Origin of the sequence: Guyparkeria hydrothermalis (genome assembly GCF_023555375.1) — a bacterium.
Taxonomy (GTDB): Bacteria; Pseudomonadota; Gammaproteobacteria; order Halothiobacillales; family Halothiobacillaceae; genus Guyparkeria; species Guyparkeria hydrothermalis.
This window is the reverse complement of the sequence record NZ_JAJSEE010000004.1, coordinates 55,948-286,633: the sequence shown is the minus strand read 5'-3', so window position 1 is coordinate 286,633 and position 230,686 is coordinate 55,948. Positions and strand designations below refer to the sequence as shown.

The 230,686-nt window shown below is 65.4% G+C and carries 193 protein-coding genes and 3 tRNA genes (1 of these 196 cut by a window edge); 100 read left to right on the top strand and 96 right to left on the bottom strand.

The window, feature by feature from the left end; translation table 11 throughout:
• The 5 genes from LV475_RS07565 to LV475_RS07545 form a co-directional block, all read left to right on the top strand.
• Window positions 1-860: the 3' portion of a TolC family outer membrane protein gene (locus tag LV475_RS07565; protein WP_250106088.1), read on the top strand. 559 nt of this gene lie to the left of the window's left edge; only the last 860 of its 1,419 coding nucleotides appear in the window; its start codon lies off the left edge, out of view; its stop codon occupies window positions 858-860.
• A gap of 73 nt (window positions 861-933) precedes the next feature.
• Entirely contained in the window at window positions 934-3,075 is a 2,142-nt protein-coding gene (locus LV475_RS07560; protein ID WP_250106087.1) for a type I secretion system permease/ATPase, read from the top strand.
• A complete protein-coding gene (locus LV475_RS07555) occupies window positions 3,072-4,481 on the top strand; it encodes an HlyD family type I secretion periplasmic adaptor subunit (protein WP_250106086.1) in 1,410 nt (469 codons plus the stop codon). Before LV475_RS07560 ends, LV475_RS07555 begins: the two co-directional genes overlap by 4 nt.
• On the top strand, window positions 4,478-5,131 hold the full coding sequence (locus LV475_RS07550; protein WP_197039226.1) for a response regulator transcription factor: 654 nt from the start codon (window positions 4,478-4,480) through the stop codon (window positions 5,129-5,131). Before LV475_RS07555 ends, LV475_RS07550 begins: the two co-directional genes overlap by 4 nt.
• Before the next feature lie 287 nt (window positions 5,132-5,418).
• A complete protein-coding gene (locus LV475_RS07545; RefSeq protein WP_250106085.1) occupies window positions 5,419-5,784 on the top strand; it encodes a tryptophan synthase subunit beta like protein in 366 nt (121 codons plus the stop codon).
• Between the two features lie 42 nt (window positions 5,785-5,826).
• Here LV475_RS07545 and LV475_RS07540 read toward each other — a convergent pair whose 3' ends face one another.
• The 4 genes from LV475_RS07540 to LV475_RS07525 form a co-directional block, all read right to left on the bottom strand.
• Window positions 5,827-7,761 (bottom strand): bifunctional diguanylate cyclase/phosphodiesterase, encoded by a 1,935-nt coding sequence (locus LV475_RS07540; protein WP_250106084.1) that lies wholly within the window; start codon window positions 7,759-7,761, stop codon window positions 5,827-5,829.
• A gap of 8 nt (window positions 7,762-7,769) precedes the next feature.
• Window positions 7,770-8,453 (bottom strand): transglutaminase-like cysteine peptidase, encoded by a 684-nt coding sequence (locus LV475_RS07535; RefSeq protein ID WP_136866072.1) that lies wholly within the window; start codon window positions 8,451-8,453, stop codon window positions 7,770-7,772.
• A 273-nt stretch (window positions 8,454-8,726) separates the two neighbouring features.
• Window positions 8,727-14,756 (bottom strand): retention module-containing protein, encoded by a 6,030-nt coding sequence (locus LV475_RS07530; RefSeq protein ID WP_250106083.1) that lies wholly within the window; start codon window positions 14,754-14,756, stop codon window positions 8,727-8,729.
• 185 nt (window positions 14,757-14,941) lie between these two features.
• Window positions 14,942-17,686, bottom strand: coding sequence for a response regulator (locus tag LV475_RS07525; protein WP_250106082.1), 2,745 nt, complete (start codon window positions 17,684-17,686; stop codon window positions 14,942-14,944).
• Window positions 17,687-17,991: 305 nt separating this feature from the next.
• Here LV475_RS07525 and LV475_RS07520 point away from each other — a divergent pair, with 305 nt between their 5' ends.
• Window positions 17,992-19,686 carry a GGDEF domain-containing protein gene (locus LV475_RS07520; protein ID WP_250106081.1) on the top strand — a complete coding sequence of 565 codons (1,695 nt, stop codon included), beginning with the start codon at window positions 17,992-17,994 and terminating at the stop codon, window positions 19,684-19,686.
• 16 nt (window positions 19,687-19,702) lie between these two features.
• On the opposite strand, the gene LV475_RS11080 is transcribed toward LV475_RS07520, so the two are convergent.
• The 3 genes from LV475_RS11080 to LV475_RS07510 form a co-directional block, all read right to left on the bottom strand.
• The gene (locus LV475_RS11080) at window positions 19,703-19,912 is read right to left on the bottom strand and encodes a DUF3429 domain-containing protein (protein WP_284047253.1); all 210 of its coding nucleotides are present in this window, start codon (window positions 19,910-19,912) and stop codon (window positions 19,703-19,705) included.
• The gene (locus LV475_RS11075) at window positions 19,909-20,133 is read right to left on the bottom strand and encodes a DUF3429 family protein (RefSeq protein ID WP_284047252.1); all 225 of its coding nucleotides are present in this window, start codon (window positions 20,131-20,133) and stop codon (window positions 19,909-19,911) included. The genes LV475_RS11080 and LV475_RS11075 overlap by 4 nt, the downstream gene beginning before the upstream one ends.
• Before the next feature lie 193 nt (window positions 20,134-20,326).
• Window positions 20,327-20,403, bottom strand: a tRNA-Val gene (locus LV475_RS07510).
• A gap of 168 nt (window positions 20,404-20,571) precedes the next feature.
• Here LV475_RS07510 and LV475_RS07505 point away from each other — a divergent pair.
• From LV475_RS07505 to LV475_RS07490, 4 genes are all read left to right on the top strand, one after another.
• On the top strand, window positions 20,572-22,290 hold the full coding sequence (locus LV475_RS07505; RefSeq protein ID WP_250106080.1) for a class I SAM-dependent DNA methyltransferase: 1,719 nt from the start codon (window positions 20,572-20,574) through the stop codon (window positions 22,288-22,290).
• Window positions 22,280-23,758 (top strand): restriction endonuclease subunit S, encoded by a 1,479-nt coding sequence (locus tag LV475_RS07500; protein ID WP_250106079.1) that lies wholly within the window; start codon window positions 22,280-22,282, stop codon window positions 23,756-23,758. The genes LV475_RS07505 and LV475_RS07500 overlap by 11 nt, the downstream gene beginning before the upstream one ends.
• Before the next feature lie 251 nt (window positions 23,759-24,009).
• Entirely contained in the window at window positions 24,010-25,146 is a 1,137-nt protein-coding gene (locus LV475_RS07495) for a Fic family protein (protein ID WP_250106078.1), read from the top strand.
• 159 nt (window positions 25,147-25,305) lie between these two features.
• Complete coding sequence (locus tag LV475_RS07490) at window positions 25,306-28,461, top strand: type I restriction endonuclease subunit R (RefSeq protein ID WP_136865981.1); 3,156 nt, start codon at window positions 25,306-25,308, stop codon at window positions 28,459-28,461.
• A gap of 81 nt (window positions 28,462-28,542) precedes the next feature.
• Here LV475_RS07490 and LV475_RS07485 read toward each other — a convergent pair whose 3' ends face one another.
• Both LV475_RS07485 and LV475_RS07480 read right to left on the bottom strand, forming a co-directional pair.
• Window positions 28,543-30,342, bottom strand: coding sequence for a protein adenylyltransferase SelO (locus tag LV475_RS07485; protein WP_250106077.1), 1,800 nt, complete (start codon window positions 30,340-30,342; stop codon window positions 28,543-28,545).
• A 117-nt stretch (window positions 30,343-30,459) separates the two neighbouring features.
• On the bottom strand, window positions 30,460-30,783 hold the full coding sequence (locus LV475_RS07480; protein ID WP_250106076.1) for a rhodanese-like domain-containing protein: 324 nt from the start codon (window positions 30,781-30,783) through the stop codon (window positions 30,460-30,462).
• Window positions 30,784-31,095: 312 nt separating this feature from the next.
• On the opposite strand from LV475_RS07480, the gene fdxA reads away from it, so the two are divergent.
• Window positions 31,096-31,419 (top strand): ferredoxin FdxA, encoded by a 324-nt coding sequence (fdxA, locus tag LV475_RS07475; protein WP_250106075.1) that lies wholly within the window; start codon window positions 31,096-31,098, stop codon window positions 31,417-31,419.
• 174 nt (window positions 31,420-31,593) lie between these two features.
• Here the strand turns inward: fdxA and LV475_RS07470 are convergent, their stop codons facing one another.
• The 9 genes from LV475_RS07470 to LV475_RS07430 form a co-directional block, all read right to left on the bottom strand.
• Window positions 31,594-32,523, bottom strand: a complete 930-nt coding sequence (locus LV475_RS07470) for a homocysteine S-methyltransferase family protein (protein WP_169303500.1) — start codon at window positions 32,521-32,523, stop codon at window positions 31,594-31,596.
• Between the two features lie 741 nt (window positions 32,524-33,264).
• Window positions 33,265-34,596 (bottom strand): sensor histidine kinase, encoded by a 1,332-nt coding sequence (locus LV475_RS11150; RefSeq protein ID WP_136865986.1) that lies wholly within the window; start codon window positions 34,594-34,596, stop codon window positions 33,265-33,267.
• Complete coding sequence (locus tag LV475_RS07460; protein WP_125198633.1) at window positions 34,593-35,273, bottom strand: response regulator transcription factor; 681 nt, start codon at window positions 35,271-35,273, stop codon at window positions 34,593-34,595. The genes LV475_RS11150 and LV475_RS07460 overlap by 4 nt, the downstream gene beginning before the upstream one ends.
• Before the next feature lie 3 nt (window positions 35,274-35,276).
• Window positions 35,277-35,657: a PepSY domain-containing protein gene (locus tag LV475_RS07455; protein ID WP_125198634.1), complete on the bottom strand. Its 381-nt coding sequence runs from the start codon at window positions 35,655-35,657 to the stop codon at window positions 35,277-35,279.
• Entirely contained in the window at window positions 35,654-35,956 is a 303-nt protein-coding gene (locus tag LV475_RS07450; RefSeq protein ID WP_136865987.1) for a DUF3240 family protein, read from the bottom strand. The genes LV475_RS07455 and LV475_RS07450 overlap by 4 nt, the downstream gene beginning before the upstream one ends.
• On the bottom strand, window positions 35,953-39,051 hold the full coding sequence (locus LV475_RS07445; RefSeq protein WP_136865988.1) for an efflux RND transporter permease subunit: 3,099 nt from the start codon (window positions 39,049-39,051) through the stop codon (window positions 35,953-35,955). Before LV475_RS07445 ends, LV475_RS07450 begins: the two co-directional genes overlap by 4 nt.
• Entirely contained in the window at window positions 39,051-40,091 is a 1,041-nt protein-coding gene (locus LV475_RS07440; RefSeq protein WP_169303501.1) for an efflux RND transporter periplasmic adaptor subunit, read from the bottom strand. Before LV475_RS07440 ends, LV475_RS07445 begins: the two co-directional genes overlap by 1 nt.
• Before the next feature lie 83 nt (window positions 40,092-40,174).
• Window positions 40,175-41,407 (bottom strand): TolC family protein, encoded by a 1,233-nt coding sequence (locus LV475_RS07435; RefSeq protein ID WP_169303502.1) that lies wholly within the window; start codon window positions 41,405-41,407, stop codon window positions 40,175-40,177.
• 112 nt (window positions 41,408-41,519) lie between these two features.
• Window positions 41,520-42,008, bottom strand: a complete 489-nt coding sequence (locus LV475_RS07430; RefSeq protein WP_136865991.1) for a Mut7-C RNAse domain-containing protein — start codon at window positions 42,006-42,008, stop codon at window positions 41,520-41,522.
• A 520-nt stretch (window positions 42,009-42,528) separates the two neighbouring features.
• On the opposite strand from LV475_RS07430, the gene fhuF reads away from it, so the two are divergent.
• The 4 genes from fhuF to fhuB are packed head-to-tail and all read left to right on the top strand — an operon-like array spanning window position 42,529 to window position 46,983.
• On the top strand, window positions 42,529-43,341 hold the full coding sequence (gene fhuF, locus LV475_RS07425) for a siderophore-iron reductase FhuF (protein ID WP_169303503.1): 813 nt from the start codon (window positions 42,529-42,531) through the stop codon (window positions 43,339-43,341).
• Complete coding sequence (locus LV475_RS07420; RefSeq protein ID WP_136865993.1) at window positions 43,341-44,108, top strand: ABC transporter ATP-binding protein; 768 nt, start codon at window positions 43,341-43,343, stop codon at window positions 44,106-44,108. The genes fhuF and LV475_RS07420 overlap by 1 nt, the downstream gene beginning before the upstream one ends.
• A 6-nt stretch (window positions 44,109-44,114) precedes the next feature.
• Window positions 44,115-44,999, top strand: a complete 885-nt coding sequence (locus tag LV475_RS07415; RefSeq protein WP_136865994.1) for an iron-siderophore ABC transporter substrate-binding protein — start codon at window positions 44,115-44,117, stop codon at window positions 44,997-44,999.
• Window positions 44,989-46,983, top strand: coding sequence for a Fe(3+)-hydroxamate ABC transporter permease FhuB (gene fhuB, locus LV475_RS07410; RefSeq protein ID WP_136865995.1), 1,995 nt, complete (start codon window positions 44,989-44,991; stop codon window positions 46,981-46,983). Before LV475_RS07415 ends, fhuB begins: the two co-directional genes overlap by 11 nt.
• A gap of 243 nt (window positions 46,984-47,226) precedes the next feature.
• Here fhuB and LV475_RS07405 read toward each other — a convergent pair whose 3' ends face one another.
• Complete coding sequence (locus LV475_RS07405) at window positions 47,227-49,413, bottom strand: TonB-dependent siderophore receptor (RefSeq protein WP_250106074.1); 2,187 nt, start codon at window positions 49,411-49,413, stop codon at window positions 47,227-47,229.
• Window positions 49,414-49,555: 142 nt separating this feature from the next.
• The gene (locus LV475_RS07400; protein ID WP_136865997.1) at window positions 49,556-52,513 is read right to left on the bottom strand and encodes a bifunctional diguanylate cyclase/phosphodiesterase; all 2,958 of its coding nucleotides are present in this window, start codon (window positions 52,511-52,513) and stop codon (window positions 49,556-49,558) included.
• A gap of 314 nt (window positions 52,514-52,827) precedes the next feature.
• Here LV475_RS07400 and LV475_RS07395 point away from each other — a divergent pair, with 314 nt between their 5' ends.
• Complete coding sequence (locus LV475_RS07395; RefSeq protein WP_136865998.1) at window positions 52,828-53,094, top strand: DksA/TraR family C4-type zinc finger protein; 267 nt, start codon at window positions 52,828-52,830, stop codon at window positions 53,092-53,094.
• Window positions 53,095-53,111: 17 nt separating this feature from the next.
• Here the strand turns inward: LV475_RS07395 and LV475_RS07390 are convergent, their stop codons facing one another.
• Both LV475_RS07390 and LV475_RS07385 read right to left on the bottom strand, forming a co-directional pair.
• Window positions 53,112-53,927 carry a mechanosensitive ion channel family protein gene (locus LV475_RS07390; protein WP_136865999.1) on the bottom strand — a complete coding sequence of 272 codons (816 nt, stop codon included), beginning with the start codon at window positions 53,925-53,927 and terminating at the stop codon, window positions 53,112-53,114.
• A gap of 8 nt (window positions 53,928-53,935) precedes the next feature.
• Window positions 53,936-55,240: a hypothetical protein gene (locus tag LV475_RS07385; RefSeq protein ID WP_136866000.1), complete on the bottom strand. Its 1,305-nt coding sequence runs from the start codon at window positions 55,238-55,240 to the stop codon at window positions 53,936-53,938.
• 222 nt (window positions 55,241-55,462) lie between these two features.
• Between LV475_RS07385 and LV475_RS07380 the strand changes: the two genes are divergently transcribed.
• Both LV475_RS07380 and thpR read left to right on the top strand, forming a co-directional pair.
• Window positions 55,463-56,470, top strand: coding sequence for an LLM class flavin-dependent oxidoreductase (locus LV475_RS07380; RefSeq protein ID WP_250106073.1), 1,008 nt, complete (start codon window positions 55,463-55,465; stop codon window positions 56,468-56,470).
• Window positions 56,467-56,979: an RNA 2',3'-cyclic phosphodiesterase gene (gene thpR / locus LV475_RS07375; RefSeq protein WP_136866002.1), complete on the top strand. Its 513-nt coding sequence runs from the start codon at window positions 56,467-56,469 to the stop codon at window positions 56,977-56,979. The genes LV475_RS07380 and thpR overlap by 4 nt, the downstream gene beginning before the upstream one ends.
• 18 nt (window positions 56,980-56,997) lie before the next feature.
• Here the strand turns inward: thpR and LV475_RS07370 are convergent, their stop codons facing one another.
• Window positions 56,998-58,572, bottom strand: coding sequence for a phospholipase D family protein (locus tag LV475_RS07370; protein WP_250106072.1), 1,575 nt, complete (start codon window positions 58,570-58,572; stop codon window positions 56,998-57,000).
• Between the two features lie 661 nt (window positions 58,573-59,233).
• On the opposite strand from LV475_RS07370, the gene LV475_RS07365 reads away from it, so the two are divergent.
• A complete protein-coding gene (locus LV475_RS07365; protein ID WP_156573500.1) occupies window positions 59,234-60,790 on the top strand; it encodes a methyl-accepting chemotaxis protein in 1,557 nt (518 codons plus the stop codon).
• A 286-nt stretch (window positions 60,791-61,076) separates the two neighbouring features.
• Here LV475_RS07365 and LV475_RS07360 read toward each other — a convergent pair whose 3' ends face one another.
• Window positions 61,077-61,646: a hypothetical protein gene (locus LV475_RS07360; protein WP_250106071.1), complete on the bottom strand. Its 570-nt coding sequence runs from the start codon at window positions 61,644-61,646 to the stop codon at window positions 61,077-61,079.
• Window positions 61,647-62,050: 404 nt separating this feature from the next.
• Between LV475_RS07360 and LV475_RS07355 the strand changes: the two genes are divergently transcribed.
• Together LV475_RS07355 and LV475_RS07350 are read left to right on the top strand one after the other, a co-directional pair.
• Window positions 62,051-62,581, top strand: a complete 531-nt coding sequence (locus LV475_RS07355; protein ID WP_136866006.1) for a hypothetical protein — start codon at window positions 62,051-62,053, stop codon at window positions 62,579-62,581.
• A 120-nt stretch (window positions 62,582-62,701) separates the two neighbouring features.
• Entirely contained in the window at window positions 62,702-63,190 is a 489-nt protein-coding gene (locus LV475_RS07350; RefSeq protein WP_136866007.1) for an MgtC/SapB family protein, read from the top strand.
• Window positions 63,191-63,573: 383 nt separating this feature from the next.
• On the opposite strand, the gene LV475_RS07345 is transcribed toward LV475_RS07350, so the two are convergent.
• The 3 genes from LV475_RS07345 to LV475_RS07335 form a co-directional block, all read right to left on the bottom strand.
• Window positions 63,574-63,921 carry a YMGG-like glycine zipper-containing protein gene (locus LV475_RS07345; RefSeq protein WP_197039239.1) on the bottom strand — a complete coding sequence of 116 codons (348 nt, stop codon included), beginning with the start codon at window positions 63,919-63,921 and terminating at the stop codon, window positions 63,574-63,576.
• Between the two features lie 160 nt (window positions 63,922-64,081).
• Window positions 64,082-65,437 carry a M16 family metallopeptidase gene (locus LV475_RS07340; RefSeq protein WP_250106070.1) on the bottom strand — a complete coding sequence of 452 codons (1,356 nt, stop codon included), beginning with the start codon at window positions 65,435-65,437 and terminating at the stop codon, window positions 64,082-64,084.
• Entirely contained in the window at window positions 65,427-66,830 is a 1,404-nt protein-coding gene (locus LV475_RS07335; RefSeq protein ID WP_250106069.1) for a M16 family metallopeptidase, read from the bottom strand. Before LV475_RS07335 ends, LV475_RS07340 begins: the two co-directional genes overlap by 11 nt.
• A 152-nt stretch (window positions 66,831-66,982) precedes the next feature.
• Here LV475_RS07335 and LV475_RS07330 point away from each other — a divergent pair, with 152 nt between their 5' ends.
• The gene (locus LV475_RS07330; RefSeq protein ID WP_250106068.1) at window positions 66,983-67,492 is read left to right on the top strand and encodes a macro domain-containing protein; all 510 of its coding nucleotides are present in this window, start codon (window positions 66,983-66,985) and stop codon (window positions 67,490-67,492) included.
• 93 nt (window positions 67,493-67,585) lie between these two features.
• Here LV475_RS07330 and LV475_RS07325 read toward each other — a convergent pair whose 3' ends face one another.
• The 3 genes from LV475_RS07325 to LV475_RS07315 are packed head-to-tail and all read right to left on the bottom strand — an operon-like array spanning window position 67,586 to window position 70,686.
• Window positions 67,586-68,461, bottom strand: a complete 876-nt coding sequence (locus LV475_RS07325; protein WP_250106067.1) for an ABC transporter ATP-binding protein — start codon at window positions 68,459-68,461, stop codon at window positions 67,586-67,588.
• Window positions 68,462-68,463: 2 nt separating this feature from the next.
• Window positions 68,464-69,306: a nitrate ABC transporter permease gene (ntrB, locus tag LV475_RS07320; RefSeq protein WP_250106066.1), complete on the bottom strand. Its 843-nt coding sequence runs from the start codon at window positions 69,304-69,306 to the stop codon at window positions 68,464-68,466.
• 3 nt (window positions 69,307-69,309) lie between these two features.
• Entirely contained in the window at window positions 69,310-70,686 is a 1,377-nt protein-coding gene (locus LV475_RS07315) for an ABC transporter substrate-binding protein (RefSeq protein ID WP_136866012.1), read from the bottom strand.
• Between the two features lie 259 nt (window positions 70,687-70,945).
• On the opposite strand from LV475_RS07315, the gene LV475_RS07310 reads away from it, so the two are divergent.
• The gene (locus LV475_RS07310) at window positions 70,946-72,640 is read left to right on the top strand and encodes a sigma 54-interacting transcriptional regulator (RefSeq protein ID WP_136866013.1); all 1,695 of its coding nucleotides are present in this window, start codon (window positions 70,946-70,948) and stop codon (window positions 72,638-72,640) included.
• Window positions 72,641-72,669: 29 nt separating this feature from the next.
• On the opposite strand, the gene LV475_RS11145 is transcribed toward LV475_RS07310, so the two are convergent.
• The 6 genes from LV475_RS11145 to LV475_RS07275 form a co-directional block, all read right to left on the bottom strand.
• Window positions 72,670-73,317 carry a glutathione S-transferase family protein gene (locus LV475_RS11145; protein ID WP_136866014.1) on the bottom strand — a complete coding sequence of 216 codons (648 nt, stop codon included), beginning with the start codon at window positions 73,315-73,317 and terminating at the stop codon, window positions 72,670-72,672.
• A gap of 111 nt (window positions 73,318-73,428) precedes the next feature.
• Window positions 73,429-74,286 carry a sulfurtransferase gene (locus LV475_RS07300; RefSeq protein WP_136866015.1) on the bottom strand — a complete coding sequence of 286 codons (858 nt, stop codon included), beginning with the start codon at window positions 74,284-74,286 and terminating at the stop codon, window positions 73,429-73,431.
• A 63-nt stretch (window positions 74,287-74,349) separates the two neighbouring features.
• Complete coding sequence (locus LV475_RS07295) at window positions 74,350-75,753, bottom strand: FAD-dependent oxidoreductase (RefSeq protein ID WP_284047251.1); 1,404 nt, start codon at window positions 75,751-75,753, stop codon at window positions 74,350-74,352.
• Window positions 75,740-75,910: a hypothetical protein gene (locus tag LV475_RS07285; protein ID WP_156573527.1), complete on the bottom strand. Its 171-nt coding sequence runs from the start codon at window positions 75,908-75,910 to the stop codon at window positions 75,740-75,742. The genes LV475_RS07295 and LV475_RS07285 overlap by 14 nt, the downstream gene beginning before the upstream one ends.
• A 28-nt stretch (window positions 75,911-75,938) precedes the next feature.
• The gene (locus LV475_RS07280) at window positions 75,939-77,090 is read right to left on the bottom strand and encodes an acyl-CoA dehydrogenase family protein (RefSeq protein ID WP_211238763.1); all 1,152 of its coding nucleotides are present in this window, start codon (window positions 77,088-77,090) and stop codon (window positions 75,939-75,941) included.
• A 58-nt stretch (window positions 77,091-77,148) separates the two neighbouring features.
• Window positions 77,149-77,712: an OsmC family protein gene (locus LV475_RS07275; RefSeq protein ID WP_136866017.1), complete on the bottom strand. Its 564-nt coding sequence runs from the start codon at window positions 77,710-77,712 to the stop codon at window positions 77,149-77,151.
• 364 nt (window positions 77,713-78,076) lie between these two features.
• Here LV475_RS07275 and cynS point away from each other — a divergent pair, with 364 nt between their 5' ends.
• Window positions 78,077-78,520: a cyanase gene (gene cynS / locus LV475_RS07270; RefSeq protein ID WP_125198672.1), complete on the top strand. Its 444-nt coding sequence runs from the start codon at window positions 78,077-78,079 to the stop codon at window positions 78,518-78,520.
• Window positions 78,521-78,634: 114 nt separating this feature from the next.
• Here the strand turns inward: cynS and LV475_RS07265 are convergent, their stop codons facing one another.
• Complete coding sequence (locus tag LV475_RS07265; protein WP_125198673.1) at window positions 78,635-79,381, bottom strand: carbonic anhydrase; 747 nt, start codon at window positions 79,379-79,381, stop codon at window positions 78,635-78,637.
• A 169-nt stretch (window positions 79,382-79,550) separates the two neighbouring features.
• Here LV475_RS07265 and LV475_RS07260 point away from each other — a divergent pair, with 169 nt between their 5' ends.
• The gene (locus LV475_RS07260; RefSeq protein WP_250106065.1) at window positions 79,551-79,952 is read left to right on the top strand and encodes a hypothetical protein; all 402 of its coding nucleotides are present in this window, start codon (window positions 79,551-79,553) and stop codon (window positions 79,950-79,952) included.
• 72 nt (window positions 79,953-80,024) lie between these two features.
• Here the strand turns inward: LV475_RS07260 and LV475_RS07255 are convergent, their stop codons facing one another.
• A complete protein-coding gene (locus tag LV475_RS07255) occupies window positions 80,025-82,517 on the bottom strand; it encodes a YbcC family protein (protein ID WP_250106064.1) in 2,493 nt (830 codons plus the stop codon).
• A gap of 31 nt (window positions 82,518-82,548) precedes the next feature.
• Window positions 82,549-84,213, bottom strand: coding sequence for an NADH-quinone oxidoreductase subunit L (locus LV475_RS07250; RefSeq protein WP_250106063.1), 1,665 nt, complete (start codon window positions 84,211-84,213; stop codon window positions 82,549-82,551).
• A 452-nt stretch (window positions 84,214-84,665) separates the two neighbouring features.
• Between LV475_RS07250 and LV475_RS07245 the strand changes: the two genes are divergently transcribed.
• On the top strand, window positions 84,666-85,616 hold the full coding sequence (locus tag LV475_RS07245) for a LysR family transcriptional regulator (RefSeq protein ID WP_136866022.1): 951 nt from the start codon (window positions 84,666-84,668) through the stop codon (window positions 85,614-85,616).
• 121 nt (window positions 85,617-85,737) lie between these two features.
• Entirely contained in the window at window positions 85,738-87,189 is a 1,452-nt protein-coding gene (locus tag LV475_RS07240) for an HDOD domain-containing protein (RefSeq protein ID WP_250106062.1), read from the top strand.
• On the opposite strand, the gene LV475_RS07235 is transcribed toward LV475_RS07240, so the two are convergent.
• The 5 genes from LV475_RS07235 to LV475_RS07215 form a co-directional block, all read right to left on the bottom strand.
• Window positions 87,167-89,032, bottom strand: a complete 1,866-nt coding sequence (locus LV475_RS07235) for a bifunctional diguanylate cyclase/phosphodiesterase (protein ID WP_250106061.1) — start codon at window positions 89,030-89,032, stop codon at window positions 87,167-87,169. The genes LV475_RS07240 and LV475_RS07235 overlap by 23 nt on opposite strands.
• A gap of 169 nt (window positions 89,033-89,201) precedes the next feature.
• Window positions 89,202-92,285 carry an efflux RND transporter permease subunit gene (locus tag LV475_RS07230; RefSeq protein ID WP_250106060.1) on the bottom strand — a complete coding sequence of 1,028 codons (3,084 nt, stop codon included), beginning with the start codon at window positions 92,283-92,285 and terminating at the stop codon, window positions 89,202-89,204.
• Between the two features lie 12 nt (window positions 92,286-92,297).
• The gene (locus LV475_RS07225; RefSeq protein WP_250106059.1) at window positions 92,298-93,926 is read right to left on the bottom strand and encodes an efflux RND transporter periplasmic adaptor subunit; all 1,629 of its coding nucleotides are present in this window, start codon (window positions 93,924-93,926) and stop codon (window positions 92,298-92,300) included.
• Window positions 93,923-95,212: a TolC family protein gene (locus LV475_RS07220; RefSeq protein WP_250106058.1), complete on the bottom strand. Its 1,290-nt coding sequence runs from the start codon at window positions 95,210-95,212 to the stop codon at window positions 93,923-93,925. The genes LV475_RS07225 and LV475_RS07220 overlap by 4 nt, the downstream gene beginning before the upstream one ends.
• Before the next feature lie 95 nt (window positions 95,213-95,307).
• The gene (locus LV475_RS07215; RefSeq protein WP_250106057.1) at window positions 95,308-95,679 is read right to left on the bottom strand and encodes a hypothetical protein; all 372 of its coding nucleotides are present in this window, start codon (window positions 95,677-95,679) and stop codon (window positions 95,308-95,310) included.
• Between the two features lie 264 nt (window positions 95,680-95,943).
• On the opposite strand from LV475_RS07215, the gene LV475_RS07210 reads away from it, so the two are divergent.
• The 3 genes from LV475_RS07210 (at window position 95,944) to LV475_RS07200 (ending at window position 97,415) form a co-directional block, all read left to right on the top strand.
• Window positions 95,944-96,297 carry a DUF3147 family protein gene (locus LV475_RS07210; RefSeq protein ID WP_250106056.1) on the top strand — a complete coding sequence of 118 codons (354 nt, stop codon included), beginning with the start codon at window positions 95,944-95,946 and terminating at the stop codon, window positions 96,295-96,297.
• 82 nt (window positions 96,298-96,379) lie between these two features.
• Complete coding sequence (locus tag LV475_RS07205) at window positions 96,380-96,718, top strand: zinc ribbon domain-containing protein YjdM (RefSeq protein WP_250106055.1); 339 nt, start codon at window positions 96,380-96,382, stop codon at window positions 96,716-96,718.
• A gap of 70 nt (window positions 96,719-96,788) precedes the next feature.
• Complete coding sequence (locus tag LV475_RS07200; RefSeq protein ID WP_250106054.1) at window positions 96,789-97,415, top strand: phosphoribosyltransferase; 627 nt, start codon at window positions 96,789-96,791, stop codon at window positions 97,413-97,415.
• Between the two features lie 26 nt (window positions 97,416-97,441).
• On the opposite strand, the gene LV475_RS07195 is transcribed toward LV475_RS07200, so the two are convergent.
• Together LV475_RS07195 and LV475_RS07190 are read right to left on the bottom strand one after the other, a co-directional pair.
• A complete protein-coding gene (locus LV475_RS07195; RefSeq protein WP_250106053.1) occupies window positions 97,442-98,011 on the bottom strand; it encodes a hypothetical protein in 570 nt (189 codons plus the stop codon).
• Complete coding sequence (locus LV475_RS07190) at window positions 98,011-99,216, bottom strand: APC family permease (protein WP_250106052.1); 1,206 nt, start codon at window positions 99,214-99,216, stop codon at window positions 98,011-98,013. Before LV475_RS07190 ends, LV475_RS07195 begins: the two co-directional genes overlap by 1 nt.
• Window positions 99,217-99,401: 185 nt before the next feature.
• On the opposite strand from LV475_RS07190, the gene mltF reads away from it, so the two are divergent.
• The gene (gene mltF, locus LV475_RS07185) at window positions 99,402-100,754 is read left to right on the top strand and encodes a membrane-bound lytic murein transglycosylase MltF (protein ID WP_250106051.1); all 1,353 of its coding nucleotides are present in this window, start codon (window positions 99,402-99,404) and stop codon (window positions 100,752-100,754) included.
• A gap of 18 nt (window positions 100,755-100,772) precedes the next feature.
• On the opposite strand, the gene LV475_RS07180 is transcribed toward mltF, so the two are convergent.
• From LV475_RS07180 to LV475_RS07165, 4 genes are all read right to left on the bottom strand, one after another.
• Window positions 100,773-101,396, bottom strand: a complete 624-nt coding sequence (locus LV475_RS07180; protein WP_231505817.1) for a hypothetical protein — start codon at window positions 101,394-101,396, stop codon at window positions 100,773-100,775.
• A 198-nt stretch (window positions 101,397-101,594) separates the two neighbouring features.
• Window positions 101,595-101,807: a hypothetical protein gene (locus LV475_RS07175; RefSeq protein ID WP_156573565.1), complete on the bottom strand. Its 213-nt coding sequence runs from the start codon at window positions 101,805-101,807 to the stop codon at window positions 101,595-101,597.
• Between the two features lie 111 nt (window positions 101,808-101,918).
• Window positions 101,919-102,521 carry a nitroreductase family protein gene (locus LV475_RS07170; RefSeq protein ID WP_250106050.1) on the bottom strand — a complete coding sequence of 201 codons (603 nt, stop codon included), beginning with the start codon at window positions 102,519-102,521 and terminating at the stop codon, window positions 101,919-101,921.
• A gap of 87 nt (window positions 102,522-102,608) precedes the next feature.
• Window positions 102,609-103,037, bottom strand: coding sequence for an RNA-binding S4 domain-containing protein (locus LV475_RS07165; protein ID WP_250106049.1), 429 nt, complete (start codon window positions 103,035-103,037; stop codon window positions 102,609-102,611).
• A 98-nt stretch (window positions 103,038-103,135) separates the two neighbouring features.
• Here LV475_RS07165 and LV475_RS07160 point away from each other — a divergent pair, with 98 nt between their 5' ends.
• Window positions 103,136-103,801, top strand: coding sequence for a glutathione S-transferase family protein (locus LV475_RS07160; RefSeq protein ID WP_156573567.1), 666 nt, complete (start codon window positions 103,136-103,138; stop codon window positions 103,799-103,801).
• A gap of 23 nt (window positions 103,802-103,824) precedes the next feature.
• Here the strand turns inward: LV475_RS07160 and LV475_RS07155 are convergent, their stop codons facing one another.
• From LV475_RS07155 to LV475_RS07115, 9 genes are all read right to left on the bottom strand, one after another.
• The gene (locus LV475_RS07155; RefSeq protein ID WP_136866039.1) at window positions 103,825-104,250 is read right to left on the bottom strand and encodes a DUF6691 family protein; all 426 of its coding nucleotides are present in this window, start codon (window positions 104,248-104,250) and stop codon (window positions 103,825-103,827) included.
• Between the two features lie 3 nt (window positions 104,251-104,253).
• Window positions 104,254-104,820, bottom strand: coding sequence for a YeeE/YedE family protein (locus LV475_RS07150; protein ID WP_269321153.1), 567 nt, complete (start codon window positions 104,818-104,820; stop codon window positions 104,254-104,256).
• Window positions 104,821-104,948: 128 nt separating this feature from the next.
• A complete protein-coding gene (minE, locus tag LV475_RS07145) occupies window positions 104,949-105,233 on the bottom strand; it encodes a cell division topological specificity factor MinE (RefSeq protein ID WP_156573569.1) in 285 nt (94 codons plus the stop codon).
• 3 nt (window positions 105,234-105,236) lie between these two features.
• Complete coding sequence (gene minD, locus LV475_RS07140; RefSeq protein WP_136866042.1) at window positions 105,237-106,052, bottom strand: septum site-determining protein MinD; 816 nt, start codon at window positions 106,050-106,052, stop codon at window positions 105,237-105,239.
• Between the two features lie 143 nt (window positions 106,053-106,195).
• On the bottom strand, window positions 106,196-107,002 hold the full coding sequence (gene minC / locus LV475_RS07135; protein WP_250106048.1) for a septum site-determining protein MinC: 807 nt from the start codon (window positions 107,000-107,002) through the stop codon (window positions 106,196-106,198).
• Window positions 107,003-107,054: 52 nt separating this feature from the next.
• On the bottom strand, window positions 107,055-107,834 hold the full coding sequence (gene zapD, locus LV475_RS07130) for a cell division protein ZapD (protein WP_136866044.1): 780 nt from the start codon (window positions 107,832-107,834) through the stop codon (window positions 107,055-107,057).
• A gap of 387 nt (window positions 107,835-108,221) precedes the next feature.
• Complete coding sequence (gene metH, locus LV475_RS07125; protein ID WP_250106047.1) at window positions 108,222-111,917, bottom strand: methionine synthase; 3,696 nt, start codon at window positions 111,915-111,917, stop codon at window positions 108,222-108,224.
• Between the two features lie 136 nt (window positions 111,918-112,053).
• The gene (locus LV475_RS07120) at window positions 112,054-112,614 is read right to left on the bottom strand and encodes a DUF2062 domain-containing protein (RefSeq protein ID WP_136866046.1); all 561 of its coding nucleotides are present in this window, start codon (window positions 112,612-112,614) and stop codon (window positions 112,054-112,056) included.
• 112 nt (window positions 112,615-112,726) lie between these two features.
• Entirely contained in the window at window positions 112,727-113,179 is a 453-nt protein-coding gene (locus LV475_RS07115; RefSeq protein ID WP_169303507.1) for a MarR family winged helix-turn-helix transcriptional regulator, read from the bottom strand.
• A 255-nt stretch (window positions 113,180-113,434) separates the two neighbouring features.
• On the opposite strand from LV475_RS07115, the gene pyrG reads away from it, so the two are divergent.
• From pyrG to LV475_RS06995, 24 genes are all read left to right on the top strand, one after another.
• Window positions 113,435-115,084, top strand: coding sequence for a CTP synthase (gene pyrG / locus LV475_RS07110; protein ID WP_136866048.1), 1,650 nt, complete (start codon window positions 113,435-113,437; stop codon window positions 115,082-115,084).
• Between the two features lie 2 nt (window positions 115,085-115,086).
• Window positions 115,087-115,935 carry a 3-deoxy-8-phosphooctulonate synthase gene (gene kdsA, locus LV475_RS07105; protein ID WP_136866077.1) on the top strand — a complete coding sequence of 283 codons (849 nt, stop codon included), beginning with the start codon at window positions 115,087-115,089 and terminating at the stop codon, window positions 115,933-115,935.
• A gap of 95 nt (window positions 115,936-116,030) precedes the next feature.
• A complete protein-coding gene (gene eno, locus LV475_RS07100; RefSeq protein ID WP_250106046.1) occupies window positions 116,031-117,308 on the top strand; it encodes a phosphopyruvate hydratase in 1,278 nt (425 codons plus the stop codon).
• A 121-nt stretch (window positions 117,309-117,429) separates the two neighbouring features.
• Window positions 117,430-117,771: a septum formation initiator family protein gene (locus tag LV475_RS07095; RefSeq protein ID WP_136866050.1), complete on the top strand. Its 342-nt coding sequence runs from the start codon at window positions 117,430-117,432 to the stop codon at window positions 117,769-117,771.
• A gap of 95 nt (window positions 117,772-117,866) precedes the next feature.
• Entirely contained in the window at window positions 117,867-118,661 is a 795-nt protein-coding gene (ispD, locus tag LV475_RS07090; RefSeq protein WP_156573581.1) for a 2-C-methyl-D-erythritol 4-phosphate cytidylyltransferase, read from the top strand.
• Entirely contained in the window at window positions 118,654-119,148 is a 495-nt protein-coding gene (gene ispF / locus LV475_RS07085) for a 2-C-methyl-D-erythritol 2,4-cyclodiphosphate synthase (protein WP_250106045.1), read from the top strand. Before ispD ends, ispF begins: the two co-directional genes overlap by 8 nt.
• 161 nt (window positions 119,149-119,309) lie before the next feature.
• Window positions 119,310-120,077: a triose-phosphate isomerase gene (gene tpiA, locus LV475_RS07080; protein ID WP_136866051.1), complete on the top strand. Its 768-nt coding sequence runs from the start codon at window positions 119,310-119,312 to the stop codon at window positions 120,075-120,077.
• Window positions 120,077-120,496 (top strand): preprotein translocase subunit SecG, encoded by a 420-nt coding sequence (secG, locus tag LV475_RS07075; protein WP_136866052.1) that lies wholly within the window; start codon window positions 120,077-120,079, stop codon window positions 120,494-120,496. The genes tpiA and secG overlap by 1 nt, the downstream gene beginning before the upstream one ends.
• A 54-nt stretch (window positions 120,497-120,550) precedes the next feature.
• A tRNA-Leu gene (locus tag LV475_RS07070) sits at window positions 120,551-120,635 on the top strand.
• Between the two features lie 136 nt (window positions 120,636-120,771).
• Window positions 120,772-121,128: an NADH-quinone oxidoreductase subunit A gene (locus tag LV475_RS07065; protein WP_136866053.1), complete on the top strand. Its 357-nt coding sequence runs from the start codon at window positions 120,772-120,774 to the stop codon at window positions 121,126-121,128.
• The gene (locus LV475_RS07060) at window positions 121,119-121,598 is read left to right on the top strand and encodes a NuoB/complex I 20 kDa subunit family protein (protein WP_058575719.1); all 480 of its coding nucleotides are present in this window, start codon (window positions 121,119-121,121) and stop codon (window positions 121,596-121,598) included. Before LV475_RS07065 ends, LV475_RS07060 begins: the two co-directional genes overlap by 10 nt.
• Window positions 121,599-121,631: 33 nt before the next feature.
• A complete protein-coding gene (locus LV475_RS07055; protein ID WP_250106044.1) occupies window positions 121,632-122,327 on the top strand; it encodes an NADH-quinone oxidoreductase subunit C in 696 nt (231 codons plus the stop codon).
• Window positions 122,328-122,330: 3 nt separating this feature from the next.
• Window positions 122,331-123,584: an NADH-quinone oxidoreductase subunit D gene (locus tag LV475_RS07050; protein ID WP_250106043.1), complete on the top strand. Its 1,254-nt coding sequence runs from the start codon at window positions 122,331-122,333 to the stop codon at window positions 123,582-123,584.
• Entirely contained in the window at window positions 123,584-124,081 is a 498-nt protein-coding gene (locus LV475_RS07045) for an NADH-quinone oxidoreductase subunit NuoE family protein (protein WP_250106042.1), read from the top strand. The genes LV475_RS07050 and LV475_RS07045 overlap by 1 nt, the downstream gene beginning before the upstream one ends.
• A gap of 4 nt (window positions 124,082-124,085) precedes the next feature.
• On the top strand, window positions 124,086-125,393 hold the full coding sequence (gene nuoF, locus LV475_RS07040; protein WP_250106041.1) for an NADH-quinone oxidoreductase subunit NuoF: 1,308 nt from the start codon (window positions 124,086-124,088) through the stop codon (window positions 125,391-125,393).
• Between the two features lie 28 nt (window positions 125,394-125,421).
• The gene (gene nuoG, locus LV475_RS07035; RefSeq protein WP_250106040.1) at window positions 125,422-127,812 is read left to right on the top strand and encodes an NADH-quinone oxidoreductase subunit NuoG; all 2,391 of its coding nucleotides are present in this window, start codon (window positions 125,422-125,424) and stop codon (window positions 127,810-127,812) included.
• Window positions 127,813-127,844: 32 nt separating this feature from the next.
• On the top strand, window positions 127,845-128,864 hold the full coding sequence (gene nuoH, locus LV475_RS07030; RefSeq protein WP_250106092.1) for an NADH-quinone oxidoreductase subunit NuoH: 1,020 nt from the start codon (window positions 127,845-127,847) through the stop codon (window positions 128,862-128,864).
• A gap of 12 nt (window positions 128,865-128,876) precedes the next feature.
• Window positions 128,877-129,365 (top strand): NADH-quinone oxidoreductase subunit NuoI, encoded by a 489-nt coding sequence (gene nuoI / locus LV475_RS07025; RefSeq protein WP_250106039.1) that lies wholly within the window; start codon window positions 128,877-128,879, stop codon window positions 129,363-129,365.
• Window positions 129,366-129,503: 138 nt separating this feature from the next.
• On the top strand, window positions 129,504-130,160 hold the full coding sequence (locus tag LV475_RS07020; RefSeq protein ID WP_250106038.1) for an NADH-quinone oxidoreductase subunit J: 657 nt from the start codon (window positions 129,504-129,506) through the stop codon (window positions 130,158-130,160).
• Complete coding sequence (gene nuoK, locus LV475_RS07015; RefSeq protein WP_058575727.1) at window positions 130,157-130,462, top strand: NADH-quinone oxidoreductase subunit NuoK; 306 nt, start codon at window positions 130,157-130,159, stop codon at window positions 130,460-130,462. The genes LV475_RS07020 and nuoK overlap by 4 nt, the downstream gene beginning before the upstream one ends.
• A 4-nt stretch (window positions 130,463-130,466) precedes the next feature.
• Window positions 130,467-132,428 carry an NADH-quinone oxidoreductase subunit L gene (gene nuoL / locus LV475_RS07010; protein ID WP_250106037.1) on the top strand — a complete coding sequence of 654 codons (1,962 nt, stop codon included), beginning with the start codon at window positions 130,467-130,469 and terminating at the stop codon, window positions 132,426-132,428.
• A 36-nt stretch (window positions 132,429-132,464) separates the two neighbouring features.
• Window positions 132,465-133,985 carry an NADH-quinone oxidoreductase subunit M gene (locus tag LV475_RS07005; RefSeq protein ID WP_250106036.1) on the top strand — a complete coding sequence of 507 codons (1,521 nt, stop codon included), beginning with the start codon at window positions 132,465-132,467 and terminating at the stop codon, window positions 133,983-133,985.
• A 10-nt stretch (window positions 133,986-133,995) separates the two neighbouring features.
• Window positions 133,996-135,432, top strand: coding sequence for an NADH-quinone oxidoreductase subunit NuoN (gene nuoN, locus LV475_RS07000; RefSeq protein ID WP_136866062.1), 1,437 nt, complete (start codon window positions 133,996-133,998; stop codon window positions 135,430-135,432).
• Between the two features lie 34 nt (window positions 135,433-135,466).
• Window positions 135,467-135,784, top strand: a complete 318-nt coding sequence (locus LV475_RS06995) for a DUF2818 family protein (protein ID WP_250106035.1) — start codon at window positions 135,467-135,469, stop codon at window positions 135,782-135,784.
• Window positions 135,785-135,867: 83 nt separating this feature from the next.
• Here LV475_RS06995 and LV475_RS06990 read toward each other — a convergent pair whose 3' ends face one another.
• The 4 genes from LV475_RS06990 to mutS are packed head-to-tail and all read right to left on the bottom strand — an operon-like array spanning window position 135,868 to window position 140,711.
• Window positions 135,868-136,494, bottom strand: a complete 627-nt coding sequence (locus LV475_RS06990) for a lysogenization protein HflD (protein ID WP_136866063.1) — start codon at window positions 136,492-136,494, stop codon at window positions 135,868-135,870.
• A gap of 25 nt (window positions 136,495-136,519) precedes the next feature.
• A complete protein-coding gene (gene mnmA / locus LV475_RS06985; protein ID WP_250106034.1) occupies window positions 136,520-137,647 on the bottom strand; it encodes a tRNA 2-thiouridine(34) synthase MnmA in 1,128 nt (375 codons plus the stop codon).
• Window positions 137,644-138,099, bottom strand: coding sequence for an NUDIX domain-containing protein (locus tag LV475_RS06980; protein ID WP_250106033.1), 456 nt, complete (start codon window positions 138,097-138,099; stop codon window positions 137,644-137,646). Before LV475_RS06980 ends, mnmA begins: the two co-directional genes overlap by 4 nt.
• A gap of 26 nt (window positions 138,100-138,125) precedes the next feature.
• Window positions 138,126-140,711 carry a DNA mismatch repair protein MutS gene (mutS, locus tag LV475_RS06975; RefSeq protein ID WP_347709477.1) on the bottom strand — a complete coding sequence of 862 codons (2,586 nt, stop codon included), beginning with the start codon at window positions 140,709-140,711 and terminating at the stop codon, window positions 138,126-138,128.
• Between the two features lie 266 nt (window positions 140,712-140,977).
• Between mutS and LV475_RS06970 the strand changes: the two genes are divergently transcribed.
• From LV475_RS06970 to LV475_RS06815, 32 genes are all read left to right on the top strand, one after another.
• Window positions 140,978-141,583: a CinA family protein gene (locus LV475_RS06970; protein WP_250106031.1), complete on the top strand. Its 606-nt coding sequence runs from the start codon at window positions 140,978-140,980 to the stop codon at window positions 141,581-141,583.
• Between the two features lie 153 nt (window positions 141,584-141,736).
• The gene (gene ampD, locus LV475_RS06965; protein ID WP_250106030.1) at window positions 141,737-142,297 is read left to right on the top strand and encodes a 1,6-anhydro-N-acetylmuramyl-L-alanine amidase AmpD; all 561 of its coding nucleotides are present in this window, start codon (window positions 141,737-141,739) and stop codon (window positions 142,295-142,297) included.
• Window positions 142,298-142,337: 40 nt separating this feature from the next.
• Window positions 142,338-143,270: a regulatory signaling modulator protein AmpE gene (ampE, locus tag LV475_RS06960; RefSeq protein ID WP_250106029.1), complete on the top strand. Its 933-nt coding sequence runs from the start codon at window positions 142,338-142,340 to the stop codon at window positions 143,268-143,270.
• A 70-nt stretch (window positions 143,271-143,340) separates the two neighbouring features.
• A complete protein-coding gene (locus LV475_RS06955) occupies window positions 143,341-143,622 on the top strand; it encodes a type II toxin-antitoxin system RelE/ParE family toxin (RefSeq protein ID WP_136867002.1) in 282 nt (93 codons plus the stop codon).
• An 11-nt stretch (window positions 143,623-143,633) separates the two neighbouring features.
• On the top strand, window positions 143,634-143,924 hold the full coding sequence (locus tag LV475_RS06950; RefSeq protein WP_156573625.1) for a HigA family addiction module antitoxin: 291 nt from the start codon (window positions 143,634-143,636) through the stop codon (window positions 143,922-143,924).
• 100 nt (window positions 143,925-144,024) lie between these two features.
• On the top strand, window positions 144,025-144,663 hold the full coding sequence (locus LV475_RS06945; protein WP_250106028.1) for a histidine phosphatase family protein: 639 nt from the start codon (window positions 144,025-144,027) through the stop codon (window positions 144,661-144,663).
• Entirely contained in the window at window positions 144,660-145,832 is a 1,173-nt protein-coding gene (locus tag LV475_RS06940) for a hypothetical protein (RefSeq protein ID WP_250106027.1), read from the top strand. The genes LV475_RS06945 and LV475_RS06940 overlap by 4 nt, the downstream gene beginning before the upstream one ends.
• Window positions 145,829-147,640, top strand: a complete 1,812-nt coding sequence (gene recJ, locus LV475_RS06935) for a single-stranded-DNA-specific exonuclease RecJ (protein WP_250106026.1) — start codon at window positions 145,829-145,831, stop codon at window positions 147,638-147,640. The genes LV475_RS06940 and recJ overlap by 4 nt, the downstream gene beginning before the upstream one ends.
• A 537-nt stretch (window positions 147,641-148,177) precedes the next feature.
• Window positions 148,178-148,660: an REP-associated tyrosine transposase gene (locus LV475_RS06930; protein WP_250106025.1), complete on the top strand. Its 483-nt coding sequence runs from the start codon at window positions 148,178-148,180 to the stop codon at window positions 148,658-148,660.
• Window positions 148,661-148,844: 184 nt separating this feature from the next.
• Window positions 148,845-150,698 carry a glutamine--fructose-6-phosphate transaminase (isomerizing) gene (gene glmS / locus LV475_RS06925; protein ID WP_250106024.1) on the top strand — a complete coding sequence of 618 codons (1,854 nt, stop codon included), beginning with the start codon at window positions 148,845-148,847 and terminating at the stop codon, window positions 150,696-150,698.
• Window positions 150,699-150,725: 27 nt separating this feature from the next.
• Window positions 150,726-151,586 carry a Wzz/FepE/Etk N-terminal domain-containing protein gene (locus LV475_RS06920; protein WP_250106023.1) on the top strand — a complete coding sequence of 287 codons (861 nt, stop codon included), beginning with the start codon at window positions 150,726-150,728 and terminating at the stop codon, window positions 151,584-151,586.
• Window positions 151,587-151,605: 19 nt separating this feature from the next.
• Complete coding sequence (gene tviB, locus LV475_RS06915) at window positions 151,606-152,901, top strand: Vi polysaccharide biosynthesis UDP-N-acetylglucosamine C-6 dehydrogenase TviB (protein WP_250106022.1); 1,296 nt, start codon at window positions 151,606-151,608, stop codon at window positions 152,899-152,901.
• A gap of 282 nt (window positions 152,902-153,183) precedes the next feature.
• Window positions 153,184-154,371 (top strand): nucleotide sugar dehydrogenase, encoded by a 1,188-nt coding sequence (locus LV475_RS06910; RefSeq protein WP_250106021.1) that lies wholly within the window; start codon window positions 153,184-153,186, stop codon window positions 154,369-154,371.
• Between the two features lie 13 nt (window positions 154,372-154,384).
• Window positions 154,385-156,181: an ABC transporter ATP-binding protein gene (locus LV475_RS06905; protein WP_250106020.1), complete on the top strand. Its 1,797-nt coding sequence runs from the start codon at window positions 154,385-154,387 to the stop codon at window positions 156,179-156,181.
• 27 nt (window positions 156,182-156,208) lie between these two features.
• Entirely contained in the window at window positions 156,209-157,207 is a 999-nt protein-coding gene (pseB, locus tag LV475_RS06900) for a UDP-N-acetylglucosamine 4,6-dehydratase (inverting) (RefSeq protein ID WP_250106019.1), read from the top strand.
• On the top strand, window positions 157,207-158,367 hold the full coding sequence (gene pseC, locus LV475_RS06895) for a UDP-4-amino-4,6-dideoxy-N-acetyl-beta-L-altrosamine transaminase (RefSeq protein ID WP_250106018.1): 1,161 nt from the start codon (window positions 157,207-157,209) through the stop codon (window positions 158,365-158,367). Before pseB ends, pseC begins: the two co-directional genes overlap by 1 nt.
• Window positions 158,364-159,068: a pseudaminic acid cytidylyltransferase gene (pseF, locus tag LV475_RS06890; RefSeq protein WP_250106017.1), complete on the top strand. Its 705-nt coding sequence runs from the start codon at window positions 158,364-158,366 to the stop codon at window positions 159,066-159,068. The genes pseC and pseF overlap by 4 nt, the downstream gene beginning before the upstream one ends.
• Window positions 159,065-160,186, top strand: a complete 1,122-nt coding sequence (pseG, locus tag LV475_RS06885; protein ID WP_250106016.1) for a UDP-2,4-diacetamido-2,4,6-trideoxy-beta-L-altropyranose hydrolase — start codon at window positions 159,065-159,067, stop codon at window positions 160,184-160,186. The genes pseF and pseG overlap by 4 nt, the downstream gene beginning before the upstream one ends.
• Before the next feature lie 2 nt (window positions 160,187-160,188).
• Entirely contained in the window at window positions 160,189-160,743 is a 555-nt protein-coding gene (gene pseH / locus LV475_RS06880; RefSeq protein WP_250106015.1) for a UDP-4-amino-4,6-dideoxy-N-acetyl-beta-L-altrosamine N-acetyltransferase, read from the top strand.
• A gap of 3 nt (window positions 160,744-160,746) precedes the next feature.
• A complete protein-coding gene (gene pseI, locus LV475_RS06875; RefSeq protein WP_250106014.1) occupies window positions 160,747-161,799 on the top strand; it encodes a pseudaminic acid synthase in 1,053 nt (350 codons plus the stop codon).
• A gap of 152 nt (window positions 161,800-161,951) precedes the next feature.
• Window positions 161,952-163,187 carry a hypothetical protein gene (locus tag LV475_RS06870; protein ID WP_250106013.1) on the top strand — a complete coding sequence of 412 codons (1,236 nt, stop codon included), beginning with the start codon at window positions 161,952-161,954 and terminating at the stop codon, window positions 163,185-163,187.
• Window positions 163,187-164,413, top strand: a complete 1,227-nt coding sequence (locus LV475_RS06865) for a hypothetical protein (RefSeq protein WP_250106012.1) — start codon at window positions 163,187-163,189, stop codon at window positions 164,411-164,413. Before LV475_RS06870 ends, LV475_RS06865 begins: the two co-directional genes overlap by 1 nt.
• Window positions 164,410-165,963, top strand: a complete 1,554-nt coding sequence (locus LV475_RS06860) for a hypothetical protein (RefSeq protein WP_250106011.1) — start codon at window positions 164,410-164,412, stop codon at window positions 165,961-165,963. The genes LV475_RS06865 and LV475_RS06860 overlap by 4 nt, the downstream gene beginning before the upstream one ends.
• Window positions 165,960-166,754, top strand: coding sequence for a glycosyltransferase family 2 protein (locus LV475_RS06855; RefSeq protein WP_250106010.1), 795 nt, complete (start codon window positions 165,960-165,962; stop codon window positions 166,752-166,754). The genes LV475_RS06860 and LV475_RS06855 overlap by 4 nt, the downstream gene beginning before the upstream one ends.
• The gene (locus tag LV475_RS06850) at window positions 166,754-167,707 is read left to right on the top strand and encodes a UDP-glucuronic acid decarboxylase family protein (protein WP_250106009.1); all 954 of its coding nucleotides are present in this window, start codon (window positions 166,754-166,756) and stop codon (window positions 167,705-167,707) included. Before LV475_RS06855 ends, LV475_RS06850 begins: the two co-directional genes overlap by 1 nt.
• Before the next feature lie 3 nt (window positions 167,708-167,710).
• The gene (locus LV475_RS06845; RefSeq protein ID WP_250106008.1) at window positions 167,711-168,676 is read left to right on the top strand and encodes a UDP-glucose 4-epimerase family protein; all 966 of its coding nucleotides are present in this window, start codon (window positions 167,711-167,713) and stop codon (window positions 168,674-168,676) included.
• A gap of 123 nt (window positions 168,677-168,799) precedes the next feature.
• Window positions 168,800-169,354 carry a sugar transferase gene (locus tag LV475_RS06840; RefSeq protein ID WP_250106091.1) on the top strand — a complete coding sequence of 185 codons (555 nt, stop codon included), beginning with the start codon at window positions 168,800-168,802 and terminating at the stop codon, window positions 169,352-169,354.
• Window positions 169,355-169,774: 420 nt separating this feature from the next.
• Window positions 169,775-171,616 (top strand): polysaccharide biosynthesis protein, encoded by a 1,842-nt coding sequence (locus tag LV475_RS06835; RefSeq protein ID WP_430886868.1) that lies wholly within the window; start codon window positions 169,775-169,777, stop codon window positions 171,614-171,616.
• Between the two features lie 246 nt (window positions 171,617-171,862).
• A complete protein-coding gene (locus LV475_RS06830; protein ID WP_250106006.1) occupies window positions 171,863-173,095 on the top strand; it encodes an O-antigen ligase family protein in 1,233 nt (410 codons plus the stop codon).
• A gap of 242 nt (window positions 173,096-173,337) precedes the next feature.
• Complete coding sequence (locus LV475_RS06825) at window positions 173,338-173,781, top strand: REP-associated tyrosine transposase (RefSeq protein WP_430886867.1); 444 nt, start codon at window positions 173,338-173,340, stop codon at window positions 173,779-173,781.
• Window positions 173,782-174,076: 295 nt separating this feature from the next.
• Window positions 174,077-174,685 (top strand): superoxide dismutase, encoded by a 609-nt coding sequence (locus tag LV475_RS06820; protein WP_250106005.1) that lies wholly within the window; start codon window positions 174,077-174,079, stop codon window positions 174,683-174,685.
• A gap of 97 nt (window positions 174,686-174,782) precedes the next feature.
• Window positions 174,783-175,574, top strand: coding sequence for a glycosyltransferase family 25 protein (locus tag LV475_RS06815; RefSeq protein WP_250106004.1), 792 nt, complete (start codon window positions 174,783-174,785; stop codon window positions 175,572-175,574).
• A 51-nt stretch (window positions 175,575-175,625) separates the two neighbouring features.
• On the opposite strand, the gene LV475_RS06810 is transcribed toward LV475_RS06815, so the two are convergent.
• On the bottom strand, window positions 175,626-176,981 hold the full coding sequence (locus LV475_RS06810; protein ID WP_250106003.1) for an OmpP1/FadL family transporter: 1,356 nt from the start codon (window positions 176,979-176,981) through the stop codon (window positions 175,626-175,628).
• A 712-nt stretch (window positions 176,982-177,693) separates the two neighbouring features.
• Between LV475_RS06810 and LV475_RS06805 the strand changes: the two genes are divergently transcribed.
• On the top strand, window positions 177,694-178,560 hold the full coding sequence (locus LV475_RS06805; RefSeq protein ID WP_250106002.1) for a fumarylacetoacetate hydrolase family protein: 867 nt from the start codon (window positions 177,694-177,696) through the stop codon (window positions 178,558-178,560).
• Window positions 178,561-178,686: 126 nt separating this feature from the next.
• On the opposite strand, the gene LV475_RS06800 is transcribed toward LV475_RS06805, so the two are convergent.
• Together LV475_RS06800 and LV475_RS06795 are read right to left on the bottom strand one after the other, a co-directional pair.
• Window positions 178,687-180,090, bottom strand: coding sequence for an MBL fold metallo-hydrolase RNA specificity domain-containing protein (locus LV475_RS06800; RefSeq protein ID WP_250106001.1), 1,404 nt, complete (start codon window positions 180,088-180,090; stop codon window positions 178,687-178,689).
• A 156-nt stretch (window positions 180,091-180,246) separates the two neighbouring features.
• Window positions 180,247-180,333: transfer RNA gene (locus LV475_RS06795), tRNA-Leu, on the bottom strand.
• 123 nt (window positions 180,334-180,456) lie between these two features.
• Here LV475_RS06795 and LV475_RS06790 point away from each other — a divergent pair.
• Together LV475_RS06790 and LV475_RS06785 are read left to right on the top strand one after the other, a co-directional pair.
• The gene (locus tag LV475_RS06790; protein ID WP_136867024.1) at window positions 180,457-180,792 is read left to right on the top strand and encodes a DUF3301 domain-containing protein; all 336 of its coding nucleotides are present in this window, start codon (window positions 180,457-180,459) and stop codon (window positions 180,790-180,792) included.
• Between the two features lie 291 nt (window positions 180,793-181,083).
• Window positions 181,084-181,425, top strand: a complete 342-nt coding sequence (locus LV475_RS06785) for a DUF3024 domain-containing protein (RefSeq protein ID WP_250106000.1) — start codon at window positions 181,084-181,086, stop codon at window positions 181,423-181,425.
• A 174-nt stretch (window positions 181,426-181,599) separates the two neighbouring features.
• Here the strand turns inward: LV475_RS06785 and LV475_RS06780 are convergent, their stop codons facing one another.
• The 5 genes from LV475_RS06780 to LV475_RS06760 all read right to left on the bottom strand — a co-directional run bounded on the left by LV475_RS06780 (window position 181,600) and on the right by LV475_RS06760 (window position 188,558).
• Entirely contained in the window at window positions 181,600-183,333 is a 1,734-nt protein-coding gene (locus LV475_RS06780) for a DEAD/DEAH box helicase (RefSeq protein ID WP_250105999.1), read from the bottom strand.
• Window positions 183,334-183,741: 408 nt separating this feature from the next.
• A complete protein-coding gene (grxD, locus tag LV475_RS06775) occupies window positions 183,742-184,095 on the bottom strand; it encodes a Grx4 family monothiol glutaredoxin (RefSeq protein ID WP_156573680.1) in 354 nt (117 codons plus the stop codon).
• 133 nt (window positions 184,096-184,228) lie between these two features.
• Window positions 184,229-185,830 carry a GGDEF domain-containing response regulator gene (locus LV475_RS06770; protein WP_250105998.1) on the bottom strand — a complete coding sequence of 534 codons (1,602 nt, stop codon included), beginning with the start codon at window positions 185,828-185,830 and terminating at the stop codon, window positions 184,229-184,231.
• 168 nt (window positions 185,831-185,998) lie between these two features.
• Window positions 185,999-187,765, bottom strand: a complete 1,767-nt coding sequence (locus tag LV475_RS06765; RefSeq protein WP_250105997.1) for an N-acetylglutaminylglutamine amidotransferase — start codon at window positions 187,763-187,765, stop codon at window positions 185,999-186,001.
• Between the two features lie 61 nt (window positions 187,766-187,826).
• Window positions 187,827-188,558 (bottom strand): M48 family metallopeptidase, encoded by a 732-nt coding sequence (locus tag LV475_RS06760; protein WP_250105996.1) that lies wholly within the window; start codon window positions 188,556-188,558, stop codon window positions 187,827-187,829.
• Window positions 188,559-188,654: 96 nt separating this feature from the next.
• Between LV475_RS06760 and LV475_RS06755 the strand changes: the two genes are divergently transcribed.
• Window positions 188,655-189,104: a tellurite resistance TerB family protein gene (locus tag LV475_RS06755; protein ID WP_250105995.1), complete on the top strand. Its 450-nt coding sequence runs from the start codon at window positions 188,655-188,657 to the stop codon at window positions 189,102-189,104.
• 76 nt (window positions 189,105-189,180) lie between these two features.
• Here the strand turns inward: LV475_RS06755 and LV475_RS06750 are convergent, their stop codons facing one another.
• The 5 genes from LV475_RS06750 to guaB form a co-directional block, all read right to left on the bottom strand.
• A complete protein-coding gene (locus LV475_RS06750; protein WP_136867032.1) occupies window positions 189,181-191,100 on the bottom strand; it encodes a methyl-accepting chemotaxis protein in 1,920 nt (639 codons plus the stop codon).
• A gap of 531 nt (window positions 191,101-191,631) precedes the next feature.
• Window positions 191,632-193,518 carry an ATP-binding cassette domain-containing protein gene (locus tag LV475_RS06745; RefSeq protein WP_250105994.1) on the bottom strand — a complete coding sequence of 629 codons (1,887 nt, stop codon included), beginning with the start codon at window positions 193,516-193,518 and terminating at the stop codon, window positions 191,632-191,634.
• A gap of 87 nt (window positions 193,519-193,605) precedes the next feature.
• On the bottom strand, window positions 193,606-194,061 hold the full coding sequence (gene tadA, locus LV475_RS06740) for a tRNA adenosine(34) deaminase TadA (RefSeq protein ID WP_136867034.1): 456 nt from the start codon (window positions 194,059-194,061) through the stop codon (window positions 193,606-193,608).
• A gap of 295 nt (window positions 194,062-194,356) precedes the next feature.
• Window positions 194,357-195,958, bottom strand: coding sequence for a glutamine-hydrolyzing GMP synthase (gene guaA, locus LV475_RS06735; RefSeq protein ID WP_136867035.1), 1,602 nt, complete (start codon window positions 195,956-195,958; stop codon window positions 194,357-194,359).
• A gap of 111 nt (window positions 195,959-196,069) precedes the next feature.
• A complete protein-coding gene (gene guaB, locus LV475_RS06730) occupies window positions 196,070-197,524 on the bottom strand; it encodes an IMP dehydrogenase (RefSeq protein ID WP_136867036.1) in 1,455 nt (484 codons plus the stop codon).
• Between the two features lie 211 nt (window positions 197,525-197,735).
• Between guaB and LV475_RS06725 the strand changes: the two genes are divergently transcribed.
• Together LV475_RS06725 and xseA are read left to right on the top strand one after the other, a co-directional pair.
• Entirely contained in the window at window positions 197,736-198,056 is a 321-nt protein-coding gene (locus tag LV475_RS06725; RefSeq protein ID WP_250105993.1) for a hypothetical protein, read from the top strand.
• Between the two features lie 163 nt (window positions 198,057-198,219).
• Window positions 198,220-199,749, top strand: coding sequence for an exodeoxyribonuclease VII large subunit (gene xseA / locus LV475_RS06720; RefSeq protein WP_250105992.1), 1,530 nt, complete (start codon window positions 198,220-198,222; stop codon window positions 199,747-199,749).
• A gap of 57 nt (window positions 199,750-199,806) precedes the next feature.
• Here xseA and LV475_RS06715 read toward each other — a convergent pair whose 3' ends face one another.
• The 5 genes from LV475_RS06715 to LV475_RS06695 form a co-directional block, all read right to left on the bottom strand.
• Window positions 199,807-202,680: an EAL domain-containing protein gene (locus tag LV475_RS06715; RefSeq protein ID WP_250105991.1), complete on the bottom strand. Its 2,874-nt coding sequence runs from the start codon at window positions 202,678-202,680 to the stop codon at window positions 199,807-199,809.
• Complete coding sequence (locus tag LV475_RS06710) at window positions 202,677-203,636, bottom strand: ABC transporter substrate-binding protein (protein ID WP_250105990.1); 960 nt, start codon at window positions 203,634-203,636, stop codon at window positions 202,677-202,679. The genes LV475_RS06715 and LV475_RS06710 overlap by 4 nt, the downstream gene beginning before the upstream one ends.
• Before the next feature lie 148 nt (window positions 203,637-203,784).
• The gene (locus LV475_RS06705; protein ID WP_250105989.1) at window positions 203,785-204,381 is read right to left on the bottom strand and encodes a C40 family peptidase; all 597 of its coding nucleotides are present in this window, start codon (window positions 204,379-204,381) and stop codon (window positions 203,785-203,787) included.
• A gap of 85 nt (window positions 204,382-204,466) precedes the next feature.
• Window positions 204,467-206,725, bottom strand: a complete 2,259-nt coding sequence (rlmKL, locus tag LV475_RS06700) for a bifunctional 23S rRNA (guanine(2069)-N(7))-methyltransferase RlmK/23S rRNA (guanine(2445)-N(2))-methyltransferase RlmL (protein ID WP_250105988.1) — start codon at window positions 206,723-206,725, stop codon at window positions 204,467-204,469.
• Between the two features lie 33 nt (window positions 206,726-206,758).
• The gene (locus LV475_RS06695) at window positions 206,759-207,511 is read right to left on the bottom strand and encodes a hypothetical protein (RefSeq protein WP_250105987.1); all 753 of its coding nucleotides are present in this window, start codon (window positions 207,509-207,511) and stop codon (window positions 206,759-206,761) included.
• 160 nt (window positions 207,512-207,671) lie between these two features.
• On the opposite strand from LV475_RS06695, the gene LV475_RS06690 reads away from it, so the two are divergent.
• Window positions 207,672-208,181 (top strand): hypothetical protein, encoded by a 510-nt coding sequence (locus tag LV475_RS06690; protein WP_250105986.1) that lies wholly within the window; start codon window positions 207,672-207,674, stop codon window positions 208,179-208,181.
• Window positions 208,182-208,451: 270 nt separating this feature from the next.
• Window positions 208,452-210,119 (top strand): ABC transporter ATP-binding protein, encoded by a 1,668-nt coding sequence (locus tag LV475_RS06685; RefSeq protein WP_250105985.1) that lies wholly within the window; start codon window positions 208,452-208,454, stop codon window positions 210,117-210,119.
• Between the two features lie 34 nt (window positions 210,120-210,153).
• On the opposite strand, the gene LV475_RS06680 is transcribed toward LV475_RS06685, so the two are convergent.
• Genes LV475_RS06680 through fabA form a run of 3 tightly spaced genes read right to left on the bottom strand, consistent with a single transcriptional unit; the run spans window position 210,154 to window position 213,091 of the window.
• Complete coding sequence (locus LV475_RS06680) at window positions 210,154-211,305, bottom strand: sensor domain-containing diguanylate cyclase (RefSeq protein ID WP_250105984.1); 1,152 nt, start codon at window positions 211,303-211,305, stop codon at window positions 210,154-210,156.
• A gap of 42 nt (window positions 211,306-211,347) precedes the next feature.
• The gene (gene fabB / locus LV475_RS06675; protein ID WP_136867046.1) at window positions 211,348-212,565 is read right to left on the bottom strand and encodes a beta-ketoacyl-ACP synthase I; all 1,218 of its coding nucleotides are present in this window, start codon (window positions 212,563-212,565) and stop codon (window positions 211,348-211,350) included.
• Window positions 212,566-212,572: 7 nt separating this feature from the next.
• Complete coding sequence (fabA, locus tag LV475_RS06670; RefSeq protein WP_136867047.1) at window positions 212,573-213,091, bottom strand: bifunctional 3-hydroxydecanoyl-ACP dehydratase/trans-2-decenoyl-ACP isomerase; 519 nt, start codon at window positions 213,089-213,091, stop codon at window positions 212,573-212,575.
• A gap of 447 nt (window positions 213,092-213,538) precedes the next feature.
• Here fabA and LV475_RS06665 point away from each other — a divergent pair, with 447 nt between their 5' ends.
• A complete protein-coding gene (locus LV475_RS06665; RefSeq protein WP_250105983.1) occupies window positions 213,539-214,012 on the top strand; it encodes a cytochrome c in 474 nt (157 codons plus the stop codon).
• Window positions 214,013-214,158: 146 nt separating this feature from the next.
• On the opposite strand, the gene LV475_RS06660 is transcribed toward LV475_RS06665, so the two are convergent.
• The 8 genes from LV475_RS06660 to LV475_RS06625 all read right to left on the bottom strand — a co-directional run bounded on the left by LV475_RS06660 (window position 214,159) and on the right by LV475_RS06625 (window position 220,615).
• The gene (locus LV475_RS06660; RefSeq protein ID WP_136866991.1) at window positions 214,159-214,566 is read right to left on the bottom strand and encodes a DUF423 domain-containing protein; all 408 of its coding nucleotides are present in this window, start codon (window positions 214,564-214,566) and stop codon (window positions 214,159-214,161) included.
• 54 nt (window positions 214,567-214,620) lie between these two features.
• The gene (locus LV475_RS06655) at window positions 214,621-214,800 is read right to left on the bottom strand and encodes a PA3496 family putative envelope integrity protein (RefSeq protein ID WP_136866990.1); all 180 of its coding nucleotides are present in this window, start codon (window positions 214,798-214,800) and stop codon (window positions 214,621-214,623) included.
• A gap of 620 nt (window positions 214,801-215,420) precedes the next feature.
• Window positions 215,421-215,729, bottom strand: coding sequence for a helix-turn-helix domain-containing protein (locus tag LV475_RS06650; protein ID WP_136866989.1), 309 nt, complete (start codon window positions 215,727-215,729; stop codon window positions 215,421-215,423).
• 111 nt (window positions 215,730-215,840) lie between these two features.
• The gene (gene dusB / locus LV475_RS06645) at window positions 215,841-216,824 is read right to left on the bottom strand and encodes a tRNA dihydrouridine synthase DusB (protein WP_430886866.1); all 984 of its coding nucleotides are present in this window, start codon (window positions 216,822-216,824) and stop codon (window positions 215,841-215,843) included.
• 55 nt (window positions 216,825-216,879) lie between these two features.
• Window positions 216,880-218,262: a TRAP transporter large permease gene (locus LV475_RS06640; RefSeq protein ID WP_250105981.1), complete on the bottom strand. Its 1,383-nt coding sequence runs from the start codon at window positions 218,260-218,262 to the stop codon at window positions 216,880-216,882.
• A 3-nt stretch (window positions 218,263-218,265) separates the two neighbouring features.
• Entirely contained in the window at window positions 218,266-218,832 is a 567-nt protein-coding gene (locus tag LV475_RS06635) for a TRAP transporter small permease subunit (protein WP_250105980.1), read from the bottom strand.
• A complete protein-coding gene (locus tag LV475_RS06630; RefSeq protein WP_136866986.1) occupies window positions 218,829-219,806 on the bottom strand; it encodes a homoserine kinase in 978 nt (325 codons plus the stop codon). Before LV475_RS06630 ends, LV475_RS06635 begins: the two co-directional genes overlap by 4 nt.
• Window positions 219,807-219,895: 89 nt before the next feature.
• Entirely contained in the window at window positions 219,896-220,615 is a 720-nt protein-coding gene (locus tag LV475_RS06625; protein ID WP_136866985.1) for an LOG family protein, read from the bottom strand.
• Between the two features lie 164 nt (window positions 220,616-220,779).
• On the opposite strand from LV475_RS06625, the gene polA reads away from it, so the two are divergent.
• Window positions 220,780-223,494, top strand: a complete 2,715-nt coding sequence (polA, locus tag LV475_RS06620) for a DNA polymerase I (RefSeq protein WP_136866984.1) — start codon at window positions 220,780-220,782, stop codon at window positions 223,492-223,494.
• Window positions 223,495-223,591: 97 nt separating this feature from the next.
• Here the strand turns inward: polA and LV475_RS06615 are convergent, their stop codons facing one another.
• The 4 genes from LV475_RS06615 to LV475_RS06600 all read right to left on the bottom strand — a co-directional run bounded on the left by LV475_RS06615 (window position 223,592) and on the right by LV475_RS06600 (window position 228,485).
• A complete protein-coding gene (locus LV475_RS06615; RefSeq protein WP_136866983.1) occupies window positions 223,592-226,168 on the bottom strand; it encodes a putative bifunctional diguanylate cyclase/phosphodiesterase in 2,577 nt (858 codons plus the stop codon).
• A 66-nt stretch (window positions 226,169-226,234) separates the two neighbouring features.
• Window positions 226,235-226,696: an HIT family protein gene (locus LV475_RS06610; protein WP_136866982.1), complete on the bottom strand. Its 462-nt coding sequence runs from the start codon at window positions 226,694-226,696 to the stop codon at window positions 226,235-226,237.
• Entirely contained in the window at window positions 226,693-227,637 is a 945-nt protein-coding gene (locus tag LV475_RS06605; protein ID WP_136866981.1) for an OmpA/MotB family protein, read from the bottom strand. Before LV475_RS06605 ends, LV475_RS06610 begins: the two co-directional genes overlap by 4 nt.
• 5 nt (window positions 227,638-227,642) lie before the next feature.
• On the bottom strand, window positions 227,643-228,485 hold the full coding sequence (locus LV475_RS06600) for a motility protein A (RefSeq protein WP_136866980.1): 843 nt from the start codon (window positions 228,483-228,485) through the stop codon (window positions 227,643-227,645).
• A gap of 203 nt (window positions 228,486-228,688) precedes the next feature.
• On the opposite strand from LV475_RS06600, the gene LV475_RS06595 reads away from it, so the two are divergent.
• Together LV475_RS06595 and LV475_RS06590 are read left to right on the top strand one after the other, a co-directional pair.
• The gene (locus LV475_RS06595; protein WP_169303604.1) at window positions 228,689-229,492 is read left to right on the top strand and encodes a TatD family hydrolase; all 804 of its coding nucleotides are present in this window, start codon (window positions 228,689-228,691) and stop codon (window positions 229,490-229,492) included.
• Between the two features lie 298 nt (window positions 229,493-229,790).
• Window positions 229,791-230,528 carry a tRNA threonylcarbamoyladenosine dehydratase gene (locus LV475_RS06590; protein WP_250105979.1) on the top strand — a complete coding sequence of 246 codons (738 nt, stop codon included), beginning with the start codon at window positions 229,791-229,793 and terminating at the stop codon, window positions 230,526-230,528.
• The last annotated feature ends 158 nt before the right edge of the window (window positions 230,529-230,686 follow it).

Below are 230,686 nucleotides of genomic sequence, written 5' to 3'. Positions count from 1 at the left end.
AGATCAACGCCCGCGTGGCGCTGTCCGAGTCCAACCTGGTCAACGAGATCTCCAACCTCCACGACGTCTCGGCCCGCTACCTGCGCATCGTCGGGCAGTCGCCCGCCGAACGGCTCGAGCCGATCGCACTGGACGATTCGGCCCTGCCGGCCGACGTGGCCGAGGCCCTGCAACTGGCCTACGAAGGGAACCCCTCCTTCCGTGCCGCGCTGCGCGATATCGAATCCTCCCGCGCGGCCGTGGAAAGCCGGCGCGCCGCCTATCACCCGCGCCTGAACCTCAACGCCAGCTACGGCGTGGACAACCGCGACGATTTCGGCGTGCGCGAGAACCAGCGCGACGCGCGCATCGGCCTCGAGCTGCGCTTCAACCTCTACAACGGCGGTAGCGACCGGGCCGCGGTCAAGAGCGCCGCCGAGCAGCTCAACGTCTCCAAGAGCCTGCGCGACAAGGCCTGCGTGGACATGCGCCAGAACCTGCAGATCGCCTACCACGACGTGCGCAAGCTCTCCGATCAGGTCGAGACGCTCAACAACTACCGCCTGGCCGCCGACCGGGTGCGGGTTGCCTACCGCAACCAGTTCCAGATCGGTCAGCGCACGTTGCTCGACGTGCTCGATTCCGAGAACGAGTACTTCCAGGCAAGCCGTTCCTACGTGAACGCCCAGGCCGATCGCCGCGTCGCGATCGCCCGGGTGCTGGCCGAGAGCGGTCGCCTGCTCGAGTCACTCGAGGTGCGTCGTGACGGCCTGCCGAGCCTGGCCGATCTCGGCGCCGATCGCCTGGCGGTCGATCCCGAGACCGCCTGCCCGAGCGTCGACATCGCGATGAACCTCCCCGAGGTGCCGCAGGAGCGATGAGTGCCGGACTGCCGTTCGAGGGTCACCGGCGAGCCGGGACCGAGACGCTGGCGGGCGATGAGCAGGGGGTGGCATGACGCGCGAACCGGTTGAACCCCGTGGTGGAGCGCTGACCGATTGCCTGATGTTCCTGTGCCGCTATCACGGCACGCCGATGTCGCGCGAGTCCCTGATCGCCGGGTTGCCACTGGAGCAGGGTCGGCTGGCGCCGCCGGAATTCGATCGCGCGGCGCGTCGGGGCGGACTGTCGAGCCGCATCGTCGCCGGCAAGGCCCGCTCGGTGAATCCGGCCCTGCTGCCAGCCATCCTCCTGCGCGAGGACGACAGCGCCTGCGTGATCACGGCGATCGACCGCAAGGCGGGTGTCGCGGCGGTGATCTACCCGGAACTCAACGACGCCGAGGTCGAGGTGGCGCTCGATACGCTGGAGGCCGAGTCCGCCGGCTGGCTGATCTACGTCCAGCCCCGATTCCACTTCGACGAGCGCGCCGGCGGCCTTTCCCCGCGTGCCGACCAGCACTGGTTCTGGGGTGTGATCCGCGAAAATCGCGGGCTCTACCGCGACGTGCTCGTGGCCGCCGTGATGATCAACCTGTTCGCGGTGGCGATGCCGTTGTTCATCATGAACGTCTACGACCGGGTGGTGCCCAACGCGGCGACCGACACCCTCTGGGTACTCGGGGCAGGGGTCTTCCTCGCGATCAGCGCCGATCTCGCCCTGCGCGTCATGCGCAGCCGGTTCGTCGACCTGGCCGCAAGCCGCGCGGACGTCAAGCTTTCCTCGTCGATCATGGAACGGGTACTCGGGATGCGGATGGCCAACCGTCCCACCTCCACGGGCTCGTTCGCCAACACGGTGCACGCCTTCGAGTCGGTACGCGGCTTTATCGGCTCGATGAGCGTGGTCGCCCTGGTCGACCTGCCGTTCGTGCTGCTATTCGCCGGCATCGTCGCGCTGATCGGCTGGCAACTGGTCGTGCCGATCGTCATCGGGGCGCTGCTGGTGCTGCTCTACGCACTGGGTGCCCAGCGGCGTCTGCAGCGCCTGTCCGAGGACGCGATGCGGGCCGGCGCGATGCGCAACGCGACCCTGGTGGAGGGCTTGACCGACATCGAGACAGTCAAGGCCTTCGGCGTGGAAAGCCGCATCCAGGCCGACTGGGAACGGACCTCGGTGTTCCTGGCCCAGAACGCGGCGCGCATGCGCCTGATCTCCGCCTCCGTGGTCAGCGGCGCGCAGTGGGCCCAGCACGCGGTGGGCATCGCGATCATCGTGGTCGGCGTCTACCTGATCATGGAGGGCAACCTCAGCCTCGGCGGCATGATCGCCGCCTATCTCTTGTCCTCGCGCGCCATGGCGCCGATCGGCCAGGCGGCCGGGCTGGTGATGCAGTACCACCAGTCGGCCGCGGCCCTCGACGCACTTGACGAGGTGATGGAGCAACCGGTCGAACGCCCACCGGGCAAATCCTGGATCAGCCGGCCCGGCCTGACCGGCGAGATCGAGTTCCGCCACGTGAGCTTTTCCTACCCGCAGACCGGCGGGGTGGTGCTCGACGACGTGAGTTTCCGCATTCGCGCCGGCGAGCACGTCGCCGTGCTTGGGCGCAACGGCTCGGGCAAGAGCACCATCGAGAAGCTGATCCTTGGGCTCTACGAGCCGGACGCCGGGGCGGTGCTGGTCGACGGGGTCGATGCCCGCCAGATCGATCCGGCCGAGCTGCGCCGCGCGATCGGCTACGTGCCGCAGGATATCTCGCTGTTCCACGGCTCGCTGCAGGAGAACCTCACCCTGGGCGCGGCCGACGTCGATGACGCGCGCATCCTCGAGGTGGCCAAGCTCAGCGGCCTGGCGCCGATGATCAACCGTCACCCCGAGGGCTTCGACATGCCCATGGGCGAACGCGGTCAGTTCGTCTCCGGCGGGCAGCGCCAGTCGATCGCCATCGCCCGGGCGTTGCTGCATGACCCGCCGATGCTGGTGCTCGACGAGCCCACCGGGGCTCTGGACCATTCCACCGAGGCGCTGATCAAGCGCAACCTGCAGCAGGTCGCCCGGCACAAGACACTGCTGGTCAACACCCATCGCAGCTCGATGCTCGAGCTGGTCGACCGGATCCTGGTGATCGATGCCGGCCGGCTGGTCGCCGACGGGCCCAAGGAGGAGGTCATCGAGGCATTGCGCCAGGGCCGGATTTCGGGGGCGGAGCGATGAGCGACACGCGGCGCAAGACCATCGAGGAGCGCGGTTTCGAGGGGGTGGGGCGCCTGACCGGCACCCGTCGCGGTGGCGATGCCGGCCCGGCGAAGGGCCTGGGCGAGGAGCGACGCGGCAGCTGGGCCGCCCAGGCCGGCTGGGCCCAGATCCAGCAACGCCCGATCCGGGCACGCGCGCTGCTCTACACCCTGTTCCTGGTGTTGATCGCGCTGATCGTCTGGGCCGGCTTTGCCGAGCTCGACGAGGTGACGCGTGGCCAGGGCAAGGTGATCCCGTCGCAGAAGACCCAGCTTGTCCAGTCGCTGGACGGCGGCACGGTGAGCGAGATCCTGGTCGACGAGGGGGATGCGGTTGAGCAGGGCGACCTCCTGGTGACCATCGACCCGACCCGTTCGATGTCGAGCCTGCGCGAGAACGTCGTCCAGCGTCAGGCGCTGCGCGCCGAGGTGGCCCGGCTCGAGGCCCTGACCGGCGAGGAGTCGTTGCGCTTTCCCGAGGATCTCGAGCGCGAGGCGCCCGAACTGGTCGCCCAGGAGCGCCGCCTGTTCGAATCGTCCCGCCGCGAGCTCGAGGAGCAGCTCTCGATCCACCGGGAGAAGCTCGAACAGCGCCGCCAGGACCTGCGCGAGGCGGAAGCCGCCCGCACGCAGCACGCCCGCGCGCTCACCCTCATCCGGCGCGAGTTGAGCGTTACCCGTCCGTTGCTCAACTCCGGTGCCGTTTCCGACATCGACATCATCCGGCTCGAACGCGACGAGGCGAACAGCCTGGGCGAGATGTCGCGGGCCGAGGCGGCGATCACGCGGGCAAAGTCGGCGATCGAGGAGGCAACCGTGCGCATCGAGGAGGTGCGGCTGAACGCCTTCAACCGTTGGCGTTCGGAACTGGCCGAGGCCAGTGCCAAGCTCGATGCCCTGGGCGAGGCGCAGGTGGGGCTGGCCGACAAGGTGGAGCAGACCCGGGTGCGCGCCCCCATGGCCGGCACCGTGCAGCGACTGTTCATCAATACCACCGGTGGGGTGGTCGGTCCCGGGCGCGAGATCCTCGAGATCACCCCGGCCAATGACAAGTTGCTGATCGAGGCGCGCATCAACCCGAAGGACATCGCCTTCCTGCGACCGGGGTTGCCCGCCAAGGTGAAGTTCAGCGCCTACGACTTCACGCGTTACGGCGGGCTGGAGGCGACGGTGACGCACATCAGTTCCGACACCATCACCGACGACGATGACAACACCTTCTATCTCGTGCGCCTGGAAACCAGCGCGACCGGCTTCTCGCCCGACCAGCCGATCCTGCCGGGGATGATGGCCGAGGTGGACATCCTCACCGGCAAGAAGACGGTGCTCGAATACCTCCTCAAGCCCGTGCTGCGCGCCTTTTCGCAATCGATGTCCGAACGATGACTATCTCGACGCATCTTTTCGTCACCGAACCCGGGTTTCATACCTCCCGCTGGCAACGCGCCTTCCCGGAGGCGGCCGTGGTCGAGTCCGCGGCGCTGGTCGACGGGCTCGGCCTGGATGTTCCCGAGCGGCCGACCGTCGCCTGGGTACTGACCGGGACCGACCGCTGGGAGCGCCTGATCGAGGACCTGGCCGACCGGGGCGCCCGCGTGATCGCCATGTCGCGACAGCCGGGCATGGATGAATTGCGCACCGCGCTGGGTCATGGCGCGCGCGGCTACGTCCACGCCGTCGCACCGCCAGCGCTGCTGCATCAGGCCGCCGATGCCGTGCAGACCGGCGGCATGTGGCTACCCGCCGAGGTGGTCAACGCGGTGGTGCGGGTGCTCTCGACCACGCTGGACGGGCCGCGCAACGTCACCCGAGCGGTCGATGCCCTCCTGGGAAGCCTGACCGAGCGCGAGCGCGCGGTCGCCGAGGCGGTGGCCGCCGGGTTGAGCAACAAGGAGGTCGCTCGCCGGCTCGACATTACCGAGCGCACGGTCAAGGCGCACCTCAGCTCGGCCTTCCGCAAGCTTGGCGTTCGTGATCGAATGCAGTTGGTGGTGCGGCTGCGCATGGCAGCCGAGCCGAATCGTGACGTCGGCTAGGGAAGGTCTGCACGAATGCCATACCGCTCTGCGTGCCTTGAGCCGGGCAGATGCAAGGCGCTCGTCCGCCGCGGAAGAGTTATTCTCTTGCCAAGGACGACAACGCCGCAGATGCCCGGCTCAAGGCGCGCCCTGCGGGGCTTGGCGAGTCGCCCGTGCCCCGCGTTGCGATGTCTTGACGTGGCCACCGGCACGCCAGCGACATCGCGCCTTGATCACGAACGACTCGCCAAGCCAGAGTGGCATGGCATTCGTGCAGACCTTCCCTAACCGATACCGGGGGGCGAATGGATAGCGTCTACGTAAAGCGGGACTCGAGCGGCGCCATCGTCGCCATCGGCCGGGAGGCCGAGCCGGGCATGGCCGAGGCGGTTGCCATCGACGACCCGGCCGTGCAGCGGTTCCTCGATCCGTCGCGCGGCGCGGAACCCGAAGCGGTCGCCGAGGCCCTGCAGCGCTCGGATGCCGAGCTTGTCCGCGTGGTCGAGGACCTGGCCCATCTGCTGATCGAGAAGGGCGTGATCCGGTTCACCGAACTGCCCACGGCTGCACAGCGAAAGCTGCTCGATCGCCGACAGTTGCGTCGCGATCGCAAGGCGCTCGACCTGATCGCCGGCTCGGACGACAACGGCGACGATCGCTTCATGCCCTGAATCGCCCGAGCCGAACGCTCGCTTCCGAAGACCTTCCCTCCTTCACTCCGGCACGCCGGGGCCGCTCGCCCCGTCGACCCCCAGTTCGCCCAGCTGGGTCAATTCCTCGGCCGAGCGCACCCCGTCGGCGATTACGGTCAGGCCGATGGCGTGCGCCATGCCGGTGATGCCGCGCAGGTAGCTGCGGTTCGACTCGCTGGCGGCAAGATCGGTGGTCAGCGAGCGGTCGAGCTTGAGATAGCTCAATCCCAGCTCGTGCAGGACGTCGATCTCGGTGACGGCCAGCCCCGCCTTCTCGATGCCGACGCGATAGCCCAACGGGACGGCGACGGCACAGAACTCGCGGAAGGCGGCGGGATGGTCGATTGCCGCGCGCTCGGCAAGCTCGATCGAGACCATGGCAGCACGCGCCGTGTGCGAGGCCAGCAGTCCCAGCAATCGTCCTCGGGTCGATTCGTCGAGCAGGGTGTCGATCGAGAGATTCAGCGCGATCGGCTCGCCATCCGGATCGGGCGTGCGGGCCAGGCGCTCCAGTTCGCTTTCGGCCACCGCCAGGTCCAGTTGCGGCAACAGGCCCAGCCGCCGCGCCCAGGGCAGGAACTGGCCGGCCGTGAGGGTCTGGCGGGCATCCTCGAGTCGCAGCATCGCCTCGCGATGGATCAGGCGACCGTCGATACGGCGCGTGGCGAAATGGGCGGCATGAATGCGCTGTTCCTCGATGGCGTCGTGGAGGATGGCTCGCCACTCGTCGCTGCCATGCAGTCGATCCACGTCCTCGCCCTGCGTGGCCCATTCCAGGCAGGTGGTCTCGCGGTGCTCGGCGCGGGCGAGCCCATCGTCGAGCCGGATCAGGATGCTCGAGCGTTCGTCACCGGGGCCGAAGCGGCCAGCGGACAAGGCGGTCTGCATCGCGGTGGTCTCGGCGTGGCGCGCGGCCAGTTCTTGCATCGCCTCCGTCAATCGCTCGGCGAGCGGCTTGGCATCCAGCAGATCGGTGAGGATCAGCGCGAAGTCGCTGCCGTTGAGCCGGGCGAGGTGCTCGTCGCTGAACGAGTCGCGATGCTCGCCGGCAACCGCGCCGAGACGGGTGGCGAGGTCCTTGATCAGGGCATCGGTCTCCTGGTGACCGAGCTGGCGGTTGATCTCCGCGAGATCGACCAGCCGTACCAGGAACAGGCCGTGCTGGCGGTTGGGGTCGTCATCGGCGAGCAGGGCGCCCAGCACGTCATCGAAACGGCCGCGGTTGCCCACGCCGGTGAGGGCGTCACGCTGCAACCGCTGGCGCATCTCTTCCAGCCGCGAGCGTTCCTCGCCCAGCATGTCGCGCACGCGGGCGGAGAGGATGTTCATCGACCGGACCACCCGACGGAATTCCAGCGTCCTGGGCTCCGGGGTGGCGATAAAGCGCTGGTTGCCGATGGACTCCGCCTGGTCGACCACGTCGTCGAGCGGCCGGGTGAGCGATTTCAGGACCATCGAGCCCAGCAATCCGAGCACGGCGGCGATGCCGAAGAACCAGAGAAACAGCTCCACGGTGGTGTCCCAGAGCGCCTCGAGGGCAAAGCCGCTCAAGCTCTCGACGTAGAGGGTGCCGTATTGCTGCCAGCCGTCCGGCACCTGGGCGATGCCCGGGTCGACGCGCAGTTCGGCCAGCTCGGCGAACCAGCCGGGCACGTCGCCTACCGCGTCCGTGGCGCGGGTCCGCGAGGCGATGGGCTCACCGGAGGGGTCGAGCAATTCCAGTCGCTGGTAATGGCCGGTGTCGAACTGCGCGGCGATCATCAGCTCGATCAGCACCGGGTCCTTTTCCACCTGCGAGAGCGTTAGGGCCAGGGTGTTGGCGTTGTCGATGTTCTTGAGGTGCAGTTGCTCCTCGAAGTAGGCCCGCGCGCTCTGGAAGCTGATCGCGAGGCTGCTGACGAACGCGATGACCATCACCGAGGCGATCGCGATCCAGAGTTGTCGATTCAATGCCATGGCGGGACTCACTCACTCTGCCGTGTCGAGGTGTCGCTGGAATCCGGGGGCGCGGACAGGCGGATGCCTTCGGCCTGCGTGCGGTTGAGCACGTCGCGCCAGCGGGAGAGACGATCGGTGGCCCGGTCGGCCGGGCGGCTTTGCCCGCCGACCCACAGGCCTTCGCTGTTGAAACTGAACACGGGGGTAAGATCCGGGCGCTGCCCGGCCGGGGCGACCAGGCGCACCAGGCTGTCGAGGATCAGCGGTTCGGATTCGGGATCGGGGTAGTAGCCCAGAACCATGTGCGCGCGGCTGGCCCCGCCCATTCGGGCCCGGACGTAGATCAGGCGCAACTGGCGGTTGTCGATGCCGGCCTCGCGCAACACCAGGTACTTGGCGATCGCGAAGTCCTCGCAGTCGCCCGCGCCGTGGCCGATGGTCTCCACCGGCGAGGCCCAGTAATCGGACTGCCCCCAGAGCTGGTCGTCTTCGACGTAGCGAATACGGCGGTTGAAGAAGGCATTGACGCGCTCGGCGCGCTCACGTGGTTCAACAGCGCTGATCTGGTCGAGCAGCACCTCGAGTTCATCGATGACCGCGGCACGGTCGGCGTCGAAGCGCTGCTCAAGCTCGGCCCTGAGGGTGTCGAAATCGATCCGCACCTCGGCGTGGCCGAAGCCGTGGATCAGGACGGCAAGACCGAGCGCCATCGTGGCGACGAGCAGTCGGATTGTCCCAGATGCCGGCATCCGCACCGTCCCGTGAGGTCAAGTTCAGGTGCACCCCGGGTAACATTGCGGGTGACCGTGGGTGCAGGGTGCCCACGGTGGCGTCCATGGCGGATCGTCCGTCGGGCACCGACAGGCCCGTCGATTGCGTGACGGGCGGGATGCGGCGCGTCGATGACTACATCGCCACGATCGCATCCTTGCCCAATCGTACCCCAGCTCGCCGCGTTCGACACCGTCGGGCGCCGATGCCGATCAGGTATCGATCTTCAGCTGGCCGCTGTCGAGCATGTTCTGGATCAGCTCGCCCGCGTCCGTGGCGCCCCCGAAGTCGGCGAACGACTTGCCCTGCAACGTGATCGTCTGCGTCGCCCCGTCCGAACCGCCGTCATGCGTGACCTGGAAGACCAGGTCGCCGCCGTCTTCGGTGACCGACAGGAAATCGCTCAGTGGCTTGCCCTCGTTTTCGTCGACGAGGAGGTCGCGCAGGTCGAGCACGTCGTCGCCGGCACCGAAGTCCGTGACCACGTCGTTCGCCGGGGCGTCCGGTTCGCCCCGATCGGCCAGGTTCCACTTGAAGACGTCGTCGCCGGCACCGCCGATCAGCGTGTCATCGCCGAGCCCGCCGACCAGGATGTCGCCTCCGGCGCTTGCCTCGAGGGTGTCGCTGCCGTCAGTGCCGAACTGGACATTGGCATCCGGATCGTCGATCCGGACCGTCAGATCGGCCTGGGCGGTCTCGCCGTTGTCACCGACCAACTGGTAGGTGAAGCGTTCCACTCCGCCGACGTTGTCCAGGTTGGCGTCAGGCGTGTAGGTGTAATCACCGTCGCCGGCAATTTCCAGCGTGCCGAAGCGGCCGTCGACGGTCATCGAGCCGTCATCGGGTATGGATTGGAAGGCATCGCCATCGCGAACCTGAAGTTCGGCATTGTCCGGACGATTAGCCAGCCCGCCTTCGGTTCCCTCGTCGGTGATCACGTTGCCATCGACCGTGCTGGCCACGACTTCCGTGCCGCCGGGCGTGGTTACCTCGAGATTGACGTCTGAAATGTCGACCCTCGGGAGATTGTCGCCTCGGCCACCCTGGAGAGTTGCATCGAAATTCAGCCGGTAGTCACCGCTCTCAAGGTCATCGATGACGTGGCTGCCACCTCCCGAGTCACGTGAACCGGCAGTTTCCGCAATCGATTTCCAATTGCCGTTGGGCATTTTTTCTTCCAGCACCCAATCGACGCTCGCGTCGGAGTCGTAGAAACGTAGTCCGCCCCGCCACGTCAAGTACCACCCGCTCGGCTCGTCGAGAACTACGTTAAAGCTCACATTGCCAGTCGACCCCTCATCAATGGAAAACTCGATGCTTTCCTCCGAGCTTTCCCTACGGGTCGTGTCGGTCGTCAGGCTGACCTGAGAAGCAAGCTCCTGCTCGCTGGTCTGATCCGGCAGATCCTCCATCGAGATGTTGGCCGTCGCAAGTCCGTCGACCGCAATCACCGGATCAATCCATTGCGTGCTCGTGACCGGCTGGCTATTGACGCCACGATCGCTGACCACCGCGGCGGTGACCTCGAAGCTCTCACGGCCCGCGTCTGGCCGGACGCTCAGGCCCTCGAGTTGATCCGGCTGCAGTTCGTAGAGTCCGTCGGTTTCGCTGAGCGGATTGCCGTCGAGCAGCAATTGACCACCATCGACCTCGACCAGGTAGTGATCGACCTCACCACTCGCGACCGCGCCGCTGAGGTCGACTTCGTAGTTGACCCCTTGCTTGTCGAGTTTTGCCTGAATGTCGCTCACGTCGACCACTTCGTCCGGATGCGTCGAGCGCACTTCGAACTCAACGGTTGCCTGGCCGTTTTCGTCCAGGGTCAGCGTGAGCTCTTCGTCCTCCGGATCGAACACGGTGTCGTCGGCGTTGCGCGGGTCGTACCAGCTCGTGCTGTATTCGCTATCGCCATTGACCAGCACGTCGAAGGTGTCACGGGTTCCGCCACGGCCTTGCCCGCCATCTTCCCAACCGCCTTTGGCGTGCTGCGTCCAGGACAGGGTGATCTGCTCGCCGGCGTTATCGAGGCCGAAATCGAAAACGAGCGGGTCCGAGGTGTCGGCCGGCGGGCGCGGGTCGTTGATGATCCCGTCGCCCGACCCGCCGACACCCAGATCGTCAACGTCATCCTTGATCACGGTCTCGAAGCCGACGACCGGCTCGACCACCAGTTCGACCGTCGGTACCGGATCGGTAGTGGCGGTGGCCTGGGCCGAGAGCACGCCATCAGCCGTTGAGCCGTCCTGGTCCTCCACGGTGTAGGTGAACGCATCCTGCAGGGAATCGTCACTCGGCGTGTAGGTCAGTTCGTTGATTACGTACCCGGCGTTGGCATTCTGGGCAGCCGTGTCGAGACTGAATGCGAGATAGCTGAATGCCTCGTCCGTGTTGATGTCTACCGGGAATGGGAAGCCGTTGTTGGTCTGAGGCGTAAAGGTGCCGGTACCGACTTCCTCACCGGCTTCGTTGTAGGCCGTCCAGCGGCCGATTTCGGCCTGGTTCGCGTTGAATTGCGCGATATCGACGGTGACGTCGTTCGTGCTGTCGCCGAGCTGGATCAGCAGGGTGTCGTCGGTGTCGATCTTGTTCGATTGGTTGACCACCACGCCCAGGCCTGACTTGTTCTGGCCGCTGGCGTAACCGACGTTGTCGTTACCGTCACCCAACGCTGCGACATCTAGTGACCCGTCCAGCATGGGCGCCGCGCCATCAAAGCCCCATAGCCCGCCGGTCTCTGCCTGCCAGTCCTCCAGCCCGCCGCCAATCGTCACCGGCTCGGCTGCGTTGGCGGTGTAGCTGTAGCTGCCGTCGCGCTCGATGGTGAGTGTGCCGTTATCACCCTGGATGGTGACCGGCTCGCCGTTTTCGGGGACGTCGACGGGATCGTTTTCTCCAAAGCGTACCGAGGTGACTTCCAGGTCGACGTCGGCGCCGGTGTCATTGTCGAGCACGTTGCCCGAGACCGTTTCGCCACCGGTGAGGTCACCGAGCGGATCATCGACGGTCTCGACGCCGTCATCGAGGATGGCGACGTTCAGGGTGGCCTGTGCCGAGGTGCCCTTCGAGTCGGTCAGGGACAGCTCGATCGGTGCCTTGTCCAGCGGCTCGCCGTCGACATTGGTGACGGGGCCGTTGAGCTCGAACCGGTAGTCGACCACGCCCGAGTCGGGATCGAAGCCGGTCAGACTCAAGGTATTGCCTTCGGGCGTCTCGATGACGACGGGCTGGTCGTCGAGGTTCTCGAGCGCATCGGCGTCGAGGGTCACCTGTCCGTCGGCAAAGCTCGCATCCCCGCTGGTCAGACCGGCAGCGGCAATCGACAGGGCACCCAGGCCGGCTGGTGCGGTGAGGGTGAATTGACCCGTAGCCGTCGTGCCGGGCTCGCCGGACGCCGGTTGTTCGCCAGCGCGGGTTCCGTTCTCGAGGAACGCCTCATCGACCGTGACGTCCGCTTCGTCACCCTCGGGTGACAGGCCCGTGATGGTGGGGGCGATCGTGTAATCCCGGGTGGTTTCGGCGGAGTACTCGTTTCCGGCCGCGTCGCTGCCGCTGACCTCCGCCTGGACCTCGCTGTTTTCGGCGAGCACGCTGCCCGGTACGTCGATGGCGTATTCGTTGTCCGCATCGACCTCGCCGGTATAGGTCTGCTCACCAACGGTCAGGGTGACGGTGTCGCCCTCGGTGGCGTCGCCGCCGACGGTGCCGGTAATGGTGATCGGGCCCTCGATCTCCTCGCCGTCGAGTACGTCGTCGCCGGTGATCTCGTCGATGGTGATGGACGCGTCGGCCTCGGTATCGACGGTGTAGTCGCGGGTGGCATCGGCGGCGTAGTCGTTACCGGCCTCGTCGCTGCCGGTGACCTCCGCCTGAACCGAGCTGTTGTCGGCCAGCACACTGCCCGGGATGTCGATGGCGTAGCCGTTGTCGGCATCCACCTCGCCGGTGTGGGTCTGGTCACCAACGGTCAGGGTGACGGTGTCGCCTTCACGGGCATCGCCGCCGACCGAGCCGGTGACCATGATGGTCTGACCGGATTCTTCCTCGTTGATGACGTCATCACCGGCGATGGTATCGATGGTGATGGTGGCGGATGCCTCGGTGTCGACGGTGTAGTTCCGGCTCGTATCGGCGGAATAGCTGTTCCCGGCCTCATCGTTGCCTGACACGCTGGCGTCGACCTGGCTGTTGTCGGCCAGCACGCTGCCCGGCACGTCGATGGCGTAGCCGTTGTCGGCATCCACCTCGCCGGTGTAGGTCTGGTCACCAACGGTCAGGGTGACGGTGTCGCCTTCACGGGCATCGCCGCCGACCGAGCCGGTGACCGTGATGGTCTGACCGGATTCTTCCTCGTTGATGACGTCATCACCGGCGATGGTATCGATGGTGATGGTGGCGGATGCCTCGGTGTCGACGGTGTAGTTCCGGCTCGTATCGGCGGAATAGCTGTTCCCGGCCTCATCGTTGCCTGACACGCTGGCGTCGACCTGGCTGTTGTCGGCCAGCACGCTGCCCGGGACGTCGATGGCGTAGCCGTTGTCGGCATCCACCTCGCCGGTGTAGGTCTGGTCACCGACGGTCAGGGTGACGGTGTCGCCTTCACGGGCATCGCCACCGACCGAGCCGGTGAGCGTGATGGTCTGACCGGATTCTTCCTCGTTGATCACGTCATCACCGGCGATGGTATCGATGGTGATGGTGGCGGATGCCTCGGTGTCCACGCCGTATTCGCGGGTGGAATCGGCGGAGAACGGGTTGCCTGCGTCATCGCTGCCGACGACGTTGGCGTCCACCTGGCTGTTGTCGGCCAGCAGACTGCCCGGGACGTCGATGGCGTAGTTGTTGTCGCCGTCGACGGTACCCTCGAACGTCTCGTCGCCGACGGTCAAGGTGACCGTGTCGCCCTCGGTGGCATCACCGTATACCGAGCCGGTAATGGTGATGGTCTCGCCGGATTCCTCCTCGTTGATCACGTCGTCACCGGCGATGGTGTCGATGCTGATTTCCGCTCCCGCCCAGGTGTCGACGGTGTAGGGGCGACTGGTGTCAGCAGAGTACGGATTGCCGGCCTCGTCGCTGCCGGAAACCGAGGCCAGTACCAGGCCGCCTTCCGGCAACAGGTAGTCGCCGTTGCCAAAGTCCCGGCTCTGCACGTCGGGCAGGACGTCGATCAATCCGCCGCTAGCCAGCAGGCTGCCCGGGACGTCGATGGCGTAGTTGTTGTCTCCATCGACGGTGCCGGTGAATTCCTGCCCCCAGATGGTCAGCGTGACGGTGTCGCCTTCGCCGGCATCACCGCCGACCGACCCGGTGATGGTGATGGTCTCGCCGGATTCTTCCTCGTTGATGACGTCGTCGCCGGCAATGGTGTCGATGGTGATGGTGGCGCTGGCCTCGGTATCGAGGATGGCCGTGTCGGTGTCGGTCGCCTGGTTGCCGGCCTGGTCGCTGACGGTGGCGGTCGCAGTGAGTTCGCCATCGGACAGGGAGCTCAGGTCCTCGACCACCTGGTAGCTGCCATCGGACTGGACGATCGCGCTGGTGGTGACGGTGTTCTCGCCGTCGGTCACCTCGATGGCGACCGTCTGGCCTGGCTCGACATTGGTCGTGGTGCCGGAGATCAGGCTCTCGAAGACGGACTGGCCGTTCTGGTCATCGAGATTGACGCTGATGGACGGGGTGGTTTCCTCCGGCGTGCCGGGTTCCTCCGGTGTGCTGGGATCGTCCGGCGCTGCCGGTGCGGCCGGCTCGTCGGCCGCTTGTGCCTCGGCCAGGCCGGTGACGCCCGGCGTCGGCTCGTTGGGCTCACGCGTCGGGCCGGCGAAGTCGAAGGCCAGCGGGTCGATCTGCTCGACGATGCGGGTGACCTCGACGATGGTCCGGCCACCGCCGTCGCTGCCACCGGTCGTGCCGGCGGCCGGGTCTTCCAGTTCCTCGAGGATGTCGCCGTCGCCCTCGAGCAGCGCCAGTACCTCTTCGACGCCCGGGTCGGTCACCGCCTGCTCATCGCTGCTCGGCTCGGCATCGGCGAGCATCTCGGTCGACAGGAAAAGCGACTGACCGCCGGCCAACTGGACGGTCTCGCCGTTGTCGAGATCGAGGTTCACCCGCGCGTCCTGAGCGGTGACGACCGTCTCGCCCGCGTAGACCGAGTCACCCGCCCGGAGCAGACGCATCTCGCCATCCCCCGAGCGCGCCCATACGTCGCCTTCCACTTCCTGAACGATAGCGATTACTTCAGCCATGACCCTGTCTCCGTGTTGGCTCGATCCGGCCGCGAGCGGGGCATCGAGCGTCGATCTCTGGATTCGTACCCAGAGTCTCGGACGCGCGGGCAGGGGCGTCTATTGGCCAAAGGTACAAGGCGGCGACATGCCAGTCCGGACGCGGTTGGCGCCGGTTACGTCGCCAGCGCTCGACCGCGATGGATTCAGCGCGGCAGCATGCGCTCGAAGCACTCGATCCGGCGGCGCAGCGTGTCGCGATCGGTATCGGACTCGAGGTGATCAAAGACGAAGCGGGCAGTGCGCACCACCACGCCCCAGCGCGGGCGCTTGGGCAGGGTCTCGGGATTGAGGTAGCGATCCAGCGTGCGCGTCTTTCTGGCCGAGCCGTCCAGGGTCACGGTCCACAGCCGGCTCTTTTCCGCCAGTTCGGCCCGCCCGGTGCCGGTCTGCGCCTGCCAGAGGGTGACCGCGCACTCGAGCAGCTTGACCAGCAGCACCCGCGGGTCGTCGGATTCGTTGTCCGTCGGCGCCACGCCCTTTTCCTGCAGGGCCCAGCGCATCTGCTCGTTTTCGTGTACCCGCAGGTGCGCCTCGACGCGGGCCAGCATCTCCCGACGCCAGAACGGCTTGGAGAGGTGATCGTTGGCGCCGGCCTCCAGCCCCTCGATGACGTCCTCGGGCCGGGTGCGCGCGGTTACCAGGATGATCGGCAGCGTGTTGGCGTCGAACTCTTCGCGCAGGCGACGGCAAACGGTCAGCCCGCTCATGTCCGGCATCATCACGTCCAGCAAGACCAGCTCGACGCGGTGACGGCTCACCAGCTCGAGCGCCTCGGTGCCCGAGTGCGCGACCAGGGTGCGATAACCGGCCTGGTGCAGTTGTTCCTCCAGGACGATCGCGGCGGTGGCGTCGTCGTCGACGATCAGGATGGTGGTCACGTCACCGTGGCGGGGCGCGGTCTCGATGGCATCGCCCTCGGATGCCGCGACGGGACCCGGGCCGGTCGTCTGGAGGATCGGCGTGGGCGCGGCCGCCTCGTCCCGGTCGCTTATCGGCAGGCGGAAGCGAATGGTGGTGCCCACGCCGGTCTGGCTGTGGAGTTCGAGTTCGCTCTGGTGGCGTTCGAGCAGGGCGCGGCTGATGGCCAGGCCCAGGCCGAAGCCGCCGCGCCCGTCGAGGCTCGAGTCGTGGCCCTGCTCGTAGGGGCGCTGCATGCGATCGAGCTCCTCGGCGGCGATGCCGATGCCGGTGTCCTCGACGGCAAAGCACACGCGGTCGCCCTCGCGCCGGGCGGAGACCAGGATGCGCCCCTTGTCGGTGAACTTGATCGCGTTGCCGATCAGGTTGAACAGCACCTGGTAGAGCCGGTCCGCGTCGGCGAGGATCGGCGGCAGGGGCTCATCGAGCCGGGATTCGAGCACCACGGAACGCGAGCCGAGCAGCGGCTGGCAGGTGGCCATCACCCGCTCGACCAGGGGCGCGACCGCGGTCGGCTGACGCCGGATGGGCAATTCGCCGTGCTTGAGCTGGGTGAAGGAGATGGTGTCGTCGACCAGCCGGGCCAGCCGCCGCCCGCTCTGGATGATCAGATCCAGGCCCTGCCGGGTCTTGGAATCCTCGCGCGGCAGCGATTCGGCCAGCCCGATCATGGCGTGCAGCGGCGTGCGTAGTTCGTGCGAGGTGTTGGCGAGGAACTCGTCCTTGAGGCGATTGGCGCGTCGCAGGGCCGTTTCCAGGCGCTGGCTGCGCTCGAAGGCCCGCGCGTTGCGCCTCGCCAGTGCCAAGCTGTGCAGGCCCATCGCCGCGAGCACGCCCACGCTGGCCACCGCATCGCGCACACCGGCCTCGTTGAACCAGTAGATCTGTAACGCGGCGGTCAACGCCACGATGCCGCTGCCGAGCAGGATCAGTCCGGCGTCCGGTCGGTTGCGCCGCACGGCCTGCACCAGGGCGAGCAGGGCGAGTGCCAGCAGGGCGACGACCAGGTACAGCAGCCAGCCGATGGCCACGCTGCGCGTCAGACCCGGGTCGATCACGGCGATCAGCACGTAGACGGTCACCGGCACGGCGACCCAGCGCGTCAGTCGCGGTGGCAGCTCGCGCGGGAACAGCGCGGACAGGAACCACAGGTAACTGGTGCCGGCGGCCAGCGCCGAAAAGCCGTCCAGCGGGCGGGCCAGCGCGATCGGGATGTGCAGGCCCATCGCCTCGAGCAGCTGGGCGGACAGGGTGGTCTGCAGTGACCAGAAAATCACGGTCAGGCCGAAGAACAGGTAGGCGCGCTCGCGGCGTCGAATCAGGAACAGGATCAGCTGCGACAGGCCGATCAGCATCAGGCCGCCGGCCAGGGCGCTGGTGCTGATCAGTTCGATTGCCCACAGTCCCTGGACCGCTTCGGGCGTGCCGATCTCGATCGCCCGCGGGATGCCCGCGACCCGCGAGCTGTAGTTGCTGACATGCAGCAGGATGTCGATGGTCTGCCCGGGGCGGTCGATCCACACCTTGCGCTCGCCGTAGTCCGGCTGCGCCGCGTCGGCCGACGCGGCCGGCTCGCCCACGCGCGCCACCTCCCTGCCGTCCACGTAGAGCCGGTAGGAGGAATAGACCAGCGGCACGCGCAGCAGCAGGCTCTCCGGGCGGTTCTCGCCCAGGTCGAGTGTCAGGCGGTAGCTGGCGTGCCCCTCGGGCGGCAAGTAGCGGCCATCGAGTTCGACCTGCGTCCAGCTGCTCGGCAGGGTGAGGCGTGCGTCGGGCGGCGGGCTGCGTGGCTCGGCGGGCGAGAGGAAGGTCTGCCAGTGGAATTCCCAGGGGCCTTCCAGCGCGTGCGGGCCGTGGGAGTCGATGGGCAGTTCGGCGGCGTGGGACGTGGCCCCGGGCAGTGCGAGCGCGTGGGCGCACAGCAGCAGGCAGAGCGTGATGACGTGTCGGACCGAGCGGGCCACGCGCATGAAAGGCATCCCTGTCGCTTGAAAGAGAGGTGAGGGCTTGCGCCCGTTATACGGTGAACCGTGTTTACGGTCCAGCGATTGCCGGCAATCGGCCCGCCGTCGCCGTGACGGATCGGCGCCTCGCGGTGATCTTCATGCCCCACGGATAGGCAGGTGCCGTGACGTGATCTCGATGGCACCGTAATATGCTCTGATCGTAATATCTCGATGGCAAGGCACGGGTGCAAGGGAATGAAGCGGGAGCGGGCAGGGATGGCTAACGGGGTGGATGTCGACGATACCCGCGTGTGCCGGATGGTAAGCGCATGAGCCTCGGCACGCGCTTTATCTGGATCGCCGTCGGCCTGGTACTGGGGACGGCGTTCGCCATTTGGCAGGTGTTCGACCGGGTGGCCACCGGGGTGGTCGAGCAATGGGGCACCCGCGTGGCCGAGGTGCAGGTGCGTTACGACAGCGCCCGTCTGCTCCAGCCGCTGGAACGCGAGATCGCCCTGGCACACCAGATGGCCGATTCGCCGGTCATTCAGGATCTGGCCCGCGCCCCGGGCGACGAGGCCCTCGATACCGCGGCCAAGGCGGAGATGGAACGTTTCCGGCGCAATTTCGGGGCGAACAACTACTTCGTCGCGCTGCTGGACAACGGCGCGTACTACTTCAACAACGCCGAGGACGAGTTCGGCGAGCAACCCCTGCGCTACCACCTGTCGCCCAAGGACCCCGACGCTGCCTGGTTCTACCGGCTGGTCGAGCAGGGCCGCGATTTCCACCTGAACGTCAATCCCGACAGCGAGCTCGGCGTGATCAAGCTCTGGATCGACGTGCTGATGCGCGACCCGGCCAGCAACGAGATCCTCGGCATCGTCGGCACGGGGATGGAACTGGAGACCATGCTCGCCGAGACGGTCGCCGTCGACCAGCCCGGCATCACCACGATCTTCGTCGACCACAGCGGCGCCATCCAGCTGTACCGCGACCGCGACCTGATCGACTACGCCAGCCTGGTCAAACCCGAGGGGCAGAAGAGCCACCTGAAGCGACTGGTCAGTGATGCCGAGAGCCGCGAGCGCGTCGGTCAGTTGCTCGATCAGGCCCAGGCGAGTGCGGGCAACGTGCACACCGCCTTCGTCACGGTCGACGGCCAGCGCCACTTGATGGGCGTGGCGTGGCTGCCGCGCATCGGCTGGTACGAGGTGACCCTGCTGGACCTCGACGTGATCATGCCGGTATCGCGGTTCGTGCCGCTGCTGATCATCGTCCTGATCGCGTTGGTGATCAGTATCCTGCTGCTGCACGTCGCCGTCCGGCGCCTGCTGTTGCAGCCCATCAGTGCGCTGGAAGCGGCCATGCAGGCGTTGAAGAACGGCCGCTACGTGCGCGGCGACCTGCCGGCGGCGAGCGGCGAGATGGCCCGCCTGGTGCGGCACTTCAGCGACATGGCCAACACCATCCAGGTGCACACCCGCGAACTCGAGGATCGGGTCGAGGCCCGCACCGCCGAACTCAATCGCCTCGCCCGGGTCGATTCGCTCACCGAACTGCCCAATCGGCGCGGCATGCAGGAGGCCCTCGACCAGGCCCGCGAGCGCGCCGAACGGGAGGGCAGACGCCTGAGCCTGCTGTGGATCGACGTCGACGAGTTCAAGCAGATCAACGACGACCGTGGCCACGACACCGGCGACGTCGCCCTGCGCCAGGTCGCCTCCTGCCTGCAAGAAGAACTGCGCGGCTACGACGTGGCCGGCCGCTGGGGCGGCGACGAGTTCCTGGTGGTGCTCTATCCCTCCACCGAGGAGCGGATGGCGAGCGTCGCCGAGCGCCTGCGCGAGCGCGTGGCCAGCCGGGTTGCCGTCGGCGGTCAGCCGGTCACGATCAGCGTGGGCGGTTACTGCGCCGAGGGCACCGAACCGCTATCCCAGATCCTCGCCCGCGCCGATCGGGCGCTGTATCGGGCCAAGGAGGCGGGTCGCAACCGGGTGCAGATGCACACGGCCGGCGGGTAAGGCGATCGCCATTCCGTTAGCTGGTCAGCCCCAGCAGCAACGAGGCGATCGCCACCAGCCCGAGCGTGAGCCGAAGGCGGAAGAACCACTGGCGGATCCAGCCGCGTTGCCGGGCGGTACGATCAAGCAGGAACATCAGGGCAAACCCCGTCGCCAGCATCCACGTCGCCTCGACCGGTGGCATCAGCAAGGCCGGCCAGGCCCACAGCGACGGCAAGACGCTCAACCAGATGCCGACGGCACTCTGACGATTGAGCGCGACCCCCAGTAAATCCCGCCGAGAAAACTCAGGATCAACGCCGCGTAGGCGTGCTGTACCGCAACGGCCTGCGCGGCCCAGTCCGGGTGCCACCACAACACCAGGAGCGGGAGGACGAAGGGAATCAGCCCGGCGTAACCGGCCAGCCGAGCGTGAAGGGCAACGGTCTGTTCAAGGCTTTTTGCCATGGCGGCTCCTCGCGACGTTCGAACAACGCCATGCAAGCCTAGACCGTGCGGGGCAGGTGTGGAGCGTTTGCCGAACCTCGCCACCTACCTTGCCCCGACGTTTTGAAGCTGATTTGAACCACATTTGAATCAGCGGCCTGAAAGCCAGACACGAAAAAGCCCGGCAAGCATGATGCTGCCGGGCTTTCAGTGTTGGTAGGCGCGATTGGATTCGAACCAACGACCCCCACCATGTCAAGGTGGTGCTCTAACCAACTGAGCTACGCGCCTGTCGTCGAACGGATGCGCATTCTACCGGGTCGCGGCGGGCTGTCAAGCGCGACTTGTCGCACCCAACTGCCACTTCAGAAATGCGCTGTCGTAAGCCTGACGGATCAGGGTGTCTGCGGTACGCTTCCGCGTCGAAACGCTCATCAAGGAAAGGGTCGAACACGCGCCATGAATGCCGCTGAACAGAAATTTCTGAAGGAGCTGGACGACAAGCTCTGGTCGGCCGCCGACAAGCTGCGCGCCAACCTGGATGCTGCCAACTACAAGCACGTCGTGCTGGGACTGATCTTCCTCAAGTACGTCTCGGATGCCTTCGAGGAGCGCCAGCGTCAATTGCGCGCCCTGTTCCAGTTCGACCGCGAGGACAACATCTACTACCTCCCGCGCGAAGACTTCGATTCCGACGCCGACTACCAGGAGGCGCTGGAAGAGGAACTGGAGGTACTGGATTACTACCGCGAGGCCAACGTCTTCTGGGTGCCCAAAGCTGCCCGCTGGCGCACCTTGAAAGAAAAGGCCGTGCTGCCGGTCGGCAGCGTGCTCTGGCAGGACGAGCAGGGCAACGACGTCAAGCTGCGCTCGGTCTCCTGGCTGATCGACAACGCGCTGGAAGAGATCGAGAAGAGCAACGCCAAGCTCAAGGGTATCCTCAACCGCATCAGCCAGTACCAGCTGGAAAACGACAAGCTGCTCGGCCTGATCAACACCTTCTCGGACACCTCCTTTACCCGCCCGGTCCAGAACGGCGAGGAACTCAACCTGCACAGCAAGGACATCCTCGGCCACGTCTACGAGTACTTCCTCGGCCAGTTCGCCTTGGCCGAAGGCAAGCAGGGCGGGCAGTACTACACACCTAAGAGCATCGTCACCCTGATCACGGAAATGCTCGAACCCTACTCGGGGCGGGTGTATGACCCGGCCATGGGCTCCGGCGGATTCTTCGTCTCCTCGGATCGTTTCATCGAGGAGCATGCCAAGGAGCAGCACTACGACCCCGCCGAGCAGCGCAAGCACATCTCCGTCTACGGCCAGGAATCCAACCCCACCACCTGGCGGCTGGCCGCCATGAACATGGCCATCCGCGGCATCGACTTCAACTTCGGCAAGAAGAACGCCGACAGCTTTCTCGACGACCAGCACCCCGACCTGCGCGCCGACTTTGTCATGGCCAACCCGCCGTTCAACATGAAGGACTGGTGGAGCGAATCACTCGCTGACGATGCCCGCTGGCAATACGGCACCCCGCCGAAGGGCAACGCCAATTTCGCCTGGCTGCAGCACATGCTCCACCATCTGGCGCCCACCGGCAGCATGGCCCTGCTGCTGGCCAACGGTTCGATGAGCTCCAACACCAGCGGGGAAGGCGACATCCGCCGCCGGCTGGTGGAGGAAGACTTGGTCGAATGCATGGTCGCCCTGCCGGGCCAGTTGTTCACCAACACCCAGATCCCCGCCTGCATCTGGTTCCTGACCAAGGACAAGGCCAACGGCGTCGTCTTTGATGAGAAAAAGCGCGACCGCCGTGGTGAGCTGCTGTTCATCGATGCGCGGAACTGTGGCTACATGAAGGACCGCGTTCTCCGTGACTTCAGCAACGAAGACATCTCCCGAATCGCCGACACCTTTCACGCCTGGCAGCGCGGCGAGGGCTACGAGGACGTGCCCGGCTTCTGCAAGGCGGCCGCGAGTCTCGATGAGATCGAGAGGCACGACTTCGTGCTCACCCCAGGCCGTTACGTGGGCGTGCCGGAACAGGAAGACGACGGCGAGCCCTTTGCCGAGAAGATGGCGCGCCTGACCGGAAAGCTGCGGGAGCAGTTTGCCGAGAGCGACCGGCTGGAGGCGGAGATCAAGCGGAATCTTAGGGGGCTGGGGTATGAGCTCTGAATGGCCCTTGCTAACGTTGGAAGAGGCGGGCGTGCGCCTTATTGACTGTGATCACAAGACGCCGAAGGCTCGGGAAGAGGGATATCCCTACGTTGGAATACCTCAGCTAAAAGATGGCCGGATTGTTCTCGATGGCGCACGTCTGATCTCGGAAGAAGATTTCAATCAGTGGCGCCGCAAAGCTAAGCCCATTGATGACGACGTGATTCTTTCGCGTCGTTGCAACCCCGGTGAGTCCGCCTACGTCCCCAGCGGACTGGAGATCGCTTTAGGACAGAATTTGGTTTTGTTGCGATCTGACGGGGTGTGGGTATATCCCCCATTCTTGAGGTGGGTAACTCAAGGCCCGCATTGGTGGTCTCAAGTTGGGAAATATCTGAATGTTGGCGCTGTTTTTGACAGCCTGAAATGTGCTGATATCACCAAATTCGAAGTATTCCTGCCGCCAATTAGAGAACAGAAAAAAATCGCAGATATTCTTGGTGGTATCGATCACAAAGTTCTCTTAAATCAACAAATAAACCAAACCCTCGAACAGATGGCCCAGGCCATCTTCAAGAGCTGGTTTGTCGATTTCGAGCCGGTCAAGGCCAAGATTGCTGCCCGCGAGCGTTGGCAAGCCCACCAATCGGCCCAACAACCGGCATCGCCGGTCTGCTACGCCGCGGAGCTGGAGCCGGAATCTGTAGATCCAGAACTCGAGACCCGCATGGCGCTCGCTGCCATGCAAGCCATTTCCGGCAAGACAGAAGCGCAGCTGGCCCGCTTGCAGACCGAACACCCGGAGCACTACGCCGAACTCCGCGCCACCGCCGACCTGTTCCCCGCGGCCATGCAAGAGAGTGAGGTGGGGGAGATTCCGGCGGGGTGGAGCTGTCTTGCCCTTGATGAAATCGCCAAATACAAGAATGGCTTGGCGCTACAGAAATACAGACCTGAAAATGAAGATGATTTTCTACCTGTTGTGAAGATAGCGCAGCTCAAGAAGGGGTATGCCGACGGTGAAGAGAAGGCATCTCCAAACATCAATCCTGAGTGCATCATTGATGATGGTGATGTGTTGTTCTCATGGTCGGGTTCATTGATGGTCGATACGTGGTGCGGCGGTAGAGCGGCCTTGAATCAGCATCTGTTCAAGGTCACCTCTGAAAAGTATCCCAAGTGGCTCTATTTCCATTTCACCCGGCACCATCTTGAGGAGTTTCAGCGGATCGCCGCCGACAAGGCGGTAACCATGGGGCACATCAAGAGGGAGCATTTGAAACGTGCCCTTTGTGCCATACCTGACAGTGACACCATCGCCGCCGCTGGCAAATCACTGGGAAGCATGCTGCAACAACAGATCAACCTGCGCCTTGAGGCAGTGACCTTGTCGCAATTGCGAGACACACTCCTCCCGGAACTTCTTTCTGGCGAGTTCACCGTGCCGCAATCCGAATCCACCGCCACTGAAGCGGTCGATGCCTGAGGCCACTGACGGACAATGTGTTGACGGCCGCATAATTGGCCTTTGAGCCGAATATAGGCCACAATCGGCTCACTATATGATTCGATTGGGTGGGTGATTCGGCTCACGGGCTCCTCGAGAAACCGTCGCGAGCCGGCCAAGTGCAAGGAGCCGCGCAGCGAGCGACGAGACATATCAGTTAGATAGGCGAGGAGTGAGCGAGCACGTGACGCAGCAATCGGCTGGCGCAGCAGGTTTTTCGAGGTGCCCGCATGTATATCTGGGAACAGGCTGACTGGCCGCGATTTCGCTGGGACGACGCGGCACTGCGTCCGCGGCTGGATGCGGTGCGCTTGCTGCAAGGGCGATTGCTGGGCCGTGCCGATGCCGCGCCCGAGCAGGACGACCTGGCATTCGAAATGGACGCGTTGATCCAGAACGCGATCCGTACCTCGGAAATCGAGGGTGAGCACCTGGATGTGGGCTCGGTGCGTTCTTCCGTTGCCCGCCAATTGGGGGTGGAACAGGCCGGCGTACCGGCCAGGACCACGCCGGAATCCGAATCGCTGGTGGCGTTGCTGCTGCACGCCACGCGTGAGCCGGACGAGCCGCTCTCTCGCGACCGGTTGTGTCATTGGCAGTCGTTGCTGTTTCCCGAGGGGCCGGGATGGCTTGAGAAGGTGCACGTCGGCGAGCTGCGCGGCGAGCAGCCGATGCAGGTGGTTTCGGGCCGGCTGGATCGCCCCACGGTGCACTTCGAGGCCCCGCCTCGGGATCGGCTGGAGGCGGAACTGGACGCGTTTGTGGACTGGTTCAATCGTCCGCCGGGCGGGCTGGACGGTCTGTTGCGGGCGGGCATCGCGCACTTGTGGCTGATTACCCTGCACCCGTTTGACGACGGAAACGGGCGGGTCACCCGGGCCGTGACGGATCGGGCGCTGGCACAAGCGGAGCGCCAATCGGTGCGGTTCTATTCGCTGAGTGCCGCGATCATGGCCCGGCGGAATGCCTACTACGACCAGTTGGAACGGGCCCAGCGCGGCGATTTGGACATCACGCCCTGGCTGGCGTGGTTTCTCGATACCCTGGAAGCGGCGTTGCGCCAGGCGCTGGAGCGGCTGGATCGGGTGCTGGCCAAGGCCCGCTTCTGGCACCACCATGCCACCACCGTGCTCAGCGAGCGGCAGATCAAGGTGCTCAACCGGCTGCTGGATACGGCGGGCGAGGAGTTCGAGCACGGCATCAACGCCCGCAAGTACCAGTCGCTGGCGAAAGTGAGCAAGGCCACCGCCACGCGAGATCTCGCCGATCTGGTGGAAAAAGGCTGTCTGCGGAAGTTGCCCGGTGGTGGTCGAAGCACCCGCTATGCCCTGGGCGGGCAGGGCGGGGACGACACATGGCACCAGTGAGTCGGCTCCTGGCAAGCCGACAGGAGCACTGAGCCGAATAGGGATTGTATTCGGCTCAGATGGCGGGGCAGGTATTGTTTGGTGTGCTCGGCCAACAGGCTCGGCCACCGCTGCGCCACCGTGGGAATGCGAGATAGGGACACGTCGAAGGACGGATAGATGACGGAAGACGAACTCGAACGACAATGCCTGCACTGGTTTGCTGAGGGCGGTTGGGAGACCGCTCATGGCCCGGATCTGGCTCCGGATGGCCTGTCACCGGAGCGGGCGGATTATCGCCAGGTGTTCTTGCTGGCGGACCTGGAAGCGGCGGTGCGGCGGATCAATCCGCATTTGCCCGAGTCGGCGGTCGAGCAGGCGGTAGCCGCGGTGCGCACGCCGGAGAGCCCGGATGTGGTGTTCGCCAACCGGGCTTTTCACCGTCTGCTGCTCGACGGGGTGCCGGTGATCTACAAGCGCGGCGACGAGCGGGTGCACGATCACGCCTTCCTGGTCGACTTTGGCGAGTTGGCGGCCAACCGCTTCCGGGTGATCAACCAGTTCACCATCGATGGCAGCAAGCAGTTGCGCCGCCCCGACGTGGTCTGCTTTATCAACGGTCTGCCGCTGGCGATGCTGGAGCTGAAAAGCCCCAACGCCGAGAACGCGACGGTCTGGGATGCCTTCAACCAGATCCAGACGTACAAGGACGAGGTACCGGATCTGTTCGTCACCAACGAGGCCTCCGTCATCAGCGACGGGTATACCGCCCGGGTGGGGTCGCTGACCGCCAACCCGGAACGGTTCATGCCTTGGCGCACGCTGCGCCACGAGGACGACAAGCCGCTGCTTCACTGGCAACTCGAGACCATGGTGCGCGGTTTTTTCGATCGCGAGCTGTTTCTCGATTACGTCCGCCATTTCGTGCTGTTCGAGTCGGATTCCGACCGGCTGGTGAAGAAGATCGCCGGCTATCACCAGTTCCACGCGGTACGCGATGCGGTGCGCGCCACGGTGATCGCCGCGCAGGCGGTGGATGAACCTGGGGTGCGCGAAAAGCGGGCGACCTATGGCGACGAGGTGGAGGCCGGCAGCAAGAAGGCCGGGGTGGTCTGGCACACGCAGGGGTCCGGCAAGAGCATCTCGATGTGCTGCTATGCGGGCAAGCTGTTGCAGCAGCCGGAGATGAACAACCCGACGCTGGTGGTGGTGACCGACCGCAACGACCTCGACGGCCAACTGTTCGCGACGTTCAACGCGGCACAGGAGCTCCTGAAGCAGGAGCCGGTGCAGGCGGACGATCGCGAGACGCTGCGCCGACTGCTGGCCGAGCGCGAATCCGGCGGGATCATCTTCACCACGGTGCAGAAGTTCGCGCTGCTGGAGGACGAGCGCGGCCATCCGATCCTCAACGACCGGCACAACATCGTGGTGATCTCGGATGAGGCGCACCGCAGCCAGTACGGACTGAAGGCGACGCTGAAACAGGACGGGCAATACAAGTACGGCTATGCGCGCCACATGCGCGATGCGCTGCCCAATGCCTCGTTCATCGGCTTTACCGGCACGCCGGTGGCGAGCGAGGACAAGGACACCCGCGCGGTGTTCGGTGACTACGTCTCCATCTACGACATCCAGGACGCGGTCGACGATGGCGCCACCGTGCCGATCTATTACGAGTCACGCCTGGCGAAGCTGGACATCAACCGCGACGAGATCGAGGCCTTGTCCGAGCAGGTCGACGAGGTAGTCGAGGACGAGGAAGACGTCGGAAGCAGGGAGAAGACCAAGGGCGAATGGAGCCGGCTGGAAAAGCTGGTGGGCGCCGGGCCGCGCATCGAGGAGGTGGCCGCCGATCTGGTGGCGCACTTCGAGGAGCGCAACCGCACCATCGAGGGCAAGGCGATGATCGTGGCGATGAGTCGCGAGGTCTGCGTGCGTCTTTACGATGCGATCGTCGCGCTGCGCCCGGAGTGGCACGACCCGGACCCGGAAAAGGGCGCGATCAAGGTGGTGATGACCGGGTCGGCTGCCGACAAGCCGCTGCTGCAACCGCACATCTATAACAAGAAGGTGAAGAAGCGCTTGGAAAAGCGCTTCAAGGACGAGAATGACCCGCTCAAGCTGGTGATTGTGCGCGACATGTGGCTGACCGGATTCGATGCGCCCGTCTGCCACACCATGTACGTGGACAAGCCCATGAAGGGGCACAATCTCATGCAGGCGATCGCCCGGGTGAACCGCGTGTTCAAGGACAAGCCCGGTGGGCTGGTGGTGGACTACATCGGCATTGCGAACGAGCTCAAGCAGGCGCTCAAGACCTACACCGACGCCAAGGGCAAGGGCGAACCGACGCATAGTGCGGAGGAGGCCTTCGCCATCCTGCTGGAGAAGCTGGACATCATTCGCGGTATGTTCGCGCCCGGACCGCACGGCGAGGGCTTCGATTATAGCGGTTTCGAGACCCGGCCCAACGAGCTGATCCCGCCGACGGCCAACTACATCTTGAGTCTGGAAGACGGCAAGAAACGGTTTCTCGATACCGTGCTGGCGATGAACAAGGCGTTCTCCCTGTGCAGCACGCTGGACGAGGCGCGCGGGTTGCAGAAAGAGGTGGCGTTCCTCTCACAGGTCAAGACCGCGATCACCAAGTTCACCAGCGTGGACCGCAAGCTGACGCAGGACGAGAAGAACTCGGCCTTAAAGCAGATCCTCGACAACGCGCTGGTCGCCCAAGGCGTGACCGACGTGTTTGCCCTGTGCGGGTTGGACAAGCCCAATATCGGGCTGCTCTCCAACGAGTTTCTCGAGGACGTGCGGCAGATGCCGTACAAGAACCTGGCCGTCGAGCTGCTGGAGAAGCTGCTTAAAGACGACATCAAGGCGCGCACGCGCAACAACGTGGTCCAGGAAAAGAAATACGGCGACCGTCTGCAGGAGACGCTGCGCAAGTACAACAACCGTGGCATCGAGACGGCGCAGGTGATCGAGGAGCTAATCGCCATGGCCAAGCAGTTCCAGGAGGAACTGGAACGCGACGAGGCGTTGGGCCTGAATCCCGATGAAGTGGCCTTCTACGATGCGCTGGCCAACAACGAGAGCGCGGTACGTGAGCTGGGCGACGAGATTCTGAAGAAGATCGCCGTCGAGATCACGGAAAAGTTGCGCCGATCGACGACCGTTGACTGGCAGGTGCGCGAGAGCGTGCGCGCCAAGTTGCGGATTCTGGTGCGTCGTACCCTTCAGCGCTACAAGTACCCACCAGACAAGGCGTCAGAGGCCGTTGATCTGGTTCTGAAGCAGGCAGAGGTCCTGTCGAGTAGCTGGAGTCACTGATCGGTGTGAATTGCCCCTGGTTTGTGAGGCATTCGCGAGCCCGTTGAAATAGCGCCCGCCCACTTTTTGCAGACGGCCACGTCAGGATGAGCAGCTGTAATGGGAAACGCCGCCGACATGGAACAGGGATGAGGGCTTGAGTCGGTAGTATTTTTCTTCTATCGCTTTTGATTGCTCGGCGTATGGCTGCGTCATTACCTCCTGGAGTTCCCTGATTGCCGAATAGTCGCCGGCCGCTGCTTGTTGGTAGGCGGGCACGAGAAACCACTCTCTCAAGGTGTATTTCGGGTTGACCCTTTTCATGGCCTTGGAGATCTCGTCCCGCCTTCTAGCCAACTCGGTTGCCGACTGGGTGTCATCATCGACGCCGATGAGCCCTCTCCACTTGGTCAGCCACTCGGACCAGCGCTCTTCGGTCGCTTGGGTGTCTTCCGACGCCGGAGTGTTTGAGGCCCCGAGATCGGCATAGAAGCTCTTCGTGAGCGGCTCGATGCTGTCGGGAACCGCCGAAAGCTCACGGAAGAAGAGGGTGTAATCCACCGGGGTGGTGGTCATCAGCGTTTGCAGTTCGACGAACAACTCGGCGTTGACCGACGCCAGGCCCAGTTTGCGGGCCCACATCCGTTCCAGTTTCTCGCCCATGATCTTGGCGAAGTCGCCTTCAATCGCGTCCAGTTGCGCGATGGCTTCCGGGGCGTCGTCCACCAGGGGGCGTAGGGTCGTGCAGAACGTGCGGAAATTGCGTTCCGCGGCGGCGGGCTGGTTGGAAAAACAAAAATGACGCCCGCCGCCGGTCCAGGGTTGGAAGTGGAGGTCGAAGACCTCGCAAAACCCGAACGGGCCGTAGTCGAGCGTGAAGCCCCCGGCCGCGCAGTTGTCGCTGTTGAAGTTGCCCTGGCAGTAGCCCACCCGGATCCAGTCGGCAACCAGCGAGGTGAGCCGGTCTCGGAACGCGTGCGCCAGCGCAAGGATCTGTTCGCCAAGCCCCGCGTCTTGATCGACGTCCTCGGCGTATTCCCGCTCAATCAGGTGCAAGACGAGCGCTTCGAGTTCTTCCTTCGCGCCCGGGTGAGCCTGTTTGCGGGCGCGGCGGCTGAAGAGTTCGAGCTGGCCGACCCGGATGAACGAGGGCGCCACCCGGGTGGAGATGGCAACCGGTTCCCGGACCAGTATGTCGGGGTTCATGGCCTCGCTGCCCTCCGAGTACCAGGGCCGATCGACGGTTTCGGTCGTCGACACGGTCAGGCTCAACGACCGCGATGTCGGTACGCCGAGGGCGTGCATGTGCTCCTGAGCGAGGAATTCGCGAACGCTGGAGCGCAGGACTGCCCGGCCATCCGCGCCCCGGCAGTAGGGCGTGCGACCGGCGCCTTTCAGTTGCATCTCCCATCGCTGGCCCCGTGTCACGACCTCGAGCACGGAAATGGCCCGGCCGTCGCCGTAGCCATTGCCGGTCTGAAACGGGCACTGGCGGTCGAATTCCGTGCCGTAAATGGACAGGGCGTAGCCACAGGCCCAGCCGACACGGCTCATCGTCTCGGGCACGACGGAAAGATCGCCGGAAAACAGCCGGACGAACTCGTCTGACCGGGCGAGACGCTCGTCGAAACCCAGCTCGCGGAAAAGCGCTCGACCGTGGGCGACGTACTCCGGGTTCTCGAGCGGGGTCGGCCTGACGGGCACGTAGTGCCCGGAGAAGACCTGTCTGGGGGCGTGGTCGTTACCGTCGCTCGTCGCCTCGGGATCGCGGTTGAGCGAGTCCATCAGGGAGTAGTCGACGACGTGGGCGAGCGCCTCGAGGCTCGAGATGGCGGGGGGCGTTTCGGGCGAGTGGCCCCAGTTGTCTCGTTGGTGCTCTTGTTGGGTCGGGTCGTTGCTCATGGGGCTGGTTACCGGTCGCGTGTTGCCGTTCCGAGTGACGAGGTCGGGCCAAGAATGGGCGTGGACGGGAAGCGGGTCGGGTTTGCCCGTCGCGCCGGGGCGGCTGTCAGGCACCCGTCAATACGTGGGCATGTCGCGATCGACTTGCGCGGCCCAGGCATCGACGCCGCCGGTGAGGTTGATCACGTCAGTGAAACCCTGCTGTTCCAGGAACAGGGCAACCTGCATGCTGCGCATGCCGTGGTGGCAAATGCACACGATCGGTGTGTCTTTCTCCAATTGCTCGACATGCGCCGGGACGGTGTTCATCGGCATCGTCCGTGAGCCCTCGATATGACAGAGCTGGTATTCCCACGGCTCTCGGACATCGAGCAACAACGGGCTGACGCGACTTTCGTCGTCGAGCCACCCGGCTAACTCGTTGGCGTTGATGTTTTGCATCGATTGGGATCATCCTCGGGAAAAGCCGGCCGGAAACCGGGCATTGGCAGACGACCGTCAGGGTGCGGCGGAGTCGGCGGCGAGAAAGACGGCGTCGGGCCGACGGCAATGTCGGCGTCACGAAAGCGCTCGACGGCCAGGGCGTTGCCGAACGGTTGCGACGACCGACCGGAACTCAAGCCGGGCCGGTCGCTCTGCGGGGCGAATACTGTACTAGTATCGTCGGATATTGTTCCACAGAGATCCCGGGCGGCAAAGTCGCATCGGGGCAGGGATTTCACGTACGAGCAGAGCGAAGTCGAGGAGGATCCCGTGACCTATGTCGTGACCGAGAACTGCATCAAGTGCAAGTACACCGATTGCGTCTCCGTGTGTCCCGTGGACGCCTTCTGCGAGGGGCCCAACATGCTGGTCATCGATCCCGAGGTATGCATCGACTGCGACGTGTGCGTACCCGAGTGCCCGGCGGGAGCGATATACGACGAGAACGACGTGCCCGAGGGGCAGACGTCATTCATCGAGCTGAACCGGGAACTGTCTGGGCAATGGCCGACGATCTCCCAGATGAAGGACCCGCCGGCCGATGCCGAGGACTGGGATGGCGTCGCGGGCAAGCTCGAGTATCTCGAGAAATAACCGCTTTCCGGTGGTGTCGGCCGACCTGCCAAGCTGACGACACGGGCTCGCGTCGGTCTTCGGTGGCGGCGCTCCCGATCGGAGAACGCGGCTCCACATGGGGCTTGCCTTCAAGGACGGCCGGCACGACTCGTCAGGCCCCGCAGACCGGCAAGGCATTCGTGCAGAGTTTCCTTAACTGGTTCCGGATCGGCGGTCACGTTTTAGTGGCGAGAGGGCCGCGATGTGCTCGGGGGACAGTCCGCAACAGCCACCCAGGACCTGCGCGCCTTGCTCGATCCATCCCTCGGCGTAGCGGCGAAGCTCACGCGGCGCGATCACGTCCTCGAACTGCCAATGCGGGGACTTGAAATACCCCGAGTCCGGGTAGGCCATCAGCGGGCCGTCGAACGTCGCGCGCAGGCTGTCCAGGGCCTCACTGACCAGGTTCGCCGGCGTGTGCATGATGCCGGCGGCATCGACGTCCCAGTCGTGGAGGATCGAGACCAGTTGCGCGAACGGGATGTCGTCCCCGGGGCCGAACCCGAGGAGCGAGCCATCCTCGCCGCGCCGGGCGGAGAACCCCGCCCAGACGGGCAGGCCGGTCCGGGCGGCCGCCTCGAAGACGAGCGGCATACGGGCCGGGTCGTACATCATCTCAAGCAGGAGCAGGTCGCAGCCTTCGTCGCGCAGTAACTGCGCCTGCTCGCGGAGCGCCTCGGCCATCGTGTCGAGCCCGATGGCGCCGCTGTCCGGCCGCGCCGAGCCGGTGGCGATGGGGCCGCGGTGGGAGAGGGAGCCGGCGATCAGGACCTCGGGGCGACCGCTGCGATCCCTGGCCTGACGCGCGGCGCGGACCGCCGCCCGGTTGATGGCCTCGAACTGGTCGACCAGTCCATCCAGCTCGAGCAACGCGCGCGACGTGGCGTAGGTGTTCGCCGTGATGATGTCGGCGCCGGCGTCGATGTAGTCCCGGTGGATCCGTTCGAGTGTGTCGAGGTGATCGAGGGAGGCCGAGCCGCTCCACGCGTTCGTGCTCATGGGCACGCCGCGCTTTTCCAGCTCCGTGCCGGTCGCCCCGTCAAGGAGCCGGACCTCGCCTGCTTGCAACCGTGTGTACGTCATCGTGATGCCATCCCGAATCGCCGCGCTGTTTGTCTCATTGTGGCAAACCGGGATGGCGTCATGGCGATGCCCGCTCCGGCACGCAACGACTCGCATCGAGCACGAATCGATCGTCGGCCGTGCGATACCAGATGCCGGTGTCGACCAAGGGAAGGTCTGCACGAATGCCATGCCACTCTGGCTTGGCGAGTCGCTCGTGATCAAGGCGCGGTGTCGCCGGCGTGCCGGTGGCCACGTCAAGACATCGCAACGCGGAGCACGGGCGACTCGCCTAGCCCCGCAGGGCGCGCCTTGAGCCGGGCATCTGCTGCGTTGTCGTCCTTGGAAAGGGAATCACCCTTCCGCGGCGGACGAACGCCTTGCATCTGCCCGGCTCAAGACGCGCAGAGCGGTATGACATTCGTGCAGACCTTCCCAAGGTGTCCTCGCGCAGCGGTTTCTTGGTGTACTGCGTGCAGCCTTGTTCGTCCGTACCCACCGCGACGAACAGCACCGGCGCCCCGGCGGCGAGTACGCCGTCCAGTGTGCCGTATGGGTTGGTCGAGCCGTTCGATGCCGTGGTCGAGCAGGCGGTGAGGAGCAGTGGAGCGATGAGGGCTGTCAGTGTGATGGATGGTCTGATGGGCATGGTTCCCTCTCCCGTGTCTGTCTGTTGCCGGAGTCATCGCTCGATTCGCGGTATCCGTTGGGCGATTCCCGGTGATCCTGGTCGTGCCATGCCTCGGGTTTGTCGCCTGGGGCTCAGGGGAGGCGCACCCTGACTTCCAGGCCCCCGAGCGCCGCCGAACGCGCGAACGTCAGCTCGCCGGCATAAAGCTCGACGATTTCACGCACGATCGCCAGTCCCAGCCCGTGGCCGTCGCGGGATTCGTCCAGGCGCGTGCCCCGCTGCGCCAATGCCTGCAGGGAGTCGGTTGGTACGCCCGGCCCGTCGTCCGCGATGGTGAGGTGCCAACCATCGTCCTCCTGGCTCACTGCCACATCGATGTGGCTGGCCGCCCACTTGGCCGCGTTGTCCAGCAGGTTGCCGACCAGTTCGTACATGTCCTCGCGATCGGCGCGTAGCAAGGCACCAGCGGGGCAGTCGACCCGGTGGGTGAAGGTCTTTTCGGGGTGGAGATGGCGGAACATGCCGAGCAGTCGCGGGAGTTCGCGTGCCACCTCGAAACGCTGACTGCCGCGTGCCTCGCCCGCCATGCGTGCCTGGCGGAGCTCGCGGTCGGTGATGCGGCGCATGCGGGAGACGCCCTCGGCGAGGCGCTCGGCGGTTTCGGCGGGGAGGGTGTCCCGGGATCGTTGCAGCACCTGGTCGATCAGGGTGATCGGGGTCTTCAGGGCATGGGCAAGGTTGCCGAGCGCCTTGCGCGAGCGGGACAGGCGGCGTTGCATCGTGTCCTGCAGGTGGTTGATCTCCTCGACCATGGGCCGGAGTTCCGGCGGGACGGCCTCGTCCAGCCGGTCGATTTCGCCCTCCTGCAGGCGGCGGCAGTCCTGCCGCACTCGATCGAGCGGACATAGGCTTGCCCGGACGATCAGCCGTTGTCCGACGAGCATCATGCCGAGCATGATCAGCGTGAGGACGGCGAAACGCCAGCGGAAGGTCTCGATCCGCTCTTCCAGTGCTGAGAGATCCGCGGCCACGTGTACCTCGATCCAGGTGTCGTCTTTCTGAATCCGGTCGGCATAGACGAGCAAGTGCTGTTCCGCCGGGCCGGTGGCGTGGTAGGTGCCGGGGAACGATTCGAGTTTCCGGGACTGTAACTCGAAATCCCATAGCGATCGAGAGCGCAGCTCGGTGCCGGCCACATCGAGCTGGTAATAATACCCCGAGTAAGGGCGCTCGTAGAGGGGGGTGGCGTAGGCCGGGTCGAGTCGCGGCGCGTCGCCGGTCTGCTCCACGCCAAGGACGAGCACTTCGGCGTCATGCGCGAGGAGGTCGGCGATGTAATTTTTGGTGAGCACCACGGGCGCGCGAGCGGCGACCAGCCAGAACAGGGCCACCAGCACCAGGACGCTGGTCAGCAGCCAGAATGTCAGGCGGGTCTGGATATGGCGGGGCTTGAACCTACTCACGAGCGTTCTCGCGGATCACGATGGAAGACATATCCCTGACCGCGACGCGTCTCGATCCGTTCGCGACCCAGCTTGCGGCGCAGACGCGTGACGTAGGCCTCGATCACGTTGGGATCCCGGTCGTCGTCGAATTCGTAGAGATGATCGGCCAGCCGGCTTTTCGACAGTACGTGCCCCGTGTGATGGACGAAGTAGCGCAGCATGCGGAACTCGGTGCCGGTCAGTTCCACCGGTCTGCCTTCGACCAACGCCTGCTGACGGTCCTCGTTGAGCACGAGGCCGTGGTCCGACTGCATTATCAGGTCGGCAGGGTGTTTGTTGACGCGCCGTGAGAGGGCCCGCAGGCGCGCGACCAGTTCCTCGAGATGGAACGGCTTGGCGAGGTAGTCGTCGGCCCCGGCCTCGAACCCCTCGACCTTCTCGAACCAGGTATCGCGGGCCGTGAGCAGCAGTACCGGTAAGTCCAGACCCTTCTCACGCCATTCGTGCAGTACCGCTAGACCGTCCTTTCCGGGGAGACCGATGTCGAGCACGACCAGATCGTGCACGTGTTCCCTTCCCAGCCAGGCGGCTTCGTCGCCGTGGCGCACCCAGTCGACCGCGTAGCCTCGCTCGCGCAGGCGCGCCTGCAGATCGGCGCCCAGGGTGTCGTCGTCTTCGGCCAAGAGCAGTCTCATCAGTCAGTCGTCATCGTGGTGGCCGCTCCCAAAGAATTCCCCGGTTTCCTTGTGTTCGGAGAGAAGTCGGCCATCACGCGCATCGAAGCGCATTTCGTGGTACTGGTCGTCCTTGCCGTAGACGGTAATCTCGTATATCAGCGCCTCCTCGTCGAGCTTGGCCTCCACCATCTGTCCTGGGTGGAAGGCCTGGGGTCGACCAAGGAGTTCGGCCAGGGAGAGGAGCTCGCCGCGTTGATGCGGCTTGAAGACCTGGTTGTGATCCGCCTGGGCCGACGACACGATCGCCAGAACGGCCAGCATTGCCACCGCGACCAAGCCGGTCCGAAGCCACGAGACGACCTTGCGGATCGGTTCGCCGCCCCGGTTATCAGTATGGTTCATGGGATCTCTCCGCTGTCGTGCACGGGCACAAGCCAGTATCGCAGACCCAGGCCGGCGAGTTCATCCCGCATGGCCTGGATCAACGACTGGGCCTGATCCGACTCGATTTCCAGGTGAAACACCGCGCGGCGCTGGCGTCCCGTGACCTGTTCGACTAGGTTGAACCGGCCGTGCTCCCGGCTGTGGCCCCAGGCGGCCTCGCCGGTAAAGCCGGACAGTTCGTCGCGAACTAGCAGCCAGTCGACCACGACTTCCTCGACGTCCGGGCGGGCGATCAATGTCAGCAACACGTCATTCATGCTTCGGCTCCCTGGCGGTCGGCTTGGGGTGCCGCTTCACCGAAGCGGCGGTAGAGGATGGGCAGCAGCACCAGGGTCAGCAGGGTGGAGGTCACCAGCCCGCCGATGACCACCGCCGCGAGCGGCCGCTGGATCTCCGAGCCCGGCCCGGTCGCGAACAGCAGCGGGATCAGGCCGAAGGCGGCGGTGGCGGCCGTCATCAACACCGGACGCAAGCGCCGCTTGGCCCCCTCGATCACGGTGTCATGCAACGACAGCCCCAGCCCTCGCAACTGGTTGAAATAGCTCACCAGCACCACGCCGTTGAGCACCGCGATGCCCAGCAGGGCGATGAAGCCCACCGAGGCCGGTACCGACATGTATTCGCCGGATATCCACAGGCCGAACACGCCACCGATCAAGGCAAAGGGGATGTTCAGTAGCACCAGAATGGCCTGGCGGATCGAGCCGAAGGTGGTGAACAGCAGGAGGAAGATCAGGCCGATCGAGACCGGCACCACCATCCCCAGTCGCTTGGCCGCACGTTGCTGGTTCTCGAACTCGCCGCCCCACGCGAGGCGATAACCCGTATCGAGCGATACCTGGTCGCCCACCGCCTTGCGGGCATCCTCGACAAAACCGACCAGATCGCGGCCGGCGACGCTCGCGGCCACCACGACGAAACGCTCGCCCAGCTCGCGCTCGACCTGAACCGGGCCCTCGACGCGCTCGATCGATGCCAGAGCCGACAGGGGCAATCGTTGACCACCGGGCAGGCTGACCAACAGTTCGCGCATCGCTTCCGGTGAACTGGCGATCTCGCGGCTGCCGCGGATCATCAGCGGTGTGCGCCGTATGCCCTCGTAGACCGTGCCGACGCGTTTGCCCTCGAGTTGCGCGCGCAAGACGGTCTGTAGCTCTTCAATGGCCAGCCCATAGCGCCCGGCGGCCTGCCGGTCGGCGGTGATTTTCAGGTACTGCACGCCCTCGTTGCTGGTATAGAAGACATCCGAGGCACCATCGATACCGCGCACGGTCTCGGCGATCGCCTGGGCCTTCTCGTTGAGCACGTCAAGGTCGGGGCCGTACAACTTGATCGCCAGATCCCCGCGCACCCCAGTCAGCATCTCGGAGACGCGCATCTCGATAGGTTGGGTGAAGGCATGGGCCACGCCCGGGAAGTCGGCCAGGACCTCGCGGATGGCATCGATCAGTTCCTCCTTGGTCTCGAAGCGCCATTCCTCGCGCGGTTTCAGCACCAGGAAGTTGTCGGTATCGTTGAGACCCATCGGGTCCATGCCCAATTCGTCGGACCCCGTGCGGGCGATCACGCCGGTGACTTCGGGGACGCGCTCGATCAACGCCTGCTGGAAGCGCTTGTCGATGCGGACCGACTGCCCGAGCGAGATCGACGGCAGCTTCTCCAACTGGACGATCACGTCGCCCTCGTTCATCGTCGGCATGAATATCTTGCCGATCTGGGTGTAGGCCCCGGCCGTTGCCCCCAGGGCCAGCAGGGCGGCTGCGCCGATGGTTTTCGGGTGGGTCAGCGACCAGGCCAGGGCCGGGGTGTAGGCCTTGTGCAATTGGCGCACCAGCCACGGCTCGTCGTGCGGCACATTGCGCAGCAGGAACGTGCTGATCACCGGGATCGCCGTCAGCGAGAGCAGCAGTGAACTACCCAGGGCGAAGACGATGGTCAGCGCCACCGGCTTGAATAGCTTGCCTTCCAGCCCCTGCAGTGTGAGCAGCGGCAAGAAGACGATCACGATGATCAGGGTGCCGGCGGTCACCGGCGCGGCCACTTCGCGCACGGCCCGATAGATCACGTGCAACCGGGGCAGGCACTTGGCCTCCTTTTCCCGCCCCAGGTGGGCGACGATGTTCTCGACCACCACGACGGCGGCGTCGACCAGCATGCCGATCGCGATGGCCAGCCCGCCCAGGCTCATCAGGTTGGCGGACATTCCCACCTGATCCATGAGAATGAAGGTCAGTAGGGCAGACAGCGGCAGGATCAGGGCCACGGTCACCGCCGCCCTCAGGTTGCCCAGGAAGATCACTAGGAGGATCAGCACCAGGACGATAGCCTCCTCGAGGGCCTTGGTCACGGTGTGCACGGCCTGGTCGACCAGCGTCCCGCGGTTGTAGAAGACGTCGATGCTCACGCCTTCCGGCAAGGTGGGGGCGAGCTCGTCGAGCTTGTCCTGCACGCCGGCGACGACCTCGCGGGCATTCGCTCCCCGTAGGCCCAGCACCAGGCCCTGGACGGCCTCGCGGTCGCCGTTCTTGGTCACCGCGCCGTAGCGGGTGAGGCTGCCGATCTGGACATCGGCGACGTCGGCGACGTGGATCGGCGCGCCGCCCGGCGTCATCGCCACCACGGTTTCACGCAGATCGTCCAGTTGCGTGACGGCGCCCTGGACGCGCACCAAAAGCGCCTCCTCGCCGTCCTCGACCCGGCCCGCGCCGTCGTTCTTGTTGTTGCGTGACAGGGCATCACGCAGTTGCCCGAGCGTGACACCGCGGGCGCTCATCCTTGCCGTGTCGGGTTCGACCTCGAAGGTACGGACGTGTCCGCCCAGGGCATTGACGTCGGCCACCCCCGGCACCGTCCTCAGGGCCGGACGGATCACCCAGTCGAGCAGCGACCGGCGTTCGGCCAGCGACAGGTTGCCCCCATCGATGGTGAACATGAACATCTCGCCCAGCGGGGTGGTGATCGGTCCCATGCCGCCGGTCGCGTCAGGCGGCAGATCCTCCCAGACGGCGGCGAGACGTTCGGACACCTGCTGGCGGGCCCAGTAGATGTCGGTGCCTTCGGCAAAGTCGATGGTGATTGCCGTCAGGCCGTACTTGGCCACGGAACGGAGCATGCTCTGGTCGGGAATGCCGAGCATCTCGACTTCCACCGGTGCGGTGATGCGCTGCTCGATCTCCTCGGGCGTCATGCCCGGTGCCTTGATGATGATCTTGACCTGGGTGTTCGATACGTCCGGGAAGGCATCGATCGGCAGATTGAGGAAGGCGCGGGTGCCCAGCCCCGCCGTCAGGGCGACCAGCAACAGGATGAACAGGCGCTGGGTAAGCGAGAACCGGATCAGTGCGGCTAACATCACTCACCGCCCCCCATGCCTTGCCAGGCACCCTTGATGGTGGCCACGCCGTCAACGGCCACCTGATCGCCGGCCGACAGTGGGGGGCGGTCACCCGTGTCGCTCACCCGAACGGTCAGCAGGCCATCGGATTCGCCCAGTCGCTCGACGGGGTAGGCATCGAAGCCGCCGTCGGTCGCGACGAAGACGAATGAATTCCCCCCTTGGCGGATGACCGCGTCGCCTGGCACGCGCAGCAGGTTTGCCTGATCGGCGCCCTCGAGACGTACACGCAGGAATTGCCCTGGGCGCAACCGGCCGTCGACAGCCTCTACCCGGGCGCGGATCATGACGGTCTGATCATCCGGATCGATGCGGCTGCCGGTCAGGATGACCTCAGCCTGTATCCCGTTGTCCATGACGATCACCCGGTCACCCGGTTGCACGTCGGCGAGTCGCTCGACCGGGAGCCGCACCTCAAGCCAGAGCGTATCCAACGCACTGATGCGCATCAGTGCAGAGGCGGCGTTGACTCGCTCGCCAGCGGTGATCATCTGTTCCATCACGGTGCCGTCTTGGGGGGCGACGAGATCAAGCACCGGGTCGATACGTCGGGTCTGGTCGAGTTTGTCCAGCGCGGCGTCGCTCATGCCGGCCAGTGACAGGCTCTGGCGCAGGGCGGACAGGCGGGCATCGGACTGGTTGTACGCACCACGGGTCTCGTTGAGGCGGCGCTCGGCGATGATGCCTTCGGCCGCCAGGGACCGGTCGCGTTCCAGGGCCTGTGCCGCCACGCGATGGGTCGCGAGTGTCTCGAGGTAGTCGCTTTGCAGCGTGACCAGACCCGAGCTCAGCAGGCTGGCGACGGGCTGGCCTTGCGTGACGGTCTCGCCCTCGGCCACCCGGACCTGTTGGATCATTCCGTCGACCGGCGCGGCGAGCACGGTCTCGTTGGCCGGTGGCACCCGGACCTCGGCGGGGTAGGCCTGTCCGGCAACATTGCTGGCCGGCTCGGCCGCCGCGGTTTGAATACCCAGTGCCTGAACCTGGGACGCGCTCATGTTGATATCCGCCGCCTGCACGCTCGCACTGGAGATGAGAGCGGTTGCGAGGGCGCCAACGAGCATTTTCTTCATCTGGTGATTCACGGCATGACTCCCTTGGCCTGGTTGTATTCGGCAATGCTGCGCTGCAGCCGGACCCGGCTCATCGCGGCGCGACGTTGTGCGGTAAGTTGACGCGTCTGGACGCGGAGTAGATCGGTAAGCCCGAATTCGCCCAGCGAGTAGCCCCGGCGGGCCAGGGCGAGGCTTTCGTCAGCAAGATCCCGGTGGGCGCGGGCCTGTTCGAGTTCCACCCGTGCTGCGGCGAGTGCCTCTTCGGCTTGGGCAACCGCGAGGCGGATCTGACGTTCCGTCAGGTGAGCAGTCGAACGGGCCTCAGCGAGATTTACATTGGCCCGACCCTGCTCGGGTGCGCGCAGAGACTGCAGCTGGATGGGCAGGGAAAGGGAGATGCCCACGCTGTCAACGGCATCGCGGCCATTTTCCTCCCGGCGGATGTTCATGCCCACGGTTGGTTGCGATCGGCCACGTTCACGCACCACCGCGCGGTCGGCCTCGGCCGCACGCACTTCGGCCTGCGCGGCGAGGAGGGCGGGGTGTTGCTGGAAGGGAATGGCATCGGCCGGTGACTCGGTCCAGTCGGCGGGGCGGACGCTCAGGCCGGTGACGCGGCGGTATTCCTCGGCAACCTGGGCCCGGCCGAGTTCCGCCTGGCGCAGGTCAGCCTGCCGCTGGAGCGTTTCCTCCCGGGCCAGGATCAGGTGGGTGCGCGGCACATCGCCGTAATCGAGGCGTTTTTTGATCTGCGATTGCAGTTCCTTGGCGGTCGCGAAGGCCCGTTCTGCCAGTGTCACCTGCGCGTCGGCTTCGGCCAGGCGGGCGAGCAGTTGGCGGACCTGGCCGGCGATCTGCAGTCGCCAGGCAGTGGATTGCTGCTCGGTGGCCGAAAGCCGTCCCTCGGCCTGGCGCTCGGCGGCCGCCTGCAGGCCGGGGCGGCGCAGCGGGAGCTCGATCGAGCCTTGCCATTCGCGCATACCGGTGTCGGTGCCCAGCGCGTCGCTCTGATGGGAGAAGCCCACCGACGGTGGCCCGTCGAGCGGGTTTCCAGCGCGCTGGCCGAGCGCATCGGCGTACGCACGCTGAGCCTCGAACCGTTCGTTTTCGGGGCTATGAGCCAGGGTGGCCGCTGTCACCTCGGCCAGGCTCAGGTCTGCATCGACGGCCAAGGTTTCCATGGCGTGTGCGAATGGCACCACCCCTGAAAGGGCGAACAGGACCAGGCCGGATTGCAGGGCAGATTGAAGGCGTCGCATGACCATCTCCGGGTAAGGTATGCGTCGCATTGAACCAGCCGCGTCTGAATTCAGGCTGAATGACGGGTGGTCGTCGGTCTGGTGTCACGGGTGTCGCCGTGAACGGGCGAGGTCAGTCGGTGGCGATGCGCCAGTCACCCCTGGCGAAATTCTCCAGCGTGTGACGCATCCGCCGGACGTGGCTGCCTCGCCAGAGCACCTTGTCGCAGGTGGGGCAGTACCAGCCCGCCCTCTCGATCGACAGGGCCTCGGGAGGAACCTGCTCGAGTTGGTCGAGCGTGGCCGGGACCAGGGACGTGTTGCAGTCCAGGCAACGTGAGAACGGGCGGTGCAGCCAGTCGATGGCGAAGCGTTCGCTCAGCTCGGCGGCCAGCTGCGGCGTGTCGTTGGCGCCGAGCAAGACGACGCGGCCGTCGCCGTTTCGAAAGCGGGCCAGATGCCGGTCTCGTGTGATCAGCCAGCGCGATTGGTCGCGGGCCTGCTCGACCAGGGCGCGATCGTCGCTGCCGCTCGTGGCAATGGCCGTGTCGTAGCCGGCTGCCCGCAGCCAGCGGCCCAGACGCTGGAGCATTTCATCGCAGAGAAAGCGGGGTTGGGGCATGGCATTCGTGCAACGTTTCCTTGGCAGATCATGGCCGAGGAATCGGGATTCGTCACCTCGACCACGGTTCCTCGGCGTTCGTCGCGCCGCCGTCCGGGGCGAGCGGCGGCATTTCTGCTGCGTGGCACACGATGGATAAACGAAATGCGAATGGTTTGCATGTAGATAGGTGATCCGATACGATCAGCGCTTTAGGGAAGGTTTGCACGAATCGATGGCATCTCTGGCTCGCGGGTTTGTTCGCAATCAAGGCGCCGGACCGAAGGCGGGCTCATTGCCCATCGAGGGACGGCAACGACGAGTGCGGGCAAACCCGCGGGCCCCGACCGGGCGGGCCTCCAAGGGCCCATCTGCGGCGTTGCAGCCCTTGTAAAGGGCGACGGCCCTTCACGGCGGGCTGCGCCTTGCATCTGGGCCCTTGGAGATCCCGCAGAGACGTCATCGATTCGTGCAGACCTTCCCTAGCGAGACCCTGCACGATTCGATGACGTCTCTGTGGGGCCGATACGGGGAGATCAACATGCAGGCAACCGCGGTGCAACCGCTGGCTGGCGCGTCGCCGGCCGATCCTCGGGCCATGGCGCCCTGGACGCTCCAGCGCGACTACCGACTCCCCGAGGGGATCGAGCCCCCGAGCCATCGGTTGGGACGCAACGGCGTCACCGCCGCGGCGCTGCTCGAGGGGGCGGCGCTGGACTCCCTGCTGGACCGCTTTTCCGCCCGCTATCCCGGCGGGGATCGGCGCGCGATTGCCTCGCAGTGGTCGAAGTGGTTGTTCCACGCCTGGCTATCGCCCCTGATTGCGACCTGGCTTATCCAGGGCGATTCACTTCAGCGAGCGCCGTCGGACTGGGGCATTCGCTTCAGCCCGGACGGCCAGGCCGAGCGGTTGTGGTTGGCGACGACACGCGATGTCGTCGCTCATCCCGCCCGCGGCGCGTTTCTCGAGTCCCTCACCTTGGGGCCGCTCGCCGAGATGATCGCCGTCCTGGCGCGTCATTCGGGCGCCTCGGTCAACGTCTTCTGGAGCAACGCCGGCAACCTGGTCGAGCACGTCGTCACGCGGCTGGTCGACCACCCCGCCGTCCCGCCCGATCGGCTCGCCGCCGCGCAGGCGTTTCTCGACACCGCGCGGATCGATGGCCAGCGCAATCGCTTGTACCGCCCGGTGAGTTACCGGCTGACCGACGAGGCAAGCGAGCCGCAACGCCTGCGTCGTGCCTGCTGTATCCGCTATCGACTCGCCGAACACGATTACTGCGAAAACTGCCCGCTGACCTGTCGGTCGGCCCGGGGCGACTTGGGTAACTTGGACAACCGGGGGGAAGGCTGATGTTCGAGGTCGACGCGGCCACTTTCATTGCCGGCGGCACCCGGGTGCTCGGCCCGGTGGATGCCGCCTTTGCGCCGGGCGAAGTGGTCGGGCTGATCGGCCATAACGGCTCGGGCAAGTCGACCCTGCTCAAGCTGCTGGCCGGCCAGCAGGCGCCCTCGTCGGGAACGGTACGTTTCGAGGGAGTGCCGGTCGCCGATTGGGGGGCGCGAGCCTTCGCGCGGCGCGTTGCCTACCTGCCGCAGCACCCGCCGGCGACTGGGCACCTCACGGCCCGCGAGCTGGTGGGGTTCGGTCGGTATCCCTGGCACGGCCTGCTGGGACGGTTCACCGCCGACGACCGTCGTCGCGTCGACACCGCCTTGCGCATGACCGATACCGAGGCCTTTGCCGACCGCGCCGTGGACACGCTTTCCGGGGGCGAGCGCCAGCGGGTGTGGCTTGCCATGCTGCTGGCGCAGGAAAGCGATTTCCTGCTGCTCGATGAGCCGCTCTCGGCGCTCGACATCGCCCACCAGGTCGAGGTGCTCGAGCTGATTCGTCGCCTGTCGCACGAGTTGGGGCTGAGCGTGGTGATCGTCCTGCACGACATCAACATGGCCGCGCGCTTTTGCGACCAGCTGGTGGCGATGCACGGCGGCGGACTGCTGGTGCGCGGCACGCCGGGGCAGCTGATGGACTCGGCCACGCTGCGCAGCATCTATGGCGTGTCCATGCAGGTGCTCACCCCACCGGGACAGTCCCGTCCCGTCGCCATCGTCGATTGAACCGTGATGCGGTCCTCACCAACCGGCCGCCGACGGTGGCGCTGGCCGCTGGCCGTGTGGTTGCTGCCACTGCTGATGGCGGCGTTGTCCGTACGGGCTGCCGACACGGCCCCGCGCATCGCCACCCTCGACTGGACGGTTGCCGAGACCTTGATCGCCATCGATGCCCGCCTGGTGGGCCTCGCACAACTCGACGGCTACGCGTCCTGGGTCGCCCGGCCGGCCGTGCCGGGCGCCGTGCGTGACCTGGGCCTGCGGGCTCAACCGAATCTCGAGCAGCTGGCCGCGATCGCCCCCGACCGGATCGCCCTCTCGCCCCTGTTCGCCAACCTCGAAGGCCGTCTGTCGACCGTCGCGCCGGTCGAGGTGTTCGAGCTTTACGGGCCCGGGGTCGACACCTGGCCGGCCTTGCGGCGTGTCACCCGCGAGCTGGGGGAATACGCCCATCGCCAAGGGCAGGCCGAGGCCCTCATTCGGCGCACGGAGGACCGTCTCGAGGAGATCGCCGATCGCCTGCCCGACAAGCCGCCGGCGGTGATCGTGGTCCAGTTCATGGACGAACGCCACGTGCGGGTCTTCGGCAAGAACGGCCTGTATCACGCGGTGCTGGAGCGACTCGGCATCGACAATGGCTGGACCGGCGCCACCAATCGCTGGGGCTTTGCCCTGGTGGGGCTCGAGGCGCTGGCCGGACTCGACGGGCGCATCGTGGTGGTCAAGCCCTATCCCGTGGGGGTGGAGCGGGCCTTGTCGAAAAGCGCGTTCTGGCAGCGGCTGACCCACGGTGCGAATCGCGATCCACTGGAGCTCGAGCCGGTCTGGAGCTTTGGTGGCCTGCCGTCGGCCGGCCGGTTTGCCGAGCAACTGCTGGGGGCGTTCAATGCGGACTGAGGTCCCGGCCCGGTCGGTTGCCGCGCCCCTCGGCGTGACCGCGGGGCTGTTCGCCGTCCTGGTGGGGTTGGCCGTCTGGCAACTGCAGCAGCAGACCGGCGGGTTTGCGTGGTCGAGCTGGTGGCCGGATCTTGGCGGCGCGTCGGTGTCCGCCGCCGACTTGGCGTTGGCGCTCGGTTGGTGGCCGCGTCTGATCACCGCCCTGATCGCCGGTGCCGGGCTCGCGCTGGCGGGCGTGCTGATGCAGCAGGTGTTGCGCAACCCGCTTGCCTCGCCGACGACCCTGGGCGTCGCCGGCGGGGCGAATCTCGCCCTGATGGCGGCGACGCTGTTCGCCCCGGCGCTGATGGGGTGGGGGGCCGAGTGGGTGGCCTTGGCCGGCGGCGGGCTGGCCATGGGGCTGGTGTTCCTGCTCTCCTGGCGACGCGGGCTGGCGCCGCTGGTGGTCGTGCTCGCCGGGCTGGTGGTCAACCTCTATCTCGGCGCATTGGCCATGGCGCTTCTGCTGTTCAACCAGGAGACCCTTCAGGGTCTGCTGATCTGGGGGGCGGGGTCGCTGGCGCAGGACGGTTGGCACGACGCCGCGTTTCTGCTGCCACGCTTGGCGATCGCGCTGGTGATTGCCTGGTTGCTGCTCCGCCCGCTGCGACTGCTCGAACTGGACGATGCCAGCGGGCGTGCGCTGGGGGTGAACCTGGCCTTTCTGCGGCTGGCCGCGCTCGGGTTGGCGGTATTCCTCACGGCGGTGACCGTCAGCGTCGTGGGCCTGATCGGCTTCATCGGCCTGGCCGCGCCGAATATCGCCCGGCTGTTGGGCGCGCACCGACTGGCATCCCGAGTGGTCTGGTCGATGCTGATCGGGGCGTTGCTGCTCGCGGTGACCGATCTCTCCCTCCAACACCTGGCTGCCTGGTTGCCCACCATGATCCCGACTGGGGCGATGACCGCCGCCCTGGGGGCCCCGTTGCTGCTCTGGTTGATCCCTCGGTTGCGCCTGTCCAGCCGGACCCCGCCGGAAACCATGACCTCGGGCTGGCCGCGGGCGGAGCGGCCGGCTCGCCGCTTGCTCGTCATGGCGCTGCTGATGCCGTTGGTGGTGGCGGTCTCGCTGCTCAGTGGCCATCTCGCCGACGGCTGGTCGTGGGTCAGCGGTGCCTGGACGGTCTGGGAGTGGCGCCTGCCGCGCCTGCTGGCGGCCGCCGGTGCGGGTCTGCTGCTTGCCGTGGCCGGCACCCTGCTGCAGCGCCTGAGCGGCAACCCGATGGCCAGCCCCGAGGTGCTTGGCATCAGTGGCGGGGTGTCGATCTTCCTGTTGCTCGGCATTGTCTGGATGCCCGCGGCCAGCACGTCGATGCTTGCCGCGCTGGGTGTGGGGGGGGCCTTGGCGGCCCTGGCCCTGTTGATCGTGCTCAACCGGCGAAGCGGATTTCTGCCCGAGCGGTTGCTGTTGACCGGGGTGGCCATCATGGCGCTGGCCGAGGCGGTCCGGGCGCTGGTGCTGGCCGGTAGTGACCCGCGCGGCCAGCAGATCGTGGCCTGGCTGTCGGGCTCGACCTACTACGTCGGTCTCGAGCAGGCGCTGCTGATCGTCGCGCTGGCCGGCGTGGCATTGGTGGTCGCGCTGCTGCTGTCGCGCTGGCTGGAGATCTTCCCGCTGGGCGCCGCGGTCAGTCGGGCGGTCGGGGTGCGGGTGACCGGCGGGCGACTGGCGGTGCTGGTGCTTGCCGCCGTGATGACCGCCGCGGCGACGTTGGTGATCGGCCCGCTCTCGTTCATCGGGCTGCTCGCCCCCCACATGGCCCGTCTGTTGGGCCTGTCCCGCGCTCGCGACCACCTGCTGGGCGCGGCCCTGATCGGCATGGGGCTGATGGTCCTCGCCGACTGGATCGGCCGGCAGATCCTGTTCCCCCACGAAATCCCCGCCGGCCTGGTCGCCTCGCTGATCGGCGGGACCTATTTCCTCTGGGCGTTGCGTCGCTTCTAGGTGCCATCGGCTGTCGGCCACGGGTTGGTCGCCGTCGAGCATCGCGGCGCGACTCAACGCCCCACTTTCCCAAGCATGACGCTTTCCCCTCCGTCACGGCCCCCGTCGCCGTAATCCGCCGCGGCAATCGGCGTGTCGCCGTCACGGTTGGCCATGCAGATCGGTTCGGGAACCCGCACGCAGCGCAAAAAAAAGGCCCCGCACGGGGCGGGGCCTTGGGGGTCATGAGGACGTGTTGCCGACTCAGTACTTCCAGTCGAGCGTCAGCATGACGTTGCGCGGCTCGCCGTAGAACGCCTGGTCGTACTCGACACTGTTGAGATACTTCTCGTTGCCGACGTTGTTGACGTTGAGCGAGGCGCTCAGGTTGTCCGAGAACTCGTAGCGCGCCATCAGGTCGGTGACCAGGTAGTCGTCCTGACGGGTCTGCCCGGTGTTGTACTGCTGGTCGCGGAAGGTTTCGCTCTGCCAGCGGATCTGGCCGCCGACGGTCATCTGCGGCCAGAACGGCAGCTGGTAGGTGGTCTGCGCGCGCAGCATCTGCTCCGGGATGAAGGTGCGGGCACGTTCGCCGTCGCTGTCCTCGATCTCGAGGTAGGTGTAGCCACCGCTGGCGCGCCAGCCCGGCAGGATCTCGCCGGCCAGCGTGAGTTCGATGCCTTCGCTGGTCAGGTCGCCGCTCGCCTCGTAGTAGTTGAAGTACCCGGGGCGCGGGTTGTTGAATGTGCCGGCGAGAGTGGCCGTGTTGTTCTGCTCGGTGCGGAACACGGCGGCGGTGGCATCCACGCGCTCGTCGAACAGGGCGGCCTTGAGTCCGACCTCGTAGCTGCGTCCCTCGATCGGCGGCAGCGGCTGGTAGTTCTGCGTCACCTCGTTCTGCGGCTCGAAGATCTCGGTGTAGCTCGCGTAGGCCGAGAGCGTGTCCGTGAGGTCGTAGACCAGGCCGGCGTAGGGGACGATCTCGGCGTCGTACTCGCTTTCGCGGGCCACGGTGTAGCTCACGCCGCTGTTCTCCAGCCAGGTGGCGCGCGCGCCGAAGATGGCGGTTGTCCGGTCGGTCAGGCTCAGGCGGGTCGCGCCGTAGATGGAGCTTTCCTCCTGGGTGAAGTCACTGCCGCCGTCGGAGGGGCCGAAGGTCGGGCGCGGGTAGTTGCCGTCCCACTGGTCCAGCGGTACGTCGATGTCGCTGGTTTCGTAGAGGCGGGCGGAGTAATCGGTGACCTCCGATTTGCTCCAGTTCACGCCGACCATGGCCTCGTGCTCGCGACCGAACAGATCGAACGGGCCCTTGGCCTGGGCGTCGGCGACCCATTGCTCGTTCTCGTAACGGTAGTTGTCCATGATGATCGACAGGTCTTCCGTGGTGCCCGGACGCAGCTGCTGGGCCGGGTCGTAGAGGTAGAAGATCTCGCTGTCGGAATCGGAGGTGAGGTAGCTGCCCGTCAGGGTCGCCTCCCAGCCGCCGGGCAGGAACTGCTGCACTTCGACGAAGCTGCGGTGGTCCTCGTTGTCCCAGTAGCTCCACTCGGGCGAGGAGCTGGCCGAACGATCGTAGTTGGTGGGCGAGCCATCGCCGTAGTACATCGGCAACGCGCCCCAGAGCGGGCTGTCGCTGTCGTTGTTCTGCCAAGTGTGACCGGCGGTCAACAGGGTGGAGTCGGTGAGATCAGCCTCGATCACGCCGTAGGCGACCTGGCGCTCGCGTCCGTGGCGGTCGAGGTAGGAATCGCCCTCTTCGGCGGCCACCACCAGGCGACCGCGCACCCGGTCACTGCCGAACAGGGAACCCGAGACGTCGCCTTCGATGCGGCGACGATCCCACGACCCGGCGGAAACGCTGGCGGAGGCCTGCGTTTCGGCGGTGGGGCGCTTGCGGATGAAGTTGACGGTCGCCGACGGCGTGCCGCTGCCGGACATCAGGCCGTTGGCACCGCGCACCACCTCGATGCGGTCGTAGACGGCGGTGTCGATATCGCCCTGGACGTTGTCGTAGGGCAGGGGGGCGCCGACGCCGTCGATCTGGAAGCGCTGGATGGTGAAGCCGCGCGAGGTGTAGTAGGTGCGATCGGTTTCCGGCTGCTCGACGGTGACGCCGGGTGTGGACTCCAGCGCGCTGTTGACGTCATCGAGCTGGAAATCCTCGAGCTGCAGGCTGGTAATCACGGACAGCGATTGCGGGGTCTCGCGCGGCGTGAGCGTCAGCCCGGTCGCCGAGGAGGAAGCCGGGGCGCGGTACTGCCCGGTCTGCTCGGTGGGCTGGAAGAACCCACCCCCCTCGACGACCACCTGGTCGAGCACGACGGCGTCGCCGGAATCGTCCGCGGCGTGGACGTCGGCGAAGCCGAGGGCGAGGCAGGGCAGGGAGAGTGCCAGGCAGTGGCGGACGGCGCGGTTGACGGGCGTGCGCTGGACGCGTTGGCGTTGAGTCATGGAAAGCGTTCTCATGCAATGGGTAAGGATTGGTGATTGGAAACGGACCGCGATGCGAGTCGCTGGGGCGAATCTACATGAGAACGATTGTCATATGCAACCGTAAGGGTGAAGGTTTCCCGTTTCCGAATGGCGTGTCGTTTTAATCGGACGGGGAGGCGGGTGCGCCCGGCGCGGACAGTACCGTTGGCGACTGGTGAGTCGTCGGGGGAGCGTTGGCCTGGTCGATCAACAGCGATTCGAACGCCGCGGCTGTCATCGGGCGGCCGAAGCGATAGCCCTGCGCCTGATCGCAGCGCAGTCCCAGCAGTTGATCGGACTGTGTCTGGGTTTCGACGCCCTCGGCGATCACGGTCAGGCCCAGGCTGTGCGCCATCTGGATCACGGCGGTGACCAGGGCGGCGCTGTCGCCCTGGCCGATGTCGCGGACGAAGGACTGGTCGACCTTGAGCCGGTCGACGGCAAAACGCCGCAGGTAGGTGAGCCCCGAGTAGCCGGTGCCGAAGTCGTCGATGGCCAGCTTGACGTCACGGCGCTTGAGCAGGGCGATGGTCTCCTCGAGGCGGTCGGTGTCGTCGATCAGGGTCGACTCGGTCAGTTCCACCTCGAGGTTTGCCCCCGGCAGCCTGGCGCGTGTCAGGGCGTTGGTGATGTCCCGGGCCAGGTTGCCGTGACGGAATTGCAGCGCCGAGATGTTGATCGCCATCACGATATCGCCCAGGCCGCGTGATCGCCACGCCGCGGCGGTGGCGATGGCCTGCTCGATCACCCAGGCGCCGATGTCGATGATCAGCCCGCTTTCCTCGGCCAGCGGGATGAACCGCCCCGGCGGGACCCGGCCCAGCTCGGGCTGGTTCCAGCGCAGCAGGGCTTCGGCCCCCACGATCCGGCCGCTGGCCAGGTCGATCTGCGGCTGGAAGTTGAGCTCGAATTCGTCGTTGGCCAGCGCCGAGCGCAGCTTGCTGATCAGCATGATCCGCTCGGTGGCGTGCTCGCGCATGGCCGGGGTGAAGACGCGATGCGTGTTGCGTCCATCGTCCTTGGCGGCGTGGAGGGCCATGTCGGCGTTGCGGAGCAGGGCGGGCAGGTCCTCGCCGTCGGCGGGGAAGCTTGTGACGCCGATCGAGGCGGTCGCCACGATCTGGTGCTCCTCGACCACCAGCGGTTGGCCGAGCGCGTTGCGCAGCCGGTGGGCGTAGCTGGCGATGTCGAGATCGTGGTTGACCTCGACCAGCATCAGGAACTCGTCGCCGCCGAAGCGACAGATGACGCGGTCGTCTGCCGGGAATTCCCACAGCCGGCGGGCCATCTCGCGCAGCAGCTCGTCGCCGGCGAGATGGCCAAGCGAGTCGTTGATGTCCTTGAAGTTGTCCAGGTCGAGATAGAACAGCAACCGGGCCCGGCCGCGGACCCGCGTGCGGCCGAGGGCGGTCGGGGCGAGCTGCTCGAACAGGGCCCGGTTGGGCAGCTCGGTCAGGGCATCGTAGTGCGCCATGTGCTCGATCCGCTCCATGGTCGCCTTGCGCTCGGTGATGTCGCGGATGAACGAGAAGTAGACGTTGCCCCGACGTCCCTCGCTCAAGACGTTGACGCTCACCTCGATGTCCCGGACCGTGCCGTCCTTGCGCCGCCATTGCCGTTCGAAGCGTGCGGCACCCATGCCGCGGATGTGCTCCATCTGCCGCGCGATTTCCGTGCGGCCGGCGGTGTCCAGGGCGGAGACGTCCATCCCGAGCAATTCGTCGCAGTCATAACCGGTCAGCTCGCAGGCCGCCTCGTTGACCTCGATGAGCTGCCCGTCGTCGCCGATCAGCACCACCGCGTCCATCGAGGTGCGGATCATCAGCTCGTAGCGCGCCTCGCTCTTGCGGTGCTCGGTCACCTCGGTGGCGATGCCGCCCGAACCGACCAGTTGGCCGTCGTTGTCGAACAACGGGAAATGCACGGTCTCGAACAGGTGAAAGGCATCGTCGAGGTCCAGTGTCTCACTGTGGATCGTGGGCTTACCGGAGCGCCGCGCGGCGCGGTTGTTGCGATCGAATTCCGCGGCGGTCTCCGTGGGCATCAGGTCGAAGACGGTCTGGCCGATGATGGCCTCGCGCGACCGGCCGATGAGCGTCTCGAAGGCCGGGTTGACCAGCGTGTAGCGCCCCTCGAGGTCGGTGAGGAAGATCACGGCCGGGGAGTGTTCGATGAAGGTGTGGTTGAGCGACTGGCTTTCGACCAGGCGCGCCGTGCGTTCCTCGACCAGGGCCTCGAGCTCGGCCTCGTGCTGTTTCTGCGTGTGAAACAGCAGGGCGAACGGCGCGACGAGGCCGGTGGCCAGCAACGCCCGGTAGACCAGGTAGGCCGAGATCAGCAGCAGGTAGTGGCCGACCTCGTTGGCCATGTCGAACACCGACCCGTAGCGCGTGAAGGCGAGGCTGGTAAGGATGGCGAACAGCAGCGAGGCCACCAGGGCGATGTGCACGCCCGGGTCGAAATGCGCGCGCTGTCGCAGGAGCAGGACGATGGCCAGTGCGAACAGGCCGATCGTCGTGTACTCGGCCACTACCTTGAAGCGCGTCAGGCCGTCGCCCTCGACAAAGCTGGTCGGGAAGACGCCAATGAGGATCGAGCCCAACAGTGCCGCGGTGGCGAGCCCGAACCCGCCGAACAGGAGCAGCGGTTGCACGGTCGATCTCGCCAGCAGGGCCGCGAGCAGGAAGGCGACGGCCTCGAGCAGGCGGAAACCCACCCACAGCTGGGTGGGTAGGTCGGGGTCGTCGAGCACCCCGCCCAGGGCGGTCAGTCCCATGCCCTTGTAGGTCAGGGTATGCAGCAACTCCAGGCCGGCGATCCAGAACGCGGCCATGCCCACGGTCAACAGGAAACCGTTGTGCGTCCAGGCGCGGGTGTGCCAGGCGAGGACGAACACGCCGCCGAGGATCACGATCCGCAGCAGTTCGCTCAGGACGTGAAAGAGCAGGAAATTCTCGCGGGCGATCTCGTGCAGGACGAGCAGCACCAGCCCGAGCCCGAGCAGTTGCGGCCAACCCAGGATGGAGTGGCGCTGGCCGGCGGGGACGTCGCGGCGGTCTGTGGAAACCGGCTGGGTCATGGGCGGGTGGTTGCTTGTGCGTGAGCGGGTTGCCGATCGCCCGCGGCCTTGACGCGCCGGCCGTGACGAGACGGGTCGGCCGTTGGCCGACGAATGACCCGATTCTACATGGGGTTTTTCGTATGCAAAGGCCGGTCGGATGGCGTGGCTACCCGATGCGATGCACGCCGCCGAGTCGGGGCACCCCGGAAGTCTAGTATTGAAAAACGCGGGCAGATGAATAAATCCGGGGCAGGGCCGGTCGGAGACGGGGCCGGACACGCGGCAAGCCGAAGGCGGCCGGAACCCGCAACAGTGACGCCGGGAGGTGAACGATGGCAGGTGGTTGGGCGAAAGACGGTGCCGAGCAGGCGCAGATCGACGACACGGTCGAGGATGCCCTGCAACGGGTGCGCAGCGAGATCCCGACCGGCGAGAGCCTGGCGGAGTGCGAGGAGTGCGGCGAGCCGATTCCCGAGGCACGCCGTCGGGCCGTGCCGGGCGTGCGGCTGTGCGTGGCCTGCCAGGCCGAGTTCGACGAGGCCCAGGAGACGGCCTCGCCCTACAACCGGCGTGGTTCGAAGGACAGCCAGTTGCGCTAGTACTAAACCGTTTCGGGCTATGCCATGCCCGTGTCGGCGATCGTGGCGGTCGCCGCGAACTGGAACCCGGCCCGCTGCAACTGGGCCTTGCCGCGCACGGTCAGGTCGGTGATGAAGCGGAACTGCTGCGCCCCGTCGACCGGGTAGGCGCGCAGCTTGTAGTGCGTGCCCCAGGGCTTTTCCCGCACCGTCACGCGGATGGGTGAGTCGAGGTGGGTGTAGGGGCTGGTCAGGGCGATGTCGCGCAGGATCTCGCTTGCCCGGGCGGCGTCGTGGTCGGGGTGCAGGTAGAAATCGGCGATGCACTGCAGGCGCGGCTCGCCGTTGTTGGCGTTGACGATCGAGTCGGTCCAGATCCGGCTGTGCGGAATGGTGATCCGGTCGTCGTCGGTGGTCATCATGTCGATGGTGCGCATGCCGACGTGGGTGACCTCGCCGTAGTGCTCGCCGATCCGCACCCAGTCGCCGTTGCGGTACGGCTTTTCCCCGATGGCCACGATGCCGGCGATCAGGCTGCTGACGTAATCCTTCAAGGCAAAGCCGATCGCGATGCCGAGCGCGCCAAGCAGGGCGATCATGTTCTGCAGCGACGGCTCGATGATCAGCGGCACGATCAGCACGATCGCCGCCACGCCGATCAATAGGCGCAACAGCGGCACCATCGCCAGGGTGAGGTGGCGTCGCTTGCCGTGCAGGCGCCGTCCCAGCCAGTTCAGTGCCCGTTGCATCAGCACGATCAGGGCCACGGTGGCCAGCACGATGGCGACGATCTCGACGACGGTGAAGGCGTCGATCTCGCGGAATATCTGCGAAGAGGGGATTGATTCGTCCATCGCGGGCCTCAGAAGGAGTCGGTCAGGTAGTCGCGGCGCTGTAACAGGCTGCGCACGCTCTGGTAGCCCAGCGCGGTGACGATGTGCCGGTCACCGCGCCGGGTGACGAGCCCCGCGCGCGTCAGGCGCAGCAGGATGGCGAGGCTGACGTCGCGCGCCAGCGGCAGGAGCTCGGCCAGCCAGCGGGTCGCCAGCCCGTTGTGCAGCAACAGGGCGTGCAGTACCAGCGCGACGTCCTCGCCCGTCTCATTGGGCAGGATGGGTTCGTGCAGTTGGTTGGTGACCCAGACATCCTCCTCGTCGAAGATGTCGTCGTTGCGCTGCTCGCCCTCGACCGCCGTGACCCCGCCGTCGTCCGGCTCGGTGCGCAGCGATTCACGCCAGTAGGTCAGGGCCGTGCCCGGGTTGCCCCGGCAGTGGGCGGCCAGTCGCTGGAGCTCCGGGTGCGCCGTCACGCCATTGCCGTTGCCGTTCGAGGGCACGGCGAGGATGTCCTGGCCGTTGGCGGCGTTGCGAAAGTGCACCCGCCGATGCGGCTGGCGCTCGATCTGGTGAAACAGCAGCCGGGTCAGCCGGGTGCCGTCGAACCCCTGCGCGGTCAGGGCATCGTGGTGCGGCATGGGCCAGAGGTGCCCCAGGTAGGCCCAGGCCCAGCTGTCGCAGCCGATGACGCCGCGCCCGAGTTCGCCGGTCTCCGCCCGGGCGAGCAGCGCGCGGACCAGCCGCAGCCCCTCGGGATGGCGCAGGTACCAATGCGCGAGATCCGGGATTACCCACAGGCCGCCGTTGCCGGCACGCGTGCCGGGGCGGTCGACCTCGAATCGGTCCAGTACGCCCAGGTCGCCCTCGAGCACGGTTTCCGGGGCGGGCGGGTCGATGAGTCGGGCGCCGTGTCGTCGCGCCCAGAACGGCAGCAGCTGCGGGTAGCAGCCATGCGGCTGGCCGACGACGAATCGAACCGGGCGTTCATCGTGACCGGTCATCCAGTCGTAGAGTGCGCCGTCCAGGGCATCGGCCGGGTCGTTGGGGTCGACCGGCGGCACCAGGTGCGACAGCCGGACCTCGGACAGCGCGCGCAACTGGGCCTCCTTGCGGGCCGGCTGCAGCGATTCTTCGTCGATCCGTCGCAGGGCCCGCTTGAACTGTGTCCAGGCCTCGCTCATCGCCCCGCGCGCCGGCAGGGCCGGCACCTGGTAGTCACCGACGGGCACGAACTGCCAGTAGGACGGTGTCTCCGGCCACTGGTTGGATGGCGTGTCGGCGCGGTTACCCGCGGGGTCTCGACCGTTTGTCGGCGAGGAGTGCGTGGACATCGAGGCGGCGCTTCCTTGTTGAACCTGGTGTGAGGGCCGGCGGCCCTGGTTCGGACCGGGCCCGGCTGGATGGAGTATGGCAAATCCGCGCCCGACTCGTGATGCCCCGTTGGTCGCAACGTGAGTCGCGATGCTGGTCGGGATCTTGGTCCGGATCCGGGGCGCGATCGAATCGCGCTCGGTTTCGCGCCGCGCCCCGTCCCGTCCGCTACACTCCCGCCCATGATTCCCTTTTCCGTTCTCGATCTCGCCCCGATCACCGAGGGATCGGATGCCCGCACGGCGCTTGCCAACAGCGTGGACCTGGCCCGGCACGCCGAGGACCTCGGCTATCGACGCTACTGGCTGGCCGAGCATCACAACATGCCCGGGATCGCCAGCGCGGCCACGGCGGTGGTGATCGGCCAGGTGGCGGCCGCCACGCAGCGCATCCGCGTCGGTGCCGGCGGCATCATGCTGCCCAACCACTCGCCGCTGGTGGTGGCCGAGCAGTTCGGCACACTCGAGACCCTGTTCCCGGGGCGGATCGACCTGGGGCTGGGCCGCGCGCCGGGCACCGACCAGACCACCGCGCGCGCCCTGCGTCGCGAGGGCAGTGACCCCAGGCGTTTCCCGGACGAGGTCGCCGAGGTGCTGGCCCTGCTCGATGACCCCGAGCCGGGTCAGGCCGTGCGCGCGATCCCCGGGGCGGGCACGCGGGTGCCGGTGTGGATCCTCGGCTCGAGCCGCTTCGGCGCCCAGCTGGCGGCCGCACTGGGCCTGCCCTACGCCTTCGCCTCGCACTTCGCCCCCGGCGAGCTGATGGCCGCGCTGGCCGACTACCGCGAGGGCTTTCGCCCGTCGCGCTTTCTCGATCGGCCCCACGCCATGGTCGGTTTCAATGCCTACGTGGCGGACACCGACGAGGAGGCGCGCTTTCACGCCAGCTCCATGGAGCAGGCCTTCGTCGCCCTGCGTAACGGCCGGCCCGGGCCGATCCCGCCGCCGGTGGCCGGCTATCGCGAGTCGGCCTCCCGGTTCGAGCGGGCGGTGGTCGAGCAGACCATGGCCTGCTCGGCGATCGGCTCGCCCGAGACGGTCGAGCGCGAGATCGAGGCGTTTCTCAAACGCACCGGGGCCGACGAGTTGATCGTCACCAACTCGAGCTTCGACCACGCCGCGCGCCGCCGCTCCTACGAGCTGCTGGCCGGCGTGCGTAACCGCATTGCCGCGAGGACCGAGGTGTCGTGACCGCGCAAAGGCGGGTGTTTCTCGCCCTGTGGCCGGATGACGCCACCCGCGCGGCACTGCATCACCTCGGTCGAGGTCTCGACGGCGGTGGCCGCCCGGTGCCGCGGGCCCACTTGCACCTGACCCTGGCGTTCCCCGGCACCATCGAGGCCTGGCAGGCCGACTGCCTGGCCGAGCGACTCGCCAGCCTGCCCGCCGACCCCATCCCGATCCTGCTCGATCGCCTGGGGCATTTCGCCGGGCCACGGGTGGCCTGGCTGGGGCCGTCCCGCGTCCCGCCGGCCTTGGCCCGCCTGGCCGCCGAGGCGCGCGGCCTGTGTCTCGCCTGCGGGGTGGAGACGGACGACCGTCCGTTCGTCCCGCACGTCACCCTGCGGCGCTTCGCCCATGCGCCCGGCGGCGCGACCATCGAGCCGCCCATCCACTGGTTCGCCGAGACCATCGCGCTGGTCGAATCCGGGCGTGACGGCCATCCCGGCCCCTACCACCTACTTGCCCGTTCGCGCTAGACGCGTTTGCGGTGGGGCTTACAGCAGCCACTCGATCGGCATCAGCGAGAAGAACCAGGTCATGCCGCGCTTGATTGCGCCGGCGCCAGGCTCCCGCGTGTGCCGGGTGAGCCCGTCGTCGGTCCGTTCGATCCAGCGGATCTCGCCGTCTTCCAGCACCAGCCGATAGGCGCTGGTGGGCACGTGCATCTCGAAGGTGTGGCTAATGGCGCGGGCGAGGTCGGGGCTGTCGATGACGAAACCCAGTTCGGTGTTGAGCAGCACCGAACGGGGGTCGACGTTGTAGGAGCCGATGAAGACCTGTCGGTCGTCGATCACCACCGCCTTGGCGTGCAGGGTGGTCGCCGGGCTGCCGAACGGGCCGGCGCCCTCGGGACGCGGGTCTTCCTCGGCCACCCGACGCATCTCGTAGAGCTCCACTCCCGCCTCGAGCAGCGGTTTGCGATAGCGCGCGTAGCCGGTGTGCGCCGGGGCCATGTCGGTGGCATCCAGGGAGTTGGTCAGCACGCGCACGCGCACGCCACGACGGGCCAGCGTGGCCAGGTCCTCGGTCAGCGTCGGGGTGGGGACAAAGAACGAGGAGATGATGTCGATCGAGCGGAGCGGCGGGCGCAGCTGATCGCGCAGCGAGAGCGTGAGCAGGTCGTTGGGGTCGTGTTCGCCCAGGCCCTTGGTCGGCGGGTCGATCACCAGCCGGGTGGGCGCCCATTCGAGGCTCAGCTCCCCGTTGAGCAACTGGCCGATGACGTAGTTTTCGCGCACGGCCACCATGAGCTCGCCGGCCTGCGGGTCGAGGGCGATGGCGTCGGCCTCGAAGTCCAGGGTCTCGCGCACCCGGTTCACGGTTGGCTCGTCCGGCACGGGCAGGATGCGATGCACCGGGTAGGCCGAGTCGCTTTGCCAGTAACGGTCGAACCCGAGCGAGACCTCGTCGACCACCGACCCCACCGCGAGGATGTCGAGGTCCGAGAACAGGAAGCCCTCGGTGGCGCCGAAGTAGCTGTCGCCGATGTTGCGCCCGCCGCTGATCAGGGCCTGGTTGTCGGCGATGATCACCTTGTTGTGCATGCGGCGATTGGCGCGATCGAAGTCGGTGAGAAAGCCGAGCCAGCGCGCGTCGCGCGTCATGAAGGGATTGAACAGCCGCACGGCGATGTTGGGGTGGGCGTGCAGGGCGGCAAGCTGGGTGTCGAGCTGGCGGGTGCCCTGATCGTCGAGCAGCAACCGCACGCGCACGCCCCGGTTGGCGGCATCCAGCAGTTCGCGCAGCAAGAGGGTGCCGGAGCGGTCCGCGTACCAGATGTAGTACTGCAGATCGAGGCTGCGCTGGGCGGTGCGGGCGAGATGGGTCCAGGCGGCGAAGGTTATCGCCGGGTCCGAGAGCAGGTAGACGCCGGTCAGTCCCGGGTGGGCGGCCTTTTGCGGGGCCAACGCGTCGCCCAGGGGCGTGGCACGCGCCTCGGCCGGCTGGATGGCCGTGCTGACGTGCCGACCCTCCAGCGGCGGCAGGGCGCAGCCGGCGAGCAGCAGCACCATCCCGAGGGCCGGCAGCGCTCGCCAAACGGGCATTTCCTTGAGCCAATGCGTGATCAATCGCGGATCCTCCCTGCCTGATCATTGCGGGCTGATCGTGGCTCGACCCGTCGATGATTCCACGAATGTCACCCCGGCGTCATCTGCTCGCCCATCGGGCCTCTACGACCGGTTGATCGGTGATTGGAGGCGTGGCCGGGAGCGGGGTTCCATCCGTTGCGCCAAATAGGTGCATTGGTCTGGCCCGACTGGCACAATCGCGCCCCTCGCGATAATCCATCGCCTGCCTAAGGAAACTCTGCACGATTCGATGGCATCTCTGGCTCGCGGGTTTGTTCGCAATCAAGACGCCGGACCGAAGACGGGCTCATTGCCCGTCGAGGGACGGCAACGCCGAGTGCGGGCAAACCCGCGAGCCCCGTCGGGGCGGGCCTCCAAGGGCCCATCTGCGGCGTTGCAGACCTTGTAAAGGGCGACGGCCCTTCATGGCGGACTGCGCCTTGCATCTGGGCCCTTGGAGGTCCCGCAGAGACGTCATCGAATCGTGCAGAGTTTCCTTAATAGTGGAGCGTGCCTTGTCGGGATAAATCCGCCGGAATCACTAACGTTTGGCCAGGCGGCCCGATACCATTAATGCGCGCAGGCATATATGATGCCATCGTGTGCCACTGCTCCCACTGTCCCGATCCTCACTACCGCCTTACCGAGAAAAGCCTGACCCATGCGCAAGAACCTCCCCGTCACCGACACCGAACGTACCTTCGCCCCCGGCGAGCGTCTGGTTTCGACCACCGATCTCAAGGGGCGCATCACGCATTGCAACGACGCCTTCGAGGCGATCAGCGGCTTTTCTCGCGACGAGCTGATCGGGCAGCCCCACAACATCGTGCGCCATCCTGACATGCCGCCGCTGGCCTACGAGGTGATGTGGAGCCATCTCAAGGCGGGCCAACCGTGGATGGGGCTGGTGAAGAACCGCTCGAAGAACGGCGATTTCTACTGGGTGGATGCCTACGTCACCCCGATCACCGAGCACGGCGAGGTGGTCGGCTATGAGTCGGTACGCTCCTGTCCGTCACGCGAGGACGTTCAGCGTGCCGAGCGCCTGTACCGTCGCATCAACCAGCGCGGGTATCGGGTGCGGCGCTTTCGCCTGCATGCCCAGGACGTCGTCGGTGCGACGGGGCTGTGCGCCGCGGCCGGCCTGTGGCTGGGCGGTCTTGGCGCGGCGGCGTTGCTTGCCCTGGCGGGCACGGGGCTCGCATTCGGGCTGATGGGGCGCCTGCGCGAGCGGCGCCTGATCTCGGCGCTGAACGAGCAGATGCCCAATGCCTTCAGCCACCCGCTGGCGGTGGAGTCCTACACCGGCGACGTGGGGCTGTTGGGGCGACTGAAGGTCTCAATCAAGAGCGAGCAGGCGCGGATGATCACCGTGCTCACCCGGATCGAGGATGCCTCGGACCAGGTCAGCCGCCAATCGTCGGTGAGCCTCGATCTCTCGACCCAGGCCAAGGAGGAGATCGCGCGCCAGCAGGCAGAGACCGAGCAGGTCGCGGCGGCCATGCACGAGATGTCGACCACCATCAACGACGTCTCCGAGCACGTCCAGCGCACCGCCGACGAGGCCAATCGCTCGCAGGAACTGGTCGAGGAAGGGCGGGGGCTGTCCACCCGCACGCGCGAGTCGATCGTCGACCTGCAGGAGACGGTCAACGCCATCGGCGAGTCGGTGGAAGGGGTCTCGAACCAGACCGGCGCGATCGCCAGTGCCGCCGGCATCATCGACCAGATCGCCCAGCAGACCAACCTGCTGGCCTTGAACGCGGCCATCGAGGCGGCGCGCGCCGGCGAACACGGCCGCGGCTTTTCCGTGGTGGCCGAGGAGGTACGGGATCTGGCCCGCCGCACGCAGGAGTCAACGCGCGATATCCACGAGATCATCGCCACCCTGACGCAACAGGCCGAGGAATCCGTGGCCGTCGCCCGCCGCGGTCGCGAGGCGGCCACCGCCGGGGTTGATCGCGTGCGCGAATCCGAGGAAATGCTCAATGGCGTGGCCGAGGCGGTGGCGCAGATACGCGACATGGCCACCTCGATGGCCGCTGCGGTCGAGGAGCAGGCCACCGTCTCCGACGAGATCGATCGCCAGGTGCACAACATCTCCGATCTCGCCAATTCCAGCCTCGACCAGTCGGCCGCGGCCGAGGACAAGATTCACGATCTCGAGCGCATTGCCGCCGAGCTTCACGAGCTGGTCACCCGCTTCAAGCGCCACTGACAACCCGTCCCTTTCCGCCTTCTCGGTTCAGGTAGCCCCTGCGCGACTTGTCATCCGTCCGACAGCCATAGGACGTTCCCTGAATGGGTCCGGTGAAGAGCCGGAGGAAGCACGGAGGCTATGGCTGGGTCGATGCGCATGACACCCCGATGACCGAACACGGCAAGGTGTTCGGTTAGGAGGCGGTCCTAGCCTGCCCGTCACACGAGGATGTGCGGCGGGCCGACCGGCTCTATCGGCGTATCTATCAGCGAGGCTATCGGGCGCGTCGTTTCCAGCCGCCTAGTCAGGATGTGCTCGGGGTGCTGGGGCTGCTTGGCTCGGCCGGCCTTGATTGGGTGACTGTCCCGGAGTACTCCTTGAGGAGCTCGCTAACGCGGTGCTTCTCGTCCTCGTTATGGGCATGGGCGACGACCGTCCACTCGCCGTGCGTTGATGCGTCGCGGGTGTCCGCGAGCACACGCTCATGATCCAGTCGAACGGACACGATACCGGCACTCAGCATGCCGAACAGGCCGCCGACCACGGCGAGAATTCCATAGACCCAGCCCGGGCTCGCCGTGGCCCAATCGAAACCGGCGCCGATCAGGATGCCGGCGACTATCAGGCCGACGACGGCACCGATCACGCCGAGCGCGGCATTGGAACGAAGTAGGGTCCGGGAAATCTCGGACGGCTCCGGATCCAGCTGCTCCGCCCGCTGGGGGTCGTCCGGCTCGACCACGTGGATATGTTCGTTGGATAGCCCGGCCTTGGTGGCCAGGGCGCTTGCGGCTTCACGGGCGCGGCGCTCGTCATGGAATACGGCGTCGACCACGTGCGGGAAACGTTCGGAAATGATTTCTGCAGGGTCCATAACATACCCTCCTCTGTGGCGATCCGTAACGGGATCGGAAAATACCCGAGTCCTGTCAATGAGATCCCTACAGGAGAATGTAGTTCAGATCGTCGGGCATATGGCGTTCAGTGCTCTGCACGCTAGAGATCAGTGGCGGCTTGAGGCGCACCACGACTGCATGTGAGCTTCACCAGTGGGTGACTCGCTTCAAGCGGCACTGACACCAATCCCTTTTCGCATTCCCGGTTCAGGCAGCCCCCCGCGCGAATAGCCACGCCGTTCGACGGCCGTCGGATGATCAGTGATCTGTCGATTGCGCTTTAGTGCGCGTTCTATGAACTATTATCTCCGTCAAAACTCCGATGAACAGGTAACGGATTTTTGGTTGAAATTCGGCCGTTAACTGGATTAGGAGGTGGTTCATGACTCAGGCAGAGATCATCAGCGAACGGTTTCCCCACAAGGTCAGTGCCGTGTTCCACAATGGTTCCCGCGCCCGCGATGCGGCCAACGCCCTGGCCGCCAAGGCCGGTTTTTCCTCGGACCAGATCGACTTGGTCGATCCCCACGACCCGCAGCTGGCTCACAAGGTCGAGAAAGACTCCGGCGCGATCTTCTCGACGATCCTGCGCTCGCATGCCGTGTTGGCGGTGGTTGGTGCCGTCGCCGGTCTCATCCTGGCCGGGGTGTTTGTCGGCGCCGGTTTCGATTGGGCCACGACGAGTCCGGGCTGGGTGTATGGCGTGTTCGCGGTGGTCGGTGGTGCCATCGGCATGCTGGGCGCGGGACTGGTCTCGATTCGTCCCGACCACGAGCCGGTGATCGCCGAGACCCAAGGCGCCAGCAAGCACGGCGAATGGACGGTGGTGGTCCACGCTCGTGACGAGGACGAGAAGCACAGGGCCGACGAACTGCTCGAGCACTATTCAAAAGAGGTCGCCGAATCGCTCTGATACGGTGGCGTCCCCGTTGTTGGGACGTCGCGCGCGACTTCGCCGGTGCCGTATGCCTCGGGGAAGTCGGGTGGTCGGTGAGTGGCCGTCCGGCCCAATACGCTGGCAGGGAGTTCGTGGATGCCGTTTGATATCGACTGGTCCTCGGTCTATTGGAACCTGACCTACTTGGCGGCGGCCTACGTGCTGGCCCTGCCGGTGGCGCTGGAACGCGAGACGCACTCGCGCTCGGCCGGTCTGCGCACGTTTCCGCTCGTTGCGGTCGCCAGTTGCGCCTACATGCTGCTCGGCATCAACGTGCTCGAATCCAGCGGCGCCGAGGCGCGGGTATTCGAGGGGATCATCACCGGCATGGGCTTCATTGGCGGCGGCGCGATTCTCAAGAGCCAGAATCGCACCACGGGCACGGCCACGGCGGCCAGCCTCTGGACCACCGGGGCGATCGGCGTGGCGGTGGCCTGGAATCATTTCGAGATCGCCCTGCTGCTCTCGATCGTCACCTTCGCCAGCCTGCGGCTGCTGTCACCGGCAAAGCAGGTGCTCAACGGGCATCGTGACGAGGCGGACGAACGCATCTCGGTTCGGGACACGCGCGATGAGGAGCGCTAGTTTGGCTCGTCGTTGACGGGCCGCAGCCATCGTCTGACGCGTCACGCGTCAGCCTAGAAACGAAAGAAGGCCACCGATCACTAGGGAAACTCTGTACGATTCGATGGCATCTCTGGCTCGCGGGTTTGCTCGCAATCAAGGCGCCGGACCGAAGACGGGCTCGTTGCCCGTCGAGGGACGGCAACGACGAGTGCGAGCAAACCCGCGAGCCCCTTTCGGGCGGACCTCCAAGGGCCCATCTGCGGCGTTGCAGCCCTTGTAAAGGGCGACGGCCCTTCACGGCGGACTGCGCCTTGCATCTGGGCCCTTGGAGGTCCCGCAGAGACGTCATCGAATCGTGCAGAGTTTCCCCAGGTGGCCTTCTTGTCGTCAGGGGAAGGGGATCAGCAACGGCCTTTCTTTGCCTGTCCCGGCGGGCAGAAATGCCCATGGCCGTGACCGTGGGTCTCGCGGTAGCGATGGCGCTCGTGGTGGCCGTCGTCACGGTAATACCGATCATCGCGGCTGTTGCGAGTGGTCACGCCGGTGCCAACGGCCGCGCCGATGCCCGAACCGACAATCGCCCCTTCGCGACCACCGACCTCGGCGCCGACGACGCCACCGAGTGCGCCACCGATTGCCCCGCCAATGGCGGCGTCACGGTGCAGTTCGCCGCCGAACGCGGCGGTGGTCGGCAGGATCAGGGCAGCGAGCAGCGTGCGAAAGCCCAGGGTTTGGATGCGGTGGGTCATGGTCTTGCTCCTGTGAGTGGTTTCACGGGCCAACCGGCCGTACCGGGCCCGTGATGTTCAACCGATGACCGGTTTGATAGGCAGGCTTATCGCAAGTTCCCCATCGACGATCCCAAGGGACTATCCACGCGAAGCTCATTGCGTAGAGCGCCTCGAGAGGTCAGTCGGTTTCGCCGTCCGCCTCCTCGGCGGTGGGGCCGACGATCACGACGACACGTTTCTGCGGATCGACGTGCCGGTTGAAGGCCTGGCGGATCTCGGCGGCGGTGACCGCCTCGACGCGCTCGGTGTAGTCGTCGAAGTAATCGAGTGGCAGGTCGAGGAAGGCCAGCGCACCGATCTGCTCGACGATCTTGCCGTTGCTGTTCAGGCGCATGGGAAAGCCACCGACGATATTGGCCTGGCTGTCGGCCAGTTCCTCGTCGCTCGGCCCCTCGTCGATGAAACGTGATAGTTCCTCGTCCATCAGCGACAGGGCGGTCTCGACCTGGTCGTTGCGCGTCTGGATGCCCATCACCAGTCGGCCGCCGGCACGCAGGGGCATGAGGTAGCTGTAGGTGCTGTAGGCCAGCCCGCGCTTCTCGCGCAGCTCGGACATCAGTCGCGAGGCAAAGCCGCTGCCGCCCAGCATGTGGTTGCCCACGTACAGCGGCAGGTAGTCCTCGTGCTTGCGCGGGATGCCGTCGAGGGCGACCAGTACGGTCGACTGTTCCGAGGGGAAGTTGATGCGCAGCGTCTCGGATTCCTCCAGCGGCGGCACCTCGGGCAGGGGCGGGGCGGGTTCACCCGTGGGCAGGCCGTCGGTGAGCGTATCGGCCAGGCGGCGCGCCTGCTCTGCCTCCATATCGCCGACGATCACCACGGTGGCATTGGCGGCCACGAAACGCTGCCGATGGAAGTCCCGCACATCGTCGGGGGCAATGGACTCGACCGACTCGCGGGTGCCGTCGGTGGGGTGGGCGTAGGGGTGATCGCCGAAGGCCGCCTTGCGCAGGGCGTCGCTCGCGACCGCCTGCGGGGATTGCTGGCGGGACTGGATGCCGCGCAGTTGCCGCTCGCGCTCGCGCTGGATGTCTTCGTCCTTGAAGGCCGGCTTGGCGATGACCTCGGCCATCAGCTCGACCGCCGGCCAGAGCCAATCCTCCTCGGTCAGGCTGCGCAGACGCACGGCGCTGGATTCGAGGTTGGCGCTGGCGGAAAACTCGGCCCCGACGCGGGCGAAGCCGTCGGCAATCGCCTTGGCGTCCCGTTCGGTGGTGCCCTCCTCGAGCAACGAGGCGGTCAGGCTGGCCGTGCCGCCTTTACCCGCGGGGTCGCGCACACTGCCGGCATCGAAGATCACCCGGGCGTCGACCATCGGCAGGCTGTCGGTGGGATAGAACAGCACCTCGGCGCCGTTGTCGGTCTGCCAGGTCTCGACCGGCAGGACCGGTTCGGCACGCGCCGTGGCCGAGATCAGCAGGGCGCCGAGCGCGAGGATCGCCGGCCAAAAGCGGCTGCGGGGATCAGTGGACACGTTCGATACCTCCGGTCGGGCTTGGCAAGTCGGTTGATTCGTCGGACGACGTCGGCTGGAGGGTGGCAATGGTCAGGCCGTCGTCCTGGAAATACTCTCGGGCGACTGCCTGCACGTCCTCGATGGTGACCGCACGCACGCCCTCGACGAACCGGTCGGCCAGTCGGTAATCCAGACCCACGGTCTCGTACATGCCCAGCTTCATGCCCTGGTAGAACAACGAGTCACGTTCATAGACGTCCGAGGCGACCACCTGCGCCTTGATGCGCTCGAGTTCGTCGGTCCCGACCGGTTCGCTCTTCAACCGCTCGATCTGGTCGCGCAAGAGCCGCTCGACCTCGTCGAGGGATTGCCCGTCACGCGGGGTGGCATCGACGGTGAACAGGGTCGTTTCCCGCGCGTTGAGGTTGTACCCCGCCGAGGCCGCCGAGAGCTTGCCGGCGCGCACCAGGTCGTTGTTCAGGCGCGCCCCGGAATCGCCGGCGAGGATGCCGGAGACGACGGCGAGCGCGTAGGCGGTGCGCGACTCCTCGGCGGTGACCAGCGACGGCACCTTGTAGCCCATCGTTACGTGCGGCAACTTCGCCGGAATGGACAGGTTGGCGCGCTTGAGGCCGTGTTGCTCCATCTCCTCGCGCGGCTTGGCCGGCGGCAGGTCGCGCCGTTCGATCGTCCCGTAGTGACGCTCGGCCAGTTCGACCACCGCCTCGGGTTCCACGTCGCCGACCACGATCAGGGTGGCGTTGTTGGGCGCGTAATGCTCGCGGTACCAGCGCTGCAGGTCCTCAACGGTGTAGGCATCGATATCGGTCTTCCAGCCGATAACCGGGTGGTGATAGCCGCTGCTGGTAAACGCCGTGGCGTAGAGCAGCTGGTTCAGGCGGGCATTGGGGTTGTCGCGCACCCGCGAGCGCCATTCCTCCTTGACCACCTCCTTCTCGCGGGCGAACTCCTCGGGGTCGATCTCGAGGTTGGCCATGCGATCGGCCTCCCAGCGCATCACCGTCTCCAGTTCATCGGCCGACAGGGTCTGGTAGTACCCGGTGAAATCGCGGCCGGTAAACGCGTTCTCCTCGCCACCGAGACGCGCGATGATGTCCGAGAACTCGCCGGGGCCGAGGTTTTCCGTGCCCTTGAACATCATGTGCTCGAACATGTGGGCGATCCCGGTGATCCCGCCCGGCTCGTCGACCGAGCCGACCTTGTACCAGATCTGGTGGGTGACCACCGGGGCGCGCTCGTCGGGCAGGACGAGGACCTTGAGACCGTTGTCGAGCGTGGTTTCGTGGACCGCGTCGCTCGCCTTGCCGGCGGCTGCCATCGGGGCGGCAATCAGCGCGAGCGAGGAGAGCACGACGGGGAGCAGGGCGGCGAGATAACGTCGGGGCTGCATGCGTTTGGGCTACCAAGGGGTTAACGAACGGGGCGCCATGCGGGCATGGCCGGAATCGGTGTGACCGTTCCCGCGGGCGGCGGTTTCACACTCCCGCCACCGGGTCCAGACTCACTGCACGGGTTCCGAGAGACGGCTGCGGGAGGTGCTGCATGGATTTCTCGATCATACAGGGCAATATCGCGACGCAATCGGCCGATTGCCTGGTCAATGCCGCCGGCACCACGCTTGCCATGGGCAGCGGGGTTGCGGGCGCGCTGCGTAAGGCGGCCAACGGGCCGATCAACGAGGCGGCGATGGCCCAGGGGCCGGTCCCGCTGGGTGGCGTGGCCGTGACGCAAGGCTTCGATCTGCCCGCCCGCTGGGTGATCCACGCGGCGGCCATGCCGCATTACGGCGATGGGCGCGCCACGGAGCATAGTATCCGTGCGGCGGTTCGCAACACCTTGGCCAAGGCCGACGAGTTGGGGTGTCGCTCAATGGTGATCCCGCCACTGGGCTGCGGGGTGGCCGGCTTCGATCTTGCCACCGGGGCACGCCTGATTCTCGAGGAAATCGACCGCTACGAGCCCACCACGCTGACCGACGTGCGGTTGATCGTCTATCAAGAGGCGGATCGTGAGCGGATCGAGGCGGTCGCCCGCGGGGTTCGCGGCGGTTGAATCTCAATTCGACCCCGTCGGCTTGACCAAAAAAATCCGGCCCTGGTTTTTCTCCCGGGGCCGGATGGGTGATGGTCGAAGGACCTTCGTGGATCAGGCGTTGACTACCCGCCGGGGCCCGCTGCGGGGGGGCTCCTCCATCGCCGCCGGCGTGCCGTCGGACGCCTTGTCCGCGTAGGGCGTGCTCGGCCCGTTGACCAGGAAATCCATCAGGTGATTGCGGAACGGGTAGTAGTGCTCGTCGTGATGCATTTCCTGACGTGAGCGCGGCTTTTTCAGCGGGTTGTAGGCGCACTCGGCGACCTCGGCGAACGGCCCGTTGGTCATCAACAGGATCTTGTCGGCCAGGAGGATCGCCTCGTCGACGTCGTGGGTGATCATGAAGACGGTCTGCTCGGTGGCCTGGCAGATCGCCAGCAGCTCGTCCTGGATGACGCCGCGGGTCAGCGCATCCAGCGCACCGAACGGCTCGTCCATCAACAGCATCTTCGGCTCGATGGCGAACGCCCGGGCGATGCCGACGCGCTGGCGCATCCCGCCGGAGAGCTGGTGCGGCTTCTTGTCGATCGCGTGCGACAGGCCGACCATCTCGACGTACTTCTCCACCTGCGCGTTCACCTCATCCTTGGAGTGGTGCTTGAAGCGGGATTTCACCGCGAAGGCGACGTTCTCGCGCACCGTCAGCCAGGGCATCAGGGCGTGGCCCTGGAAGACCACGCCGCGGTCGAGGCCCGGTCCGGTGACTTGCCGGTTCTCCATGAAGACGTAGCCGTCGGTCGCGGCGTCCAGCCCGGCGAGGATGTTGAGGATGGTCGACTTGCCGCAGCCGGAGTGGCCGATCAGGCAGACGAATTCGCCCTTTTCGATCTCGAAGTCGAGGTTCTGGAACACGGTGACCGGTTCCTGGCCCATCGGCGCGGGGAAGGTCTTCTCCAGGCCGTCGACCTGGATGAATGCGGGGGTAGTCATGGTCAGACCTCCTTATAACTGACGGCCTTGCCAAGCAAGCCGAAGATCATGTCGAGGATCATGCCGACCACGCCGATCAAGAGGATGGCGAAGATCACGTTGGCGAGATCGAGGTTGTTCCACTCGTTCCAGATGAAGTAGCCGATACCGGTACCACCGACGAGCATTTCCGCGGCGACGATGACCAGCCAGGCGATGCCCATCGAGATGCGCATGCCGGTGAGAATCGTCGGGGCGGCGGCCGGCAGGATCACCTGGAACGCCTTCTTGATCGGGCCGACCTCGAGGGTCTTGGCCACGGCGAGCCAGTCGTCGCGGACCGAGGCAACCCCGTAGGCGGTGTTCACCATCATCGGCCAGATCGAGCAGATGAAGATCACGAAGATCGACGAGATCGAGGCGTCCTGGATGATGTAGAGCGCCAGCGGCATCCAGGCGAGCGGCGAGATGGGTTTCAGTATCTGGATGTAGGGGGCCAGCGCCTTGTGCATCAACGGCGACATGCCGATCAGGAAGCCCAACGGCACGGCGACCAGCGCGGCGAGCGCGAAGCCGGCCAGCACCCGCCAGAGCGAATGGGCCAGCTGGATGCCGATGCCCATGTCGTTGGAGCCCGAGACGTAGAACGGATCGGACAGGTGCGTCCAGATCGCCGAACCAATATCCCCCGGGGTGGGGATGTCGGATTCCTGGACGGTATCCAGCCCCATCATCGCGGCGTACTCGGGGTCCATGTCGCCCAGATCGACCTGGGTGGGCAGGGTCGCCCCCCACCACGCGCCGACGAAGGCGAGCAGCAGGAGAATCGAGACGATGCCGGCGCGTAAGCGCAGTGACTGGCTCATGGTTTAGGCCCTCCCGATCTCGAACGATTCGAGGTATGCCTGCGGGCGTGCCGGGTCGAATTCCTTGCCCATGATCATGTGCTTTTTGCTGTTGATCTCGGGTGCCGGCAGGCCCATCTCGGCCAGGCGCTGGCGCGCGTCGGTCGCGCGGAAGATCTCCTCGGCGATGTCGGCGTAGTCGATCTCTTCTTCGATGTAGCCCCAGCGCTTCATCTGCGTGAGGATCCACACGCCCATCGATTCCCACGGGAACGGGTCGAAGTCGGCACGCTCGGGCTCCTCGATGATGTTGCCCAACCCGTCGGCGTAGCGGCCGGTCATCACCTGGTCGAGCACGATCTTCGGCTGGTTGAGGTAGTTGGCCGGGGCGATCGCCTCGATGATCTCCGGGCGGTTTTCCTTCTTGTGCGCGTAGACCGTGGCGCTGGCAATGGCGCGGAACAGCGCGGAGAAGGTGTTGGGGTTTTCCTCGACGAAGCTCCTGGTTGCACCGAAGGCGCAGCAGGGATGGCCGTCCCAGAGATCCTTGGACAGCACGTGGATGAAGCCGGCGCCCTCGTAGACCGCGCGCTGGTTGAACGGCTCGGGGCCGAGGAAGCCGTCGATATTGCCGGCCTTGAGGTTGGCGACCATCTCCGGCGGGGCGATGACCTTGAGCTGGACATCCTGGTCCGGGTCGACGCCGTGCTCGGCGAGGTAGTAGCGCAGCAGCAGGTTGTGCATCGAGTGGTCGTAGGGGATGCCGAAGGTCATGCCCTTCCAGTTGCTCGGATCACGATTCTCCTTGTGCTTGTTGTGCATCGTGATCGCCTGGCCATTGATGTTCTGGATGGTGGCGACGTAGGTGTCCTGCTGACGCGCGCCGACCCCGAGCGAGGCGGAGATCGGCATCGGCGAGAGCATGTGCGAGGCGTCGAGCTGGCCATTGGCGACGTTGTCTCGAATCAGTGCCCAGCCGGCGGTCTTGACCACCTCGACGTCGAGGCCTTCGCGCTCGTAGAAGCCCATCGGGTGGGCCATGATGATCGGCGTGGCGCAGGTGATCGGGATGAAACCGACCTTGAGCTTCTTCTTCTCCAGCGGCCCGGCCGGATCGGCGGCAATGGCCTTGGCGGCAGCCATCGGGAAGAAGGTCGAGACGGCGGCCATCGCCGTGCTCACGCCCACGGCCTTGATGAAGTTGCGACGGGTCCGATCTTCCGGGAACAGCGAGCGCATGACCGAGGATTCCACGGCGCGGTTGAGGGCGGCCTCTTCGTCGGTCGGGTTCGGGCTGGCGCCGATGGCGGCATTGTGGTCCGCCTGGCTGGCGTGCTTGCCGCAGGTGCAGCCGCGGTGCAGTGACTGGTCGGGATCGAACGGGTTATCGAATGTGGACATGGTTTCGCTCTCGGGTCGGTGAGTGACGACCTCGAGATTGCAGATGCCGTGCCACACCGCTCGTTTGCGCCAGATCAACGCGAATTGGCCGAAAATGACGCATTTTCGCACCAGGAGGGAGCGGTGGCGGGGGATCGATCCCGTTCTTGGTGCGTCGGTGAGGGCCGTATCGCCGCGCAATGCCCGCCAATGGCGGACAAAGTCTTAGGTCCGCTTCTTGCACTTCCGGGAATGTCATTCCTTCAGACCCGGAGCCCCCATGAGCGACGCCCAAGCCCTCCAGTCGTCGGCACGCGCCGACAGTGCCGATGCCGAACTGCTGGTCGTTCACGAGGCCACGCAATGGCTCTCGCACCTGAACGACCCGGATACCGTGATCGGCCGGATGCTGCGGCTGCTCTCGCAGATCACCGGCCTCAACCGTGGGCGCGTGGTACTCCCCGATGCCAGCGGCGAGTTCATGGAGATCCGCTACGCCTACGGGCTCTCGTCCGACGAGCGCGACCGCGGCCGTTACCGGGTAGGCGAGGGCGTGACCGGGCGGGTGATGCGTACCGGGCAGGTGGCCGTGGTCCAGGACATCGACGAGGAGCCGGTCTACCTCACCCGCGCGGTCGAGCGCGACACCCTGCCGCCCGAGACGGTCGCCTTCCTGGCCGTGCCGATCCTCAACGAGGACCAGCCCATGGGCGTGCTGGGTGCCCACCGCATCCGCGAGCGCCACCGCCCGTTGCACCGCGACATCACGCTGCTGCGCATCATGGCCGCCCTGATTGCGCGCGTGCTCAAAGTCGACGACCTGATCCGCGAGCAGACCGCCGCGCTGGCCGAGGAGAACGAATCCCTGCGTGAGGCCCTGTCGAGCAACCAGGAGGCGCGTCACGGCATCCTCGGCGAGAGCCCGGCCTTGCGTCAGGCCTTTCGCCAGACCCTGCATGTCTCGCCGACCCAGGCGACCGTGTTGCTCAACGGCGAGTCGGGCACCGGCAAGGAGCGTTTCGCGCGCATGGTGCACCTGACCAGCCCCCGCTGCGACGGGCCGTTCATCGCCATTAACTGCGCGGCCATCCCCGATGCGCTGCTGGAATCGGAATTGTTCGGTCACGAGAAGGGCGCGTTCACCGGGGCGGTGTCGGCCAAGAAGGGCAGCGTGGAACTGGCCTCCGGCGGCACGCTGTTCCTCGACGAGATCGGCGATCTGGCCTTCGATTTGCAGTCCAAGTTGTTGCACGTGCTGGAAAAACAGACCATCCACCGGGTGGGTGGCACCAAGGACGTGCCGGTGGATGTGCGCATCATTGCCGCCACCCACAAGAACCTGCAGGAGGCGGTCAACCAGGGACGCTTTCGCATCGACCTGTTCTACCGGCTGAACGTCTTTCCCATCCACCTGCCGGCGCTGCGCGAGCGCGACGGCGACGTGAAGCTGCTCGCGCGGCATTTCCTGCAGGTCGCCAGCCAGGAGTTCGACCGCAACGCCACGTTCGAGGCCGGCGTGCTCGATCGACTGGCCGCCTACAACTGGCCGGGCAACATCCGGCAACTGGAGAACGTGATCAAGCGCGCGGTACTGGTGGCCCAGAACGGCTGGATCACCGTGGCCGATATCGAGCTGATCCTGACCCACGAGTCGCACGTCACCGATCACCTTGAGGCCGGTGGTCGCCCGGAGCCGTCGGCATCGACGCCGGGGCCGGGGGACCCCGCGGGCATGGGAGCGGGGAACACGGGCCCTGACCACGCGCCGTCGTCATCGCCAGGGTCATCGCCCGGGTCACCACATGGGCAGCCGCCCGGGCGCGCCTACCGCTGGGTGCGCGAAGACGAGGCCGATGCCCTGCTGGCGGCCCTGGAAGCGACCGGAGGCAACAAGACCCAGGCCGCCTCTCGGCTGGGCATGACCACCCGGCAGTTCCGTTACCGCCTGGACAAGCTGGGTTTGCAAGGGGGGTGAGCGGGGGTGTTTCCCGGAAGTGGTCGCGGTCAGGAAGAAGCTGGTGGCGGTGACGCTTTTCCTGCGTTTCCGTCTTTCTGTTCGATCAAGGGCAGGTAGCCGGGCAGGGCCTCGACCCGTGCGATCCACTGGCCGATGGCCGGGTAGGGGGCCAGCGACACGCCGGCCTCGTCGGCCAGTGCCACGTACGGGTAGCAGGCCAGATCGGCGATGGTGGGATGGTCGGCGGCGAGCCAGTCGGCCTGTTCGAGGCGTTGCTCCATCAACGCCAACCCGGCGCGTCCCTCCTGCTGGCACTGTTCGCGGTTGAATGGGGCACCGAGCCGCCAGACGGCGCGGGCACGGGCCAAGCCGTAGAGGAGTTCGTCACCGGCTACGGCCAGCCACTGCATCACGGCCGCCTCGGCGGCCGGTTCGTCGGGGAGCCATCGGCGGGTGCCGTAGCGACGTGCGAGATAGATCAGTATCGCCATCGAGTCCCAGATGCGCACCTCGCCGTCGACCAGGAACGGCACCTGGCCGCGCGGGTCGATGCGTTTGAATTCGGGCGAGGCGGGTTGTTTGGCGACGACGTCGATGGGCGCGCGCTCATACTCCAAATCGAGCATCGAGAGCAGCAGTCGCACCTTGTGGCAGTTGCCGGACAGGGGGAAGTCGTAGAGCGTAATCGAACTCACGGCGGTGTCTCCGGGAGTGGGTCGGGGCGGACGTCCGTTCGGCCCGCAGAAGAAAGGCCCGGCATGCCGGGCCCCACTGAAATGCCTTGGCGCCGCAGGGGCGCGTCAGGTTCAGGCCACGAAGGGCAGGCCTTCCTCGATCGGCAGGCTCGGGTCACGCGACCACTCGTTCCAGGAGCCGAAGTACAGGCGCACGTTCTCGATGCCCGCCGCGCGCAGGGCGACCAGCGTGTTCGACGCCCGCGCGCCCTTGAAACAGTACAGGAACACCTCGGAATCCGGCGAGATGCCGACGCTGTCGCACTCGGCACGGATCTCGGCCGGTGACTTGAAGCGTGCGACGTCGCCGGGCTTCATGAAGCGATACCACTCGATCCACTTGGCATCAGGCAGACGCCCCTTGCGCGGACAGAAATCCTTGCCGTAGGGCGAGGAGCTCTCGGCGATCCACTCGTCGACGTCGCGCACGTCGAGCAGGACCACGTCATCGCGCTCCAGGGCCGCGAGCACGTCGTCCTTGTCCAGCATGACGTCGCTGGCGCTGCTGTCGAGCGGAAAGGCGGCGGCCACCGGGGCCGGTGAGTCGGTGCTGACCGGCAGGCCGGCTGCCACCCAACCCTGAAAGCCGCCGTGCAGGATGCTGATTTTGTCCTTGGGGTAGCCGAGGTGTTCGAGCAGGAACAGGCCGCGACAGGACTGGCCAAAGCCCGTGTCCATGGCGTCCTCGTAGAGCACGGCCACCTTGTTGCCATCCAGCCCGGCTGCACCGAACTTGTCGCTGAACCGTTGTTCGAGTTCGGCCAGCCCTTCCGGGGTTGAAGTGGCCAGGAAGGTGAAGATTTCCGGCATGTTGATCGCCCCCGGCAGATGCCCGGCGGCGTAGGCCTCGGGGCTGCGCGTGTCGATCGGCACGATGGCACCGGGATCGAGTGACTTGAGATCCTGCGGTTCGATCAGGGGGTTGCTCATGGGGTGCTCCTGGGGCTTCTGGCCCGGTGGGTGGCTAGGCGGTGGTCGATGGGTGGGACCACCTCAACTGACGCGTCCCGTGACGCGCCGGTAAAGGGATTCGTGTTCACTGACCGCCTTGCCGGCCAGGGCGTAGCCGGCGAGTTGGCCGCGGCTGACGAAGTCGTTGCGTTGGCCCTCGGCCACGGTGTGCGGGGTCCAGCGGCCCAGGTCGGCAAGCCGGCGGTCGGGTGGGCAGAGCATGATCGGCAGGCTGGGGGTCTTGACGCGAATCGCGGCCGGGCGGTGTTCGAATGGCTCACAGTCGCCATTCAGGGCCGCGGCGGCGGTCGTGGCCATGCGGCGGATCGGCTCGATGAAGAAATAGCTGCGCTCCTCGATCTCGGCGCAGTCGCCTACGGCGTAGACGTGCGGGTCGCTGGTCTGCATGGTCTGCGCCGAGGCGAGGATGCCGCGGTTGGTGACCAGCCCGGCGCGGTTGGCCAGATCGGTGTTGGGCACCAGCCCCATCGCCGAGATCACCTCGTCGGTGCGGATTTCCCCGCCGTTGGTCAGCGTGACCTTCAGGCGCTCGTCGGCCGGGTCGACGCGGGCGAGGCTGATGCCAGGGCGAAAGTCGACACCCTTGGCGGCCAGATGCCGCCCCAGCTCGTCGCCCAGCGGCGCGGGGGCGAGCCGGTCGAGCGGGCGTTCGCCGAGATCGAGCACGGTGACGCGATGGCCGCCGGCGGTCAGATCCTCGGCCAGTTCCACGCCGATCAACCCGGCGCCGATGATGGTGACGTGGCGCGGTTCGCCGTCGAGACGGGCGCGCAGGCGCTGGTAGGCGGCGAGATGATTGAGCCGCGTGATGCGAGGGGCGGCATCGCCGTCGAAGGCGCGAAAGCGCTGGCGGGCACCGAGGGCGAGCACCAGCTCCCCGTAGTGGACCGGGCCGCGGGTGGTCAGCAGGCGCTTGCCGTCGGTGTTCAGCGCCAGCACCGAGGTGTTCGGTTGCAGGGTGATGCCCAGTTCGGCGGCCTTGGCCGGCCCGCTCTGCTCGACGAGATCTTCCGGGGCGCGGCCTTGGCTGATCGCCATCGACAGACCCGGCTTGGTGTAGGCGGCCGCCTCGTCGTTGCTGATCAGGGTGATGGGGCGGTCGGGGTCGCGGGCCCGAAGCTCTTCGGCGACCGTCCAGCCGGCGATGCCGGCGCCGACGATGACCACCGAGTCCGGACCGCCCACGCCGCCCTGTGCCGCGCGCGGCCGCGGGGCACCGTTCTGCGCGGCGCGCTGGGCGGCGTACTCGTGCAGGGGCATGAAATCGGCCTTGGTCACCCCGCACAGCGGGCAGTACCAGTCGTCGGGGATGTCCTCGAAGCGGGTCCCCGGTGCGATGCCGCTGTCCGGGTCGCCCTCGTCCTCGTCGTAGATCCAGCCGCAGACGGTGCAGATCCAGCGGATGTCGTCGTCAGGCGTGTTCATGGCGGGTCACCTTGGTTTCGTTCAGTTCGTAGACGGTCGTTGGGGGACGCGGCTCGGCCTTGGGCCGGGTCACGTCGATCGCGGCGATACCGAGCCAGGCGAGCAGGCTGCCGGTGAACATGAGCGGCAAGACGGCGCGCATCCGTGGGGTAGGCATGGCAATGACCGGGTAGCGGCACATGGGATCAGTCGATCAACGCCTCGATTTCCTTTCGCAGGTGCTTGATCGCCGGGGTCACGATCGCGACGAAATAGGCCTCGCGCAGCTTGCGCTGGGCCGGGGCATCGACGAGGTAGCCGTTCGCGCCGGTGTGCAGCATCGCGCTGTTGGCCGCGCGCAGCGCGAGCTCGGAGCCGGCCAGTCGCAGTTCCAGTACCTGGCGGAAATAGGCCGGGTCGGGGTTGTGCACGTCGGTGGCGAGTTCGCGCACCAGGGCGCGGGTGTCTTCCAGGGCCTCGCGCAGTTCGTCGGGGCGGTCGTCGAGGTAGGCGTTGATGTGCCCCAGGCGCGGCTCGACGTCTTCGCACAGGCGAATGCATCCCTCGATCACGCCGGTGGCCATGCCCGCCTGAAGCAGGACGAAGCCCGCCTTGATGCGTTGCAGGAACGGGCCGACCGGGTCGGCAATGATCTCGTTCTTGGGGATGAAGACATCCTCGAAGAACAGGGCGTAGGTGCCGGTGCCCTCCATGCCGCAGAACTCGACCAGTTGCTTGATGGAAAGCCCGGCCGTGTCGGTGTGTACCAGCGCCATCACGTCGCGCGGGTTGTCGCCTTCGACGCGGAAGATCGATCCGAAAACATGGTGCTCGCCCAGGTTCGAGATCCACGGCAGGTTGCCGTTGACGATAAAGCCGTCGGCGGTCTCCTCGGCGTGCAGCAGGATGTCCTCGATGCCGGCGAAGTACTTCATCGGGTTGGACAGGGCGGTGCCACCGAGCAGTTCGCCGCTGGCGAGCTTCGGCAGGACGGTGTCCTTCAAGTGCTGGTTGTCGGAGTTCTCGACGTACCAGGCCACGGCGTCCTGACACCAGGTCATGAAGCCGGTGGACATGCATTCGGCCGAGATGCGGTCCATGTCGTCGATGGCCGCGGCGATATCCATGCCGGCCGGGTTCTGTGAGGCGAGGTGGTGGCGATAGGCTCCGGCCGCACCGATTTCGTGCAACAGGTCGGCGGGGTATTCGCCGTGATCGATCGCGATCACCTTGGGCTTGAGGGCGCGGCGAATCACTGTGTCGAGGTCGGGCGCCGCGTCGGTTTTCAGGAACGCCGGTACGTCGGGCGGGGCCACGGTGGGACGGGCCGCCACGGTGTCGTGGGTGGCGAGATTCATGGGATCACCTCCGGTAGAAGGCCCGGCGGACCGGGCCGATTGGACGACGTCTCGGCGATCAGGCGAGATGGCAGGAGAGGTCGACCGGACGGGTCATGGTGTTGGCCACCGGAGACCACTTCTCGGCGGTGTCCAGCAGATCCTGCAGGTCTTCCTGGCTGATCGGGTCGACCGTCTCGACGTCGAAGTAGACGCGGATGGCGGTGAAGCCCAGCGGCTTGGATTCGTCGAGGTCACCCGTGCCCCAGACGGCGGTGACGTTGATGTCCGCTTCCATGTTCAGCTCGAGCTTGCTGATCTTGATCTGGCGCGCGGTGGCATTGGCGTGCACGCCGACGGCCAGGCAGGCGCCCAGCGCGGCCAGGGAGGCCTCGGACGGGTTCGGGGCGGTGTCGTCGCCCAGCAGGTGCGGCGGCTCGTCGACCACCACCGGGTCGAGATCACGGATGTAGGTCAGGTTGCGGAAACGGCCTTCACAGACGGTCTTCGCCTTGAGCGTGACCACCGCGTCCGGGTTGGCCTTGCCTTTCTCGCTCAGGGCATTGAGGCCGTCGGCATCGATTTCCTTGATCGCCTGGCGGATGCAGGACGGGGCGACGGGTTGGGCGGTTGCTGTGCTCATGAGTATTCACTCCGGTTCTGGATTGGCTTGGACGTGGGCCGGGATCTCGCTCGACGAGTCCCGCCGTCGCCTACTGCATTGCAGAGGCTGTGCCAAGAACCGGAAATGGCGTTGTGGCGCCGTTTGGAAGGGCTGGTGCATGGCGCTGCCCCAGGGTGGGGCAGGCATTGTCGGACAATGTCGGGGCTTTCGCCGGCGTGGGGCGGACAATGTCGGGCTGGCGGCGTGTTAGTGCGCTGATGGAATGCGTAAGTGTCGGATACAAAAGGATAAGTGCTGCTTGGCAGGCTTCTTGTAACGACAGGGGACAGTGGCCTTGGCGGTCACGACTACAAACCCGATATCCCTTGACGGAGATGCCCTCATGATGACCAAGCAAGCACTGACCGACCTGATCCTGGAAAAGAAGACCGCGCTCGGCCTGTCCTGGGCCGATATCGCCAGTGGCGTAGACCTGTCCCCGACGTTCGTCACCTCGGCCTGTCTGGGCATGAACAGCCTCAAGCCCGAGTTCGCCGACAAGCTGATCGCGATCCTCGAACTGCCCGCCGAGGCCAAGGCCGCGATCGAGGCTTGCCCCATGAAGACCTGGGAACAGACCGTGCCGACCGACCCGCTCATCTATCGCCTCTACGAGGTCGTGGGCGTCTATGGTTCGACCATGAAGGAGCTGATCCACGAGGAATTCGGCGACGGCATCATGAGTGCCATCGACTTCTCGCTCGACGTCGACCGCGAGGTCAACCCCGCCGGCGATCGCGTCGTGATCACCATGAACGGCAAGTTCCTGCCCTACAAATCCTGGTAGGCCGCTCGCGACGGAACCGCGAGCCGAACGTGAAAAGGGCGCGTCCGAGACGCGCCCTTTTTACATGACCGGCGGATGGCGATCCGTCCACCGGGATCGGCTTTGCCGACGCGATCAGTCGATCAGGACCCGGGCGTTGATCGGTTGAACCGGCCGGTTGTTCTCCGTGCCGATCGCTTTCTCGAACGACGTGATCTGCTCGGTGGAGAGGGTGGGGTGCTGTTGTATGACCACCCAGCGGACACCCTCGCTGCAGGGCGGCGTGGTCAGCGAACCGTTGTAACGATAATGTTCGGTTCCGGCAGGTAGCAGTTCGGCCGCGTTGAACGCGGCATCCAGCTCAACCTCTTCGCCTGCCGAGCCGGGGAGCTTCTTCACGAGCGGCTCGAGCGCGTCGTTGGCTTCTCCTTCCTCGAACAGCGCGGCCACGACGGCTAGGTTGCCGTCCGGGTCGGCATGGACGAAATGCACTTCCAGCGGGAAATGTTTCCCATCAATGGTGTGCTCGCTCGGGGCATGGAAATGGAACTGTTTGAGCTGGAAGTCCCGGCCGTCGAGCGTAAGGGTGCTGCCTTTCTGGTAGTCGACCTGAATGGCGTGACCATTATTGACGAGGTGGGTGCCGCCGTCGCTGTAGTCGAATGTCGGGGCTGACTGATCCGCCGACAAGGATGCGGTTACATCGATGGGCGACTGGTTCACGCCGTCACCACAGCTCGAGTACGCCGGGTCGAGCGAGGCCCACTGGTCCGGGCCGGCATCGCCCTTGTAGCTCCAGTGAGTGGCGTCAGCTGCCATGGCGTGATGGGGCAGGCCGAACGTGGCGACCACTACGGCAATGGTTCCGGGAGTAATTCGCATGTGGGACTCCTTGTTTGTTGTGGTTGGCGGATGATCGCTCAGATGCGACTAGGTAGCCAGGCTATTAGTTCCCGGAACGGTGAACGCTTTTGGTCCAAGTGCATAGACTGCTAATAAAAAGCCCGCTACCCTCGTGCCGTGCCTCGAACCCATGACAAGGAGAGTGACGATGCTGATGCTGGACGTGAAGGATCTCGAGTGGTGGTACTGGCTGGTGACGGCCGTGCTGCTGAGTGTCGGGCTGTTGATCGACCCGGTGGGGCTGTGGCTGGCCGTGGGGTTGACCGTGATCAACCTGGCCCATTTTTCCCTGCGCGCCGATCGCCTGACCGCCTTTCCGGTGCAGGTGCGGTTCTTCTACCTGCTGTTGCTGCTGCTCGCGTTGCCCGAGGCGATGCGCTGGCTGTTCTGGATTCCCATGATCGGCACCTGGGCGCAGGTGCTGGTGGGCTACTGCACCATGGCCCGCCTGGTCTCGCTGCTGCCGTGGAATCGCCGCGAGCCGTTGACCTGGCGGCTGGTATGGCGACGGTTCGTATCGGCGCCGGTACGGGGCAGCGTGGCGGACTGAGTCATCGAGGCCCGGGATTTGAACAAAAAACGGCGCGGATGATTCCGCGCCGTTTGTCGTTTTGCATCTGGCTTACGCCGCTTCGCTGACCCAGTCCCCCGGGCCGCGGCGGCGCTGCACGTCGCCCTCGTCGGTCAGACGTAGCAGGGTGAGCCAGCGATTGCCCACCAGGTGCTGCAGGGTCTCGTTGCCGGCGATGATGTCGTCGATCGCCTCGGCCGGCGCTTCGACGAAGGCCGACAGGCGCAGAGGCTCGTGGCGCCAGTTCTCGCCGTCGTGCAGCGACTGCATCGACAGGCCCACCCGCAGGTCGCCGCCGTTGCCCTCGAGCACGCCGACCAGGCCGCCGACGACGTTGTGCAGCACCTTGTTGCCCGAGCCCTGGCGCTCGTTGTCGACCGTCGAGCCGTAGTACTGCAGGTTGATCCAGCTCGCCACCACTAGCGGGGCGGTCAGGATCAGCTCGAGCACGCCGAAGCCCTCGTCACGGCGCCAGTCGTAGTCGTGCAGGAACGACCGGCCGGCCAGATCCAGGCCGCGGGTGCGCTCGCGCGGCGCGGCGATGAAGGCGGCGTTGCCGGCCAGGCCCCATTCCGGGCGGACCTCGGACCAGTCGCGCCCGCGGTGGGCCACGGCCTTGCGCGCGGCCTCGCGATCCGCCGGGCTGTCGGACAGGTTCTCGCGCAATGTCACCAGCCGCTCCAGGCGGGTGAGGTCACCGGCCTGAACCAGCGCCTGCCGCAACTCGTCGAGCTTTGTCCGATCGACCGCCCCCTCGTCGAGGTCGAGCAGGTCGACCTCGTCGGTGGTGGTGTCGTGCAGCGCGGCGACGAAATGCGTGTCGGCGGGAATCTCGATGCCACGCCCGACCAGCCCGTCCCGGATCGCCGGGTCGTTCAGCAGGTCGGCGGCCACCCGGGCGCTGACCTCGCCGGTCTGTCCGGCGCAGGCACCACAATCCAGGCCCGCGCGGTGCGGGTTGTTGGTCGTGGTGCTGCCGTGGCCGGCCAGCAGCACGATCGGCGCGATCGACTCGGTCAGGCCCAGGCCGCGCAGGATGCCCTCGGCCATGCCCACGCGGGCCTCGAGGTCGGCCTCGGAGGCGAGCGACGGGTGGATGCGGGCGCGCTCCTCGTCGCTCAGCCCGGCCTGGTCCGGCGGCGGGGCCGGGGTGTGCCAGCCGAGCGTGTCGCCGATCAGCTTCGGGATGTAGGTCAGGCCGGCCGACTCGACGAAGGTGAAGCAGGAGGCCGCCGAGAGCTTGAACTGCTTCCACGACAGGCCATTGCCGATGCGCTGTTCACGACGCGCGGCCAGTTCCTCGCCCGCCTGGTCGCCGCCCTCGGCGCGATCCGCGACGGTCACGCCCGGGTTCAAGAGCACCGGGGTGTGGGTGCGGCACTGCGACTCGCCCAGGCGCTGGTAGGCCAGCGGCACGCCGAAGAAACCGGCAAAGCCGATGGTCCGCGCGCCCGGGAAGCTGGTCTCCAGGTGACGACGGAAGACCTCCGAGCGCACGTCGATGCAGAAGGCCGCCTGTACCGGCGGCCGCGCCGCGTCGGTCTGCGCGGCAGGGCTCGCCTGGCGGAAATGCCGGATGACCGGGTCGCGGAAGGCGATCTCGGTGGCCGTGAGCATGACCTCGTCGATCACCGCCTCGTTCTCGGCGGCGGCGATCGCCTCGTGGTGGCGTTCGATCTCCCGCTGCCAGTCGCGACGAATCGCGGCGCTGTCGGTGGACTGGAGCGCGAGCGCCTCCCAGACCAGCCGCACGGCGAGCAGGTCGGTGAGGTCCTCGTTGCTGCCAGCGGTCAGCTCGGCGCCCCACAGGCGGTAGCGGCAGTAGGCCGCCCAGCCGTTGACCGATTTGAGTGCCGCGAACAGGTAGTCGGCATGCACGGACTCCGGCAATTGCAGGATCTCGATCGCCCAGGCGATCGCCTCGATTGGCTCGCTGGGCACCGCCTTCAGGTGGCGGCGCGCCTCGCCCAGCCCGGCGGCACGGGCGCTGCGATCGATCAGGGTGTACTCGCGCCAGGCGGTGAACAGCGACTCGCTCTCGTCCGGGGCGCTCCAGATCGCCTGGCCGCGGTCGAAGTGGGCGGCGAGGAAGTGGCTGATCTGGTCGACCACGAAGATCGAGATCGGCGCCGCACCCGGGCGGTCGAGCATCTCGACCAGCATCGGGATCGGCGTGCTGCTCCGGTGGGGGGCCTCGAGTGCCTTGATGACCGTCTCGACGCCGACCGGGTGGCCCAGGTGCTCGACGGCACGCTCGATGTGCGTGCGGGCCAGTCGCCCGTCGCGCCAGCGCTGGGCGTACCACTCGTGGTCCATGACCGTGCGCTCGCCGGCGATCGCGCCGAGGTAGCCGGCCGCCTCGCTGAACGGCTGGTCGATCAGGCCCAGGTAGGGATTGACCGCGACGAACGAGTCCAGCGGCCAGAGCGGGGCGATCTTGCGCCCGGCCGCGTCGGCCAGCTCGCGGACGTGGTCGAGGGCGAGCCGCCCGGTCGTGCGAGACGTCTGGGCGTTGTGCTGTTGGGTCTGCGTTGCCAGTGTCATGGCCGTGTCCTCCCGGTAGATATCCGGCGAATCAGTATTGGGTGGTAGTGACGGGCGTTTGCGCCTTGAGCGCGTCATGGCGCGAGCGGTGCTGACCGACCTTGTGCGGCCAGAGGCGATGCGCGGCGCGCTCGACCAACAAGTCGACGTACAGCCCGTTGTAGAGGTGGACGAACAGCCCCTTGCGGCCCGAGCCGTTGAAGTGCTCGCGCCCCGGTCCCTGCAGCCAGGCGAGGAACAGGAAGCTGATGGTGGTCAGCGCCAGCATCAGGCCGTAGGCCGGCGTCAGGGTGTCGGGGATCCCGGCGACCGTCGGCCCGAACAGGGTCACGAATGCCTCGTGCAGCGCGAAGTAGACCGCCGCCATGATCGCGGCCAGCCCCGCGGCCCGCGCGATGCCGGCCGCACCCGGGGCGACGATGATCGCCTTGAGCACCAGCTGGGCCACCGCCAGGGCGACGATCGCGATCAGGGCGATCAGGGCCGGCTCGTGGCTCACCGAGAGGCCCAGCACGGCGGCCAGTGCCGCGGTCAAGGCGAGGCTGGCGACGATCGTGACCGCCCAGGTGCCGAAGCCCACCCGGCGGCGCGCGGCCGGTTTCGGCTGGCGCAACTGGTCGGGGATGCTGCCGGCGGCGAGGAAGGCATGCGCCTTGTAGAGCGAATGGCCGACCAGGTGCAGCAGGGCCAGCGCGAACAGGCCCAGGCCCAGCTCGAGCAGCATGAAGCCGAGTTGGCCGGTGGTCGACCAGGCCAGCGAGGACTTCACGGCCGTCTGCGTGAGCATGACCAGGGAGGCGATCACCAGGGTGAGCAGGCCCATGATCGCGAGCAGGAATAGTGCGCTGCCCTGGGCGGCGAGGAACTCGCTGGTGCGCAGCACGATGATCGCGCCGCTGTAGACGATGCCCGCGTGCATCAGCGCCGAGACCGGGGTGGGCGCCTCCATCACCTGCAGGAGCCAACCGTGGAATGGGAACTGGGCGCTCTTGAGGATCGCGGCGAGCACGATCAGGAAGGCCGCGGCGTGCATCCCCATCGGCATGCCGTTCTGGGCATGGGCCCACTCGGCGATCGCGTCGAATTGCAGGCTGCCGACCTGGTGGCCGATCAGCAGGGTGGCGCCGACCAGGCAGGCGTCCGCGCTGCGGCTGAACAGGGATTTCTTGTGCGTGGCCATGACCGCGCGCGGGCGATCCGGGTAGAACAGCAGCAGCTTGTGCAGCGAGAAGCCGGTCAGGATGATCGCCAGCGTGAACAGCGCGAGGTTGGCCGAGATCACGACCAGCAGGAAGAAGCCGGCGGTCAGGGCGAGCAGGCGGAAGAAGCGGGCCTGCTGCGGGTCGCCGTCGAGGTACTTCTCGCTGTAGCGGGCGATCAGGGTGACCACGAGCGCGACCAGCACGGCCAGCGCCATGGTCAGCTGGTCGACCTGGATCGACAGCGCCAGCGCGCCGATGTCACCCGGCAGGGGCAGGGCGGCGAGGGTCAGCGGCGCCCGGTCGCCCGCGAGGAAGACGACGGTTGCGGCAATCGCCAGCGTCAACGCGCCAATGGCCGCCCAGCGGACACGGCGACGATAGCGCGACGCGGCCGCCACGCCCGCGGCCGTGGCGGGGATCGCCGCGATCAGCAGGAGCAGCGGCATCAGGGCGAGCAGGGTGCCGGCAAGCGGCCAGTTGGTCAGTGTGTTCATGGTGTCCCTCCGGTCGGGCTGGTGGTTCGGGTCCGCTGGAGGAGTCCAGACGGTCCCGCCGGCAGGACGAAAGGTAGAGATGGGCGCGATCGATCACCAATACGAATTCCCGAAGTGATCTATTGATCGTGATCTATGCGCGGATTTCCGCATGGCCTTCGGGGCAATGAATCGTGTGTCGGGGCCTCGAAATGTGCCGCTAGGCCCGCCATGACGGCCTTTGCTCTATTAATAGACGCTGGGCAATGGTTCTGCCGGTGTGACTCTATGGATAGATTTCGGTCAATGAGGTCGATGAATAATTCCAATGGAAACGATGGTGTGAGGTGCCTTCGTGCGGCGCCTCCATCGACCCGGCCGGGCGCGAGATACGGGCCCTGGATCGATCTTCGGCCCGCTGTTGCATAGAATCGGTTCTATGCAACGAAACGAACAGGTGAAGGAGAGGCATGATGGCTGACGACACCCGGCAATCGGAGGCGCGGTATCTCCTTCGGCACGCCACCCTGCGGCAGATCGAGATCGTCGAGGCGGTCGCCCGGCTGGGTAGCTTCACGCGGGCGGCCGAGGAGCTGTTTCTGACCCAGCCGACGGTCTCGGCCCAGGTCAAGAGCCTGTCCGAGACCGTCGGCATGCCCCTGTTCGAGCAGATCGGTCGCAAGATCTTTCTCACCGATGCCGGCAACCTGGTCGCCCGCGGCTGTCGTGACGTGATCGACGCGCTGTCGAATCTCGAGATGTCGCTCAATGACCTGAAGGGGCTGAAGAAGGGGCGACTGCGCCTGTCGGTGATCACCACGGCCAAGTACTTCGCGCCGCTGGCGATGGGGGATTTCGCCAAGCAGTTCCCCGATATCGACATGGAGCTCAAGGTCTCCAACCGCGACACGCTCCTCAAGCGCATCGAAGACAATCTCTCGGACCTCTACATCATCGGCCACGTGCCCGACAGTGGGCTGGACCTGGAGCTGATTCCCTTCGCGCCCAACCCGCTGGTGGTGATCGCCCACCGCGACCACCCGCTGGCCCGCGAGCGCAACATCCCGATCGAGCGCATTGCCGAGGAGCCGTTCATCATGCGCGAGCCGGGCTCAGGCATCCGGCACAAGGTCGAAGAGCACTTCGCCCAGCACGGGCTCAAGCTCCGCCAACGGCTGGTGTTGGAGGGCAACGAGTCGATCAAGCACGCCGTGGTCGGGCAACTGGGCGTCTCGGTGGTCTCCGAGCACGCGCTGAACCTGGAGAGCGAGGCCGGGCCGCTGGTCAAGCTCGACGTCGAGGGTTTCCCGCTGGAGCGCTACTGGAACATCGTTTACCCGCGCGGCAAGGCCCTGTCGGTCATCGCCCGCGAGTTCCTGGCCTTTCTCAAGGAACACGGCGGCGATTACCTCAAGATTGGCTGAGCGGCGCCGAAAAAGGACAAGACGAAACGTGGCCGGCCGCCACCAGTCGGCCCGGTCGTCGTGGTAAAGTCTCGCCGCCTTATCCCAACCACTCGGCAAGCACCGGGATTCTGCCCCAGACGTGAAACAGAGCTTCCGCCCCACCTTGATCAAACGGATTGCGCAGAATCCGGACTTTCCGGCGTTCGCGCGCACGGTGCAGGAAGCCTATCGCCTCACCGATGACGAACTGGCCTCGGCCAACGATCTCTCCGCATTGATCCTGCGCGACCCCGCGCTGACCCACCGCATCCTGCGCCTGGCCAATGCCGCGCATTACCGCCACCTGGGCGGACAGATCAACACGGTCACCCGCGCGGTGACGGTGCTGGGCTTCGAGGAAGTGCGACTCGCCGCGCTGGCGCTGTCGCTGTTCGAGCAGATCGACAGCAAGGCGCATAGCCGACTGCTGCAAAGCCGCTTCATGCAGGCGATCTACCAGGCCTTCCTCGCCCAGGGGCTGGCCCGCGAGCTGGGCGGTCTGTCCACCGAGGAGATGTTCCTCTGCGCGCTGTTCCAGGATTTCGGCGCGTTGCTGGTCTACCGTCACGCCCCCGAGCACTTGGCCGAGATCGAGCGGGCCCGCCGCGAGGACGGGCTCGACGAAGACACGGCGATCCAGAAGGTGGTCGGCGTGCTGCCGGTCGCCCTGGCGCGTGACGTCTGTCGCCAGTGGGGCCTGCCGGAATCGGCGCGGCGGTTCCTGACCACGGCGCGGGCCTCGGGCAAGATCACCCGACTGACCCCGGAGGCACGCGCGCTGCGACTGGCGCAACTGGCACGGGCGTCGGCCGAGGTGATCGCGCGTGGCGAATCGGTCGAGGCGATCCGGCGCGACACCCTGGACCTTGCCCACCGCTGCGAGGTGGAGACGTCCGTCTTCGAAGAGGCGAGCGCCGCGGCCCGGGACCACATGCTCGAGTACGAGGAGCTCCTGTCTTCGGCGGAACGCCCGGCCTTCCTGCAGCGCATGGAGGCCGACCACGACACCCCGATGCCGGTGGAGGAGAGCATTACGAGTGCCCCGCAACCCGAGGAGCGCTCGGAGCGCCTGATTGCCTGCATCGAGCAGACCACCCAGGCGTTGACCGAGGAAGAACCGCTCGGTCAGATCTTCGCGCGCATGCTCGAGGCCATGCACGCGGGACTGGGCCTGGACCTGGCCGTGCTCTACATGCTCGAACGGAAGGCCTGGAAGCTGGTGCCCCGCTTGGGCCAGGGCGCCTCGTTCGCCGAGTTCAAGCCGCGCATGACCGTGCCGCTTTCGGAGACCAGCCGATTGGCGCAGGTGTTCCAGTCGGGCGAGGATCGCAGCATCCACCGCCCGCGGATGCCCAGCGACGACATCTTTGACTGGCAGTTCCGGGCGAACGGCGACGTGGCGATGGTCTACCCGTTGCACGTCAACCGGGCCCCGTTCGGGCTGTTCTATCTCGAAGGCCCGGCCGCGGCCTTCACCGAAGGCAACCTCAACAGCCTGCGCACCCTGCGCAACCAGGCCGCCCTGGCCCTCAAGTCGCGTTCACGACGCTGATTTCCGACTCGCTGTCGTCAGCTTGGGGGCGGGCGGTGGCGACACCCGCCTCCAGGGTTCGCCAGGTGTTTCCGCCGGCCGCCTTGGCCGCCTTCTTTGCCTGCGTCATCAACGACGACAGATGCTGTTGATGCGTGATGCTCTCCGCCGGCACGCGCACGGCCCCGATGGACAGCGTCATCAACGGAAACAGTCGTCGATTGCCCTGCCGGTCCCGCCCCTCGATGCCCCCGGCCGCTCGGTCGGCCGCCCGGTAGAAGCGGCCGATGCTCGAGGCAAATTCCGCCACCAGCTTGGCCGCGATCGCCTCGCCGCGCGAGGACAGGTGGGTGACGAGGACAAAATCGTCCCCGCCGATGTGGCCGACGAAGTCCCCGCCACTGACGCGCTGCAGAAGATGGCTGACATGCCGGATGATCTTGTCGCCATCTTCGTAGCTGTAATGGTCGTTGTATGGCTTGAAGTGATCGAGATCGACATAGAGCGCCGTGAAGTCGCGTCGCTCATCGATCAGTCGTTGGAGTTCGGCGCGGATCGGGATATTGCCGGGCAACCCCGACAACGGATTGGCGTAGTGCGCGCTCTGCACCTTGATGTCGGTGATCAGGCGCAATAGCTTCGTGAACGAACCCACCCCCGCGTAACGGCCATTGTCGACCACGATGACCGCTTCCTTGCGGTGACCGTACTCGGAGTCGGTCACCAGTCGGGAGACGGTCTCGAGAGGCGTACGCACGTCCACGACGACGGGATGGCGATCCATCAGCCGTTTGATCGGCTTGCGCTGGTACAGGTCGTAGCCGAAGCGATAGAGCAGGCGGTTCATGAACTCGCGGCGCCATACCATCCCGAGCACCTGGCCGGTGGCGTCCACCACGGGGTAGAAATCGATCTCCGGCACGCGCAGGAACAGGTCGGCCACGTCGGCGACCGGGCGGGTCGGAAGCAGGGCCTCGTGGGGTGCGGCCAGGCTGCGGGCGGTCTGGCCGGTCGGTCCGCCCTGTCGAGCGAAGCTGTCCTCCCGCGTGGACGCCCGCTCGATGAGGGGCGGTTCGATCGCTGGGTGGGCGTAGAGGTAGCCCTGGGCCATCTCCACGTTGAGGGTGTTGAGCACCTCCAGGTCGGCCGGGTGCTCCAGTCCTTCACCGACGACCTGGCTGCCCAGCGAGTGGGCCAGGCGCACGATGGTCTCGAGAAAACGGCGTTTCTCGTCGGAGGCGTGAATGCCGTCGACGAAGTACCGGTCAACCTTGATCAGGTCCGGACGGGTCTCGGCCCACACGCGCAAGCCGTTGTAACCGGCGCCCACGTCGTCCAGTGCGACCTGGAAACCCTCGCGCTGAAAGTGGGTGACCGCACGGGCAAGGGAGTCGGTATCCGTGGTCGGGTGCAGTTCGCTGATTTCCATCACGATGCGACGACTCTCGAGTCCGAGCCGTTCCACGCACTTGCCGGTCAGGCTTTTGAGGTGGGCACCTGACTGGACCGACTCGATCATCACATTGAGAAACAGCCGGCTGTCCGGGCCGGGGACCGACTTGGCGAAACGGCGGATGGCCAGCCGATGCGACAAGACGTCCAGCTCGACTAGACACCCGTGTCGCTCGGCTGCATGAAAGAGGTCCAGTGGCCGATGCAACGGGCCTTCCGGGCCACGTAGCAAGGCTTCCCAGCCCACGACCCGGCCACTGTCGCAGGCCACCACCGGCTGGAACAGCGTCGTCAGGTCCTGCTCGCGGAAGAGGCGGCGCAGCTCGTTGGCCTCGTGCGTCAAGGCATCGATCTTTCGGCAGGCCGACTCGGCGATGTCGTGACAGTGCTGGCAGGGGGGCTCGTTTTGCATGGGCGTCGGCTGTCCGGAATCTCGTCAGGCCGGCTTCTGACCCGGCTCGATTGGGGCCGGAAGTGTGCCGTGGTTCCATGAAGGGACCATGACGGTGCCGGGGGTGGCAACGCACCGGATCACCCCCGGCGGCACAAGGGACGCCGTCAATCCGAGGCAGGCCGCTGGATCAGCCCGCGTTGGCGCGGCTAGCCACGAGCCGGTAGAGCGCGGGCAGTACCACCATGTTGAGCAGGGTCGAGGTGGCCAGCCCGCCGAGGATCACCACGGCCATCGGCGCCTGGATCTCGGTGCCCGGCTCCCCCAGCCCCATTGCGAGCGGGATCAGGGCGAGGCCCGCGGTCAGGGCGGTCATCAGGATCGGGGCGAGTCGTTCCATCGAACCGGTCACCACGGCCTCGTCCACGTCCATGCCGTCCCGCGCCAGGGCCTGGAAGCGGCTGATCAGCAGGATGCCGTTGCGGATCGCGATGCCGAACAGGGTGATAAAGCCCACCAGGGCCGCCACCGTGATCACGCCGCCCATCGCCCAGACCGCGGTCACGCCCCCGACCAGGGCCAGTGGGATGTTGACCATCACCAGCAGGGCCAGTCGCAGCGAGCGGAACGCCATCTGCAGCAACAGCAGGATGCCGGCGAGCACCGCGAGCGAGACCCAGCCGATGGTGCGCGTTGCCTCGGCCTCGGCCTCGAACTGGCCGCCGTACTCGATCCGGTAGCCCTCGGGAAGGCTCATGCGCTCGGCGACGCGCGCCTGGATGGCCTCGACGGCCCCGCGCAGGTCCCGACCGGCGACGTTGGCGCTGACCACGAGCCGCCGTTCGGTGTCCTCGCGCAGGATGGTGCCCGGCCCCTGTTCGAACGACGGCGTGGCCAGGGCGCGCAACGGCACCCGATCGCCGATGGGCGTCTGGATCAGGGTGTCGCCCACGGCGAAGCGGTCGTCCCGCGCCTCGTCGGGGAAGCGCACCACCAGATCGAAGCGGCGATTGCCCTCGAAGACCTCGGAGACCACCCGTCCCCGGTAGGCGGTTTCCACCAGGTCGGCCACCTCGGCCACCGTCATCCCGTACCGGGCGATGGCGTCCCGATCGGCGCGCAGGCGCAATTCCGGCACGGCCTGCAGGGGTTCCATGGCCACGTCGACCAGGCCGTCGACCTCCTTCATGGTGGTTTCCAGCTGATTACCCAGGTCTCGGAGCCCGCCCAGCGACGGACCGAAGATCTTCACGGCGATAGCCGCCCGCGTCCCCGAGAGCATGTGATCGATGCGATGCGAGAGCGGCTGACCGATATTGATGTTCACCCCGCTCACCGAGCCAAGCGCCTCGCGGAGATCGGCCAGGAAGGCCGCCTTGCCCTGCGGCAGCTCGCCCAGCACCACCTCCAGCTCGGAGGCATTCGGGCCCTGGGTGTGGGCGTCCAGGGCCGCGCGGCCGGTCTTGCGCGCGACGCTCTCGACCTCATCAAAGCCCAGCAGGATCTCCTCGACCTGCCTGCCGATGCCCGCGGAGGTTTCCAGCGAGGTGCCCGGCGGTGCGGTCAGCTTGATCGTGAGACTGCCCTCGTTGAATTCCGGCAGGAACGAGCGACCGAATTGCCCGATCACCAGCAGGGTGACGATCACCGCGACCACCGAGAGGCCCAGCACCAGCGGGGCGAAGCGCAGGCTGGCGTTCAGGACCGGACGATACAGCCCCTTGGCAAAGCGGATGAGCGGCGGGTCGCGTTCCTCGCCCATCGCGCGATCGCTGGTCAGAAGCCCCAGGCTGAGCACCGGGGTCAGGGTCAGCGCGACCAGCAGGGAGGCGGCGATGGCGATCAGGTAGGCCAGGCCCAGGGGTTCGAGCAGCCGGCCCTCGACGCCGTCAAGAAAGAACAGCGGGGCGAACACCAGCATGATGATCGCGGTGGAGAACACCACCGACTGGCGCACCTCCGCGCAGGCGCGATACACCACGCGCGCGGCCGGGGCGGGCTGGTCGGCGTGACGATTCTCGCGCAGCCGGCGATAGATGTTCTCGACGAAGATGATCGCATCGTCCACCAGCGCGCCGATGGCGATGGTCATGCCGCCGAGGGTCATGGTGTTGATGCCGATGCCCATCCACGTGAGCCCGATCAGCGCGACCACCAGCGACAGCGGGATCGCCAGCACCGAGATCAGGGTGGTACGGAAGCTGAACAGGAAGGCGAACAGCACCACCACGACGAAGATCGCCCCGTCACGCAGGGCCACGGCGACGTTGTCGACCGCCCGGTTGATGAAGTCGGCCTGGCGGAACAGCCCCGGCACGACCTCGATGCCGGCCGGCAGCCCCGGGCGCACCTCGTCCAGTGCCGCCTGGATGCGCTGGTCGAGCTCGAGCGTGTCGGCACCGGGCTGCTTGGAGACGGCCAGGATCACGCCGGGGTCGCCGTTGATGCCGGCATCGCCGATCGGGATGCCGGGACCCTCGACCACCTCGGCGACGTGGCGGATGCGCACGGGCGCGTCGTCGCGCACCGTGATCACCGCCTCGGCGATATCGTTCGGATCGGTCGTGCGGCCGAGGTAGCGCAGCACGTAGTCCTGGCCTCCCTCGCTGATCCAGCCGCCCCCGGCGTTGCGGTTCGCCCGGGAGGCCGCGTCACGGACCTGGTCGAGCCCGATTTGCATCTCCTGGAGACGATCGGGCGAGACCAGTACCTGGTACTCGCGGATGTCGCCGCCCAGCGCGGTGACGTTGGCCACCCCGGGAATGGAGAGCAGTCGCGGGGCCAGCGTCCAGTCGGCGACCTCGCGGGCGAGCATCAGGCTCGACTCGCCGGTGGGCTTGACGCCGAGGAACTCGATCTCGCCCATGATCGAGGTGATCGGGCCGAGCTGCGACACGCCGGCGGCTCGCGGCAGGTCGTCTCTCGCCTGGTCGAGGCGCTCGGTGACGATCTGGCGCGATTCGAGGATGTCCGTGCCCCATTCGAATTCCACCCAGACGATGGAAAAACCCGGCACGGACTGCGAACGCAAGCGGCGCACGTCCTGCGCCCCGTTCATCGCCATCTCGATGGGGTAGCTGACCTGTTGCTCCACCTCCTCGGTGGCCAGGCCTGGCGCCTCGGTCATCACCGTCACCGTGGGGGCGGTCAGATCGGGGAACACGTCCACGGGTGCGTCGCGTGCCGTCACCACGCCCAGCACCAGCAGCAGGGCGGAGGCGGCCACCACCAGCAGGCGGTTCTGCAGCGACCAGTCAATCAGTCGGTCCAGCATGGGATTGCCTCCTTAGTGGGCGTGGCCGTGGCCGATTTCCTGTTCCCCGCGCGAGGCGAGCAGGACGGTGTAGGCGCCTTGCGTGACCACGCGCTCGCCGGCTTGCAGACCGGCGGTGATCGCCACGCGGTCGCCGCTGCGGATGCCGGTCTCGACCTGGCGGCGCTCGAAGCGCTCGCCGCCGTGCTGGACGATCACCACCGCGATGCCGTCGTCGTCGAGAATCGCGGCCCTTGGCACCACGATGGCCATCTGCCCAGAGCCGGTCGAGAAGGCGGCCGACCAGGCCGTACCCGGGATCAGGCGGCCATCGGGGTTGGGCACGTCGAAGACCAGCGGGACTGTGCCGTTTTCCTCGGTGCGGGTGCCGACGTAGGCGAGTTCCGCGCCGGGAAGTCTCTGCCACTGGCCACCGGCCTGGCGTGCCAGCAGGTTGCCGGGTCGCTCGATGCGCGCCATGTCGCCGGGGTAGGCCATGGCCCTGAGCCAGACGCGGCTGTCGTCGAGCAGGGAGAACACGGGCTCGTTGGCGGCGACCACCTCGCCGGCGGCGCGCGGGCTGGCGGTGATCACCCCGCCGATCGGGGCGCGGAGGGCGACGGCGGACGTCGACTGATCACGCTCGCCCTCGAGTTGGCCGAGGCGGGTAGACGCCCGTTCCAGTGCCTGCTGCGCGATGCGGTACTCGGACTGCGCCTTTTCGAGCCGTTTTTCCGAAACGACCCCGTCATCGAAGAGGCGTTGCACGCGATCGCGCTCGGCGCGGGCCAGCGAGACGCGCTCGCGGGCTTCGGTCAGGTCGAGATCGAGCAGGCTGACGTCCTCGGCGCCACTGAGCGGCAGGACGCGCGCCAGCACGTCCCCGGCCTCGACGCGGTCACCGGGGCGTTTCCACTCGCCGCTTTCGGGCGGCACCAGCCGACCGCCGGCCGGTGCGGCGGCCTCGGCGCTCTGGCCCGGTCGCGGCTCGATGCGTGCGGGCACCGACAGGCGCTCGCTGATGAAGTCTTGGAAGGCCTGCTGGACAGCGAAGTCCATGCGCCACTGCTGTTCCTTGAGGAACGCGATATCGCCGGCCTCGTCGCCATGATGGTCTTCGTGACCCTCGTCACCATGGTCGTGACCATGATCGTCGTCAGTGGCACGCGCTTCGCCCGGGGCCGTGACGGTGACATGCCCGACGCCGATTTTCAGCGCATCGTCGCCCGTGCCGAGGATCAGGTCGAGCTGGTAGTGGCCCGGTTTCTCGACGCGGATCTCGGGCAGGAAGATGCCGTCGCGGGCGATCGTTTCGGCCACGTGTTCTTCGACGTGACCGTCATCGCGTTCGAAGCGGTAACGCAGCGGGCCGGACATGACCGGAGAGAAATCATCGAGATGCGTGAGATGCGTGATGTACTTGCCCGGCATGCCCGCGGTCGGCGCGGGGAACTCCATGAACAGCTCCAGCTCACGGGACCAGGTGGTGACCGCGCGCATCGGCGGCTCGTCGTGGGTGGCGTCGGCGGCGCTTGCGTCGATGTGTTCACCGTTTTCATCGTGTGCGTGGCCGTGGTCATCCAGACAGCCGGACAGCGGCAGGCTCAATGCAGCCGCCAGCGCGAGCCACAGGCGCCGGCGGGGAAGGGTAGTCGGGTTCATCGGTCTTGCTCCGGGTGCTCGGTCGTGAGCATCTGGCCGGCGGCCAGACGCAGATCGGATTCGTGCTCGCGCGCCTCAAGCAGCAGGTCGATATACCGCCGCGAGCCGCGGATGTTGGCCTGGGCGGCATCGATCAGTTCGGTCAGGCTCAGCTCGCCCTGCTCGAATCCCCGGCGGGTCTGCTCGAGGACCTGATCGGCCGGCACCAGTACGGCCGTGCGGTGTTCGTCGATATGCTCGAGTGCGCCGGTGAGGCGTGCATGGGTGCGTTCCAGGCGAATGCCGAGGTCACGCTCGGTCACCTGGCGCTCGGCATCCTCTCGGATGGCCCGGCTTTGTGTGGCATCGACGCGGCCACGTCCCTGCGACCATAGGGGCAACTCGACCGAGAGGCCGATGTGGTTGGTGGTTTCGTCTCGGCCGTTGATGTAGGCACGTTCGCGAGCCACGCGGACGGCCAAGTCCGGCAGTCGTTCGGCCCGGGCCTGTTTCACCTCGGCTTGTGCGGCGGCCACTTCCTCGGCGGCCGACTGAAGCAGGGGATGACGATCGAGCTGCTGGCGGAGGATGGCCAGTGTCGGCGGGGTGGGCGGCCGTCGTAGGTCGGGAACGGATACGGAAGCCTGCGTATCGATGCCAAGCAACCCACGGTAATTGGCCAGCGCGGCCTTGCGCTCCTGCTGTGCCTCGTCGAGTTCGGCCCGGGCCTCGGCATTGAGCAGGTTCAATCGCAGGTGTTCGCGTTCGGACAGGTCTCCGGCCCGTGCTCGCCGGTCACCGATGGTCGCGAACCGTTGGGTCCATTCCTGCTGTTCCCGCGCTTGCTCGACGCGCGCCTCGGCCCACTGCAGACGATGAAAGGCCAGCGCGGCACGATGCTCCATGGTCAGTGCGCGCTGGCGCTGCTCGGCTTCTGCCGCCGCGATGCGCTTGTCGGCGGCGTCAGCGCGATGACCGATGCGTCCGTCGATCGGCAGGGCCTGGCGGATCGCGTACTCCTTCACCGACCAGCCGCCCGAGCCGTCCTGGAGGCCGAGCTCGTCACTAAAGGCCAACTCCAGTTCGGGGTTGGGCCAGCGACCGGCCTCGTCGGCCAGGCCGGCACGGCGATTGCGCTCGGCGCGGGCGGCGTCGAGCTCGGGTGCGATGCTCAGAACGCGTTCGACACTGCGCTCGAGCGTCCAGTCGGCGGCCGGCAGCGTCATCGGGAGCAGCAAGAACAGGCTGCCCACGAGCAAGGGGCGATGGGTAGGGCGGACCCACCTCGGGTGAGGCGTCAACGGCATGACGAACTCCTCTGGATCAATGCCCGCAACGGGGGCGGATAACCACGCGCCGATTCACTCGACGGTTGGCGTGGTGCGATCAGGGTGCGGAGTTGTCAGGCGAGGGGAGGGGCGCGTTCCGGTGGGCGCAGCCTGAGAAGCGATGAGCCAGGCGCGGAGGTGGCCAGTGGTGGGCGGATGGCTTGAGTGCGCGGCAGGACGATCAGCAATGCCACCAGGACCAACAGGCCAAGGCCACTGCCGAAGAACTTCAGCAGGGCAAACGACTCGATTTCCACCGCGTCGGCGTGGGCGGCCTGATGGGCGGCGGCTTGGTCCATATGCGCCGGCGTGGCGTGATTGGCATGGTCGCCAGAGGCGTGGATATGCCAGGTGCCGAACACGAGCCCTTGCAGCATGACGGCCACGCACAGCAGCCCGACGAGAAGCCGGGCTTGGGCAATGCGTTGTCGCAGTCGATGGATCAAGGGCAGTCCAGAAGCTGTCGAGTTCGGCCAATCTGGCCAGTCGGAACCACGGAGACTGTAAGGCATGACCCGGCTGGCCACAATAATGCCAGAGGCCCCTGGTTTCGGTTGGGTGCTGTCCGGTCTGGCTGCGCCGATCTGCATGCCTCCACTGGGTCGAGTGGAGTGGGGACGTCTAAAGCGGGATGGTGACCGACATGGCATTATCGGCCCACGCCTACCCGTCATTGGGGCGGGTGGGGTGCAGAAACCACAGGAGGTCTCGTGGCCTGGTTGATTTTCAAGTACCTGACGACAGCCGGGGTAGTGGTGCTGGTGTCCGAGGTGGCCAAGCGCAGCGATAAGCTCGGGGCGTTGATCGCCGCGTTGCCGCTGGTCACGATCCTCGCGCTGATCTGGCTTCATATAGAGACCGGTTCGCCGGAGAAGGTGAGCAACCACGCCTGGTACACCTTCTGGTACGTGGTGCCGACGCTGCCGATGTTCCTGACCTTTCCCTTCCTGCTGGGCCGGATCGGGTTCTGGCCCACCATGCTGGCAAGCGCCGCAATCACGGTCATGTCGTTCTGGTTGTTTACCTTCGTGGCTCGCTATGTCGGCGTGGACTTGATGCCGTGACTTCCGGTCGTGCATCCGGGGCGGCGCGCCCAAGCGGGGGAGGCAGGGTATCCTGTCGGTCTTTTGCGCGTTGGAGTCAGACATGAGTGACATGCCCCCTTGCCCCGAGTGCGGCTCGACCTTCACCTACCACGACGGCACGCTGTTCGTCTGCCCGGAGTGTGGCCACGAATGGTCGGGCGCGGCAGAATCGGACTCCGCGGAGGAGCCGGCGGCGCGCGATGCGCACGGCAACCCGCTGGCTGATGGCGACACGGTGACCGTGATCAAGGACCTCAAGCTCAAGGGCGGCTCCGGGGTGGTCAAGGTGGGCACCAAGGTCAAGAACATCCGTATCGTCGAGGGTGACCACGACATCGACTGCAAGATCGAGGGGTTCGGCCCGATGAAATTGAAGTCCGAGTTCGTCAAGAAGGCCTGATCGGTTCGACGGCTGGTCATCGACTGGCGACTGGCCCGCAGGAAGCAGAGTTGCCCTAGGGAGGAAAACGATGACTCGACGTGAATCGCTGCCCGTGCGCGCCATCTCGCTCGACGAGGTGGTCGCGGGCGCCGATCGCCTGGCCCGGATGCTGCGCGAGAGCGGCTATCAGCCGGATACCGTGATCGCCGTGGCCCGCGGCGGCTTCATGCCGGCGCGCTTTGTCTGCGACTTCCTGGGCGTCTCGCGGTTGATGAGCGTCAAGGTGCAGCACTACGCCGCCGGTGCGCACGCCGGGGCCGAGGCGCTCGTGACCGTGCCGCTGGGTGGTCCCATTGAGGGCGAGCGGGTCCTGGTGGTCGACGACGTCAACGACAGCGGCGAAACCTTGCGGGCGTTGCACGACTACCTTGCCGATCTCGATCCGGCAACGGTGCGCACGGCGGTGCTGCACGAGAAGGCGGTGACGGCCTGCCGGGCGGACTTCGTGGCCGAGTCGATTCGGGAATGGCACTGGATCCTCTACCCCTGGGCGGTGGTCGAGGACGTCGGCCAGTTCCTGCGTGACATGGACCCGGCACCGACCACGCGGGCCGAGGCCCTGGCCCGGCTGCGCGACGAGCACGAGCTGGTGCTCGGTGACGTCGAACTCGAGCGGGTGATCCACTTTCATGGCCTGGCACTGGCCGGCTCGTAACGTCATGGCCGGTCGCGTCCGGCGGCTCAGTACCTCACCTCGATCACCTTGTATTCCCGACCGGGTGGCCCGACCAACGCCACGAGCTGGTCGCGGGTCAGCGGGAACCGGTGGCAGACACGGCCATCCGCCGTGCACAGCGACGGTGATTGACGTTGTCCGGCGCAGTGCGAGCACAGGCTGACCGATTCGAGCCCGATATCGCCAAAACCGATGAAGTAGCCATCGCCCTCGAAGCTCGGGTAGGCGCGGGCACGCGCCTTCCAGGTCTCCGGCCATTGCGGTGGTGGCTCAAAGCGCGGCAGGTAGCGTGCTACCTCGGCGGGCGTCAGCGCCTCGAGTGTCACGGGGCGTTCGGCCCCTGGCAGGGGCAGGGCGAGCGCGGGCAGCTCGTCGGCGGGCAGCTCGCGGGTGTCGATGCGCAGCAGGTAGAAGCGCTCGGCGTCGGTTGCCTCGATTTCGCCGCCGAAGGCCGTGATGGGGCCGGCCTCGAAGCGCGTCGTGTTCGCGCAGGCGGTGAGCAGAGTGGCGCATAGCATCACCGTGAGCAGCCGGCCCATCCGTCGCCCCGTCACGGTGACTCCCTGGCAGGTCATCAACCGATCGCCAGCAGGACGGCCTGCGCGAGCAGCGCCGCGGTGCTCAGGATCACGCCCAGCCACGGGATCCAGCGTGGCACGTCGGGCACGTCCTCGGGTTGGCCACGGCGCTTGAGCACGATCAGCGAGGCGTTCACGGTCACGAAAACGGCCAGCATGATCGCGCTGGTGAGGTTCGCGAGCGTGGCCAGCGGCAGGAACAGCGCCAGCACGAGGGTGGTGGCGGTCACGGCCAGGGTCGCGATCACCGGGGTGTGGGTGCGTGGGTGCACGCGCCCGAGGATCATCGGAGCGCCGGCGCGGTCGCGGCCCATGTCCATCAACAGGCGCGTGGCCATGATGATCTGGCCCAGCGCGCCGTTGACGATGATGAACAGGCTGATCAGGCCCAGCGGCACGCCCGGATGCCCCATGGCCTCGACCACCGCCACCAGCGGGGCGTGGGCGCCGGCCAGGTCCGCCGGGGCGAGCACGCTGGTCGCCGCGATGGCCACCAGCGCGTAGACGGTGAGCGAGATAATCACGGCGGCGACGATCGCGCGCGGCATGGTGCGCTTGACGTCACGGACCTCCTCGGCGAGGTTCGACATGTCCTCGAAGCCGATGAACGAGTAGAAGGCGAGGAAGGCGCCCAGGAACAACCCGGTGACCATGCCGAACTCGAGCCCGCCCAGCGATTCGGCCAGCCGCAGCGGCGCATCCCCCATCGCCGGGGCGGCCACCCAGACCACGTAGGCCAGCCCGCCCATGCCGAGCAGGGTGGTCGCGGCCATGAACCAGGCGCTCTCGCGCATGCCCGCGATGGCGATCCCGCCCAGTGCCAGGGTGACGAGGATCAGTGTCCCGGCGCGCGGCAGGTCGATGAACAACGACGCGTAGCGCTCGAAGCCCGTCAGGATGGTCGCCCCCGAGACGACGCCCGTGGCCACCAGCCCCCAGCCGATCGCGATGCACAGCCCGCGGCGACCAAATGCCTGGCGGGCGTAGTCGATCGGCCCGCCGGCCTCCGGGATGCGCGCGGTGAGTTCGCTGAATGACAACGCGGTGAGCGAGGCGACCAGCGCGGCGAGGACGAAGGCGAACGGCGTGAGCAGGCCGGCCGCGCCGGCGACTTCGCCGATTACCACGTAGATCCCGGCCCCGAGGATGGTGCCCAGCCCGTAGAGCGTCAGCAGTATCGGGCCGAGCTCGCGCTGGAGCACGGGTGGTCGGGGCGCGGGGAGGCCCACCGGTTGGGGTGGTTCGCCGTCCCTGGTGTTTTTCTCGTGCGTCATGCCTCGAAGTGTAAGCGTCGGGGGCGGCCGCAGACGAGTCGATGCGCCCGGTGCGGTACGCTGGTCGCGGGTTCGAACCCACGACACACGACCCCGATGAGGAATCCCTCTGCATGCGAGCCTTCCTGCTATTCCTTTCCGTCGCGGCCCTGTTGCTGTCCGGATGCGGCGATCGTGGCGCGCCCGGCGCCCTGGCCTCGCCCTTCGACACCGAGCATCTGGTCGTGGCCACGCGCAACGGCCCGACGGCCCGTTACCAGGGGCGTGACGGGGCGGCGACCGGTCCGGAACACGACCTGGTCACGGCCTTTGCCAACAGCCGTGGCTGGACGGTGGAGTGGCGGGAGTTCGAGTCGACCGCGGGGGTGCTCGATGCGCTGGAGACCGGGCAGGTCCACCTGGCGGCGGCGGGGCTGACGCACCTGCCGTCCCGCAACGAGCATTTCGAGCCGGGCCTGGTGCACGGCGAGGTGGTCCAGCAGGTGGTCTGCCATCGTGACGACCGACCGTTGCCCGACACGCCCGAGGCACTGGCCGGGGTGGACCTGCAGGTCACCGACGAGTCGAGCTACGTCGCCCGGCTCGAGTCACTGGCGCGGACGGTGCCGGGGCTCGCGTTCGTCGCCGATGACTCGCGCAGCAGCGAGGTGCTCCTCACCCAGGTGGCAACCCAGGAGGTGGAATGCACGGTCGCCGACTCATCGATCGTTCGTCTCGTGCGCCGTTACTGGCCGCACCTGGAGGTCGCGATGAACCTCGATGAGGCCGAGTCGGTCGGCTGGTACGCCGCCGGTTCTCGGCCGGAGCTGGCGGAAACCACGCGTCACTGGCGACAGGGCGAACTCGGCGAAGCGGCGGTGGCCGCCATGCGCGAACGCTATTACGCCCACATCGGCGAGTTCGATTTCGTCGACCTCCGGGCGCTCAACCGTCGGCTCGACGAGCGATTGCCGCGCTACCTCGACGAGTTTCGCCAGGCCTCGGAGGAAACGGGGCTGGCCGTCGACCTGCTTGCCGCGATGGCCTACCAGGAGTCGCACTGGGACCCGCAGGCAACCTCGCCGACCGGGGTGCGCGGGATCATGATGCTCACCCGGCCGACGGCCGAGTCGCTGGGCGTGGACGATCGACTCGATCCGCGCCAGTCCATCCTTGGCGGGGCCCGCTACCTGGCCGACCGACGAGCCCGCCTGCCCGAGGACATCCCCGAACCCGATCGCACCTACCTGGCGCTGGCGAGCTACAACCTCGGTCGGGCCCATGTGCTCGACGCCCGCCGGCTCGCCCGCGAGCTGGGGCGCGACCCGGACTCCTGGGCCGACATGCGCGAGGTGCTGCCGCTCAAGGCCGACAAGCGCTACTACCCGCAGACCAAGTACGGTTACGCCCGCGGCTACGAGTCGGTGCACTACGTGCGGCGCATCCGCAACTACCGCGACGTGATCGGCCAGGCGCTTGCCGACTGACGCCAGGGGAGGGGGAGCTCAGCGGTCGGTCGCCGGCCCCGATTCCCGTGATGCCGCACCGGCACGTCGAGCGGGCCCCTGGTTTTCCTCGTGGCAACGCATCATCGGGTCGACCGGGGTGAGGCTGATCTGGGCATCGCCATGCGTGATCAGGTCGCGCAGCAGCATGATGATCCCGGCAACGCAGAGGAACAGGCCGAAGTTCAGCGCCGTGGCCTGGAAATGCCGCAGGACGAAGAACAGGCCGGCCTGCTCGGCGGGGATCCACAGGATGGGTGCCATCACGCCGAGCAAGGCGATGAACGAGTAGACCATGAAGCGGATGAAGTGCAGGGGCACCCGCTTGATCGACAGGCCGTAGACGATGGTGGCGACGATCAGCACGCTGGCCATGGCCTGCGCGGCGATCATCGCCCGGTCGGTGATCGCCTTGATGCGCGATTCCTCGTAGGTCGCCCCGCTGGTCTCGGTGAAGACCTCGAGCAGGATGGCGTTGCCGGCCAGGTACGCCAGGCTCAGAAAGAACGGGATCATCAACAGCGGGTTGTGACGCATCAGCTTGAAGCCGGTGGCGCTGTACCAGACCAGCAGCCAGAGCGGGATCGAGAGCAGGTAGATGAAGGTCGCAATCGTGATGGCCATGACGATCCGGTATTCGTTGGGGTGGCTGAGATGTATTCCTTAGCCTGCTAAGAAACAGGGCGCCGGCCAGTGTAGCGAGTTGCACCCGCGCCGAACAGTGGCCAAAAGGGCAGGTCGGCGTGAGGGTGTGATGCACGGGCCAACAACGAAAAAGCCCCGGCTTTGCCGGGGCTGATCGGGTCCGCGAGACGGCGGGAATCAGTAGTCGGTTTCTTCTTCCATCTTGTCGCCGGCCTCTTCGGCCTTGCCACCCATCTCGTCGGTGGCCTCCTCGATCTCGTCACCAGCCTCTTCCATGGTCTGGTCGATCTGCTCGCCGGCCTCCTCGGCCGGGCCTTGCTCTTCGGCGCAGCCGGCCACGGTCAGACCCAGTGCCATCATCAGCGCGATCAGTGCATTGCGTGCGTTCATCGTTTGCTCTCCATGTCGTGCCGGTCGGTGCCGGCGAATGAGTGTCGGACTCGGAAATTCAACTGGCAGTTTCGGTTGCCGGCCCCTTTGAGGCGCTCCGTGTCGACAAGTTCAGAATCCGTCGACCCGGCGCACCTCGTCAATCGAAAGCTGACCCGGACGCGGCCAGACATCGTTGGCCTTCTTGCCGATCGCGACCATGAACGAGATCAGGTGATCGTCGGGCAGGTTGATCAGGCGACCGACGGCCTCGAAATCGAAGCCGTCCATGGGGCAGGAATCGAGCCCCATTTCCCGGGCGGCCAGCATCAGGCTCTGTCCGGCGATGCCGCAGCTGCGCATGACCTCGTCGCGCTCGACCTGCGGCTTGTCACGGTAATAGGCATCGATCGCCCCGGCCATCATTTCGCGCACCTCGGCCGGGGCATCCCGCCAGACGCGTTCGGCCTCGTTTTGCCAGACGTCACGACGGCCCGTGAGGATCACCAGCATCGAGGCGTCGGTCACCTGGGCCTGATCCCAGGCCACCTCCCGGATCGCCTGGCGACGGGCAGGATCCCGGACCACGACAAACCGCCAGTGCTGCAGGTTGAACGCGGTGGGCGACTGCATCGCCAGTTCGATCAGCCGGTCCTGGTCGGCCTCGGATAATTGGTGTTCCGGGTCGAATTGCTTGATGGCGCGTCGGGTTGCAATCGCCTCGCTGACTCGCATGCAGTCTCCTCGTGCGGTGGATTCGGGTACGGGAGTATAGGCATCGAGTCGGCGGTTCGCCGGAGGGCTTGCGCGGGGGCGTTCGGTTCAGAATGACTTGCCGCGCAAGGCGCGCAGCAGGGCACGCGCCTGTTTGGCTGGCTTGTGGTGTGGGTTGAGTTCGCGTTCGGCACGCTGCTGCTCGGCGACCAGCCGGCGCTTCTCGATGCTCTCCGGTGTCTCCCGGTAGAGCAGCGCCGCCTCGCTGGCCGGTCCGCGTTTGGGATTGAGTGCCTCGACATCCACGACGAACCGCATGCCCGCCTTGCCGATGGTGAGCCGGTCGCCGGGCTTCACCGATTTGCCGCGCTTGGTCACGGTCTGGCCGTTGAGCTCGATCTTGCCGCCGTCGATCGCCGCCGAGGCGAGCTGGCGGGTCTTGAAGAAACGGGCGGCCCACAGCCAGGTATCGAGCCGTTGGCTGTCCTGGGCGGTCGATGCGGACGCGGATTGACCTGTCTTGGCGGATTTTTTCACGGTAACTGCGGCAATAGCGTCGGCCGGTAGGCTACGATTCGGGTCTGTTTCGGACGACGTGCGCGTGTCGTCCGCGGTTTTTTCGATGTGGAGGCATCATGCAACTCGAACTGATCAGCTTCAAGCTCTGTCCCTTCGTCCAGCGCTCGGTGATCACCCTCAAGCACAAGGGCGTGCCGTTCGATACCACCTTCATCCAGCTCAACGACCCGCCGGCCTGGTTCGACGAGGTCTCTCCACTGGGCAAGGTGCCGGTGCTGAAGGTCGACGGCGAGGTGCTGTTCGAGTCGGCGGTGATCAACGAATTCCTCGACGAATCCTTCGGCGAGCGGATGCTCTCCGCCAATACCCTCGAGCGCGCCCAGCAGCGGGCGTGGATCGAGCTGGGCTCGGCGGGCATCATGGCGATGTTCGGCGCGATCACTGCCGCGGAGGAATCCGCCAGTGCCGCCAAGCGCGCCGAGCTGGCCAAGCTGTTCGGGCACCTGGAAAAGCACCTGGCCAAGCAGCCGCCGGCCCCGTTCTTTGCCGGCAAGACGCTGTCGCTGGTGGACACCTCGTTCGCGCCGCTGTTCCAGCGCCTGTTCGCCCTGCCGGAATCCCTGCTCGACTGGAACGCGATCCCGACGGTGATGCGCTGGGGCGAACGACTGGCCGACGAGCCGGTGATCCGCGACTCGCTGCCCGAGGGCTTCGACGACCTGTTCCCGATGATGCTGAAAAAGCAGAACGGCTGGTACGCGCAGCAGTATCTCGCGGACTAACTCTATCCGACTGGGCGTGACGTTCAGCCTCGCTCGAGGCGGCGGTTGATCGCGCTGCCGGCACCGGCGCCCAGCACGATGCCGGCCCCGACCCACAGGGCGAACCCCTTGCCCTCGCCGATCATCGCCAGTGCCGTGCCCGGGCAGACCCCGGTTCCGGCCCAGCCCAGACCGAACAGCACCGCGCCCACGATCAGCCCGCGCTTGAACGGCTTGTGCTGGATCGTGATCGGCTCCCCGGTGTTGCGCGCCCGCCAACCCCAGCGCGCGGCCATCCAGGTCAGCACCCCGCCCAGGGCGACCGCCGTGGCGATCACCCACAGCAGGCGCAGGTCCTCGAACAGCAACAGATCGCTGATGATCGCCGGGCTGGTCGCCCCGGCGCGGCTCAGGAGAAAGCCAAAGCCGATACCGAAGGCAAGGAAAAGCAGGTTGCGTCGACTCAGCACGGCTCAGACCCCCAGCATCCAGGCGGCCAGCTGGGCGCTGCCCACGGCGACGGCGAAGAACACCGCCGAGGCGACCAGGCTGGCCGGTGCGCCCATCGCCACGCCGGCAATCGTGTGGCCCGAGGTGCAGCCCCCGGCCAGTCGCGCGCCCAGGCCAATCAACAGTCCGCCGATCAGCCACCAGAGGGCCGAACCCAGGCTCGATTCCGGCACCAGCGCGGTGTAGAACACGCCGAATTCCGCGGCCGTGCCCTGCCAGCCGGGCGCGCCGTCGGTCAGCGCGGCAAGCAGGCCGCCGAGCACGATCCCGAGCAGGAACACGATGCGCCAGTCGGCCTCCCGGTCGCGTTTGACGCCGGGGCGGAGAAAGGAGGCGAGGTTGGCAAAGCCGGTCGAGCAGGAGAGCGGCTGGTCGGCCAGCCAGCGTTGCGCGAAGGCGAGCAGGGCGATCAGTGCCCCGACCAGCACCGGCGTCCATAGCGGCGAGAAGAGGGCCTCGATAACGGTTGCGATTTCCATTGGCGACAGGGGCTTGGCTTGTGGTCTGAGAGAGCCCGTTACGGTAGCGATCCTTGCCCATCCGCGCCAACAGATGTTTTTTACCGGCCCATAACGACAAACACCCCCGTTAATCGGGGGTGAAGCAGTGGGCCCGGACCGCGTCGAGTCCGGTCAGCCGCAACGATCAATCAGGACGGTCAGTCCGGGCGATCGCCGGCCTCGCCCTTTTCCGGCAGGGTGATATTGAGCTCGAACAGTTCGAACTGCTCGTTGTGCTCGACCTCGAATTTCACCGCATCGTCCTCGACGTGAACGTACTTGCGGATCACCTCGAGGATCTCCTTCTGCATCTCGGGCAGGTAGTGCGGTGCCCGGTTCTGACCCTGGGCGCGCTCGTGGGCGATCAGGATCTGCAGACGCTCCTTGGCCATCTTGGCCGACGGATCCTGGGAACGGTTACGAAAGATATCCAGCAATCCCATGGCTTAACTCCGACCGAACAGGCGACCGAGAAAGCCCTTCTTCTCGGTCTCGATGAATCGCATCGGGCGTTCCTCGCCCAGCAGACGGGCGACGGCGTCCTGGTAGGCCTGGCCGGCGTCGGTGTTCTCGTCGAGAATCACCGGGCGACCGGCGTTGGAGGCCTGCAGTACGGCGTTGGATTCCGGGATTACGCCCAGCAGCGGCACGGCCAGGATCTCGAGCATGTCCTCGACCGAGAGCATCTCGCCGGTGCCGACGCGGTCCGGGGCGTAGCGGGTGATCAACAGGTGTTCCTTGATCGCCGTCTCGCCATCCTTCGCCCGGCGCGACTTGCTGGCCAGGATGCCCAGCATGCGGTCGGAATCGCGCACCGAGGAGATCTCGGGGTTGGAGACCACGATGGCCTCGTCGGCGTAGTACATCGCCAGCTGCGCACCGCGCTCGATGCCGGCGGGCGAGTCGCAGACGATGTAGTCGAAGCCCTCGGCGCGCAGGTCGTCGAGGACCTTGCCGACGCCTTCCTCGGTCAGGGCGTCCTTGTCCTTGGTCTGCGAGGCGGGCAGGACGTAGAGGTTGTCGACCTCCTTGTGGCGGATCAGTGCCTGGTTGAGGCCTGCCTCGCCCTGGATGACGTTGACGATGTCGTAGACCACGCGGCGCTCGACGCCCATGATCAGGTCGAGGTTGCGCAGGCCGACGTCGAAGTCGATCACCACGGTCTTCTTGCCGGCCATGGCCAGGCCGCTCGAAATCGCGGCACTGGTCGTCGTTTTACCAACGCCGCCCTTGCCGGAGGTTACCACCAGGACTTTGGACACGGATTGTCTCCCTAATCGCGAAAGATTGTTGACGTCATACTGCCCCGAGGGGCGGGGTCGTCAGGTGGGGCGGACTGTGCCACAAAGGCGAGCCCTTTCCCAACGACCGCGAAATTCTTCCCTAAGCGCCAAATGCGCGGCACTCAGTCGAACGGATGGACCACCAGTTGGCCATCGACCAGTTCCACCACCACGCGCTTGCCCCAGGCCGGGTGCCTTGCCAACTGCTCGCCATCGAGGAAGGTGCCGCAGATGGCGATGATTTCCGGTTCGAAGGACTCGCAGAAGATGCGAGCCTCGGTCTGGTTGCCGGCGCCGGCCGCGGCCGTGCCCTTTAGGGCGCCATGGATGTAGATCGAACCGTCGGCCACCACGCGCGCCCCGGCCCCGACCGTGTTCATCACCACCATGTCCTGGCCCTGGGCGTAGAGTTCGGTCCCTGAGCGTACCGGGTGGCGCAGGATCATCGGCGCGACCGGGCCGGCCGGGGCAGCCTCGGCGTTCGGGGCCGCCGGTTCCGGAGCAGGCTCCGGTGTGGGGTCGGCCACTGGCTCGGGTTCCGGCGGCGAGGCCGGGGGCGCCTTTGGAGTCGCCGGCGAGGCGGCCGCGGCCTGGTCGTCGAAGACCGGCAGGTCGGCGCCGCGCGCCTGGGTCTTTTGCTGGTCGTTGCCGTGGACCACGCCCACCGGTTCGAGGCGGTAGTTGCGCAGCAGGCTGACCAGCGCCGGGAAGTCGATCCACTTGCCGCTGTCGGCGATGGCCGCGAGATCGATCACGCAGGGCTCGCGCTCGTCGCCGACGCCCGGGTTGCCGAAGCGTTCGCTCAGGCTGCGGGTGAGCTTGAGCAGGTGCGTTTCATACAGGTGAACGTGGGTGAGCGTCAGCGAGCGCTGGTCGATGTCGAGGGCGGGGGCGCCCGTCCTGGCGGCCTTGCGGGTAGTGGCGGTCATGAAGGGTGTCGTTCTCGTCCTGACGGTGGTTGGCTAACCGGTCCTCGCCCCGTCACAGGCGGCAGAGGGCCAGTCGGAATTCGATGTCCTCGTGGACCTGTCGGGGGTGGCCGTTCTCCCGGTCCAGCGTCATGAAGCGCACGGTGAAGCGGTGCTTGCCGGCGCTGATTTCGGGGTACGAATCGGTGTCCTCGTCGATCATCACGCGCAGCAGCTGGTAGGGCGTCGCGCTCTCGATGCTCTGCTGCAGGAATCCCTCGTCGGCGACCACGGACATGGTGTCGACGCTGTTGCGGATCAGGCTGATCACCAGCTCGTTGGCCTGGCGTATGTCGGCGAAGGGCTCGAGCCAGGTGTCGATGTCCTCGCGGCGCTCGTGTTCCGGCAGGCCCAGCCAGTAGTGCAGGCCGGGGATGTCGAACTCGCACAGCGCGCCGGGGATCGAGGCGCGCTGACGCACGGCGTTGAGCAGCTCGTGGTTCTTCAGGTGCGCGCCGGGCTGGGCGTGGTAGCCGTGCAGGGCCTTGATCAGGCCGTTCTGCTGGTCAAGCAGGGCGTTGAGCTTGTCGCGGTCGACGCCGGGCGAGTCCGGCACGTTCATCAGCCGGGCCTGCTGGCGCTCGAGTTCCTTGATCAGTTCGCGCTTGATGTCGATGCGCGAGAGCACATCGGCCGCCTCGAGCAGCAGGAGCACCGTACAGAGCGTGTCGTCTCGCGAGTTGCTCGTCAGGTGATGGTCGATGCGCGCGAACAGGTGGTCGAGCCTCAGGCAGGCCCGGATCCGTTCATTCAGCGGTTGCTCGTAGATTTTCAGAGGTGCGTTCCGATCCATTGGATGCCGATGCGGGTCGAGGGTGTGTCGGCCGTCTCGCGTTAGGGAAACTTTGCACGAATGCCATGCCGCTCTGGCCTGTCGAGCCGTTCGTGATCAAGGCACGTCGTCGCCGGCGTGCCGGTGGCCACGCCAAGACGGCGCAACGCCGAGCACGGGCGGCTCGACAGGCCCCGCAGGGCGCGCCTTGAGCCGGACATCTGCTGTGTTGCCGTCCTCGGAAAGGGAATCACCCTTCCGCGTCGGACGGCCGCCTTGCATCTGCCCGGCTCAAGGCGCGCAGAGCGGTATGCCATTCGTGCAAAGTTTCCCTCGCCATTCTCGGCCTGCTAGCGGGATAACTCAACTCCCGCGAGCATTCGCGGCCCGTGGCGGCCTGCGAGACGGTCAGTCCGGCTCGTACCCCAGGATCGGCGCCAGCCACTTCTCGGCCTCCGATCGCGACCAGCCCTTGCGCTTGGCGTAGTCGTCCACCTGGTCCGGGCCGATGCGGCCCACGCCGAAGTAGCGTGCTTCCGGATGGGCGAGATACCAGCCGGAGACGGCGGCCCCCGGGTGCATGGCGTACGAGTCGGTCAATTCCATTCCGATTCGCTCGGGCGCCAGGAGTTCCCAGAGCAGGCCCTTCTCGGTGTGATCCGGGCAGGCGGGATACCCCGGGGCGGGGCGGATGCCCTGGTATTTCTCGGCGATCAGCTCGTCGTTGGAGAGGTCCTCGTCGGCGGCATACCCCCAGAATTCCTTGCGCACCCGCTCGTGCAATCGTTCCGCGAAGGCCTCGGCCAGTCGGTCGGCCAGCGATTGCAGCAGGATCGCGTGGTAGTCGTCGTTTGCCTCTTCGAAGCGCTTGACGTGCGGCTCGATGCCCAGCCCCGTGGTCACGGCGAACCCGCCGATCCAGTCCTTGACCTTGCTGCCGGTCGGCGCGACGAAGTCGGCCAGGCACTGGTTGGGCTTGCCGCCGGAACGCGGCATCTGCTGGCGGATGTGGTGCAGGGTCGTCTTCACGCCCTGGCGCGACTCGTCGGTGAATACGCGGATGTCGTCGTCGATCGAGGCGGCCGGCCAGAAGCCGTATACGGCGTTGGCGGTGAGCCACTTCTCCTCGACGATCTGCTTGAGCATGGCCTGGCCGTCCTCGTAGAGCTTGCGGGCCTCGGTGCCCACTTTCTCGTCCTCGAGGATCGCCGGGAACTTGCCGAACAGCTGCCAGCTCTGGAAGAACGGCGTCCAGTCGATGCGCTCGACGATCTCCTCGAGCGGATAGTCCTCGAGGATATGCACACCCGGCTCGCGCGGCGCGACCGGGGTGTAGTCCTCGAAGTCGACCCGCTGGCGGTTGTCGCGTGCCTGCTGGATCGAGACGCGCTTGGCCTCCTTCTGATTGGCCTGGCGTCGGGCGACCACCTTGGCGTATTCGCCCTCCACCTCGTCGACGAAGGCCTGCTTGTTCTTGCCCAGGAGCTTGGATGCCACGCCCACGGCGCGCGAGGCGTCGAGCACGTGGATGACCGGATGGTCGTAGACCGGGTTGATCTTCAGCGCGGTGTGGAGCTTGGAGGTGGTTGCCCCCCCGATCATCAGCGGGATGTCGAAGCCCTGGCGCTGCATTTCGCTGGCGACGTTGGTCATCTCCTCGAGCGACGGGGTGATCAGGCCGGACAGGCCGATCAGGTCGGCGTTCTCTTCGCGGGCGGTGTCGAGGATCTTCTGCGCGGGGACCATCACGCCGAGATCGATGATCTCGAAGCCGTTGCACTGCAGGACCACGCCGACGATGTTCTTGCCGATGTCGTGGACGTCGCCCTTGACCGTGGCCATGACCACCTTGCCGGCCGACTGGACCTCGCAGGACTCCTCCTCCATGAACGGCAGCAGGTGGGCGACGGCCTTCTTCATCACCCGCGCGGACTTGACCACCTGCGGCAGGAACATCTTGCCGGCGCCGAACAGGTCGCCGACGACGTTCATGCCGTCCATCAGCGGGCCCTCGATCACGTGCAGGGGGCGCTCGGCCCGCAAGCGGGCCTCCTCGGTGTCCTCGACCACGTACTCGTCGATCCCCTTGACCAGGGAGTGTTCGAGGCGCTTTTCCACCGGCCAGTCGCGCCAGGCGAGATCCGGGCCGGAGGATTTCTCCCCGCCGGAGTCACGGTAACGGTCGGCGATCTCCAGCATGCGGTCGGTGGCGTCGTCTCGCCGATTGAGGACGATGTCCTCGACCGCCTCGCGCAGTTCGTCGGGGATCTCGTCGACCACGGTGAGCTGGCCGGCGTTGACGATGCCCATGTCCATGCCCGCGCGGGTGGCGTGGTAGAGGAACACGCTGTGGATCGCCTCGCGGACCGGCTCGTTGCCGCGGAAGGAGAACGAGACGTTCGAGACGCCGCCGGAGACCAGCGCGTGCGGCAGGTGTTCCTTGATCCAGCGGGTGCCCTCGATGAAGTCGACCGCGTAGTTGTTGTGCTCCTCGATACCGGTGGCGATCGCGAAGATGTTCGGGTCGAAGATGATGTCCTCGGGCGGGAAGCCGATGCCGGTCAGGAGATCGTAGGCCCGCTGGGCGATCTCGCGGCGCCGCTCGAGGCTGTCGGCCTGGCCGTCCTCGTCAAAGCCCATCACCACCGCGGCCGCGCCGTAGCGCTGCACCGTGCGCGCCTGCTCGAGGAAGGACTCCTCACCCTCCTTGAGCGAGATCGAGTTGACCACGGCCTTGCCCTGGACGCACTTCAGGCCCGCCTCGATCACCTCGAACTTCGAGGAGTCGATCATGATCGGCACCCGCGAGATGTCCGGCTCGGCGGCGACCAGGTTGAGGAAGCGCTGCATCGCCTCGACGCCGTCGATCAGGCCCTCGTCCATGTTGACGTCGATCATCTGCGCGCCGTTCTCGACCTGCTGGCGCGCCACGTCCAGTGCGGTGTCGTAGTCGCCTTCCTTGATCAGGCGGCGGAAGCGCGCCGAGCCGGTGACGTTGGTGCGCTCGCCGATGTTCACGAACAGCGAGTCGGGGGTGATGTTGAACGGTTCGAGGCCCGACAGGCGGCAGGCGACCTCCGGCTGGACGGGTTTGCGCGGGGCGACGCCCTCGACGCGCCGGGCCATCTCGGCGGTGTGCGCCGGGGTGGTGCCGCAGCAGCCGCCGATGATGTTCAGCAACCCCGCCTCGGCCCACTCGCCGATCGAGGCGGCCATCGGGTCGGCCTCCAGATCGTATTCGCCCAGCTCGTTGGGCAGCCCGGCGTTGGGGTGGGCGGAGACGAAGTACTCGCTGACCCGTGAGAGTTCGGCGACGTACTGGCGCAAAAGATCCGGGCCCAGCGCGCAGTTGAGACCGATCGACAGCGGCCGGGCATGACGCAGGCTGTTGTAGAAGGCCTCGGTGGTCTGGCCCGAGAGGGTGCGGCCCGAGGCGTCGGTAATGGTGCCGGAGATCATCACCGGCCAGCGCTGCCCGTGCGCGACGAACAGCTCCTCGAGGGCGAACACCGCCGCCTTGGCGTTGAGCGTGTCGAAGATGGTCTCGATCAGGAAGATGTCGACGCCGCCCTCGATCAGGGCCTCGGCCGACTCCCGGTACGCCTCGACCAGCTCGTCGAAGCTGGTGTTTCGGTAACCGGGATCGTTGACGTCCGGCGAGATCGAGGCGGTGCGGTTGGTCGGCCCGAGGATGCCGGCGACGAAGCGCGGCTTGTCCGGGGTCTCGGCGGTCTTGGCGTCGGCGGCCTTGCGGGCGATCTGCGCGGCGACGACGTTAATCTCCCGCGAGAGCTCCTCCATCTGGTAGTCGGCCATCGCGATGCGCGTGGCCGAGAAGGTGTTGGCCTCGATGATGTCCGCGCCGGCATCCAGGTACTGGCGATGGATGTCCTCGATCACGTCCGGGCGGGTCAGCACCAGCAGATCGTTGTTGCCCTTGAGATCCACCGGCCAGTCGGCGAAGCGCTCGCCGCGGAAGTCGGCCTCCTCGAGCCTGGCGTTCTGGATCATCGTGCCCATGGCGCCGTCGAGCACCAGGATGCGCTGGCGCATCAGGTCACGGAGCTGGTCGAAAACGGGGTGGTCTCGGTCGATCGAAGTCATGGGCGACGCGGCGTCCTGGACCGTCCGGCGGGCCGACTAAGGCCGGGCGCCGGACGATGGGTGAGTGGCGTTTAAAGCGCCGCAGTATAACGCCATTCGGGCAGGCGGGGGCGGGGCCCGAGGCCAATGCGGAGAGTCAGTGGCGCTGGTTCGAGCGGGCCTGTCGCAGCCGTTGGCGACGCTGGGCCTGCCGGCGGCGCTTGTGGGCGGCGATATTGAGTCGCCACAGCAGGCGAATGGTGGCAAAGCCGATCAGGGCACTGACGAAGGACAGGGTGACCAGCCCCACGCCGAGCGGCAGCCAGATAACGGGGAGCTGGCTCATCGCGTAGCCGATGCTCATGGCCCCCTGTTCGCCGGTGGGCGGATCGAGCGAGGCGCCAGTCAGCAACGCGCCCACCTGGTAGGCGAGCCAGAGCAGGGGCGGGATGGTCAGGGGGTTGGTCGTCCAGACCAGGGCCACGGCCAACGCGATGTTGACGCGCATGGCGATGGCGCCGACCGCGGCGATCAGCATCTGGCCGGGCAGGGGGATGAAGGCGAGGAACAGGCCGAGGGCGACCCCGCCGGAGACCGAGCGGCGGTTGAGGTGCCAGAGGTTGGGGTCGCCGAGGAACTGGGCCACCGGCCGCAGGAACGGCTGGTTGACGATCCGGTGGCGGCTGGGTGTCAGGCGACGAAAGAACTTGCGTGGCATTCGGGCCTCGTCAAACGTCGGCTTGCCGGTGGCGCGGGCGGGGCGGTGATTCCGGCGTTAGCCGGGTTTCGCCGCCATCCTCGCCCGTCGGCCACGGCCTGGATAATCCGGATTACAGGCTCTTGAGCAGGTCGCGGACCTTGCGGCTCAAGGTCATGTAATCGCGCTTTTCCTCGTCGGTCAGCTCGCCGAGCACCTTGTGGCGGAAACGGGCGAGCGCCTTGTCGGCGGCCTCGATGCGCGCGTGCGCCTCGGGCCGGAGCCAAATGGTCTTGGCGCGCCGATCGACCTCCGAGATGCGCCGCTCGATCCAGTTGCCCTTTTCCAGCCCGTCGAGCAGCTTGACCAGGGTAGGGCCTTCGATGGCCAGCTCACCGGCCAGTTCCTTCTGCGTGCGTCCCTCGCCCTCGTCGCGCAGGATGCGCAACACGGCCCAGGCCGAGGCGGTCAGGTCGAACTCGCTCAGGGTTTCATTGACCTGCACGCGCCACAGCCTGGAGACGTCGAAAACCAGGCGGGTGATTTCGTCTTCGCGTTGCTGGACCGGGTCGGAAGATTGGGTCATGGACTGGTGCCGGCTGTCATGGGAATCAAACATCCGTATGGTCGCATTACTCGGCCGATTTCGCCATCCCGGCGGGCGCGGGGCTGAGAAAAAAGCCGTCGGGCGCACCCGGCTTGGGGGCGGGTTCGGCGGATGGGGTGGGGCGGCCATGACACGGTGGCGCCAATTGCCGGCCCAGGGCGTTTGCGGTACCATCCGGCCCTTGAAACGGGGCCCGTCGGCCCGCCTCTTACTTCGTCTGGAAATGGTTCGTTAATGACCAAGTTCGTCTTCGTTACCGGTGGGGTCGTCTCGTCACTGGGCAAGGGAATCGCCGCCGCCTCGCTGGGGGCGCTGCTCGAATCGCGTGGGCTGCGCGTGACGCTGATGAAGCTCGATCCCTACATCAACGTCGACCCCGGCACGATGAGCCCCTTCCAGCATGGCGAGGTGTTCGTGACCGACGACGGCGCGGAGACGGACCTGGACCTCGGTCACTACGAGCGATTCGTGCGCTCGCCGGTCGGCCGACGCAACAATTTCACCACCGGTCGGGTCTACGAGACAGTCATTCGCCGCGAACGTCGCGGGGACTATCTCGGCGGTACCGTTCAGGTCATTCCGCACGTGACCGACGAGATCAAGCGCCGTGTGGTCGAGGGATCGAAGGGCTATGACGTAGCCCTGATCGAGATCGGCGGCACGGTGGGTGACATCGAGTCCCTGCCGTTCCTCGAGGCGATTCGCCAGCTGGGCGTGGAGATGGGGCGCGATCGCGCCATCTTCATGCACCTGACCCTGGTGCCGTTCATCAAGGCGGCCGGCGAGGTCAAGACCAAGCCCACCCAGCACTCGGTCAAGGAGTTGCGTTCGATCGGGATCCAGCCGGACGTGCTGGTCTGTCGCGCCGAGGTGCCGTTGCCGGAGGAAGAGCGCCGCAAGATCGCGCTGTTCACCAACGTCGAGCACGACGCGGTCATTTCCTCGATCGACGCGGACACCATTTACCGCATCCCGCGCCTGCTGCACGCGCAGAAGCTCGACGAGACCGTGCTGAGAAAGCTGCACTTGAGCGCCGGCCCGGCCGATCTGTCCGAGTGGGACCGCGTGGTCGAGGCGCAGACGAAGCCCGACCGGATCGTCGACATCGCGATGGTGGGCAAGTACGTCGATCTCGTGGACGCCTACAAGTCGGTCAACGAGGCGCTGCTGCACGCGGGCATCCAGACCCGCACGCGGGTCAATATCCATTACTTCGACTCCGAGTCCTTCGAGCATGACGGCATTGCCCGGCTCGAGGGCATGGACGCGATCCTGGTCCCGGGCGGCTTCGGCTCGCGCGGGGTCGAGGGCAAGATCGCGGCCGTGAAGTATGCGCGCGAGTCCGGCAAGCCCTACCTGGGTATCTGCCTGGGCATGCAGGTGGCCGTGATCGAGTACGCCCGTCACGTCGCTGGCCTCGAGGGGGCGCACTCGACCGAGTTCGACCGTGAGACGGAACACCCGGTGATCGCGCTGATCACCGAGTGGCGCGACGAGGAGGGCAACCTGATCGAGCGCAGCGAGGACGTCGACATGGGCGGCACCATGCGCCTGGGCGCGCAACGCTGCCGCATCGAGCCGGGCACGCTGGCGCACCGCATCTACGACCAGGACGAGATCAGCGAACGTCACCGTCACCGCTACGAGTTCAACAACGGCTATCAGAAGGCGCTCTCCGAGGCCGGGCTGGTGTTCGCCGGCTGGTCGTCGGAGAACGAGCTGGTCGAGACGGTCGAATTGCCGGGTCACCCGTTCTTCTTCGCTTGCCAGTTCCACCCGGAATTCCGTTCCACGCCGCGCGACGGCCATCCGCTGTTCGTCGCCTTTGTCAACGCGGCCCATGCCCAACGAGTGGGCAAGGCCGAGGCCCTGGACGACGCATGACGATGAAGCTCCTGGATTTCGAGGTCGGACTGGACCGGCCGCTGTTCCTGATCGCCGGTCCCTGCGTGATCGAGTCGGCGGGTCTCGCGCAGGAAACGGCCGGCCGTTTGAAGGAAATGGCAGAAACCGCCGGTATCCGGCTGATCTACAAGAGTTCCTTCGACAAGGCGAACCGGTCGTCCACGGAAAGCTTCCGCGGCCCGGGTCTGGAGAAGGGGCTGGCGATCCTCGAGGACGTCAAGCGCGAGTTCGACCTGCCCGTGCTCACGGACGTCCACGAGGACACGCCGCTCGAGGAGGTCGCCTCGGTGGTCGACGTGCTGCAGACGCCGGCCTTCCTCTGCCGCCAGACCAACTTCATCCAGAACGTCGCCCGTCAGGGCAAGCCGGTCAATATCAAGAAGGGCCAGTTCCTCGCGCCCTGGGACATGGCCAACGTGGTCGAAAAGGCCCGCGCGGTCGGCAATGACCAGGTGATGGTCTGCGAGCGCGGCGTGTCCTTCGGCTACAACACGCTGGTCTCCGACATGCGCGGCCTGGCGATCATGCGCCAGACCGGTGCGCCGGTGGTCTTCGATGCCACCCACTCGGTCCAGCAGCCGGGCGGGCAGGGCAAGGCCTCGGGCGGTCAGCGCGAGTTCGTGCCGGTGCTGGCGCGCGCCGCGGTCGCGGCCGGCGTGTCCGGGCTGTTCATGGAGACCCACCCGGATCCGGACAAGGCGCTGTCCGACGGGCCCAACGCCTGGCCGCTCGACGAGATGGCCGACCTGCTGCTGACGCTGACCACGCTCGATCGCACGGTCAAGGCCTCGGGCTTCCCGGAGAACGCGCGGCTGGGCCTGCCGGACTGAACCGGCCGTTGCCACAAGATAATTGTTGAGCGGGCCGGCCAGGTGCCGGCTCGCCACCCCATTTCAACCGAACATCAAGATCAGGAGAACACTGCATGGCAGCCATCGAGCGAGTGCACGCACGCGAAGTGATCGATTCACGCGGCAACCCCACCGTCGAGGCCGAGGTCCACCTGGCCGGCGGCATCGTGGGCCGGGCGATCGTGCCCTCCGGCGCCTCCACCGGCGCCCGCGAGGCGATCGAGCTGCGTGACGGCGACAAGAACCGCTTTCTCGGCAAGGGCGTGACCCGTGCGGTGGCCAACGTCAACGGCGAGATCAATGACGCCGTCAAGGGCATGAACGTCCACTCGCTGGCCGACATCGACAACACGATGATCGAGCTCGACGGCACCGAGAACAAGTCGCGCCTGGGCGCGAACGCCATTCTCGCCGTCTCGTTGGCCGCCGCCCAGGCCGGCGCGCTCGAGCGCGGCGAGCCGCTGTTCTCCTACCTCGGCGGCGACGCGGCCGTGACCCTGCCGGTACCGATGATGAACATCATCAACGGCGGCGAGCACGCCGACAACTCCATCGACATGCAGGAGTTCATGATCATCCCGGCCGGCGCGCCGAGCTTCTCCGAGGCACTGCGCTACGGCGTCGAGGTCTTCCACGCGTTGAAGCAGGTGCTGGCCGCGCGCGGCCTGTCCACCGCCGTCGGCGACGAGGGCGGCTTCGCCCCCGACCTGCCGTCCAACGAGGCGGCGATCGAGGCGATCATGGAGGCAATCGAGAAGGCCGGTTACACCCCGGGCAAGGACGTGTTCCTGGGCCTGGACGCGGCGAGCTCCGAGTACATCAAGGACGGCAAGTACGTCCTGACCGGCGAGAACCGGACCCTGGATGCCGCCGGGATGGTCGATCTCCTGGCCGAGTGGGTCGAGAAGTACCCGATCCTCTCGATCGAGGACGGCATGGCCGAGGACGACTGGGAGGGCTGGGCGCTGCTGACCGAGCGATTGGGCGACAAGTGCCAGCTGGTCGGTGACGACCTGTTCGTCACCAACGAGAAGATCCTGCGCGAAGGCATCGAGCGCAAGATCGCCAACTCCATGCTGGTCAAGGTCAACCAGATCGGCACCCTGACCGAGACGCTGGCGGCCATGCGCCTGGCGCAGGAAAACGGTTACACCAACGTCGTCTCCCACCGTTCGGGCGAGACCGAGGACACCACCATCGCCGATCTGGCCGTGGCGACCAACGCCGGCCAGATCAAGACCGGTTCGCTGTCGCGTTCCGATCGGATCGCCAAGTACAACCAGTTGCTGCGCATCGAGGAGCGTCTGGGCGACAAGGCCCGCTTCCCGGGCCGCGCGGCCTTTGGCCAGTAAGGTCTCGGTCCAGGCCTTCGGGACGCACTGACTCCATGCTCCTGACATCATCGATGCCACAACGCGAATCCTGCCGGATTGTGGTGTATGCGGTGCCGTCGACGGACTCGCCGAGCTTCCTGTGCGCCTGCTGACCGTCATCCTCGTGTTGATGGTGGCCGGCCTGCAATGGCGGGTCTGGTTCAGCGAGGCGTCCGTGGGTGAGGTGAATGCCAAGCAGGAGCGTCTTGCCGTCTTGCAGGCCGAGCAGACGCGTCTCGAGCGGCGCAACGAGACCCTGGTGGCCGAGGTCGACAGCCTGCGCGAAGGGGTCGACGCGGTCGAAGCGCAGGCCCGGTTGACCCTCGGCCTGGTCCGAGAGAACGAGCACTTCTATCAGGTGGTCGAGGCCGTGCGCCCCGATACCATCACGCCGCCTGCGGTCGATCCGGCACGCGTGACCCATCCGGCCATCGCCGACTGAGTCATGTGTGACTCTCTCGTACCCGCTGCCCGCATGAGCCCGTTGCTTTTCTCATTCTCCTCAGCTGCCGTCAAGACGCCCGGCACGGGGGCGCGATGAGCGCTGCGGCCGCGCCGCTGCCGCCGGCGGCGGTCAGCCCGAGCGAGGCAGGGCGCTGGTGGCTGCTGGTGCCGGCCGCCGGTTTTGGTCGCCGCATGGGGGGGGAGACGCCCAAGCAGTACCTGAGACTGGGCGGGCGACCGGTGCTCGAGATCACCCTGTCACGATTTGCCGGGCTGCCGGGGCTGGCCGGCGTGGTGTTGGTCACCAGTGAATCGCTGCCCGAGGACCTGATGCCGTCGTCCGACGTGGTCGGCGTGCCCATCCACCGTGTCGACGGGGGGGCGAGCCGGGCGTTGAGCGTACGCAACGGCTTGGCCGTCTTCCGTGATCGCTGGGCAGGCCTGTCGCCGGGGCAGGGCGACGGCCTGACCGATGGCCTGGGCGAGTGGGTGATGGTGCACGATGCCGCGCGGCCTTGCGTGTTGCGCGGCGACCTCGAGCGGCTGCTCGACGCCGCACGCTACCCGGACGGCGCCCTGCTGACGGCGCCGGTGCGCGACACCATCAAGCGTGTCGATGCCGACGGGCGGGTCACCGGGACGGTCGATCGCCGTACCCTGCGCCACGCGCTCACGCCGCAGATGTTCCCGGTCGGGGTGCTGCTCGAGGCGATCGAGCAGGGGCTGGTCGCGGGGGCGGAGATCACCGACGAGGCATCCGCGGTCGAACGGCTGGGCCTGGCCCCAAGGGTCGTGGACAGCGCCACCGACAACCTCAAGATCACGCACCCGGAGGATCTCGGCATCGCCCGCGCGATCCTCCGGCGACAGGGAGTGCTGGATGACTGACCCGTTTGCGTTGCGGATTGGGCACGGCTTCGACGTGCACGCCTTCGAGCCGGGGGATCACCTCTGGATCGGTGGCTGCCGGATCCCGTTCGATCGTGGCTTTCGCGCGCACTCGGACGGCGACGTGCTGCTGCACGCGATCTGCGATGCCCTGCTGGGCGCCGCGGCGCTGGGCGACATCGGCCGGCACTTCCCCGATACCGATCCGACCTGGGAGGGGGCGGACAGTCGCGATTTGCTGCGGCGCGTGGTCGGGTTGCTCGGTGAGCAGGGGTGGCAGCTCGTCAACGTGGATGCCACCGTGATCGCCCAGGCGCCGACGCTCGCACCCTGGATCGGACCGATGCGCGAGGCCATCGCGGCGGCGGCCGGCTGGACGGTGGCTCAGGTCAACGTCAAGGCGACCACCTCAGAGAAACTCGGCTTTACCGGGCGGGGCGAGGGGATCGCCGCCGAGGCGGTCGCGATGCTCGCTCGCCACCCGTAGGCGGATTGATTTATGGGGGGCGGCCAAGTAGGCTTGTCGCCCGTTTCCGGGGGCGGGGTACGCAACTCGCGTCGCTGTGTCCCGGGGCAATCGATATCGATACGATTTCGATAACCGAACTCTCGAATCTAGCTCTCGAACATTTCAAGTGGAACCATCGGATGCGTAAACCGATCGTCGCAGGAAACTGGAAGCTCAACGGCGCATTGGCCGACAACGAATCGCTGGTGCTGGGCGTGCTCGACGGCATGCCGGCGCTCGAGGGCATCGACGTGGCCGTCTGCCCCCCGTTCGTCTATCTGCCGCAGGTCGCCCGGCTCGCGGAATCGACCGCGCTGGACGTCGGCGCACAGAACTGTTCCGAGCACGAGAATGGGGCGTTCACCGGCGAGGTGGCCGCGCCGATGCTCGCCGACGTCGGTGCCCGCTACGTGATCTTGGGTCACTCCGAGCGTCGTGCCATGTATGGCGAGACCGACGAGATCGTCAGCGAGAAGGTCAAGGCCGCACTCGCCGCGGGACTCACCCCGATCCTGTGCGTCGGCGAGACGCTCGAGGAGCGCGAGGCCGACGAGACCGAAGCGGTGGTGCGTCGTCAGCTGGCGGCCGTGATCAGCGGCAACGGTATCCAGGCCTTCGATCGCATCGTGATCGCCTACGAGCCGGTCTGGGCAATCGGCACGGGCCGGACGGCCTCCCCGGAGCAGGCCCAGGCCGTGCACGCGTTCATCCGCGGTCAGTTGGCCGATCACGACGCGGGCATCGCCCAATCGGTACGTATTCAGTACGGCGGATCGATGAAGCCCGGCAACGCCGCGGACCTGCTCGCGCAGCCGGACATCGACGGCGGCCTGATCGGCGGGGCATCGCTCAAGGCCGAGGATTTTCTGGGAATCTGCCGCGCCGCGGCGGACACGGTAGGTAACTAATGACCACATTCGTAATCATCATCCACGTGCTGCTGGGGCTGGCCCTGATCGGGCTGGTGCTCATCCAGCATGGCAAGGGCGCGGATGCCGGCGCCGCCTTCGGTTCGGGCGCGTCTGGCACCGTTCACGGGGCCCGTGGGCCGGCAAACACCCTGCAGAAGGTCACCGGCTGGATGGTCGTGGCCTTTTTCGGCACGAGTTTGTTGCTTGCCTACGTGATTAACACTTCCCAGGAGCCCTCGAGCGTGGTAGATTCTGCACCCGTTTCCGAGAGCGGGAACGCGCCAGAGCAAGACGGACGCACCCCGTCCGACAAGCCGGCAGGCACGCCGACCGACGTCCCATCCTCGAACTCGGCGGCACCCTCTGGGCAGGAAGACGGCAGCACCCAATCGCCGTCGGACGTGCCCGGACAGTAACGGCGAGCAATCGCCGTTGCGGCCGGATCAAGCGATGATCCGGTGACAACCAAAGCGGACGTGGTGGAACTGGTAGACACGCTATCTTGAGGGGGTAGTGGCGAAAGCCGTGTGGGTTCGAGTCCCACCGTCCGCACCAAACACACTTTTCCGGTTCGATTCGTTATTCTTGTACGTTGCCGTGGTGATTTCTCCCGGCGCGCGCAAGGCAGTCGAACGCGCAGAAAAAACCGGTCGGGATCGACCCGGCCGGGTTTCGAGCAAGAGGGTGTCAGATGCTTGAAGGCTACATTCCCATCCTGATCTTCTTCGGTGTGGCCACCCTGTTCTCCCTGGGTCTCCTGGTCGTCGGCCAGGTGCTGGCACCCAATCGGCCGGATGCGGCCAAGCTGGATGCGTACGAGTGCGGTTTCGCGCCTTTTGAAGACGCGCGCATGAAGTTCGACATCCGCTACTACCTGGTCGCCATCCTGTTCATCATCTTCGACCTGGAGATCGCCTTCCTGTTCCCCTGGGCCGTCGCGCTCGAGGACATCGGCGGCTTCGGGCTCGCGGCCATGGCCATCTTTCTGGGCGTGCTCGTGATCGGCTTCATTTACGAGTGGAAGAAGGGGGCGCTGGAATGGGAGTAGAAGGCGTTCTGGAGAAGGGCTTTGTCACCACCTCGGCCGACAAGCTGATCAACTGGGCGCGCACCGGTTCGCTGTGGCCGATGACGTTCGGTCTGGCCTGCTGCGCCGTCGAGATGATGCACGCCGGTGCGGCGCGCTATGACCTCGACCGCTTCGGGGTGGTGTTCCGTCCCAGTCCGCGTCAGTCGGACGTCATGATCGTGGCCGGTACGCTGGTCAACAAGATGGCGCCGGCCCTGCGCAAGGTATACGACCAGATGGCCGAGCCGCGCTGGGTGATCTCGATGGGGTCCTGCGCCAACGGCGGCGGTTACTATCACTATTCCTATTCGGTGGTGCGCGGTTGTGACCGCATCGTGCCGGTGGATATCTACGTGCCCGGCTGTCCGCCCACGGCGGAGGCGCTGCTATACGGGATCATCCAGCTGCAGAACAAGATCCGTCGTACCAACACCATCGCGCGTGCCTGACCGGTACCGGCAAGCCCAGGGGTAGTCTCATCCATGAACCTGCAAACGGCCCTCAAGGAGACCATCGGCGAGTACATCGTCGATCAGACCATCGACCGTGGCGAATTGACCATCCAGGTCGAGGCCAAGCATTGGCGTGAAGTCGCGGAGCGTCTCGAGAAAAGCGAGGCGACGCGCTTCGAGCAGTGTGTCGATATCTGTGGCGTCGACTACCTGGAGTACGGTCGCGACGAGTGGGCTGGTGAAGAGACCGTTTCGTACACCGGCTACAGCCGGGGTGTGGAGCCGAACACCAGCGGCTGGCTCAAATTCGGTGACGATCCCGACGACGTCGATCTCGGCCGTCCGCGCTTCGCGGTCGTCGCTCACCTGCTCTCCTATACGCACAACTGGCGTCTGCGGGTGCGGATCTACTGCCCGGACGATCAAGCACCGGCGGTGCCGTCGGTCGTGGCCGTGTGGGCGGGTGTGAACTGGTTCGAGCGCGAGGCGTTCGACCTGTTCGGCATCCTGTTTGACGGCCACCCGGACCTGCGTCGCATCCTGACGGACTACGGTTTCGTCGGCCACCCGTTCCGCAAGGATTTCCCGCTGATCGGGCATGTCGAGGTGCGTTACGACGACGAGAAACAGCGCGTCGTGTACGAACCGGTGTCGATCGAGCCTCGGGTGCTGGTACCGAAGGTACGCCGTGATGACAGCCGCTACATTGACCTCGACGAGGGCTGATAGATGCCGGAAATCGCCAACTACACCCTGAACTTCGGCCCCCAGCACCCGTCGGCCCACGGCGTGCTGCGTTTGGTGCTCGAGATGGACGGCGAAACGGTCGTTCGTGCCGACCCGCATATCGGCCTGCTGCACCGTGCCACCGAAAAACTCGCCGAGAACAAGCCCTATAACCAGTCGATCGGTTACATGGACCGGCTCGACTACGTCTCGATGATGTGCAACGAACACGCCTACGTGCGCGCCATCGAGCAGCTGCTGGACCTCGAGATCCCCGAGCGTGCCCAGTACATCCGGGTGATGTTCGACGAGATCACCCGCATCCTGAACCACCTGCTGTGGCTGGGCGCACACGCGCTCGACATCGGCGCGATGGCGGTCTTCCTGTACGCCTTCCGCGAGCGCGAGGACCTGATGGACTGCTACGAGGCGGTCTCCGGGGCGCGCCTGCACGCGACCTACTACCGCCCGGGCGGCGTCGCGCGCGACCTGCCGGACTCGATGCCCAAGTACCAGGCCTCGAAGTGGCACAGCGAGCGCGAAGTCAAGCGCATGAACGAGCCGCGTCAGGGCTCGCTGCTCGACTTCCTCGAGGACTTTACCGAGCGTTTCCCGAAGTACGTCGACGAGTACGAGACCCTGCTCACCGATAACCGCATCTGGAAGCAGCGTACGGTCGACATCGGCGTCGTCTCCAAGGAGCGTGCGCTGCAGATGGGGTTCACCGGTCCGATGCTGCGCGGCTCGGGCATCGAATGGGATCTGCGCAAGCACCAGCCGTACGCGGTCTACGACCAGCTCGACTTCGACATTCCGGTCGGTGTGAACGGCGACTGCTACGACCGATACCTGGTGCGTGTCGAAGAGATGCGGCAATCCAATCGCATCATCCGTCAGTGCATCGATTGGTTGCGCAAGAACCCGGGTCCGGTCATGGCCGATGACCACAAGATCGTTCCGCCGCGCCGCGAGGAACTCAAGGCGGACATGGAGTCCCTGATCCATCACTTCAAGCTGTTCACCGAGGGTTACACTCTGCCCAAGGGCGAAGCGTATTCCGCGATTGAGCACCCGAAGGGCGAGTTCGGCATTTATCTCGTCTCCGACGGGTCCAACAAGCCGTACCGCGTCAAGATCCGTGCGGCTGGCTTTGCGCACCTGTCGGGTCTCGACGAGATGTCGCGCGGCCACATGCTGGCCGACGTCGTGGCGATCATCGGTACCCAGGACATCGTATTCGGAGAGGTCGACCGCTGATGACCGAGAGCAAACTCCACCTGCTGACCGATCACAGCCGCGAGGAGATCGACGGCTGGCTCGCTCGTTACCCCGAGGACCAGAAGCAGTCGGCCTCGCTGGCTGCCCTGCGGATCGTGCAACACCAGAATGACGGGCACGTCACCGTCGAGTTGATGGATGCCGTGGCCGAATACCTCGAGATGGAGCCGATCTCGGTCTACGAGGTGGCGTCGTTCTACTCCATGATCGAGACCAAGCCCTGTGGCCGTCATCACGTCTCGGTCTGCACCAACATTGCCTGCTCGCTGATGGGTTCCGACGAGATCGTCGAGCATTGCGAGAAGAAGCTGGGCATCAAGACCGGCGAGTCGACGCCGGATGGCCGAATCCTGCTGAAGAAGGAAGAGGAATGCCTCGCGGCCTGCGGCGGCGGGCCGATGATGCAGGTCGATCACGTCTACTACGAGAATCTCACCCCGGAACGGGTCGACGAGATTCTCGACAAGCTGGATTGACGCCATGAGTTTCAATTACGCGAGTTCCACTGCGGTCTGCTTCGCCACACTGGGTCACGACAAGCCCTGGTCGCTCGAGGCCTACCTCGAGTCCGGCGGCTACCAGGCCTGGAAGAAGATCCTCGAGGAGAAGACCGATCCGGCCCTGATCATCGAGGAGATCAAGACCTCCAACCTGCGCGGGCGCGGCGGCGCCGGCTTCCCGACCGGACTGAAGTGGTCGTTCATGCCGCGTAACGCCCCGGGGCAGAAATACATCGTCTGCAACTCGGACGAGTCCGAGCCGGGCACGTTCAAGGATCGCCAGATCCTGATGAACAACCCGCACGCCCTGGTCGAGGGCATGGCGATCGCCGGCTACGCCATCGGCGCGACCAAGGGTTACAACTACATGCGCGGCGAGTTCTCGGACCTGGTGTTCCAGCGCTTCGAGCAGGCCGTGCGCGAGGCCTACGAGTACGGCGTGCTCGGCGAGAACATCCAGGGTTCGGGCATCGACTTCGACCTCTACGGTTCGCTCGGTGCCGGGGCCTACATCTGCGGCGAGGAAACCGCGCTGCTCGAATCGCTCGAGGGCAAGAAGGGCCAGCCGCGCTTTAAGCCGCCGTTCCCGGCGAACTTCGGCCTGTACGGCCGGCCGACCACGGTCAACAACACCGAGACGCTGTCCTCCGTGCCGGCGATCATGCGCAACGGCGGGCAGTGGTTCGCCGATCTGGGCGTGCCGAACAGCGGCGGCGTGAAGATCTGGTCGGTCTCCGGCCACGTCAACAAGCCGGGCGTGTTCGAGATCCCGATGGGCACGCCCTTCGCGGATCTGCTCGAGATGGCCGGCGGCATGCGCGACGGCAAGAAGTGCAAGGCCGTGATCCCGGGCGGCACGTCCTCCCCGGTGATCCCGGGCGAGATCATGCTCGAGACGAACATGGACTACGACTCGATCGCCAAGTCGGGCACGTTCCTCGGGTCGGGCGGTCTGATCGTCATGGACGAAGACACCTGCATGGTCAAGGCCCTGCGGCGTGTCGCTCAGTTCTACTACAAGGAATCCTGCGGGCAGTGCACGCCGTGCCGCGAAGGTACCGGCTGGCTGTATCGCATGCTCAATCGCATCATCGACGGCAAAGGCACGCTCGAGGATCTCGACCGCCTCGACGATGTCGCCAGCAAGATCGAGGGCCGCACCATTTGCGCCTTCGGCGACGCGGCGGCCACGCCGGTACGGAGCTTCATCAAGCACTTCCGTCCGGAATTCGAGTACTACATCAAGCACGGCCACAGCATGGTCGACCGCGCATCCCAGGCGGCCTAAGGCCGGCCGTGCAATCAGGTTTCCAGGTATGAGTGACGAGCAGATTACCTTTGAAGTCGACGGCATGACCCTCCAGGGCAACCCGGGGGACATGCTGATCGAGGTGACGGACAAGGCGGGGATCAACATCCCGCGCTTCTGTTATCACCGCAAGCTGTCGATCGCGGCCAACTGCCGCATGTGCCTGGTGGAGGTCGAGCGCGCGCCCAAGCCGCTGCCGGCCTGTTCGACCCCCATTTCCGAGGGCATGAAGGTCTCCACGCGCAGCCCCAAGGCGATTTCCGCCCAGCGCTCGACCATGGAGTTCCTGCTGATCAACCACCCGCTCGACTGCCCGATCTGCGACCAGGGCGGCGAGTGTGAGCTCCAGGACGTGGCCATGGGCTACGGCGAGGGCGTGGGCCAGTACTCCGAGGCCAAGCGCGTGGTCAAGGACAAGGACATCGGCCCGCTGATCGCGACCGACATGACGCGCTGCATCCACTGCACCCGCTGCGTGCGCTTCGGCGAGGAAATCGCCGGTCTCAAGGAGCTGGGCGCCACCGGTCGCTCCGATCAGATGGAGATCGGCACCTACATCTCCAAGAGCGTGACCTCCGAGCTCTCGGGCAACGTGATCGACCTGTGCCCGGTTGGCGCACTGACCGCCAAGCCGTCGCGCTACACGCACCGTCCGTGGGAGCTGGTCCAGCACAAGCACCTCTCCACGCATGACGCGTTCGGCTCGAACCTCTACATCCACACCCGCGAAGGGCGGGTGATGCGGACCGTTCCGCGCGACAACGACGCGGTCAACGAGACCTGGATTGCCGACCGCGACCGCTACGCCTACACCGGCCTGTTCACCGACGATCGCCTGACCCGCCCGATGGTCAAGCGCGATGGCGAGTGGGTAACCACCAGCTGGGAGGAGGCGCTGGAGGCCGCCGCCCAGGGAATCCAGCGGATCGTCAACGAGCAGGGCCCGACCGCGCTGGGTGCGCTGGTCTCGCCGAACGCGAGCCTCGAGGAGCAGTACCTCACCGCGCGCATCGTCCGCGGCATGGGCTCGAACAACATCGATCACCGCCTGCGGCAGACCGACTTCTCCGGTGACGCCGACGACCCGGTCATGCCGTGGCTGGGCATGGACATCCCGGCGATCGCCGAACTCAACGCCGCCCTGACCGTCGGCATGGCGGTGCGCGAGGAGGTGCCGCTGTTCGGCCACCGCCTGCGCCAGACGGCCCTGAACAACCAGGCACGGATCACGCTGATCCACCCGTACCAACAGGATCTCACCTTCCCGGCGCGCCAGGCCCCGAGCCGCGTGGCCGAAGGGGGAGAGCTCGGCAGCCTGCTGGCACTGCTCAAGGCCGCCGGCGGCGAGATCCCGGCGAGTCTGGCCGACCACCCGGTAGCGACCGTCGATGACGCCGCCACCATCGTCGAGGAGCTGAAGACCGCCGAGAACGGCGCGATCTTCCTCGGTGCGGTGGCGCAGAATGCGCCGGACTTCGCCGCGATTCGTGCGGTGGCCGCCGAACTGGCCCGCCTGACCGGCACGCAACTCGGCATCGTCGCCCAGGGCGGCAACGCCGCCGGTGCGTGGCTGGCCGGTGCCGTACCGCACCGGGCCGCCGGTGGGGCCGATGCCGTCGGACTGGGCCGTCACGCCGCCGACATGCTGGCCGAGCCCTGCGAGGCGATGATCCTGCAGGGCGTCGAGCCCGAGCACGATTCCGCGGCCGGCGAGGCGGCCATCGAGCGCCTCGAGCGCGCCGGCTGTGTGGTCGCGATCACGAGTTTCGTCACCCCGGCGATGAAGCGCTACGCCGACGTGCTTCTGCCGATGGGCACGGCCGTCGAGACGGCCGGGACCTGGGTTAACGGCGAGGGTCGTTGGCAGTCGGTCAACGGTGCCGTGCGCTCGCTGGGCGAGTCGCGTCCGGCCTGGAAGATCCTGCGCGTGCTGGGCAACCTCCTGGACCTCAACGGCTTTGACTACATGGCCGTCACCGAGGTGCGCCGCGAGGTGCAGACGCACTGCCAGGAGGTCGCGCTCGAGAACAAGACCGCCGCGCTTGCCGAGGCACGCTTCGAGCTGCCCGCCAAGGCCGAGCCGGGCGCCTACCAGCGCATCGCGCCGGTCGCCATGTACGGCATCGACCCGGTCATCCGTCGTGCCACGCCGTTGCAAGGCACCGAGAAGGCCGAGCTGCAGCGTCACGTGCTGGTCAATCCGACCGACGCCGAACGCGAGGGCTGGGAAGACGACATGACCGCGGCGATCGTGCAGGACGGCGTGCGCGTCGAGCTGCCGATTCGCGTCGACCCGCGCGTCACGCCGGGTAGCGTGATCGTGTTCAGCGGCATGCACGCCGGGGAACTGGCGCCGCGCGCCGGTTCGGTCGCAATTCAGGTGGAGGTCGCCGCATGATCACCGAATGGCTTTCCCCGGTCATCGGCTGGATGTCGCCGTCGTGGCAGTACTTCGTGGTGCACGTGCTGCTGACGCTGGTGATCGTGATGCCGATCGTGGTGGCGGTTGCCTACCTGACGCTCGCCGAGCGTAAGGTCATCGGTTACATGCACGTGCGCATCGGCCCGAACCGCGTCGGCCCGCGCGGGCTGTTCCAGCCGTTCGCGGACGTGTTCAAGCTGATGTTCAAGGAGGTGATCACCCCGACGGTCGCCAACAAGTTCATCTTCTACCTCGCGCCGGTCCTGATCCTGGTCGCCGCGCTGGTCGCCTGGGCGGTCATCCCGTTCGATGACGGCTGGGTGCTGGCCGACATCAACGCGGGTCTGCTCTACGTGCTGGCGATCGGCGCGGCCGGCGTCTACGGCGTGATCCTGGCCGGCTGGGCATCCAACTCCAAGTACGCGCTGCTCGGCGGCATGCGCTCGGCGGCTCACAAGGTCGCCTACGAACTGGCGATGGGCTTTGCCCTGGTCGGCGTGCTGATGGTGTCCGGCAGCCTCAATCTCTCCGAGATCGTCCGCGGCCAGGAGGGCAGCATCCTGCACTGGTACTGGCTGCCGCTGCTGCCGATGTTCGTGGTCTACTTCGTCTCCGGCGTGGCCGAGACCAACCGCGCGCCGTTCGATATCTCCGAGGGTGAGTCCGAGATCGTCGCCGGCTTCCACGTCGAGTACTCCGGCATCGCCTTCGCGCTGTTCATGCTCGCCGAGTACGCCAGCATGATCCTCATCTCGGCGCTGACCGCGGTCTTGTTCCTGGGCGGCTGGCTGTCTCCCTTCCAGGGCACGTTCCTCGAGCCGGTGTTCGCCTTCGTGCCGGGCATCGTCTGGTTCCTGCTCAAGATCTCGTTCCTGCTGTTCGTCTTCATCTGGTTCCGCGCGACATTCCCGCGTTTCCGTTACGACCAGATCATGCGTCTCGGCTGGAAGGTCTTCATTCCGGTGACGATCCTCTGGATCGCGGTGGAAGGCGCGTTCTTCTTCTTCGAAGTCGGTCCCTGGTTCTAAGAGGTTCCTGCGATGAACGCGATCAAGCATTTCTTCAAGACGTGGTTCCTGTGGGAACTGTTCCTCGGCATGTCGGTGACCGGCAAGTACTTCTTCGGTCACAAGTACACGGTGCAGTACCCCGAGGAGAAGACCCCGCAGTCGCCGCGCTTCCGTGGCCTGCACGCGTTGCGCCGCTACGCCAACGGCGAGGAGCGTTGTATTGCCTGCAAGCTCTGCGAGGCGGTCTGTCCGGCACTGGCGATCACGATCGAGTCCGAGCAGCGCGAGGACGGCACCCGCCGGACCACGCGCTATGACATCGACCTGTTCAAGTGCATCTACTGCGGCTTCTGCGAGGAGGCCTGCCCGGTCGATTCCATCGTCGAGACAAGGGTTTACGAGTACCACTTCGAGAATCGTGGCGAGAACATCATGACCAAGGACATGCTCCTGGAAATCGGTGATCGCCTCGAGTCGCAGATCGCGGCCGACCGCCTGGCGGACGCCGCTTACCGATAACGAATCACGGCAACGGGCGCGCGGGTCGGTGGTCGTGGTAACGTCCCGCACCGGCCAGGGCCCGCGGCCTCGAAAAACGAACGGAACAACGGTCAACCGGCTCAGGGGCGGGCGCCCGCTCCCAGCAGAAGGATAGTCATGTCGCTCTATCAGATCCTTTTTTACGTGTTCGCCTCGGTCGCGGTCGTCGCCGCGATTCGGGTGGTGACGGTCAAGAACCCCGTGCACGCCGCACTGTTCCTGGTGCTGACGTTCTTCTCCACCGCGCTGATCTGGATCCTGATGGAGGCGGAGTTCCTCGGCATCGTCCTCCTGCTCGTCTACGTCGGCGCGGTCATGGTGCTGTTCCTGTTCGTGGTGATGATGCTCGACGTGAACATCGCCCCGCTGCGTGAAGGCTTCATCAAGAACCTGCCGGTGGGCGTGTTCGTCGCCCTGGTGATGATCGTCGAGCTCGCCCTGATCCTCGGTCCGGCAAGCTTCGGTCTGGATATCTACCCGTCGCCCGAGCCGGCGCCGGCCGATGCGGGCAACACGCTGGCCATCGGCCAGGTGCTCTACACCAAGTTCGTCTACCCGTTCGAGATCGCGGCGTTCATCCTGCTGGTCGCGATCGTCGCGGCGATCGCGCTGGCGCACCGCCGTCGGCCGGGCGTGCACTACCAGGACATCGACGCCCAGGTGCGCGTGCGCGCCGAGGATCGTGTCCGCATCGCCCAGCTGGACGCCGACAAGACCCGCCGCGGCGACCTGTCGGACGAGTCTTGTGCCAAACAGGATAAGGAAACGTCATGATCAGCCTGTCCGAGTTCCTGATCTTCGGCGGTCTGCTGTTCTCGATCAGCGTCGCCGGCATCTTTCTCAACCGCAAGAACGTCCTCGTGCTGCTGATGGCGATCGAGTTGATGCTGCTTGCGGTCAACGTGAACTTCGTGGCGTTCTCGCACTTCTCCGGCGATATCGACGGACAGGCGTTCGTGTTCTTCGTCCTGACCGTCGCCGCGGCCGAGGCGGCCATCGGCCTCGCCATCCTGGTGACGCTGTTCCGCAATCGACGCACGATCAACGTCGAAGACCTGACCGAGATGAAGGGCTGATTCAATGGAAAAGGTTTATCTTGCCGTCGTACTTGCCCCGCTGATCGCCTCGATCATCGCGGGCCTGTTCGGACGACAGATCGGTCGGTCCGGCGCCCACTGGGTCACGATCATCGGCGTGGCGATCGCGCTGGTCGCCTCGGTGTACGCCTTCTACATGCACGTCTTCGGCGGGCTGGGGACGTTCGACGGCACCGTCTATACCTGGATCGCCTCGGACCTGTTCGAGTTCAACATCGGCTTTTTGGTCGACAACCTCACCGTGATGATGATGGTGGTGGTCACCGCCGTCTCGCTGATGGTGCACATCTACACCATCGGCTACATGCACGATGACCCCGGCTACCAGCGCTTTTTCAGCTACATCTCGCTGTTCACCTTCTCCATGCTGATGCTGGTGATGTCGAACAACCTGCTGCAGCTGTTCTTCGGTTGGGAGGCCGTGGGTCTGGTCTCCTACCTGCTGATCGGCTTCTGGTACAAGCGCGAGTCGGCGATCTTCGCCAACCTCAAGGCCTTCATCGTCAACCGCGTGGGTGACTTCGGCTTTCTGCTCGGCATCGCCGCGATCCTGATGTACACCGACTCGCTGCACTACGCGACCGTCTTCGAGCGGCTGCCGGAGCTCGCCGACATCACCGTCGAGTACTGGCCGGGCGTCGAATGGTCGCTGATCAGCGTGATCGCGATCCTGCTGTTCATCGGTGCGATGGGCAAGTCCGCCCAGGTGCCGCTGCACGTGTGGCTGCCGGACTCGATGGAAGGCCCGACGCCGATCTCCGCGCTGATCCACGCGGCGACCATGGTCACCGCCGGTATCTTCATGGTGGCGCGCTTCTCGCCGTTGTTCGAGCTGTCCGACGCCGCGCTGTCGTTCATCCTGGTGATCGGTGCCGTGACCGCGATCTTCATGGGCCTGCTGGGTATCGTCCAGCACGACATCAAGCGCGTGATCGCCTATTCGACGCTCTCGCAGCTCGGCTTTATGACCGCGGCACTGGGCGTGTCGGCCTACAGCCCGGCCCTGTTCCACCTGATGACCCACGCCTTCTTCAAGGCGCTGCTGTTCCTGGCGGCCGGCTCGGTGATCATCGCGCTGCACCACGAGCAGGACATGCGCAAGATGGGGGGGCTGGCCAAGACGCTGCCGATCACCTTCGCCACCTTCTTTATCGGGGCGCTGGCGCTGATCGGCTTCCCGGGCACCTCGGGCTTCTACTCCAAGGAGTCGATCATCTACGCCGTGGCCGCCTCGGAGCTGCCCGGGGCCGAGTTCGCCTACTGGGCGCTGTTCATCGGGGTGTTCGTGACCGCCTTCTACACCTTCCGCATGCTGTTCCTGGTGTTCTTCGGCGAGTCGCGCATGGACAAGCACACCGCCTCGCACGCCAAGGAATCGCCCAAGGTGGTCACCGTGCCGCTGGTGCTGCTGGCCGTGCCGTCGCTGATCGTCGGTTTCCTGGTGATCGAGCCGTTGCTGTTCGGTGCCTACTTCGATGACTCGATCCGCGTGCTGGCGACCCACGGCGCCATGGCGACGCTCGAGGAGCAGTTCAAGGGCGCCTGGGGCATGTTCCTCTACGGCTGGACCACGCCGGTGGTCTGGATGGCGCTGGCCGGTGTCGCAACCGCGGCGATCATGTATCTCGGCATGCCGAAGGTGCTGCCGCCGTTGTTCGCCCGCGTCTTCGCCTGGCCCAAGCGCATCCTCGAGGAAGGCTACGGCTTTGACAGCTTCAACAACACCGTCATCGCCGGCGGCTCGCGGCTCCTGGGTCGCGGGTTGTGGAAGGGCGCCGATCTCGGCGCGATCGACGGCTGGCTGGTCAACGGCTCGGCGAAGGTGGTGGGCAGCATGGCCCGCACCTGGCGCCTGATCCAGACCGGCTACCTCTACCATTACGCGTTCGTCATGATCCTCGGCCTGATCGGGCTGCTGACCTGGATCGTGTTCGTCGGCGCGTAACGCCCATACCGATAACAAGCGAAGGAAAACGGTTCGATGCTGACCTCCTGGCCCATACTGAGCCTGCTCGTCTGGTTGCCGATCGCGGCAGGCCTTGCCGTGATGCTGTTCGGCGAACGACGTGCCGCCTCGGCGCGCTGGTTCGCGCTGATCGTCTCCGTCGTGGTCTTCGTGATCAGCCTCGGCCTGATCGTCGGATTCAACACGCAGACCGCCGCGATGCAGTTCGTCGAGCACCTGCCGTGGATCCCGGCCTTCGGCATCAACTACGCGCTCGGCGTCGACGGCATCTCGATGCCGCTGATCGTGCTGACCACCTTCACCACCATCCTCGTGGTGGTCGCCGCGTGGGACGTGATCAAGGACAAGGCGCACCAGTACCTGGCCGCCTTCCTGATCATGGAAGGCATGATGAACGGCACCTTTGCCGCGATGGACGCCATCGTTTTCTACTTCTTCTTCGAAGGCATGCTGATCCCGATGTTCATCATCATCGGCATCTGGGGCGGCCCGCAGCGCGTCTACGCGACCATCAAGTTCTTCCTCTACACCTTCCTCGGCTCGGTGTTCATGCTGGTCGCGCTGATCTACATGTACTTCCAGGCCGGCAGCTTCGCAATCCCGGTGTTCCACGAACTGCCGCTGACGCTGACCGAGCAGATCCTGATCTTCCTGGCGTTCCTGATCGCCTTCGCGGTCAAGATCCCGATGTGGCCGGTGCATACCTGGTTGCCGGATGCCCACGTCGAGGCGCCCACCGGCGGCTCGGTGATCCTGGCGGCGATCATGCTCAAGATCGGCGGCTACGGCTTCCTGCGCTTCTCGTTGCCGATGACGCCGGATGCGGCGGCGACGCTCGATTGGCTGATGATCGCGCTGTCGCTGATCGCGATCGTCTACATCGGCCTGGTCGCCATGGTCCAGTCGGACATGAAGAAGCTGGTCGCCTACTCGTCGATCTCGCACATGGGCTTCGTCACCCTGGGCCTGTTCGTGATCTACATGATCGTCGCCAACCCGCACAACGCCTCGGCCAGTGGCGTGACCCTGGCGCTCGAGGGCGCGATGGTGCAGATGATCTCCCACGGCCTGATCTCCGCGGCGATGTTCCTTTCCATCGGCGTGCTCTACGACCGGCTGCACACCCGCGACATTTCGGCCTACGGTGGGGTGGTCAACACCATGCCGTGGTTCGGGGCGCTGGTGGTGCTGTTCGCTATGGCCAACGTCGGCCTGCCGGGCACCTCGGGCTTCGTCGGCGAATTCATGGTCATCCTCGCCGCCTTCAAGGCCAACTTCTGGATCGCGCTCACCGCGGCCCTGACGCTGATCATCGGCGCGGCCTACACCCTGTGGATGGTCAAGCGCGTGATCTTCGGCGAGGTGAAGAACGAGGGCGTCAAGACGCTCCAGGATCTCAATTTCCGCGAGGCCTGGATTCTGGGCGTGCTCGCGTTCCTGATCGTACTGATCGGCGTCTGGCCGAACCCGCTGGTCGAGGTCATGCACGCCTCGATCGAGAACCTGGCGCAACAGGCGCTGACCACCAAGTTGTAAGACGTTCCCTATGACACTCGCCTCACTGAACCTGCAACCGGTCCTGCCCGAAATCGTCCTCGCGGCGATGGCCTGTTTGATCCTGCTCGTCGACCCGTTCCTGCCCAAGCGCGGGCCGACGGTCAGCTTCGTGCTCTCGATCCTCACCCTGATCGCGCTGTTCGTGATCACCCTGGTGCAGATGGACGATCATGTGCGCATGAGTTTCGGCGACATGGTGGTCAACGACCCCATGGCCGACGTGATGAAGCTGGTGGTCTACGTGCTGGTGGCCGCGGTGTTCGTCATCTCGCGCACCTATCTGCGCCAGCGCGGTATCGACAAGGGCGAGTACTACATGCTCGGTCTGTTCGGCGTGCTGGGGATGATGATCACCATCTCCTCCAACCACCTGCTGCTGCTCTACCTCGGCCTGGAGCTGATGTCGCTGGCGATGTACGCCATGACCGCGTTCAAGCGCGACGACGGCCGCGCCTCGGAGGCGGCGATGAAGTACTTCGTGCTGGGCGCGCTCGCCTCGGGCATCCTGCTCTACGGCATGTCGTTGCTCTACGGCGTGACCGGCGACCTGACGCTCACCGCGATCGCCGAGTCGGTCGCCAGCGGCGAGGAGTCGATGGCCCTGAAGGCGGCCGTGGTCCTGATCGTGGTCGGTGCCGTGTTCAAGATGGGTATCGCGCCGTTCCACATGTGGCTGCCGGACGTCTACGAAGGCGCGCCGACGGCCGTGACCCTGTACCTCGCCGCCGCGCCCAAGATCGCCGCGCTCGCGCTGGTGCTGCGTCTGCTGGTCGACGGCATGGGGCCGCTGTTCGCCGACTGGCAACCGATGCTGATCGTGGTGGCGATGCTCTCGATGGCCATCGGCAACGTGGTCGCGATCGCGCAGACCAGCTTCAAGCGGATGCTGACCTACTCGACCATCGGTCACGTCGGTTTCATCCTGCTGGGCGTGCTGGCCGGCACCAACGAGGGCTACGCCGCCGCGCTGTTCTACACCATCGCCTACGCGGCGATGACCATCGGCGGCTTCGGCATCATCCTGCTGCTGGCACGCCAGGGATTCGAGGCCGAGAGCCTGGACGACCTCAAGGGGCTGAACGATCGCAGCCCGGTCATGGCGTTCGTCTTCCTGCTGCTGATGTTCTCCATGGCGGGCATCCCGTTCACCTTCGGCTTCTGGGCGAAACTTGCCGTGCTCCAGTCGGTCGTAGGGATCGGGCTGTGGTGGCTGGCGACCTTCGCCGTGGTCACCGCGGTGATCGGTGCGTTCTACTACCTGCGCGCGGTCAAGATGGTGTACTTCGACGCGCCGGAGGACACGAGCCCCATCGAAGCCGATGCCAACGTGCGGGGCGTGCTGGTCCTGTCCGGCGCCTCCATGCTGATTTTCGGCCTGTACCCGACCGGTCTGACCGCGCTGAGTGCCGGCGCCTTCGGCCTGTAAGCCACATTCATTACGCCATCGAAACGAGGCCTGCATGATCGCCGACTGGATTATCGCGAGTTACCTGATCGGCCTGTTCGTCCTGGCGAACCTGCCTTTCGTCAACCAGAGACTGTTCCTGGTGATCCCGGTCGCCGCACCGGGCCAGCAGAAATCGTTCTGGTGGCGAATCGTCGAGTGGCTGCTCTATTTCGTGATCGGCATGGGCATCGGGCTGTACCTCGAGTACTCGATCGGCGGTATCGAGCCCAAGGGCTGGGAATTCTGGGCCGTGGCCGCGTCCATCTTCGCGGTGTTTTCGGTGATCGGATTTATCTGGCAATACCAGCTGCGAAAGCACCTGCAGGTCTGACACCGGCATCGGACGTGCCCAACAAGAAAGGCGAACCGTGATGGTTCGCCTTTTTTCGTGCCCGACGCGTCCTCGCAAGCGGCTTACATCTGTCGCAATAGCCGCTGGGCACCGTCGACATACTTGCCGCGCATAAACAGCAGGCGCCAGCGCCGGCCGCCGACCTGGTCGAACAGGATGGTGGCCCGCACGCCCGCGAGCAGCAGGGCTCGTACGGTCGAGGAGATCGCCATGTCCTCGAGGTGATGCTTCTCGCCGTTGATCACGAACTTCTGAGGCAGGTGGCTCAGTGTGCTGCGGTAGAGGTTGTTGAGATCGGCCATCAGGCCGCTGTCGGCGCCGTGCTCGTCGAAGGCGGGCTTCAACTCCTCGAGTCGCCGGAATAGCGTGCTGCCCATCTCCTGGTCGCGACGAAAGGCCTTGGTGATCGCGAACAGCGTGACCACGTAGCGCGTGAGTTCCAGGTCACGTGGTGCGCGGGAATTACCCGCCAGCAACTCGCTCAGGCGTTTCATGCCGAATCGAACCCCGGACAGCCCGCCGTAGATACTGGCCGTGTCGGGGGCGTCGAAGGCGAACAGCGAGCCGATGCTCGCCTCCAGCGCTTGGCTGTCCGCCACGCGGCCTTCGTAGGCCAGCGTCTGGATCAACTGGACGGCCTGGGTCATGCCGGCCATGGCGATCAATTGGTCGTCGGTGTCTTGTGGCATGGTCCCGTATCGGTTGGTTTGATGATCAGTCCCGGGGCAGGGCGCGGGTGATCACCGCTCCCCCCAGGCAGATGTCGCCATCATAGAACACGACCGATTGGCCGGGGGTGATGGCGCGTTGCGGCTCCTCGAAGGAGGCGATCAGGCGATCGCCCGTCTGCTCGATGCGGACCGCCTGGTCGGGTTGGCGGTAGCGGATCTTGGCGGTCAGCGGCCGGTCGGTCGGCGGCGGCTCGATCCAGTGGACCTGCTCGGCCTCGAGCCGGTCGGCGAACAGGGCCGGGTGGTTCTTGCCCTGGGCGACCCGCAGCGTGTTGGACTCGAGATCCTTGCCCACCACGTACCACGGCGCATCGCCATGGGCCTTCGTGCCGCCGATCCCCAACCCCTGACGCTGGCCGATGGTGTGGTACATCAGGCCCTGGTGGGTGCCGAGCCGTTCGCCCTCGAGGGTCTCGATCGGCCCCGGCTGGGCGGGCAGGTAGGTCTTGAGGAAATCGGCGAAGCGGCGCTCGCCGATGAAACAGATGCCGGTCGAATCCTTCTTGTCGGCGGTGATCAGGTCGTGCGCCGCGGCAATCTCGCGCACGCGCGGCTTTTCCAGCTCGCCCACCGGGAAGTACGCCGAACCGACCTGGTCGCGGGAGAGCGCGTGCAGGAAATAGCTCTGGTCCTTGTTCGCGTCCACGCCGCGTGCCAGGTGCACGCCGGTCGCGTCGTCAAGACGTCGCGCGTAGTGACCGGTCGCGATCGCATCCGCCCCCAGTGCCCGGGCGTGGTCGAGAAAGGCGCGGAACTTGATCTCGCGATTGCAGAGGATGTCCGGGTTGGGCGTGCGTCCGGCCTGGTACTCGTGCAGGAAGTGCTCGAACACGCGGTCCCAGTACTCACCGGCGAAGTTGACGTAGTGGAACTCGATCCCGAGCTTGTCCGCCACGGCCATGGCATCGAGCATGTCCTCCTTGGACGCGCAGTACTCGTCATCGTCGTCGCCTTCCCAGTTCTTCATGAACAGGCCCTCGACGCGGTAGCCGGCCTCCTTCAACAGCAGGGCGGCCACCGAGGAGTCCACGCCGCCGGACAGGCCCACCATGATGCGCGGGGCGTCCGCCGGGGCGGGGGAGATGAGGTCGTTGATCGTCGAGTCGGTCATCGGATCGAGTGCAGCAGGTCGAGGGGATAGCAGTACCCCTGTTCGAAATCGCGGACGGCGGCGGTGACGAAGGGCGAGCGATGCGGGATCTCGGCGTTCTCCAGGGTTGCGCGGTCCATGAAGCGCGCGGCGATGATCCCGCTATCCAGCGGCTCGTCATCGGGCTCGTCGTCGATCTCGCCGATGATCGCCACCCGCAGTACCCGCCGCCCCTGGACGGGGTTGTCGTGGTAGATCCCGAGCAGCCCGGTCGGCTCGAAGCCAAAACGGGTCTCCTCGCGCACCTCCCGGATCACCGCGTCGAGCAACGTCTCGCCCGGCTCGACGTGTCCGGCTGGCTGGTTGAGGTAGCGCTGGCCACGGATGCGTTCCTCCACGAGCAGGTAGGCATCGCCCCGGCGGGCAATGCCGGCGACGGTCAGGGAGACGAGCGGTCGATCGGAAGATGGCATGAGATCAGTATATCGTCCGGTACAAGTCAGAGGTCCTGCTGACGTCGCGCCTTCCACTCGTAGAGCAAGTCGAGCGCGGCGCGGGGGGAGAGCTCGTCCGGGTCGAGAGTGTCTATCGCCTCGAGCAACGGGTCGGGTTCGGTCTCGACGGGGTCGGCGACCGGCTCGGCGGCGAACAGATCCATCTGCGGGACCTCGCCGCCGGTATGCGACTGCCATTCGAGTTTCTCCAGCAGGCCGCGCGCCCGGCGAATGGTGGGGCGCGGCAGGCCGGCCAGACGCGCCACGTCGATCCCGTAGCTCTGGTTGGCGGGACCATCCTTCACGCCATGCAGGAACACCAGCTCGCCGTTGTGCGTGATCGCCTCGAGGTGGACGTTCACCAGTGTCTCGAACTGTTCGGCAAGCGTGGTCAGCTCGAAGTAGTGGGTGGCGAACAGCGTCATCGCGCGGTTCTTCTGCAACAGGTGCTCGGCGACCGCCCAGGCCAGCGCCAGGCCGTCGAAGGTCGAGGTGCCGCGGCCGATCTCGTCGATCAGCACCAGCGATCGCTCGGTGGCGTGGTGCAGGATCTCGGCGGTCTCGGTCATCTCCACCATGAAGGTCGAGCGTCCCGAGGCGAGATCGTCGGAGGCGCCGATGCGGGTGAAGATGCGGTCGATCGGCCCGATCTCGACGTCCTCGGCCGGCACGTGCGCCCCGGCGTGGGCCAGCAGCACGATCAGCGCCGTCTGGCGCATGTAGGTCGACTTGCCGCCCATGTTGGGGCCGGTGATCAGCAGCATGCGCCGGTCGGGGGCCAGCTCGGCGTCGTTGGGCACGAAGACCGCCTCGCTGTTGGCCTCGACCACCGGGTGGCGGCCCTGGCGGATATCCACCCCGAGCGCGTTACGAAAGCGCGGGGCGGTCCAGTCGTGGCGCTCGGCGACATCGGCCAGCGCGGCCAGGGTGTCGAGGTCCGCGAGGGCATCGGCCCGCCGGCGCAGCTCGCTCTGGTGGCCGGCCAAGGTGACCAGCAATGCCTCGAAGCACTCGCGTTCGCGGGCGAGCGACTTGTCGCGGGCGGTGAGCACTTCCTGCTCGAAGGTCTTCAGGGTGTCGTTGGTGTAGCGCTCGACGGATTTGAGCGTCTGGCGACGGGTGAAGGTCTCCGGCATGCGCGCCGACTGGCTGCGCGGCACCTCGAAGTAGTAACCGTGGACGCGGTTGTAGGCCAGTTTCAGGTTCTCGATGCCCGACTGTCGCCGTGCATCCTCCTCCATGGCGGTGAGCGTGGTGTCGGCGCGCTCGGACAGGCCCCGCAAGCGGTCGAGCTCCTCGTCGAAGCCGCTCGCGATCACCCCGCCGTCGCGCAGCCAGACCGAGGGCTTCTCGGCGATCGCCGCATCCAGCAGTTCACGCACCTCGGGCAGGTCGGCCAGTGCGTCGTTCAGCGTGGCGAGCAGCGGTTGGTCGCAGGTGGCCAGGGTGGCGGTCAGCGCGGGCAACTGGTGTAGCGAGTCGCGCAGGGCGGCGAGGTCGCGCGGCCGAGCCGTGCCCAGCACGATGCGCGTGGTGATGCGCTCGATGTCGTTGACCTGCCGCAGGGCGTCGAACAGGACGGCCGGCAGGTCGCGTTCGCGTAGCTCGCCGATCGCCTGGTGACGGGCGGCCAGCCGCTCGTGGTCGCGCAGCGGGCGGGCCAGCCATTCGCGCAGCCGGCGGGCGCCCATGCCGGTGGCGGTGCGGTCGAGCAGGCCGATCAGCGCCCCGTCCGGGCGCCCCTGGCTGTCCTCGAACAGCTCCAGGTGGCGGCGGGTGTGCACGTCGAGCAGCAGGGCGTCGCTGGTCTGTTCCACGGCCAGCCCGTCGATGTGGCCCAGCTTCGTCTTCTGGGTGTCGTTGACGTATTGCCACAGGGCGCCGGCCGCGCCGAGTGCGGCATCCAGGGCCTGGCGGTTGTCGGCGTGGATGCCGAAGCCGGCGAGATCGCGGGTGCCGAACTGGGCACACAACTGCTCGCTGGCCGTCTCGCTGGCAAAATGCCAGACCGGACGTTCGCGGGAAAACCCGTCGGCGCGGAACAGGCCGTCGGTCAGCGCCTCGATGGACAGTCCCTCGGGCAGCAGCAGCTCGCGCGGGTCGACCCGCGCCAGCTCGGTGGCCAGTTCGTCCGGGCCGGCCGGGGCCATGATGGCAAAATGGCCGCTGGAGAGATCCAGGTGGGCCAGGCCGAGGCGCTCACGGCCGCGGTAACGGCTGCGCGATACCGCCACCAGCCGGTGCGCCTGGCGCTGTTCCAGCAGGGCCTCGTCGGTGACCGTCCCCGGGGTGATCACCTTGACCACCTCGCGCTTCATCGGCCCCTTGGCCTGCACGTCGCCGACCTGCTCGCAGATGGCGACCGACTCGCCGGCCTTCAGCAGCCGGGCGAGGTAGGACTCGTAGGCATGCACCGGCACGCCGGCCATCGGGATCGGCTCGCCGGCCGAGGTGCCGCGCTGGGTCAGGGTGAGATCGAGCACCCTGGCCGCGTGCCGCGCGTCCTCGAAGAACAACTCGTAGAAGTCGCCCATGCGGTAGAACAGCAGCACGTCCGGATAATCTTGTTTGATCCGGAGAAACTGCTGCATCATGGGCGTATGCGCGCTGAAACTGTCCGTCTGACCGGCCGTGGGCGAGTTTTCGGCGGGGCGGGGCGATGTCGATTTCGTCATGCGCGGCATTGTAACGAAAACCCAGTAACGATAACCCTGACGCCGAACGGCCCGCCGATCTGGGCGCGTGCCGGTCGTGGGCCGTGGGCGAACTGGGCAGTGAATGACACGAGGGACGGGCGAACCGGATGGTGGAACGGGACGAGGGGCAACAGCCACCCGAATGGCACGGGGCCCAGGCCATGACCGACTGCGACCTGAGTCGCCCGGCCCGCATTCGTTGCCTGGGCGAGGCGCTGGGTGCGCGTGGGCTGCGCCTGGCCGTCGCCGAGTCCTGCACCGGCGGGCTGTTGGCTGCCAATCTCACGGCGCTGGCCGGGAGTTCGTCCTGGTTCGACGGTGGCTGGGTCACCTACAGCAATCAGGCCAAGCAGCGTGAGCTGGGCGTGCGGGCGTCCTTGTTCGCCGAGGTGGGGGCGGTGTCCGCCGAGGTGGTCACGGCGATGGCCCGCGGGGCGCTCGAGCGCGCGGGGGTCGATTACGCGGTGGCCATCAGCGGCGTGGCCGGCCCGGGCGGCGGCAGCGAGACCAAGCCGGTTGGCACCGTCTGGATCGGTTGGGGCCATCGGCCGCCGACCGAAGGCGAACCGCATCAGTCCGCCGTTGCCACCTTCGCGACCCGATTTCGTTTTCCCGGCGACCGCGAAACGGTGCGCGAGGCGGCCGTGGACGTCGCCCTGCAAGGCCTGTGTGCCCACCTCGGCGGCGAGGGCTGGAACGACTCGGCCGCCGCGCGCTGGTCGTCGGCGCACTGGCCGGCGGCTGGTCTCAAGTGGTCGGACAGCTGAATTCCCAAAGGGCGTCTCGTAAACCGTAGCGAGCAGATCCGAGTGCAAGGAACCGCGCAGTGAGCGACGAGACATATCATATGGATAGGGGAGGAGCGAACGAGCACGTGACGCCGCAATCGGTCTGCGCAGTCGATTTTCGAGGTGCCCGTAATGAACGTTGATCCTGCCACCAATCGCCTCGACAGCGCCCGCTTCGTCGCCTCGCCCAATTGCGACGCGCGCCCACGCGATGAACGCATCGAGCTGGTGGTGATCCACGGCATGTCCCTGCCGCCCGGCCAATTCGGCGGCACGGCGATCGAGCGCTTTTTCACCAACCGGCTCGACCCCGGCGAACATCCGTATTTCGAGGAGATTCGCGACCTGCGCGTCTCCGCCCACGTGGTGATCTACCGCGACGGGTCGGTCACGCAATTCGTGCCCTTCGATCGTCGTGCCTGGCACGCGGGGCAGTCTCGCTTCGGCGAACGCACGCGGTGCAACGACTTTGCCATCGGTATCGAGCTCGAGGGCACGGATACCGAGCCCTATACGGCCGTGCAGTATGAGACGCTCGGTCGCGTGCTCGCGGCCATCAAACGCGCCTATCCGAGCGTGCACGCGGTGCGTGGCCACAGCGATATCGCCCCGGGACGCAAGACCGATCCCGGCCCGGCCTTCGACTGGGGGCACCTGGCATCCCGCCTGCCCGACGGCATGGCGACCGCCTGACCGTGCGTCCATTTTCGTCCAACAGTGGGGCATCCACGCGATGAAACTTCTGGTCCTGATCCTCGTCATCGCCTTCGACCGGTTCCTGGAATTCTTTCAGCGATGGCGCGCCGATCGCTGGCCGCATCGCGTCACCATCGAGGTGTTCGACACGCTCGCCGGCATGATCGGCGCCACGGCCGCGCGTCTGCTGGTCTGGCTGTTGTTGCCGGCGGTGCTGCTGGTCTGGCTCGGCATCGGCGGCGACGGCTGGATCGGATGGGTCGTGTCGCTGGTCGTACTGCTGCTGGTTATCACCCCGCGCAACACCTCGGAGATCAACCGCCAGTTGCTCGACGCCGCTGGCCGGGACGACCAGGAGACCGTCGAGGCGGCACGCCGCGTCCTGTTCGACGGCACGCCGGTGGATTCCGCCCAGGCGACCACCCGCCAGACCGGCGAGCGCATCATCGTGCTGGCGTTCAGCGAATGGTTCCTGGTGCTGTTCTGGTTCGTCCTGCTCGGGCCGGCCGGGGCGTTGTTCTACCGCCTGACCGAGTGGCTGGCACAGGCGCCCGACCCCGAGGCTGGTTCGGGGGCTGGATCGGGTGCCGATGCGGACGGGGAAGGGCGGTTGCGTCGCTGGCAGACGAAAGCCCACGCGCTGCTGGTCCTGCCGGCCGCGCCGGTGTTCACCGTGCTGATGCTCCTGGCCGGTTCGTTCCAGCGGGGCCTGAATGCCTGGCGGGGTGACGAGGCACTTGGGCGCGAGCACGGCGCGATGGACGGCTGGGAGGCCGGCTCGATCGGACTGATCGCCCGGGTCGGCCATGCCGTCATCGACGTCGAGCGCGCCGATGAATGCCTCGACGAGAATGCCTGTCTCGCCGATCAACGCACCTGGTACCGGGCCGCCCACGCGATCGTGCTGCGCGCGCTGCTGTTCGGCCTGGCCCTGGTGGCCGTGCTCACCCTGATCGGCTGGGTGCCGTGACGTTGGTGAATGTGTCAGCAGTAGGTAATAACGCGTTGCGTTAATACAAGCGTGGCTGTATTCTCGGTTCATGATCGTTAGCTTCGCTTGCAAGGATACGCAACGGGTGGCGAGCGGGCGGTTCTCGAAACGGCTCCCGCAACAGATTCAGCGCCGGGCGAAGATGCGCCTGGACCGGATCGACGCAGCACGAGACCTCGACGACTTGCGCGTGCCGCCGTCCCATCGACTCGAGGCCTTGTCCGGGGATCGGCTCGGGTTTCATAGCGTGCGCATCAATGACCAATGGCGGATCGTTTTCCGGTGGGAGCAGGGCGGCGCCCACGACGTGGCGATTGTGGATTACCACTGAGAGGGGGCGTGATGAACAAGCGTATTGACCCAATTCATCCAGGCGAACACCTGGCCGAGTTCCTCGACGACTTCGGTGTCACGCAATATCGCCTTGCCAAGGAAATTCGGGTTCCGGCAAGACGGATCAACGAAATCGTGCTTGGGCGGCGTGGGGTCAGTGCCGACACGGCGCTCCGGTTGGCGCGCTTTTTCGGTACCAGCCCCGACTTCTGGATGAACCTGCAGGACAAGTACGAACTCGAGGTGGCTCGGGCACGATCAGGGGATGAGATCGACCAGATCATCACGTGTTCGGCTTGAGCGGCTGTAACCCCCGGTTTTCCTTCCGGGGCCTCCATCGTGCTTTTTGACGCCGGGCCGACTGATAGAATCCCGCCTCGACTTCCAGCGGCGAGTGTCCATGATCACCCAGACCACCCCGGCCACCCGACTCGACCTGATACGCCACGGCGAACCCGTCGGCGGTCGTCGCTTTCGTGGCGACGCCGTCGACGATCCGTTGAGTGAACTCGGCTGGCAGCAACTCGAGCGTCGCCTGACGATGATCGAGGCGCGTGGCGAAGCCGACTGGGACGTCATCGCCACCTCACCGATGCGTCGGTGCCGGGTTTTTGCCGCCTCGGTGGCCGAGCGTCGCGGGCTGGAGCTCGTGGTCGATCCCGATCTGCGCGAGATTGGCTTCGGTCCCTGGGAAGGCCTGCGGCATGCCGAGATTCCCGAGCGCTATCCCGAACAGCACGCCGCCTTTCTCGCCGATCCGGTCGACGGCCATCCGCCCGGCAGCGAGCCGATGGCCGATTTCTTCGAGCGCGTCACGCGCGGACTGGCCCGCCTGGAGACCAACCACGCCGGCCAGTCCGTGCTGGTGCTCTCGCACGCGATCGTCATGCGCGCCGCCTGTGCCTGGGTGCTCGGCGCCCCCATGGCGGCGATCGCCAAGGTGGAGACCGAATACGCCGCCATGCTCTCCATCCGTCACAACCACCGCGGCCGGCGATTGCTCGGCCTGGATAATGGCCTGCCGGGCGACGGGGCATGACGCGGCGGGTTGTCGATGTCGAGCTGACGGTATTGGGCCTCGAGCCGCTCGATGCCCCGGGCGATGACCAGAGCGGCTTTTCCCGCCCCATCTGGACCGGGCCGAGCGTTTCCGAGACGGACGTTTCCCGCCTGGCCCAACTGCTCGACGGCCGCTTTCAACGCGGGGCATCGACCGATGACGGTTCTCCCGAGGAGGCCTGCGACGATCCCGATGCGCTCGCGCTGGCGGCCGTGGACGGGGCCGCGTCAGTCGCCGCGCCCCGTGGCATCACGAGTCCGGGCTACGCTCTGGCTCGCGCCCTGGGCGACTGGTGTCTTACCGGTGGCACGCGGGCCGGGTTTGCCGAGCAGGTCGCCGACTGGCGCGCGCAGGGTTTCGAGCGGCTGCTGTGTTTCGATCCCGTTCACCTAAAGCCTGAGACCGACCATGCCATCGTGCTCGGGGCGCGGTTTCTCGCCTTGAGCGACGCCGAGCTCGACGGCCTGCTGGACGTCCTCAACCCGTGGCTTGCCGATGACGGCATGCAAGCCGTACGCATCGGTCGTCAGACCTACCTGCTGGCCCAGTTGCGCCCGGACGGAATCGGTCCGGCGAATGCGGCCTTGCAGCGGGGCGGGGCGCCGCTGGCCTGCCTGTTGAACCGCAACGCTGGGGTGTTCCTCAACGAGGAGCGCAGCGATCCACTGCTGCGCCAATGGCTGACCGAGTTACAGATGTGGCTCTATCCGCAACCGCTCAACGACCGCCGCGCCGCCCACGGCCAACCCATCCTGAGCAGCTTCTGGCCGCACGGGCTGAGTGCCCTGACCGATGGAATGCCGTCACCATCAGCCGGGGAGCGGTTGATCTTGACCGACTCGCCCGCCGTGATGGCCGAGTGCGATGCAAGCGTGTGGCAGGCCGACGAGATGGGTGCGGCAGGCGAGGCGATTCGTGCCGGCCGACCCGTACGCGTGCTGCTGACCGAAGCGGCGTGGTGTCGGCTGGAAGGCGACGTCGGCGGCTTCCAGCAGGAACTGGCCCGCATTGATGCGTGGCTCGAGCGACTGCAGACCGAATGCCCGGACGTGGTGGTCCGCCTGGATGATGGCCAGGGCGGGGTATGGCAGCCGGAATCCGGGTGGAAACGCACCTGGCGTCGACTGTTGCAGCGGGTGGGCCGATGACCGCAGAGGCAAAGGCCAACCCCGAGGCCAACCCCAGGGCCGCCCGCCTGCTGGGTGTCGCGAGCATCCGCCGGCGTCAGACCCCCGAGGTCAGCGACTCCCTGGCGCATCTCAATCCCCGGTTGGCGCGCGTGCTGGCCGCGCGTGGAATCACGCAGGCCGCGCAGCTCGATCACCGCCTGCAGGCGCTCCTCCCGCCGGCCGGCCTGCCCGATTTGGGCGAGGCGGCTCGACTGGTCAGTGATGCCATCGAGCGGGATGACTCCATCCTGATCGTCGGCGATTTCGATGCCGACGGCGCGACCGCCACGGCCCTGTGTTTGCGCGGTCTGCGCGCCATGGGGGGCGAGCGGGTCGACTTCTTGATCCCGGATCGCCAGCGCCACGGCTACGGCCTGAGCCCGGCGTTGCTCGACGAACTCGACACACCGCCGGCGTTGATCCTCACGGTCGACAACGGCATCAGCGCCCACGACGGGGTCGCCGCCGCCAAGGCCGCCGGGTCGCGCGTGGTGGTCACCGACCATCACCTGCCGGGCGACACGCTTCCCGCTGCCGATGCCATCGTCAATCCCAACCGTGCCGATGCCGACTTCGGGTCGACCGCGCTGGCGGGCGTTGGCGTGGCCTTCTACCTGCTCGCCGCCGTGCGTAGTGAACTCGATCGACGCGGCTGGTTCGCCACGCGTCAGCGGCCCAACCTCGCCAACTGGCTGGATCTGGTGGCCCTGGGCACCATCGCCGACGTGGTCGAGCTTGACGACAACAACCGCCGTCTGGTCGCCCAGGGCCTGGCTCGCATCCGCTCCCACGCCTGCGCGCCGGGGATACTCGCGCTGTTTGCCGTGGCCGGGCGCGATCCGCGCGAGGCGCGATCCAGCGATCTGGGTTTTGCCATCGGCCCGCGACTCAACGCCGCCGGGCGGCTCGAAAACATGCGGCTGGGGGTCGAATGCCTGCTCGCCGGCGAGGCGGCCGAGGCCCGCCGGCTGGCCGGCACGCTCGATCAGATCAATCGCCAACGTCGCGACGTCGAGGCCAACATGCTCGACACCGTCGCCGCCGACCTGGATCGGGCGATGGCCGGGCAGGGCGATACGCCGCCTTCAAGCCCGGCCGACTGGGTACGCTTCGATCCGGGCTTTCACCCCGGCGTGATCGGCATCGTCGCCGGGCGCCTGAAGACCCGCTGGGTGCGCCCCGTGTTCGTCTTTGCCCCGGCCGAGGTCGGCAGCAATGACGGCCGGCTCAAGGGCTCGGGTCGCTCGATTCCCGGCATCCACCTGCGCGACCTGCTGGTCGAGATCGACGCCCGACAGCCCGGGCTGATCGACGGCTTCGGCGGACACGCCATGGCCGCCGGGCTGTCACTCGAGCGCACCCGACTCGATGCCTTTCGCCACGCCTTCACGCAGGTCGTCGAACGCCACCACGAGCGGCTTCCCGACGGCCGCGAAGTGGTCACCGATGGCCCCCTGGAAGCCGCCGATTTTCACCTCAACTTCATCGACGCCCTCGACCACCAAGGCCCCTGGGGCACCGGCTTTCCCGAGCCCCTGTTCGACAACGCCTTCGAGGTGCTCGAGAAAACCGCCCTGAAAGACGGCAAACACTGGCGCCTGTCCGTCCGCCTGCTCGACCACCCAAATGCCCGCCCCGTCGACGCCATCTGGTTCCGCGCCCCCGACCCACTTCCCCCCGGCCGCCACTGGCAGATCGCCTACCGCCCCGTCGCCGACAGCTTCCGCGGCCGCAAACGCTTGAAGCTCTTTGTCGAGACGGCGTTGCCCGTCACCGTATCGGATTAGACGCAACGCATCGGACCGCGGAGTTTCTCCCCGGGTAATGGCGAGTCCAACTCGCCGCTCCTAGTCAGTAGAAGGCGGTTGACCATTGGATCGTGGAGTTTCACTCCACGAACGGCGAGTGCAAATCGCCGGTCCAAAAGCAAAAGAAGACGATCGTCCCTTGGATCGTGGAGTTGCACTCCACGTACGGCGAGTGAAACTCGCCGCTCCCAGCAACCTTTCACTCCACGCAACCGCGCCAAAACGCACGTTTCACCAGTAAATCCCGCTCGAATCGTGGGCCTGCAACTTTGCGGACCAGCAAGTGGCCCTTCATGAAATAGGGGTTCACACCCCAACAGCCCCACCACTTGCCCGCTCAACACGCCCCCGGCACCATGCCCCTTGCGAAAACAAGGAGGTCGACGTATGCCGGCAAGGATGCCCGCACACACCCGTTGGACCCGCCGTCGGCTACCGCATATGGACGCGCCGGGTTACTTTCAGCACGTCGTATTCCATCTGGCCGACTCGTTGCCGCGAGATGTGTTGCTCCGGATGGAACGCGAACTGGCCCATTTGCCCGCCTACCAACAGCAGCAAACGAAAGCCCGCCGCATCGAGGCCTTGCTCGACACCGGCCGAGGTACCTGCCTGCTGGCGCATCCGACCTGCGCCCGAATAATGGTCGAAACGCTGTTGTTCGCAGATGGATCCCGCTACCAACTGCATGCGTGGGTGGTCATGCCGAATCACGTCCATGTGCTGGTCCGGCAAGACCAACATCACCCGCTGTCAGGCATTGTCCAGTCCTGGAAACGCCATTCTTCCCGTGAGATTCGGCGTCTCGGCTATGACGTGAATCGCCAAGCGGCTTCCCCGCATGCCGGAATCTGGCAACGCGATTACTGGGACCGCTACATCCGAAACGACCGTCATTTCTCCGCGGTCGAAGAATATATTCATCTAAACCCCGTCAAGGCCGGACTGGTTGCGACCCCGGAAGACTGGCCGTATGGCTCGGCAGGGTGGGGCAACTAGAATGGCAACCAACGATGGACCGTGGAGTTGCACTCCACGCTGGCGAGTGCAACTCGCCGCTCCAATGGATCGCGGAGTTGCACTCCGCGCCCACTAGCGCAACTGATCAATTCGGTCCCTCTGACCCGCCTCATTGAGATACAATCCCGCGCTATTCAATCCGAGTTAAATGGGAAACGGATTCATGTGCGGAATCGTCGCAGCGGTAGCCGAACGGCAGGTGGGGCCCATCCTTCTGGAAGGATTGCGTCGCCTGGAATACCGCGGCTACGACTCGGCCGGGGTGGCGTTGCTGGATGAGCAGCAGGGGCTCGCTTCGGCGCGTGCCGTGGGCAAGGTCGCCGCTCTTGCCGAGAAGCTTGAAGCCATTCCCATCACCGGCCAGCTCGGCATCGCCCACACCCGTTGGGCGACCCACGGTGTACCGATTGAGCGCAATGCCCACCCGCATATCGCGCCCAATTGCGATCATGGCCGGGTGGCGGTGGTGCACAACGGCATCATCGAGAACTTCGCCACGCTCAAGGCTGAGTTGGTCGACGCGGGCTGCACGTTCGCTTCGGACACCGACACCGAGGTCATCGCGCACCTTATCCACCATCAACTCGACCTGGGTCTCTCACCGGAAGCGGCCTTCCACGCCACCGTGGATCGCCTGCAGGGCGCCTTTGCGTTGGCGGTGATCGTCACCGACGCCCCCGAGACACTGTTCGTCGCCCGTCAGGGCAGCCCGCTGGTCATCGGTGTGGGCATCGGCGAACATTTCGCCGCCTCGGATGCCCTCGCGCTCCTGCCGGTCACCCAATCGTTCGTCTACCTGGAAGAGGGCGATCGGGCGGTCATCACCCGCGAGAACCTTGCCATCACCGATGCGGCGGGCAGCCCCGTCGAGCGCCCGGTGCGCCAGTCGGCCCAGCGGGCGGAAAGCGCCGATCGTGGGCGGTTTCGCCACTTCATGCTCAAGGAAATCCACGAGCAGCCGCAGGCCATTGCCGACACCCTGGAAGGGCGCATTGCCCACGGCCATATCCTGCCGGCGGCGTTCGGCGTCGGCGCCGACGAGATCTTCGCCTCGGTCGAACGCGTGCAGATCATCGCCTGCGGCACCAGTTACCACGCCGGCATGGTGGCCCGCTACTGGTTCGAAGACATCCTCCGCTTGCCCTGCGCCGTCGAGGTGGCCTCCGAATTCCACTACCGCAACCCGGTAGTCAGCCCCAACACGCTGATCGTCGCGCTGTCGCAGTCCGGCGAGACCGCCGACACCCTCGCCGCCATCCGCATGCTCAAACGCGAGGACGCGAAGCGCCCGGTGCTCGCCATCTGCAACGCCCCGGAATCCTCGCTGGTGCGCGAGTCGGACCTAGTGCTGATGACCCGCGCCGGCCCCGAGATTTCGGTGGCCTCCACCAAGGCATTCTCCACCCAATTGGTTTCTCTGGCCCTGCTGCTGCTGGCCATCGGACGGGCGAGTGGCCGCATGGAAGAAGCCGAAGAGAAACGCATCGTCGCCGGACTGGAGAAGGTGCCGGGCCGCATCCAGGACGCTCTTGATCATGGCGACCGCGTCCGTGAATTGGCCGAACTGCTGGTGGAGAAGGAGCATGCCTTGTTCCTCGGCCGCGGTCCGATGTACCCGATTGCCATGGAAGGGGCCTTGAAGCTCAAGGAAATCAGCTACATCCACGCCGAGGCCTACCCCGCGGGTGAGCTCAAGCACGGGCCGCTGGCGTTGATCGACGAGACCATGCCGGTAATCACCATCGCCCCGCAAAACGAACTTCTCGACAAGTTGAAGTCAAATATCGCCGAAGTCTCTGCACGCGGGGCAGAGCTGTTCGTCTTTGCCGACGAGCGCGCCGGGCTGCACTCGGCGGACTTCACGCACGTGCTGCCGGTCACGTCGAATGTGGGTAGAATCAGCGCCCCGATTATCTTCAACATTCCGCTTCAATTGCTGGCCTACCATGTCGCCGTGCTCAAGGGCACCGACGTGGATCAGCCGCGCAACCTGGCCAAGTCGGTCACGGTTGAATAGTAGATCTCGATAAACAAGGACAGATTGATGAACGAAATTCGGCCTAGCCAGCAGCCGCCAGCAACCACCCCACCACGATTTGACGGCGAGATAGACTTGGTGGATCTCGCGCTCGCTCTATGGCGACGCAAGTGGGTCGTCGTTGGGGTCGCGCTGTTGATTACTGGTCTGGCGGCCGTGTACACACTTACTCGCGACGCTGGTGCAGCGGAGGACGGGACATTCAGCTCCATATATGAAGTTCCTTCCTACGCCAGCAATGGTCAAAACGAAAGGATGCTCGTGGAGCCGGCCGCCCTTGAGGACGTCGTTCGGCGAGTGTATCTGCCGAAAGCACGTCAGGCGCTGGAAGCATCGGCAGGTAGTCAGGAAAGCAAAGTGTTCGATTTCGGTGTGGAGGTCAGTAGTCCGGACAAGGGCGGTTACCTAGTCCTCGAAACCCAGGGTGGCCTTGCGAAGAATGACCGAATCCGGGACCTGCACCGTGCGGTTCTCGCGAGCGTAAGTGCGCACGCTAAGGAGAAAAAAACTGAATTTGCCGAGCGAATTGCAGGCGAGATCCATGCCGTTGAGGAGCAAATTCGGGAAACACAGGACCTTGTCGATAGCCTGCGTGGTGAGGCCGGTGGTTTGGCGGAAGTCGCCTTGCAGCTTTCACGTCTCAAGGAAAAGCTGAGCACGCTCAAGCTCAGTCAGAGTTCAATGAAGGATGGTGAGGTGGTGGCCCTCGCTCAGCAATCCGACCGTAGTGAGGGCATCTCCTCAGCACTTATCGTGGCCTTAGGCGCCATCCTCGGGCTGTTTGCCGGGCTATTCGCTGCGCTGATGGCCAATTTTATTGCTGCCGCCCGCGAGCGCCTGCATGGCGAACACGAAGTCGAAGATTAAATAACAAAACGATATTCCAATGACGACAACCAACACATTCCATCCGCCCAAAGACGTCAAGATCGCCATGGTGGGCCTCGGTTATGTGGGTCTCCCGCTGGCCGTGGCCTTCGGCCGCGTCCAGCCCGTGGTCGGCTTCGATATCAACGCCAAACGCATCGCCGAATTGAAAGCCGGTGTCGACCACACCCGTGAGGTCGAGCCGGGCGAACTGGCCGAGGCGACACATCTTTCGTTCACCGACCGATTGGAAGATATCGCCGACTGCAACGTCTTTATTGTTACCGTGCCCACGCCCATTGATCGGTACAAGCGCCCCGATCTGAGCCCGCTGATTGCTGCCTCGAAGACGGTCGGCCAGGTGCTCAAGAAGGGTGACGTGGTGATTTACGAGTCCACCGTTTACCCCGGTGCCACCGAGGACGACTGTGTGCCGGTGCTCGAACAGACCAGCGGATTGACGTTCAATCAGGATTTCTTCGCCGGCTACAGCCCGGAGCGGATCAACCCGGGCGACAAGGAACACCGCGTCGCGGACATCATGAAGGTGACCTCGGGATCCACGCCCGAGGCCGCCAAGTTCATCGATGCGCTCTATCGGCGCGTTATCCACGCCGGCACGCATCTGGCCCCGGCGATTCGCGTCGCCGAGGCCGCCAAGGTGATCGAGAACACCCAGCGGGACGTGAATATCGCGCTGGTCAACGAACTGGCCATGCTGTTCAACAAGATGGGTGTCGACACCCAGGCCGTTCTCGAGGCCGCGGCTACCAAGTGGAACTTCCTGCCCTTCAAGCCGGGCCTGGTTGGCGGCCACTGCATTGGTGTCGACCCGTACTACCTCACCCAGAAGGCGCAGGAAATCAATTACCATCCCGAGATGATCCTCGCCGGCCGGCGCACCAACGACGGCATGGGCGAATACGTCGCCGCTCAGATCGTGCAACTGATGACCAAGCACCGGGTGCAGGTCGTCGATTCCAAGGTGCTCATCCTCGGGCTGACCTTCAAGGAGAACTGCCCGGACCTGCGCAACACGCGCGTGGTCGACGTGGTCCACCACCTCGAGCAGTACAATGTCGATGTGCATCTCCACGACCCCTGGGCCGATGCCGACGAGGCTCGAGAGGAATACGGCCTCGAACTCGACCCCGACCCGACGCAAGGCTCTTTCGATGCCGTGGTCTTGGCCGTCGCTCACGACGACTTCCGCCAACTTGGCGCCGATGGCATCCGTGCCCTGACCCGGGACAACGGCATCGTCTACGACATCAAACACCTGCTTGGACGCGACGAGGTCGACGGTCGGCTGTAACCGTGTATGGAACGGCGAGTTGCACTCGCCGACACGCGAAGTAGAACGCCGCGCCCCCCAGACCCCGTCGTTCCCGCGAAAGCGGGAATCCATGGTGCCTTGAGCCGACACCTTGTGTGGATTCCCGCCTCTGCGGGAATGACGGCAGAAGAAATAGTCGAAAGGCCGGGGACGTCGCTCTACTGCAGAGTGGTAGTTCGAACACCGAGCGAGCCTTTCAATAATTAATTTTACAGCGTGCGGCCACACACCCGCATCGCATCGACAGACAACAACACCTAAATGAACCAACCCACCAACAAAACCAAAATCGCCATCGCCGGCACTGGCTACGTCGGCCTGTCCAACGCCGTGCTGCTCGCCCAACATAACTACGTCGTGGCGCTGGATATCGTTCCCGAAAAGGTCGAGATGCTGAACAAACGGCAATCCCCGGTGCTCGACCCGGAGATCGAGGACTTTCTGCAGAACCGTGAACTCGATCTCACGGCCACGCTGGACAAGCAGGCGGCCTATGCCGATGCCGAGTTTGTCATCATCGCAACCCCGACGGATTACGATCCGGAAACCAACTACTTCAATACCAGCTCGGTCGAGGCAGTCATCCGGGATGTCATGGCCATCAACCCGCATGCCGTGATGGTGATCAAGTCCACCGTACCGGTCGGTTACACCCGGGAAATCAAGGCGCGGATGGGCACGGACAACATCCTGTTCTCTCCGGAATTCCTGCGCGAGGGCAAGGCGCTGCACGACAACCTCCATCCCTCGCGCATCGTCGTCGGCGAACATTCCGACCGCGCCGAGTCCTTCGCCAACCTGCTGGCGGAAAGCGCGGTGGCCAATGACGTGCCCATCCTGTTTACCAACCCAACCGAGGCCGAGGCGATCAAGCTGTTCGCCAATACCTACTTGGCGCTGCGCGTGGCCTACTTCAACGAACTGGATACCTACGCCGAGACCCACGGTCTGGATACCCGCCAGATCATCAATGGCGTCTGCCTCGACCCGCGCATCGATAGCCATTACAACAATCCCTCCTTCGGCTACGGCGGCTACTGCCTGCCGAAGGACACCAAGCAGTTGCTGGCTAATTACGACGAAGTGCCCAACAACATCATCGGCGCCATCGTGGATGCCAACCACACCCGCAAGGACTTCATCGCCGACTCCGTCATCAAGCGCAATCCTAATGTCGTCGGCATCTACCGCTTAGTGATGAAGAACGGCTCGGACAACTTTCGTGCCTCTGCCATCCAGGGTGTGATGAAACGCATCAAGGCCAAGGGTATCGAGGTAGTGGTTTACGAGCCGGTAATGGAAGAAGACCGTTTCTATAACTCTCGGGTCATCCACGATGTGGAAGAGTTCAAGCGCATTAGCGACGTTATCGTCGCCAACCGGCGTTCCTCGAACCTTGCTGATGTGATGGATAAGGTATACACCCGGGATCTTTTTGGAGCCGACTAATGACATTGCCTTCATGTTAAGCAAGCTCAAAGAACTGTATTCCCTGCTCAATCCAGAACAGCGTCGCAAGCTGTTGCGACTGCAGGTCCTGGTCGTGCTGATGTCCTTTGCGGAAATCGCCGGAGTGATCTCCATCGGCCCGTTTATGGCACTAGTGGGCGACATCTCTCAGATCGAAGGTGAGGGTTGGCTGGCCGACTTGTACCGGGCCAGCGGTCTGGACGATCCACGCACGTTCCTGTTCTGGGTGGGTATCGGGGTGCTGGGTGTCCTAGCACTGGCGGCATTGATCTCCATGTTTACCATATGGCGGCTGTCTACTTACGGCGCCCGAGTTGGAGCGGAGTTAGGCAGCCGGCTCTATCGCCACTACATGCATCAGCCTTGGCTGTTCCACGCCAGCGGCAGCAGTAGCCAGTTAACTAACCAAATCGCCCAGGAAACGCAACGTATAACTGTCCAGATCATCAACCCGCTGATGCAGATGAATGCCAAACTGGTATTGGCTGTATTCATCGCGCTCGCCATCTTCCTCTTCAACCCGCTGGTGGCAATCGTGGGCTTGCTGATATTTGCGTCGGCCTACCTGTTGCTTTACCGCATAGTACGCCGCCGCTTGGTCCGCAATGGCCAGCACATTACTGAGGCACAACGGCTGCGTTTCAAGCTGATGGGGGAGGGCTTCGGCGGCATTAAGGATGCGCTGCTGCTAGGCCGGCAGAAAGTTTTTACAGACCGTTTCCAGGTAGCCAGCCGTAAGTTGGCGGCCGCCCAGGGCACCAACTTGGCATTGAGCCAAGTGCCACGTTACGCCATGGAGCTGGTGGCCTTCGGCAGCGTAATTTTCCTAGTGCTCTACCTGCTGGCCGCGCATGAGGGCAACTTGGGGACACTCCTGCCCGTGCTCTCCGTCTACGCGCTGGCTGGCTTCAAGCTGTTGCCAGCGTTCCAGCAGGTCTACTCCAGCTTGTCGCAGATTCGCGGCAACTTGGCCGCGTTCGAGTCACTGCGCGACGACCTGCGGGCCAGCAGCCTTGCCATCCCGGTAGAACCTGGCGATACCCGAGAACACCTCGTGCCGCAAAAGGAAATCCTGCTGGAGGACGTCGTCTTCCATTACCCAGGTAAGACGGAGCCGGCGCTCAAGGGTTTGGAAATGAGCATTCCCGCCAACCGGGTGATTGGCCTGGTGGGCGCCTCCGGCTCAGGCAAGTCTACGACCATCGACCTGCTGCTTGGCCTGATCGAGCCGCAGTATGGTCGTGTGCTTATCGACGGCGGGCCACTGACCGACGAGAACCGCCGCGCCTGGCAGAACAGTCTGGGTTTCGTGCCGCAGTCCATCTTTCTGGCTGACAGTTCCATCCGCGAAAACATTGGCTTCGGCCTGCCGCCTGAGGCCATCGATGAGGCCAAGGTCCGTCGGGCCGCCACTATGGCGCACCTGGACGAACTGCTTGACGAGCTTCCCGACGGTCTGGAAACGCGGGTGGGCGAACGCGGCGTGCAACTATCCGGCGGCCAGCGCCAGCGCATTGGTATTGCTCGGGCTCTGTATCACGACGCCGATGTACTAGTGCTCGACGAGGCCACCAGTGCGCTCGACGGCATCACCGAGAAATTGATCATGGACGCCATCCACGACTTCTCGGGCAAGAAGACCATCATCATGATCGCCCACCGCTTAGCCACTGTGAAGCAGTGCGACAGTATTTACCTGCTAGTGGATGGCCAGGTGGCGGACCATGGCACTTATTCTGAGTTGGCCGCGCGGAATACCCTCTTCCGGCGCATGGCCGACCACGCATAACCATTGTCGATAAGGAAAAACTCACTCATGTTTAACGGCTCATCCATTCTGATTACCGGAGGCACCGGATCCTTCGGTCATACGTTTATTCCGATGCTTCTAGAGCGTTATAACCCTAAACGCGTGATTATCTTTTCGCGCGACGAGATGAAGCAGTGGGAGATGGCCAAGAAGTTCGAGGGCGATTCGCGCGTACGCTTCTTCATTGGCGACGTTCGCGACCGCGAACGTGTCTACCGTGCATTGGACGGGGTGGACTACGTGGTACACGCAGCCGCCTCCAAGATCGTCCCGACCGCCGAATATAATCCTTTCGAGTGTGTGAAGACCAATGTCACGGGGGCGATGAATCTGATCGACGCCTGTATCGACAAGGGCGTGAAAAAGGTTGTCGCGCTGTCCACCGACAAGGCCAGCAGCCCGATCAACCTCTACGGCGCGACCAAACTGACTTCGGACAAGCTGTTCGTGGCCGGGAACCATTACGCCGGTCACAATATAACGCGATTCTCCGTGGTCCGTTACGGCAACGTCATGGGCTCCCGTGGGTCCGTGATCCCGTTCTTCATGTCCATTCGGGACCGCGGTGTGTTGCCCATTACCGATGACCGCATGACGCGGTTCATGATCTCCTTGGAGCAGGGTGCCGAACTCGTCTGGCATGCATTCGACGACATGGAAGGGGGAGAGATTTACGTCAAGAAGATCCCTTCCATGAAGGTGACCGACCTGGCCCGGGTTATCGCGCCCGAGGCGAAGCAGGAGGTCGTCGGGATTCGTCCGGGCGAAAAGCTCCACGAGGAAATGATCGGCGCCGACGATGCGTATTACACCTACGAGTACCCCGACCACTTCAAGATACTTCCCGCCATCAACGGTTGGGACCGCGACGCCAACCGCATCAAGGATGGCAAGCGCGTGCCGGAGGGCTTTGTCTACGCCAGTGACAACAACGCCGAGTGGATGAGTGATGATCAGCTCCGGGCATGGATTGACGCCAACTGGGAAAAGATCGGGGCCATTTGATGATTCCCTACGGGCGACAGGATATTCGTCAGGAGGACGTGGACGCCGTCGTTGAGGTGCTGCGTTCGGACTTCCTCACCCAGGGGCCGGTGGTGCCGCGTTTCGAGCAGGCCGTGGCGGGTTACGTGGGCGCCAGGCACGCGGTTGCGGTCAATAGCGCTACGTCCGCGTTGCACATAGCTTGCCTGGCCCTCGATCTGAGTGAGGGCGACTGGCTTTGGACCTCGCCCATCACCTTCGTGGCTTCGGCCAATTGCGGTCTTTATTGCGGTGCGAAGGTGGATTTCGTCGATATCGATCCTCAGACCTACAACCTCTGTCCCGAGGCGTTGGCTGCGAAGCTGAAGAAGGCCGAGGAGGAGGGGCGCCTGCCAAAGGTGCTGGTCGCCGTTCACCTATGCGGCCAGCCCTGCGATATGGCGGCAATCCACGGACTGTCCCGGCGCTATGGCTTCCGCGTGATCGAGGATGCCTCGCATGCCATCGGCGGGAAATATTGTGGTGAACCGATCGGTAATGGTCGCTATAGCGCCATCACCGTATTCAGCTTCCATCCGGTTAAGATCATCACTACCGGTGAGGGCGGCATGGCGGTCACAAATGACGACGAGCTTGCCGAGCGCATGTCCCTGTTGCGCAGTCATGGCATAACGCGAGACCCGCAATGCATGACCCACGAACCGGACGGCCCCTGGTACTACGAGCAGGTGGATCTGGGATTCAACTACCGCATGACCGAGATGCAAGCCGCCCTCGGCGTCTCTCAGATCGAGCGTCTGGATGCCTATGTCGCGCGCCGCAACGAACTGGCCGAGCGTTACGACCGCCTGCTCGCCGATCTACCGGTGACCACGCCGTGGCAACATCCGGATAGCTACTCGGGCCGTCATCTCTACGTGATTCGGTTGCAAATCGACGCCATTGCCCGATCTCACCGTGCCGTATTCGAATCACTTCGTGAGCATGGCATTGGAGTCAATCTGCACTACATTCCGGTCCACCTTCAGCCTTGGTATCGGCAGATGGGCTTTCGACTGGGTGACTTCCCGGATGCGGAGCGCTACTACGCCGAGGCCATCAGTCTGCCGCTGTTCCCGCTTATGACTGAGGGTCAGCAGGACTCGGTTGTCTCGGCTCTTGAGGAGGCGCTTGGCGGATGAGAGTGGCCATCATCCCTGCCCGAGGCGGCAGCAAGCGTATTCTCCGCAAGAACATTCGATCGTTTTGCGGCAAGCCGATGATTGCGTGGTCGATCGAGGCCGCCCGCGCCAGTGGCTGTTTTGATCGCGTGATCGTCTCCACGGATGACAGCGAGATTGCCGTCGTGGCTGAAGAACAAGGCGCCGAGGTGCCCTTCCGGCGGCCGGCGGAATTGGCCGATGACCATACCGGCACGGTCCCTGTAATGGCTCACGCTATCGAATGGTTGCAGGAAAGTGGCGAGCAGTGCGAAGCCGTTTGCTGCCTGTACGCCACCGCGCCCTTCGTTCGGCCCGAAGATCTCCGCCGGGGACGAAAGGCATTGGAATCGGCGGATGCCGATTACGCCTTTTCCGTGACCAGCTACGCCTTCCCCATCCAGCGCGCACTACGGATCACCGATGCCGGCCGGGTGGCCATGTTCCATCCCGAATACGCGAACACCCGCTCACAGGATCTCGAGGAAGCGTGGCATGACGCCGGCCAATTCTACTGGGGGCGTAGCGAGGCATGGTTGTCGGACAAGGCCATCATGACCTCCGATGCCATCCCCGTCGTGTTGCCGCGGGAGCGTGTACAGGATATCGATACCCTTGAGGACTGGCGTCGGGCCGAGTGGCTGTTTAAGGCCATGCAGGCCGAGGCGGGCGAAGCAGAATGACACGAACCATTGTCTTCCGGGTTGACGCCTCGGTGCATATCGGCACCGGGCACGTCATGCGCTGTCTCACGCTGGCCAGTGCCCTCCGAGGGCAGGATCATGCATGCCATTTCATCTGCCGAGAACACCCCGGCAACCTGATCGAAACCATCAGGCACCGTGGATTTCCTGTGGATGCGTTGCCCTTGTCCGGTGACAGAGCCGGCGTGACAAGCGGCGACGAGCCGCCCCATGCCGAATGGCTCGGCGTGCCATGGGAGACGGATGCCCGACAGTGTCGCGAGATCATTCGTGAACTGGCCCCGGCCTGGCTGGTGGTCGATCACTACGCACTTGAATCACGCTGGGAAGCCGATGTCATGCCGGAAGGCAGTCGCCTGCTCGTCATCGACGATCTTGCCGACCGCTCCCACCAAGCCGACTTGCTGCTTGACCAGAACCTGGGCCGTGAGACCCAAGACTACGCAGGCCTCGTGCCCAAAAACTGCCGACTCCTGATCGGGCCGCGCTACGCCTTGCTGCGCCCGGAATTCCTCCGGATGCGCGAGGAAAGCCTGCGAAGAAGACAGGCGCCGCGTCTGAAACGGTTGCTGATCACCATGGGCGGGGTGGACAAGGACAATGCCACCGGCAAGGTGCTCGAGGCACTCCGCGATTGCCCCTTGCCTGATGACGCCGAAATCGAGGTGGTGATGGGCAGCAACGCGCCTTGGTTGGAATCGGTACGGGCACAGGCCGCGGCCATGCCCTGGCCGACTGGGGTGCGGGTCGATATCCCGGACATGTCTCGGCGGATGGTCGAGGCCGACCTGGCGATCGGGGCGGCGGGGAGCACGTCCTGGGAGCGCTGTTGCCTAGGATTGCCGACTCTGCAGGTGATACTGGCTGAGAACCAGAGAGTTGTCGCCAGCCACCTGGAAAAGCGCAATGCGGCAATGTCACTTGACTCGGTGAATAATTTCGCTTCACAGCTCTGCGATGCCGTTTTACGGTTAGCTGCGGATTGCGGAGCCATGAAGGAGATGACACTGGATGCAGCCCGTCTCGTTGACGGACAGGGTTGTGTCCGGGTGCTCGAGGCTCTGCTTCACCCAAAAAAACAACATCTGTCGAGGTAACCATGGAGAGCGGTGGTCAAATTCGCGATATTCGCGATGAAGAGCTTGAGTTGATTCTCAGTTGGCGTAATGCACCCAATGTGCGCAAAAACATGTATACACAGCACGAGATATCGCTGGACGAGCATTTGGCATGGTGGCAGCGCGTCCGTGAAGAACGAAAGAACCAGAAATATCTTATGTATGAAAAGTCCGGTCGTCCTCTTGGTGTTGTGAGCTTCAATGACATCGATGTGCAGAACGAGCGAGCGATGTGGGCCTTCTATGCCGCACCCGAGGCCCCGAGGGGAACTGGTTTGGCAATGGAGTTTCTAGCATTGGATTATGCCTTTAGAGAGATCGGCCTTCATAAGCTGTCTTGTGAAGTATTGGCTTTCAACACACCTGTGATCAAGTTGCACAAGCGATTTGGCTTCTCGGTTGAAGGAATTTTTCGGGCTCATCACAAAATTGGAGGTGAGTTCGTCGATGTATACAGGCTTGGAATGCTCGCTGGCGAATGGAAAACGGCAAGGCCAGATCTTGAGGAAAAGCTCGCAAAGATGAATAAAGGATAAGCTATGTCTGAAGAACTAATAATTGACGGCCGCCGTATAGGTGCAAAATATCCACCTTACGTTGTTGCTGAACTTTCGGCGAACCATAACGGCAAGCTGGAAACGGCACTCCGGATCATCGACGAAGCCAAGAAAGCGGGTGCCGATGCGATCAAGCTGCAGACATACCGCCCGGATACCATCACGCTTGATTGCGACAGCGAAGATTTCCGTATCCACGGCGGGTTGTGGGATGGCCGGACACTCTACGAACTGTACGAAGAGGCCCATATGCCATGGGAGTGGCATAAGCCGCTGTTCGATCACGCACGGAAGCTCGGCATCACTATCTTCAGCTCGCCGTTCGACACAACGGCGGTCGACTTGCTGGAAGAACTCGGCGCTCCCGCCTACAAGATCGCCTCGTTCGAAGCCGTGGACCTGCCGCTGATCGAATACGTCGCGAGTACCGGCAAGCCGATGATCATCTCCACGGGCATGGCCGATGCCGAGGAGATACAGGAAGCTATTGACGCGGCCCGGAGTGCAGGCTGCGAGCAACTGGCCATCCTCCACTGCGTAAGCGGCTATCCCGCACCGGCGGAAGACTACAACCTACGCACCATCCCCGACATGATCGAGCGCTTCGGCTTGGTCACGGGCCTGTCCGACCACACTATCGACAACACCACCGCCATTACGAGTGTCGCACTTGGGGCCTCCATCATCGAGAAGCACTTCACCCTCGACCGCAATGGCGGCGGTCCAGATGACAGTTTCTCGCTCGAGCCGAAAGAGATGGCGCAGTTATGCCGGGATTCTCAAACTGCCTGGAAGGCCCTTGGAGTAATAGAATACGGTCGAAAGTCCAGTGAGCAGGGGAATGTAAAGTTTCGTAGATCCCTTTACTTTGTTAAAAATCTCCGCGCAGGCGATTTGATAACTGAAGAATCGATAGCTTCAGTGCGCCCCGGATTTGGGCTGCCGCCAAGATTAACCAATGAAATAGTAGGCAAGCGGTTAAAGTGTGACGTAGATGCCAATTCCCCAATTCATTTGGATCAACTCCTTCCGTAAAAACAAGAATGATTAATGGTCTCGGTTTTAATAACCGATAATTACATGTTGAAACTGGTGTTGTTCCATAAATGCAAAGATTCGCCGTTATAGTTTCTTCCATCCGGTATGGGGTTTTATCATCCATCTGGCCCTTAATCTCGAGTATGATCGTGCGTGTAGGCGGCCCTCGACTTGCGGCATTGCTAACATATTATTCTGTAGATTGGAAAGGCGTTCTTCCAGGGCGAACAACCGTATTGTGTTTAGGAAGGGAGTCGTTTTATAAAGATATAAAAGAGCTGCGGAAACGCACCGTTTTAAACTTTCCGACGGTTACTGCCGGTTTCACCAGGTTCCAGTCCGAGTGGGTTCCGTTATGCTCGCAAGAGCAAACTTTTTATCAAAATAAACATCCCATGGATAAGTCCGTGGCTTTGAAGTCCCGGCAGTACGCTCAATTCCTTATTTGGCTAGTTAGCCGAAAAGTGCAAGTTCACGCTATTATGTCGGCTAACTTGGACTATTGGCAGGATGCAGGGTTTAAAGATGTGTGCGCATCCGAAAATATTCCCTTCGTCGTCCTTTCGAGAGAGCATCCCATTGTTCCGGAGGTGTGTGACATTGTCTCTAAAAGATATGCTGACGCTAGATATCGGTTCAAGGGAACAAAAATTGCCGTCGCGGGGCAGTCGTCAAAGGATGTTATCTGCAAGCGATCAAATGTCTGCAGCGAGCATGATGTGATTGTGACGGGCCTTCCTCGGTTTGACGCATGGTTTGATGTGGATACCACGCGGCCCAAAAGAAACCGGTCTAATATAACTTTGTTGACGTTTACGCGAGGTTATTTCGCAGACGAAACCTTTAAAGAGGTTTTGGATATTTTTTGCCGGTCCGCCTCGACTTTGAGCTCGGAGAGTGTCCGTTTTTTGGTCAAGACCAAAGATTGCGAGGATACTCTGGCGGTAAAAATGATTATTAAGGAACGCGGCCTCTATAATGTCGAAGTTGATCATGCGCGAGATCTTTTTGACATTCTTCCCGAAAGCAAACTGGTGTTGGGCTATAATTCGCTATCGCTGGTTGAGGCCGTGATGGCCAATGCAGAAGTGGTAGTTCCTGCGTGGGGGCAGTGCCGGTCTTCAGGGGATAATGTAATGTATTCAGAAGATAACGCCAATGTCGCTAACGTTTTAAGTTTCGCAAAAAACCCGGTCGAAATGTACGATTTTATCGATTTGGCAATAAAAGGCTCTTTTAGGGGCGTGGATCAAGAAGAGTTGGACCGGTTTGTTGGTAGATATATTTACCGGCCTGCTAGAGGATCTTCATGTGAAGTATCAAAATTGGTTAACGAGGTCATTGTCGCTAACAAAGTGGCTGATCGTCGGGCGATCTCTCAATAATGGGAGAGGCGGTTTCACCTCAGAGGTTTTTTTCTAGGGCGCTGACACTGTTTGTCGCTATCTCCCTGCTGCAGCTTTTTCATTTGCTGTTCTTAGCGCGGCTAGAGTGGGAAAATATTGTTGTTTGGCTGGTGGTCTTTCTGACCGGATTGACGGCTCTCGGGTTGATTAGGATTAAAGTGCCGTCAACAGAGCGATGGCCAGAGTTCCGACTGCGTACTTTCTTGTTTTTGTTTTTTTCTTCCTTTCTTGTCACATTTGTCTTTAGTCGTATTCCGTATTTGGTTGCCTTTTTTGATCTGGGGATGTATGACCTTCGACAAGAAAGTGATCTGGGAGGAGGAGGATGGTATAGCTATTTCGCGATATTGTTTTATCCCTTGGCGATCCTTCTTGCGTTTATAAACATTAGTCGTAAGTGGTATTTTGTTTGCTTGTTTTTTGTGGCAGTAGTCGTTGCTGTCGACCTGCTGGTTCTCGGGACGCGCGGAGCGCCCGTATTTGTAGCTATTTTTCATCTATTGATGGCGAGGGTCCGATACGGCCGGCTTCGCATGTGGTTGGCGCTTCTTGGGTTGGTTGCCATATTTTTGCTTGTATTTGATTACCAGACGAAGGCTCGTTCGTTAAATACTGTGACGGTGGGTTGGGATTGGTCTCTCACATTAGCGCACTCGTGGCTATTCGATCGGCTTCCGTTGAAATCTTGGGTGATCGACTCGGTTTCCGGAGGACTATGGTTCTTGGGTCCCGTGGTCTATTTTCTGCAATATATAAGTCACTCTATCGCCGAGTTTCGATTCCTTCTTTTTGGCGGAACCTACGATTTGTTCGGTTCGTTCCTTTACGTCAGAGACGAAGTGTGCCTAGTGTTGGGTTGTGGTCGTGAGGTAATTCATCAGGCGATCGAAAGCGCAAACCCTCGGGCGGGTCTCTATCAAACGTTATATTCTTCTCTGTTAATAGATTTTGGCTTCCTTGGTTTTTTTGGGCTTATTTTGGCCTACTTGGTTTGGCTGGTTGGGGTCAGTTCTAGGGTTTATGGTATGGGGTTTTTGATATATTTTTCTGTGGTGGTGACCGTCTCTGCGGTTGAAAACTATTTCTATGGTGGGCTTGGTTTGGCTCGCTTTATAGTGTTTGGCTTTCTCTGGATTATGCTTGTTTCCCCCGTCGGGATCCGTTCCAGGAGTTATTTGGTTTTTAGTAGGGAGTGGGCGTCGTGAAAATCGGGTTTGTGAACTTTTATTCGTTCCGGCCACATGTCGAACATTCAGTTTATTTGGCGCATTTATGCGAGTTGGGTGGACACGAAACGGTGTTTTTGACTTGTGATGCGCATTTGCCGTTATGCTATCCGCGCGCGTTGAAACAAACGAACAAACTGACCGAGTGTTCTAAATGTATCCTTGGAGGGTTTAGAAGTTACGATGTTGGTCCGATTTCATCACTATCTGAAGGGCCCAAGCAACTATGCGCCGAGGACCTGGACGCCCTGGCGCTGTCGAGTGCATGTACATTGAATCGGACCGAATCGGAGGATGATTGGTCCTCAGATGCAGTTCAGAAAACCATCAGAGAGTTGAGAGCCCCGGTCGATAAGGCGTTCAGTGCAGTAAGCCGATGGATTGAGGAACAAGGGATTGACGCAGTCATTTGTTTTAATGGGCGTATGGATGTCACTCGGGCTGCAACGTATGCCTGCGAGCGCTTAGGTATTCCGTACATTACCCACGAGAGAACGTGGTTTGGAGACGGCCTTAACCTTAATCCAAATGCGAATTGCCTTTCGCTCAGGGCTGTAAACGAAATGGTTGCCAATTTCGACGACAAGCCTTTGACAAAGGACCAGTCGCTGCACGCCGGGAAGCTAGCCGGAGAGAGGTTCCTGCAGCGTAATTCGTTGGAGTGGCGATTATATAACCAAAACCCCGAGCCTGCGCCATGGCCTGTTCAGACTCGAGGGCTTCGCGTCCTGGTGGTTCCGAGCAGTAAGAATGAATTCGCTGGACATGCTGATTGGGAAAGTGGTTGGTCCGATAACACGCACGCCCTGGATGATCTGTTCGAGGCGTTTTCAATCAATCCCTCTCAGGTGGTGGTGCGGTGTCACCCAAATTGGGCCGAGAACATTGGAAAGGCCACCGGGGAGCGGTCGCTGAATCACTATGTTAATTGGGCTCGATTGCGCGGTGTCCACTGCATTCATAGCGAGGACAAGGCCAATACCTATGAGTTGATTCAGCAGGCAGATGTAGTCGTAATGAATGGCGGTAGTTCTGCGGTGGAGGCTGGAGTGTGTGGAAAGCAAGTAATCTGTCTAGGCCCCTCCACTTACCAGAGTGCCGGTTTCGTTCGCACCTTCCACAACCGTAGTGAGTTGTTGCAGGATGGTGCTCTTGACCCGCTGGCCCCCGATGTCGTGAGACGAAAAACATTGCGATTTCTATATCTTCGTTCCCGACGGCTTCCTCAATACGTTGATTACGTTCGGGCCTTGGATACCACGACTTACCGCTATTTTTCCGGCGGAGATCCTGATCGTCTGGAGATGATGTTCAGGAAAGGTGTCGTTCTCCCAGATGACGAACGTTATGCGGACGATACCGCCTATGAAGACGAGGTCATTCGGATGTTGGTTGCCCATGATTGGGGATCGTTGGCAGATTACGTCGAAGACAGACCGCATCTCGAGCCTCTTGGAATCGGTCGACGCCAAGGGTTCGGGTGGGTAGACAAGGTTAGGGGCCGAATGAGTAGAGGGGATCGAGGGTGAGTCAAGAATTTCCGGTAACAATTTCCGTCATCATGCCGTGTTATAACGCCGAGGCGCTTGTGGGCCCGACCATACAGTCTGTGATCGATCAGTCATTAACGGATTGGGAATTGATCATTGTTGATGATTGTTCGACCGACGCTACCCGTGATGTTGTGAATTCTTATGTGCAACGCGATCCACGGATCCGCATGCTCACCCTGGAGGCCAACACGGGCGCCCCCGCCCGGCCAAGGAACATTGGCATCGGTGCCGCACGAGGGGCATGGGTGGCCTTACTGGATGCGGACGATATCTGGCACCCAAGAAAGCTTGAGTATCAGTTGGGCATCACCGAGGGCTTGGGCGCCGCCCTCAGCTCTACGGCAATGATGGATTTTGTTGGCACTCCACCGCTTCCGGGAACTCCCCCTGAACGCCCCGAGGTTGAGAAAATCACCTTTACCAAGCAAAAAATAAAGGGCCGAATCCCAACTTCGAGTGTATTGGTGAAGAAAGAGTTGCTGGCAAAGTACCCGTTTAACGAAGATCCGCGATACAAGGCTGTGGAAGATTATCACTGTTGGCTTCGCGTGCATGAAGCCATTGACCACAGCGTTAAGATCAAGTTTCCTTTCCTTTTTTACCGTCGTGTGGAAGGGCAGATTTCGGGGTCCAAATTGTATATGCTCAGGCGAATGTACATGCTTCACCGCGAATATCCTGGCGGCACGGCGTTTGGCCCAGTTTTTTTTAGCCTTACACATGTCCTTGGTGGGCTGTATTATAGATTCTTTAAAAAGGTGTTGTGATGAAGCGGATATTGGTGACAGGTGGGGCCGGGTTTTTGGGCTCTCATCTCTGTGAAAGGCTGTTGGATGACGGCCATGAGGTTATTTGTGTAGATAATTTTTTTACGGGCAATAAACGAAACATCATCCATCTTTTGGATAAACCTTTTTTTGAGCTTGTCCGTCATGATGTGACGTTTCCGCTATATTTGGAAATAGACGAGATCTATAACCTTGCATGCCCCGCATCGCCAGTGCATTATCAATTTGACCCTGTGCAGACGACCAAAACAAGTGTGCACGGCGCCATAAATATGCTGGGTCTGGCAAAACGGACTAAGGCAAAAATATTTCAAGCATCGACGAGTGAGGTTTATGGTGATCCCGAGGTGCACCCTCAGCCGGAAAGTTATTGGGGGAAGGTAAATCCAATTGGTATTCGGTCGTGCTATGACGAAGGCAAGCGATGTGCCGAAACCCTTTTCTTCGACTATTATCGGCAGCATGAATTGCGGATTAAGGTAGCGCGCATATTTAATACCTACGGTCCACGTATGCACCCCGATGATGGTAGGGTTGTAAGCAACTTTATCGTCCAGGCGCTTAAAGGTGAGGACATTACGATCTACGGCCAGGGGCAGCAGACGAGAAGTTTCTGTTACGTGGACGATCTGGTCGATGGTTTCGTCCGTTTGATGGATTCCCGTGAAGAGCTGACCGGCCCGGTCAATCTTGGAAACCCCTCTGAATTTACGATTCGTCAGTTGGCGGAACAGGTGATAGAGCTGACTGGATCGCGTTCTAAGCTTGTTTATAAGCCCCTCCCTCAAGACGACCCTAAGCAGAGACAGCCTGACATTAACTTGGCTAAGAAGGAGCTTGGGTGGCGCCCGACGGTCCCGCTGGATCAAGGTCTGGTCAAAACGATTGCCTATTTTGATGCGTTGTTGGCCGGCGACTTACCGGGAGGGTGAGCGATGTTAGGCGCGCACAACTTGAAGATATTGATTACCGGTGCGAATGGATTTGTTGGGCGTGCGCTTGTTGCGCGACTGGACCTTGAGGAAGGGAAGCACGTTCGTGCTTCTATTCGGCGAGATAAGCGGGATTGGATCGAGTGCAGAGACGTGGTTGAAGTTGACTCTCTCGATGAAGAAACCAATTGGACGGAAGCGTTACGAGACATCGATGTAGTGGTGCATACGGCTGCCCGCGCCCATGTGATGGCGGATGTCACCACGGATCCGTTGTCCGAATACCGCCGGGTGAATGTGGACGGTACACGGGCACTTGCGCGTCAGGCGGCCGAGCAGGGTGTAAGGCGCTTCGTGTTCATCAGCTCAATCGGGGTGATCGGAAATGTCAACAGCGCGCCGTTTAAAGCAACTGACCAGCCGGCGCCTGCGGATGCCTACGCCATTTCAAAATACGAGGCGGAGCAAGAGTTGCAAGAGATCGCCGCCGAAACTGGGCTCGAGATGGTGATTGTGCGCCCACCACTGGTTTACGGACCAAATGCGCCGGGGAACTTTGGCAAGCTGATGGAATGGGTTCGACGGGGCGTGCCATTGCCGCTGGGTGCCATCAACAACCGACGGAGCCTGGTGGCACTGGATAACCTGGTGGACCTGATTGCGGTCTGTCTCGATCACCCGGCCGCTGCCAATCAGGTATTCCTCGCCGGAGATGGTGAGGACATGTCGACAACGGAGCTTCTTCGGCGAGTCGGCAAGGTGATGCGCTGCCCCGCGCGGCTGGTGCCGGTACCCGCCCAGCTGTTAAAGGTGGGCGGGTTTATGCTGGGCAAGAGCGACATGGCGCGTCGGCTGCTGGGGTCGTTGCAGGTTGATATTTCCAAGGCACAGGATGTGCTGGGTTGGGAGCCGCCAATCTCGGTGGATGAAGGGTTGCGGCGAGCAGCCGAGCCCTTGAAGAGGCCATAGGAGCGGCGTTGGCCGCGAAGATTGAATAAACTCCGACGACACATCGTGTCGTCTGCACATTTCACGGCCAACGCCGCTCTACGCATAAACACTGGCCTGATTTTGATTTCTTGTGGAGCTTTCGTGTTCCGGTTCTTCGATATTGTTTTCTCTTTATTCGGGCTGGTCGTGGGGTCACCCCTGTTGCTCGTTCTCGCCGTGATCGGTTGGTTCGATACGCGGTCTCCCATCTTTCGTCAGGAGCGGGTAGGGCGGGATCAGAAACCGTTTACGCTGGTGAAGTTCCGGACGATGCGGCCGGACACGGCCTCCGTGGCTACGCATCTAGCAAGCGCGTCATCTATCACTCCTTTCGGCCGTTTCCTGCGACGGACCAAGCTCGATGAATTGCCGCAGTTGTGGAATGTTTTGAAGGGGGAGATGAGTCTGGTCGGCCCCCGGCCTTGTTTGCCGAACCAAGAAGAGCTGATTGCTGCGCGGGAGAAGCGCGGTGTGTTCTCCATGCGCCCGGGCATTACGGGGTTGGCGCAAGTTAACGGTATCGACATGTCCGATCCGATTAGGTTGGCCGAGATGGATGAGGTGATGGTGAAGAACCTGACACTGAAGGATTATTTTCGCTATTTGGTCCTGACCGTTACCGGCAAGGGCTCGGGGGACCGGGTGCGGCCGTCCTGAGCAAGGCGTGGCATTTGTCAGGTCTCTCTTTGATCGGGGCTTTTTTCTGGTTGGGTGTCCGTATCAGAATGATTGTTGGACCTTGACCCGGCGGACGACGAGGCGGCCCCTCGCCATTCTTGTTTAGTCTGCCCCGTTCGTCATTCCCGCGTAGTCGGGAATCCAGTTGAGATTTAGGTGGCGTCGATTCCTGGTTCCCCGCTTTCGCGGGTATGACCACTCTGGTGCTAGGGCGTCCTGTTGTTGGTCGCCGAAGGGCTGATCATGAGCCCGGTGTGACAGAATCCCCGTTTCTATGAGCACGCACATATAACTGCGGCGTGCACTTTCTCTTTTCTCTCGGAAGACAAATCAGTGCTGTCGATCGCGCGCTTCAAACAATTCCTCCGCGACCTGCCCTCCATCTACAAGCGCGGTTTGATGGTGGCGCTCGACCTGTTCTTGATCCCCTTCGCGCTGTGGGCGGCGTTGTCGTTGCGGTACGGTGAGTGGTTCACGGATTTCAATCGGGCCGCGCTGGCCTTTGTGGGGCTGGTGGCCTTCACCATTCTCGTGTTCGTTCGACTCGGGCTTTACCGCGCAGTGATGCGGTTTCTGGGGTGGAAGGCCTTGGAGCAGATCGCAATGGGTGTGGCAGGCTCGACGTTGGTGTTGTTGGCCATCCTCTTGTTCCACCCCGAGGCCGAGCTGCCGCGGTCAACGTTCGTGATCTACGGCCTTTTGTTGTTCGTGCTGGTGGGCGGGTCGCGTTTCCTCGCTCGGCGGGTGCTTGGCACGAGTGCCGGCGGGAAGGGCCGTGAACGGGTCGCTATCTATGGAGCGGGCGCCAGTGGCCAGCAGGTCGTGGGCATGCTCAGCAAAGGCACCGACTATGAGCCGGTCGTGTTCCTCGATGATGCCGAGGATCTGCATGGGCGCGAAATTGACGGCTTGAGGGTGGTCGACCCGAAAAAGCCGGGATTGGCGCTTCTTCTTGAGCGGATGGGGGTGCAATCGATCCTGCTGTCCGTGCCCTCCGCAGATGCGGCGACCCGACGTTCGATCCTGAATTTCCTCGAGCCCTTGCCGTTCCATGTGCGCACGGTGCCGGGTATCGAGGACATCCTCTCTGGCAAGGCCACTCTGGATCAGGTGCGCGAGGTCGATATCGAGGACCTGCTGGGGCGGGAACCGGTGCTGCCTCGTCCGGAACTGCTGGGAAAATGCATCGAAGGCAAGACCGTGCTGGTGACCGGTGCCGGTGGGTCGATCGGCTCGGAGTTGTGCCGGCAGGTGGTGGATCAGGGCGCGGCCCGCCTGATCCTTTTCGAGGTATCCGAATTCGGCTTGTATCAGATCGATCAGGAGCTGCGGCGTATTCCGGCCGTCGCCAACGGCACGGTCGAGTTAATCGCCGCTCTGGGCAGCGTGCTCGACGAGCGACGACTGGCTCGCCTGTTCGATCGGTTCACCGTGGATACGGTCTATCACGCGGCAGCCTACAAGCACGTGCCACTGGTCGAGCACAACCCCATCGAGGGGCTTTCCAATAACGCGTTGGGCACGTTGATCGCGGCCAGAGTGGCGGCGAACGCCGGGGCGACGCATTTCGTGCTGATCTCCACAGATAAGGCCGTGCGTCCCACCAATGTGATGGGCGCGAGCAAGCGCCTGGCGGAGATGGCGCTGCAGGCGTTGCAGCCGGAGTATCCCGGCACCACATTCTGCATGGTGCGGTTTGGCAACGTGTTGGGCTCGAGCGGTTCGGTGGTGCCGCTGTTCCGCCGTCAAATCGCCGATGGCGGCCCGGTGACGGTGACCCACCCGGAGATCACCCGCTACTTCATGACCATCCCCGAGGCCGTACAGCTGGTCATCCAGGCCGGAAGCATGGCTCAAGGCGGTGACGTGTTCGTGCTGGACATGGGCGAGCCGGTGAAGATTGATCACCTGGCACGCCGCATGGTGCACCTGAGTGGCCTCGAGGTGCGGGATGCGGAGCACCCGGATGGGGATATCGAGATCAGTTACACCGGCCTGCGTCCGGGCGAAAAACTCTACGAGGAGTTGTTGATCGGTGAGGCGGTGAACGGAACCGAACACCCCCGGATCATGCGCGCCAGTGAGGATTGCCTGGCATGGCGCGCCTTTGACAAGGCGATATCCCGCCTGCAACGCGACATGGAGCGTTCCGATTTGCCGGCGGTTCGCGCGCAGCTTGCCGAACTGGTCAGTGGGTACCAGCCGCACGCCCGCATCGAGGACCATTGTTGGAAAGAATGACGGTGGTGCGGAGGCTTGGAAATCGTGGCTAAAGCCGCTCCTACCACGATCGTTTCCGTAGGAGCGGCTTTAGCCGCGAAACCATGCCCAGAGTCATCCGAGCATGTCGCGCCTTAAGGTGCTCCTGCGGGGATCTTGCACCAACATGCGCGATGCCGGCCGTTTCACTAACTTTTCGTTTGCGGCCGGCTGGCGACCCTTCAAGCGATAGAATCTCGCCTTTTGCGACGGAATCGATTTACCCACATGTCACCTCTCTCTCACGTATTGCCCCGTTGGGATCGCCTCACGCTGACGATCGTCGGCCTGACCATCCTGACCTTCCTGGTCTTCCCCTTCGGCCGCTCGGCCAATGCGCCGTTGGCGATTCTGGCGCTGGTCGGGTTGTGGCTTTTGGCAACGAATTGGCGCGAGGTGTGGGCGCAACCGGTGACGCGCTGGTTGCTGATCCTGGTGGCGGCCTTGTGGATTCCGCAGTGGCTCGCTTTGCCCGGGGCGGTGAACTTCGAGCGGGCGTGGAGCGATGCCATCTATTACCCGTTGTTCGCTGTGGCGGCCCTGCCGATTATCTTGGTGGCGAGACGGTATGACGTCGTTCCGGTGGTGCTGTATTCGCTGCTGGCAATCGTCCTCGTGTGGTCGCTGGATGGGCTGTGGCAGTTCGCGACCGGAAACAACGTCTTCGGCGTCCCCTACAACGGCGTACGTCTCTCCGGCATGTTCGGAGAGAATCTCACGATGGGCGTCGTGATTGCGCATTTGCTCCCGCTACTCCTCGAGGCCACTCGACGGCTCATGCAGCGATGTCTTGCCTGGGGGCTGGTCATCCTGCCCATACTTGCGGTGATCATGTTGTCGGGCTCGCGCTCAGCCATGCTGCTGATGCTGTTCGGATTGTTGTTCTACGGGGCGTTGGTGTTGTGGTTCTATCGCCCACGGTGGTATTGGATTGTCGGCGCGATCACAGTGGTGTTAGTGGGGATGGCGGCAACTCTAGTGCTTTCCCCCGAGACGCGTGACCGCATCGAGCGGGTCGGCAAGATCGTCGAGATGGACCGTGAGAGCTTCAACCAGGCGACGTCCAAGCGTGGCGATGTCTGGCTTTCCGGTTGGGAAGTGGCCAAGGATGATCCGTGGTTGGGCGTGGGCGTGCGCGGCTACGAGTTGGCGGCGGTGGAGCGGGGCTATACCGATCGTCCTTACATGCATCTGCACTTCTTCGCTCTCGATGTGCAGGTGAGCACGGGGCTGGTGGGGCTGCTCGCGTACCTGAGCGCCTATTTCGCCTTCCTGGTCGTGCTGTGGCGTGCCGGCGGGAATATGGCGGCCGGCGTTGGTGTGGTGGCCGTCGGGCTGGCCTTGCTGCCGATCAACACCCATTTCGGCTTCTACGCCTCCTACACGCTCGCGATCATCTGGCCGATCATCGGGTTGGCAGCCGCGCTGGTCGTAAGCCAATCAGTTGGAGAGAAGGCGTAGGAGCGCCTTCAGGCGCGAAATAGTCGGGTGGCAATGGGTTGGTTTCGCGGCTAAAGGCGCTCCTGCGGGGCGAGGCGGCGTTGTAGGAGCGCCTTTAGGCGCGAAATCACCCTGTTTCAGACCGGAGGTGTCTCGGCTGAAGCCGCTCCTACAATGTAGATGCGGCGGGTTCGGGGGTGTAAGCCAAGGATGGATTCGTTTCGCGGACATTCTGTTTTAGAACGAAGGAGGCAAGGATGCCTATTGACCAGATGCGCCATGGATGGCGTTTGCGTCATGGTCGTGTATCGATACCGGATCAGGTGTATTCGGTGACCCTCGTTACCCGTGGTCGTTGGCCGGGGCTGGCGGATCTATCGGTGGCGCGGCGAGTGATCGGTAGTTTACGTGAGATGGATGAAACGGGTCATTCGGAGACGTTGGCCTTTTGCCTGATGCCCGATCATCTGCACTGGTTGTTTCGACTAAGACACCGCGATGGCCTGTCTGGTGTGGTTGGACAGTTCAAGGGACGCAGCGCACGACGCATCCCGCTGTTGCGCTGGCAGCGGGGCTTCCACGATCATGCGGCTCGCGATGACGTGGACCTGCGGCGACTGGCTCGTTACATTGTTTCAAATCCCGTTCGTGCGGGTTTGGTCTGCCGGGTTGGTGATTATCCGTATTGGGACGCAGTTTGGTTGTGATTGGCCAGATCCGCCGTAGGAGCGCCTTCAGGCGCGAAATGCCCAGGAAACAAGGGTTGCGGTTTCGCGGCTGAAGCCGCTCCTACGCTGTGTTGGTGTTGCGTGTAGGAGCGCCTTCAGGCGCGAAAATCGGACAGCTGCCGCCGTGTTCACCAATCACCCACCGCCGAGCTCGGCTTTTCGGGCCGCTTTCCTCGCACCGAGGCCTTGGCCTGCTATCCTTCTCACACCTTTCGGTTCTCCGGCAATGAGCCGGGGGCATCCTTGTTTGAGCAACCAAGAAGGAGATCTTGATATGGCTTTTCAACTGCCTGATCTGCCGTATGGCTACGGTGACCTGGAGAAGTCCATCGACGCGCAGACGATGGAGCTGCACCACACCAAGCACCACAACACCTACGTCACCAAGCTGAACGACGCCATCAAGGACTCCGAGTGGGACGAGAAGTCCATCGACGAGATCATGGCGAACATCTCCAAGCTGCCGACCGCGGTACGCAACAACGGTGGCGGTCACTACAACCACGACCTGTTCTGGAAGCTGATGTCGCCGAACGGCGGTGGCAAGCCGAGCGGTGCGTTGGCCGATGACATCGCCTCGACCTTCGGCTCGTTCGACGACTTCGTCGAGAAGTTCAACAACGCCGCGCTGACCCGTTTTGGTTCCGGTTGGGCGTGGCTGATTGTCGACGGCAACGGCAAGCTGCAGGTCACCTCGACCCCGAACCAGGACAACCCGGTGATGGACATCGCCGAGGTGAAGGGCACCCCCGTTCTGGGCCTGGACGTCTGGGAGCACGCCTACTACCTGCGCTACCAGAACCGCCGTCCGGATTACGTCAACGCGTTCTGGGACGTGGTGAACTGGGACGAAGTGGTCAAGCGTTACAACGCGGCGAAGTAATCACCCGTTCGAGTCATTGAATTTGATGTAAAGCCGGGTCTTCGCCCGGCTTTTTTTCGTGATACCAATTAGGTTCTTCTGCGTAGCGGAGAAACGAATGAAGCCAGGTGACCTGGATCAAGTCTTGGTCTTGTGTATAAGTCTGCCCGAGGCGGTGGAGCGCCGGGCCTTGATGAAACGAGCGCTGGAGCGGCTTCCGCTGGTGAGTGAGATGGTCGACGCGATCCGGGGTGTTGATCTCGATGCCCGATTGGCAATTGAGCAGGGGTATCGTCCCGGTTCGGTGCTTGGCGCCGGTGAATTGACCAGGAACGAGATCGCTTGTGTTTTGAGTCACCGCAAGGCACTGAAACGATTTATCGAGTCGGACAGGCGGTGGGGTGTCATTTTGGAAGATGACGCCGAGCTGGATGAAGCCTTTTCCGATGTGCTCAGGGACGCGATTCGCGTCGCTGCGTGTTTCGATTTGCTCAAGCTGGAAAACCGAACGAGGAAAGTATCGGGAGTGGTGGGCAGCGTCGGTGCCGGATATTCGCTGCACGTTCCGGCTCGTCCCGGTCTGGGGGCAACCGGGTTTTTGTATTCTCGAGCGGGCGCGAGCAAGGTGCTCCGATCACTCGAAACGTTCTCGGTAGGCTACGACACGCATCTTGGTCGATTGTGGCGTAGCGGGGTGCGAATGCTGCAGGTTTGGCCACCGGTCGTCACGGAGAGAGCAGGGATGGAGTCGACGATTGGGCACGAACGGTGTGATGGTCGAGTTGGTCGCAAGGCGATTCCACGTCGTTGGGACCGCTTGATTTCCTCACTCGGCCGGCGGGTTTTTCATACGTGGCTTTTTGTCGAATGCCGTCGGTGTCTATCTCGAGTCGCAAAACGACGGCACTAAAAAAGCCGCCCGGTTGGGCGGCTTGTGTGGCGATCGGGTTCTATGCGTTGCTTAGAACTTGTAGGTGTAACCCACGGTCGCCTCATACTGCTTCATGCGGATGGTCAGGTCACTGCCCGGGTTGTAGTCATTGGCACCAGTGACCTTCTCTTCCGGTGCATACATGAAGGCACCATGCACTTCATGCTGGCCACCATCGAACGCGTAGCTAAAGCCAGCGGTGTAGTGGTTCTCGACTACACCCGGAGCGATGGTGTTGAAAAGCACGTCAGCCGAGTCGATCGGGTTGTCGCCCCGGTTCCAGCCGGCTCGCAGCTGCAATTGCGGAGTGGCTTGCCACTGGACACCCAACTTATAGACATTAATGTCGTCCCAGCCGAAGCCTGCGCCGTTCGCGCCACCAAGGCATTTGGGGCTATCACCGCCCATCAAGCGGGCGCCGAAGCATTCGTTGAGGAATTCTACTGACGGATTCGCGATGGCTTTGACATCAGTGTAATTGATGCGCTGGTAGTCGAAGGTGACCGTAACCGCATCGGTGACGTCCGCAGCAAGACCTACAGTCCAGGTTGACGGGATGTCGAAATCGCCGCCTTCTGCAAACAAACCGTCGTAGTCATCAAACTCGTCCATTTCCATTTTGGACTGGTAGCTCGCGCCCAACGTCAGCATGTCCATCGGCTTGTATGTGATGCCGATTTTTCCACCGTAACCCCAAGATACATCATGTCCGTTGCCGGTAAGCCCATCATCGCCATTTGTGCTGAAACCGGCAAAATTGCCGAGGCCATTGGCTTTGAATTTTTGACGAACGATCATGGGGGTTACGCCCAGCGACAGCTTGCCTTCCATGAACGAGCGGGCGTAGGTCGGTGCAATGAACATTTGTTCAAGGTTCACGCCGGCAGGGCCTTCGGCGTATGCGCCCATCCCGGGGGCAAAGACCAAACCGTCGGCATCGGCCTTGTAATCTGAGTTCATGCCACCGTTACCGTAGATGGCAATACCGATGGTGTCGTTTTCGGTAAGGGAGTAAGCGGCGCCGAGACCAGGAACATAGAAATTCTCGCTGTCGCTGTCGGCACTAGCTGCCGGTAGGGTGAACGGAGCCGGCTCAAAACCGTTCATGCCTTGTTGTAATGCTTGTCCCGAAGTCTGGTCATAGCCGCGCTCTGGCCGGAACCATGACAGTTCTGCATTAAACTGATTGTCAACCTCGGCGAGGCCCGCCGGGTTGGTCGCGATGATCATCGCACTATTGTTGGCGAAGGCGACACCGCCGCCAGCCATACCCATGCTCTTCACGCCGTAGCCGTGCTTGAAGTAGCCGTTGGTGGCATGTGCGGTGCCGGTCGCGAGTACGGCGCCGGTTACGGCTGCTGCCAGTAGGGTCCTTTTGAAGGTCATTCCTCTTTCCTCTCCTGTCGTCAATTCCATTGCCTGAAATTGTTGTTATCAAATCCTTGTCGCCGACATCACTGTCGGCATGCAGAGCACGTTGATCGGGTCCGGCAGTCCTTGCCGATGTGGTCCTTGAGGCCGTCTGCAGCGACCTGCCCGGATCAGTGACGGGAGTCAACGTATCAGAAATCGGTAATTTGCCCATTCAAAAACATTAAGTGTTGATTAAATTTTCCTACCGATTCTTATGAGGCGGGGTTCTAATATTAGGGCGCGCTAATGGCTGGGGCGGGCTCGGTGAGCCTAACCCGCTGAAAAACGGGCGTTGTCCTCGATTTGTCGTCGCTATCGATCGGCCATAAGCAGACGATTTTTGATCTTCAAACGTGAGCCGCCAAGGCACTGGAGGTGTTGTTTTCAGGATCCCGAGGTGGGTCGTGAGCGTTGGTATTCGACTGCGCTCCACGAATGCCACTGTTGATCAGCATCATCGGTGTCGATCGTAATTCCCTGCTTTGGTTCGGGTTATTCGGTTGGCGCTTCGCGGATGTGGGCGTGTGTAATACAAGCTGAACGTAGGGCGGCACGTCATTATCGTGACCCGCTTGGCTGCGCTTCTGCTATCCACTTCGTCCTTGCCGCGCGCCGGCTGGGGCGCATTGGTCGGCGCATTCCGCTACGGTTGTTGGTGAAGACCTAGGCCATGCGAGGAGGGGCGATGAAGTTACTGACGTATTCGTTGGATGGATCCACCCGGGTGGGTGCGTGGCTCGATAGCGCGTCGATTGTTGAGTTGTCGACTGTTGACGGCGCATTTCCCGATTCGATGCTGGGGTTGGTCCAGGAATGGGATGGCTGGCGGGATCGGTTGCCCGAGATGATCGAGCGAGCCCCGCGGCGCGCGTTGACGGACGTGCGTATCGAGGCACCGATCGCCAACCCGCCGCGCGACATTCTCTGTGTAGGGAAGAACTACGCCGATCATGTCAACGAGGTAAAGGCTCTGGGTTACGGGTCGATCCCGAGCCATCCGATTGTCTTCTCCAAGGCGACTACCACCATCAATCGTCCCGATGGCCTGGTCGATATTTCGGCCGACCCAACGGAAACCACCGATTATGAGGGCGAACTGGCGGTGATCATCGGCAAGGGCGGTCGCTATATCGACGAGCGAGACGCCAGAGATCACGTGTTCGGCTACACCCTGATCAATGATGTCTCCTCGCGTGACCTCCAAGGGCGCCACGTGCAGTGGTTCCTGGGCAAGAGCATCGATGGGTATGCGCCCATGGGGCCGGTGGTCGTGACGGAAGAGTCGGCCGGGAATGTCCGTGACTGGCGCCTACAGACGCGGGTGAACGGCGAGTTGCGACAGGATGCGTCGATTAGCCAGATGATCTTCTCGGTGCCGGAGATCATCGCGACCATTTCCCGGTACGTGACCCTGATGCCTGGCGACATCATTGCCACCGGCACGCCTTCAGGCGTCGGCGCGGGGCACGAGCCGCCCGTTTACCTCAAGGCTGGTGACGAGGTGGTGGTGAGTTGTGAGGCAATCGGGGAGTTGCGGTCGCGGTTTGTCTGATTCGAGCTCGGGGTATCTCTTGGTCTCGCGCCTGAAGGCGCTCCTACGGTGGACGAGCGGGTAGGAGCGCCGTCAGGCGCGAAGTGCTTACGAGGAGCAGTAAGCGGTCACGCGTCGGTAGGTGGGTCAGAGGTCGATGAACTCCCCCTGTTCCGGCATCAGCACCTTCGTGCCGTGCAGCGCCTCGGCAAAGGATTCCATTGCCTTTTCTTCGCCGTGGACCAAGATGGTGCGCTCGGGCTTGATCGCGCCGTGCCAGGCGAGTAGCTCGTCTCGGTCGGCGTGCGCGGAGAAGCCGTTGATGGTGTAGATGTGGGCGTTGACCGGGATGTCGTCGCCGAACAGGCGTACCTGGGGCTTCTTGTCTTCCTGCTTGCTGCTGTCGATGATGCGGCGGGCGAGGGTGCCGGGTGCCGCGAAGCCGACGAAGATCACGCTCGCCTCGCGTTTCCAGAGGTTGTGACGCAGGTGGTGGCGCACGCGCCCGCCGGTGCACATGCCGGAGCCGGCCATGATTACCGCGCCGCCGGATAGCCGGTTGAGTGCCATCGAGTCGGCCGTCTCGCGGGTGAAATGGACCCCGGGTAGCCAGAACGGATCGATGTCCTTCTCGAACAGCGCCTGTGCCTCCTCGTCGTAGCAGTCCGGGTGATGCCGGAAGATCTCGGTGGCGGAAATGGCCATCGGCGAGTCGAGGAACACCTGCAGGGTTCTCGGCAGGGCGCCGGACTCGACGCCTTCCCGCAGGTGGTAGAGCAGTTCCTGGGCGCGTTCGAGCGCGAAGGTGGGGATGATGACATTGCCGCCACGGGCCATGGCCTCGTTGATTGCCGCGTAGAACTCCTCGATCGACGGGGCCAGTGGCTTGTGGTCGCGGTCGCCGTAGGTGGTCTCCATGACCACGGTTTCCGCCCGCGGCGGCACGTGGGGATCGCGCAGCATCGGTCGGTCGCTGCTGCCGATGTCGCCGGAAAAGATGATCGCCTTTTCCTGGTCGCCGTCGCGGTAGGTCAGGCGGATGCTGGCCGAACCGAGGATATGCCCGGCGTCATAGAAGGTGGCGGTCACGCCGGGGGATAGCTCCAGTGGCTGTTCGTAGCGTGCCCGGCGACCGAACAGGTCCATCGCGTTGAGCGCATCGAGCTCACCGTACAGGGGCGCATCGGCCCTCTTACCGCGTCGCTTGGCCTTGCGCGCGTTACGCTCGGCCTCTTCCTCCTGCAGGTGGGCGGCATCGAGCAGGATGACGCGGGCGAGCTCGCGCGTGGCCGGCGTGGCGATGATCTCGCCGGTGAAGCCGCGCTTGACCAGCAACGGGATGCGCCCGCAGTGGTCGAGGTGCGCATGGGTCAGGAGCAGGAGGTCGATCTCGCGTGGGTCGAAGCCAAACTCCGCGGCGTTCTCCTCGTCGATCTCCCGGCCGCCCTGGAAGAGTCCGCAATCGACCAGCACCTTGAGCCCGTCGAGTTCGAGTAAATGACAGGAGCCGGTGACGCCCCGGTTCGCTCCGTGAAAGGACAGTCGCATCATGTGAGTTCTCCCTTGCCGCCGAATTGGCACTCATCCCTATTCAAGCACGAGCCGGCGGCGAGCGCGCGAAAGAAAGCAAACAAGGGGGTAATGGAGGCGTGCCGGAAACGAAAAAGGCGACACCCGTGGATGTCGCCCAAATCGTCGGATCGGTTCTGGTGCCGAGGGTCGGACTCGAACCGACACGGTATCTCTACCGGCGGATTTTGAATCCGCTGCGTCTACCAATTCCGCCACCCCGGCAGGGCAGCGAAAGGTAGCGCAACTGTGGTACAAAGGCAAGCCGTCGGGCGGCGTGCCAGCGCCGCTCGCGAGCCGCGAGCACGCGTTTTCGGCGTGACGAATCGAGAAAGGACGACAGACCTGATGTGGACCCTGGGTGACGTATTCATTTTGATCCTGGTGCTGGCGGCCGTTGGCCTCTGGGTGCAGCACGATCGCTTTCGCCGCCGGGCGTTGTCGCTGGCTCGGCAGGCGACCGACAAGGCCGACGTGCAATTGCTCGACCAGAGCGTGAGCCTGCGTCGCGTGGGGCTGGGTCGGGACGATCGCGGCTGGCCGCTGATCACCCGTCGTTTCGGTTTCGATTTCTCCCGCAGCGGGTTCGACCGCTACCGCGGGCACGTGGACTTTCGCGGCCAGCACGTCAGCGAGGTGGAACTCGACCTGGGCGATCCGCATTGGCGGCACGAAAAGAACTGACATGCAGGCGCCTCGAAAACCCTGTTGCGCCACCCGACTGCGGCGTCGCGTGCAGACTCGGCGCGTCCATGCGCCTCGCGAGCGCAAGCTTAGCTTGCGTCCGGCATGGCATCCCGGCCATTCCGTCACTCGCTCCTACCGATTTGCATGGAGCAAATCGGGGCGCGCTGAGCGCGTGCGTAGCAGGCAGGCCATGGATGGCCTGCACCTGCCTATCTTTTTGATATGTCTCGTCGCTCGTTGTGCGGCTCCTTGCATTCGGGCGGCTCACGACGCTTTTTCGAGGCGCCTATGGCCCTGAGTGAACTGGACCAACGCCGCATCGAGAAGCAGGTCGGCGACTTCGTCGAGGCGCGTCGTCCGCCGGCGGACATTCGCCCGCAGATCGATATTGGCTATCGGCTGGACAACCAGGCCGTCGAGTTGTTCGAGCGGCGCCGGTCGATGCGCGGGCATCGGATCGAGGAGGAGTTCGCCCGTCTGGTCTACGTGAAATCGCGTGACGTCTGGAAGCTCTACTGGAAGCGGGCCGATTTGCGATGGCAGCGGTACACCCCGTTTCCGGAGTCGACGCGGCTGGACGTGCTGCTCCAGGAAATCGACGAGGATCCGAACGCCTGTTTTTTCGGTTGAGGCGTGAGCTTTCCGCGTCCGTAGGATCGCCTTCAGGCGCGACATGCTCCGGTGATGTCCACTCTGGTTTCGCGGCTAAAGCCGCTCCTACGGATCTTCCGGATGAATCGTGACGACCCAGACGCAAAATGGCCGCCCTCGGGGCGGCCATTTTTTTATCGATGGTCGAATGGTTTATCGACGGTCGAAATTGCGACGCGGCGGGCGCCCCTTGCCGGGGTGGCCACCCGGGCCACCCGGGCGCGGGCGACGACGCGGTCGGCCGGCAGGTGCCGGGCCGATCGCCTGCAGGCCGAGCTTGATGCCGAACAGGTGAATGTTGCTCATCTGCTGGACCAGGCGGTCGGGCATGCCGGCCGGCAGGTCGACGAAGCTGTGATCCGGCTCGATCTCGATCGCGCCGATCTGCTTGCCGTTGATGCCACCCTCGTTGGTCAACGCGCCGACGATGTTGCCCGGCGTGACGCCGTGCTCGCGACCGACGTTGATGCGGTAGCGGATCTTGTCCGAATCGTCGCGCGGGCCGCGGTCGCCACGATCCTGCATGGCCGGCGGCGGGGCCATCTCCTTGATCTGCTCGGCGAGTACCGGACGGTCCTTCTGCAGCAGGAAGGCCAGCGCGGCGGCGACCTCGGCCATCTCGATGTCGTGCTCGTTCTGGTAGTCGTTGAGCATCTCGACGAACGGGGTCAGGTCCTCGGCTTCACGCACCGCGGTGATCTGGTCCTTGAGCTGCGCGCTGCGCTTGCTGGCGATGTCGGTCGCGCTCGGCAGACGCATCTGCTCGATCGGCTGGCGCGTGGCGCGCTCGATCGCCTTGAGCATGCGCTTCTCGCGCGGGGTGACGAACAGGATCGCCTCGCCCGAGCGCCCGGCGCGGCCGGTCCGGCCGATGCGGTGGACGTAGGCCTCGGTGTCGTAGGGGATGTCGTAGTTGATCACGTGGCTGATGCGCGGCACGTCGAGACCACGGGCGGCCACGTCGGTGGCCACGACCAGGTCGATCTGCCCGTTCTTGAGCTTTTCGATGGTCTTCTCGCGCTCGGCCTGGCCCATCTCGCCGGAGAGTGCGGCGGCGCTGTAGCCACGGGCGGCCAGGCGCTCGGCCAACTCGTTGGTGGCCTGACGGGTGCGCACGAAGATGATGCCGGCATCGAAGTCCTCGACCTCGAGGATGCGGGTCAGCGCGTCGGGCTTGTGCATGCCCGAGACCGGCCAGAAGCGCTGGCGGATCGCCGAGACGGTGCTGGTGGTCGCCTTGATCTTGATTTCCAGCGGATCACGCAGGTGGCGCTGGGCGATGCGACGGATCGGCTCGGGCATGGTGGCCGAGAACAGCGCCACCTGGCGCTCCGGCGGCACCTCGCCGAGGATCGCGTCGACGTCGTCGATAAAGCCCATGCGCAGCATCTCGTCGGCCTCGTCAAGGACGACCATGCGGATCTGGTCGAAACGCAGCGTGCCGCGACGCAGGTGATCCTGGATGCGGCCCGGGGTGCCCACGACCACGTGTACGCCACGGTCGAGCAGCTTGCGCTGCTGGAACATGGCCTGTCCGCCGTAGATCGGCGCGATGTGGAAGTCGGGCAGGTGGCGGGCGTAGTTCGCCATCGCCTCGGCGACCTGGATGGCCAGCTCGCGAGTCGGGGCCAGCACCAGCATCTGTGGGGCGCGGATCGAGGTATCGATGCGGCTCAGCAGCGGCAGCGCGAACGCCGCGGTCTTGCCGGTGCCGGTCTGGGCCATCCCGATCAGGTCACGGCCGGCCAGCAGCGGCGGGATGCTCTGTGCCTGGATCGGGGAGGGGGTTTCGTAGCCGACGTCTTCGATGGCCTGCTGGATGGCAGGGTTCAAATCGAGATCGGCAAAGCGGACCGAGGGTTGCTCGGCAGCAGGGGAATCGGACATGGATTTCTCAACAACAGGCGGCGGGGTGCCGCGGGGACAGGCGACGGGCGCGGGGCCCTGACAACGCAAACACCTGGTAGAACAGGCATTTTGAAGGCGGGCTCGTGGCTCGGCGGAAATTCAGGAGGCGGAGTATAGCGGTAACGAGCGGTTTTGTCGCGGAGCACCTCGAAAAACCTATTGCGCCACCCGATTGCGGCGTCGCGTGCTCACTCGCTCCTCGTCTATCTCGATGATATGTCTCGTCGCTCGTTCCGCGGCTCCTTGCACTCGGGCGGCTCATCACGGTTTTTCGAGGTGCCCGTGACTTTTCGTTCGATGGGTGAGGTGGTGGACAGCGACAAACACGAAGGGCGCGAGCCGGTTGGCCGGTCTCGCGCCCTTGCATGGCTCGAGGAGCGTGAGTGATTACTCGCCCTGGTCCTCGCCCGCCTTTGCCTGCTCGGCCTTGGCGACCGCTTCCTCGAACAGCGGCTTCAATTCGCCGCGCTCGTACATCTCGATGGTGATGTCGGCGCCGCCGATCAGTTCGCCGTTGACGTAGACCTGCGGGAAGGTCGGCCAGTCCTGGTAGCTGGGCAGGGCCTGCATGATTTCCGGGTCGGCCATGACGTTGACGTAGCCGAACGGTACGCCGCAGGCCTTCATGGCCTCGGCGGTGCGGCTGGAAAAGCCGCAGGTCGGGAATTGCGGGGTGCCCTTCATGAAGATCAGGATCGGGTTTTCTTTGACGAATTGGTCGATGCGCTCAAGAGCATCCATGGTGATGGTCTCCCGTTGTATTCGGTGTTGGCGTGGGCCTCGCGACCGGCGAGCGCCCCAGATGGTTTATATGGGACCAAATTCGTACCGATTTGGCAAGGCTTGCGGGAGACCGGCGCGTTACGGAACCGGGCTAGTCCTCGTAGTGGCGCGCCTTGACCTGGTTGCGACCGGCCTGCTTGGCGCTGTAGAGGGCCCCGTCGGCTGCGCTGATGATCTCCTGCGGGGTGATGTGTTCCGGATAACCCGCCACCCCGGCGCTGAACTGGCAGTGGATGGTGTCGCCGGCCTCGGTCGTGACGGCGATCTCGGCGAATTGCTCGCGCAGCCGGTCGATCAGTTCCACGGCGGCATCGATCTCGGTGGCCGGCAGGACCACCATGAATTCCTCGCCGCCGTAGCGTCCCACGCCGTCGTACTTGCGCAGGCGGGTGTTGAGCAGGGTGGAAAGTCGACGGATCACGCGGTCGCCGCTGGGGTGGCCGTGGGTGTCGTTGATGTGCTTGAACTTGTCGATGTCGATCATGACCACCGACAGCGGTTGCTCCTGGCGAATGGCGCGGTCGAGCTCGCTGTCGACCAGCGAGGTGATCGCGCGGTGGTTCAACAGCCCGGTGAGGGAGTCGGTGCGCCGTTCGGCACGCGCCTGGCGATAGCGTTGCGCCCGGTAGCGCACCATGCGGATCAGGTCGTCGCCGGCGATGGACTTGTTGAGGAAATCGTCCCCGCCCTTGAGCTTGGCCTCGAGCCGGTGCTGGTCGCGCTCCTCGGTGGACATGAACAGGATCGGCACGTCCGAGAGCTGCGGGTGCTCGCGGAAGATGCGGGCGAGGTCCACGCCGTCCATCTCCGGCATGTAGAGATCGAGCAGGATCACGTCGGGTTGCTCGGCAATGGCGGTGTCGAAGGCGGCCTGGGGGCGGGTCTCGAACAGGAGCCGCACGTTGGCACGCGCGAACTGCTTGCGCCAGTACATGCCCGCGGTGGCCATGTCGTCGACCAGCAGCACGGTGATCTGCTCGTCGTCGCACTCGTAGGCGCGCGCGCCGGTGAGCAGGGTATTGAGACGCGCGGAGTCGATCGGGTAGGTGATCACGTGGTCGATGCCGGCACGCACGGCGGCCGCACGAATGGCGAAGTCGTCGCGCTGACTGATCATCAGCGACTGGGCGCAGGCGGACATGCGCTTTTTCAGCTCGGCCAGCTGGGTGAATTCGCGCTCGTGATCGGCCGTGTCCCGTGCGAGGTAGATCAGCAGCCCGGTGTGCTCGAGCAACGCCGGATCCGGGTTCTCCAGGTGGATCGGGTGGGCGCCGAAGCCGCTGCGTCGCAGCGAGTCTTCCAGCAACTCCGGCAGCTCGGTGCTGCCCGTGTAGAGGGCGATGGCCTCGGGGGTGTCGTCCTGGGTTTTCTGCAGGTGCTGGACCAGGCGATCGAAGTAGCGAATCAGGCGGTTGAGGCGGGACAGGTCCGCCGAGCCCTGCGCGTGTTCGCGGTCGATTTCCTGATCGATGCGATTGAGCACCCCCAGCAGGACGCGGAGCTTCTCGTGCCGGGCGCGCTGGATCAGGCAGCGGACCTGGCTCTGCAGATCGGCCAGCCGGGTGGCCCGTCGAGCGGTGGGGTCGTCGACGGTGGCCCGCAGCGAGGCGGCCGCCATGGGCCAGCCGCGCGGTCCCGTGTCCCAGTCGGGCAGGTCGATCGGCTCGGGCTCGGTCACGGCGTCGTCAGGCATGGGGCTCGGTCCATTGAGTCAGTGGGGCTGATTCAGTTCAGCGTTTCCTGATATTGACTCTAGCGCAATCCAGCGGCGGTCTGTACCGCCGTGATTTGATTGCCCATAAAGCTGGATAGTGAGGCAATCGATCGCCGTGAAGGTTCCAGGGGGGCGTGCAGAGTTTCCCTAGATCCCCTGTTCCTGCAGCCAGAGTTCGAAGACCGCCAGGTGCCAGATCTTCGCCCCCTGCAGGCGGGTGAAATGGCGGTCGGGTTCGGCGAGCAGCTTCTCGACGTAGGCTGGCTCGAACAGGCCGCGGGCGCGTGCGGTGTCCGAGGTGAGGATCTCGCGCATGAACTCGAGGAACGGGCCGCGCACGAACTTCAGTGCCGGCACCGGGAAGTAGCCCTTGGGGCGATCGATGACGGCATCCGGAATGCGTCCGCGGGCGATGCTCTTGAGGATGCCCTTGCCGCCCTGGGCGAGCTTGTGTTCCGCCGGCACGCGCATGGCCGCCTCGACCAGGCCCGTGTCGAGGAAGGGCACGCGCGCCTCCAGCCCCCAGGCCATGGTCATGTTGTCGACCCGCTTGACCGGGTCGTCGACGATCAGCGTGCTGGCATCGAAACCCAGCACGCGGTTGGCGAACGAGCCGCGTCCGGCTCCCGCCAGTCCCTGCTTGACCAGTTCGCTGGTCACGTCGGGGCCGCGGAAGCGCTCGGTGACCATCGCCATCAGTTCCTCGTGGCTGCGGTCGAAGTAGAAGGGCGCGAAGCGCTCGAGGTCCGAGCCTTCCGTTTCCGCCATCTTCGGGTACCAGAAGTAGCCGCCGAAGACCTCGTCGGCGCCTTGCCCCGAGAGCACCACCTTGACCTCGCGGGCGACCTGTTCGGAGAGCAGGTAGAAGGCGACCGCGTCCTGACCGAACATCGGTTCGTTCATCTCGCGCACCGCCTCGGGCAGGCGGGTGAGCACCTGCTCGTTGGGCACGTGGAAGCGGAAGTGTTCGGTCTGGTAGCGCTCGGCGACCGGGTCGGCGTACTCGAACTCGCTGCCTTTCTCTTCCGGCTGGTCCTCGAAGCCGATGGTGAAGGTCTTCGGGGTGACGCCCGCCTCGTGGGCCAGCGCGACGATCAGCGAGGAATCCAGCCCGCCGGAGAGCAGCACGCCGACCGGTACGTCACTGATGGCAAGACGCTTTCGCACCGCATCCAGCAGGCGCTCGTGGATGAGATCGGGCCACTCGTCGGCCGGGACGTCGTGGTCCTCGGCGGTATCGATGGCCCAGTAGCGGTTCAGCGTCCGGTTGCCGTTGCGATCGACGCGCATCCAGTGCCCGGGGGGCAGCTTGTTCACGCCGCGGAAGATGGTGCGCGGCGCCGGGACGACCGCGTGCAGGGTGAACTGGTGGTGCAGGGCGGTGGGATCGAAATCGGTGTCGACGTTGCCCGCGGCCAGCAGGGCCGGGATGCTCGAGGCAAAGCGCAGCGGGCCGTCACCGACGGTGTGGTAGAGCGGCTTGATGCCCTGACGGTCGCGGAACAAGAACAGCGATTCGTCGCGCATGTCCCAGATCGCGAAGGCGAACATGCCGTCGAGGCGCGAGACGCCGTCCGGGCCCCACTCGCGGAAGGCGGCAAGGATCACCTCGGTGTCGCCGGTGGAGGCGAAGCGGTGCCCGAGCGACTGCAGTTCCTCGCGCAGCTGCGGGTGGTTGTAGATGGTGCCGTTGAAGACGATCGCCAACCCACGCTCGCGATCGATCATCGGCTGGTGGCCGTGGAAGGACAGATCCAGGATCGACAGGCGCCGGTGACCGAAGGCCAGCGGCCCGTCGGAGAAGCTGCCCTCGTGGTCCGGCCCCCGCCGTTCCAGTCGGCTCATCATCCGCCGTACCGCGGTCAGGTTGCCGTCACGTCCGCCGGTTTCCAGCCATCCGCAAATGCCACACATCGTTTCGCTCGCCTGTCGTCTGATCGTTGTCGGGATCGAGAGTCTAGCGCACGCCACCGGCCTACAGGCCGATGATGCCGTACTCGGTCAGGGTCGACTCCCAGCGGCGCCAGTCCGGGTAGGCGTCATCCATCACGCCGTAGAATCGGGCGTTGTGGCCGCGCTCGATCAGGTGCGCCAGTTCGTGGACGATCACCAGGTCGATCGCCTCGACCGGCAGGCGCACCAGCTCGAGGTTGAGCCAGATACGCCGCGCCTGGATGTTGCAGGTGCCCCAGCGCGATCGCATGCGCCGGATGCGGGTCTCGGGCCGGGGCAGCGCCATGTGGTCGGCCCAGACGGGGACGCGGTGGTCGAGTACGCCCTTGAATTCCCGGCGGCAGTGCTCGCGCAGCAACACGTGGGCCTGCTCGACCCCGGCGCTGCGGACATGGATGGTGCCGGGCTCCCGCCGAACGCGCCCCCGCGGTGTCGAGTCGTCTTGCCAGACAAGCGCGTGTTCCTCGCCGAACAGGTGGAGTCGATCCGGGAGTTGGCCCTCGGTGATGACGGGCGGTCGACTGGCCAGCTTGCGGCGCTGTTCCTCGATCCAGCCGGCCCGGCTGGTGACAAAGGCCCGCACCGCGCGGTCGCTGACCCGGCGGGGGGCGTTGACCCGCAGCGAACCGTCGGCCGGGTCGAGCCGCAGGTAGAGGTGTCGAATCGATTTCCGCTGCACCCGGACCTCGCCCAGTGGGTGGTCGAGTCGGCTGACGCGTGTCTGGGTGGTTCGTTTGGGGAGCAGGCGTTTCATTGGGGACGCAGTCTACCCGAGCGCGGCGAGCGGAACGGCAAGCGACTACGCTGGTCGCACGCGAATCCAGTTTCCCGCCAATGATCGAGGCCCCGGATGCTCAAGACACTGCAATCGCTGTTCTTCCCCGACCAGCCCGCCACCGAGACCACTCGGGAGACCCGACTCGACGCGGCCGTGGCCATCCTGTTGATGGAGGTGGCGCGGGCGGACTTCGACGTCGCCGAGGACGAACTCGACGTGATTCGTCACACCCTGATCGACGATTTCGCCATGGCGCCGGACGCGGCGGAGGCTTTGGTGCGCCATGCCGCGGCCGAGGTGGACGATTCCACCGGGCTGTTTCCGTTCGTGCGCGTGCTCAACGAGCAACTTTCTCCGGATCAGAAGGGCCAGGTGATCGAGACCCTCTGGCGGGTCGCCTACGCCGATGCCGGCAAACACCACCTCGAGGAATCGATCATCCGTCAGATCGCCGATCTGCTCTACGTGCCGCACAGCCAGTTCATCCGCGCCCGGGTGCGGGCCGAGGAAGCCGCCGGCTGAGTCACGCCTTGCGCGAAATAGAAAAAGCCCCGCGACCGGCTGGTGCGGGGCTTTTCTGGTTCGGCGCTGTCGCCGGTCAGGTCTTGAACTGGTTGACCAGCGCCTGCAGCTGCGAGGCCAGTCGGGCCAGTTCGTGGCTGGCCGTCGAGGTCTGCTGGCCCCCTTCGGCCGTCTGCGAGGCCGCCTCGTTGATATTGGTGACGTTGCGATTGATCTCCTCGGCAACCTGACCCTGTTCCTCGGCGGCCGAGGCGATCTGATGGTTCATGTCGGTGATCGTCTCGATCGCGCGGGTGATGGTCACCAGCGACTGGCCGGCCTCGCGGGCCTGGTCGGCGGTCTTGCGCGCGTGCTCCTGGCTGCTCTGCATGGCCCCGACCGCCTGCTTGGAGCCGCCCTGGATGCTCTCGACCATCTCGCGGATCTCCTGGGTGGAGGCCTGGGTCTTGCTCGCGAGTGAACGGACCTCCTCGGCGACCACCGCAAAGCCACGGCCGTGTTCGCCGGCGCGGGCGGCCTCGATCGCGGCGTTGAGCGCAAGCAGGTTGGTCTGCTCGGCGATCTCGCGGATCACGTCGACCACGGTGCTGATCTTCTCGCTGGCGGTCTCGAGGTTGCCGATGATGGTGCCGGCCTCCTCGATCTCGTCGGCCAGGGCGGCGACGTGGTTGATGGTCTCGTTGACCACGCGCTGACCGTCCTTGGCCTCCTCGTCGGCATTCTGCGCGGCATCGGCAGCGCCCGAGGCGTTCTGGGCGATGTCCTGGACCGTGCTGGTCATCTCGTTCATGGCCGAGGCGACCATCTCGGTCTCTTGGCGCTGCTTCTGCACGCCCTCGTTGGTGTCCGCGGTGATCTGCGAGAGTTCCTCGGCGGAGGCCGAGAGCTGGCCGGTCGAGTTCGCGACTTCGTGGATCGAGTCGCGCATCTTGCCGGCGAAGCGGTTGAACGCGGCGGACAGGTCGGCGATCTCGTCGCGACCGCTCTCGTCGAGGCGCTGAGTGAGATCGCCGTCACCCTTGGAGATGTCGTCCATCGCCTGGACGGTCCGACGCAGCGGCCGTGTGATGCTACGAGTGATCAGGAAGCCGATCAGCGCGGCGATCGCGATCGCCACGGCCATCACCGAGATCACCTTGTTGCGGGCGGCGGCCTGGCGCTCGACGTACTCGCTGCGATCCATGCTCACGGCAAGCACGCCCACGGGGTTGCCCGAGAAGTCGGCGACGGTGTGGGCGTAGGTGACCGCCGGCGTCTCGCCGAGCATGTGTTCCCAGATGGTGGTGTCGCGCTGGGCGGTGCGTAGCTGTTCGGCATCGAGCGTGCCGGGCTGGTCGAGGGTCGAGCCGAAGGCCTCGAAGCCACCCGCGTCCGTCTCGAGGTACAGGCCGATGTCGACCCCGTAGCCGGCCTTGAACTTGTCGAAGAAGGGCTGGCCGAAGCTCATGCCGAATTCGACGCTGCCCTGGTGCTCGCCCTGGTAGCGGATCGGGGCGATGCCGCGCATGCCGAGACCGGCCACGCCACGCTCGAGCCCGCGCACGCCTTCGCTCTGGTTGTTGGTGGCCAGCACCGTCTTGCGGAAGCCGGACAGGTCGTCACCGAACTTCTCCGGCTTGTGGGCGCGGAAGAAGGAGGTCGCCGGCGGCAGGTGGAACTGGAACTGGCGCGCGCCGTAGTCGTCGCGCATCGGGGCGAAGACCGGCAGCGTCATCGCGCTGATCCGGTCGCGATCCTGCTCGGCCATGGCCTGCTCGATGTCCGGAATGCGCGAGACCGCCGTGGCCAGTGCCTCGGCCAGGCGCCCCTCGGCGGCGATCTCGGCCTGGGCGCTCTCGAACAGGCCGCGCAGTTCGCGTTGCTGGGCCTGCTTGATCGTGGCGGAGAACTCGGTGATCACCAGCGGGATGATCAGGGCGGCGATGAAGACGATGACCAGGGCAAAACCGAGGGCGAGTCGGGCACCGATGGTCAGATTCTTGAACAGGGCGGGCATGGCTGGCTCCGTGACGACGGCGTTAGGGCGGTGTCGATTTTTTCGAAAGACGGGTCCGTTCAATCGGCAGGTATCCCGTGTCCTTTAGCCCGAGCGTTTCGCTCGGGTAACGGGGAACCTCTACACGTATCGGGCCGACTCTCTGCGTGCCTTGAGCTGTGCAGATGCCAGGCATCCGTTCGCCGTGAAAGGGTGATTCCCTTTCCAAGAACGGTAACGCAGCAGATGCGCGGCTCAAGGCACGCCCTCTGGGGCTTTGCGAGTCGCCCGCCATCCGCGTTGCGGTGTCTTGCCGTGGCCACCGGCACGCCGGCGACACCGCGCCTTGCTGGCGACCGACTCGCCAAGCCAGAGAGACGGCCCGATACGTGTAGAGGTTCCTTGTCGCTGTCTATCCTTTTCAGCCGGTTGCCGCGTGCGTCCGTACCAGTAGCCCTCTGGTGCGCAACCCTTGGAAGGGCGCGCACATTAGCGAATTCGAATACGAGAGTCCATTGCCCGGCTTTCCGTTAGCCGGTTAGGGAAGGGGCGTCAGTCGCCTTCGAGCTCCATCCAGCGCTCCAGGGCGGCCTCGAGTTCGCCCTCGAGTTCGGTTACCCGGGCCAGGGTCGCTTCGATTTCGGCCGCGTCGCCCTGATAGAAGGTCGGGTCGTTGATGGCGGTCTGCAACTCGGCCTGCTCGGATTCCAGCGCCTCGATGCGCGCGGGTAGGGCGTCGAGTTCGCGCTGGTCCTTGTAGGACAGCTTTTTCGGCTTCCTGGGTTTCCCGGCCACGGCCTTGTCCGCGGATGCGGGCTTGGGCGCGGGTTTGCCGGCGGGGGCGGGCTTGGCGGTTGCCTGCTCGTCGAGGTAGTCCTGGTAGCCGCCGATGACCTCCTCGATCTCGCCGTCGCCCTTGAACACCAGCAGGCTGGTGACGACGTTGTCGAGGAAGGCGCGGTCGTGGCTGACCAGCAGCAGGGTGCCTTGATAGTCGGCGAGCGCCTGCTCGAGTACCTCGAGCGTCTCCAGGTCCAGGTCGTTGGTGGGTTCGTCCAGGACCAGCAGGTTGGCCGGCTTGGCGAACAGCTTGGCCAGCAGCAGCCGGTTGCGCTCGCCGCCGGAGAGCAGTTCGACGCGCGTGCGCGCCCGTTCCGGGGTGAACAGGAACTGCTGCAGGTAGCCAATGCCGTGGACGTTGCTGTTGCCGACCTCGAGGCGGTCACCGCCGTCACAGAGGTTCTCGAGCGCGGTCCAGTCGTCGCGCAGCTGGGCCCGGTGCTGATCGAAATAGGCGATATCGAGCTGCGAGCCGCGCTTGATCTTGCCCGAGGTCGGTTCGATCTGGCCGAGCAGGAGCTTGATCAGGGTCGACTTGCCCGCGCCGTTCGGGCCGACCAGGCCCACCCGGTCGCCGCGCAGGATGGTGGTGGAAAGGTCCCGGATCACGGTCTTCTCGCCGAAGGTGACGTTGACGTGATCCGTCTCGGCGATGATCTTGCCGGAGGTCTTGCCCGAGCTGGCGGAGAGCTCGACCTTGCCGGCCTTCTCGCGCCGGGCGGCGCGTTCGGCGCGCAGTTTCTCCAGGTTGCGCACGCGGCCCTCGTTCCTCGTGCGTCGCGCCTTGATGCCCTGGCGGATCCAGACCTCTTCCTGGGCGAGCGTCTTGTCGAAGCGCGCGTTCTCCTGCGCCTCGGCGTTGGCGCGCTCCTCGACGCGGCGCAGGTAGTTGTCGTAGTCGCCCGGCCAGCTCGTCAGGTGGCCGCGATCGAGCTCGATGATGCCGTTGGCCAGGCGCTTGAGAAACGCGCGATCGTGGGTGATGAACACCACGGCACCGGTAAAGCGCCGCACCAGCTCCTCGAGCCATTCGATCCCGGCGATGTCCAGGTGGTTGGTGGGCTCGTCGAGCAGCAGCAGGTCCGGCTCGAGTACCAGGGCCTGGCCGAGCAGCACGCGCCGCCGCTCGCCGCCGGAGAGGCCGCGCACCGAGGCGTCGGGATCCAGCCCAAGGCGGGTGATCACCTCGTCGATCTTCTGGCCGGCCATCCAGCCGTCGCGCGTCTCGAGTTCGTGCTGCAGGGTGGACAGGCGGTCGAGGGCGGCATCGCTGTCGGCGTTCTGCGCCAGCTGGTGGTACTCGGTGAGCACGTCGTGCAGGTCACCGAGGCCCTCGGCGATCACCGAGTAGACCGACTCGTCGGTGTCCAGGTGCGGGTCCTGCGGCAGGTAGGCCACCCTGGAGCCCGGCTCGAGGCGGATCTGGCCGTCGTCGGCGCGCTGGATACCCGCGAGCATCTTGAGAAAGGTGGACTTGCCTTCGCCGTTACGTCCGATCAGCGCGAGCTTCTCGCCGCGTTCGATGGTGAGGTTGGCGTGGTCCAGGAGCTTGCGGTCGCCGATGGCGAATTGCAGGTTGTCGACGGTCAGCAGGGGCATGGGTCAGGGGATCTGGTGGCAGGTGAGAGGGAGGAGCGCGGTACATTGTACGCGGTTGCTTCGCGCCGTTATGGACGGATTCGTCGGTCAGCGGCGGTCGCGGAAGAACCCGGTGAGCAGGGCGGCGGCCTCGGCCTCGCAGGGGCCGGTGTCGATCACCGGGCGGAAGTGGTGCCAGTCGGCACGGTTGAGGTCGATGGCGCTACCGCAGGCGCCGGCACGCGGGTCGGGGGCCGCGTACACGATACGACTGATGCGCGCATGCGAGGCGGCGGCCAGGCACATCGGGCACGGCTCCAAGGTGACGTAGAGCGTGCAGTCGTCGAGCCGGTAGTTGCCCAGGAAAGCGCCCGCTTCGCGCATGGCCAGGACTTCGGCGTGCGCGCTGGGGTCGTGCAGGGCGACCGGCCGATTGTGGCCGCGGCCGATCACCCGGCCGCCGGCGTCGACCACCACCGCGCCGACCGGCACCTCGCCGGCCTCGATCGAGTGCCGGGCGAGGGCCAGGCACTCCTGCATGAAGCGGCGGTCGCGTCCGGTCATCGTTGTCCGAGTCGATTAGGGAAGGCCTGCACGAATCCGATACCGCTCTGCGTGCCTGGAGCCGGGCAGATGCAAGGCGTTCGTCCGCCGCGGAAGGGTGTTCCCGCATCCTCGGACGACAACGCAGCAGATGCCCGGCTCAAGGCTCGCCCGGCGGGGCTTGGCGCGTCGCCCGTGCCCCGCGTTGCAATGTGTTGACGTGGCCACCGGCACGCCGGCGACATCGCGCCTTGATCACGAACGACTCGCCAAGCCAGAGTGGCATCGGATTCGTGCAGGCCTTCCCTAGCGGGCGTCATTCCCACTCGATGGTGCCCGGCGGCTTGCCGGTGACGTCGTAGACGACCCGCGAGATGCCGCGCACCTCGTTGACGATGCGCAACGAGACCTTCTCCAGGAACTCGTAGGGCAGGCGGGCCCAGCGGGCGGTCATGAAGTCGATGGTTTCCACGGCGCGCAGGGCGACCACGTAGTCATAGCGGCGACCGTCACCCATCACGCCCACCGAGCGGACCGGCAGGAACACGGCGAAGGCCTGCGAGACCTGGTCGTACAGTCCCGCCTCGCGCAGCTCGTGGATGAAGATGGCATCGGCGCGGCGCAACAGGTCGGCGTACTCGCGCTTGACCTCGCCGAGGATGCGCACGCCCAGGCCCGGCCCCGGGAAGGGATGGCGCATGATCATCTCGCTGGGCAGACCGAGCTCGAGGCCGATCTGACGGACCTCGTCCTTGAACAGCTCGCGCAGCGGCTCGACCAGGCCGAGCTTCATGTGCTCGGGCAGGCCACCGACGTTGTGGTGCGACTTGATCACGTGCGCCTTGCCGGTCTTGGAGCCGGCCGATTCGATCACGTCGGGGTAGATGGTGCCCTGGGCGAGCCACTGGGCGTTCTCGCGCTTGCCGGCCTCGGCATCGAAGATGTCGATGAAGGTGTTGCCGATGATCTTGCGCTTTTTCTCCGGGTCGGCCTCGCCGGCCAGCCGGGAGAGGAATTGGTCCTCGGCATCGACGCGGATCACGCGCACGCCCAGGTGCTCGGCGAAGGTGCGCATCACCTGGTCGCCTTCGCCCTCGCGCAGCAGGCCGTTGTCGACGAAGATGCAGGTCAGCTGGTCGCCGATGGCGCGGTGGAGCAGGGCGGCGACCACCGAGGAGTCCACGCCGCCGGACAGGCCGAGGATCACTTCCTCGTCACCCACCTTTTCCTGCACCTGCTCGATCATCGTCTCGATGATCGCCTCGGAGCGCCACAGCCCCTGCGTGTCGCAGATGTCACGGACGAAGCGCTCGATGATGCGCGCGCCCTGGCGGGTGTGGGTGACCTCGGGATGGAACTGCACGCCGTAAAAGTGGCGCGACTCGTCGGCCATCCCGGCGATCGGCGCGTTGTCCGAGGAGGCCATCAGCTTGAAGCCCTCGGGCAGTTCGACCACGTGATCGCCATGGCTCATCCAGACGTCCAGCAGGCCGAATCCTTCCTCGGTGACCTCGTCCTCGATGTCCTTCAGTAGCGCGGTGTGGCCGCGCGCGCGCACCTTGGCGAAACCGAACTCCTGGTGGCTGGCGTTCTCCACCTTGCCACCGAGTTGCGCGGCCATGGTCTGCATGCCGTAGCAGATTCCCAGCACCGGCACGTCCAGCGTGAAGACCATCTCGGGTGCGGCGGGCGCGTTCTGCGGGTCGATCACCGACTCCGGGCCGCCGGAGAGGATGATGCCGGTGGGGTTGAAGTCACGGACGAAGGCGTTGTCGACATCCCAGGAGTGGATCTCGCAGTAGACGCGCGACTCGCGTACGCGCCGGGCGATCAACTGCGTGTACTGCGAGCCGAAATCCAGGATCAGGATGCGCTCGGCGTGGATATCGGGGTGCGGGATGGTCGAGGAAGCGGTCATCGTCAGGTCCGTGTTGTTCAGGCAAGGGCGGCTTGGCCCTGTAACAAGTCGACCCGGCAGGCAAGGCCGGGTCGTTGTAAACCGAGGCGCCCCGCGGGGCGCGGGATTGGATCAGACCCGGTAGTTCGGGCTCTCCTTGGTGATCGACACGTTGTGGACGTGCGATTCGAGCATGCCGGCGTTCGTGATGCGCACGAACTGTGGCAGCTTGCGCATGGTGTCGATGTCCTTGGCGCCGACGTAGCCCATCGAGGCACGCAGGCCACCGATCATCTGGTGCACGATCGCGACCAGCGAGCCCTTGTAGGGGACGCGGCCTTCGATGCCTTCCGGCACCAGCTTCTCGGCGGTGGTCTCGGCCTGGAAGTAGCGATCCGACGAGCCCTGCTGCATCGCACCGAGCGAGCCCATGCCGCGGTAGGATTTGTACGAGCGGCCCTGGAACAGCTCGACCTCACCCGGCGATTCCTCGGTACCGGCCAGCATCGAGCCGACCATCACCGAATGGGCGCCGGCGGCCATGGCCTTGGCGAAATCGCCGGAGAAGCGCACGCCACCGTCGGCGATCAGCGGCACGTCCGAGCCCTTGAGCGCCTCGGCGACGTTGGAGATGGCAGTGATCTGCGGCACGCCGACACCGGCGACGATGCGGGTGGTGCAGATCGAGCCCGGGCCGATGCCGACCTTGACCGCGTCCGCGCCGGCCTCGACCAGCTCGAGGGCGGCCTGGCCGGTGGCGATGTTGCCGCCGATCACGTCGACCTGCGGGTAACGGCTCTTGACCCAGGCCACCCGATCGATCACACCCTTGCTGTGGCCGTGGGCGGTGTCCACGACGATCACGTCGACGCCGGCGGCGACCAGCGCCTCGATGCGCTCTTCGGTGTCACCGCCGGTGCCGACGGCCGCGCCGACGCGCAGCTGCCCGGAGGCATCCTTGCAGGCGTTCGGGTAGTCGGTGGACTTCTGGATGTCCTTGACGGTGATCATGCCGCGCAGTTCGAAGGCATCGTTGACCACCAGCACCTTCTCGATACGGTGCTTGTGGAGCAGGGCCTCCACTTCCTGGCGCCCGGCGCCTTCCTTGACCGTGACCAGCTGGTCCTCGCCGGTCATGATGTTGGCGACGGCCTGGTCGAGGTTCTGCTCGAAGCGCAGGTCGCGGCTGGTGACGATGCCGACCAGCTTGCCTTCGCTGACCACCGGCACGCCGCTGATCGAATGATCGCGGGTGATCTTGAGCACGTCGCGGATGCTGGTGTCCGGCGAGACCGTGATCGGGTCCTTGATAACGCCGGACTCGTGCTTCTTCACCCGGCGGACGTGCTCGGCCTGCTGCGCGGCCGTCATGTTCTTGTGGATGATCCCCAGGCCACCTTCCTGTGCCAGTGCGATGGCGAGGCGCGCCTCGGTCACCGTGTCCATCGCCGCGGAGATCAGCGGGATGTTGATTTCGATATTGCGGGTCAGGCGCGTGACGAGCGACACATCCCGCGGCAGTACCGAGGAGCGGGCCGGGATGAGCAGCACGTCGTCGAAGGTGAGACCTTCCTCGAGGATTCGCATGGTTGGGGGACTCTTGCGGATGGTAGAAAGTGTCCGCGCAATTATAGTGACCTGCGCGCGGCGGGTAAACGTCCGAATGGCTTCGGTCCCGGCCCAGGCGTCATCCGGATGCGGTTTTGGCGGCATAAAAAGGCTCTTGTTGGCATACCGAGTTTGATTGCGCTAGAGTCGGACTCGCTACCAGAGCAAACCACCTAGGAGGCAGTAAATAATGATTAAAACAGCACGCGTTGTTGCCGCAGCTGCGGGCTTTGCCCTGATCGGTACCGCCGGTATGGCCAACGCCGCCAGCGAAGCCGACTACGAGAAGGCCAAGCAGGAAGCCCAGGCAGCGGTCGAGGCCGTTGAAGAGAAGGGCTACGCGGCCTGGAGCCCGCACCCGAAGAGCCCGCTGTTCGGCGAAGCCGACAAGCTGGCCAAGAAGGGCGAGTACGAGAAGGCCATCGAGAAGGCCGAGTACATCAAGGAGCTGCAGGCGCTGGCCGAGAAGCAGTGGGCCGAGCAGGACGCCGGTCCGTACAAGTCCTGGTAATCGCCAGGATTTGAGGGTTTCGGCCAGCCCCGGGGGTTGGCCGACCGCCTGAAACAGCAAGCATTCCGGGGCCGCGGACGTTGTTCGCGGCCTTTTTCATGTGGCATTCGGCGAGCGTTTCCTTGGGCTCGCCCGCCTTCTGAACAGACGTGGGGACAGGCACATGCCGATCAACTCCGGCGCCCCGGGCGCGGGCGCGACTGCGCTTTCGGTTACCCAGATCAACAAGCAGGCCGGCGATCTGCTCGGGCAGGTGTTCGGGGTGGTCGAGGTAATCGGTGAGATCAGCGAGCACAAGCGCGCGGCCTCCGGGCATCACTACTTCGCGCTCAAGGACGAGCGCTCCCAGCTGCGCTGCGCGTTCTTTCGCGGCAATGCGCAGCGCTGTGCCCACCCCCTGCGCGAGGGCGAGGAGGTGGTCGCCACCGGCCGGCTGGGTATCTACACCGAGCGCGGCGCCTACCAGCTGATCGTCCAGTCGATTGCCCCGGCCGGCGAGGGGCGACTGGCGGCCGAGTTCGAGCGGCTCAAGCAACGCCTGCTTGCCGAGGGCTTGTTCGCTGCCGAGCACAAGCGACCCACGCCGACGATGCCGCGGCGGATCGCGGTGATCTCCTCGGACACCGGGGCGGCCATCCACGACGTGCGCGTGACCCTGGCGCGGCGATTGCCGCTGGCGCGGGTCACGCTGTTCCCGGTGCGGGTGCAGGGGGCCGAGTCGGCCGGCGAGCTGCGCCAGGCGGTTTCGCAGCTCACGAGCGAGGCATTCGACGTCGCCCTGATCGTGCGTGGGGGTGGGTCGCTGTCGGATCTGTGGTCGTTCAACGACGAGGCACTGGTTCGTGCCTTATACGACTGCCCGGTGCCGGTCATCAGTGGCGTGGGTCACGAGACCGACACCACCCTATGCGACCTGGTGGCCGATCGGCGCGCGGCCACCCCGACCGGGGCCGCCGAGCTGGCCACGCCGATCACGGCGAGCGACATGCGCCAGGGGATTGGCCGGTTGGCCGATCGTGCCCGCATGCGCTGGGAGGCGCGTCAGCAGACGCAGGCCCAGCACCTGGACGGGTTGTCACGCCGGCTGGAACGCGCCGGGCCGGTGGAACGGTTGCGCCTGGCCCGGTCTCGTTTGGTCGGCCTGGCTGCCCCGCTGCGGCACGGGATCGAGCGACGTGTCGCCCAGGGGCGCGAACGCACTCACGGGTTGCGCCGGCGCCTGGACGGGGCGCATCCGCGACGGCAGCTGGAGGCCTTGCGGGGACGCTTGGTCGAGCCCGCCAGTCGGTTGCACCAGGGGATGGTCGCGGTCGGTCAGGCCGAGCGCGAGCGGGTCGCGCGGCTCTCGCGGGGGCTGTTGATCAGTCGGGAGCGGCTGATGCCCCGCTGGCGCGCACGGCTTGATGCGGTGCGTCTTGACCCGCGCAGCTTCGAACGACGCCTGCGCGAGGAGCGCACGCGATTGGCGGGGCTGTCGCGCCAGCTGGAGGCACTTGGGCCCCGCCAGGTGCAGAAACGCGGATACGCCCTGGTCGAGACGCGGGACGGCTCGTCGGGCGTGCTGGTCAAGCGGGCGTCGGAGGTGTCGGTGCTGGCGGGCACGCACGACCGGTTGGCGTTGAACCTGCGTTTCGCCGACGGTGACGTGCCGGTGGAATGGCGCAAGCCCGATAGCGGGGCCTCGTCTTCCTGATCGACTGGCAGGCGGCCCGAGGCAGCCGTTGGCACGGGCAGAAAACCGTTCCGATGGTCAGTACGACGGGCGCTTTTCCATCGCCTCGAGCCGCTCGTCGACCCACTGGCGTGCCGGCACCGGGCGCGCGAAGCAGAAGCCCTGGAACCGGCTGCAGTCGTTTTCCTTGAGGTAGTCGAACTGCTCGCAGGTCTCGACGCCCTCGGCCACCACGTCGATGCCGAGACGCGAGGCCATGGCCAGGATCGCCTCGACCATCGCGGTGTCGCCCGGGGTGCCGGGCACGTCGTCGACAAAGCTCTTGTCGAGCTTGATCTCGCTCAAGGGCAGGCGCTTGAGGTAGGCGAACGACGAGTAACCGGTGCCGAAGTCGTCGATGGAAAAGGCCAGGCCCAGCGCGGCGAGCGCACGCATGCGGGCAATGGCGTCCGAGGCGTGGCTGACCAGCATGTTCTCGGTGATCTCGATCATCAGGTGCGAGGGGTCGATACCGGTCTGCTCGATCGTCTCGCGGACACGGTCGACGAAATCGGGCGTGCGGAACTGGCGCGGACTGACGTTCACCGAGATGGTCGGCACCCGCTGGCCGGGCGGCGTGGAGTGCTCGAGCCCGTGCAGTAGGTGGCAGGCCTCGCTCAGCACCCATTCGCCGATGGCGATAATCTGGCCGGATTCCTCGGCCACCGGGATGAACTCCGCTGGCGAGACCAGCCCGCGCACGGGATGGCGCCAGCGCAGCAGCACCTCGGCGCCGATCAGCCGCTCGTCGCGATCGAACTGCGACTGCAGGTGCAGTTCGAACTCGCCGCGATCGAGGGCCTGCTTTAGCTCCTGCTCCAGCCGGTAGCGGCGGGTCACCGACTCGACCATGCCCGACTCGAAGTTGACCAGGTTGTTTCGTCCCGCCCGCTTGGCCTGGTACATGGCGATGTCGGCCTCGCGTACCAGTTCCTCGGCGTTGCCCACCTTGCCGGCAAACAGCGTCAGGCCGACGCTTGCGGTTGCCAGGTGCCGAAATCCCTCGAATTCGAATGGCTGCTCCATGGCATGACGGAGCTTGTCGGCCAGCGCGAGCGCCGAGCGGCGGGCGTCGTCGACGTGGCCTGCCATCTCGGGGACCAGCACCAGGAACTCGTCCCCGCCCAGGCGGGCAACCGTGTCCGTGTCCCGCACCAGCCCGGTCAGCCGACGGGAGACCTCCATCAACACCTGATCGCCACGGGCATGGCCGTACAGGTCGTTGATCTGCTTGAACTCGTCGAGATCGACGAAGAACAGGGCACCGACCCCGCCATGACGCTTGCGCTGCCGGATCGCCTGGTCGACCCGGTCGAGCAGCAGGGCGCGGTTGGGCAGATCGGTCAGGCCATCGTGGTAGGCGAGCCGTTCGAGCTGGGCCGCGGTCTCCTTGTCCGCCGTGACATCGATGCACTGGCCCATGAAGCCGATGAACTCGCCGCGGCTGTTGAAGCGCGGCGTGCCCTTGGCCAGCAACCACCGGTATTCCCCACTGCGATGGCGCAGCCGGTATTCCCGGGTGAAGGACACGCGCCGCTCGTAGGCCGACGCGAGCACCTGACGCAGGCCGGGCAGGTCGTCCGGATGCACGGCATGGTGCCACTGTTCGCCGAGCGCCTCGTCGCGCGCCAGCCCGGTGAAGGTGAGCCAGGGGCGGTTGACGTAGTCGCGCTGGCCCTCGATGTCGGCGGTCCAGATCAGCGCCTGGCCGTTGTCGGCAAGCGTACGGAAGTGCTGCTCGCTTTCGGCCAGTGCCTCGCGCAGCTGGTACTCCGCGCTCATGTCGTGAAAGACCAGAACCACGCCCACCAGCGAGCCGTCCTCCTGCTGGATGGGGGCGGCGCTGTCGGCGATGTGGTGGCGTTGGCCGTGGCGGTCGGTAAGCACGGTGTGGTTGGCCAGTCCCACGAGGGTGCCTTCGCTGAGCACGCGGCGGATGGGGATGGCGACCGGTCGGTCGTCATCGGCATGACAGATCACGAACACCGCCTCGATCGGCTGGCCAACCGCCTCCTCGCGCGACCAGCCCGTCAGCCGTTCGGCAACCGGGTTCATCAGGGTCACGCGACCGTCGAGGTCGGTGGCGATCAGTCCGTCGCCGATCGAGTCGAGGGTGACCGCCAGGCGCCGCTCGCTTCTGACCAGCTGGTCGCGCGCCTCGGCGATGGCGCGCGTCATGGCGTTGAAGCCCTCGGCGACCTCGGCGATCTCGCTGCAGCCGCGCTCGGGTAGCCGTACGTCGTGATCACCGTGCCGCAGGCGCATGGCCGCGGTACGCAACCGTCCAAGCGGGCGGGTGATCTGGCTGTCGAGCACCCAGGCGGTCAGCAGGATGATCAACAGCATCACGCCGGCCTCGGGCAGGCGGGCGAGGATCGCCTCGTTGCGGATCCGCGCCAGCTCGGCGGTCAGGTCCATGCGCACGCAGACCACGCCACGGCTCTCCGAACGCGGTCGGTCGGACAGGCCCGGCAACTCGAAGGATTGCAGCGCCCGGATCGTGCGCCCTTCCTCGAGGTGCTCGAGGTAGGGTAGGCGCTCGTCCTGCCGGTCGGTGAAGGAGTCCGGGTCGAGACCGGTGAACAGCCTGTCGACCGGCTCGCCGCGCCAGGTCCGTTGCGGCGCGACCAGTACCTCGCGGTCCGGTCCGACCGCGATCAGCATGTCGACGCGCGGGTCGCTCAGGATGCTGCTGACCCGTGCGTCAAGCAGGCCGCGATTGTCGAGCCCGCCCTGTTCGATGGTGCGCGCGATTTCGGTGGTGTAGCGCAGCAGGCGCTGGCTGGAATCGGCGACGAAGATCCCCGAGCGATTGTGGATGCCATTGATCAGCGACACGGCGGTGATCAGCAGGAACAGCAGGGCCAGGCCCAGCGGGACCATCAGGCGCAGTGACAGGCGCGGCAGGGTCATGGGGCCTCCGGCAGAAAGCGCGCCGTGGCGATGTCGGACAGGGTCGGCACCTGGTCGATCAGCGCGTTGGCCTGCATGATCTCGGCGACCGCCTGGGTCGCCTGGGTAAGTCGGCTAGCCGGCGGGTCGAGCCAGGCGTGATTGTCCTCGACGCCCAGCAGGACGATCCCCTCGTAGGCGCGTGCCGTCTCGTCGATCGAGAGCCCCAATCGCGGTGCCATCAGGCGGTGGGCACGTCCGGGGCTCGATTTCACCACGGCCAATGCCTCGAAGTAGGCCGACACCAGCTCGGCCAGCGCCTTGGGCTGCCGGCCGATCGCCCGCTCGCTGACGGCGAGGACGTCGACGATCAGTCCCGGGAAGGCGCTGCTGTCGTAGAGCCGGGTGGCGCCCAGGGCCTCGAGTCGCGAGGCGAAGGGCTCGTAGCTGATGACCGCATCGATCTCGCCATTCCGGTAAGCGTCGACCTGGCCGCCGCCGATGACGGCCACCCGCGTGACGTCCTCGGGTTCGAGGCCGGCGGCTTCGAGTGACTTTCGCAGCATCAGGGCGCCGGCGGCCGTTTCCTCCACGCCGACACGTCGTCCCGCCAGGTGCTCGAGTCGGTCGATGCCGGGACGGGCCATGACCACGTCGGCGCCCTCGGAGGTATCGAACACCAGGGCCACGCGCACCGGAATGCCGCCGGCGCGGGCAAGAATGAACTCGTCCAGCGTGAGCGTGGCGGCCTCGACCTCGCCGGAGGCCAGTTGCATCAGACTGTTGGTATTCGAGGGGGATTCGATCAGCCGGATGTGATCGGGCGGGAGGAGATCGAGCGTGCGGGCCAGAAACAGGGGCTCGTAACCGACCCAGGTGATCCCGGAGACACGCAAGAGCGGCTCGCGGCCGTCACAGCCCAGCAGGGCGGCGAAGGGGACGAGACCGCCGGCGATCAGAAACTGCCTTCGTTCCATGGCAGAAGCCCTCCCTGTGGGGCATCGTTGTCCTTCCGAGTCGGCCGGGGCGCTAACGTGGCGATCCAGCCCGGGATCGGCCATGTGGGACCATTCTGTCGCCGCTGCGGGTTACGACGATTCGTTCCGTTGCCGTCAAGCGACCGGCTCAGAAGTCTTCGGGACGGTTCCCAGCCAACTGTAGTTCATTGGCCTCGGCGGCGCGTCCGGCGCCGACGTACTTGCGTGACCAGAAGACGTTGTCGAGGCTGGCGAACGAGACGGTCTTGCCCCTCGACGGGGCATGGATGAACCGGTCGCCGCCGACGTAGATGCCGACGTGGTCCACCCGTTTGCCGTTGAGTCGGAAGAAGACCAGGTCGCCCGGGCGCAGTGCGTCGCGTTCGATGCGCTTGGTGGCCCGGTATTGCTGCGCCGAGGTGCGCGGCAGGTCGATGCTGGCGGCCTTGAAGGCATGCTGGGTCAGCCCGCTGCAGTCGAAGCCGTGATCGGCCGATTCCCCGCCCCAGCGGTAGGGCGTGCCGAGTTGCGAAACCGCCTGGATGACGGCCTCGATGGCACGCGGGTGCATGCCGGAGAGGGTGTCGATGGTCTCGAGCGGGTTGTAAGGCAGTTCGCTGCGCCGCTGCGCCTCGTCGAGCAGTGCCGCGGCCTCCTCGGCCTTGCTGGCCCGCTCGTCGCCGCCGGGAGCGTACCCGGGCGGGCTGGCGCAGCCGCTGCCGAGGGCCACGACGGTCGCGAGCATGGCCCAGCCGTACAGGCGCCTCGACGCGGATCGACCCGTCGTCGACAGGGCGGAAACGGCCCCCGCACGGGTTTGACCCGGGCAATCAGCGCCGTCGGATTTCACAGACAAAACGCCGCTCCGGGGTGCGCGCGAAATCCTTCGGCAGGGTTTTTCTCGAAATATCATCGATTTGGAATCGGCTCTCGATGGAAGGGTTCAATGTAAACCCTTTGCGGTTGTTTGAAAAGACAAGCACGCCTCCCGGAGCCAGGTGCGCCATGCAGGCATGGATCAGCTCGGGGTGGTCGCGCTGGATGTCGAGCGTGTCGTCCATCGACTTGGAATTGGAGAACGAGGGCGGATCGAGAAAGATCACGTCGACGCGCTCGGCGGCCGTCGGCGTGTGTTGCAGCCAGCGCAGCACGTCGGCGCGCAGCAGGCGGTGGTCGCCGTTGGTGGGGATACCGTTGAGCTCGAAGTTGCGCTCGGCCCAGTCGAGGTAGGTATTGGAGAGATCGACCGAGGTGGTCGCCTTCGCCCCGGCGACGGCGGCGCGCACCGAGGCGCTCGCCGTGTAGCAGAACAGGTTGAGCAGGCGCTTGCCGCGCGAGAGCTCGGCCAGGCGATCGCGGACCAGGCGGTGGTCGATGAACAGGCCGACGTCGAGGTAGTCGGTCAGGTTGATCAGCAGACGGGTGTCGCGTTCACGCAGGATGCGCTCGATGTGCTCCCCGCCCATGCGCCCGTACTGCTGTCGGCCCGACTGGCGGGCGCGTTGGCGCACGACCACGCATTCGGGGTCGATCGCCAGGGTATCGACCGCGACGGCCACCGCGGCGGCGAGCCGGGCGCGTGCCTTCTGCGGGTCGATCTGCTTGGGTGCCTGGTATTCCTGGATGTCGAGCCAGGTCTCGTCGTCCTCCGTGCGGTACCAGTCGACGGCGAGCTTGAAGTCGGGCAGGTCGGCATCGTAGACCCGCAGGGCATTGTCGCCCTGCTTGACCAGCGGCTTGCGCTGCTTCCAGTTCTTGCGCAGGCGATTGGCGAAATCGCTGGCGTCGTACTCGCCGCGTCGGCCCTGCTCGATCAAGCGACCGGCGAGCGCATGCGGACCGGAGGCCCGGCGCAGGCTTTTCTCCGAGAACTGCCCGCGGAGGAACTCCACCTCGACCCCGCCGTGAAGCACCATCAGACGCTTTTCGAAGCGCAGAGGCCAGGTCAGCTCGCTCTCGCTGGCACGGAGGATGCCCCAATACCAGCCGGGAAGCGACTGCACCCAGCGCGAGCACAGGGCCGTCCACTCGGCCTCGGTGTGCGTGTTGTCGATGCGCTGGCCAAACGGCACGTTGCTGATCAACAGCCCGGTGTCGATCCCCTGGAGCGCCGCCGGGGTGGGGGCGCGGAAGCTGTCGGCATGGATCAGTTCGATCGCCTCGCCGAGACCGGCCGCCTCGATATTGGCGTGGGCGGCGGCGAGCTGCAGCGGATCGCGGTCCTGGCCGACGATGGCAATCGAGCCGCGCGGGGGTGGGGTGTCGAGCCAGCCGCGCGCGGCGTCATCCAGCACCGCGTCGCGCGCGTCGGCGACATGGCCCCGCCAGGCGGGCGAGCCCATTCGCTGGCGACGCAGGGCGTCAGGCAGGCCCCAGAGTGCAAGCGCCGCCTCGGTGAGGAAGGTGCCCGAGCCGCACATCGGGTCGAACAGGCCGCCACCGAGGCTGGCGACCTGCGGCCAGCGTGCCCGAAAGAGCAGGCCGGCGGCCAGGTTCTCGCGCAGGGGCGCTTCGCCGCCCTCGGCGCGATAGCCGCGGCGGTGCAGTGAGCCGTTGGAGAGTTCGATGGCCAGGCTGGCCTCGCCGTTGCCGCTGACATGGCAGTGGATCCGCAGACCCGGTTCGTCGCTGTCGACGTCCGGGCGAGTGCCGGTGGCGGCGCGAAACTGGTCGACGATCGCGTCCTTCACCCGCGTGGCGATAAAGCCCGTGTGCCGGAGCGCCTCGTTGCCGCCGGTCGCGGAGATCGACAGGCTGTCGCCGACACGAAGGTGCGCGGCCCAGTCGACCGAGTCGGCCAGGGCGTAGAGCTCGTCGGCCTGAGTGGCCCGGCCGCGTGCGATGGGCAGGTAGACGCGTCCGGCGATCAGGCTGTCGGCCAGGATGCGGTAGACGGCCTCGACGGGCAGGTCGGCGCTTGCCCCGAACGGCCGGTCGCTGATCGGCTCGTTGGTGAGGCGGCGCAGTTCCTCGGCCAGGGCGGTTTCCAGCCCGGGCGGGGCGATGATTTCCACCGACCAGTTGGCCTCGACCGACTCGCCGGGAGCCTGGGGGGCGGAAATGGGGGAATGCGCGACGGGATCTGTCATGGCAAAACGCGCAAGTCTACCGGATTGCCGCGCTCATTCCGATCCTTTTCCCCGCATCAGGTGCAACCGTGACTCGAGCCGGCCCTCGAAGTGGGCATCGAGCGTCACGCCGCGATCATCGGCCTCGATGGCCAGACCGGGCTGGGACGGGGGCGTGCTCTGCTCCAATGCCAGCATGCCGGCGGGCCAGTTGACTTCCAGCCGGACCTGCATGGGGTAGTAGCCGTCGAGGAAACGCCGCATGAACGGCCCGTTGTCGACCACGTAACCGACGCCGTCCGGATGTGGACGAATGGCGAGCACATCGGCCCTGACGCACAGGCTCGCCCCCCGCTCGATGTCCCGCATCTGCACGCTGGGGCCGTCGACCTTCGCCTGGCCGACGCCGGCACGGTCGGTGATGCGGATATCGCGGGTGCGCTCGGCGTTGTAGACGATCTGCACCGCCGGGGCCGGATCGAGATTGTGGTGGCACTGGTGCATGGGCGCCCAACCGTTTTCCAGGCTTTCCCGGTCCAGATCGAGGCGTTTTTCCATCCGCGCGGCCTCCGGGTCGGGGGGACGATCAAGGAACACCAGATCGCCTTCGTTCACGGCGCGTGCCCGGGCCTCCTGGCGCGCCCGTTCCTCGGCCGCCTCCCAGGCGGCTTCCCATTCCGCCTCCTCGCTGGAGCGTTCATCGGAGGCATCGGGGGCGGCCGGTGTGCCCAGGGGGAAACCGATGCTCAGGCAGGCCAGGCCGAGCAGGAGCGGACGGACGGATGAGAGGAAGGGGGTCGGCGGCATGGTTCGGCTCCGGGCCCGATCGGGCCAATGGTTGCGTGATCACGGATCTCGGCACCGAAAATAGACCACGTCGATCGTGGCAGGTCGCGAGGGTCGGGTCTACTGTCGTTGATGGGGCATGTGCCCCGAGCTTGTCCCCGCTCATGGGGAGGAGGGCGTAATGAACAGGACCATTCTTGCCAGCGCCGGGGCCGTTGCCCTGGCGCTGGTTTTGTCGTTGCCGACGCTGTCGTCGGCACAGGACGACCGGGTCGAAGGGCCGGTCTATGGCAATCAGCTGATGACCGAGCAGGAACGCCTCGAGTACCGCGAGCGGATGCGCGCGGCGCAGACGGACGAGGAACGCGAGCAAGTGCGCGCCGAGCACGTCGAACGCATGCAGGAGCGTGCCCGGGACCAGGGGGTGACCCTTCCCGATGACCGTCCCGGCATGGGACCGGGAATGGGATCGGGTATGGGGCCGGCAAATGGCGTCGAGCGTGGCGGGATGATGCGCGACGAGGGCATGCCGGCGCGCGACGGTCAGGCCACCGGCCGGGGCGACGGGCCGGGCGATGGCATGGAAGAGCGTTACCGGGAAGAGCACCAGGAGCAGCGCCACGAGCGCATGATGGAGCAGGACGAGTACCGACGCGGCTCCGGCATGGGAGGCGGTGGCGGACGCAACTGATCCCGCCATGGGGCTCGCCGCTGGAACGGAGGCCCCGAATCGCTCATTGGCGGATTGCCCGCTTGCGGCAACACCCTCGTCCGGATCGATCGGCGAGGGTGTTGGTTTGTGTGACGTGTCCGCGCTCGTGAGCCCCCGTGATCGATCGGTCGAGGGATTACCGAGCGGCCGACTCGCCGTCAGGCGCCGAGATGGATTATTGTTGCCGCTGCGCGCCATCGACCGGGTGTCATGGCGTCACGCGACCCGAAGTCCAACCACGGAGAGTGCATGCCGGCCGCACCGATCGCCAACGAATCGCCCGTCCACACCGATCCCGAGCGCCCGGCGCGCGAGACGTCCTCGCGGCGAGCCAACGAGTCGGCCTTGCTCGAGATCCGCGACCTCGACGTGCGGGTGGGGCAGACGCCGATCGTCAGGGGGGTCTCGCTGCACCTGGACCGCGGCGAGCGCCTGGCATTGGTGGGCGAGTCCGGCTCGGGCAAGACGGTCACGGCCCTGTCGATACTGCGATTGTTCGAGGCCGCCGATGCCAGCACCAGTGGCGAGATCCGGTTCGAGGACGAGGACGTGCTCGGCATGAGCATGCCGCAGGTCCGTGGGCTGCGCGGCGGTCGCGTCGGCATGATCTTTCAGGAGCCGATGACCGCGCTCAACCCGCTCAAGACGATTGGTGCGCAGATCGCGGAGGTGCTGGTCCGCCACCTGGGCTTGCGCGGCGAGACCTTGCGCCGGCGAGTCGGCGAGCTGCTCGAGCAGGTCCGCCTGCCGGAGCCCGAGCGCGTCATGCGGGCCATGCCACACCAGCTTTCCGGCGGGCAACGTCAGCGGGCCATGATCGCGATGGCGATTGCCTGCAACCCGAGCCTAGTCATTGCCGACGAGCCCACGACGGCACTGGATGCCGGGCTGCGCAAGACCATCATGGATCTCCTGGTGGAGCTGCAGCAGCGTCTGGGCATGAGTCTCTTGCTGATCACCCACGACCTGCCGGTGGTGCGCCGTTACGCCGACCGCGTGATGGTGATGCGCGACGGGGCGATCGTCGAGGCCGGCCCCACCGACGCGATCTTCGCCCGCCCCAAGGACAGCTACACCCAGACGCTGCTCGAGGCCCGCCAGGTCGCCCCGATGATCGGGCCGATCCGCCCGGATGCCGCCGAACGGCTGCGTTGCGAAGGGCTGGGGGTGACGGTCGGCAAGCGGCGCTGGTTCGGGCCTGACACGCGCAGCGAGATCCTCAAGGGCATCGATCTTTCCCTGCACGCCGGGCAGACCCTGGGCGTGGTCGGCGAGTCGGGCTCGGGCAAGACCACGCTGGCGTTGTCGCTGCTGCGGTTGATGGACGGGGCCGACGGCGCCGTCTGGCTGGCCGGTCGGCGCGTCGACGGGATGCGGGAGCAAGCATTCCGCCCGTACCGACGGGACCTGCAGGTGGTGTTCCAGGATCCTTACGGGGCGCTGTCGCCGCGCATGAACATTGCCCAGATCGTCGGCGAGGGACTGGACGTCCACGAGGCGGGGTTGACGCGTGCCGAGCGCCATCGCCGCATCGAGCGCGTGCTCGACGAGGTGGGCCTCGACCCGGCGGTGATGTCGCGCTACCCGCACGAGTTCTCCGGTGGGCAGCGCCAGCGCATCGCCATCGCCCGCGCCCTGATCCTCAAGCCCAAGGTGCTGATCCTCGACGAGCCCACCAGCGCCCTGGACGCGGCCGTGCAGTTGCAGGTGTTGCGGCTGGTGCGCGACCTGCAGGCCGAGCACGAGCTGACCTACCTGCTGATCACCCACGACCTCGCCGTGGTGCGCGCGCTGGCACACCGGGTGGTGGTGATGCTCGACGGCGCGGTGATCGAGTCGGGACCGACCGAGCAACTGCTCGATGCCCCCGAGCATGACTACACCCGCCAGTTGATCGACAGCGCCCTGATGGCTTGAGCTTGATGGCCTGAGGGTGTTTCCCGACCCAGCGTCATCGACCCCGGCTGGCGGGCGTTCGGGCTCCCTCGCCGGATCGCCCCACCACGCGGATGGCGTCTGCCTCTCCACCGCTCACCGCGATGCAGCCGCGACCGGCCGCCTTGGCCGCGTACAGGGCCTCGTCGGCCTGACGCAGCAGGTCGTCGCCGCTGTCCTCGCGGCGCGGTGGTTCGAGGCTGGCCACGCCGACGCTGGTGCGGGTGTCGCAGGGGGAGAAGTCGGCGGCTTCCACGGCCTCGAGGACGCGGCGCGCCACGTCGGCCGCCGCGCGCCGGTCGGCCAGCGGCAGGATGATCGCGAACTCGTCGCCACCGTAACGGGCGATGAAGTCAGTTGGCCGCGAGATCGAGCGCAGGATGTCGGCGAAGGTGCGGATGACCCGGTCGCCCACCTGGTGGCCGAAACGGTCGTTGCAGGGCTTGAAGCGATCGAGGTCCAGCAGCACCAGCGACAGCGGGCTCTCGTGCTCGCGGGTGAGGACCAGGTCCTCTTCCAGCCGGGCGTCGAAGGCGGCGCGATTGCCCAGGCGCGAGAGCTTGTCGGTATCGGCCCGCACGCGCAGTTCACCCGCCAGGGCCTCGAGCTCCTGGTTGCGGTGTTCGAGGTGGGCCAGGATCACCTCGCGCTCCTCTTCTTCGCGACGCAGTTGCCCTTCGCGCTGATTGAGCTCGATCAGACGCATGGCCTGACGGGCGAGGGCGTCCAGGGCGGATCGCTGCTCGGCATCCAGCGTGCGCGGCCGGTGGTCGACCACGCAGAGCGAGCCGAGCGGCAGGCCCTCTGATGTGAGCAGCGGGGCGCCGTAGTAGAAGATGGTGGGTGGGTCGGCGGCGACATTGGGGTTGTCGGCGAAGCGGGGATCCTTGCGGGCATCCGGGACGTAGGTCGCCCGGTCGGGCGTGAGGATGGCGTGGGCGCAGAAGGTCTGGCCCCGTTCGGCCTCCTTGAGGCTGGCGCCATCGACCGACTTGAACCACTCGCGGTCCGCGTCGATCAGGCCGATCAATGCCAGCGGTGTACCCGCGACGTACCGGGCAATGCGGGTGAGGTCGTCGAACGACGCGTCGGGCGGGGTATCAAGGATATCGAAGCCCCGCAGGGCCTCGAGCCGTTCGTCTTCGTTGTCGGGGATGGCTGGCTGCATGGACCTCCGTGCAAGCCGGGGCCGTCCACGGCTGGGCGTGGATCAGCCCTCGAAGCGCTGCATCACCAACGAGGCGTTGGTGCCGCCGAAGCCGAAGCTGTTGGAGAGGACCGTGTTGATCTGTTGGCCCTCGAGCTTCTCGGTGGCGATGTTGGCGTTCTCCGCCTCGGGTTCGAGGGTCTCGACGTTGGCGGACGCGGCGATGAAGTTGTTCTGCATCATCAGCAGCGAGTAGATCGCCTCGTGCACGCCGGCGGCACCCAGCGCGTGGCCGGAGAGCGACTTGGTCGAGGTCACGATCGGTTGGTGATCGCCGAAGACCTCGGTCATCGCCTGCAGCTCGCGCAGGTCGCCGACCTTGGTGGAGGTGCCGTGGGCGTTGACGTAGTCAATCGGCGCCTCGACCGTCGACAGGGCCTGCTGCATGCAGCGCACCGCGCCTTCGCCGGAGGGCTGGACCATGTCGTAACCGTCGGAGGTCGCGCCGTAGCCCGTGACCTCGGCGAGGATGGTCGCGCCGCGGGCCTGGGCGTGCTCGAGCGACTCGAGCACCACCATGCCGCCACCGCCGGCGATGACGAAGCCGTCACGGTCGACGTCGTAGGGGCGAGAGGCCTTGTCGGGCGTGTCGTTGAAGTTCGAGGACAGGGCGCCCATCGCATCGAACATGGCCGACAGCGACCAGTGCAGCTCCTCGCCGCCGCCGGCGAAGATCACGTCTTGCTTGCCGAACTGGATCTGCTCGACGCCGGCACCGATGCAGTGCGCGGAGGTGGAGCAGGCCGAACTGATCGAGTAGTTGATGCCCTTGATCTTGAACGGCGTGGCGAGACAGGCCGAGGTGGTCGAGCCCATGGTGCGGGTGACCATGTACGGGCCGACGCGCTTGATGCCGCGCTCGCGGGCGATGTCGGCGGTGGCGACGATGTTCTCGCAGGAGGAACCGCCCGACCCGGTGATCAGGCCGGCGCGCGGGTTGGAGACCTGCTCCTCGGTCAGGCCGGCCTGCTCGATCGCCTCTTTCATCGCCAGGTAGTTGTAGGCGGCCGCCGAGCCCATGAAGCGCAGCAGTTTGCGGTCGATGTGCTCGGACGGATCGATCTTGAGGGTGCCGGCAACGTGCGAGCGAAAGCCGTGCTCGACCTGCTCGGGGTTGCGTTCGATACCCGAACGACCTTCCTTGAGCGAGGCGAGCACCTCTTGGCAGTTGTTACCCAGGCTGGACACGATGCCCATGCCGGTGATGACGACTCGGCGCATTGAGTAGTTACTCCGAAAGTGCTTCTGTGCTGGTGAACAGTCCTACCCGAAGATCCTTGGCCTCGTAGATGACGACGCCGTCGCAGAGCATCTGCGCATCGGCGATGCCCATCGTGAGCTTGCGCATGATCACGCGCTTCATCTGCACACGATATTCAACCTTCTTGTTTTTCGGCAAGACCTGTCCGGAGAATTTTACATCACCCACGCCCAGCGCACGGCCATGACCCTTGCCGCCACTCCAGCCGAGGAAGAAGCCAACCAGCTGCCACATGGCATCGAGGCCCAGACAGCCGGGCATGACCGGATCGCCTTCGAAATGGCAGCCGAAGAACCACAGGTCCGGGTGGATTGTGAGCTCGGCCTGCATCTCGCCCTTGCCGTACTCGCCGCCTTCGTCGGTGATCAGGTTGATGCGATCGAACATCAGCATCGGCGGCAGCGGCAGCTGCGCGTTGCCGGGGCCGAACATCTCGCCCTTGGCGCAGCGAATCAGGTCATCGTATTCGAAGGTCGATTGGGACATGGTATTCCTGGCGCAAAAACGCGGATGGTACCGCAATCCGGCCCGGTACGCAGCCCGACAGCGCCTGGCTGTACATAACACACAGCGCTTCGCGTCAAATCACCCAGGGCGGGACGCATCGGCTTGGCATAAAATCGGGTGTGTCGCATTGAATGCTAGGGAAACTCTGCGCGATTCGATGACGTCTCTGCGGGACCTCCAAGGGCCCAGATGCAAGGCGCAGTCCACCGTGAAGGGCCGTCGCCCTTTACAAGGGCTGCAACGCCGCAGATGGGCCCTTGGAGGTCCGCCCGAAAAGGGGCTCGCGGGTTTGCTCGCACTCGGCGTTGCCGCCCCTCGACGGGCAATAAGCCCGTCTTCGGTTCGGCGCCTTGATTGCGAACAAACCCGCGAGCCAGAGATGCCATCGAATCGCGCAGAGTTTCCCCAACCCATGGAGGTGACCCCATGAAAGGATTTCTCGAACGGCCCATGGTGGGCCTGTTGGCCGTGTTGCTCCTGCCGGCCATGAACCTGGCCGTTGGCCAGGCGCAGGCAAGCAAGGACGAGCACGATCACGCGGGCGTGCACGAGTTCCACGAGACCATGGAGGTACTGGGCGAGCACACCGAACGGATCGTGAAGGCAATCAACCACGAGGATTGGCGGTGGGTGGCCAAGGAGGCCCGGGCGATCGCCGATCACCCGCGCCCACCGGCCGAGGAGCGGCAACGCATCATGGCCTTTGCCGGCGACCGTCGAGCCGAATTCCAGGACTACGATCACGCGGCGCACCAGGCGGCCGCCGATCTCGCCGACGTGGCGGCGATGGAGGACGGTCGCGAGGTAATACGGGCCTTTGCGGATCTGCAGGCAACCTGCCTCGATTGCCACGCCAGTTTCCGCGAGGACTTCCGGGCCCACTTTTACGCGGGCAAGTAGAGGGTCTTTCCCCTCGAATGCCGCCGGGTGCTGGATCGGCCCTGACGCGCGGGGCTGGCGCCTCGCCACTGGAGGCAAAAGGCCGACGTCCCCTGGAGGGCGTCGGCCTTTTTTTGATTCTGTACTTTTCTGTTTTGTAGCCGGTCCTAGGGTGCCTTTTTCGCCCGGATAACGCCGGTCAGCCAGGCGAGCCAACCGAGCATCAGCAGCAGTCCACCCAGCGGGGTGACCAGTCCGGGCCAGGCCTGGCCGAACAGGATGAGGGCGTAGAGGCTGCCACTGAACAGCAGCGTGCCCGCGATCCAGCAGGCGGCGGTGACCAGACGCCAGGGGCCCGGGCCGGGCCAGAAGGCCAGCAACATCAACGCGAGAACGTGCACGAAATGCAGCAGGTTGGCGGTGTCGATCTGGCGTTGGCCGGTCACATCGGTCGGCGCCAGTGGGCCATGGGCTGCGAGGGCGGCGAGGATGACGGCAAGCAGTCCGCCGAGCAGGCCGATGGCGAGCACGCCCCGGTGCGGGACAGGGGCTGGATTCGGGCGGGCGTCGGGCATGGGGCGTCTCCGATTGGCGGCGGCCCGCGGCCCGAGACGTCTAGATCACGTGATCTAGAAATCGTCGGTCATCTGCGCGCGCAGCCGACGTTCCTCGAGGAGGTCGTCGAGCCGGCGGCGGGCGTCCTTGGTTCCCTTGATGCTGTCGAGCAGCGAGTCGCTGTTCTGATCGTCGTCCTCGACGTCGGTGTCGTCCCAATCGTCGAGGTCCTGATAGTCGTTTTCTTTGCTCATGATGTACCTGCGTGATCAACACGTTCAAGGCAACCTCGGCGAGGTCGCGTTGGCATCGATCGACGGTCATGGCCAAGTCCTGCAGGCCATCATGGGTCCCGGACGCGGCGCCCGGGCCGGCGCCCCGATCCCGGGGCTGACCAGCCGATTTTCCGGCGCGTTATACCGCGTTTTTTCGACCGGTCAAAGCAAATTTTTATCAGGGGAAACTCTGCACGAATGCCATGCCACTCTGGCTTGGCGAGTCGTTCGTGATCAAGGCGCGATGTCGCCGGCGTGCCGGTAGCCACGTCAAGACATCGCAACGCGGAGCACGGGCGACTCGCCAGGCCCCGCAGGGCGCGCCTTGAGCCGGGCATCTACTGCGTTGTCGTCCTTGGAAAGAGAATAACTCTTCCGCGGCGGACGAGCGCCTTGCATCTGCCCGGCTCAAGGCACGCAGAGCGGTATGGCATTCGTGCAGAATTTCCCGAGCCGGGGAGCGCATGCCGCCGGCGTTTGCGCCGATGCAACAGCTGGCTCAAATGGCATTGCCACGAGGGTGTGTCGAGGGCCGATCGAGAGGGTGGGAAAACCGGACGAGTGGGCCGGTCAGGCGGGAGGAAAAGCGTCAGGTGGGGTCAGATCAGGTCGTGGTCGCGCAGTTTCTTGCGCAGGGTGCTGCGATTGATGCCCAGGCAGGCGGCCGCCCGGCTCTGGTTGTGGTCGCAGCGCTCGAGCACGCGGGCGAGCAGGGGGCGTTCGACCTGGCCCATGACCAGTTGGTAGAGATTGCTGGGCTGGTCTTCCTCGAAGGCATCCCAGAGGATGTCCAGCGCATCGATGATGGTCTCGTGCACGTCGCGCTGGCACTCGGCCGCGCGACGGGCGCTGCCGTTGAGTGACGACACGTTGGACTCGGCAGTGGCGGTGCTGGATGAGTAGGTCATTATTCTTTTCAACAACGCGGCATTGGGGCGGACAGGGCCACGAGAAACCGGGACGACCGGATCGTTCCGTGGTCGTCGCGTGTTCCCTGGTTCGAGCGTTCCGCGGGCCGTTCAGGCACTCGGCGCGGCGGACGGACTCGATACGCTGCGAAGCTCGGCCTCCCGCCGGTCAAGCCACCGGCGCTGGGACTCGATGGTCTCCAGTCGGTTGAACTCCTTGCGCGTCCCTTCGGCAATCGGTAGCCGCGAAGAATACCACCCCCAGTGCTTCCTCGCGATGCGCACGCCCATCACATTTCCGTAATGGCGATAAATATTCTCGAATTGCTCGCGGACGAAGCCCATGACGTCGATGGGGCCGGGCTCGGATGGCACGGGGCGGCCTTCCAGCGCGGCGCGCAGCTGGGCGAATAGCCAGGGTCGGCCGAAGGCGGCGCGTCCGATCATCAGGCCGGCGGCGCCGGTCGAGGCCAGGACCTCGACGGCCTTGTCGACCGACTCGATGTCGCCGTTGGCCAGCACCGGGATGCGCCGTTCGGCGACCACCCGCGCGATGGTGTCGTACTCGGCGTGCCCGGTGTACTTCTGCGCTCGGGTACGGCCGTGGATCGAGAGCATCGCGATGCCCGCCTCCTCGGCGATCCGCGCGATTTCCGGGGCGTTGCGCCAGTCCTCGTCCGGGCCGGTGCGCATCTTGAGCGTGACCGGGCAGGGGACGGCCTCGACGGCCGCCTCGAGCAGCCGGGCGACGGTGTCGGGTTCGGCCATCAGGGCCGAACCGGCCGCCTTGCGGCAGACCTTTTTCGCCGGACAGCCCAGGTTGAGGTCGATCAGCTGCGCGCCGTCGCGGTACGCCTGACGGGCGGCCTCGGCGAGATCATGGGGCTCGTTGCCCAGAAGCTGGACGGCTCGCGGCTCCGGGTCGTCGGCGCGGATGCGGCGCTGCTCGCTCTTGCGCGTGTTCCTGAGGTCCGGCTTGCTGCTGATCATCTCGTTGACCACCAGCCCCGCACCCTGGTCGAAACACAGCTGACGAAAGGGGCGATCGGAAATCCCGGCCATGGGCGCGAGCGCGAGCGGGAAGTCGATCCGCAGCCGCTCGTCACGGCCGACCAGCTCGATCGGTGCCAGTCCCGGCCGCGTCGTGCTGTCAGGGCGTGCGGACGTCAAGGGTCTCGGGGAGCCAGGTGACGATGTCCGGGAAGATGACCAGCAGGGCGAGCACCGCGAGCTGGATCGCGATGAACGGCAACACCCCGCGGTAGATCTGGCCGGTGCGAATGCTCCTGGGTGCCGCGCCCCGCAGGTAGAACAGCGAAAAGCCGAACGGCGGGGTCAGGAAGCTGGTCTGCAGGTTGACCGCGAGCAGGATGCCCAGCCAGATCGGGTCGATGCCCATCATCAGGAGCACCGGGGCGACGATCGGCACGACCACGAAGGTGATTTCGATGAAATCGAGCATGAAGCCAAGCAGGAACACGATCACCATCACGATCAGGAGGGCCGTCATGGCCCCACCCGGCAGTCCGGACAGGAGGTCGTGGACCATCGCGTCGCCGCCGAAGCCCCGGAAGACCAGCGAGAAGATCGAGGCGCCGATGAAGATCAGGAACACCATCGCGGTGACGCGCAGGGTGCCGGTCAGGCTCTCGTGGAGCACGGGCAGGCTCAGGCGCCGCTTGGCGGCGGCGAGCAGCAGGGCGCCGACCGCGCCGACCGCGGCCGCCTCGGTCGGGGTGGCGATGCCGGACATGATCGAGCCCAGCACGAGCACGATCAGCAGGATGGGCGGGGCGAGGGCGAGCAGCAGGCGGCTGATCGGCGGGCGTTCGGCCAGTTCCGCCTCCGTGAGGCCCGGCACGCGCTCGGGTTGGCGCCAGGCGACGAACAGGATGTAGGCGGCATAGGCCGCGACCAGGATCAGCCCCGGGATCAGGGCGCCGCTGAACAGGTCACCCACGGCCACCGTCTCCGGCGAGAAGATGCCCTGGTCGAGCTGGGCCTGGGTGTAGGCGTTGGACAGCTGATCGCCCAGCAGCACGAGGATGATCGAGGGCGGGATGATCTGCCCGAGCGTGCCGGCGGCCGCGACCGAACCCGAGGCCAGGCGCGGGTCGTAGCCGCGGCGCAGCATGACGGGCAGGGCGATCAGGCCCAGGGTCACCACGGTTGCGCCGACGATGCCGGTGCTGGCCGCGAGGATCGCGCCGACCAGCATCATCGACAGCCCCAGCCCGCCCGGGCGGCGGCCGAACAGCGCGCTCATGTTCTCGAGCAGGTCGTCGGCCACCCGCGCCTTCTCCAGCAACACGCCCATCAGCACGAACAGCGGCACGGCCACCAGCGTCTGGTTGAGCATGATGCCGAACAGGCGGTTGGGCATGGCGCTCATCAGGCCGTGGTCGAAGACGCCGATCAGCGTCCCGATCCCGGCGAAGACCAGCGAGACGCCGGCGAGCACGAAGGCGACCGGAAAGCCGCTCATCAGCGCGGCGAAGATGGTCAGCACCATCAGGAGCAGCAGCCATTCCATGCCTTACATGCCCTCCTTGATCGAGCCGTGCTCGGGTTCGGTGGGCTGCTCGTTGCGCAGGACGGCGACGTGGCGCAGCAGTTCGACCAGTCCCTGCCAGAAGAGCAGGGCCGGCATGACGATCAGCAGGGTCTTCAGGAGATACAGCAGCGGGATGCCGCCGGGCTCCGGCGAGCCCTCGCGCATCGCCCAGCTGTTGCCGACGTACTCGAGGCTGCTGATCCCGATGAACAGGCAGACCGGCCAGAGCAGGACGATCACGCCGATGATCTCGATCCAGGCGCGGGTCTTGGGGCGGGCATTGCGCGAGAGCACGTCGACCCGCACGTGGCCGTCGTGGCGATAGGTGTAGCCCATGCCGAGCATGAACAGCAGCGCGAACCAGTAGGTGATCGATTCGGACAGCCACTGATTGCTGTCCGAGAGGCCGTAGCGCAGGGCCACTACGCCGAAGACGGTCAGCGTCAGTGCCAGGCCCAGCCAGGCGACCACTCGGCCGATCCACTCGTTGACCCGGTCGAGACGATCGACCAGGCGACTCAATCGACAGGAAGACGGTGCAGGCGTCATCGGTTGGCCTCGTCGGGCTGGTTGGACTCGATCCACGTTCGCGTCCGATCGCCGGCGGCGCGGTGCGCCTCGAGGATGCGGCGGAACGGTGTCGGGTCCTTGATGTAGGTCATTTCGGCGGCGCGCGGGAAATACTGATCCTGCATGCGCGAGACCCAGAAGCGCAGCGCCGCGGCGCGCAGCAGGCCCGGCCAGGCCGCCTGCTCGGCCCGGCTTAGGGGCCGTTCGGCGAGATAGCCCGCCAGCAGGGCGTCGCGTTCGGCCGGGCGGGACTGGCCCCGCTCGTCGACGCACCAGTCGTTGAGTGTCACGGCGAGATCGTAGGCGAGGGCATCGGTGCAGGCGTAGTAGAGATCGATGATGCCGGTGAGTTCGCCGTGGTCGAACAGGGCGTTGTCGCGGAACAGATCGGCGTGGATCGCACCGCGCGGGAGGTCCGCCCGCGACTGGCCGCGCTGGAAGGCCAGTTCGTCGTCGAGCAGCGCGAGCTCGTCGTCGCTGGCCTTCTCGTGCAGCTGGCGCGCCACGGTCTCGGCCCAGGCCAGATCGCGATCCGGGGCGCGGTACTCGGGGAAGTCGGTCGAGACGCGATGGAAACGCGCCAGCGTGTGGCCGATCGCCGCGCAGGCCGCCGGGTCCGGGTGATCGAGCGAGGCACCGGTCAAGCGCTGGACCAGGGCCGCGGGCTTGCCGTTGAGTTCGGTCAGGTAGGCCCCGTCGCGCGTCGGCACCGGGTGGGCGGTGGGGATGTCGTGCTCGGCCAGATAGGCCATCAGGTCGAGGAAGAACGGCAGCTCGTCGGCGCCGTGGTTCTCGAACAGGGTGAGCACGTAGCGTCCGCCGGTGGTGGTGACGAAGTAGTTGGTGTTCTCGATACCGGCGGCGATGCCGCGATGCTCGACCAGCTCACCGCAGTCGAACCGGGTCAGGAAGGTGGCGAGTTGTTCGGTATCGACCTTGGTAAAAACGGACATGTCGGTCTCGTTCGTTGCTTGGGTTTGCCCGGCGTCGGTGGCCCGGGGTTGCTAGCTGGAATTGGCTGGCCGGCATTGGCTGGCCCGGCTCAGAGGTCGAGCAGTTTCTGCTGCTCTTCCTCGGTCGCCGTGACACCGCGGTTTCGGTAGAAATCGAAGATCGCGTCCACCGCCTCGTCGGCCGTGTCGCACAGGGTGAACAGCTGCATGTCCTCGGCGGCGATGGTCTTCTCGCCCAGGAGCTGGTCGCCGAACCAGTCGATCAGCCCCTGCCAGAACGTGCTGCCCAGCAGGACGATCGGAATGCGGCGCGACTTGCCGGTCTGCACCAGGGTGAGGATCTCGGCCAGCTCGTCGAGGGTGCCGAAGCCGCCGGGCATCACCACGTAGGCCGAGGCGTGCTTGACGAACATCACCTTGCGGGCGAAGAAGTGCTGGAAATGCAGCGAGACGTCCTGGTAGTCGTTGTCCATCTGCTCGTGGGGCAGGGCGATGTTGAGTCCCACGCTGGGCGCACCGCCGGCCTGTGCGCCCTTGTTGGCCGCCTCCATGATGCCCGGGCCGCCGCCGGAGATCACCGAGAAGCCGGCATTGGACAGCTTTTCGGCGACCTCGACGGTCAGCGCGTACCAGGGATTGTCTTCCTTGTAGCGCGCCGAGCCGAAGATGCTGACCGCCGGCTCGATGCTGGCGAGCGTCTCGTAACCGTGGACGAACTCGGCCATGATCTGGAAGACCTTCCAGGACTCCTGCGAGAGACGCTGTTGCTGGTCGAGTCGGGTGGGATGATTGGGTAGCTTTCTGCTCATGCAAAACCGCGTGACGCCGAGGTGTTTCGGGATGTGGCTTTTGGCCGCCCGGATCGGTCGTCCGGGCCCGTTACCGAGGACGGCGTGATCCACAGCGCCCGTGCCGCCTGTGGCATAGTACCGGCCTGATATCCACGGTATTGAAAAAAGGGGCAAATCCTACCATGTCCGATCGAAACGGACCCGTGATTCTCGTCGACGGCAGTTCCTTCCTGTTCCGCGCCTTTCACGCCCTCCCGCCGCTGAACGCGCCCGATGGCACGCCCACCGGGGCCATCCACGGCGTGGTCAACATGCTCTTGAAGATGCGGCGCGAGGCCGCGCCCAGCCACATGGCGGTGGTCTTCGACGCCCCGGGCAAGACCTTTCGTGACGACATCTACCCCGACTACAAGGCCCATCGGCCGCCGCTGCCCGACGACCTGCGGGTGCAGATCGAGCCGGTGCATGCCCTGGTGCGCGCGCTGGGCTTTCCGCTGTTGTGCGTGGAGGGGGTCGAGGCCGACGACGTGATCGGCACCCTGATGCACGAGGCGCGCGAGAATGGCGAGGAGGTGATCGTCGCCACCGCCGACAAGGATTTCGCCCAGCTGGTCGCGCCCGGCGTCACCCTGGTCAACACGATGAGCAACAAGACCACCGACGTGGCCGCCGTCGAGGAGAAATACGGCATCCACCCGGGGCAGTTCATCGATTTTCTCGCCCTGGTGGGCGACAAGGTCGACAACATCCCCGGCGTGCCCGGATGCGGGCCGAAGACCGCGACCAAGTGGATCAACCAGTATGGTTCGCTCGACGGGATCATCCGGCACGCCGAGGAGATCAAGGGCAAGGTCGGGCAGTCGTTGCGCGATTCGCTTGAGTTCCTGCCCATCAGCCGCGAACTGGTCACCATTCGCACGGATTGCGATCTGCCGGTGAGGCTGAATGAGTTGGTGATCGAGCCGGCCGACGTGCAGACCGGGTTGGCGCTGGCCGATCGCTACGGGCTCAACTCGTTGCGCCGCTGGTTCGGTGAGCAGGGTCTCGTCGAGGGAGAGGGCGTGACCGAGACGGTCGAACGTCCTGAGGCCGACTATCGAACCATCACCGACGTAGCGGCGCTCGACCAGTGGATCGAGCGGATCGAGGCGGCGCCGCGCGTGGCCTTCGACACCGAGACCGATTCCCTCGAGCCGATGCAGAATCGGGTGGTCGGTCTGTCGTTTGCCATCGATCCGCACGAGGCGATCTACGTGCCGCTCGCCCACGTGGATGCCCACGGCGAACGGGTCGAGCCGCAGCTCGATCGCGACCAGGTGCTTGCCCGCCTCAAGCCGTGGCTGGAGGACGAGTGCCCCACCAAGATCCTGCAGAACGCCAAGTTCGACATGCACGCGCTCGCCAACCACGGCATCACGCTCGCCGGATTGGTCGACGACAGCATGCTGGAGTCCTATGTGCTCGACCCGACCGCCTCGCGCCACGACATGGACACGCTCGCCTCCCGCGAGCTCTCGCACCAGACCACCACCTTCGAGGAGATCGCGGGCAAGGGCGCCAAGCAGCTGACCTTCGACCAGATCGAGATCGACGTGGCCACCCCCTACGCGGCCGAGGATGCCGACATCACCCTGCAGCTGGCCGACCGCCTGCGCGCGAGATTGGCCGAGACGCCGTCGCTGATGGCGGTCTACGAGGAGATCGAGCGGCCGCTGGTGCCGGTGCTGTTTACCATGGAGCGCGCCGGCGTGGCGATCGACAGCGAGCAGCTGGCGCGCCAGGGCGAGGCGATTGCCGAACGGATCGCGGCGATTGAATCGCAGGCCCACGAGATTGCCGGTGAGGCCTTCAACCTCGGTTCGACCAAGCAGCTCAAGTCGATCCTGTTCGAGCGCATGGGGCTGCCGGTGAAGGTCAAGACGCCCAAGGGCGAGCCGTCGACCAACGAGGAGGCCTTGTCCGCCCTGGTCGACGAGCATCCGCTCGCCCAGTTGATCCTCGACTATCGCGGCCTGACCAAGCTCAAGACCACCTACATCGACCGGCTGCCCGAGCGCATCGACCCCGACACCGGGCGCGTGCACTCGATGTTCCACCAGGCGGTGACCGCCACCGGGCGCCTGTCGTCATCGAACCCCAACCTGCAGAACATCCCGGTGCGCACCGAGGAGGGGCGGCGGATTCGCAAGGCCTTCGTCGCCTCGCCCGGCCACAAGCTGGTCTCGGCGGATTACTCGCAGATCGAGCTGCGCATCATGGCGCACCTGTCGGGGGACGAGGGCCTGCTCAAGGCCTTCGAGCAGGGCGAGGACATCCACCGCGCGACCGCCCGCGAGGTGTTCGCCGACGGCGGCGAGGTCAGCGACGAGCAGCGGCGTGCCGCCAAGGCGATCAACTTCGGGCTGATCTATGGCATGTCCGCCTTCGGCCTGGCGCGCCAGATCGGGGTGGGGCGTACGGAGGCGCAGGACTACATCGATCGCTACTTCGCCCGTTACCCGGGCGTGGCGCGCTACATGGACGAGACCCGGGCGCGGGCCCATGAGCGCGGCTTTGTCGAGACGGTCTTCGGCCGCCGCCTCTACCTGCCGGAGCTCAAGAGCCGCAACGGCCAGCGCCGCCAATACGCCGAGCGCACGGCGATCAACGCGCCGATGCAGGGCACGGCGGCCGACATCATCAAGCGGGCGATGCTCGCCCTGCACGCGAACGTGGTGACGACCGGGCGGGCGCGCATGATCATCCAGGTGCACGACGAGCTGATCTTCGAGGTGCCCGCCGACGAGGCGACCTCGCTGGCAGACGAGATCGAGCGCACGATGATCCGGGCGGCCGACCTGCGCGTGCCGCTCGAGGTGGGCATCGGGATCGGCGAGTCCTGGGACGAGGCGCACTGACACTCGGTCACGCGGTCGGGTCGATCGCGCCATCGATCAAAAAGGCCCGCTGTCGCGTGTTGCGGCAGCGGGCCTTTCGTTCTCGGGACGTACACCGTCAGTCGGCCTGGCGCGTTGGCTGGATGTCGGGGACCGGGTAGCTCGGGATATTCCCGTGCATGAATTCGCCGTCCCAGTAGTCCTCGTCGAAGGGGCGCGAGAAGACGAAGCCCTGGATCTGCAGGCGACTGCCGAACTTGCGTAGCTCGACGAGCTGCTGCGGGGTTTCGACCCCCTCGATGACCACCTCGAACTCGAGTTTCTCGGCCATCGCAAGGATCGACTCCAGCAGCTTGCGGGCATCCTCGCTGCGCTCGATCTCGTCGACGAACTGCTTGTCGATCTTGAGCTTCGAGATCGGCAGGTTGTTGAGGTAGGCAAGCGAGGAGTGGCCGGTACCGAAGTCGTCGATCGCGATGGCAAACCCGTGCATCGCCAGCTGATGCAGGCGCTCGGCGAGCAGGGTCGGGTCAGAGCCGAAATCGCTCTCGGTGATCTCGAGCACGATCGAGGAGGTCGGCAAGCCGGCCGATTTGGCGAGCTCGATCAACCGTTCGTCGACCTTGTCGAGCAGCAGCAGCTGCGGCGGGACGTTGATCGAGATGGTCAGTTCCTGGCCGGCCTGGCGCTGCCAGTCCGCCACGCGGCGGCAGGCGTTGTTGAGGGCCCACTCGGTGAACTCGCCGATCAGGTTGTGCTCCTCGGCCAGCGGGATGAATTCGCCCGGGGAGATCCAGTCGCCGCGGTAGCGCCAGCGCATCAACGCCTCGAAGCCCACCAGGGTGCCGCTCGCGAGCGAGACCTGCGGCTGGTAGTGCACGCGCATCTCGCGGTTGCCCAGCGCCTTGCCCAGTGCCTGGGTGAGCTCGAAGCGCCGCTGGGCGGCGTGGGTATGGCCCTCGGCGTGACCGATGATGCGGTTGCCACCCTCGGCCTTGGCCTGGGAGAGGCCGTTGTCGGTGATGCGCAGCAGCTCCTCGGCGGTTTGCCCCTCGGCCGGGAACTGGGCCGAGGAGACGCTGGCACGGATGTCGAGGCGGTAGCCGGCGAGCTCGACCCGCTGGGTCAGGTGGGCATGGGCCTGGCGCATGACCTCGTCGACGCGGGCTTCGAGGTCCTCGCCCTTGTCGGCGAACACCAGGAAGGCGAATTCGTCGCCGTCGATGCGGGCGAGCAGGGAGCGCGGCTCGGTGATCTCGGCAAGGCGGTCGCCCATGACCCGGAGGATGCGGTCACCGAAGCGCCGACCCAGGGCCTCGTTGAATGCCGTGAAACCGTCCAGGCCCAGGGAGACCAGGGCGAAAGGCTGGTCCGGGTGCGTTTGGATCTGCGTATCGACCTGCTGGACGAAATAGCCACGGTTGAGCCGATCGGTGACGCGGTCCTGGCGGGCCAGCGCCAGCACCTCGTTCTCGCGGGCGCGGATTTCGGTGTGATCGTTGATCACCACGATCACGTGGCCGCGCTTCTCGCGCGCCTCGCCCACCAGCCGGATCGAGACCAGCGCAATCAGGGTCTTGCCGTCTTCCGGTCGGGTGAACTCGATCTCGCTGCGCCACTCGCCCTTGTCCAGCACGTGCTTCCAGATCGGCGCGATCACGCGGCTGGGCTGGTCGAGCAGGATCTCGAGCAGGGGCCGCTCGGCGAGCTTGGTGGTGCTCATCGCCAGCAACGACTCGGCGGCCGGGTTGGCACGGGTGACGATGCCCTGGATGTCGGTGACCAGCACCGCTTCCTGCACCTCGTCGAACACCGAGGCGGTCAACGCGAGCGAATCCTCGGCGCGCCGGCGGCTCATGGCCTCCTTGTCGTGCTTCTTGAGCATCGCCTGGAGCTGCTCGCGGGAGTTGGACAGGCTCACCAGCGAGCTGCGGAACTGCTGCACCGCGCGGGCGATGCGCCCAAGCTGGTCACGACGCTTCTGTTGCGAGCCGGCGGATGCCTGCTGGCCGGCGACGATCCGCTCGGTGATGTCGGCGAGCCGGCGGATCTGGCGGTTGGTCAGCCAGAGCACCAGCATCAGGAGCAGGGCCTGCAGGGCGACGAAGACGATCAGGACCAGCTGGTAGTTCTCGGTGACCGCCGCGTTGGCCCCGCGGATGGCCTGCATGGTGTCCTCGAGCTCCTCGTTGGCCGCGTCGATCAGGCCCCCGAAGCCGTCGGTCATGATCGCCGCGCGTTGCTCGGCCAGGCGTGTCTGGATGCGCGCGATCTCGTCGGCGGAGGCCGAGGCGACGTTCTGGTTGGCCTCGACCAGGCTGCGTGACTGCGCCTCGATCGAGTCGGCGAGCTGATTGATCGCCCCGGGGTGGTTCTCGCGCAGCGGGGCCAGCGCGACACTGCCGCGCACCGCGGAGGCGATCTGGGTGAGCTCGGTCTTAAGCCCCGAGACGTCACGGCGCGCCCCTGGCGCGAACCCGGTGACCTCGCGCTCGACCTTGGCCGCGATGCCCGCGTACTCGTTGCGGATCTGTTCGATCGACTTGTGTGTCTCCACGAAACCGCGGCTGGCCTCGGCGAAGGTCTCGACGTTCGACTGGGCGAGGTTGCCCAGATAGAACACCAGGCCCGCGCTGAGAGCCAGCTGGGCGAGGATGAAGATCAGAAATTGCAGCGGCAGGGGGAGCAGTCGCATTCGGGTCGTCCTGATTCCTTGTTCGGTCGCATTCCGTTGATCCGGCCCGGGGCGGGCCGGCCCGCACTACGTGGGGCGCTCAGAGTGTCGCGCAAGGGCATCGCCGAGTCCAGCAGCGATCGGCTGGACCCGGGCCAGCAGCTCGATCGGTTCCATCGGCTCGGGCGTGCCGGCGCCCCACACCACGCCTGGCCACGCCGGGTCGTCGGCGCGGCGGACCACGCAATGCACGTGGAGCTGGTCGACGAGATTGCCGATGGCGCCGACGTTGAGCCGGTCGGGGTCATACAGGTGCTCGAGCGTCTCGCTCAGGGCCTGCAGGCCCGTCAGTGTCTCCTCGCGCCAGTCGGCGGAAAGTTGGTGCAGCTGCTCGGCGCCGGGGTGCATCGGGACGATCAGGACCCAGACGAAACGTCGGTCGTTGATCAGGCGAAACTGCAGGCGTCCATGCTGGATGATCGGGAAACTGTCGGCCTTGAGCCGCGGGTGCAGCGTCCAGTCATCGTGGTCCGGGCGGGGAGCGTTCATCGGCGGTCCTCCGTAGCGGGCAGTTCCAGTACCAGGTCGACGCGGCGGTTTTCCGCGCGGCCGGTGGCCGTGTCGTTGCCGGCGATGGGTTGGGTGTCCGCCAGGCCCACGGCGTGCAGTCGTCCCGGGCGGATACCGGCGTCGATCAGCTGGCGGACCACCGCCGCGGCCCGCGCCGCCGACAGCTCCCAGTTGGACGGGTAGCGCCAGGTCTGGATGGGGCGGTTGTCGGTGTGCCCCTCGACCGTGATGCGATAGTCGCTGCCGTCGAGCCGATCGGCCAACCGGGCGAGCAGGGCGCGTCCGGGACCGGAGAGCCCCGCCTCGCCGGTGGGGAAGAGGATATTGTCCTTGACGCGCAGTTGCACGCGATCGGCGATGGTCGAGACCTCGACATCGTCGCCCATGTCCGCGAATCGACCGGCCAACGCACTCGCCTGGGCCTCCGCCCGTTCCTCGGCCGGCGTTTGGTCACCATCGCCGGCCGGACCCTCGGGCTCTTCCTGGTGGGATTCGGCATCGCCCGGCTCGGCGAACAGGCGTTCGTGCCGCTCGCCGATCAGGGCATCACCGCTGGCGGTACGGGCATCCGGGTTCGGCTTGTTCCCGCCGATGACTACCTCGGGTGGATCGGTCTCGCCGGTGGCATCGCTCGCCGCCGGGCGATCGGTGTTCGCCGGCTGGTCGGTCTGGGCGCCACTGCCCGGCTCGACCGGGTTCTGCGCCTTGTGCTGATAGGCATAGGCGGCCAGTAGCACGAACAGGGTCAGCAGCAGGGTCATCAGGTCGACCATGGTCAGCAACCAGTAGTTCTGGTCGTCCTCGACCTGGCGGACGTCCGGCTCCCAGCCCTCGCTCCACGGGCGTCCGCCGTCGCGAGCCGCGGCGGCGACCCGTGCCTCCTGGAGCTCGATCTCGTGGGCGCTGGGGTCGCTGGTCACGCCGTTCACTCGCTGGCCTGCCTCGGTCGCCGGCGCGGGCTCTCGCGGCGGCCGCTGGCCCGCTTGGAGGGGGGCTCGCCGTCACGCAGTTCGTCCTCGCTCTGGGCGAGGAACGAGCCCAAGGTCTCGCGGATGAAGGCCGGTGAGCGGTCTTCCTGCATCAAGAGCACGCCCTCGACCATCATGTTCATCAGCATCACGCGCTGCTCGGTACGCCGTTCGAGCTTGAGCGCGATCGGCTTGAACAGCATGTTCGACAAGAGGATGCCGTAGAGCGTGGTGATCAGGGCGAGTGCCATGTTGGTGCCGATGGCACCGAATTGGTCGGCATCCATGGCGCTGAGCATGTTGATCAGCCCGAGTAGGGTGCCGAGCATGCCGAAGGCCGGGGCGAAGGTCGCCATGGTGCGAAAGATCTGCGCCTCGGCCCGCTCGCGGGCCCGCATGCGTGAGATGCGCCACTGCATCAGGGTGATCAGGTCTTCCGAGGAGGCCCCGTCGAGCACCATTTGCATCCCCGAGCGCAGGAACGGGTTCTTGATGCGGTTGAGCTTCTCGTCCGCCCGGCTGATCTGGCCCTGGAACTTGAGCTTGGCCACCTCGACCAGCTCGTTGATGTCGCGCTCGGCGTACAGGCGTTCGTTCTTGAGCACGATGCCGAACACGCGGAACACGCGCAGCACCTCGTGCAGCGGATAACTCACCAGGGTCGCGGCCACGGTGCCGCCGACCACCAGCAACAGGCCCGGCAGGTTGAGGAAGTTGGACGGGTCCTCGGCGGAGAGGCCGATCGCGGCGACCACGATGGCCAGGCCGAAGAACATGCCGAGTAGCGTGCTGGGATTCAAGTGTCGCGGTCCTCGAGTTTGGCCGTGCAGTGGCACGTTGGTCTGGGTAAACGATAGCATTGCCGACCCGTTTGCCGGGATGCGGCGCGCCCGCCCCGACGTGATTCGGCACTACCCTCTAGAATCGACCGTCGCGCCGCATTCTTGAGCCCGATGGCGGTGGTCGCGGCAATCTCGCCCCGGTTGAAAGCAGGAGGTCCGTCGTGGAGCTGATCGATACCCATTGCCACCTCGAGGCGGCCGCCTTCGCCGCGGACCTGCCCGAGGTGCTGGGGCAGGCCCGGACCCACGGCGTAACGGGGGTCGTAGCGGTGGGTGTCTCGCCGGCGGACTTCCCGGCCCAGTGCCGGGCGATGGCCACGGCCCGGGCGGCCGGCCTGTCGGCCTGGGGGGCATTCGGTACGCACCCGTGGTGGAGTGATCGGGTGGGCGTCTATGCGGCCGTGGCCGGCCTGGAACGGCAATGGGAGGCGGCCGATGCGCCGATCGCGGTGGGTGAGATCGGGCTCGACTTCGAGCGTGCCGGTCTGGACGCCGAGGTGCAGAACGCCCTGTTCACCGCCCAGCTCGACTGGGCCGCCGACCACGATTTGCCCGTGATCCTGCACGAGCGCAAGTCCGCCGACCGCTTGCTGTACTGGCTGCGCCGGCGTCGTCATGCCGGCGGCGTGGTCCACGGCTTTACCGGCTCGCGCCAGCAGGCCGAGCAGTTCGTCGACCAGGGCTTTTTCATCGGGGTGGGCGGGGCGATCACGCACCCCGGCGCGCACCGCATGCACCGAATGGTCAAAGAGCTGCCGCTCGAGTCGCTGGTGCTCGAGACCGATGCGCCCAACCAGCCCGGTCACGCGCACCGCCGCCAACGCAACCTGCCCGCCTACCTGCCCGAGAACCTCGCCGCGCTGGCCACCCTGCGCGGTTGCAACGAGAGCGAACTGCGCGAACGCATCGACCGAAACGTCCGGCAGCTCTTCAAGGGCCGGCTTCGCTACAATGCCGCCTCCTAAGGAAACTCTGCACGATTCGATGGCATCTCTGGCTCGCGGGTTTGTTCGCAATCAAGGCGCCGGCCCGAAGACGGGCTCATTGCCCGTCGAGGGACGGCAACGCCGAGTGCGGGCAAACCCGCGAGCCCCATCCGGGCGGGCCTCCAAGGGCCCATCTGCGGCGTTTCAGCCCTTGTAAAGGGCGACGGCCCTTCACGGCGGACTGCGCCTTGCACCTGGGCCCTTGGAGGTCCCGCAGAGACGTCATCGAATCGTGCAGAGTTTCCTTAATCATTCTCATCCACGTGGATTGCCTGCCGTGACTGCCATCAACCCCGTCGACGAACGTACCGAACTGCTGATTGGAGAGGAGGGCATCGCCCGTTTGCGCGCGGCCAGTGTGCTGGTCGCCGGGCTGGGCGGCGTCGGTGGAGCGGCTGCCGAGTCGTTGGCCCGCGCCGGGGTGGGGCGGTTGATCCTGCTCGACCATGACACGTTCGCCGCCTCGAACCTCAATCGCCAACTGTTCTCCACCCGCGAGGTGTTGGGGCGCGGCAAGGCCGAGGTGGCCGTCGAGCGGCTGGCCTCGATTCGAGACGACATCGAGCTCGTGCCCAGTGCCGACTTCCTCGACGTCTCGGGCGTGGAGGCGTTTCTCGGGGAGCATCAGCCGGATGTCGTCGCCGACTGTATCGACTCGATCGCGGTCAAGGCGCGCCTGCTGGCCGTCGCCCGGGCGCAGGGACGCGGCACGTTCACCGCGTTGGGGGCGGGCAATCGCATCGACCCGCGCCAGATACAGGTCGGGCGCCTTGATCGGGTGCACGGCTGCGGACTGGGCGCGGTGCTGCGGCGCAAGCTCAGGAAGGCGGGAGCGCCGGTCGACTTCCCGGTGGTCTACTCCACCGAAACCCCGCGCAAACCGGCCCCGCACCAGCCGACCGACGACGGCAGCCAACCGCGCGCGGTCAATGGAACGATCAGCTACCTGCCCAACCTGTTTGGTCACGTCGTCGCCGGCGAGATCATCCGCCGCATCCTCCAGGACAAGCGCTAGTGCCCTACTAATCGACGCATTCGTCTCCGTTCGGGCGCCCCCTTCGATCCCGGAGTCAGTCGTTGTCGTGCACTTCGGTCACCGGGTATGCGTCCAGCGGCACGGATGTCGGGTGGCGACCCGCGGCCGAGCGACCGGCCGTGCAAACGCACCTCGCG

Excerpts from the sequence above, each read along its gene's own strand:
- LV475_RS07560 (WP_250106087.1), top strand. The coding sequence starts at position 934 with ATGACGCGCGAACCGGTTGAACCCCGTGGTGGAGCGCTGACCGATTGC.
- LV475_RS07555 (WP_250106086.1), top strand. The coding sequence starts at position 3,072 with ATGAGCGACACGCGGCGCAAGACCATCGAGGAGCGCGGTTTCGAGGGG.
- LV475_RS07550 (WP_197039226.1), top strand. The coding sequence starts at position 4,478 with ATGACTATCTCGACGCATCTTTTCGTCACCGAACCCGGGTTTCATACC.
- LV475_RS07545 (WP_250106085.1), top strand. The coding sequence starts at position 5,419 with ATGGATAGCGTCTACGTAAAGCGGGACTCGAGCGGCGCCATCGTCGCC.
- LV475_RS07540 (WP_250106084.1), bottom strand. The coding sequence starts at position 7,761 with ATGGCATTGAATCGACAACTCTGGATCGCGATCGCCTCGGTGATGGTC.
- LV475_RS07535 (WP_136866072.1), bottom strand. The coding sequence starts at position 8,453 with ATGGCGCTCGGTCTTGCCGTCCTGATCCACGGCTTCGGCCACGCCGAG.
- LV475_RS07530 (WP_250106083.1), bottom strand. The coding sequence starts at position 14,756 with ATGGCTGAAGTAATCGCTATCGTTCAGGAAGTGGAAGGCGACGTATGG.
- LV475_RS07525 (WP_250106082.1), bottom strand. The coding sequence starts at position 17,686 with ATGCGCGTGGCCCGCTCGGTCCGACACGTCATCACGCTCTGCCTGCTG.
- LV475_RS07520 (WP_250106081.1), top strand. The coding sequence starts at position 17,992 with ATGAGCCTCGGCACGCGCTTTATCTGGATCGCCGTCGGCCTGGTACTG.
- LV475_RS11075 (WP_284047252.1), bottom strand. The coding sequence starts at position 20,133 with ATGGCAAAAAGCCTTGAACAGACCGTTGCCCTTCACGCTCGGCTGGCC.
- LV475_RS07505 (WP_250106080.1), top strand. The coding sequence starts at position 20,572 with ATGAATGCCGCTGAACAGAAATTTCTGAAGGAGCTGGACGACAAGCTC.
- LV475_RS07500 (WP_250106079.1), top strand. The coding sequence starts at position 22,280 with ATGAGCTCTGAATGGCCCTTGCTAACGTTGGAAGAGGCGGGCGTGCGC.
- LV475_RS07495 (WP_250106078.1), top strand. The coding sequence starts at position 24,010 with ATGTATATCTGGGAACAGGCTGACTGGCCGCGATTTCGCTGGGACGAC.
- LV475_RS07490 (WP_136865981.1), top strand. The coding sequence starts at position 25,306 with ATGACGGAAGACGAACTCGAACGACAATGCCTGCACTGGTTTGCTGAG.
- LV475_RS07485 (WP_250106077.1), bottom strand. The coding sequence starts at position 30,342 with ATGAGCAACGACCCGACCCAACAAGAGCACCAACGAGACAACTGGGGC.
- LV475_RS07480 (WP_250106076.1), bottom strand. The coding sequence starts at position 30,783 with ATGCAAAACATCAACGCCAACGAGTTAGCCGGGTGGCTCGACGACGAA.
- LV475_RS07470 (WP_169303500.1), bottom strand. The coding sequence starts at position 32,523 with ATGACGTACACACGGTTGCAAGCAGGCGAGGTCCGGCTCCTTGACGGG.
- LV475_RS07460 (WP_125198633.1), bottom strand. The coding sequence starts at position 35,273 with ATGAGACTGCTCTTGGCCGAAGACGACGACACCCTGGGCGCCGATCTG.
- LV475_RS07455 (WP_125198634.1), bottom strand. The coding sequence starts at position 35,657 with ATGAACCATACTGATAACCGGGGCGGCGAACCGATCCGCAAGGTCGTC.
- LV475_RS07450 (WP_136865987.1), bottom strand. The coding sequence starts at position 35,956 with ATGAATGACGTGTTGCTGACATTGATCGCCCGCCCGGACGTCGAGGAA.
- LV475_RS07445 (WP_136865988.1), bottom strand. The coding sequence starts at position 39,051 with ATGTTAGCCGCACTGATCCGGTTCTCGCTTACCCAGCGCCTGTTCATC.
- LV475_RS07440 (WP_169303501.1), bottom strand. The coding sequence starts at position 40,091 with ATGAGCGCGTCCCAGGTTCAGGCACTGGGTATTCAAACCGCGGCGGCC.
- LV475_RS07435 (WP_169303502.1), bottom strand. The coding sequence starts at position 41,407 with ATGCGACGCCTTCAATCTGCCCTGCAATCCGGCCTGGTCCTGTTCGCC.
- LV475_RS07430 (WP_136865991.1), bottom strand. The coding sequence starts at position 42,008 with ATGCCCCAACCCCGCTTTCTCTGCGATGAAATGCTCCAGCGTCTGGGC.
- fhuF (WP_169303503.1), top strand. The coding sequence starts at position 42,529 with ATGCAGGCAACCGCGGTGCAACCGCTGGCTGGCGCGTCGCCGGCCGAT.
- LV475_RS07420 (WP_136865993.1), top strand. The coding sequence starts at position 43,341 with ATGTTCGAGGTCGACGCGGCCACTTTCATTGCCGGCGGCACCCGGGTG.
- LV475_RS07415 (WP_136865994.1), top strand. The coding sequence starts at position 44,115 with ATGCGGTCCTCACCAACCGGCCGCCGACGGTGGCGCTGGCCGCTGGCC.
- fhuB (WP_136865995.1), top strand. The coding sequence starts at position 44,989 with ATGCGGACTGAGGTCCCGGCCCGGTCGGTTGCCGCGCCCCTCGGCGTG.
- LV475_RS07405 (WP_250106074.1), bottom strand. The coding sequence starts at position 49,413 with ATGACTCAACGCCAACGCGTCCAGCGCACGCCCGTCAACCGCGCCGTC.
- LV475_RS07400 (WP_136865997.1), bottom strand. The coding sequence starts at position 52,513 with ATGACCCAGCCGGTTTCCACAGACCGCCGCGACGTCCCCGCCGGCCAG.
- LV475_RS07395 (WP_136865998.1), top strand. The coding sequence starts at position 52,828 with ATGGCAGGTGGTTGGGCGAAAGACGGTGCCGAGCAGGCGCAGATCGAC.
- LV475_RS07390 (WP_136865999.1), bottom strand. The coding sequence starts at position 53,927 with ATGGACGAATCAATCCCCTCTTCGCAGATATTCCGCGAGATCGACGCC.
- LV475_RS07385 (WP_136866000.1), bottom strand. The coding sequence starts at position 55,240 with ATGTCCACGCACTCCTCGCCGACAAACGGTCGAGACCCCGCGGGTAAC.
- LV475_RS07380 (WP_250106073.1), top strand. The coding sequence starts at position 55,463 with ATGATTCCCTTTTCCGTTCTCGATCTCGCCCCGATCACCGAGGGATCG.
- LV475_RS07365 (WP_156573500.1), top strand. The coding sequence starts at position 59,234 with ATGCGCAAGAACCTCCCCGTCACCGACACCGAACGTACCTTCGCCCCC.
- LV475_RS07360 (WP_250106071.1), bottom strand. The coding sequence starts at position 61,646 with ATGGACCCTGCAGAAATCATTTCCGAACGTTTCCCGCACGTGGTCGAC.
- LV475_RS07355 (WP_136866006.1), top strand. The coding sequence starts at position 62,051 with ATGACTCAGGCAGAGATCATCAGCGAACGGTTTCCCCACAAGGTCAGT.
- LV475_RS07350 (WP_136866007.1), top strand. The coding sequence starts at position 62,702 with ATGCCGTTTGATATCGACTGGTCCTCGGTCTATTGGAACCTGACCTAC.
- LV475_RS07345 (WP_197039239.1), bottom strand. The coding sequence starts at position 63,921 with ATGACCCACCGCATCCAAACCCTGGGCTTTCGCACGCTGCTCGCTGCC.
- LV475_RS07335 (WP_250106069.1), bottom strand. The coding sequence starts at position 66,830 with ATGCAGCCCCGACGTTATCTCGCCGCCCTGCTCCCCGTCGTGCTCTCC.
- LV475_RS07330 (WP_250106068.1), top strand. The coding sequence starts at position 66,983 with ATGGATTTCTCGATCATACAGGGCAATATCGCGACGCAATCGGCCGAT.
- LV475_RS07325 (WP_250106067.1), bottom strand. The coding sequence starts at position 68,461 with ATGACTACCCCCGCATTCATCCAGGTCGACGGCCTGGAGAAGACCTTC.
- ntrB (WP_250106066.1), bottom strand. The coding sequence starts at position 69,306 with ATGAGCCAGTCACTGCGCTTACGCGCCGGCATCGTCTCGATTCTCCTG.
- LV475_RS07315 (WP_136866012.1), bottom strand. The coding sequence starts at position 70,686 with ATGTCCACATTCGATAACCCGTTCGATCCCGACCAGTCACTGCACCGC.
- LV475_RS07310 (WP_136866013.1), top strand. The coding sequence starts at position 70,946 with ATGAGCGACGCCCAAGCCCTCCAGTCGTCGGCACGCGCCGACAGTGCC.
- LV475_RS07300 (WP_136866015.1), bottom strand. The coding sequence starts at position 74,286 with ATGAGCAACCCCCTGATCGAACCGCAGGATCTCAAGTCACTCGATCCC.
- LV475_RS07295 (WP_284047251.1), bottom strand. The coding sequence starts at position 75,753 with ATGAACACGCCTGACGACGACATCCGCTGGATCTGCACCGTCTGCGGC.
- LV475_RS07285 (WP_156573527.1), bottom strand. The coding sequence starts at position 75,910 with ATGCCTACCCCACGGATGCGCGCCGTCTTGCCGCTCATGTTCACCGGC.
- LV475_RS07280 (WP_211238763.1), bottom strand. The coding sequence starts at position 77,090 with ATGAATCTCGCCACCCACGACACCGTGGCGGCCCGTCCCACCGTGGCC.
- LV475_RS07275 (WP_136866017.1), bottom strand. The coding sequence starts at position 77,712 with ATGAGCACAGCAACCGCCCAACCCGTCGCCCCGTCCTGCATCCGCCAG.
- cynS (WP_125198672.1), top strand. The coding sequence starts at position 78,077 with ATGATGACCAAGCAAGCACTGACCGACCTGATCCTGGAAAAGAAGACC.
- LV475_RS07265 (WP_125198673.1), bottom strand. The coding sequence starts at position 79,381 with ATGCGAATTACTCCCGGAACCATTGCCGTAGTGGTCGCCACGTTCGGC.
- LV475_RS07260 (WP_250106065.1), top strand. The coding sequence starts at position 79,551 with ATGCTGATGCTGGACGTGAAGGATCTCGAGTGGTGGTACTGGCTGGTG.
- LV475_RS07255 (WP_250106064.1), bottom strand. The coding sequence starts at position 82,517 with ATGACACTGGCAACGCAGACCCAACAGCACAACGCCCAGACGTCTCGC.
- LV475_RS07250 (WP_250106063.1), bottom strand. The coding sequence starts at position 84,213 with ATGAACACACTGACCAACTGGCCGCTTGCCGGCACCCTGCTCGCCCTG.
- LV475_RS07245 (WP_136866022.1), top strand. The coding sequence starts at position 84,666 with ATGGCTGACGACACCCGGCAATCGGAGGCGCGGTATCTCCTTCGGCAC.
- LV475_RS07235 (WP_250106061.1), bottom strand. The coding sequence starts at position 89,032 with ATGCAAAACGAGCCCCCCTGCCAGCACTGTCACGACATCGCCGAGTCG.
- LV475_RS07230 (WP_250106060.1), bottom strand. The coding sequence starts at position 92,285 with ATGCTGGACCGACTGATTGACTGGTCGCTGCAGAACCGCCTGCTGGTG.
- LV475_RS07225 (WP_250106059.1), bottom strand. The coding sequence starts at position 93,926 with ATGAACCCGACTACCCTTCCCCGCCGGCGCCTGTGGCTCGCGCTGGCG.
- LV475_RS07220 (WP_250106058.1), bottom strand. The coding sequence starts at position 95,212 with ATGCCGTTGACGCCTCACCCGAGGTGGGTCCGCCCTACCCATCGCCCC.
- LV475_RS07205 (WP_250106055.1), top strand. The coding sequence starts at position 96,380 with ATGAGTGACATGCCCCCTTGCCCCGAGTGCGGCTCGACCTTCACCTAC.
- LV475_RS07200 (WP_250106054.1), top strand. The coding sequence starts at position 96,789 with ATGACTCGACGTGAATCGCTGCCCGTGCGCGCCATCTCGCTCGACGAG.
- LV475_RS07195 (WP_250106053.1), bottom strand. The coding sequence starts at position 98,011 with ATGACCTGCCAGGGAGTCACCGTGACGGGGCGACGGATGGGCCGGCTG.
- mltF (WP_250106051.1), top strand. The coding sequence starts at position 99,402 with ATGCGAGCCTTCCTGCTATTCCTTTCCGTCGCGGCCCTGTTGCTGTCC.
- LV475_RS07180 (WP_231505817.1), bottom strand. The coding sequence starts at position 101,396 with ATGGCCATCACGATTGCGACCTTCATCTACCTGCTCTCGATCCCGCTC.
- LV475_RS07175 (WP_156573565.1), bottom strand. The coding sequence starts at position 101,807 with ATGAACGCACGCAATGCACTGATCGCGCTGATGATGGCACTGGGTCTG.
- LV475_RS07170 (WP_250106050.1), bottom strand. The coding sequence starts at position 102,521 with ATGCGAGTCAGCGAGGCGATTGCAACCCGACGCGCCATCAAGCAATTC.
- LV475_RS07160 (WP_156573567.1), top strand. The coding sequence starts at position 103,136 with ATGCAACTCGAACTGATCAGCTTCAAGCTCTGTCCCTTCGTCCAGCGC.
- minE (WP_156573569.1), bottom strand. The coding sequence starts at position 105,233 with ATGGGATTGCTGGATATCTTTCGTAACCGTTCCCAGGATCCGTCGGCC.
- minC (WP_250106048.1), bottom strand. The coding sequence starts at position 107,002 with ATGACCGCCACTACCCGCAAGGCCGCCAGGACGGGCGCCCCCGCCCTC.
- zapD (WP_136866044.1), bottom strand. The coding sequence starts at position 107,834 with ATGGATCGGAACGCACCTCTGAAAATCTACGAGCAACCGCTGAATGAA.
- metH (WP_250106047.1), bottom strand. The coding sequence starts at position 111,917 with ATGACTTCGATCGACCGAGACCACCCCGTTTTCGACCAGCTCCGTGAC.
- LV475_RS07120 (WP_136866046.1), bottom strand. The coding sequence starts at position 112,614 with ATGCCACGCAAGTTCTTTCGTCGCCTGACACCCAGCCGCCACCGGATC.
- LV475_RS07115 (WP_169303507.1), bottom strand. The coding sequence starts at position 113,179 with ATGACCCAATCTTCCGACCCGGTCCAGCAACGCGAAGACGAAATCACC.
- pyrG (WP_136866048.1), top strand. The coding sequence starts at position 113,435 with ATGACCAAGTTCGTCTTCGTTACCGGTGGGGTCGTCTCGTCACTGGGC.
- kdsA (WP_136866077.1), top strand. The coding sequence starts at position 115,087 with ATGAAGCTCCTGGATTTCGAGGTCGGACTGGACCGGCCGCTGTTCCTG.
- eno (WP_250106046.1), top strand. The coding sequence starts at position 116,031 with ATGGCAGCCATCGAGCGAGTGCACGCACGCGAAGTGATCGATTCACGC.
- ispD (WP_156573581.1), top strand. The coding sequence starts at position 117,867 with ATGAGCGCTGCGGCCGCGCCGCTGCCGCCGGCGGCGGTCAGCCCGAGC.
- ispF (WP_250106045.1), top strand. The coding sequence starts at position 118,654 with ATGACTGACCCGTTTGCGTTGCGGATTGGGCACGGCTTCGACGTGCAC.
- tpiA (WP_136866051.1), top strand. The coding sequence starts at position 119,310 with ATGCGTAAACCGATCGTCGCAGGAAACTGGAAGCTCAACGGCGCATTG.
- secG (WP_136866052.1), top strand. The coding sequence starts at position 120,077 with ATGACCACATTCGTAATCATCATCCACGTGCTGCTGGGGCTGGCCCTG.
- LV475_RS07065 (WP_136866053.1), top strand. The coding sequence starts at position 120,772 with ATGCTTGAAGGCTACATTCCCATCCTGATCTTCTTCGGTGTGGCCACC.
- LV475_RS07060 (WP_058575719.1), top strand. The coding sequence starts at position 121,119 with ATGGGAGTAGAAGGCGTTCTGGAGAAGGGCTTTGTCACCACCTCGGCC.
- LV475_RS07055 (WP_250106044.1), top strand. The coding sequence starts at position 121,632 with ATGAACCTGCAAACGGCCCTCAAGGAGACCATCGGCGAGTACATCGTC.
- LV475_RS07050 (WP_250106043.1), top strand. The coding sequence starts at position 122,331 with ATGCCGGAAATCGCCAACTACACCCTGAACTTCGGCCCCCAGCACCCG.
- LV475_RS07045 (WP_250106042.1), top strand. The coding sequence starts at position 123,584 with ATGACCGAGAGCAAACTCCACCTGCTGACCGATCACAGCCGCGAGGAG.
- nuoF (WP_250106041.1), top strand. The coding sequence starts at position 124,086 with ATGAGTTTCAATTACGCGAGTTCCACTGCGGTCTGCTTCGCCACACTG.
- nuoG (WP_250106040.1), top strand. The coding sequence starts at position 125,422 with ATGAGTGACGAGCAGATTACCTTTGAAGTCGACGGCATGACCCTCCAG.
- nuoH (WP_250106092.1), top strand. The coding sequence starts at position 127,845 with ATGTCGCCGTCGTGGCAGTACTTCGTGGTGCACGTGCTGCTGACGCTG.
- nuoI (WP_250106039.1), top strand. The coding sequence starts at position 128,877 with ATGAACGCGATCAAGCATTTCTTCAAGACGTGGTTCCTGTGGGAACTG.
- LV475_RS07020 (WP_250106038.1), top strand. The coding sequence starts at position 129,504 with ATGTCGCTCTATCAGATCCTTTTTTACGTGTTCGCCTCGGTCGCGGTC.
- nuoK (WP_058575727.1), top strand. The coding sequence starts at position 130,157 with ATGATCAGCCTGTCCGAGTTCCTGATCTTCGGCGGTCTGCTGTTCTCG.
- nuoL (WP_250106037.1), top strand. The coding sequence starts at position 130,467 with ATGGAAAAGGTTTATCTTGCCGTCGTACTTGCCCCGCTGATCGCCTCG.
- LV475_RS07005 (WP_250106036.1), top strand. The coding sequence starts at position 132,465 with ATGCTGACCTCCTGGCCCATACTGAGCCTGCTCGTCTGGTTGCCGATC.
- nuoN (WP_136866062.1), top strand. The coding sequence starts at position 133,996 with ATGACACTCGCCTCACTGAACCTGCAACCGGTCCTGCCCGAAATCGTC.
- LV475_RS06995 (WP_250106035.1), top strand. The coding sequence starts at position 135,467 with ATGATCGCCGACTGGATTATCGCGAGTTACCTGATCGGCCTGTTCGTC.
- LV475_RS06990 (WP_136866063.1), bottom strand. The coding sequence starts at position 136,494 with ATGCCACAAGACACCGACGACCAATTGATCGCCATGGCCGGCATGACC.
- mnmA (WP_250106034.1), bottom strand. The coding sequence starts at position 137,647 with ATGACCGACTCGACGATCAACGACCTCATCTCCCCCGCCCCGGCGGAC.
- LV475_RS06980 (WP_250106033.1), bottom strand. The coding sequence starts at position 138,099 with ATGCCATCTTCCGATCGACCGCTCGTCTCCCTGACCGTCGCCGGCATT.
- mutS (WP_347709477.1), bottom strand. The coding sequence starts at position 140,711 with ATGCAGCAGTTTCTCCGGATCAAACAAGATTATCCGGACGTGCTGCTG.
- LV475_RS06970 (WP_250106031.1), top strand. The coding sequence starts at position 140,978 with ATGACCGACTGCGACCTGAGTCGCCCGGCCCGCATTCGTTGCCTGGGC.
- ampD (WP_250106030.1), top strand. The coding sequence starts at position 141,737 with ATGAACGTTGATCCTGCCACCAATCGCCTCGACAGCGCCCGCTTCGTC.
- ampE (WP_250106029.1), top strand. The coding sequence starts at position 142,338 with ATGAAACTTCTGGTCCTGATCCTCGTCATCGCCTTCGACCGGTTCCTG.
- LV475_RS06955 (WP_136867002.1), top strand. The coding sequence starts at position 143,341 with ATGATCGTTAGCTTCGCTTGCAAGGATACGCAACGGGTGGCGAGCGGG.
- LV475_RS06950 (WP_156573625.1), top strand. The coding sequence starts at position 143,634 with ATGAACAAGCGTATTGACCCAATTCATCCAGGCGAACACCTGGCCGAG.
- LV475_RS06945 (WP_250106028.1), top strand. The coding sequence starts at position 144,025 with ATGATCACCCAGACCACCCCGGCCACCCGACTCGACCTGATACGCCAC.
- LV475_RS06940 (WP_250106027.1), top strand. The coding sequence starts at position 144,660 with ATGACGCGGCGGGTTGTCGATGTCGAGCTGACGGTATTGGGCCTCGAG.
- recJ (WP_250106026.1), top strand. The coding sequence starts at position 145,829 with ATGACCGCAGAGGCAAAGGCCAACCCCGAGGCCAACCCCAGGGCCGCC.
- LV475_RS06930 (WP_250106025.1), top strand. The coding sequence starts at position 148,178 with ATGGAACGCGAACTGGCCCATTTGCCCGCCTACCAACAGCAGCAAACG.
- glmS (WP_250106024.1), top strand. The coding sequence starts at position 148,845 with ATGTGCGGAATCGTCGCAGCGGTAGCCGAACGGCAGGTGGGGCCCATC.
- LV475_RS06920 (WP_250106023.1), top strand. The coding sequence starts at position 150,726 with ATGAACGAAATTCGGCCTAGCCAGCAGCCGCCAGCAACCACCCCACCA.
- tviB (WP_250106022.1), top strand. The coding sequence starts at position 151,606 with ATGACGACAACCAACACATTCCATCCGCCCAAAGACGTCAAGATCGCC.
- LV475_RS06910 (WP_250106021.1), top strand. The coding sequence starts at position 153,184 with ATGAACCAACCCACCAACAAAACCAAAATCGCCATCGCCGGCACTGGC.
- LV475_RS06905 (WP_250106020.1), top strand. The coding sequence starts at position 154,385 with ATGTTAAGCAAGCTCAAAGAACTGTATTCCCTGCTCAATCCAGAACAG.
- pseB (WP_250106019.1), top strand. The coding sequence starts at position 156,209 with ATGTTTAACGGCTCATCCATTCTGATTACCGGAGGCACCGGATCCTTC.
- pseC (WP_250106018.1), top strand. The coding sequence starts at position 157,207 with ATGATTCCCTACGGGCGACAGGATATTCGTCAGGAGGACGTGGACGCC.
- pseF (WP_250106017.1), top strand. The coding sequence starts at position 158,364 with ATGAGAGTGGCCATCATCCCTGCCCGAGGCGGCAGCAAGCGTATTCTC.
- pseG (WP_250106016.1), top strand. The coding sequence starts at position 159,065 with ATGACACGAACCATTGTCTTCCGGGTTGACGCCTCGGTGCATATCGGC.
- pseH (WP_250106015.1), top strand. The coding sequence starts at position 160,189 with ATGGAGAGCGGTGGTCAAATTCGCGATATTCGCGATGAAGAGCTTGAG.
- pseI (WP_250106014.1), top strand. The coding sequence starts at position 160,747 with ATGTCTGAAGAACTAATAATTGACGGCCGCCGTATAGGTGCAAAATAT.
- LV475_RS06865 (WP_250106012.1), top strand. The coding sequence starts at position 163,187 with ATGGGAGAGGCGGTTTCACCTCAGAGGTTTTTTTCTAGGGCGCTGACA.
- LV475_RS06850 (WP_250106009.1), top strand. The coding sequence starts at position 166,754 with ATGAAGCGGATATTGGTGACAGGTGGGGCCGGGTTTTTGGGCTCTCAT.
- LV475_RS06845 (WP_250106008.1), top strand. The coding sequence starts at position 167,711 with ATGTTAGGCGCGCACAACTTGAAGATATTGATTACCGGTGCGAATGGA.
- LV475_RS06835 (WP_430886868.1), top strand. The coding sequence starts at position 169,775 with ATGGTGGCGCTCGACCTGTTCTTGATCCCCTTCGCGCTGTGGGCGGCG.
- LV475_RS06830 (WP_250106006.1), top strand. The coding sequence starts at position 171,863 with ATGTCACCTCTCTCTCACGTATTGCCCCGTTGGGATCGCCTCACGCTG.
- LV475_RS06820 (WP_250106005.1), top strand. The coding sequence starts at position 174,077 with ATGGCTTTTCAACTGCCTGATCTGCCGTATGGCTACGGTGACCTGGAG.
- LV475_RS06815 (WP_250106004.1), top strand. The coding sequence starts at position 174,783 with ATGAAGCCAGGTGACCTGGATCAAGTCTTGGTCTTGTGTATAAGTCTG.
- LV475_RS06810 (WP_250106003.1), bottom strand. The coding sequence starts at position 176,981 with ATGACCTTCAAAAGGACCCTACTGGCAGCAGCCGTAACCGGCGCCGTA.
- LV475_RS06805 (WP_250106002.1), top strand. The coding sequence starts at position 177,694 with ATGAAGTTACTGACGTATTCGTTGGATGGATCCACCCGGGTGGGTGCG.
- LV475_RS06800 (WP_250106001.1), bottom strand. The coding sequence starts at position 180,090 with ATGATGCGACTGTCCTTTCACGGAGCGAACCGGGGCGTCACCGGCTCC.
- LV475_RS06790 (WP_136867024.1), top strand. The coding sequence starts at position 180,457 with ATGTGGACCCTGGGTGACGTATTCATTTTGATCCTGGTGCTGGCGGCC.
- LV475_RS06785 (WP_250106000.1), top strand. The coding sequence starts at position 181,084 with ATGGCCCTGAGTGAACTGGACCAACGCCGCATCGAGAAGCAGGTCGGC.
- LV475_RS06780 (WP_250105999.1), bottom strand. The coding sequence starts at position 183,333 with ATGTCCGATTCCCCTGCTGCCGAGCAACCCTCGGTCCGCTTTGCCGAT.
- grxD (WP_156573680.1), bottom strand. The coding sequence starts at position 184,095 with ATGGATGCTCTTGAGCGCATCGACCAATTCGTCAAAGAAAACCCGATC.
- LV475_RS06770 (WP_250105998.1), bottom strand. The coding sequence starts at position 185,830 with ATGCCTGACGACGCCGTGACCGAGCCCGAGCCGATCGACCTGCCCGAC.
- LV475_RS06765 (WP_250105997.1), bottom strand. The coding sequence starts at position 187,765 with ATGTGTGGCATTTGCGGATGGCTGGAAACCGGCGGACGTGACGGCAAC.
- LV475_RS06760 (WP_250105996.1), bottom strand. The coding sequence starts at position 188,558 with ATGAAACGCCTGCTCCCCAAACGAACCACCCAGACACGCGTCAGCCGA.
- LV475_RS06755 (WP_250105995.1), top strand. The coding sequence starts at position 188,655 with ATGCTCAAGACACTGCAATCGCTGTTCTTCCCCGACCAGCCCGCCACC.
- LV475_RS06750 (WP_136867032.1), bottom strand. The coding sequence starts at position 191,100 with ATGCCCGCCCTGTTCAAGAATCTGACCATCGGTGCCCGACTCGCCCTC.
- LV475_RS06745 (WP_250105994.1), bottom strand. The coding sequence starts at position 193,518 with ATGCCCCTGCTGACCGTCGACAACCTGCAATTCGCCATCGGCGACCGC.
- tadA (WP_136867034.1), bottom strand. The coding sequence starts at position 194,061 with ATGACCGGACGCGACCGCCGCTTCATGCAGGAGTGCCTGGCCCTCGCC.
- guaA (WP_136867035.1), bottom strand. The coding sequence starts at position 195,958 with ATGACCGCTTCCTCGACCATCCCGCACCCCGATATCCACGCCGAGCGC.
- guaB (WP_136867036.1), bottom strand. The coding sequence starts at position 197,524 with ATGCGAATCCTCGAGGAAGGTCTCACCTTCGACGACGTGCTGCTCATC.
- LV475_RS06725 (WP_250105993.1), top strand. The coding sequence starts at position 197,736 with ATGATTAAAACAGCACGCGTTGTTGCCGCAGCTGCGGGCTTTGCCCTG.
- xseA (WP_250105992.1), top strand. The coding sequence starts at position 198,220 with ATGCCGATCAACTCCGGCGCCCCGGGCGCGGGCGCGACTGCGCTTTCG.
- LV475_RS06715 (WP_250105991.1), bottom strand. The coding sequence starts at position 202,680 with ATGACCCTGCCGCGCCTGTCACTGCGCCTGATGGTCCCGCTGGGCCTG.
- LV475_RS06710 (WP_250105990.1), bottom strand. The coding sequence starts at position 203,636 with ATGGAACGAAGGCAGTTTCTGATCGCCGGCGGTCTCGTCCCCTTCGCC.
- LV475_RS06705 (WP_250105989.1), bottom strand. The coding sequence starts at position 204,381 with ATGCTCGCGACCGTCGTGGCCCTCGGCAGCGGCTGCGCCAGCCCGCCC.
- rlmKL (WP_250105988.1), bottom strand. The coding sequence starts at position 206,725 with ATGACAGATCCCGTCGCGCATTCCCCCATTTCCGCCCCCCAGGCTCCC.
- LV475_RS06695 (WP_250105987.1), bottom strand. The coding sequence starts at position 207,511 with ATGCCGCCGACCCCCTTCCTCTCATCCGTCCGTCCGCTCCTGCTCGGC.
- LV475_RS06690 (WP_250105986.1), top strand. The coding sequence starts at position 207,672 with ATGAACAGGACCATTCTTGCCAGCGCCGGGGCCGTTGCCCTGGCGCTG.
- LV475_RS06685 (WP_250105985.1), top strand. The coding sequence starts at position 208,452 with ATGCCGGCCGCACCGATCGCCAACGAATCGCCCGTCCACACCGATCCC.
- LV475_RS06680 (WP_250105984.1), bottom strand. The coding sequence starts at position 211,305 with ATGCAGCCAGCCATCCCCGACAACGAAGACGAACGGCTCGAGGCCCTG.
- fabB (WP_136867046.1), bottom strand. The coding sequence starts at position 212,565 with ATGCGCCGAGTCGTCATCACCGGCATGGGCATCGTGTCCAGCCTGGGT.
- fabA (WP_136867047.1), bottom strand. The coding sequence starts at position 213,091 with ATGTCCCAATCGACCTTCGAATACGATGACCTGATTCGCTGCGCCAAG.
- LV475_RS06665 (WP_250105983.1), top strand. The coding sequence starts at position 213,539 with ATGAAAGGATTTCTCGAACGGCCCATGGTGGGCCTGTTGGCCGTGTTG.
- LV475_RS06660 (WP_136866991.1), bottom strand. The coding sequence starts at position 214,566 with ATGCCCGACGCCCGCCCGAATCCAGCCCCTGTCCCGCACCGGGGCGTG.
- LV475_RS06655 (WP_136866990.1), bottom strand. The coding sequence starts at position 214,800 with ATGAGCAAAGAAAACGACTATCAGGACCTCGACGATTGGGACGACACC.
- LV475_RS06650 (WP_136866989.1), bottom strand. The coding sequence starts at position 215,729 with ATGACCTACTCATCCAGCACCGCCACTGCCGAGTCCAACGTGTCGTCA.
- LV475_RS06640 (WP_250105981.1), bottom strand. The coding sequence starts at position 218,262 with ATGGAATGGCTGCTGCTCCTGATGGTGCTGACCATCTTCGCCGCGCTG.
- LV475_RS06635 (WP_250105980.1), bottom strand. The coding sequence starts at position 218,832 with ATGACGCCTGCACCGTCTTCCTGTCGATTGAGTCGCCTGGTCGATCGT.
- LV475_RS06630 (WP_136866986.1), bottom strand. The coding sequence starts at position 219,806 with ATGTCCGTTTTTACCAAGGTCGATACCGAACAACTCGCCACCTTCCTG.
- LV475_RS06625 (WP_136866985.1), bottom strand. The coding sequence starts at position 220,615 with ATGAGCAGAAAGCTACCCAATCATCCCACCCGACTCGACCAGCAACAG.
- polA (WP_136866984.1), top strand. The coding sequence starts at position 220,780 with ATGTCCGATCGAAACGGACCCGTGATTCTCGTCGACGGCAGTTCCTTC.
- LV475_RS06615 (WP_136866983.1), bottom strand. The coding sequence starts at position 226,168 with ATGCGACTGCTCCCCCTGCCGCTGCAATTTCTGATCTTCATCCTCGCC.
- LV475_RS06610 (WP_136866982.1), bottom strand. The coding sequence starts at position 226,696 with ATGAACGCTCCCCGCCCGGACCACGATGACTGGACGCTGCACCCGCGG.